The sequence below is a fragment of the Streptomyces sp. YS415 genome (assembly GCF_023544665.1).
Lineage (GTDB): Bacteria > Actinomycetota > Actinomycetes > Streptomycetales > Streptomycetaceae > Streptomyces.
The window spans coordinates 1-226,423 of record NZ_JAMJFL010000004.1; the positions used below are offsets into that span (position 1 = coordinate 1).

Consider the following 226,423-nt stretch of genomic DNA (forward strand, 5'->3'; position numbering starts at 1 on the left):
GTGGATCCGGGCGGCATGCCGGAGAAGACCGTGCTCGAACAGCTCGACCTGTTCGGGGAGATCCTGCCCGTCCTGCGCAAGGAGTTCGCCGCGGGCCGCCCCGCCCAGGTACCGGACGGGCCGCTGCACCCGGCCCAGCGCCCGGCCCTCCTCCAGGGGGCGACCTCATGAGGCCGCTGCGCCTGAGCGTCGTCTCGGCGGGCCTCAGCGACCCCTCCTCCACCCGGCTGCTGGCCGACCGGCTGACCGAGGCCACCCGGCAGGAGCTGGCCGCCTCCGGGTACGCGGTAGAGGTCAGCGTCGTCGAAGTACGCGAACTCGCCGCGGACATCGCCCGCAACCTGACGCTCGGCTCCCCCGGTCCCGAACTCGAAGCTGCCCTGGACGCGGTCACTCGGGCCGACGGCCTCATCGCCGTCACCCCCGTCTTCAGCGCCTCGTACAGCGGGTTGTTCAAGTCGTTCTTCGACCTGCTCGATCCCACCGCGCTGACCGCAACCCCCGTGCTGATCGCGGCCACCGGAGGGACCGCCCGGCACTCCCTGGTCCTGGAGCACGCCCTGCGCCCGCTCTTCACCTACCTGCACGCCCTCACCGTCCCGACCGGAGTGTTCGCCGCCACCGAGGACTGGGGCAGCACCGGAGACACCCACACCGCGGTCCTGCCGGACCGGATCCGCCGCGCCGCCGCCGAACTCGCGCGCCTCCTGCCCGGCCGGGCGAACGACGAACCCACCGAGGTCGAGGGCGAGTCCCAGCCGCAGGACGTCGTCCCGTTCGCCGAGCAGCTCGCCGCTCTCGGCCACGCCCCGTAGAGCGCCGGGCCGCCGGTCCCCCGCTCTCCGCAACAGCCCCCGCAACCGATCCCGATCAACGAGGAGCACCATGCCCGACAACGCCAGCAGCGACCTGCCCAAGGGATTCACCAGCCACCACATCACCGTCAACGGAACCGACCTGCACACCGTTGTCGGAGGCACGGGAGAGCCGGTGCTGCTGCTGCACGGCTGGCCCCAGACATGGCGGGCCTGGCGGCACCTCATGCGGCCCCTGGCCGACCAGGGCTACACCGTCATCGTTCCCGACCTACGGGGCACCGGGCACTCCGCGCACGCCGACGACGGGTACTCCAAGGACAACCAGGCCGAGGACATGCGGCAGTTGCTCACCGCGCTCGATGTGGCCGGGCCGGCGCGCCTCGTCGGGCACGACATCGGTGGCATGGTCGCCTTCTCCTTCGCCCGGCTCTTCCCGGACCAGGTGCGGAGCCTGGCGCTGATCGAGCTGGCCGTCCCCGGGTTCGGGCTGGAGCGGGCGATGGACCCGGCCGGCGGCGGCTCCTTCCACTTCGGCCTGTTCATGACGCCCGAAGCACCCGAGCTGCTCTTCGAAGGCAGTGAACGCGCCTTCTTCCAGTGGTGGTTCCCCCGCCTGTCGGCCACTCCCGGCGTCTTCACCCCCGAGGAGATCGACGCCGTCACCGCCACCTACCGGGGACGAAAGGCCCTGCGCGCCGGATTCGCGCACTACCGCGCCCTCCTTGAGGACGGACGCACCAACAGGGCGTGGGCGGACGCCGGTGGCCACCTCGGCATGCCGCTCCTGGCGGTCGGCGGTGAGCACAACGTCGGCACCAGACTCGCGGACGGCCTACGTCCCGTCGCACCGCACGTCCGCAGCGCGGTGATCGAGGGCAGCGGCCACTTCCCGCCCGAGGAACGCCCCCAGGCACTGCTGGAGGAACTGACCGAGTTCCTCGGGGAGCCGCACGCTGCCCCCTTCGCCGATGCGGCCCCCTGACGAGGGCCGCACCACGCCGGTCCGCGGATCTTCCTACTCGGTCACGTGGCCGTGGCCGTCGTGCAGGCCGCCGCCGCTGCCGGAGTCGCCGTCCGTCGGGACGGACTCCACCGGCTGGGTCAGCGGTGCGAGGTCGTACGCGTAGTGGCCGACGGCATCGGCGATGACGTCGATGTTGATGTCGAACGCCCGCATGTTGATGTTGTCGATGTCGTCACCGGGGGCGTGGTAGTTGACGTCGTACGCCACCCCCGCCTGGCCGCCGAACTTCGCGGCCTGCGCCTCGGTCTTGATGCCCTCCGCGCCGGTGAAGGTGCCGCCCGACGGGATGCCGACCTCGATGAACGGGCCGTAGTCGGAGCGGCCGGTGAAGTCGGTGCCCTCGTGCGGGATGTTCTTGGAGTCGAGGAAGTCGTTGATGCCCTTCTCCAGCTGGGCCGAACCCTCGGGGCCGGGGCCGGCGCCGGTGGCGTCGGAGTCATCGCCGTCGTAGACGAAGTAGGCGGCGTTCGGCGAGGCGATCATGTCGAAGTTCAAGTAGAGCTTGATCTGCTTCTTCTGCTCTTCCGTGAGTGAGGCGACGTACGCCTCCGAACCCACCAGGCCGAACTCCTCCGCGGACCACCAGGCGAACTTCACCTTGTTCTTGATCTTGTCCTGGGACTTGGCCAGCTTCTGCGCGACCTGGAGGATGCCGGCCGAGCCGGAGCCGTTGTCGTTGATGCCCGGGCCTTCGGAGACCGAGTCCAGGTGCGCTCCGAGGAAGACGGTGTTGTCCTCGTCGCCACCGCGGGTCTCCGCGACGACGTTGAACGTCCGGCGGTTCTCGCGCAGTTCGCGGATGTCGAGGGTGACCTTGACCGGGCCCTTGGCCGCCTCGGCGGCCAGCGCCTCGCCGTCCGCCTGGGTGATGCCGCCGGTGGGGATCTTGCCGGACGCCGCGTCGCCCATGGTGCCGTTGAGCACGCCCGCTGTGTTGTTGTAGATCACGGCACCGACCGCGCCCGCCGCGTGGGCGTTGGCCTGCTTCACGGCGAAGGTGCACCCGCCGCGCTTGATGAGAGCGATCTTGCCGGTGAAGGCGCCGGCGGCGAAGTCGGCGGGCTCGCAGCCGTTGGTGCCGTCGGCGTCCACGGGAGCAACGGCCACGTCGGCGGTCACCCCGCCCGCGGGGCTGCTGACGGTGTACGTCATCAGCTGGATGGGGACGTTGCGCGGCGTGGGCGAGACCACGGTGAGGGACTCGGCGATCTCGTCGGTGTAGACGAAGTCGAAGGCGTGTCGGGAGACCTCGTAGCCCGCGGCCTTGAGCACCGCCTCCACGTAGACGGCCGACAGCTCGTGGCCCCTGGATCCGGCCACCCGGGTGTCGCCGTTGTGGTCCGCTATCGCCTGAAAGGCTTTCAGGTGGCGATAGGCACTGGTGGCGGTGGACTCCTTGACGAGTTTCCTCGCCAGTGCGTCACCCCGGTGGGGCCAGCTCGAGTTGTCGGCGTCCGCGGTGGCGGGGCCGGCGACGAGCAGCGGGGAGGCGAGTGCAGCGGCGGCCAGGGTGGCGGTCACCGCGACTCTGTGACGTGCGGACATAGTGGTCCTCTCACGGCAGGTCAAAAGGTGGATCGACGGTTCGGGAGAACACGGTCGAGGCACGTTAACCCTGTGACTGCTCACTGCCAAGACACCGTTCGCCTTCGGTGTGTAGAGGCGCGAGTACGGCCGCGGGGCTTGACAGAGGGCCGCTGCCGCGAATTCCAAGCAGGACAGCAGACGGCCTGTGTGACTCCCGCCGTTGCTGCCGTCAGCCGGCATCAGCGGAAGAACCACGATGTCCCAGCAGATCAGCAGCGCGCCGACGGGCTGCACCACCGTTGCGCCCTGGGTCGTCACCGAGGACACGGGGGCGTTGCCCGACTTCGTCACGCAGGTGTTCGGCGGTGCGGAACTGTCCCCGGTGCGGACCGAGGACGGCTCGATGGGACGTGGTGAGATCCGAGTCGGCGACACCGTTGTGCCCGCCTTCGACCGGCGTGCCGGCTGGCCCCCACACCGTCACGGCTCTGGCGGAGGCGTGGCGGCGCCTGCGGGATCCCGTGTACGCCGAGGGCATGCGGGTCGCCCAGGAGACGCTCGATGTGGAGCTCAGCGGCCGACGCCGTGGCCGTAGCAGCGCACCCGTCAAGGGCACCGGTTGACCGCTTGCCACCTGGCGTCAGCGCGGCGGGTCTTCGGCGCGGGGCAGGGCGGCCAGGGCGGCGCGCCAGCCGCCGTATGCCGTGATCTCATGGGCGCCCTCGAGAGCCTGGGGTTCGCACAGGAAGCCCGGCACGAAAGTTCCGTCGGCGAGTTCCACGCTGCCGAGGGCCATCGGGCGGGGCAGCGATGCGAGGAGGGCGCCGAGGCCCTCGGCGGGCAGTTGCCACACCTCGGCCTCGATCGTGCGGCCGCCCTCCCGGGCCCGGACCAGGCCTGGCTTGGCAGGCACCGTGTTCAGCGCGTACAGCCGGTAGGTGTCCGCGGTCGTGGTCGTGGACACCAGTCGGCCGCCCAGGGCGAGCAGCTGTCCGTTCAGCGGCTGCCCGGACAGATGTGCGCCGACCACGGCGAGCCGCAGCGGCGGAGCGGTGAGCAGTCCGGCGATGCGGGCGAGCCGCTCGTCCGTGAACGCCGGGCCGATCAGCATGACGCCGAAGGGCAGACCGTTCACCTCGCCCGCCGGGACGGCGACCGCCGCCAGGTCGAACAGGTTCGTGGAGTTGGTGAAGCGGCCGAGCCTGGTGTTGGCCCCCAGGGGGTCGGCCGCGACCTCGGCGAGGGTCGGGTGGCCCGGTGTCGTCGGCAGGAGCAGCGCGTCCGCGTCGTTCAGCGAGGCGAGAGCTCTGATGCGGAGGGAGGCGAGCTTCTCCGTGTCTGCGTAGAGCCGGTGGGCCGGGATGTCCCGGGCGCGGGTGATGATCGCGGACACGGTCGGATCGAGGTCGGCCGAGCCCACGTGCTCGTCGATGAAGGCGCCGACGGCGGTGTAGCGCTCGGCGACGAACGCGCCTTCGTAGAGACTCGCCGCTGCCTGGGTGAAGGGCTCCAGGTCGATGGGCAGGAGCTCGGCGCCCGCCTGGTCGAGCCGGTCCGCAGCTGCCCGGAAGGCCTCGGCCCAGCCCTTGTCCAGCTCGCCGAGCTGCTCGGGCTCGGGTACGGCGATCCGCCAGGGGCCGGGCCGTCGCTGCTCAAGTGCCGGGAGCTGCCGCCCCGACGGCGACGCCAGGTGGGACAGCACCCGCTCGGCCTCGGGGAGGGTCCGAGCGAGGACCGTCACGCAGTCGAGCGAGGCGCAGGCCGGGACGACGCCCTCGGTGGGGACCAGCCCGATGGTCGGCTTGAGGCCGACGATGCCGTTGAAGGCCGCCGGCACCCGGCCCGATCCCGCGGTGTCGGTACCGAGCGCGAAGTCCGCGATGCCGAGTGCCACGGAGACTGCCGAGCCGGACGAGGAGCCGCCCGAGACGTACTGCGGATCGATGGCGTTGCGGACGGCGCCGTACGGGCTGCGGGTGCCGACCAGCCCGGTCGCGAACTGGTCGAGGTTGGTGGTGCCGAGGACCACGGCGCCCGCTGACCGCAGGCGGGCCACCGCCGGGGCGTCCGCCTCCGGCCGGTAGGCGTACGCAGGGCAGCCGGCGGTGGTCGGCAGCCCGGCCACGTCGATGTTGCCCTTGACCGCGAAAACCGTGCCGGCCAGGGGAAGTCGTAGGCCCGCGGCGACCTTCGCGTCGACCGCGGCGGCGTCCTGCTCCGCCTCGGCCTGCGGGCGCAGGCCGATCCACACCTCGGGCCGGTCCACTTGCTCAATACGCGCGTAGGCGGCCCGGACTCGCTCCACGGCGGTGATCGGGGGGTTCATGCGGCCCTGCTTTCCCTCGTACGGCCGATGCCGCATCCGTCGTCCGTGCCGTGCTCCGTGACCGCGGGCCCTGGCAGGCGCAGGCGCGCCTGCCCTCTTGAGTTCCGCATCAGGCAGCCGCCCGAGCCGTCTCGACAGGCGCGAGGACGACGAGGGCGGTGCCCGCCTCGACTTGGCTTCCTGGCTTGGTCAGGACCTCCGCGACGATGCCGTCGGCGGGGGCGGGGACCCGTGACTCCATCTTCATCGCCTCCAGCGCGAGCAGCTGCTGCCCGGCGGACACGCGGTCGCCGACCCGGACGTTGACCTGCCAGACGGAGGCGGTGAACTCGGCCTCGATCAGGTGGCCTCCCTCGGGGACCTCGATGTCGGTGGTCGGCGGGGCGACTTCGGTGGCCGTCTCGGCGCGGGCGAACTCACCCGCCGCTTCCCAGGCGTCGCGCTCGGCGGCGAAGGCCGCGCCCTGCCGGGCCCGGAACTCGGCGATCGATGCGGCGTTCTCGGTGAGGAACCTCTGGTAGCCGGCGAGCGAGAAGGTGCCTTCCTCGGTCTTCGGTACGAACCGGCCGGAGGTGATGTCCGCGCGCAGTTGCAGGAGTTCGTCGGCGTCGACCGGGTACCACTTGATCCGGTCGAAGAAGCGCAGCAGCCAGGGCTTGCCCGGCTCGAAGGCGCCGCGCTGCTGCCAGCCCGACCACACCTGGGTCGTGCGGCCGACGAACTGGTAGCCGCCCGGGCCCTCCATGCCGTAGATGCACAGGTACGCGCCGCCGATGCCGACGGAGTTCTCCGCGGTCCAGGTGCGGGCGGGGTTGTACTTGGTGGTGACCAGGCGGTGCCGTGGGTCCAGCGGGGTGGCGACCGGCGCCCCCAGGTACACGTCCCCCAGCCCCATGACCAGGTACTCGGCGTCGAAGACGGTGCGGTAGACGTCGTCGACCGTCTCCAGGCCGTTGACGCGGCGGATGAACTCGATGTTCCAGGGGCACCAGGGGGCGTCGTCGCGTACGCCGGCGATGTAGCGGGCGATGGCTTCGCGGGTCGCGGGGTCGTCCCAGGACAGCGGAAGGTGCACGGTGCGGCTGGGTACCACCAGCTCGTCGGTGGCCGGGAGTTCCTCCTCCACGTGCAGCATGAGCTGCAGGAGTGCGTCCTGCGGCAGGACGTCGGGGTCCGTCTGGACCTGCAGCGAGCGGATGCCCGGTGTCAGGTCGACGATGCCGTCGAGGTCCCGCGCGGCGATGGCCTCGGCCAGCGCGTGGACGCGCATGCGCAGGCTGAGGTCGAGCTGCATGGGCCCGTACTCGACGAGGAGGTTGTCGTCGCCGCTGCGCCGGTAGGTGACCGACGGGCGGGACCCGGTCCGCTCCAGGCGGGCGAGGATGCCGCCGTCGTCGATCACGTCCCGGTCGGCGAGCGGGGCCGCGGCCGGGTGGTGCCGCAGTTCGGCAGCCGCCTTGGTGGTCACCGGGACGAAGCGGACCATGTCGCCGGGGCGGAACTGGCCGAGCTTCCAGCGCTGTCCGGTCACGACGGTCGCCGGGCAGACGAAGCCGCCGAGGGAGGGTCCGTCGGGGCCGAGGAGGACGGGCATGTCGCCGGTGTAGTCGACGGCGCCGACGGAGTACGGCGTGTCGTGGATGTTGGACGGATGCAGGCCCGCCTCACCGCCGTCCGTACGGGCCCAGCGCGGCTTGGGTCCGACCAGGCGGACGCCGGTACGCGCCGAGTTGAAGTGGACCTTCCAGTCCGCGGCGTAGAAGTCGCGGATGTCGTCCTCGGTGAAGAACTCGGGGGCGGCGTGCGGGCCTTCGACCGCGCCGACCCGCCACTCGCCGCCGAAGACGGGGCGTTGGTCGAGAGGGACGGCGGAGGTCCCCGTACGGGCCTCGCCGCCGTGCAGGACGTCGCCCGCGCGCAGGGCGCGGCCGCCGTGCCCGCCGAACCGGCCGAGGGTGAAAGTGGCCGCACTGCCGAGGAATCGGGGTACGTCCAGACCGCCCGCGAACAGTACGTAGGTCCGCAGGCCGTGCTTGTCGGGCGCGGCGAGGGCCAGGGTCTGTCCGGCCTCGACGTTGACCGGCTCCCACTGCGGTACGAGCGTGCCGTCGAGTGTCACGCGCGTGGGAGCTCCGGTGACGCAGACCGTCGTCGAGTGGGTGAACCTCAGCGAGGGGCCCTGGAGGGTGCATTCGAGGCCGGGCGCGCCGTCGTCGTTGCCGAGCGCGGTGTTGCCGAGCCGGAAGGACAGGTCGTCCATCGGTCCGCACGCAGGGACGCCGACCTGCCAGTAGCCGGTGCGTCCGGGCCAGTCCTGGACGGTGGTCAAGGTGCCCGGCACGACGACCTCGATACGGGGCGTCGGGTCGGTGATCGCGGCGAGCGAGGCAGTGGAGTGGGCCGCCGCGCGCACGTCGGTGTCGCGCAGGGCGGCGCGCACCAGGCCGAGGTTGGTCTCGATGCCGTCGACGCGGGTCGCGGCCAGCGCCGCGTCCAGCCGGTCGAGCGCCTCGGCGCGGTCGGCGCCGCGCGCGATGACCTTGGCGAGCATCGGGTCGTAGGCGGTGGTGACCTCGGTGCCGGTCTCCACCCAGGTGTCGACGCGGACGTCCGCGGGGAAGGCGACGCGGGTCAGCAGGCCCGCGCTCGGCCGGTGGTCGCGGGAGGGATCCTCGGCGTACACCCGCGCCTCGACGGCGTGTCCCTCGGGGGCCGGGGGCTCGGTGACGACCGCGGTGTCGCCCTGCGCCAGCCGGAGCATCCACTCCACGAGGTCGACGCCGTAGATCTCCTCGGTGACTGGGTGCTCCACCTGGAGGCGGGTGTTGACCTCGAGGAAGAACGCCTCTTCGCGGACGGCGTCGTACACGAACTCGACCGTGCCGGCGGAGCGGTAGTCCACCGATGCGCACAGGTCCCGGGCGCTGGTGGCGAGTTGACGGCGGACGTGGTCCGGAAGGCCGGGTGCGGGTGCTTCTTCGAGGACCTTCTGGTTCCGGCGCTGAAGTGAGCAGTCGCGGTCGCCGAGGGTGACGACTGTGCCGTGGCCGTCGCCGAAGACCTGCACCTCGATGTGGCGGGCCCGTTCCACCAGCCGCTCCAGGAAGACACCGGCGGAGGAGAAGGAGGCCGCGGCAACGCGCTGCACACGGTCCCAGGCGTCGGCGAGGTCGGCGGCGTCGTGGCAGGCCTGCATGCCGATGCCGCCACCGCCCCCGGTCGCCTTGAGCATGACCGGGTAGCCGATCTCCTCGGCCGCGGCGAGAGCCCCGGCCACGTCGGCGAGGAGCCCCGTGCCGGGGGCCAGCGGGACGCCCGCCGCCTGCGCGGCGGCGCGGGCGGTGTGCTTGGCGCCGAACAGCTCCAGTTGTGCGGGAGTGGGGCCGACGAAGACGATGCCGGCGTCGGCGCAGCGGCGCGCGAAGTCGGCGTCCTCGGAGAGGAATCCGTAGCCGGGGTGGACGGCGCCCGCGCCGGTGTCCTTGGCGGCCTTGAGGACCAGGTCGGCGTCGAGGTAGGACTCCTTGGCGGGCGCGGGGCCGAGCCGTACGGCCTCGTCGGCCAGCCGGACGTGCGCGGCGCCGCGGTCGGGGTCGGAGTGGACCGCGACGGTGCGCAGGCCGAGCCGGCGGGCGGTGCGGATGATGCGGGCCGCGATCTCGCCGCGGTTGGCGACCAGCAGGGTGTCGAACGTCATGGTGGTCAGCCCTCGTCGCTCTCGTCCGGCTCGGTGATGGTCATGCGCACGGCGGTGGGGTCGAAGCCGTTGCAGGGGTTGTTGATCTGCGGGCAGTTGGACAGCAGCGCGAGGACGTCGGTCTCGGCGCGCAGCACGACCTGCAGGCCCGGGGCCGAGATGCCGTCGACGATGCCGAGGGTGCCGTCCTTCTCGACCGGCACGTTCATGAACCAGTTGACGTTGGAGACCAGGTCGCGCTTGCCCAGACCGTGCTTGCTGCCCTCGGCGAGGAAGTTCTCCACGCAGGCGTGCTGGGACCAGGTGTGGTGGCCGTAGCGGAGCGTGTTGGACTCCTTTGAGCAGGCTCCGCCGATGGTGTCGTGCCGGCCGCAGGTGTCCTCGACGACGGTCATCAGGGGTGTGTGCTCGTTGGACAGCAGCACCGAGCCGGTGGTCAGGAAGATGGTGCCCTGGGCCTGGACGGTGTCGGGAGCGCTGTAGCGCACGCCGGTGTCGTGGGCGTCGTAGACGAGGAAGTCGGCGGCCTGGTTGCCGTGCAGGTCGGTGATGGTCAGCAGCTGGCCCTTGCGGACGACGGCGGACCAGGCGGCGCGGGCGGGGACGGTGTCGTCGCGGACGACGCGGCCCGTGACAGTGGTGGTGGTCATGCGATCCCCCGGGCGGTGAGGTGGCCGGCAGTGTTCAGGAAGGCGCGGCGGCCCTCGGGGGTGGCGTCCCACACCGGGTCACCGGGTGCGGTCGGCTCGCCCCGGTACGCGAGGACCTCGAGGTTGCTGCAGGTGTAGGCGGCGCGCGGGTCCAGCGGGTGCGGGACGTTCGCGAGGAGGACGGTGACGTCCTGCTCGGCGCGCAGTGTGACGGTCGTGTGCGGGCCCGCGGAGCCGGTGAACTCGGTGGCGCCGTCCTCGGCGATGCGCACGCCCTGGAAGAAGGAGATCGACGGCGGCAGGTCCCGCGGGGTGAGGCCGTTCTTCAGCGCGGCGAGCTTGAACAGTTCACGCCCGGCCGGAGAGGCGGACTGCGGGGTGCCGTCCCCGTAACGGGCGGTGTTGCGTGCGAGGGTGGAGGTGCCGGTGAGGGAGTCGTGCCGACCGGAGCTGTCCTCGACGAGGGAGGCGAGGACCCGGCCCTGGTCGGACAGGAGCAGGTGGCTCGCGCCGAGGTAGGCGTTCCAGAGCACCTTGACGGTGTCGGCGGCGTTCAGCCGCTCCCAGGGGCGGTCGGCGCTGAACAGCAGCAGGTGCGCGCACGCGTCCCCGGCGAGGTCGGTCAGCCGCAGCTCGGTGCCGCGGGCCAGGACCTGGTGGGTGTAGTTGCCGCCCGCCACGGTCTCGGCCCACACGATGTCCTCGGCGGCGATGCCCTCGGGAGGCGCCGGCCAGCTGCTCGCCGGGAGTACGGGCATGGCGTCGACCTGCCTGCCCTCCTGGGCCCGGGCATGGTCGCGGGCGCCGTACGCCGACGCTGTCACTGACGCTGATGCCACGGCTCAACCTCCGGCTCGGCCTGATTTCTGTCGTGCGACAGAAATTAGGGCGCGGCGGATTCGGGACCATTGCCCGTGCGTTGCGGGCCAGTTACCGGAAACTCACTCCGCAGGGCCGAGGACCCGGGCGCCCCCGCTGACGGCGCGCGGGGCTGTGCGAGGATCACCGAGTGAACACCCGCAGCACCAGAAGAGTCGGCCGGCCCCGCGCCCAGGAGCGCCCCGCCAGCGGGCTCGAGCCACGCGAAGAGGTCCTCTCCGCCGCGGCCGAGCTGTTCACGACCCATGGCTACACCGCGACCACGACCCGCGCGGTCGCCGAACGGGCCGGTCTGCGCCAGGCGTCGCTGTACCACTACTTCGACGGCAAGGAGGCCATCCTCGCCGCGCTGCTGGAGGGGACCGTGCGCCCTTCGCTGGAGGTGGCGCACCACCTGGTCTCCCGTACGGAGGCGTCCCCGGAGGCACGGCTGTGGGCGCTGTGCCACGCCGACGTGACACTGCTGTGCGGCGGCCCGCACAACCTCGGCGCGCTCTACCTCCTGCCCGAGGTGCAAACGAAGCGCTTCGCCGTCTTCCACCAAGTGCGGGTCGAACTCAAAGCCGCCTACGGGCAGTTGCTGGCAGCCAGCGAGCCCGGCGCGGCCCTCGGCCCGGAGGACCTCGCGCTGCGTACGGACCTCCTCTTCGGCCTCACCGAGAGCGTCATCCTCATCCGGCGGGCGGACCCCGGCCACCCTCCGCAGGCCCTGGCGGCGGCCACGGCCGACGCGGCGCTGCGGGTCGCGGGCGTGCCGCAGCGCTCCCTGGCACGGCTGCGCCGCGAGGGGCAGCAGCTCCTCGCGGCGGGTGCCTGACGCGGCGTCATGCAGGGGCTTCAGATACGTACGGCCTCGTCGAGGACGGGCCCGGCCGGGGCCTGGCTGTCCGGAGCCTTCGGCGTGGGCGCCGCGTCCCTGCGGCTGCGGTACCAGCGGTAGGCCGCACCCGTGGCAACCGTGATGCCGACGAACAGGACGGTGAACCACTGGAAGTACCAGTGGCCGCCCTCGGGGTCGTACACCCCGGCACGGGGCCAGGAGAGATTGACCGTCATGAACAGGCCGTAGCCGACCGCGAGCACGTTGACGGGAAGTCCCCAACGGCCGAGGGAGAACAGCGGCTTGCCGAGTTCGTCGCGGTCGTCGCCGTCCGCCGGCGGCCACTGGCCCTTCAGCCGCCGCATCAGCATCGGTCCGGTGACCATCGCGTACGCCAGGTACACCATCGCGATGCACGTGGTGCCGATGGCCAGGAAGGCCTGGGGCGAGCCGAGGTTGAGCAGGAGCAGCAGCCCGGCGCAGACGCCGACCACCACGGCGGCCGTGCCGGGCATTCCGGTCCGCCTCGGCACCTTCGCCAGCCGCGCCGAGCGCGGCAGGACACCGTCGCGGGCCATGGAGTAGAGCATGCGGGTGGCCGAGGTCTGGATCGCCAGGGTCGCCGCACAGACGGCCAGGGCAACGTCGGCGAGCAGGACCTTGCCGAGGCCGTCACCGAGGGTGCTGGTCAGGACGTAGCTCAGGCCCTCGCTCGCCAGTCGTCCGTCGGTGAGGCTGGGCGCGGCGAGCAGTCCGCCGAGCAGCAGCAGTCCCCCGCACAGGCCGGAGGTCGTGAGCGCGCTGAGTGTCGTGCGGGGTGCGGTGCGGCGGGGGTTGACGGTCTCCTCGCTCATCTCGCTGGCGCTCTCGAAGCCGATGAGGACGTACGCGGCGGTGAAGGAGCCCACCAGCAGTGCCGCGATCAGGCCGCCCTCGCCCCCGGTGTGCAGAGTGATGCCGGGATCGCGTTCCGCGTGGGTGGCGAGGAGGGTGACGATCAGGGCGACGCCGACGATCTCGGCGGTGACGCCGACGGTGTTGACGGCCGACAGTGCGCGGTTGTCGAGGACGTTGAGCAGGGTGGTGAGCGCGAGCAGGATCAGCCCCAGCAGGGCGGCGTTGGCGGCGCCGCTGGTCGTGGTCGGTGACGGGTCGCCGCCGATGACCTGGAAGCCGGACCAGATGGCGGGCAGGACGACCTGCAGCGCGAGTGCGGCGGCCGCGACCACCACGACCCGGCCGACCACCATGATCCAGCCCGCGTACCAGCCGAAGGCCGGGCTGCCGAGCCTGCTCGCCCACTGGTAGATCGCCCCCGCGATGGGCAGCCGGGCGGCGAGTTCGGCGAAGCAGGCGGCGACGAGCAGCTGGCCCACGAGAACGGCGGGCCAGGTCCAGAAGAACACCGGCCCGCCGAAGGAGTAGCCGAGGGCGAAGAACTGGAAGACCGTGGTCAGCACGGAGATGAAGGAGAACCCGGCGGCGAAGGACGCGTACCGGCCCATCCGGCGCCGTAGCTCCTGACGGTAGCCGAACTCGGCGAGCGAGCCGTCACCGGCGCCGGCTGAGGGAGGTGGAGGCGGTGCGGGATCGGTGGTCACGGTCATGGCGGTCCCCTGTCGCGGAGGCGAGATCCTGCGAAATTCCTGTCGGGTGACAGAAATTAGGGACGGCCTGTTTCCCCGGCGTTTCGCATCCATCTCCGAGCCGTTAGTGCCTCCTCACCCACGTGCGGCCGAGGGCCCTTGCAGCGCACCCGGACAGCGACGGGGAGCAACCATCCGCCCAAAACCCATTGGCGGGCCACCACACCCGCTGCTAGCTTTCGGGAGGCCGTGCCGGAGAACGAGGAGGTGGTACCCGTGAACGCAGTATCGACATGGGTGCTCCCCTCCGGGGTCGCGGTCGGACGATAGGTCGTCCGGGAGCGCCGTTCATCAGCACTCCCGAAGGGCACGACCATGCAGTTCACCTCCGAACAGCGCCTCGACGACGGCATCCTCGAGCGCGAGTTCACCCTCGGCGAGATCCCTGGCACCCTCTGGACGCCTGTATCCGCCCCGGCTCCGCTGATCCTCATGGCCCACAACAACGGCCTGCCCAAGGCGCAATCGCGGCTGGTGGCCCGGGCCCGGCACACCGCGGCGTACGGCTACGCGGTGGCCTCCATCGACGCCGCCGGATGCGGCGACCGGCCGCTCTCCCCCGCCGACCGGCAGGCCCGCGCCGACCTCCACCGTGCGATGCAAGCAGGGGAGCCGCTCGACGACATCCTCGAGTCCCTCGTCGGCCCGATGGTCGACAAGGCGGCCCCGGAATGGCGGACCACCCTGGACGCCCTCCTTGCGCTGCCCGAGATCACCGGCCCGGTCGGCTACTCGGGATGGACCGCCCTCGGCATCCGCCTCGCGGTGACCGAGCCGCGCATCGCGGCCGCCAACTTCTTCGCCGGCGGTTACGTGCCCCGCGCCCAGCGCGAGGAGGCCCGCCAGGTCACCGTTCCCCTGCTGCTCCTGCTCCAGTGGGACGACGAAGGCAACCCGAGGCAACGGGCCCTGGACCTGTTCGACGCCTTCGGCACCAAGGAGAAGACACTGCACGCCAATACGGGCGGGCACCTCGGCACCCCGTGGTTCGAGCTGGAGGACGGAGGCCGGTTCTACGACCGGCATCTGAAGTAGCAGACGCGGGGCGGTGCCTGTCACCCGGGCACCGCTCCCTGCCCGCTGCCGGACGCCGCAGCCCGACGTCACCGAACCGTAAGATCGCCGACCTGCCCTGCCGACGGCAGCGGGCCTACAGTCACAGCAACCCACAACCAGAGGAGTTCTCATGCGCGCCCGCGCCCTCGTCCCGGCCGTCCTGGCCGCCGCCCTGCTGACGGTGACCGGCTGCGGATCCGACGACAGTTCCGGCTCCGCAGGGGCCTCGACGCCGGAAGCCTCCTCGGCCACATCCGCCGCCGAGCAGGCCCCGCCGTCGGACGCGGGCGGCGCGGGGGCCGAGGTTCCCGAGGCGCTGGCGTTCTCGGGCACCACCGTGGACGGCAAGCCCTTCGACGGCAAGACCCTCGCGGGCAAGCCCACCGTGCTGTGGTTCTGGGCGCCCTGGTGTCCCAAGTGCCGCGCCCAGGCAGCCGAGACCGCCAAGGTGGCCGCCGACTACGCGGGCAAGGCGAACGTGGTCGGCATCGCGGGCCTCGACAAGAACGCCGCCATGAAGGACTTCGTCAGCGAGACCGGCACCGGCTCCTTCACCCACCTGTCCGACGAGGACGGTGACCTCTGGAAGCGGTTCGAGGTCACCGAGCAGAGCCGCTACGTCATTCTCGACAAGGCCGGCAAGACCGTCTACGAAGGTGTCCTGCCCGGCGGCGAGGGCCTGGCCGACAAGGTCGCCGGGCTCACCGGCTGAGCACGATGACCGACCTTCCCCTCGCCCTCGCGCTCGGCGCGGGCATCCTGGCCGCCGTCAACCCGTGCGGCTTCGCCCTGCTCCCCGCCTACTTGTCCCTGCTCGTGCTCGGCGACGACTCCCCCAGCCGCGCGGTCTCCATCCGGCGCGCTCTGACCGCGACCGCGGCGATGACGGCGGGCTTCGTCGCGCTCTTCGGCGTCTTCGGCCTCGCCGTGCAGCCCGTTGCGGGGCAGGTGCAGGAGCATCTGCCGTGGTTCACCATCGGTTTCGGGCTTCTCATGGCGATCGCGGGTGCCTGGGTGCTCGCCGGGCGGCAACTGCCCACCCTGGCCCCGAAGATCCGGAGGGCACCGACCGTCACCCGGTCCCTGCCCTCGATGGCGCTGTTCGGCATGGCCTACGCCACCGCCTCCCTCGGCTGCACCATCGCCCCGTTCCTCGCCATCGTGGTCTCCGCCTTCCGCAGCGGCTCCACCGGCGAGGGCGTCGCCCTCTTCGCGGCGTACGCGGGCGGGATGGGACTGATCGTGGGCATCGCCTCGCTCACCGTCGCCCTCACCCGCGCCACCGCCGTCACCCGGCTGCGCCGCATCGGCGCGTTCGCACCACGCCTCGGCGGCGCCCTGCTCCTCCTGGTCGGCGCCTATGTGGCCTACTACGGCTGGTACGAGATCCGCGTCCAGCAGGACCCCACGGTCCAGGACCCGGTCATCGATGCGGCGGGAACCGTCCAACGCGCCATCGCCGAGAGCCTCGACGCCATGAATCCGGCGGTGGCCGCGCTGGTCTTCGCAGGCCTTCTGATCGCAGCGCTGGTGCCCGTGGGGGTGCGACGAGGGCGCCTGCGCAACGGCAGCTCAGCAGCGGGTCCTCGGCAGGACCCGGACGCCGAGCCCTTCGGGCACTGAACGACACCGCCGACGGAGCAGCACGAGCGGAAGCGAGGACCGTTACCCGATGCCCTCGCCCAGCCCGACCGTGCGGTGATCAGCGGGAGGTGGTGAGGCGAAGGGCCTTTCCTGGCCGGTGCGGCCGGATGCGTCAGGGGAGAGCCGGTAGGAGCGTACGACCGCGACCACACAGGCCACGACGAGCGCGGCGGCCCAGCCGCCCAGGCCCCGCGGCGGCCCCGGCCTGGGCCCTCCGGCCTCGACGCCGCGCGGCGGCACATGGCCTTGCGGGTCGTGCACGACGGCGAGGGTGTCGCCGGGCCGGGTGGTGCGCTTACAGCCTCGCCAGATGCGGACCTTGAGCGGTACGCCGTCCCGATCGACCACCGAACACAGATAGCGGCCTGTGCTGGAGACGGCGCCCGGTCCGCCCTCGACCGAGGTCACCAGCGCGGTCTCCACTCTGCCCCGCTCGGCCAGCACGAGACCCACGGCCGCCGGGGGCGCCTGCAGAGCGAGGCAGACCGCGAGCACGGCGACGATGCCGACCAGCGCCCGTCCGGCCCGCACCACACAGAGGTAGAGGACGAGCGCGGCGGCGCACACGAGGCCGACCTCGCCGTGCCGCAGCCCGGGGACTCCGTACCAGGCACCGGCGACCGCGCTGCCGACGATCGTCCCCGCTCCCAGGCACCCCGCCAGGGTCCCCTCCACGGTCAGCCACCACGGCGGCAGGCCCACGAACTCGGCCGGCCCCCAAACCCTGCTCCGCAGATGCAGCATCAGGTCCCGCTCCGGCGCAGGCGGGGGGCGGCGTCGGCGGTTCATGCGGCTTCCTCCCCACGATCCTCTGGTGCACGGCACTCTGGCGTCCCGGGCGGACGATCCGCAGTGCCCGCCTCCGGACGAGGGCACCCGGCGTGCACTGCCGGAATCAGGCAACCGGCCACACATCAGCCATTGTCTTGCATTATGCAAAATGCGCCGCACGCGGAGCGGGTCGGCCCGGCTTCCGGTCAGGCGTCGCGGGCCGCCGGAGCGTCCACCGTCCAGCCCAGCGGGTGCGGCACGGTGTTGTCCGCGGCAGGGGCCGGTGGTTCTCCGCCGGCCTCGTTGAAAGCGGTCAGGGCCTCGATGAGAGCCATCCGCTGCGCGGGGGCGAGCCGTTCGACGATCGTGGCGATCTCGGCACGACGCCGGGCGGTGACGTCCGCGACCGTGCGCCGGCCCTCCTCGGTGAGCCGCAGCAGCGTCTCGCGGCGGTTGTCGGGATTGGCCTGCCGGTCGGCGAGCCCGGCGGCGATGAGCCGGTCCACCATCCGCATGGCGGTGGACGGCGCCACCTGGAGCAGGTCGGCGAGGGCGACCAGCTTGGTGGCCCCGCGGGTGGAGAGCACGACCAGCATCCGGAACTGCGGGAGGGTCACGCGCTCCTCGACTTCGGCGAGGGATCGGGCCGAGACCGCCACCAGCAGGCGGGAGGCGGTCAGCACCGCACGGGTGACCGCGTCAACGTCGTCCATCGCCCCTGCGGGGGTCTCGCGCTCCGGCATGTGCTCTTTGTACCGAAGTCGGGAAGGCCGAGTGCCTACTTGACCCGGCCGATGACGCCTTCCTTCTCACCAGGGCCCGGCATGCAGAACCCTGCGAACACTGCCGGAAACCGGCAATGCAGGGCCGTGGGCCGGTCGTACAGCATGGGTCGGGAGAAGCGCGGCAGGGGGAAGGGGCATCGGGACATGCGGACCTTCCTGGTTGCCGCCACGGGGCTTCCCACGATCCTGCTGACCGCTGCGCTCGTCGTGGTCGTGTGCTTCTGGCTGCTGGTCGCCGTGGGCGCCGCCGCCCCCGACAGCTTCGACAGGGACGTGGATCTGCGGGCGCAGCGCATGGGGGGCGTACCGGTCGCGGTCGCCTTCTCGCTACTGACGGCGGTCGCCTGGGCCTTGAGTGTCGGAGCGACGATCGCCCTGACCTCGGCCGCGCCCCCGGGGCCGGTCACCGTACTTCTGCGCCTGGCCGTTCCCGTGGGTGCGCTGCTCGTGGCCTGGCCCACCACCCGCTGGATCGTACGGCGCCTGCACCGCCTCTCCCCGGACGAACCGGGGCCCCGGCAGCACGCGGCTGAGCCTCGGACGCTGCCCGTCCCACCTCCGGCCTCCCAACCTCCCGTCTCGAACGCTGCTGTGCCGCATAGACGTATGGGCAGCCGTCACGGCTGCGGATGAGCACGCGCCGCGGCGGACAGAGATGAACGACGGCTGTGGCACCGTCCCGGCCGGCTCAGTCGCCCTTGTGCCGCTGGTAATAGCGGGCCACGCGCGCGCGGTTGCCGCACCGGGCGGCCGAGCACCAGCGGCGGCGCGGATGCGCGGGCAGGAACAGCATCACGCAGTCCTCGGCCTCGCAGGGGCGGACCGTGAGGACGGCCGGGTCGGCCAGCAGTGCGGCAGCATCCTCGGCGAGCAGGGCGGCGAGGCGCGTGCCGGGCGTGCCGGTCCGGCGGGAGGTCAGGGTGACCGCGGTGCCGCCCCAGCCCACTCGCGGGACGGCGGGCGCGGCGGACAGCGCTGCGTTGAGGCCGTCGAGCGCGGCCGTGGGAGGCCGCTCACCCTGCCGAGCGGCGTTGACGGCGACCGCGATGTGTTCGCGTACGGCGTGCACGGCGGCCAGATCGGCGTCTGAGTACGGCGTCGTGTCCGGCTCCGGGAGGCGGTCGGCTTGAAGGACGAGCCACGACCGCAACTGCGTGACGTCGGCGAGCAGGTCCACCGGGCCGTCGGGGGTGATCGCCCGGGTGTTCACCACATCGAGGGCCAGGGGCTCTCCGGTGAGCGGTCTGAGATCAACCATGGACCTAATGCTACCGAATCCCATTGACGCGTTAGAGCTGGACCCGCTACAACTAATGCATAACGCCGCCAAGGAGGCATGTGAAGTCATGGTTGTGGCCATAGCACGCACCGTTCATCGCCACGTCGAGGTCGACGGAGTGCGGGTCTTCTACCGCGAATCGGTCCCCGACCGGCCGGACGCCCCCGTCCTGCTCCTGCTGCACGGATTCCCCTCGGGCTCCCACCAGTTCAGGCGTCTGATCGACGCGCTCGGCACGCAGTACCGACTGATCGCTCCGGACTACCCCGGCTTCGGGCACACCGAGACCCCCGACGACTTCGTCTACACCTTCGATCACCTCGCGGACATCATCGAAGGCTTCGTTACCCGGCTCGGGCTGACCCGGTTCGCCATGTACGTCTTCGACTTCGGAGCCCCGGTCGGCTTCCGGCTGGCGACCCGGCACCCGGAATGGACAGCAGGCCTCGTCGTACAGAACGGCAACGCCTACGAGCAGGGCCTGTCGGACGGCGCTCGTGACTTCATCGCCCTGACGCCGGACGCCCCCGGCAGCGAAGAAGCCATTCGCGGCCTGCTGACCCTGCCCGGCACGCGTGGGCAGTACGAGGGCGGCACCAGCGTTCCCGAACTCGTCGCTCCCGACGGCTGGACCCTGGACCAGCACTTCCTGGACCTGCCTGGACGCAAGGAAGCCCAGATCGCCCTGGCCTTCGACTACCACACCAACGTCGAGCGCTATCCGCAGTGGCAGGCCTGGCTGCGCGAGCACACCCCACCCGCTCTGATCACCTGGGGCCGCAACGACCCCTTCTTCCCCGAAGCCGGCGCCCACGCCTATCTGGCCGACCTCCCCGACGCCGAACTCCACATCTTCGACACCGGCCACTTCGCCCTGGAGGAGAAGCTCCCCGAAATCGCTCCGCTCATCGCCGACTTCCTCGACCGCACCTGGAAATGACTGGCGCCAGACTCCGGCTCGTCTCGACGACCTCTGGACCGGCTACTTCTACGGCAGCGGATATCCGGGTGCAGTGCGCCGGTTGCCAGGAGATGCTGGCGCAGTGCATCAGGTGCAGGAAATCGCGGACGTGGTCGACGGCGTACTGGGCCGAGATCTCATCGGCATCTACCTCCACGGCTCCTCCGTGCTCGGTGGACTCAGACCGGCCAGCGACGTGGACGTGCTGGTCGTCTCCCGACGGCGAATGCAGGAGCAGGATCGACGGACACTCCTCGGTGCACTGCTCAAAATATCCGGCTCCCGAAACGGAGCCCGCCCGGTCGAACTGACCGTGGTCGTTCAGTCCGAGGTCAGGCCGTGGAAGTACCCACCGACCGGCGATTTCCTCTACGGGGAGTGGCTGCGCACGGAGTACCAGGCCGGAGAGGTCCCCCACCCGGAGCCGATGCCCGACCTGGCCCTGCTCATCACCATGGTGCTGAGCGGCGACCACCCCCTCACCGGCCCGCACCCGGCGCAGGTCCTCGCCCCCGTTCCGCAGGTCGACCTGGTCCGAGCGAGCCTGGCGGGCATTCCCGGCCTGCTCGACGACCTGCACGGCGACACCCGCAACGTCCTGCTGACCTTTGCCCGCATCTGGACCACGCTCGCCACGGGCCGGATCAGATCGAAGGACGCCGCCGCCGACTGGGCGCTCACCCAGCTCCCGCCCGAGCACCGCGCCGCCCTCCAGCACGCCAGGCACCTCTACCTCAACTGCCCCTACGCCGAAGAGAACTGGAGCGATGCACTGCTGGCGCAGGTACGTGCGCATGTGGACCACGTACTCTCCCAGATCGACCGCCTGCGCGCCCGGACCCCCGGGATGTGAAGGCCGCTGACTCCCAGCAACGCCCTGCTTCTAAAGTTCCCCCGTGGATGTCAGCAACTGGTTCCCGGTCGAGAACCCGGAAGACCACGGCGAGGAGCCCTGGGACTTCCACGAGGCAGAACTCGCCTTCCTCGCGGCCCTGCGCGCCCGGGCCGCCGCCTGGCGAGTGCCGTGGGCTTCCAGTCAGGTCGGACGGCCCGAGGACGACTCGTCGCTCCTCGTTCATGTCGACCTGGTCGACGAGGAGCGCGGGCTGCTGCTCGGCGGGTGGGCTGTGCACTTCCACGGCACCCGGGTACGGGCGGGGAAAGTCCGGGACCAGCTCCTCAACCTCCACGAGTCGCCGGAGCTCGGCTACTTCAGAGCCTCCGGCACGGTCGGGGAGCTCGCGGAACGGTGCGCCGCCTGGTTCGAGCACGTGTTGAGTCGACCGGTCGTCCGCCTCGAATGGCCGTCCGGGGCCGGGGCGTACGTCACCCGCTGGGAGTTCGCCGACACGGGCGAGGCGTTGGGAGCAACCGGCGTCATCCCCGCCGACGGCTCACCGCCGGCCCACCGACGCACCCTTCGCCCCTGAACCGCCGTCAGAGCCTCAGCCGTTCAGCAGGCTGTCCAGCACGGACAGGACAAATCCGGTGAGCGGCAGGAAGGTTGCGATCGAGCCGAGTACGGTGACGAAGAGGCCCGCGGTCATGTGGGCCACAGCTCGGCCGCCTCGGACCCTCTTGGGGTTCTGCGGATCGTAGGTGACGTCCACAACCGGATTCCGGCGCCGCATCAGCACGGTGACGGTCGACTCCTGGGTCACGGGTACGCCCCCGGCGGTCGTGAACCGCAGGACGGGGTGCATGGCCTGCTGCTTCGGGGTCGTGCGGTAGTCGACGATTTCTCCGGGCACCGTCACCCCTCGGCGGCGCAGGATCCACGGGTCGCGCAGGAAGAACTTCCAGGCCAGCACCAGGAGTCCGGCGCCGCCGGGCAGCAGCAACGCGGTGGCGGTCAGCCAGCCCAGTTGGTCCGGCGCGTCCACGACCGTGAACAGGACGACGAGCAGCAGCAGATAGCCGCCCACCCCGATGGTCCACTTGGCCGCGCGGGTGCTCAGGGCCAGCGGCGTGCGAGGCGTGGGTTCGGTGCTGACCAGCGCCACGCCGTCCGATACGGGCGTGTGGCCCCTCATGGCCCGGCGCAGGGCCTCGGTGAACGCGCCGACGGCATTGCTGTTGCCGCTGCTCACCTGGAAGCCGTCCCCCGAGGTGTCGCCGCTGATCCGCAGCCGTACCGATGTCGCGCCGTCGCTCTCCACGGCGCCGAGGGCCCGCAACGGTATCCGCCACGTCAGGCGGCCCCGCACCACCCGCACCTCTCCATTCTCCAGTCGCATGGCGCCTCCGCGCCCCTTCAGCACCACACTCACGTCCCGCCCCATGAGGCGGATCATAGGGCCCAATTGGTTCTACGCCCCGCCAGGCCGCTTCCAGTTGGGCGCAGACGCATGCCGGCCAGGACCCCGCGCAGCCGACGAAGGTCGAGGTAGGCAGCACCGACAACATGCTGTCAGTACCACGGGCTACGGTGCGGCCATGTCATTTGCCCTGCCCGAGGGGCTGCCTCCCGGCCGGTTCGTGTCTCGTGGTTCCGCACCTGTGTGGGTCTCTGACGAATGCCCTCATGCCCCCTCATGCCGTGGAACAGCTATGGCCTCGCCTGCTGTGCGAGCAACCAGCGCGTGGCCTGGTTCCGTTGCTGTGTCCGCCGTACGCCATAGGAAGTCCGCTCAACCCGGACCACGTGGACGCCGTCCGCCTGGAGGAGAGACCGGCCGCGGACTTCGCCCACCGGTTCCGGTGCCTGAAGGAATCGCGCCATGGCCCCACGATCCCGGTCCGCCCTTCGAGCACTGGCCGGGTTTGGCACCGCAGATGCCCGCTTCCTCCGCGGATTCGGCGCCGGCGGAAGCTGCGGCAAGCCTGCCGGCCTGGCTCGTCCAGACCGGCCCCTTCGGCCTGAACGAGTGCCGTCTCGTGCTCGTACCCGGCCGTCGGGGCAGCGATGCTCCTGGCGTCGATCGGCTGGTCCGCAAGGGCACCGCTGCCTCTGCTGTGCGCACTCCTGCGGAGCTGGGAGGACCGCTTCGGCGCTCAGACCGTGGCGGTGTTCGGCCCCGAGTACGCGGCGGGCCTCGTGGGACGGACCAACTGAACGTTCTGGTGGGACTGATGCGATCCCGCGATTACTCGGCAGCAGCTCCCTTGCCAGACGCACCGTTCCCGCGGTCGGACGCGTGGTCGTGAAGGCGGCAGGAGCCACTGCCGAGCCGCCTCCGCGGACGAATTACCCTGGTGCGCACTTGACCGGGTTGTGATTACCGAAGCACTTTCATACGTTCGTTACCGGGCTGCTCGGGCGGGACTTTTTTACGGTCTGGCGCGGCACCTCGGAACCCTCTTGGAGGTCTGCGGCGATCGCCTCCGCAGTGGCTTCCGCGGCGATGTCGCTCAGGTCTTCGTTGATTTCGTGGGCGACCCGCTTGGCGTCCATCGCCAGCTTTACGGAGGACTTCACCGTCCCTCGCACGACCGGCCGGATCATCTTTTTCAGGAGGGGTGCAGCCGCTACCCCGACCAAGAAGACAGGAAGTACAGGAAGCATGTCAGTACAGCCCTTCTAGCAGCCCGCCGGAATTGTCCGGCAGTATCCTGGAAATACCATTTTAGCTATCCGAGATCCCCTCTCACCAGGGCTTCTCGGGACATTCACCCGTTCGTGTGCATACCCGGTAGAGTTGATCTTTTCTGGTTCGATGTGACTTAGCGTGCGATACAGGGCAAGCTGTGCTTATCCGCCCCCAATGCGAGAATACTGAGCCGGGAGTGAATTGTGGAAAAGGCAGTTACCGACGAGGCCACTGCTGCGGCTGATCCCACGCCTGAGGAACTTCTCTATTCCGCTGAAGTGCGCCATGTGAACGGGAAATGCACGCTCACCATCAGCGACCATCTGCACGACGCCGTGGAAATCTACGAAGTGCCGCGGGCGGCCGTGAAGAAACTCCCTTTCTACCTCTCGATGCTGAGGAACAAGCTTTCTTGAAAGGCGCCGGAAGGAGTCACGCCTGCCGCTGGGCGACCAGCGGCGCGGCCGGCCGGGAGCCCGTGAGCAGGGAGTGCGCGAGCACGCCGTAGAGGGTGTCATTGGGGCCGTCCGCGATCCGCAGGCCACGGATGTCGCGCAGGCGTTTCTCCATGGGCGTGCGACGGGTGTAGCCCTCGCTGCCGTGCAGTTGCAGCCCGATGTCGACGGCACGGTAGGCCGCGTCGGTGGCGAATGCCTTGGCGGCGGAGCAGGCCGCCACGTCGGCATCGTCCCCGTCCCGGCCGAGCCGCTCCAGCAGGGAGAAGCACCAGGCCGTGGCCGCCTGCACCTCGGCCGCCGCGGTGCCGATCCGGCACACGACGGAGGGCACGCCGGCCAGGGATGTCCGGCCGACACTGCGTCGGCGGACCCTGGCCGTCGTCTCCTCGATCGCCTCGGTCGCCGCGCCGAGGCAGACCAGCGCCATCATCAGCCGCCAGCCGGAGAAGTGGGAGTCGAAGATGCGGCGGCCGTCGCCGGGCCTGCCGAGCAGCGCCTCCCTGCCCACTCTGACGTTGTCGAAGTGCAGATGCCCCAGGCTCCAGCCGCGCAGCCCCAAAGGCACGGTGGTCTCGGTGAGGATGCCCGGGGTCGTCATCGGCAACCAGACTGCCGACAGCGGCACTTCGCGCAGCCAGGCCCCGTCGGCGTCCCGTCCGGCGGCCTGTTCCGGGGTGACCAGTTTGCAGAAGACGACGAAACCGGTGGCTTCTTCCACCCTGCTGACCAGGCCCTTGGTCCCGGAGAGCAGCAGGTGATCACCCTGCTCGACCGCTACGGTGCGCAGGCCCCGCAGATCCGAGCCGGAGTGGGGTTCGCTGGAGGCCACACCGGCCAGCTCGCCGCCGCCCACGATCCGGTCGTGCACCGTCCGGGCGATCGGGGGCATGCCGTAGCGCACGGCCATCGCGCCGTGGGCCGAGCTGAAGATCTCCCGGGCGTCGCAGTCCCGTCGGCCGGCCAGGAACATGGCCAGGCCTTGGGCCACGCGTTCCAGTCGTGGGGGGACGAGAGCGGTCGCGTCCCGGTCCCGGGCGGGGCCCCCGGCGTATGCCGGGTGACCTTCGGTGTGCGGCAGGTCGAACCCGGTTAAGCCGGCTTGGGCGGCGCGCTTGCGCAGTTCGAGCCACGGCGGCCGGGCGGCGTCCTCGGTGACCGGGTGGGGCAGGTGCGTGTCGAGGAAGTCGGTGACACGGCAGGCGAATTGCTTCAGGCCGGGGTGGCGGGCGAGTACGGCGCAGGATTCCGAGAGAAACACGGGCGGTGTCCTAACGGCTCGTGGGATGAGGGGACTTCACCGGGCCGAAGTCCGGCAGGGGCTCTGCGGTTCGTGCACGGCGGGGACGGGGACGGCATGGTGCCGGTGGATGTCCGGCGGCTCAGCCTCCGCCGTCCATGGCCTCGGCCAGGCTGCGCGGCCGCATGTCGGTCCAGGACCGGTCGATGTGGTCCAGGCACGCCTGCCGGGTGTCGGCGGGGTGGGCGACGGTCCAGCCGTCGGGGACGTCGGCGAAGACGGGCCACAACGAGTGCTGGCCCTCGTCATTGACGAGCACCAGGAAGCGGCCCTCGTCGTCGTCGAACGGATTGGTGGCATGCGTCATTTCGGTTCTCCGGGTTCTCGCGACACGCGATACGTGGTCCGCGGCTCGCGCACTGACGAGCCGTGCGCTGTGAGCGGGCGGGGCGAAGGAGTGAACGTCACGATCGGCCGTGCGGACAGGAATGTCCGGCGCGGTACAGGGCTCGACCCGCGCCCGCTCCTCGACCAAGGGCTGGCGCGGCGACGGCCTGGAAAAGGGGATCTGATATCCATCTTGCCAGGTCAACGGCGGTTCCAGGAGACTCGGCAGGTGTTGCCACCCGAACGAATGACGAACAGCTGAACGGCTCGTCCGTCAGGCGACGGTCGGGGTGCCGGCCTGGAGTTGCCACAGGGTGGTGTAGGTGCCCCCGCGGTTCACCAGCTCCTCGTGCGTGCCCTGTTCGGCCACCAGGCCGCCCGGGTTCATGACGTAGATCTGGTCGGCGCTCTGGACGGTGGACAGCCGGTGGGCGATGACCACCATCGTGCGGTCCGAGCCGAACACGTGCAGGGCCCGCTGGATGGTGGCCTCCGTCTCGTTGTCGACGGCGGAGGTGGCCTCGTCGAGGATGATGACCGGGGGGTCGCGCAGGATCGTGCGGGCCAGGGCGATGCGCTGTTTCTGCCCTCCGGACAGCGCGGCGCCGCGCTCCCCGACGCGGGTGTCGTAGCCGTCGGGCAGGCTGTCGATGAAGGTGTCGGCGCCTGCCGTGCGGGCCGCGTCGAGGAGTTGTTCGTCGGTCGTGTCGAAGGAGCCGTAGCGGATGTTGTCCGCGATCGTCGCGTCGAACAGGAAGGGTTCCTGGGTGACGTATCCGATCGCGCGGCGCAGGTCGGGCAGGGCCAGGGTGCGCACGTCGGCGCCGTCGAGCAGGACCCGGCCCCGGTCGGGGTGGTGGAACCGCATGAGGAGTTTGGCGACGGTGGTCTTCCCCGCGCCGCTGGCGCCGACGATGCCGGTGGTGCGGCCGGGTGGGATGACGAGGGACGTGTCGCTGAGGGCGGGTGGGCGGCCGGGGTAGGAGAAGGTCACGTTCCGCAGTTCGATCTCGCCCTTCACCTGCTGCCGGGGCAACGGGCGTCCCTCTGTGGCGGGTTCGAGCGGCAGGCGGTGCAGGCGCTCCACCCGGTCCAGGGCGGTGACGGTGCGCTGGTACTGGTCGGTGGTGCTGCCCAGCCGGGACAGTTTCAGCATGGCGATGCCCGGCATCTCGATCAGCGGGCCGAAGGCTGCGGTGGACAGGGTCCCGCGCAGCACGGCCGTACCGCCCAGCAGGACCGTGCCCACCAGGGCCGAGCCGCCGGCCAGGCGCAGGATCTGCGGCGGGATGGCGGAGCTGCGACTGCTGGCGCGGTTGGCTTCGCTGCACTCGCGGTTGAACTCCGTGATGCGGGCGATCTCATGCTCTTCGGTGACGGCGGACTTGATGGTGGTGTGGGCGTAGAGGTTCTCGGTAATGCGGCCGTTCAGCCGGGCCCGGCGTTCGTCGGAGGCGGTGTGGTGGGCGACGGCGCGTTCGTGGAAGCGGAAGGAGAGCCAGGCGACGACCGGAATGGGGACGAACGCAATCCAGGCGATCTGCGGGGCGAGCAGCAGGAAGGCCGGGACGAGCAGTGCGAGGCTGGCGACCATCTGCACGACGTCGTTCATGTTGGAGGCGACGAAGGTGCTGAGCTGGCCGATGTCCTCGGACAGGACGCTGTTGACCCGGCTGACGCGTTCCTTCTCCAGCTCGGAGGGCGCCACCCGCTGGACGTGCTCGTAGGTGCGGGTGCGCCAGTCGTCCTCGATGGTCTGCGCGAGCTGCCGCCAGGCGACGCTGGCGCCGTAGCCGAAGGCCGCCATGGCGAGGCAGGCGGCGCCGGCGGCACCGACGAGGAGCCCCAACTGGCTGCTCACCCCGGCCACCCCGTAACCGGCCAGGGTCGAGCTGCCGCCCTTGGCGACCAGCAGCACGATCGACGGGCTGAGGGCGAACAGGGCCATCTCCGCCAGCTGCGAGAGACCGGACAGCACCGCGGCCAGGGCGAACTTGCGTTTGTGGGGGCCGATGATGCGGCGCAGGGGATGGCGGTGCGCCGCGGCTTCGTCGCCGGTGCCGCCGGCGCGGTCGGATCTGCGCCAGGCTCTGCGGACGATTCCCACCGTGGCCGCGGTGGTCAGCCCCAGCATGAGGAGGGGTCTGCTGAACACCCGCAGCAAGAAGGGCCCGCCGACGACGGCCGCCGCCACGGCGCCACCGGCCGCGGCGATCCTCGGCAGCCAGCGTCCACTGCCTGCCCTCGGTGCTCGGGGCGTCGGAGCCGGGCGTGGCGCCGCGGGCCCGTCCGCGCGGGGACGTACCACCGTCGAGAGGAGGGCCGTCAGGGTCAGGGACACGGCCTGCCGCAACAGCCGGGCGGCCTCGCGCGAGCTGACCGTACGGTCGTGCCGCAGCAGTACCCGGCCGGTGACCGGGCTGGCGTGCACCTCCTCGATGCCCGGCGACTGAAGGAGCGTGGCCTCGGTCAGCCGTGCCGCGGCGGGTCTGCCCTTGAGGAGGTCGATCTCCCAGCGTTGGCGGCCGGGCACGATCGAACGGGGCTGCATCCGCGCACGGGTGGGAGTCAGCCGGGTCATCGGCCGATGGGCCGGCGGGCTTTCCAGCAGGGTCATCGCGTCCCTCGCTCGTCCACGAACCGCCAGTAGCGGGAAACCGCGGCCTCGTCGATCTCCGGGATCACCACGCCCAGCCGTCGCAGCCGTCGGACCGTGCGCTCGTTGGCGAACTCCAGGCCCGGCTGCCGCACGCCCTGTGCCGTGTCGGCGTACTCCTCCAAGTACGCCTGGTAGGGGGCGATCGGCAGGTCCTGTCCGTGTTCGGTCGCGCGGCGCAGGCGGTGCAGCCAGTCGGTGAGCGGGAGCGGTTCGGTGTGGGTGCCGTGCAGCCGGTCGTAGCCGGCCATGAAGACGCCGGGGCCGGTCCTGCGCGGATGGTGGAGGTGGTGCACGAGATCGGTCCCGTCGGTGTCGAGGAGCAGCGCTACGACGGCGGCGGCGAGGACGTCGACGGGGAGCAGGTACTCCTCGAGCTCCGGGTCGACCGGATGGCAGCCCAGCGCCGCGCAGCTGGTGAGCAGCCGGGAGAACATGTCGTCCGTGCTGATGGCGCCGGACGCGGAATGTGCCCAGACGCGGCCGAGGCGATGGATGCCGCCGCTCGCTCCCCGTTCGAAGGCACGCTCCACCAGTCGCTCGGCGACCCACTTGCTCGCCGCGTATCCCCGGCCGTAGGGGTGCCGTTCGGCCTCGATCGGGGAGTCCTCCTCGACCGGCCGGGATGCCTCCGCACCGGAGCGGAACACCCCGAGCGTGGACAGCTGGTGGAACGCCTTCGGCCGGCCTTCGCCCGCCAGGTGCAGCAGGGTCCGGGTGCCGTCGACGTTGGCCGGCTTCAACCGGGCGTAGGGGGACAGGTGATGGACGTGGGCGCCGCTGTGCACGATGGTGTCGACCGTCTCCCGCAGCCGCGCCCAGTGCGCCGGGCCCGTGCCGAGGTCCACCGCGGTGAGGTCTCCACGCACGATGCGCACACGCGGATCGTCCACCGTCACGGTGATGCCGTACGTCCGCAGGGCCTCGGCCAGCCGCTCGCGTGCCTCGGTGTCGGTGCGTGCCCGGACGAGGCAGTGCACTTGGGCCGTTGTCCGGTGCAGGAGTTCGGCCAGGAGGAAGGCGCCGACGAAGCCGGTGGCTCCGGTGAGCAGGATGTCCTGGGGGTCACCGGTGCGCCGGGGGTCGGAGCCGAAGCGCAGGGTGGGGCTGAGTCTCGCTTCCGTGTCGGGGACGTAGGAGGGTGTGGTCGCGGCGCCGGTCTGCAGGTGCCGGGCCAGTCCCGCCGGGGTCGGTGCCTCCAGGAGGGCCGACAGGCCGAAGGGCACGGACAGGGCGTCGCCGATCCGGCTGGCCAGCCGGGTGGCGAGCAGGGAGTGGCCGCCCAGGGCGAAGAAGTCGTCGTCGACGCCGACCGCGGGCAGGTCCAGCACCTCGGCGAACAGGTCGCACAGGGTCCGTTCCGCGGGGGTGTCGGGGGCCCGGCCGCCGCCGGCGCCGGAGGCGAAGTCCGGTGGGGGCAGGGCGCGGCGGTCGAGCTTTCCGTTCGGGGTCAGGGGCAGAGCGTCCAGGGTGGTGACCGCGGACGGCACCATGTGGGCGGGCACGCGCGCCCGGAGGAAGGCCCGCAGCTCGTCGGGGTCGATCCCGGCCCCGCTGACGGGCACCGCGTAGGCGGCCAGCCGGGTGTCTCCGCGGTGGTCGCCGCGTGCGATCACGGCGGCGTGGGCGACGCGGGGATGGGTGGCGAGGACGGTTTCGATCTCACCGGGTTCGACGCGGTGGCCGCGGACCTTGACCTGGTCGTCCGCGCGGCCCGCGAAGACGAGGAGGCCATCGCCGCGCCGCCGCACGAGGTCGCCGGTGCGATACATCCGGCTCCCCGGCGGGCCGTACGGATCGGCCACGAACCGGTGGGCCGTCGCACCCGGGCGGCGCAGATAGCCGCGTGCCAGTCCGGCGCCCGCGACGTACAGTTCGCCGGTCACCCCGGGCGGCACCGGCCGCAGCGCGGCGTCCAGGACGTAGGCACGGCTTCCGGGGACCGGCTCCCCGAGGACAGGACTCGGGGCGGCGTCGAGGCGCACCTGGAGCGCGTCCACGGTGAACTCGGTCGGCCCGTACATGTTGTGGGCCACCAGCCCGTCCACCGCCCGCAGTTCGGCCCACAGTGGCTCGGGCAGCTCCTCACCGCCGAGCACGGCCACGCCCGGCCGCCACCGTTCGCCGCTGAACAGGCCCCGGTCGTACAGGATGCGCAGGTACGAGGGGGTCGCGTCGACGGTGTCGATGCGGTGCCGGACCACCCAGGCGACGAACCGGTCCGCGTCCATCCAGGTGCCGGTGTCGGGAACATGCAGCTCATGACCGGCCGTCAGGGCGGCGAGCTGGCCCCAGGAGGCGTCGAACGACACGGAGGCGGTCAGTGCGACCCGCAGCGGCCGGCCCCCCAGCCGCTCGGAGGCCGGGGCGAAGACCCGCTCCCGGTACTGCGCGGCGAGGTTGGCCACGCTCGCGTGGCGGGCGACGACTCCCTTGGGCGCCCCGGTCGACCCCGAGGTGTAGATGACGTAGGCGGGATGGCCTGGCGACAACCTTGTCACCGGGTCGCTGTCGGGCAGCCCCTTGAGCGCCTGCTCTGTCTCCGGGGTGCCCAGGAGCAGCGTGGGCGTCCCCGGTGCGACGGCGGTGGCCGTGTCGGTGAGCAGCAGCACCGGCTTGGCGTCGGCGACCATGGCGGTGAGCCGCGGGGGCGGGTACTCCGGGTCGAGCGGCAGGTAGGCGGCCCCCGCCTTGAGCACGGCGAGCAGGGCCACGACGAGGTCGTGCGAACGCGGCAGGGCTACCGCGACCACGTCCTCGGGTCCCACCCCGCGCGCGGTCAGGGCGTGCGCGAGTCGGTTCGCCCGGGCGTTCAGCTCCCCGTACGTCGACGTGACGTCTTCCGCCACTACGGCGACCGCGTCGGGCGCGGCACGCACGCGTGCGTGGAAGAGCTCGGGAATCGTGCCCGTGGCCACCGCGGGCCGGCCAGGGTCGTGGAGCAAGTGACGGCGTTCAGTGGCAGACAGGACGTCGAGGTGGCTGAGCGGACGGTCCGGGTCTCGTACGACCGCCTGCAGCAGCCGTACCCAGCGCGCGGCCAAGTCCTCGACCGTGGCGTGGTCGAAGAGGTCGGTCGCGTAGTCGAGGGTGGCATGCAGACCGAGACATGCGCCCTGCGCGGAGCGCTTCTCGTAGACCCCGATGTCCAGGTCGAACTTGGCGGTCTCGGTCGGTACCGCAAGCGGGGAGGCCTCCAGGCCCGGAAGCCGGAGTACCGCGCCCTCGTCGGCATCGAGGGAGAGGGCGACCTGGAACAGCGGGTGCCGGGCGGGCGACCGGGGCGGGGCGAGCGCCTCGACGACCTGCTCGAAGGGCGTGTCCTGGTGGGCGTAGGCGGCCAGCGCGCTGCGGCGGACGCGCTCCAGCAGCCGGGTGAAGGCGGGGTCCCCGGAGGTGTCGGTGCGCAGCACCAGGGTGTTGACGAAGAAGCCCACCAGGTCGTCCAGTGCCTCGTCGTTGCGCCCGGCGATCACGCTGCCGACGGGCACGTCGGTGCCCGCGCCCAGCTTCGTCAGGAGCGCGGCCAGCCCGGCGTGCAGCACCATGAAGAGGCTGGCTCCGGACCGGCGGGCCAGCTCGGTCAGTGCCGTGTGCAGCTCCGGGTCGATCGTCAGGCGGACCCGGGCACCGCTGTGGGATGCGACGGCCGGGCGCGGGCGGTCGTAAGGAAGGGTGAGTTCCTCGGGCAGGCCCGCCAGCGTCTCGCGCCAGTGGTCGAGTTGGCTGGCGAGCACTCCGTCGGGCTCGCTCAGGAGCCGACGCTGCCACAGGGCGTAGTCGGTGTAACGGACGGGCAGGGGCGCCCAGTCGGGTGTGCGGCCCTGGCTGCGAGCGGTGTAGGCCGTGGCCAGGTCGCGGGCGAGTGGTGTCAGGGACCAGCCGTCGGCGGCGATGTGATGGATCGCGATCACGAGGACGTGCTCGGCGGGACCCAGCGCGAACAGCTCGGCGCGCAGGGGCGGTTCGACCGCCACGTCGAAGGGGTAGCGGACGGCGTCGAGCAGCCGGGCGTGCAGGGCCTCCTCGTCGTCCACGTCGGTCACCGGCAGCGCGGTGCGTACGGCGTCGGCGTCGGCGTGGAGGATCCGCTGGAAGGGCTCGCCGTCGACGTCCCCGTACACCGTGCGCAGGCTCTCGTGGCGGCTCACGACGTCACCGAGCGCCTGCTCCAGTGCTGTCCGGTCGAGGCGGCCGGACAGGCGTTGCACCAGGGGGATGTTGTAGGTGGCGCCGGGTCCTTCGACCTGGTGGAGGTACCACAGGCGCCGCTGCGCGAACGACAGCGGAGTGCGGTCGGGTCGTTCCTGGACGGTCAGGGGCGGGCGGGTCGTGTCCGCGAGGTCGAGCCTGGAGGCGAGCAGGGCGGCCGTGGGCGCGTCGAACAGCGCGCTGAGGGTGAGGTCCACGCCGAGGACGGCGCGGATGCGGGAGACCAGGCGGATCGCCAGCAGGGAATGCCCGCCGGCGTCGAAGAAGTGGGTGTCCGGGCCGACCCGGGACCGGCCCAGAGCCTCGGCGAACAGTTCGCACAGCAGCTGTTCGCGCGGGCTGCGGGGCGCGCGCGAAGGCGGTAGCTCCAGCTGGTCGTCGTCCGGGGCGGGCAGGGCGTCGCGGTCCAGCTTGTCGTTCGGCGTGCGCGGGAGCTCGTCCAGCCGCACGAACACGGAGGGCACCATGTGCTCGGGCAGGCTCTGACGCAGGCGCTCCCGCAGCGCCCCCGGCCGGGTGGCGTCCTCGTCCCCTACGACATAGGCGACGAGCCTGAGATCACTGGGCCCCCGGCCCGGCCGGGCCAGCACGGCTGCCTGCGTCACCCCAGGGCAGGCCGTCAATGCGGCCTCCACCTCCCCCGGTTCGATGCGGAATCCGCGCACCTTGACCTGGTGATCGGCGCGGCCGACGTACTCCAGCTGGCCGTCGGACCGCCACCGCACCACGTCGCCCGTCCGGTACATCCGGCTGCCAGGGGGCCCGTACGGGTCGGCCACGAAGCGGGAGGCCGTCAGCGCCGGTCGGCGCAGATATCCGCGCCCCAGCGACAGCCCGGCGATGTACAACTCCCCTGCGGCACCCACCGGCACCGGGTCCAGGGTGCCGGTGAGCACGTAGAGGCGGCTGCCGGAGGTCGGATAACCGATCGGCGGCACCGCGCCCGAGGGCACCAGTAGCGTGCTCAGGGACGCCATGACCGTGGCTTCGGACGGCCCGTACGCGTTCAGCATGCGCCGGCCCGGCGCCCAGCGCGCCACCAGCCCCGGCGGACACGCCTCGCCGGCCACCTGCACGGTCGGGACATGCACGTCCGTCTCGGGCAGCGCCGCCAGCACCGAGGGCGGTACGACCGCATGCGTGAGCGGAGTGCCGTCGGTGAGGGCGGAGACGGGATCGGCCGCCGGGGCGACCACCAGCGTGGCCCCGTTCAGCACGGTGGCATACAGCTCCAGCACGGAGGCGTCGAAGCTGGGCGAGGCGAATTGCAGGACCCTGCTTCCGGGGGTGATCGCCCAGCCTTGTCCCTGGAATGCCGCCATGGAGGCGATGCCCGTGTGCGTCACCACCACGCCCTTGGGTTTCCCGGTGGAACCCGAGGTGTAGATCACGTACGCCGGATGCCGCGGGTCCACGGCCCGGCGCACGTCGGCCTCCGGCTGCCTCTGCGACAGTTCCGCCACGAGGCCCCGGTCCTCGATCACCAGGGCCGGGCGGGCGTCGGCCAGCATGTACTGCTTGCGCGCCGCCGGATACGCCGGGTCCACCGGCATGAAGGCGGCCCCGGCCTTGAGCACACCGAGGTGCGCCACGACCAGTTCGGCCGACCGGGGCAGCGCGAGGGCGACCACGTCCTCGGGCCCGACCCCTGTGCCGACAAGGGCGTGCGCGAACCTGTTGGCGCGCGCGTTCAGCTCCGCGTACGTCAGCGACGTCCCGTCGGCCACCAGGGCCGTCGCGTCCGGGGCGCGGCGCACCTGCTCCTCGAACAGGGCCGGAACGGTCGCGGCCGGACTGCCCGCCGCGGTGGCGTCGCCGAGGTCGAGGAGGCGTCGGCGTTCGTCCTCCGTCAGGACGTCGAGCGAGCCGACCGGCAGGTCGGGATCCAGGTCCGACATGTCCGCCAGGAGGCGCAGCAGACGCTGCTGGGTGTCGAGCAGGTCCTCCCGGCCGTGTGCGCCGGGCGCGGCGTGCAGTCGCATGTGCGGCCCGGATCCGTCCCGGCGGTCCCACACCATGATCAGCAGGTCGGCGCCGAGCGGGAAGGACAGGTTGTGCGGGATGCAGGGGTGCCCGGCGAAGGTGATGTTGTAGTCGAATCCGATGAGGTTGACGACGGGTGAGAACACGCTGCCGGGACCGCGGGACAGGCCGAGGTCGCGGTGCAGGTCCTCGGTGCGGTAGCGCTGGTGCTCCACCGCTGCGCTCATCTGCCGGTCGACCTGGGTCAGCAGGTCCCTGAGAGACATGTCGGGCCGGACCGTCAGGCGCAGCGGAACGCTGTTGGCCAGCATGCCCGGTGTCCGGTGGGCGGCCTCACCCACCCGGCCCGCGACGGTCAGCCCGATCACGATGTCCCCGGCGCCTGTCAGCCGGTGCGTGTACAGGGCGACAGCGGCGAACACGAACCGGAAGCGGGACACGCCCGTGCGGGAGGCCGCCTCCTTGAGTGCCCCCGGGCGCAGCAGCGGCAGCAACTCCGTCCGCGGAACCGGCCCTTGGGCATCGGCGTCGGCCGTGGGCGGCGCCTGCGTGCGCGTCCATCCCGACAACTCCCCTGCCCAGTAATCCCGGTCCCCGGCGCGCTCCTGGGACGCGTGGTAGTCCTGGTCGGCGCGGACCAGAGCGGACAGCGGGCCGAACGGGCAGGGGGCGGGCTCTGCCCCGTGGACCAGGGCGGTGTACACCTCGGCGACCCGGCGGGCCACCAGGGCGTAGCCATAGGCGTCCACGGCGGCGTGGTGGTAGGTGTGGTACCACCAGAACCGGTCGGGTGCGAGCTTGAACAGGGCGTAGCTGAACAGCGGTCCGGTGGCCACGTCCATGGGCCGGGCCATGTCCTCGGAGATCCAGGCTCGGGCGGCCGTCTCCGGCGCGGGCTCGTCGCTGACGTCGACGAACGACAGCGTCCAGGGCAGTTCGCGCTCCAGGACCTGGGCGGGGCCGTCCTCACCGGGCACAAGGCGCACCCGTAACGCGTCGGTCTCGGCGACGACTTGGCGCAGGGCCGTCTCGAACAGACCCGGGTCGACGGGCCCTCGGATGTCGAGGTACTCCCCCAGGCGCAGGGCCGCGCCCAGGCGTGGGGAGTGCTGCTCGGCGAGCCACACCTCGCGCTGTCCCGCCGTCACCGGAAGGATCTCGGCCGCCGTATCAAGTCTCTGTTCCGGAGTTTGCGAATGGTCATCGACATGCTGAGCGGGAAACTGACGACGGGACAAACGAGGTACCTCCTGTGGTGCCGGCGCCCCCTGATCACGGCCGGCCTTCGCCAGAACACCCATCGTGCCAGCTACCAGCGCATTCTCCGCGTCCGGAGCAACAGTGCCACCCAAAGGAATGACGCCTCCGGCGTGTTGTCCGGCCCGGTGAGCGAGCAGTGAGGGCGGTGACCGGAGGGCAGGAAGGCCTTGCTGCTTGCTGCTGCGTACGTCACTGCAGGGCGTTCTCACTCAGTGAGAGACCGGTTTCGTGGAGGTTGCGCGCTGCCGGCCAGCGCGCGGGAGATGCCCCGGGCCGCGGTGCGGACGACGGGGACGACCGTCTGCGCCCGAGCGTCCTGGGGCACGATGACCGACAGTGCCGCCACCACCGCGCCGTCCGCACCACGCACGGGGGCGGCGACACCGAGGGCGTCGGCATGGACGAACCCGGGGCAGGACGCGTACCCCTGGCGGCGGACCTCGGCCAGCGTCGCCCGCAGCCCCGCGGAGGTGGCGGGGGTGGCCGGGGTGTAGGCGGTCAGCGGGCCGTCGCAGATCCGCTGCCGGAGGTCGGCGGGGCCGTGGGCCAGGAGGACCAGCCCGCTGGACGAGGCGTGCAGGGGCAGCCGCCCGGCGATCCGGGTGTAGTTGACCACCGCGTTCGGCGCCGAGAGGCGTTCGAGGAACAGCACCTCTTCCCCGTCGAGCACGCCGAGCTGCACATGGTGGCCGACGACGTCGTGCACGCCCTCCATGAACGGCATGGCGTGATCGCGCAGCGACAGGGTCGGTGAGGCGCGGGTCACCAGCTCCCAGAGCCGCACACCGATCCTGACCTTGCGGTCGGCGTCCCGGCTCAGGAATTCATGGGCGACGAGCTCGGCCACCAGCCGGGACGCCGTGGCCACGTGCAGCCCCGTCCGGCGGGCGATCTCGGAGACCGTCAGGGCCGGTTCGTCCTGGCTGAACGCCTCGAGGATGCGCGCCGCCCGGGAAAGCACCGACTCCTGGTGCGGTCTGTTCATGGTGCTCCGCTCCGGTGAGGCCCGGGTGGATGTCAGTGGTAGGCGGCGTCCATCGCGGCGAGGGCCCGGTCGATGTCCGTGGTTCCCGCGAAGAGGGCTCGCACCTGCGCGAAGTGGGCCTGCTGCACCTCCGAGTTGGGCCATCGCTGGTCCATGAACGGTACCGTCGTCCCCTCCCTCTGGTGCCGCGCCACCTCCACCACGGCCGGGTCGACGGAGTAGGAGTCGTTGGGGAGCGCCGGGAGCGTGGCACCGGACTTGTTGTACAGGTTCTGGCCCCTTTCGGAGCCCAGGAAGTCGATGAAGTCAACGCCGCCCGGCGGTGCGGGGTGTCCTTGTTGAGTCCGTAGGCGGCGGAGACCGCGCCGGGCATGCGCGTGGCCCCGCGGTCGTCGGTGGCGGGCAGCGCCGTCATCCGGAAGTGCATGCCCGGTGCGGCGGCACGCAGATCGGGGAGGGTACCGGCGACCTGGACCACGCCCACCGCCCGTCCGTCGGCCACCTGCTTCACGGCTTCCTCGTAGGTGGTGCCGAGAGGGTCGGGGCTGAAGCAGCCGTGATCCCGCATCTCCAGGTACTTCGCCATGGCCTGACGCCAACCGGAGCGGGCGAACGTCCTTCTGCCGTATTCCATCTGCGCGTCGAAGTCGGGATCGTCGGCGTACACCGTGGTGGCGACGAGTGCGTAGTCGACGAGCTGGGTCACCCACGGCGTCGCATTGCCCAGTGCGAAGAGGACCTTGCCGTTGCGGCGGGCGGTGTCGCACAGCTGGAGCAGGTCGCTGTAGGTGCCGGGAGTGGTTCCGCCGATCGTCTCCAGGGTTTCCGAGCTGTAGATCGCGCCGATGGCGCTGAAGGTGACCGGCACGACGTACGTCCCGAGGTCCGTGTCGGTGACCGGTCGGATGCCGGGGGGTATGCGGCCGCCGAAGCGGCGCAGGGTGAGGACCTCCAGGAAGTCCTCACGTTCCAGGGCGACGACCGATGCGGGGTTGCCGTTGCCCGGCCAGACGGTGAAGACGTCCGGCGCATCGCCCCCGCGCAGCCGGCGCGGGAGCTCCTCCTGGAGTGTGTTCGTGTCGGCATAGCGGACGGTGACCCGGATTCCGGGATGGGCTCGGTGGAAGGCGTCGACGACGGCCCGCATGGACGTCTTGTCGGTGGTGTTGGCCATGACGGACAGCTCGGTGTCCGCGCTGTCGCCGCCGATGCCGCCGACGGCTGAGCAGCCCGTCAGCAGCGCCATGGCCGTGGCGAGCCGCGCGGCGAGAGGGATACGTCTCGGTCTGGAGGGCACGAGAGGGCTCCGTGCGGTAGAGGAGAGCGGTGGAGGAGAGGGGATGTGCGGCGGGGCGCGCCAGGCCGTGCCGGGCAGGCGGCAGGCGTGGCGCGCCGGCAGGGGCGGCTGTCAGCCCAGGGGAACGGCTCGCTGCGCGGTCAGGTCGCGCGAACTGCGTGCCGTGGCGAAGGTGTACGTGCCGGGTACGAGCTTCCAGGTACCGGCGGTCCACACCGTCAGGTCCTGCACGGGGACGGTGATCGTGAGCCGCTTGCTGGTCCCGGGGTCGAGGGTGACCTTGCGGAAGGCGACGAGCCGGCGCGGCTCGGCGGCCGCGGCGCCCGGCAGGGCCGCGTAGATCTGCACGACCTCCGTACCCCTGCGCGACCCGGTGTTGGTCACGGTGACCTCAACCGTCACGCTCCTGGTACCGCTGTCGTACGCGGCTTGCAGGGAGCCATGGGCGAAGGAGGCGTACGACAGGCCGTGGCCGAAGGGGAAGCGCGGCTGCTGGCCCCTACTGTCGTAGTAGCGGTAGCCGACGAGGATGCCCTCGTCGTGGGAGACGGTTCCGTTGGTGCCGGGGTATGTCGCCGGTGTGGTGCCGGGGCCCTGGCCGGCGTCGACGGGGAAGGTGACGGGCAGGCGGCCCGAGGGGTCACTGTCGCCGAAGAGGACCGCCGCCAGCGCGGTGCCCATGGCCCGGCCTCCGTACCAGGCCTGCACGACGGCCTCGACGTCGCCGAGCCAGGGCATGGCCACGGGGCCGTCGGTGTTCAGCACCACGACGGTGCGCGGGTTCACCGCGGCCACGGCGCTGATGAGCTGGTCCTGGTCACCGGGCAGACCGAGCCCGTGGTGGTCCATGTCCTCACCGGCGACCCGGTTGACGAAGACGACGGCGGCATCGGCGGAGCGCGCCGCCTCGACGGCCGCGGGGATCAGGGAGACCGGCTGCCAGCCCAGGGTGAGGCCGCAGGTGCCGGGGTCGGTGGTGGCGTTGGTGTAGGTCACCTCGACGGTGACGGCCTTGCCCGCGGTCAGCCGGGCGGTGCCCTGGAGGGGGTAGTCGTAGGGGCCGAGGAAGAAGCGGCGGCTGTGCCGGGTGCCGGTGACGACCGTGACGCCGTTGATCTTGAGGGTGGCGGTTCCGGCGGGCAGCAGGGAAAAGCGGTGCAGACCGGTGGTGGTGGGGACGAGCGTGCCGGTCCACTTCGCCGACCAGACCGCGGGCAGCCCGTCGACCGGGGCGGAGGTGAAGTCGACCGTGGCGTCGGTGCGGGAGGTGACGGGCGCGCCGGAGGCCTCGGCGCCCGCGTAATAGCTGCCGGTCAGGCCGGGCGCTCCGGTGCCGGTGCGCAGCACGGAGGACGGCACGGTGGTCAGGGGTACGTCCCCCTTGGTGCCCTGGGCGTACGTGACCTTGACCCCGCTGCCGGCCCGGGCGCGGAGCGCGTCCAGGGGCGTCGTCCAGGTGCCCGGGTCGACATAGCTGGAGCCGGCCACCCCGGTGAAGGCGTCCGTACCCGCAGGCCCGACGACGGCCAGGGACTTCAGGGCGGCCGGCAGGGGCAGCGCGGCGGAGCGGTTGGCGAGGAGGACGAGGGAGGCGACGGCCGTCTCGTGGGCGAGGGCCTGGTGGGCCTGGGTGCTGACGTCGGCCGAGGCAGGGGGCACCGGGTGGTCGAAGAGGCCGTGGGCGTACATCGAGACCAGGATGCGGCGGGCGGCGTCGTCCAGCCGCGTGCCCGGGATCGCGCCGCCGGTGAGGGACCCGGCGGGAAGCTTGACGCCGGCGGGGCCGAGCCCGGCGAGGTCCATGCCGGCCCGTGCGGCGGCGACTTGGTCGTCGCCTGCCCAGAAGTCCGGCACGGTGTAGCCCTGGAGGCCGATCTTGTTCTTCAAGTCGTCGAAGAGGGCGGCACTCTGCGTCGCGAAGGTGCCGTTGATCCTGGGGTAGGCCATCATGACGGACGTGGTCGGGGCGGCGCTGACCACGCGGCGGAACGGCGCTTCGTAGATTTCGTGCAGGGCTCGGTCGGAGACCGCGGTGTCGGTGAAGAAGCGGTTGGTCTCCTGCGTGTAGGCGGCGAAGTGCTTGACCGTGGCGACGACGTTTTGGCTCTGCATGCCCACGGTGAGGGCGGCGCCCAGTTCACCGGCGAGCAGGGGGTCCTCGCCCATGCCCTCGGACAACCGGCCCATGTGCCAGGTCCGCGCCAGGTCGATGGTGGGACCGAGGAGGTTGTTGTACCCCTTCGCCCGGCCCTCGGCTCCGATGGCGCTGCCGACCCGGCCCATCAAGGACGCGTCGAAGGTGGCCGCCTGGGCGATCGGCACCGGGAAGGCGGTGACGCCCTGCTCACCGCGCAGGCCGGCGGAGGCGTCCACCATCGTCAGCGCCGGTATGCCCAGATGGGACAGGGCCGCGAAGTCGCACCTGACGAGCGCCTCCTTCTCGGCTGCGGTCATCCGGGCGAGCATCGCGGCGGCACGGTCCCGGGGTGACGCGGCAGCTGCCGCTCCGGTCAGCATGGGAGCCATGCTCGCGCTCAGGGCGGTGAGGGTGGCGGCGGACAGAAACGTTCTTCTCTTCACGGCGGCTCTCCGAACAATGGGGGCGGTGCGCAACGGACGCTGAGGAAAAGGGGCCGACCGCTGGGCCAGGTGGCGGTCGGCCCCAGCTCTGAGAGGAGCGCAATTCCCAAGCATTCCAACGGGGAGGGGAATCGGCTTTCCGTTGCGCCTTCCACTTATTGAGCGGCAAAACTAAGGGCCACACCGAGAGCGGTCAACCCTTGTGGCAACAGCGCCACAAAAAGGCTTCTGAACAGGCACTTTCCCCCGCCTTATTGAAATCGGGGCGTGAAATTTCAAATGAAAACGGGCGAGCGCGAGCACACGCCATCCACCGCATGAATGACAGCCATCGACGCGGGAAATGAATACGTCAGGCGGATTTCTTCTCCAGTTCCCAGGAGTCGAATTCATGCTTTCCCGGTCCGACCTCGGTGGGCGGACATCCCGTGAGTCGTACGACACCGGTGCAGCCATTCGGAACGACGACACGGGCCCGTATCCGGCCGCCGGAGGTTGTCTCCCAGGACATCTCCGCCGTCCCGTAGGGCGTCTCGTGGCGGGTGCGTGCCCAGGTGATGCCGCCGCCGGGGCGGGGGTGGAAGACGATGCGGCGGTAGCCGGGTGCGGACTCGGCGATGCCTCCGACGACGCGGTGCAGCCAGTCGGCGACGGCACCGAGGGCGTAGTGGTTGAAGGAGGTCATGCCGCCCGGGTTCAGGGTGCCGTCCGGGCGGAGGCTGTCCCACCGCTCCCAGATGGTGGTGGCTCCCTGGGCGATCGGGTACAGCCAGGACGGACACTCGGTCTGGGTGAGCAGGCGGTAGGCCACATCGAGGTGCCCGGTGTCGGTGAGCGCGTCGCAGATCAGCGGGGTCCCGACGAATCCGGTCGCGATGCGGGCGCCGTCGGCGAGGACCAGCTCGGCTAGCCGGTCACCGGCCGCGGCGCGCTGCTCGTCGGCGAGCAGCCCGAAGGCGATTCCCAGGGCGTACGCCGTCGGGCTGTCGCTGGTCATGCGGCCGGTGGGCAGTACGTACCGCTTGCGGAAGGCGGCAGTGACCTCGTCCGCCAGTGCCGCGTACTTCGCGGCGTCCTGCTCGGCGCCCAACTCGGCGGCGGACAGGGCGAGGTGACGAGCTGAGTGCGCGAAGTAGGCCGTGGCCACCAGGTAGCGGTCGGTGCAGCCGGCCGCCGGGTCGTCGGGCGGGGCGGCGGGGTCGAGCCAGTCGCCCAGTTGGAAGCCGGTGTCCCACAGGCGGCTGGGGCCGGCCAGCCGTGCGACGAGGTCCACCCAGGCCTGGGCCATGGGATAGGTGCGGCGCAGGATCCGCAGGTCGCCGAAGCGCCGGTACAGGGTCCAGGGCGTGAGGGTGGCGACGTCCCCCCACGCGGCGCCCGGCTGGATCGGCGTCCACATCGGCTCGCCGGGGATGACGGGGACGTACCAGGGGACGGTGCCGTCGGGGAGCTGCTCCAGGGCGACATCGGTGAGCCAGGATTCGAGCATGCCGGCGCAGTCGTAGAGGAAGCCGGCGGTGGGTGCGAACACCTGGAGGTCGCCGGTCCAGCCGAGGCGCTCGTCGCGCTGGGGGCAGTCGGTGGGGATGTCGACGAAGTTGCCGCGCATGCTCCAGACGACGTTCTCGTGCAGCCGGTTGATCAGGGGGTCGCTGCACTCGAACCAGCCGGTGCGGCGCATGTCGGTGTGGTACACCCGGGCGGTCACCGCATCCTCGGTCAACTCCCCCGGCCAGCCGGTGATTTCGGCGTAGCGGAAGCCGTGCAGGGTGAAGCGCGGCTCCCAGGTGTACGGACCGCGGCCGGAGAGGATCAGGGTGTCGGTGGCGTACGCCTCGCGCAGGGGGCGGGTGGCCAGCTCGCCGTCCTGGAGGACTTCGGCGTGCCGGATCACCAGGGTCGTCCCGGCGGGGGCGTCGAGTGTGACGCGCAGGCGGCCCACCAGGTTCTGGCCGAAGTCGAGCAGGTGGCGGCCGTCTGCGGTGCGGGTGATGCCGGTGGGGGCGATCTCCTGGGTACAGCGCACGGGGGGCCCTTGCGGGGCGACGAGGGTGCGCGGGTCACGGTTTCCGGGGCGTACCGGTGTCCATTCCGCGTGGTCGGCCGCGGCGGGGGTCGACCAGCCGGGGTCGTCCAGGCGTGCGTCGAAGACCTCGCCCTCGTACAGGCCGCTGCGCATGATGGGCCCCGGTGCCGCGCTCCAGGTCTCGTCGGTGGCGACGACGGCGGTGGTGCCGTCGTCGTAGGTCACTTCGAGCTGGGCGATGAGGGCCTGGTCGGTGCCGTAGATGTTGCGGGTGCCGCCGTCGAAGCCGTACTTGCCGCGGTACCAGCCGTCGCCGAGCCAGGCGCCGACGGTGTTGGCGCCCTCGGTCAGGTGGGCGGTGACGTCATGGGTGCGGTAGCGCAGCCGGTGCGGATAGACCGTCCAGCCGGGCGCGAGGATCTCCTCGCCGACCCGGCGGCCGTTGATCTCCACCTCGTACAGGCCGTGCGCGCTGGCGTACAGCCGTGCCCGGACCACCGGGCGCTCCAGGTGGAAGTCCTTGCGCACCCGGGCGGGGCGGCGTTCGGCGTCCGGGTCCTCGGCCCAGCCGCCGCCGACCGGTACCGCCCGCCAGTCCGCCGGGTCGAGCAGTCCGGCCTCGACCACGGCGGGCTCGCTCCAGGCGGAGGGCTGCACGGCTTCCGCCGTCCAGACCCGGACCTGGACGGTGACGCGCTCTCGGGAGGCCAGCGGTGCGCCGGGCCAGGGCACCAGTATCTGGTCGGGGCCGTCGACCCGGCCGCTGCCGTGCTCGTGGCCGGCGCGGTGGAGCCTGACCTCGTACGCCGTCTGGCTGCCGGACCCGGGGGGCAGGGTCCAGGTCAGCCGGGGGGCGGCGGTACCGATGCCGAGGCCGTCCGGGAGGTGTTCGAAGGACACCGGGGAGGGCTGAGGGGACAGCAAGAGAAACCTTTCGTCACGTGCGCGGGAGCTGAAGGGGGGCCGGGCGTCAGCCCTTGAGCGCTCCGGAGGTGAGGCCCTTCATGACCTTCTGGTTGAGGAAGAGGTAGATCAGGAGGGTGCCGAAGACGTTGATGCAGATCGCGGCGAACAGCGGGCCGTACTGGGTGGCGCCGAAGTCGCCGGTGAAGTTCAGCAGGCCGACCTGGACGGTGCGCAGGTCCTGGCTGTTGGTGAAGGTGAGGGCGATCAGCAGGTCGTTCCAGATGAAGAAGAACTCGACCAGTCCGACCGTCAGGAGGGCGTTGCGGACCATGGGGACGCTGATGGTCCAGAAGGAGCGCAGGATCCCCGCGCCGTCGAGGGTGGCGGCCTCGAACATCTCCCGCGGGACGGCCCGGTAGTACGTGGCCATCATGAAGACGGTGAGCGGCAGGCCGGTGCCGGTGTACGTGAGGATCAGCGGCCACAGGGTGCCGGACAGCCCGGTCTGGAAGTACACGGTGAACAGCGGCAGCAGGATCATCTGCGGCGGCACCATCATGCCCGCGAGGAAGACCACCAGCGTCAGGCTGCGGCCCTTCCACACCATGATCTGCAGGGCGAAACCGGCGGCCGTGCCCAGCAGCAGGATCAGCGCGAGCGCCGGCCCGACGGCGAGCAGGCTGTTGCGGACGTACAGGCCGATGTTGCCGGTGGTCCAGGCCTCGGAGTAGTTGCCCCACTCCCATGAAGTGGGCAGGCTCCAGGTGGAGTTGTTCAGGTAGTCGCTGTTGGACTTCAGCGAGGTCAGGAACATCCACACGAGCGGGTAGAGCTCGACGACCAGCAGCAGCGCGACGACGACCTTCACCCACACCTTGCTCACCCGCGGGCGCCTGCGGGGACGACCGGAGGCGGCGGACGGTCCGCGGCCGGCCCGGCGGAGGGAGGTCTTCAGCGGTGTTTCGACGGCCATGGGTTCAGCCCTCCGTGAGGTCGCGCCGCGAGACGCGGTAGACGACCATGCTCACCAGCAGGCACACCACGGTCAGCAGCAGGGCGATCGTGCTGCCGTAGCCGTAGTCGCTGTAGGTGAACGACGTCTGGAACATGTACAGGGTCAGCGGGGTGGTGCCGGTGCCCGGCCCGCCGTTGGTCAGGGCCACGATGGAGTCGAAGACCTTGAGCGTGCCGTTGATGCTGAAGATCAGCGACGACATCAGCACGGGCAGGGACAGGGGCAGCACGATGTGCCGGATCAGCCGCAGCCCTGACGCTCCGTCGAGGCGGGCCGACTCCAGGATCTCGTCGGGGATGTCGACCAGGCCGGCGAAGAGCAGCACGGCGTAGAAGCCCATCGAGCGCCAGATGTCCATGACGATCAGCACCCAGAAGGCGTGTCCCGCGCTGCCGAAGAAGTCGATCGACTCCACGCCGACCGCGTTGAGCAGCGAGTTGACCGGTCCGGTCTGCGGGGCGACCTGGAAGAACTTCTGGAAGAGCAGGCCGACGGCGACCGTGGGCAGCACCACGGGGAAGAACACGAGGGTGCGGACGAGCGCCGAGGCCCGCTTGAGGAAGAAGACGTACAGCAGGGCCAGCAGGTAGCCGGCGACCACCTGGCCGACGGTGACGACGACGGCGTACTTGAGGGTGAACCACAGGGCGTCGTGGACGGCCGGGTCCGAGAAGAGCCGGGAGAAGTTGGCGACGCCGTTGCCGGTGAAGCCGTCGATGGTGTTGCCCTTGGTGAAGGAGTAGCCCAGCGACCACACCATGGGGACCAGCATGATCAGTGAGTAGACGACGAGTGCGGGACCGAGCAGGATCGCGATGGCCCTGCGGTCACCGAGTACGCGGTGCATGGGTGGTATCCACTTCGATGGCGTTGCGGGGGATGTGCCGGGTCGGGAGCGGGGCGGCGCGGCCGGGTGCGCGCCGCCCCGGGCCGGGTCACTGGGCGGCGAGAGCGTCCTGGACGGTCTGCATGAACTTCTCGGCGCTCATGCTGCCGCCGATGAGGCTCGCGGCGTTGGTCTGGCTGGCGGTGGTGGCCTTGGTGCTGAACAGGGCCTCGAACCACAGCACGTTCTGCTGGGAGGCGCCGATCGTGTCGCGGACCTGGGTGGTGACCTCGTTGGCGTCCTCGACCGGGGTGTTCACCTTGAATCCGGAGATGGCGCCGTGGTCCTTCAGCGCGGTGCTGCCGTAGTTCTTGGTGATGCAGGTGACCCAGTCACCGGTCTTCTTGTCGAAGGACTTGGCGCCGAGGGCGATGCCGAGTCCGACGTTGGAGGGGTACTGGTCGACGGAGCCCTTGCCTCCGGCGACCGCGGGGAAGGGCATGAAGCCGACGTTGTCGGCACCGACCTTGTTCTGCTTGTCGTCGGCGATGTTCGCCAGCGCCCAACTGCCCATGTAGAACATGGCGGCCTCGCCGGTCAGGAACTGGTTCATCGCGGTGTCGTAGTCGATGGAGCCGACGCCCTTGCCGAAGTAGCCCTTCTTGCCCAGCTCGGCGACCTCCTCGGCGGCCTTCACGTACTCGGGGTCGGTGAGCTTCGCGGTGCCGTCGGCCACCTTCTGCAGGGCGTCCGGGCCGAGGCTGCGGTAGAGGTAGCCGCTGATCAGCCGGGTCAGGGGCCAGCCCTGCTGGCCGGAGGCGGAGAACGGCTGGACGCCCTTGGCCTCCAGCTTCGCGGCGGCGGCGGTCAGTTCCTCCCAGGTGCCGGGCACCTTCAGGCCGTGCTTCTCGAAGAGCTCCTTGTTGTAGAAGATCCCCTCGATGTTGTACTCGTACGGCAGCACCTGGAGCTTTCCGCCGTACAGCGCCTTGATCGTGGAGACGGCGGCCGGCTGGAGCTGGTCGAGGACGCCGAGCTTCTTCAGCTCGGCCTCCAGGTCCGCCACGTGCCCCGACTTGGCGAGCTTCTGGGTGAGCGCGGGGGCGTTGCCCGCGGCGAACTGGACCGGCAGCGCGTTCTGTCCGGCGAGCAGCTGCAGCCGCTGGTCGAGGCTGCTCTGCGGAACGGTCTCCACCTTCAGCGGCAGCGCGTCGTTCGCCGCCTTGCACGCTCCCTCGGACATGGTGGTCAGCGCCGCCTTGACGGTGGTGTTCTCGGTGACGCTGAGGTAGCTGAAGTTGCTCGGCGCGGACGCGGTACCGCTCCCGCTGCCGCCGCAGGCAGTGGCCAGCAGTGCCATCGACGCGGCACCGGCCGTGAGCAGGCTCAGCCGCGTACGCCGAGCGGAGGACATGCGAATCGACACGGGTGACTCCCAGGAGGTTGTGGAGAAGGAAGCGAGAGGTCAGGCGAGGAACGGAAGAACGGCGCCGGGGGCATCTGAGAGCCGCGCCGTGCGAGAGTTCGTAAAACGTTCTCCGAAGCGAGTGGGCAACACCCTGCACTCGCCGCCCGACTTCGTCAAGACACGGAGCTGTAACACCGGATTCGTCGGCAGGAGACTTGACGTCACACCTATGACATCCTGTAAACCGTTACACCAACGACTACGAGATCCGGAGGGCTGACGATGGACGGGGCTGCGGGACCCAGGCAGAACAAGCGGGTGACCATCACCGATGTCGCCCGGCACGCGGGAGTGTCCACCGCGGCGGTGTCCAAGGTGCTCAACAACGCCTACGGCGTCAGCCCCGCGATGCAGCAGAAGGTGCAGGCGTCCATCACCGAGCTCGGATACCGCCCGCACGCCGCCGCCCGCGGCATGCGCGGGAGGACGTACACGATCGGGGTGCTGCTGGACAACGTCCGCAACGCCTTCTTCGCCGACATCCTGGACGGCATCCGCGACGAACTCAGCAGCACCGACTACACGGTGCTGATCGGAGCGGCCGGCTTCGACCCGCAGGACCAGGCCCGCACCATCCGGTCCATGGTGGACCGCCAGATGGACGGGCTGATCCTCATCGCCCCCGGCACCCCACGGCCGGAGGTCCTCGCCACCGCCGCATCCACGCCCACGGTCGTGATCGGCCATCACGACGCCGACTCCAGTCACGATTCCGTCGTCGACGCCGACGATGTGGGCGCCGGCCTGGTGGTGGACCACCTGGTCTCCCTCGGCCACCGCGACATCGCCCTGGTCTCCGCCCCGGGCGCCAAGGCCGGCCAGTGGAAGCGCACCCCGGAGATCGTGCTCGCCGCCGGGTACCTGGAGGCGATGGAGCGGCACGGCCTCGCGGACCGCGCCCAGGTGCACCAGGCCGCCTACTCGGACGACGGCGGTTTCAAGGCAGGCCTCACCCTGCTCACCGCGGAGCGCGTCCCCACGGCCATCATGACCGGCGCCGACGTGGCGGCCCTGGGCATCTACCGCGCGGCCCACGAACTGGGCCTGCGCATCCCCGGCGACCTCTCCCTCGTCGGCTACAACAACACCGCCCTCGCCGCCCTGGCGCCGGTGCAGCTGACCAGCGTCGACCAGGCCGGCCACACGATGGGCTCGACCGCCGCGCGCATGCTCATCGAACGGGTCGAGGGCAAACGCGACCGGGCCATACGCACCACCATGACGCCACGCCTCGTCGTGCGGGCCAGCACGACCGAGGCACAAGGCCGGTAGAGGGTGGAGCGGGGGATGCCCGCCGTTCCCGCGGCCCGGCCCACCAGCCACCACCGCACCCCGGCCGCCCGCGGGGACGGGGCGCGGCGCAGAGTGGGCATCAAGGACGTGGCGCGGCAGGCCGACGTCTCCCTCGGCACGGTCTCCAACGTCCTCAACCGCCCCGAGATCGTCGCCGAGGCGACCCGGCGACGCGTCCTGGACGTCATCGACGCCCTCGGCTACGTCCGCTCCGAAGGCGCACGCCAGCTGCGCGGTTTCACCTCCCGGCTGGTGGCGGTGCTGGTGCTGGACCTGGCCAATCCCTTCTTCACGGCGCTGGCCGCCGGGGTGGAACAGGCGGCGGGCGAGGCGGACCTCGGCATCATGGTCGGCACGGCAGGCCGAGGTCCGGCCGACGAGGCACGCCACCTGTCGCTGATCACCTCGCATCAGATCCGCGGCGCCGTCCTGGCCGCGGGCGACGGCGCGGGCCGCACCGCCGCCGCCTTCCGCCGCCACGACGTCCCTTTCGTCGTCGCGGACCAGAACGCCCCGCAGCCGGGAGCATGCTCGGTCGGCATCGACGACGTGGCGGGCGGCCAGGCCGCCGTGCAGCATCTGCTCCAGCAGGGACACCGCTCGATCGGCTACGTCGGCGGCCCCGACCGCCTCCAGCAGGTCCGCGACCGGCGCCGGGGCGCGGCGATCGCCGTCGACCTGGCCGGCCTTCCCGGGGCGGTCCTGCGGGACCTCCCGTGCCCGGCGCTCACCGTGAGCGCCGGAAAGGACGCAGGTCACCGCATCCTCGGCCTCGCGCAGCGGCCCACCGCCGTGTTCTGCGCCAACGACCTGCTCGCCCTCGGGGTGCTGCAGGCGCTCTACGAAGCGGGGCTCAGGGTGCCGGACGACATCGCGGTGATGGGTTACGACGACATCGAGTTCGCCGCGTCCGCGGTCGTCCCGCTCACCTCCGTGCGACGCCCGGCCGTCGCGCTGGGCCGCGAGGCCGGCCGTCTGCTGCTGGCGGACACGGCGGAGGGCCCCGGTCACGAGCACGCCCATGTCGTGCTGCAACCGGAGCTCGTCGTGCGCAGATCCACCATGCGGACGCCCGCCCGGTGAGCCAGCCCGGTCAGGCCTGTACGCCGACATGCTGGGGCGGCGACTTCGGTGCGCGGGGCGTCAGCAGCATCAGCGCCACGGACATCAGCAGGGTCAGCAGGCCGAGCAGCAGGACCGCCGAGGCCAAGGTGCCCAGGACGCCCTGCGCGGCGAGGAGGGCGAGCGGGCAGAGGAACTCACCGAGGAAGAAGGCCGCCGTCCACAGGCCGGTCCCCCGGCCGCGATCGGCGAAGTCCAGCCGGGACAGCGCCAGCGTCAGCAACGACGGCAGCAGCAGCCCGGTGCCCACGCAGTTGACGACGGCGCCGATGATGAGCAGGGCGAGGTGGTCGGTCGCCCCCATCAGCAGGAAGCCCAGCGCGCACAGCAGGAACAGGGCGGGCAGCCGGCGGCGCGAGTGGTCGCCGAGCTTGGTGAACAGGACCGATCCGAGGACCGTGGCGGCACTGGCGAGCGCGGTGACCGCGCCCACCATGCCGGTGGACTCCACGCCCAGGTCGTCCATGAGGAAGGACATCTCCACGGGCACGGTGTAGAAGACGGCGGCACCGAAGACGGTCAGCAGGCAGATGCCCGCCATGCGCCGCACGGGGAAGGGGCGCCGCTCCTGCGCGGGGGCCGGTTCCATGGCCGCGGCGGGGGCGGGGGCGGGCAGCGCCCAGGCCATCGCCGGGGCGAGCAGCAGGCCGAGCGCGTACAGCCAGAAGGGTGTCCGCCAGCCGGCCGAGCCCAGGGCGCCGCCGACGGCGAAGAAGACGGTGGCGGACGCCGACGCGCACATCGTCTGCAGTGCGAGGTAGCGGTCGCGCACCCGGCCGTCGTAGTAGTCGCCGATCAGCGTCGTGCAGCAGGTCATGATGGCCGCTTCGGCGATTCCCACCAGGATGCGGCTGACCAGGATGGCGTGCAGGGAGTCCAGCCACAGCGGTGCAGTGCCGAACACGGCGTACAGCGCGGTGGCGGCGACCAGCAGCCGTTTGCGGCCGAGCCGGTCGACGAGCACCCCCGCGAACGGCGCGAGTACGGCCAGGGAGAGGGCGGGCACGGTCAGGACCAGCGGGACCAGGGCGGCGCTGCCGGCGACGTGCGCGAAGTGGTCCTCGATGCGCGGCAGGACGGGTGCGATCAGTACGGCGCCGAGGATCGGCAGGCAGCTCCCGGCCATCAGCAGCACGACGGGCAGCCTGCCCAGGAGGCCCCGGCTCCCTGTGCGTTCGTGGGTGGGCAGGGCGGCGGAAGCGGGCATGGCGGCACTCCGTTGGGACGCGGGGAAGGAGGGCACCGCGGCGGGGACGGGCCGGAGGTGTGACGGCTCCGGCGAGCGGCGTACGGGCGCGGCGGTGTCCCACGACTATGCGTTCCGGGTATCGCTCTGCCCAGCCCTCGCGCCATCCAAGTTGCCGATGGGATCCATCCAGCGGATGGATGGCCGTGCGCCTTCACGACCGCCTTCCCCTGCCTGGCCGCCCGCTCAGCCCTCGGGCCCCAGGCGCGCTCCCACGCGGGCGGCCGTCTCGCGCAGCCAGATGTGCGCCGCGTCGTGCGTGTGGACCGGATGCCACCACAGCGCCTCCCGCAGCGGCACCGCCTCATAGGGCGGTTCCACCACCCGGACCGCGGCGACGGGTTCCATCATCCGGGCCATCCGCGCCTGCACCAGGGCGATCCGCCGGGTACCGGCGACCAGCAGCGGCAGCAGCTGGAAGCTGTCGACGGAGACCTCGACGCGCGGTTCGATCCCGAGCATGCCGAGCTGGCGCACCGCGGGGGCGTCGTAGGTGCGCTGGTAGGTCACCCAGGGCAGCCGGGCCAGGTCCTTGCGGGTGAGCCGGTCGTCGACGCTCGGGTGGTCCCGCGCCACGAGGAAGACCCAGCGGTCGTCGTAGAGATCGGTGGCGGGGAAGTCGCTGATGACGCCGTGCGGCATGAACAGGCCGTCGGTGGCGCTCAGCAGGGTGGCGGTGTCGTCGACCACGGTCGTCGGCGTCTGGGAGAAGCGCAGCCGGATCCCGGGCGCCTCCTCGTGGATGACGCGGGCCAGTTCGGTGCCGAAGACCGCCACGGCGTAGTCGGACGCCACCAGCTTGAACTCGCGGCTCTCCTTGGCCGGGTCGAAGTCCGCCTGGCTGGCGAAGAGCCGTTCCAGCACGTCGTAGGCGGTGGAGGTGCGGTCCAGGAGCACCTGGCCGAGCGCGGTCAGCTCGTAGTGCCCGCCGACGCGGGCGAGCAGGTCGTCGTCGAAGTGCCGGCGCAGCCGCGCCAGGGCCGCGCTCATGGCGGGCTGGCTGAGGCCGACGCGCTGCCCGGCGCGGGTGACATTGCGCTCCTCCAGCAGCGCGCGCAGGGCGACGACGAGGTTCAGGTCCAGCCGGGCCAGGTTCATCGGTTTTCCTCTGCGGTCCTGTGCGGGAGGGCGCTGACCAGGCAGAGATCCATGTGTTGGATGCCATCCATCCACAGAATCTATTTCCCTGATCGCGGGTGCGGGGTCCAGATTAGTCGCATCGCAATCAGGAGGACATGTCCGTGAAACCTGACACCGCGTCCGCGCTCTTCGCCGGACCCTTCGCCCTCGCCACCCTCTCGGCCCCGGACGGGCCCCGCTTCCCTGCCCTCGTCACCCCCGAGGGGTCCGCTCTCGACCTCCGGTCCGCCCTGGGCGATGAACGGCTCACCATGCTCGACGTGCTGGACGGCTGGGACACGCTCCTGCCCCGGCTGCGCGCCCTGGCCGCCGACCCCGGCGCCGACCGCACCCCGGTCACCGACCTGCGCGTGCACGCACCCGTCGCACCGCGCCAGGTCTTCCAGTCCGGCGCCAACTACCGCCAGCACGTCATCGACCTGCACGTGGCCCACCGCGCCCCCGGCGACGACCGGCCGGAGGCCGAACGCCGCGCGGAAGCCGCGGAGATCATGGACCGGCGGGCCGCCGAGGATCTGCCGTACGTGTTCATCGGGCTGCCCAGCGCGATCACCGGCCCGTACGACGACGTCGTCCTGCCCGCCTGGGCCGAGAAGCCGGACTGGGAACTGGAAGTGGCGGTCGTGATCGGCCGGCCCGCCTACCAGGTGTCCGTCGAGGAGGCCGCGGCGCACATCGCGGGCTACACCATCGCCAACGACCTGACCGACCGGGCGACCGTCTTCCGCCGGGACATGCCGCAGATCGGCACCGACTGGCTGCGCAGCAAGAACGCGCCCGGCTTCACCCCGCTCGGGCCGTGGATCGTGCCCGCCGAGTCGATCGCCGACCCGGACGACCTGCACCTGACGCTCAAGCTCAACGGCGAGACCATGCAGGACGAGTCCACCAAGGACATGATCTTCAAGGTCGCCCGGATGGTGTCCTACGCCTCCCAGTCCGCCCGTCTGCTGCCCGGGGACCTCGTCCTGACCGGCAGCCCCGCCGGCAACGGCATGCACTGGGGCCGGCTGCTGCGCGACGGCGACGTCATGGAGGGTTCCGTCACGGGACTCGGCGTCCAGCGCACCCGCTGCGGCGGGGAGAGCGCGTGAACCGGCACGACCCCGAGGGCGCCATCGCCGAGGCCGCCAAGTCGTACTCCAACTGGGGCCGTTGGGGCGAGGACGACGTGCTCGGCACCCTGAACTTCCTCGACGAGGGCAAGCGCCGCGAGGGCGCCGCGCTCGTCCGGCGCGGCGTCAGCTTCTCGCTGTCCCAGCGCTTCGACATGAACGGCCCGCAAAAGGGCTGGCGCCGCCGCACCAACCCGGTCCACACCATGCTGGACACCGGCACCGACGCCGCCCTCGGCCACCAGGGCTTCCCGCACGGCATCGGCGGCGCCGACGACGTGATCGCCATGCCGCTGCAGTGCTCCACCCAGTGGGACGGCCTCGGGCACATCTTCGACCACGGCAAGGCCTGGAACGGCCGCCCCGCCGAACGGGTCGTCACCTCCGACGGCGACCTCGTCACCGGTATCGAGCACATGGCCCCGCATGTCGCGGGGCGCGGAGTGCTGCTGGACGTGGGCCGGGCCGTCGGCACGGACGGTGAACTGCCCGACGGGTTCGCCATCACCGAGGAGCACCTGACGGCGACCACCGAGGCGCACGGGGTGACCGTCGGACGCGGCGACATCGTGCTGGTGCGCACCGGCCAGCTGGCGCGCGTACGGCGCGACGGCTGGGGCGAGTACGCCGGCGGGCCCGCGCCCGGCCTGTCCTTCACCACCGCGGGATGGCTGCACGGCACCGAGATCGCCGCGATCGCCACCGACACCTGGGGCTTCGAGGTACGGCCCAACGAGTTCGACGACGCCTTCCAGCCCCTGCACCAGGTCGCCATCCCCAACATCGGCCTCCTCATCGGCGAGATGTGGGACCTGGAAGCCCTCGCCGAGGATTGCGCGGCCGACGGCACGTACGACTTCTGGCTCACCGCCGCTCCCCTGCCGATCACCGGCGCCGTCGGCTCACCCATCAACCCCATCGCCGTCAAGTAAGAAGCGGAACAAGGGAGTTCCCCCATGAGCACTGCCCGCACGGTCCTGGTGATCGGTGGTGGCGCCGCCGGCAACGCCGTGACGATCCTGCTGCGGCGTGCCGGTCTCGCCGTGGACCTGATCGAGGCCAAGGACGACTGGAACGCCACCGCCGGATCCGGCATCACCCTCCAGGGCAACGCCCTTCGCGTCCTGCGCGAACTGGGCGTGTGGGACCAGGTCAAAGCATCCGGCTTCGGTTTCGGCTCCGTCGGCATCACCGCCCCCGACGGCACGGTCCTGCACGTGGCCCGCGACATCCGCACCGGCGGCGACGACCTGCCCGCCACCGTCGGCATGCAGCGCCCCCAGCTCCAGCGCCTCCTCATCGACGCCGTCCGCGCCACGGGCGCCGGCGTCCGCCTCGGCATCCGCGCCGAGTCCCTGGACACCGACGACACCGGCGTGACCGTACGCTTCACCGACGGCACCGAGAGCCGCTACGACCTGGTGATCGGCGCGGACGGGCTCGGCTCCGCCACCCGCGCGGCCATCGGCATCACCGACAAGCCGGAACCCACCGGCATGGCCATCTGGCGCGTCGCCGCCCCCCGCCCGGCCGGCGTCACCCGCACCGACCTCGCCTACGGCGGCCCCGCCTACATCGCCGGCTACTGCCCCACCAGCGACACGACGCTGTACGCCTATGTCGTCGAGGCCAACCGCGACCGCGCCTCGATCCCCCCGGACACCTACGCCGAGGAGATGCGACGCCTGGCCTCCGCCTACGGCGGCTGCTGGCCGGAGATCACCGCGCACATCACCGACCCGGAGCAGGTCAACTACACCTGGTTCGACCGGCTGCTGGTCGAGGGCTCCTGGCACCGCGGCCGGACCGTCCTCGTCGGCGACGCCGCCCACTGCTGCCCGCCCACCCTCGCCCAGGGCGCGGCCCTGTCCCTGGAGGACGCCTGGGTCCTCGCCCAGCTGCTGACCAGCGGCGAGCCCTGGGACGACGCGCTGTTCCAGACGTACTACGAGCGGCGCATCGCCCGGGTGCGGCCCGTCGTCGAGGCGTCCGTGCAGATCGGGCAGTGGCAGCTCGACGGAGTGCGCGACGCGGACGTGCCCGGCCTGATGGGCCGCACGATGACCATGCTCAGGGAGCTGCCGTGACCACCCCCCGGTCGACCGACGCCCGCACCAGCCCCACCGTCGACGTGCACGCCCACGTCCTGTTGCCCGAGGTCGAGGCCCTCGTCGCCGACCTCCCGGGGCTGGCGCAGGCCAAGGCGCTCGACGCCCGCCGCAACGGCCCCGCGGCCCTCGCGGTCAGCGGCCCCATGGTGCGCGAGCGCATCCCCCTGCTCACCGACGTGACCGCACGACTGGCCGCGATGGACACCCAGGGCGTGGACATCCAGCTCGTCAGCCCCTCCCCCTCCCACTACCACTACTGGACGGACGAGGGAACGGCCGAGAAGCTCTACCGGCTCGCCAACGAGGCCACCGCCACGCACTGTTCGGCCGCGCCCGACCGGCTGCGCGGCCTCGGCCTGGTGCCGTTGCAGCACCCGGAGCACACGGTCCGCGCCCTCGACCACGCCCTGGAACAGGGCCTGGCCGGGGTGGAGATCTCCAGCCACGCCCCGGGCCGGGAACTGTCCGACCCGGCGTACGAGCCGTTGTGGTCGCGCGCCGAGGAGACGGGCGCCATCGTCTTCCTGCACCCCTTCGGCTGCACGCTCGACGAACGCCTGGACCGGTGGTACCTGTCCAACACGGTCGGCCAGCCCACCGAGAACGCCGTCGCCCTGTCCCATCTGATCTTCTCCGGAGTGCTCGACCGCCACCCCGGGCTGAAGGTGCTCGCCGCCCACGGAGGCGGCTACCTGCCCACCCACATCGGCCGCTCCGACCACGCCTGGTCCGCCCGCTCCGACGCCGGCGCCGGCTGCGCGCACCGGCCCAGCAGCTACCTCAAGCGCCTGTACTTCGACTCCCTCGTCCACGACCCGGCCGTCCTGCGCGAACTGGTCCGGGCCGCGGGCCCCGGCCAGGTCCTGCTCGGCTCCGACTTCCCCTTCGACATGGGCACGCAGGACCCCGTCGGCGCACTGCGCGCCGCCCACCTGCCCGAGGCCGACTACGAGGCCGTACGCGGCGGCAACGCGACCGCCCTCCTCCGGAAGGACTGATCACCATGCGCCTGCTCACCCATCTGCGCCACGTCGACCTGGCCGTGCCCGACTACGACAAGCAGCTCGACTTCTACGCCGGCGTCTGGGGCCTGACCAAGGTCGCCGAGGACTCCGGCATCTCCTTCCTCGCCGCCGAGGGCTCCCCCGAGCAGTACGTCATCCGGCTGCGCAAGGCCGACGAGAAGCGCCTCGACCTCGTCTCCTACGGCGCCGCCACACCGGCCGACGTCGACACCCTCGCCGACCAACTCCTCGCGGGCGGCGTGCAGTTGATCACGCAGCCGGGCAAGGTCGACACCCCCGGCGGCGGCTACGGCTTCCGCTTCTTCGACGTGGACGGCCGCACCATCGAAGTCTCCGCCGACGTGGAGGTACGCCGGCACCGCAAGATCGAGGAGAAGGAGTCGATCCCGGTCAAGCTGTCCCACGTCGTCCTCAACTCCCCCGACCTGGACCGCACGAAGGACTGGTACGAGCGGCACCTCGGCTTCCGCCTCTCCGACACCCTCAGCTCCCCGCACATGGGCGAGGTCATGCACTTCATGCGGATCTCCAACCAGCACCACTCGATGGCGCTGGCGAAGGGCCCGCACACCGCCCTGCACCACGTCTCCTTCGAGATGCGCGGCATCGACGAGTACATGCGCGGCTCGGGCCGGGTCATCCGCGCCGGGTTCAAGAAGATCTGGGGCCCCGGCCGCCACATGGCCGGCGACAACACCTTCACCTACTTCCTCGACCCGCACGGCAACACGGTCGAGTACACGACCGAGCTGGAGTGCCTGGACGAGGACACCTGGCACCCGCACGTCTACGACTTCTCCCAGCCCGAGGTCACCGACCAGTGGGGCACCGCCAACCCGATGAACGAACTCGTCGCCAAGGAGTCCTTCAACGACCCCGACCGCGGCTGCTTCATCGCCCCGCCGGTCTGACCCCACCCCATGCCCCGGGGGCGTGGCGCTCCCCTGTCACCTGCCCTGACACACCCGCGCCGCGCCCTCCGGGACCAGCCCCACCCAGCCAGGAGCTGACCATGCGCTTCGCCGCCTACGAACACCACGACCGGCGCCGCCTGGCGGTCGTCGACGACCACGGCGTGCTGTACCCCGTGCCCGGGGTGCGCTCGCTCACCGAGGTCATCGCCGCCGGCGACGGAACCGGCGCACTGCTCGACCTCGGCGCCGCCACCCTCGACGTCCCGCCCGGCCCGCACATCAGCGAGGTACGCCTGCTGCCACCGCTGCAGCCGACCTCCGTGCGCGACTTCGTCACCTTCGAGGAACACGTCGAGGGCGTCCGCCGCTCGGTCGAGGGCACCGGCGGGGTACCCGAGCAGTGGTACGCGGCACCCACCTTCTACTTCACCAACCCGCACGCCCTCTACGCGTCCGGCGACGACATCCCGATGCCGCCGGGCTCGGCCGTCCTCGACTTCGAGCTGGAGGTCGCCGCCGTCATCGGCCGCGAGGGCCGCGACCTCACCCCCGAGCAGGCACGCGAGAACATCATCGGCTACACCGTCTTCAACGACTGGTCCGCCCGCGACCTGCAGTCCGCCGAGATGAAGGTGGGCCTCGGCCCCTGCAAGGGCAAGGACACCGCCACCACCCTCGGCCCCGTCCTGGTCACCACCGACGAACTCGACCCCTACCGGGACGACGACGGCTTCCTGCGCCTCGCGCTCACCGCCGAGGTCAACGGCGAGATTGTGGGCGAGGACCTGCTGTCCAACATGAGCTGGACGTTCGAGGAGATGGTCGCCTACGCCTCCCGGGGCACCCGGGTCGTGCCCGGCGACGTCCTGGGCTCGGGCACCTGCGGCAACGGCGGCTGCCTCGCCGAACTGTGGGGCGTACGCGGCGAGAAGACACCGCCGCCGCTCAAGCCCGGCGACACCGTCACGCTCACCGTCGAGGGCATCGGCACCGTCTCCAACACCGTCGTCCCCGGCGCCGACCCCGTACCCCTGTCCACCGGCAGGCGCCGGCCCCGGGAGCGGCCGTGAACGACCTGCACCCCAAGCGGCTGGCCGGCAAGGTCGTCGTGGTCACCGGCGCGGCCCGCGGACAGGGCGCCGCCGAGGCCGAGGCGCTGGTCCGCGAGGGCGCCCGCGTCATCGCCACCGACGTGGAGCCCGGCGAGCGCTGCCGCCGCCTCGACGTCTCCAGCGAGGCGGAGTGGGCCGACCTCGCCGCCGAACTCAAGGAGGCCTACGGGCGGGTCCACGGCCTGGTCAACAACGCCGGCATCACCTGGCGCGCCCGCCTCGGCGACGTACGCGCCGAGGACATGGCACGCGTCCACGCCGTCAACGTCACCGGCCCGCTGCTCGGCATCCAGCACCTCACCCCGCTGATGCCGCCCGGCTCCGCCATCGTGAACGTCGGCTCCTCCGCCGCCCTCACCGCTCACTACCCGGTCGCCTACACGACCAGCAAGTGGGCCCTGCGCGGGCTGTCGAAGGCCGCGGCGCTCGACCTGGGACCGCGCGGCATCCGCGTCAACACCATCCACCCCGGCTACATCGAAACCGAGATGACCGCCTCAGCCGCCCCGGCATTCCGCGAGGCCAACATCCGCGAGACGCCCCTGGGCCGCACCGGCGCCGTCGACGAGATCGCCCCGCTCGTCGTCTTCCTGCTGTCGGACGAGTCGTCCTTCATCACCGGCGCGGAGATCCCGGTGGACGGGGGCCTCACCGCGCACGGCGGCGTCAAGTCCGTCTCCGACGCCCTGCGCCCGGCGGCGTCGTGAAGCGGCTGGAGGGCAAGGTGGCGCTGATCCCGGGCACCGGCCGCGGGCAGGGACGGGCCGCCGCCGTACGCTTCGCCGCCGAGGGCGCGCTCGTCGTCGGCGGTGACCTGCTCCACGAGGAGGCCGTCGAGACCCAGCGGCTCATCGCGCGGGAGGGCGGCACGATCCTCACGCCCGGCCCGCTCGACGTCACCGACGAGGACTCCGTCCGCTCCTGGGTGGACGCGGCGGTGGACGCCTTCGGCGCCGTCGACATCGTCTGCGCCCAAGCGGGCGCCGTCCGCGCCGGGCCCGTCGACAGCCGGCCCCACCAGGACTTCGCCTCCACGGTGCGCGCGGAACTGGACTCGGTGTGGCCGACCGTCCGGGCCGCCTGGCCGCACCTGGTGCGCAGCCGGGGCTGCATCCTCACCGTCGGCTCGACGGCGGGCCTCACCGACCAGCGCACCGCGCACTCCGCCGCCAAGGGCGCGAGCATCGCGCTGACCCGGCAACTCGCTGCCGAGGGAGCCCCGCACGGCATCCGCGCGAACTGCGTCAGCCCCGCAATGACCGACACCCCGGGCCCCCGTGCCGACCTCCTCGCCGACGAACACCCGATGCGTGCCGTCGCCCACCCCATCCCGCTCGGCCGTCCCGTCCGCCCCGACGACGTCGTGAACGCCGCCGTCTTCCTCACCTCCGACGAGGCCGCCTGCATCACCGGCGCCGATCTCGTCGTCGACGGCGGCTGGTCCGCCGTCCTGCCCGGCGCGATGCCCCGAAAGGACTCCCCCGCATGAACAAGGTCCGCCCCAGCGCCTTCGAGGCGGTCGCCGACATCCCGGACGGCGCCTCGCTGGCCGTCGGCGGCTTCGGCCTCAGCGGCGTGCCCGAGACCCTCATCCGCGCCCTGCACGACCAGGGCGCCGGCCGCCTCGAGATCATCTCCAACAACTGCGGCGTGGACGGCCGCGGCCTGGGCGTCCTGCTCGCCGCCGGCCGTATCACTCGGGTCACGGGCTCCTACGTCGGCGAGAACCGGGAGTTCGCCCGCCAGTACCTGTCAGGGGAGCTCGAGGTCGAACTGGTACCGCAGGGCACGCTGGCCGAACGCCTGCGCGCGGGCGGCGCCGGCATCCCGGCCTTCTACACCCCCGCCGGTGTCGGCACCGCGGTCGCCCAGGGCGGTCTGCCCTGGCGCTACGCCCCCGACGGCTCGGTCATCGTGGCCTCCCCGCCCAAGGAGACCCGTGAGTTCGCCGGCCGTCCGCACGTCCTGGAGCACGGCATCACCACCGACTTCGCGCTCGTCCGCGCCTGGCGCGGGGACCGCCACGGCAATCTCCGCTTCCGTCAGGCCGCCGCCAACTTCAATCCACTGGCCGCGATGGCCGGCCGCGTCACCATCGCCGAGGTGGAGGAACTCGTCGAACCGGGCGAGCTCGACCCCAACGACATCCATGTGCCCGGCATCTACGTCCAGCGGGTCACGGTGCTGACCGCCGAGGAAGCCGCCGACAAGCAGATCGAGAAGAGGACGGTACGTTCCTGATGGCCTGGACCCGCGACCAGATGGCCGCCCGCGCCGCCGCCGAACTCACCGACGGCTCCTACGTCAACCTGGGCATCGGCCTGCCCACCCTCATCCCCGGACACCTCCCGCCCGGCGTGCACGTGGTCCTGCACTCCGAGAACGGCATCCTCGGCACCGGCCCCTACCCCACCGAGGCGGAGGTCGACCCCGACCTCATCAACGCGGGCAAGGAGACCGTCACCGTCCTGCCCGGCGCGAGCTTCTTCGACTCCGCGCTCTCCTTCGGCATGATCCGCGGCGGCCATATCGACACCGCCGTGCTGGGCGCCATGCAGGTCTCGCAGCGAGGAGACCTGGCCAACTGGATGATCCCCGGCAAGATGGTCAAGGGCATGGGCGGCGCGATGGACCTCGTGCACGGCGCCCGCCGGGTCATCGTCCTGATGGAGCACACCGCCAAGGACGGGGGCCCCAAGATCCTCAAGGAGTGCACCCTGCCCCTCACCGGGGAACAGTGCGTCCAACGCGTCATCACCGACCTCGGGGTCCTGGACATCACCCCGGACGGCATCGCCCTCACCGAGACCGCCCCTGGTGTCACGGTGGATGACGTCATCGCCCGCACGGACGCACCGCTGCGGGTGGAGCAGCTGACACAGAGGTGACCCGGCAGCCCGGAGAAGCGACCGCTCACCTCGCGGGTCAGGCCAGGCCGAACCGCTCCGCGTGCACCTGGCGTGCGGGGACCCGCAGGTCGCGCAGCGCGGAGAGCACGGCCGTGGTCATGGGGGGCGGGCCGCAGACGTACACGTCCCGGTCGGTGATGTCGGGGACCAGTTGCTGCAGGGCGGCCGGGCCGAACGGCGGGACGCCCTGCTCGCCGGTCCGGCCGGTGAGCAGGTGCAACCGTCCGCCCCGCTGGGCGACCAGGTGGCGCACCTCGTTCAGCAGCACGGCATCGGCCTCGCTGCGCACCCGGTACAGCACGACGACGTCGCCGGTCGCCTGCTCCTCGAGCATGGCCCGCACGGGCGTGATCCCCACTCCGCCGGCGATCAGCAGGGTGCCGGGGCGGGAGCGGTGCAGCGATGTGAAGGCCCCGTAGGGTCCTTCGACGAAGGCGCGGCTGCCCGGCGGGAGGGTGCGCAGACCGGCGCTGGCGCCGCCGACCGCCTTGGCCGTCAGGCGCAGTCCCTGTCCGCCCGGCGCCGCCGACAGGGAGAAGGGGTTGGCGGTCCACCAGTGGTGGTGCCCGGGGAAGCGCCAGATGCAGAACTGGCCGGCCCGGGCGGGGAATCGGTCCAGGTGCCTTCCGGTGACGTACACGGAGACCGCGTTCAGCGACTCGGGCACCACGGCCACGACGCGGAACCGGTGGTAGGCGTTGCGCCACAGCGGCAGGACCACCCGCCCGGCCAGCAGCGCACCGAACGCGAACAGCCACAGGCACCACCAGTAGGCCGTCGCGAACCCGGAGGAGGCGAACGTCGTCGTCTCCTGCAACTGGTGCACGAACGCGAGACCCAGGGCGACGTAGAGCAGCAGGTGCAGGCCGTGCCACACCTCGTACCGGAGCCGGCGCCGCACGGGGCGGGCGGAGATCGCGCCGATCACGACGATGACGGCCGCGGCGAGCATGCCCAGCAGGGAGGCCGTCACCCCGCTCAGGGCCACGAACGTCGAGCCCATGGACGCGTCGTCGAGCGTCGCGAAACCGAGCACCACCAGCGTGGCGTGGGTGAGGACCGTCCACAGCAGGGTGAAGCCGACCCAGCGGTGCCACACCGTGAGCCGGTCCATCCCGATACGCCGGTCCAGCCACGGCAGCCGGGCCACCAGCAGCAGCTGGAAGAGAATCAGCAGGGCCGCGTGCAGTCCGAACCACTTCGCGACCGTGAGCACGTCGTTCTTGCCCTCGCCCGCGCTGAGGAACAACGCCTCGACGACCACCACGTTGGCGAGGACGAATGCCCACATCACCCCGCGCGCCGCATCGACCGGAAGCACGGCTCTCGTCCGTACCGTGTCACTCGTCGCCATCATGGCCGGCCCTCTCCCCCGAGGCCGCGCTCCGCGCGACCGTGTGCACACACCCCACGAAGACCGAGGAATCAAGCCGAATGCGCACCTCGATCGGGTAAGAGTACGGCGCCCGACCGGGATCCGTTCATGCCGGAACCGCCCGTCTCACTGTCTTTTGCGGCGTTCGGCGACGGCGGGTTCCTCCGTTGTGCGCATGGCGTGCGGACAGCCGACGACGGGCCCTGCCCTCCATGAAGCCGTCCCCCGCGGGCTTCCAGGAGGGCTGGTCACGAGCCGCCGAGCAACTCCCGGGTGACGGCGTCCCAGTCGACGCCACGCAGTTCCTCGCCGATCGGCACCAGCGCGCAGGTCCGCGTCAGCCACTCCTGCAACTCGGGCAGGCCGACGTCGAACTGGGCCGTGGCGCCGTGCTCCTGCAGGCGCACCCGCACCAGGGCGCCGTACCGCGTCGGCCGGATCCGGACATCGCCGATGCCGCTGGGCTGGGACAGTCCGTCGACCAGCAGGTCACGGCTGATCTGCCAGGTCACCGCGGGCTCCCCCGCCGGCCGGAACACCAGGGTCACGAACAGCGGGTCGGCCGGATCGTAGGAGAAATCGGCCTGCAGCGGGGCCCTGGTGTCCCCCAGCACCTGGTGCACCGTCAACGACAACGGTTCCAGCCCGCTGGTCGCGCGGTTCTTCCCGCGCGGTTCGAAATGCTTTCCGTTCATACGCCCCTCCGCCCGTTCGTTCTTCATCAGTGCTCGGCATCGACACTCCCGAGAGCGCGAGTACCCCCGTACGGCCACAACTCGCCTCCCGCAATGTGATGAAGCGTCAGCCCACCGGATTGACGCTCCCGGGCTTCGTACGCACCTTTCTGGACACTTCCGACCAAAGGGGCGCACTTCTCGCACTCGCCTGGCGGTTTGCTACGGCATGGTCGACTTCGCCCTCGGGGCCGCCCTGCACTGGGCTGACCCGGCCCGCGGGCGAAGTGTCCGCAGTGCGATCGCGCCACCCACGCGGTGGGAACGTGCCCATAGAGTGCGGGGTGTACCGCGAGCACCGCTGAACAGGAGAAGCACGTGAGCGAACAGCCCGTCCGTTGGGGTGTCCTGGCGACCGGAGGCATGGCCGCCGCCTTCACCGAGGATCTGCTGCTGTTGCCGGACGCCCGGGTCACCGCGGTCGGGTCCCGGTCGACCGAGTCCGCGGGGGCCTTCGCGGCACGGTTCGGCATCCCCCGCGCCCACGGCAGCTGGCGGGAGCTGGCCGCCGACCCGGAGGTCGATGTCGTCTACGTCGCCACCCCGCACGCCCAGCATGTCGCCGCGGCGACGGCCTGCCTGGAGGCCGGCAAGCCGGTGCTGGTCGAGAAGCCCTTCGCCCTCAGCGGCCGGCAGGCCCGGCAACTGACCGAACTGGCCGAGAAGCAGGGCCTGTTCGTGATGGAGGCGATGTGGACCTGCCTCAACCCGACCATCCTGCGCATCGCGGAACTGGTGGCCGAGGGCGCCATCGGCGAGGTCCGCGCCCTGCACGCCGACTTCGGCGCCCGGGTGGACGCGCCCCAGGACCACCGCCTGTGGGACCCCGCGGCCGGCGGCGGCGCCCTGCTGGACCTGGGCACCTACCCGGTCTCCTTCGCCCACCTCATCCTCGGCGCCCCCGAGACGGTCACCGCCCACGCCCGGCTGTCCCCGCGGGGCGTCGACGAGCAGACGGGCATCCTGCTCGGCTACCGGAACGGCGCGATGGCTGTCCTGACGTGCTCGCTGCTCGCCGAGGACGAGCACCGGGCGACGGTGTACGGCACGACCGGCCGCATCGAGATACCGGCCGACTTCTACAACCCCCGCTCCTTCGTGCTGCACCGCGACGGCCACGAGCCCCGGACCGTGACCGCCGCGCCGCAGGAAGGACACGGCTACGGCCACCAGGCCGACGAGGTGATGCGCTGTCTGCGGGCGGGCCTGACGACGTCACCGCTGCTGCCGCCGGCCCACACGCTCGCCGTGATGGACACCCTGGACCAGGTGCGCGAGCGGACCGGGGTGCGCTACCCCGGGGAGTGACGCGCGCGAGCCCGCCCTCCGGTCCGGTGGTCCGGGCCGGAGGACGGGCTGCGGGACGCGGCACCCGTGCGGGGCGGGCTGGAAGGTGCCGCGCCGGGCGTGGGTCAGGCGCCGGGCAGGACGCCGGTGCGCGCCACCTGGGAGTACCAGCGGGCACTGGCCTTGGGGATGCGCCGCCCGGTCGGGTAGTCCACGTAGACGGCGCCGAAGCGCTTGCTGTAACCGTGCGCCCACTCGAAGTTGTCCAGCAGCGACCACAGGAAGTACCCGCGCACGTCGGAACCGTCGCGCAGGGCGTCGTGCACGGCGGCCAGGTGGTCGCGCACGTAGGCGATCCGGCCCGGGTCGTTGACGTTGCCCTCGGGGTCGGCGTAGTCGTCGAACGCCGCACCGTTCTCGGTGATGATCAGCGGCAGCTCCGGGAAGTCCGACGACAGCCGGCGCAGCAGCTCGTACAGACCGCTCGGGTCGATGGCCCAGCCCATGGCGGTGGTCTCGCCCGGCGACTGGTGGAAGGCGACCTCGTCGGCGGCCGGCCACGGGCTGAACTCGCTTCGGCCGTGCCCGTCGGAATTGTGGGTGCCGCTGCCGTCGGCCTGCGAGACGAGGGTCGGCGAGTAGTAGTTCACGCCGAGGAAGTCCAGCGGCTGGTGAGCCGTCTCCAGGTCGCCGTCGCGCACGAAGGACCAGTCGGTCAGGGTGGCGGTGTCCTTGAGCAGGTCCTCCGGGTAGGCACCGCGCAGCATCGGACCGGTGAAGACACGGTTGGCCAGGGCGTCGATGCGGCGCGCGGCATCGATGTCGGCCTCGGTCGCCGTGAGCGGGCGTACGTGGTGGATGTTGAGGGTCACCGAGACCTGGGCGTCGGCGCGCAGTCGGTCGCGCAGCGCCTGTACGGCCATGCCGTGGCCGAGGTTGAGGTGGTGGGCGGCGCGCAGGGCGGCGACCGGGTCGGTGCGGCCGGGGGCGTGCACGCCCGAGCCGTAGCCGAGGAAGGCGCTGCACCAGGGCTCGTTGAGCGTGGTCCAGGTGCGCACGCGGTCGCCGAGGGCGTCGGCGGCCAGGGAGGCGTACTCGGCGAACCGCTCGGCGGTGGCGCGTTCGGGCCAGCCACCGGCGTCCTCCAGTTCCTGGGGCAGGTCCCAGTGGTAGAGGGTGGCGACCGGCTGGATGCCCTTGTCGAGCAGGTCGTCGACCAGACGCCGGTAGAAGTCGAGGCCCTTCTGCACGGCGGGGCCGCGGCCGGTGGGCTGGATGCGGGGCCAGGCCAGGGAGAAGCGGTAGGCGCCGACGCCGAGTTCGGCCATCAGGGCGACGTCCTCGCGCCAGCGGTGGTAGTGGTCGGTGGCGATGTCACCGGTGTCGCCGTTGCGGACCCGGCCCGGGGTGCGGGCGTAGGTGTCCCAGATGGACGGGGTGCGGCCGTCCTCGCCGGCGGCCCCCTCGATCTGGTAGGAGGCGGTCGCGGTGCCCCAGAGGAAGCCCTTCGGGAAGGTGCGGGGGGCGTCCGGGGCGGACGCGGTCTGCTGTCGTGCTGCGGTGACCACGTAGGTCCTTTCGACAAGGGGGTGAATCGGTGGGAGGGGAGGCGGGGTTCAGCCCTTGACCGCGCCCGCCATGATGCCGCTGACGATCTGCCGGCCGAAGACGATGAACATCGCCAGCAGCGGGAGCGTGCCGAGGAGCGCGCCCGCCATGATCAGGGACTGGTCGCGGACGTAGCCGGCGCTGAGCTGGGTGAGGGCGACGGGGACGGTCGGGTTGCTCATGTCGAGCACCACGAACGGCCAGAAGAAGTCGTTCCACGCGTGCACGAAAGTGATCATGAAGAGGACCGCCATCGCGGGCCGCGCGACGGGCAGCACGATGCTCCAGAAGATCCGCAGGGAGTGCGCGCCGTCCACCCGGCCCGCCTCGACCAGCTCGTCGGGCAGCGCCTCGGTGAGGTACTGCCGCATGAAGAAGACGCCGACGGCGCTGACCAGGGTCGGGAAGATGACGGCGGGCAGCTGCTGCGACCAGCCCAGCTCGGACATCATCATGAACAGCGGCACGACGCCGAGTTGGGGCGGCACCATCATCGTGCCGATCACCAGCATGAGCAGGACGTTGCGGCCCTTGAAGCGGAGTTTGGCGAAGGCGAAGCCGGCGAGGGTCGCGAACATCACCGTGGACAGGGCGATCACCCCGGCCACGATGGTGCTGTTGATCATGGCCTTGCCCATGGCCGCCTCGTCCCAGGCGCGGGCGAGGTTGCTGAACAGGTTCGGGCCGGGCAGGAACGGCGGCGGCGTCTGGCTGACGCGGGTGTTGTCGGTCGAGGCCGCGACCATCGTCCAGTACAGCGGGAAGATCGACACGATCGCGACGATCCCGAGCAGGACGTAGGAGAGCGGGCCCGCGTGGTGCTGGCGGCCGGCGCCCGGACGGAACACACGGAGGCTGCGGCGGGCGGCGGGCTTCGGGGCGGGGATCCGGGCGGGCGCGTCCGTCCGGACCGGGAGGCTTTCGGTGGTCATGACGACTCCTGGTCAGGACGAACGGGCGCGCAGGCGCGTGATGAGGCGCTGCGCCACGAAGACGACGACGAGCAGCAGGAACATCGCCCAGGCGACGGTCGCCGAGCGGCCCATCTGGTAGTTCTTCCAGCCCTCCTCGTACAGCAGCAGGCCCAGCGTCTGGTACTGGTTGTCGGCGCCGCCGGAGATGCCGTTGGGGCCCTGGCCGAAGATCAGCGGCTCGCCGAAGAGCTGGGTCGCGCCGATGGTGGAGAGCACGATGGTGAAGACGATGGTGGAGCGGATCCCGGGCACGGTGACGTGGGTGAACTGCTTCCAGCGGGAGGCGCCGTCGAGGGCGGCGGCCTCGTACCGGTCGGCGGGGATGGCCTGCATGGCGGCGAGGTAGAGCAGCGCGTTGTAGCCGGTCCAGCGCCAGATGACGATGGTCGAGATGGCGATCTGGGCAGGCCACTTGTCGGCCTCCCAGTCCACCGGGTCCAGGCCGACCGTGCCGAACGCCCAGTTGATCATGCCGAAGTCGCGCTCGAAGAGCATGGTGAACACGAGCGCGGCGGCGCCGACGGAGGTGGCGTAGGGCACGAGCGAGGCGACCCGGAAGAACAGCGAGCCGCGCATCCGGTAGTTGAGCAGGTGCGCCAGACCGAGCGCCATCAGCAGCTGCGGCACCGTGGAGATGATGCCGATGGTGATGGTGTTGGCCAGCGCGTTCCAGAACCGCTCGTCGTTCCACAGCTCGACGTAGTTGTCGAACGCCACCCACTCCATGAGGTCCAGGGTGGCGAGCTCCACCCGGTGCAGGGAGATCCAGGAGGTGTAGACGAGGGGGTAGAAGCTGAACGCGGCGAACACGACGAAGAACGGAGCGACGAAGGCGTAGGGCGCGCCCTTGACGTCGAGGCGGTGCAGCAGCGCGTTGCGGCGCCGGCCGGCGCCTTTGCCGCCGGGCTGCGGGGTCGGACCCCGACGGCCCTCGCCGACCTGGGCCTTGGTGGTGGAGGTGGCCACCGGACTTCCTTCCTGAGAGCGGTTGAGTGGGCCCGGGTGGCCGGAGCGGTCGACGGGTCAGCCGACCGCCTTCTCGATGCGCTCCGCGGTGGTCTCCCACGCCTCGTCACGCGCGGTGCCCTGCTGCTCGATCAGGGTCAGACCCTGGGAGAAGGTGTCCTTGATCGTGCCGTCCTTGCGGCCGAGGACCTGCTTGTCCGGGATGTCCTGGGCGGCGGCGCCGAAGATCTCACCGATCGGGGCGTTGTTGAAGTACTCCGAGGTGATGCCCTTGACGTCCGGGCTCTCCAGCGCCTTCTGCGAGGACGGGACGCTGCCCTGCTTCTCGAAGATGTGGGCCTGCTGCTCCGGCGCGGTCAGCCAGGCGGCGAGCTTCTTCGCCTCCTCCTTCACCGGGCTCTGCTCGACCACGCCGAGGAAGGAGCCGCCCCAGTTGGCGCCCTTGGGGGCCTTGGCGACATCCCACTTGCCCTTGTTCGCCTCGCCGGCCTTCTCACCGATGTGGCCGAGCATCCAGGCCGGACAGACGGCCGTGGCGAACGTGCCGTTGGCCAGGCCGGGGTCCCAACCGGGCTGGAACTGGCGGAGCTTGGCGGTCAGCCCGTCCTCGGCGGCGTCCGCGGCGAGGTTCCAGGCCTCCTTGACGGCCGGGTTCTTGTCGTAGATCAGCTCGCCCTGGGCGTCGTAGTACTGCTCGGGGTAGCCGTAGACCATGGCGTTGAACAGGCCGCTGGCGGCGTCCATGAACGCCACGTCACCGTCCTTGAAGTCCTTCTTGAAGCTGCGGCCGACCTCGACGTACTTCTTCCAGTCGCCCTCCCACAGCTTGGCGACCTCGTCGCGGTCGCTGGGCAGGCCGGCCTGCTCGAAGTAGTCCTTGCGGTAGCAGACCGCCATCGGGCCGATGTCGGTGCCGAGGCCCAGGACCTTGCCGTCCTCGGTGGTGATCTGGGACTGCTTCCAGGGCAGGAAGTGGTCGGTGCCCGCCACGTCGGAGAAGTCGGCGAACTTGTCGGCCTGGGTGTCGACGATCTCCTTGGCCCGGCCGATCTCGATGCCCTGGATGTCCTTCAGGCCCTTGCCGGCCGCGAGCCGGGTCTGCAGCGCGGTGTAGTACGTCTGCTCGTCACCGGCTATCTCGGCCTTGATCTCGACGCCCGGGTTCTCCTTCTCGTACTGCTCCAGGAGGCCCGTCTCCTTGAAGCCCATCACCCCGTACAGGCCCACGGTGATGACGACCTTGCCGTCCTTCTTGCCGCCGCCGGTGACGGAGTCGTCGCTGCCGCCGCAGCCGACGAGGAGCGCGAGCGCGCCGGTGGCCGCGACGGCCGCGAGCGCTCTGGTCCGTGATGACCTTCGAACAGTTGCCATGTTTCTTCCTCCAAGCGACGGCGCTGACGCACCGGAGCAGCGGGTTCCGCGATCTACGGGGTGGGGCGTTTTGTCGGTGGGCACGTTCCCAACGAGAGGTGGGAACGTGCCCACCAGTGGATGGAAGACTCGTGGCAGGGATCGGCTATGTCAATAACTTGAAAACAATTCGTGACCGAAGCCCTGGTTCGGTGTTCGGTTCGTGACGTTGGCGGGGGTGCTGTCCCCCGCTCGGCGTCTGCCACAATTGCCGCTGGTCACGTCCGCGGCCGGTGCCGCAGCGGCTGCTGCCGGGAGGAGCACATGACAGGGAACCGCCGTCCCACGATCAAGACCGTCGCCGCCCGGGCCGGGGTGGGTCGGACCACGGTCTCCCGCGTCATCAACGGCTCGGAACTCGTCAGCGCCGACGCACGCGCCCGGGTCCTGGCCGCGATCAAGGAGCTGGACTACGTCCCCAACTCCGTCGCCCGCGGACTGGTCACCAACCGCACCAACGCGGTGGCCCTGGTGATCCCCGAGTCGGAGAGCCGGCTCGGTTCGGAGCCGTACTTCGCCGCCCTGATCCGCGGTGTGAGCGGCGCGCTGTCCGAGACCCGCACCCAGCTCCAGCTGATGCTCGTCCGCGACCAGTCCGAACGGGACCAGCTGGCCGCGTCGGTGGCGACCCGCCGGGTCGACGGTGTCCTGCTGGTCTCCGTCCACGCCCACGACCAACTGCCGGGCATGCTGGAGGAGATGGGCCTGCCCACGGTCCTGGCGGGCCGCCGCGACGAGAACGAGCCGCTGAGCTACGTCACCGCCGACAACGCCGGGGGCGCCGCCGCCGCCGTCCGGCACCTGTTGGGCAGCGGCCGGCGCCGCATCGCGACCATCACCGGCGCCCTCGACATGGACGTCGGCCGCAGCCGCCTCGACGGCTGGCGCGCCGCCCACGAGGAGGCGGGGGTCCCGGCCGACGAACTCCTGGTCGAGGTGGGCGACTTCACCGAGGAAGGCGGCCGCCGGGCGATGCGTTCGCTTCTTGAACGGGCGCCGGATCTGGACGCCGTCTTCGCCGCGTCCGACCTGATGGCCGTCAGCGCCCTGAGCGAACTGCGCCGCCAGGGACGCCAGGTACCGGGCGACGTCGCCGTCGTCGGCTTCGAGGACTCCGTCCTCGCCCGCCACACCAACCCGCCGCTGACCACGATCCGGCAGCCGGTCGAGGAACTGGGCCGGACCATGGCGGCGATCCTGCTCGACGAGATCAGCGATGTCCCGTGCGCCGAGCGGCAGTTGACGCTGCCTACGGAGTTGGTGGTCCGGGAGTCGTCCTAGGGGACCGCTCGGGGGATGCGGGCGGACCGGGTGTCGCGGTCCGCTGCGGTCGGTCCCGTCAGACGGTTCGCACGAGGGTGCCGGTGCCTTCCAGCGCGGTGACCTCGTCCGCGGGCGCCGACGTGTCGGTGACCAGGGTGTGCAGGAGGGTGGAAGGGCCGACCCAGGCGTAGGCGGTGCGGCCCAGTTTGGTGCCGTCGGCGGCCACGAGGATGCGGCGCGCGGAGGCGATGCCGGCCTTCTTCACGGCCGCGTCGTCGAGGTCGTAGGCGGTCAGGCCCTCCGCCGCGCTGAGACCGCAGCAGCCCATGACGGCCGTGTCGAAGCGCAGTGCCGCCAGCGACGCGAGGGTGAGCGGGCCGCTGAGCGCTCCCTCGGCGGCCCGCGGCTGCCCGCCGGGCACCAGCAGCCGGGCCGGGGCCGGACCCTCGCCGAGCACCTGGACGGCCTGGAGCGACAGGGGCATCACCGTGACGGGCCGCCGGCGCAGCAGACGGGCGATCTCCAAGCAGGTGGTGCCGCTGTCGAGGAGGACGGTCTCGCCGTCGGCGATGAGCGAGCAGACCTCGGCCGCGATACGGCGCTTGGCGTCGACGGCCTCGTGCGCGCGCAGCCCGAAGGGTGGCTCCTCGCCCCGCAGCAGCAGGGTGCGCGCGCCGCCACGGACCCGCTCGAGGACACCTTGGGCGGCCAGCGCGTCGAGATCGCGCCGGATGGTCATCTCCGAGGCGCCGGTCAGTGCGGCGAGTTCCTGGACCGTGGCGCGGCCCGACTCCCGGACGGCCTGCGCGATGATCCCGTGCCGGTCCCCAGTGCTCATGCCCCGATTGAACACGAGCCCCGAACGAACAGTCAATGTGTGCGAAACACCAGTATCCAATCACCATGAATGTTCATTACGGTCGTCCACATGAATCATTCGCTTCGCTCCGCCCGAGCGGCGACCTTCGCGTACTTCATCCTCTGCGGCACGACCATGGGCGCGTGGGTGGTGCAGATCCCCGCCATCGAGGAGCGCGTGGACATCAGCCACTCCACGCTGGGTGGCCTCCTCGTCCTGCTCGGACTGGGCGCCTTCACCGGCATGCAGGCGGCCGGACGGCTCACCGACCGGCTCGGAGCGCGCATCGTCGTGCCCGCCACCGGCGTCCTGTGCAGCGCAACCCTGGTGCTGCCCGGGCTCGCCCAGGATCCGTGGACGCTGGCCGGGGCTCTGTTCGTCTTCGGGTTCTGCAACGGCAGCCTGGACGTGAGCATGAACGCCCACGCGGTACACGTGGAGAAGGCGTACGGCCGTCCCGTGATGTCGGCCTTCCACGCCACGTTCTCGGTCGGCGGCGTCATCGCCGCACTCGTCGGCGCGGCCACGGCGGGCGCCGGCCTGAGCCCCGCCGCGAGCATGACCGCTGTAGGAGCCCTGGGTGTGGTGCTCGCTCTCCTGCCGGCACGCACCCTGCTGCCGGCCGAGCCCACCGCCGCCGTGGAGGAGCCCGGACCGGCACGCGCCGCCAAGCACCGCGGAACCAGCGGGCGCATCTGGCTCCTCGCCGCCCTCGCCATGATGGTCATGCTCTGCGAGGGAGCCGCCAACGACTGGAGCGCGCTGCACCTGAAGGACACCCTCGGCGCTCCGGCCAGCACGGCCGCCTTCGCCTACGGCACCTTCGCCGCGACCATGACCATCGGCCGGCTCCTCGCCGACCGCCTCGCCGCCCGGGCCGGTTCCATGGCCGTCCTCCGCCACGGAGCGGCCACGGCCGCCGTCGGCATCACGCTCGCGGCCCTCACCCCCTGGACATGGGCCGCGTTCGCGGGCTGGGCGCTGTTCGGACTGGGACTGTCCGGCTGTGTCCCGCAGTTGTTCAGCGCAGCCGGACACGCCGACCCCTCCGCCGCCGGGGCCAATGTCTCCCGCGTCGCCGGGCTCGGCTACGTCGGCATGCTCGCCGGCCCCGCCGTGATCGGCTGGCTGACCCACCTCGTCGCCCTGAACCACACCTTCCTCCTGCTGACCCTGCTGTGTGCGATCACCGCAGTCGCGGCGACAGCGCTGCGCACCGGATCCGAGCCCACCCGCGAAACAGCAGCAAGCAGCCACTGACGACCCTCGGAAGGCCCTCGGAATCCGGAGGAACACACCACCATGCCGACCGACCGCAACATCATCCTGTTCGATCTCTTCGGGGTCATCGCCCGCCATCAACGCCCCGGCGCCCTGGACAAGATGGCGGCCCGCTGCCAAGCACCCGCCGACGCGTTCACCACGGCCTACTGGGCCTGCCGCCCGCCCTACGACGCGGGCCACCAGTCCGCGCCCGAGTACTGGACCGCCGTACTGCGCCGCCTGGCCCTGCCCGTCGACGCCGACACGATCGAGGACCTGCGCCTCACCGACATCGACAGCTGGTCACGCGTCGACGACCGGATGGTCGCCTACGTCCAGTCCCTCCGCAGCGTTGCCGAGGTCGCCCTGCTGTCCAACATCCCCCCGGACCACGCCGACGCCTTCCTCGCCGCACAGCCGTGGCTGCACACCCTGGACCATCTCGCCTTCTCCGGCAGGATCAACGTGGCGAAACCGGCTCCAGCGGCCTTCCAGCACTCCGTCCTCGCCCTGCGGGCCGCCCCGGCCGATTTTCTCTTCGTCGACGACCGCACGGAGAACGTCCGCGCGGCGCGCGCCACCGGCATGGACGGACACCTCTTCACCGACCGCGAGGGACTGGCCAGGGCGGTCGACATCTGGTTGCGGCGCCACGATTCGAGGGTGTGAGCAAAGCAACTGGCCCTGCGGACGCGGTCGATGGGGACGTTCTGCCGGTGCCTGTCCGGCCGCGAAACGCAGGCGTACTCTCAAGCACAGTCCGCAGCGTGCCCCCGCTGAAAGGATGCGCAGACCATGAAGGTCATCGTCATCGGTGCCGGCGTGCTGGGGGTCAGCGTGGCGAGGCAGCTCGCCGTCGGCGGCGAGGAAGTCCTCCTGGTCGACCAGTCCGGAGCCGGTACCGGGACCACCGCGACCACGTTCGCCTGGACCAACTCGAGCCGGAAGCACGACCCGGACTACCACCGGCTCAACCTCGCGGGGATGCAGGAGCACGCCAGACTCGCCGGACAACTGCCCGGTGCGCAGTCCTACTTCCCCAGCGGGGCGTTGCAGTGGGCGGACTCGGCGAACGAAGAATGGCTCGCCGACAACGTGGCACGCCTGCAGTCACTCGGCTATCCCGCACGCTGGATCACGCCCGCCGAGGCGACCCGCATCGCAGGCGACCTCCGCGTCCCGGGAACGATCACGTCGTGCGCCCACTTCCCCAGCGAGGGATACGTACTGCCCGAACTCTTCATGGCGAACCTGCTCGCCGACGCCGAACAGCACGGAGCCAGGCTGGCGTTCGGCGAGGTGGTGGCGATCCATGACAGAGCCGACGGAGTGTCCGTCACCCTGGCCGGAGGGGAAGTCGTCAAAGGCGACCGGGCCGTGCTGGCGGCAGGCCGCTGGACGCGGCAACTGGCCGCAGGGGCTGGCATCGACATCCCGATGGTGACGGACACCGGCCGCGGATCACAGCCCGTCGGCCTGCTGGGGTACGCCAGGACTCCAGCACTCGACCTCCGCTGCGTGATCCACACCCCCGGCCTCAACCTCCGCCCCGCAACAGGCGGCCAGACGGTCCTGCAAGCTCTCGATCTCAACAGGGACGTCGACCCGGCGAACCCGCCCTCCGCAGGCGGGACCCTTGCCCGCACCCTCGCTGAACGCTTCTCAGCACTCCTCCCCGAGCCGGGTCCCGCACCGGAGATCGACCTGCGCATCGGCATCCGGTCGTTGCCGGCGGATGGCCACAGCATCGCCGGTTACGCCTCTGACCGGTCCCGCGTCTACTGCCTGGTCTCGCACAGCGGCATCACCCTGGCCCCGATCCTGGGACGGCTGGCCGCCGGCGAAATCACCACCGACCAGGAACAAGACCTCCTACGACCGTTCCGGCCCACCCGCTTCACCGGCGCCCAGCGCGCCGCAACCGAGGCCGACCAACGCGCCACCGCCCTGGGCGAGCAGTAGCCGACGGCACCGCACGCTGCCGTCAGGCGATCCACGCGGCCATGCGCCCAACCGCCATAGCGCCTGAGAGATAGGACTGCCGGCCTTCGCAGCAAGGCTCAGTGGCGGGCGTCCGGCGCCGAGCGGAGAATGTCACCAGGGCGGCATTCCCCGTCCTGCGGAGGTGCCATGACGGATCCGCGAACCCTCCTGTGGCAGGCGCGCCGGGGTCCGGTGCCGGCGGACTGGCGGGTGTTCACCAAGAGGCGGGGCAAGGTGTCCGGCTTCTTCGGCGGGACGTCCGACGATCCGGACCCGCTGCTGGTGATCACGCCGGACGGCTCCGTCGAGTACATCAGTGAGCGCAAGCCGCTGGCGATCGTCGTCTTCCAGGATCTGGTCGGCATGAAGCTGCGAGTAGCCGGCTCCAGCAACTCGGCAGCCGTCTCCACCTGGGTCGACCTGCGCTACCTCGACGGCAGCAAGTCGAAGTGGCGCTCCACCGGCTTCGGCAGCAACCTGGAGGCGATCCAGGGCTTCATCGAGGCGTACGGCGCCCACAAAGCGCTGCGCGGGTACGCGTGAGCCGGGCTCTGCTCGGGCCTCAGGATCAGGTGAACCGCGCTGCGGCGCCCCCGCTCAGCGACCGGCGAGCGCGCGGATCTCCGCCGCGATCAGCTTCGGGTCCTCCTCCGCCATGAAGTGGCCACACGAGACGGTGCGGTGCCGGAGGTCGGGCGCCCAGGCACTCCACAGTCCCTCGGCGTGATAGCCGAGGGCGGCGCCCCAGTCCTGCTGGAGGACGGTGACCGGCATGGCGAGCTGGTCGCCGTTCGCGCGGTCGGCGGTGTCGTGCTCGACGTCGATACCGGCCGAGGCGCGGTAGTCCGCCACGATGGAGTCCACCGCCGCCGCGGAGGCGTCGAGGTAGTGGCGGCGGACGTCAGCGGGAAGTGCGGCGGGGTCGTTGGTCCAGGCGTCGAGGAAGTACGAGAAGAAGCTGTCGGCGGCTCCCCGGATCATCTCCTCCGGCAGACCGGGGGCCTGGGCCATCAGGTACAGGTGGAAGCCGATCGCACCGGACACGCCGCGCAGGGCGTCCCACATGTCCAGGGTCGGAAGGACGTCGAGGAACAGTGCGCGGGCGACGGCCTGCGGGTGGTCCATGGCGGTGCGGAAGGCGACGAGGGCGCCCCGGTCGTGGCCGGCGAGGGTGAAGCGGTCGTGGCCCAGTTCCGCGGCGAGGCGGACGACGTCCCGGCCCATGGTGCGCTTGGAGTAGACGTCCGCACCGGTCTCGGCGGGCTTGTCGCTGGCGCCGTAGCCGCGCAGGTCGGGGCAGATGACGGTGTGGTCGGCGGCGAGGTCGGCCGCCACGTGCCGCCACATCAGGTGGGTCTGCGGGAAGCCGTGCAGCAGCACGACCGGGCTGCCGCTGCCGCCGACCGCGGCGTGCAGGGCGACTCCGTCGCCGACGGTCACTCGCTGTTCGGTGAAGCCGGGGATGCTCAGGGGGGACACGCGGATACTCCTGGTGCTCGTGGCAAAGTGGACGCTCCGGGCAGCTCGGGCCGGGCTCGTCCGGGGACGTGCTCCAGGTTGAGCGCGCCGGATCAGTGATCGATGAGTGAACGGGAACGCGCGCCGGCAACGGGGCCGTCCGCGAAGGGACCGTGCCGTGGGCGTCGCATTCGGACTGCTGGGCCCGGTGGCCGCCTGGAGCGCGGCGGGCGAGCCGCTGCCCCTCGGGGCCCCGCGGCACCGGGAGGTGCTGGGCCGGCTGCTGGTCGCACGCGGCCGGGTGGTGACGGTGGACCGGCTCGTGACGGACCTGTGGGAGGACGAGGCGCCCGCCGCGGCAGTAGGGGCGGTACGCACGTTCGTCGCCGCGCTGCGCCGCTCACTGGAACCCGGGCGGCCGCCGCGCGAGGCGTCCCGGCTCCTGGTGACCCAGGGCCCGGGGTACGTGCTGCGCGCCGGCCGTGACGCGGTCGACGCGTGGCGCTTCGAGGATGCGGCCCAGCAGGCCGGTACGGCGGCGCCGCAAGCGGCCGTGGCGCTGTGGGACGCGGCGCTCGCGCTGTGGCGGGGACCGGCCCTCGCCGACTTCCCCTCCGCCCGGTGGGCCGCCGCCGACCGTGCCCGGCTGGAGGCCTTGCGCCTGCATGCCGTGGAGCGCCGGGCCGACGCCCTGCTGGCCACCGGCGCCGCCCGGGAAGCGGCCGTCGACCTGGAAGCCCATGTCGCGGCGCAGCCGGGACGGGAGGACGGCTGGGTGCTGCTGGCCACCGCGCTGGCCCGCTCCGGTCGGCGCGCGGACGCCCTGGAGACGGTGCGGCGCGCCCGGCGGGCGCTGGCCGGGGAACCGGGCGCCGAGCCGGGACCGGCGCTGGCCCGCGTCGAGGCGCAGATCCTCAAGGGCTCCCCCGCTGCCGAGCCCGCCGCGGACGCCGGGATCGCCGACGGGGTGTGGGGCCGGGCGGCGGCAGCCTGGGAGCGTTCGGTGCCCGCCCGGTCCCGGGCCCGGCTGCACGCCACCGCGGGCCTGCTGCGCGATCTCGCCGTAACCGGCGCCGACGGACTGGCGGAAGCCCGCGAACACCGGCAGGACGTCGTGGCGGCGGCCGAGGCCACTGGCGACGCCGAGCTGACGGCCCGCATCATCGGCTCCTACGACGTCCCCGCCATCTGGACCCGTGCCGACGACCCCGAAAGCGCCGGAAAGCTCGTACGGGCCGCGGCCCGCGCCGCCGCCGCCCTGGCCCCCGGTGACACCCCGGCCCTGCGCGCCCGGCTGCTGTCGGTCATCGCCGTCGAGTCCCGCGGGGACGCGGCAGCCGACACCCCGCCCGCCCCGACCACCGCCCCGCCGGTCCTCGAAGCGTGGCGGGCGCGCGCCGAGCGGTCCACCGAGGAAGCCGTCCGGCTCGCGCGGCGGCTCGGTGACCCGACGCTGCTCGCCTTCGCCCTCAACGGCGCCTTCATGCAGTCGTTCGGCCACTGCGGCAACAGCACCTACCGTGAGGCCACCGGCCGGGAACTGATCCGCCTCGCCGAAGACCACCAACTGCCCGGCCACGAAGTCCTCGGACGCCTGATGCGCCTGCAAGCCCTCGCCGCACAGGGCGACTTCGCCACCGCGGAGGCCGAGGCCGAGGCCACCGACCGGCTGGCCGCACAGCACGAGCGGCCTCTGGCGAGCGTGTTCACCTCCTGGTTCCGGGCACTTCGCACCTGCGAGACCGAGGGCTGGACCGCCGCCCGCCCGCTCTACGCCCGCGCCTTGGCGGTGACCGCCGACTGCGCCATGCCCGGCCTCGCCCGGGGAGCCGGTGCTCTGGTCGCCCTCGTGCCCGTGCTGCGCGCCGAGCACGCCCTGCCCCGCTCCGACGACTTCGACGGCCTCGACGCCGGCCCGTACCAGCCGTGGCTGGAGCCCCTGTTGCTGGCCGGTGCCGGCGCGGCCGACCTGGCCCGGCAGGCGCTGGACCGGGTGCCGAGACCTCCGCACGACCTGCTCCAGGAGGCCCTGTGGTGCGTGCTCGCCCGCAGCGCCCAAGCCGTCGGACACACAGGGGTCCTGCGGCGGGCGGTGGAGGAACTCACCGCAGCTCAGGGCGAGTTGGCCGGAGCGACGAGCGGTCTGATCTCCTTCGGGCCGGTCGCTCACCACCTGCTGGCCGCGGAGCGGGCCCTGGCGGCGCGCGGGTGACGCAAGTTGCCCGAGGGGCTGGTGAAATAACCGAGCAGACACGGCTGTTGATCACGTCATGACACAAGGACCAGCACCGCGCGCCCTGTCCGACGAAGCCCTCTCCACCCTGCTCGGCAAGCAGCAGTTCGGGACGCTCGCCACCGTCAAGCGCAGCGGGCACCCCCACCTGACCACGATGCTGTACAGCTGGGACCCCGAGGCCCGCATCGTGCGGTTCTCGACCACGGCGGACCGGATAAAGATCGCGCATCTGCGCCGCAATCCCCGCGCCTCGGTGCACGTGCAGGGCGCCGACGTGTGGTCCTTCGCCGTGGCCGAGGGTGACGCCGAGGTCTCCGAGACGACGACCACGGCCGGGGACGCGGTGGGGCGGGAGTTGCTCGGGATGATTCCCGCGGCCGCGAAACCGGAGGACGAGGACGCGTTCCTCGAGCAGTTGGTCGCCGAGCGTCGCGTGGTCATCCGGCTGAAGGTCGACCGGCTGTACGGAACAGCGCTCGACATCACCGGCTGAGAGGTGCCGGGTCCCTGGGGGTCGGGCGCGCCATGGTGGCGCCGGTGGACTCGCCCTCCAGGGCTACGACGGCGCCGATCCGCGTCCCCGCCTCAGAAGTCGTTGCGGCGCCGCATCAGGAAGGGCCTGCCGTCCGGATCGACGAGGACGCGGTGCAGCGGCCTCGCGAGCGCCATGGCCGTACGCGACATCTGCGGCGAGCGGTAGGGGCGCAGCCGGCCCGGTGGCCGGGGACCGTGGCGGCCGTTGCGGTGCCAGGAGTCCAGGGCGGCGGCACTTCGCGCGAAGGCGTCGAAGGCGCGTGCGGGATCGCAGAGTTCGTCGGGCTCCTGCTCCTCCCTGTGCTCGCGGTCCAAGTGCTCGCGCGACAGCTCCAGACGCAGGTTCCTGGCAAAGCTGCGCGCACCGTCGCCGAGGCCGCCGGGGTCGTGCGGCTCGCGCGGGTCCCTGGAGTCGTCCAGGACGGCACAGGAGAGCTCGGAGTCGTGCGTCCAGGAACGCAGGTTGACGTTGTCCGATCCGATCGAGGCCCATACGTCGTCGATCACGCAGACCTTGGCGTGTACGTACACCGGGGTTCCGGCGTGGTTCTCCAGGCCGTACACCGCCACACGGTCGCCCCCGGCCTCCCGCAACCTGTTCAGGGCGGCGACACGGCCGACCAGGTTCATCGGCAGGCTGACCGAGCCGTCCTGGTCCGGGAAGGAGGGGACGACCGCGATCAGGCGCAGACGGGGGTTGGCGCTCAGGGCCTCGGCGAAGCACTGCACCACGCGCGGGGACCACAGGTACTGGTCCTCCAGGTAGATCAGGGCCCTGGCCCGGCGCAACGCCTTGCGGTAGCCGCGCGCGATGCTGCGTTCGCCGTCGGGAGCGAAGTCGTAGCCGCGCAGGAGCCGGTTGGGATAGGTGCGCAGGATCTGGACCCTGGCCGTGCCGCAGGGCTCGGGGTCGGGTCCCTGCGGCGGCAGCGAGTCGGCGTGGACGTCCTCGTGGTTCAGGAACTCGCGCAGGCGGACGAGCGGGCTGCGGGTGAGCGGCGCCGGGTCCTGCCAGCGTTCGCGGAAGCAGGTCTCGAGGTCGCCGACGGCCGGTCCGCGGATCGCGAGTTGCAGATCGTGCCACGGCGGATTCGGTCCGTACGCGGCGGCGAGCTGCAAGGGCTGGGGGTCGCCGCGGTGGCTCGCGTCGTCGTTGCGGCTGTGGCACAGGTCGATGCCGCCCACGAACGCCACGTCCAGCTCGGGGCGGTCGGGGTGCCGGAGCACGACGAACTTCTGGTGGTGCGATCCGCCCGGGCGTACCCGCATGTCCAGCAGGAACTCGCCGCCCGCCGCGGCGACCTCCTCCCCGAGGTGACGGTTCTCCGCCTCGCTGAACTGGAAGCGGTCCAGGTGGGAGCGCCACACCAGACCCTTGACGATCACACCGCGCTCGGCCGCCGCTGCCAGGACGGCGCCGATCTCGCTTCCGGGACCGTCGAGGCGCTCGTCGGGGTCGCCGCGCCAGTCGGTGAACAGCAGCAGATCACCGGCGCGCTGCGCGCGGATCGCCCGGAGCAGCTCCGCGAAGTACATCGCACCGTGCACGAGGGGGCGCACGTTGTTTCCGTCCGACCACGCCGCGCCATCCGGTCGCCGCCGGTCCAGTCGCGTCGCGTCATTGCCGCGCTCTTCAGCGGTCAGCATCCATGCGTCGTTTTCCACAGCCCAGGTCTCCTCCAGCCATCCTGCCGGGTACCCAGATCACGGCACCTTCTCAGCTTCCGTGGATGTCAGTGCCGGGCGCTAACGTCTTTGCGCCAGGGCCGCCCGCGCGCGGCAGCCATCGTCCGGAGGGGGCACCCAGTGGTTCAGCGACGCGTGGGGAACGGCCTGCGGTGGATAGCGGACGCTTACGACAACAGCTTCACGCTCACCCTCAGTGAAGGGCTCTCGCCGTACGAGCTGCTGCGCGGTGTCGGCGCTGAGGACAGCCGCGTTGTCGGGCTAACCCGGTCAGCGGCGGACCTGCTGCTGCTCAGGCAGGAGGAGGACCACATCAGCGACCTCGACTTCCTGGACTGGGAAGACGAAGCGGCGGTCGCCAGGCTGACGAGCGGGGGCTTCCTCCCCACCCCGCCGGCCGCCATCGTCCGAGCGGGCTCGGTGGACGGGTGGGCGTATGCGCTGGAGGACAGCACCTTCCATACGAGCACTTACCTCGCGGCGCTGTCCGAGCGAGGGCGGGCCTTCTGCGTTCACCGCAACGCCAAGGGCTTCAGCGACGTCGGCTACGCCCTGGACGGCCAGGTGGTGACGTTCTTCGAGCCCGGCCTGCCGCACCTGACGAGCGGCGCCCCACCCGAGGCGACGCTCGGCTACGTCAACCGCGACAAAGTCGGCGACGCCGCGTTCCTGGAGTGGCTCGCGACCGAACTCGACATCTACCTCCCCTGGGAGGAAACGGAGGCAGAGCTGCCCGCGGCCGCGTTCACCTGACAACGCCGCGGCCCCCGGAGTACGCCGTACTCCGGGGGGCCGGTCAGCTCTACCGCCGCACACCACCCCGACGGGTGGTCAGCGGGTGGTCAGCATGCCCTCGCGCAGGCGGGCCAGCAGGCGAGAGAGCAGCCGCGAGACGTGCATCTGCGAGATGCCCAGGTGCTCGGCGATCTGAGCCTGAGTCAGCTCCTCCACGAAGCGCCAGTGAATGATCTTCCGGTCCCGCTCGTCGAGCTCGGCGATCATCGGCGCGAGGCAGTGCAGGTCCTCGACCAGGCCGAGGGCGCTGTCCTCGGCACCGATGAAGTCCTGGAGCGCCGTCTCGCCGTCCTCGCTGCTGTTGATCGCGGCGTCCAGGGAGGCGGAGGTGTAGGCGTTGGACGCGAGCCTTGCCTCGACGATCTCCTCCTCGGGCAGGCACATCAGCTCGGAGAGTTCCTTGGTGGTGGGCGTACGGCCGAGGCGGCTGCGCAGTTCCTCGGTAGCCCGGGCCAGCTGCACACGCGCTTCCTGCAGACGCCGCGGCACATGCACCGCCCACGACGTGTCACGGAAGAACCGCTTGATCTCACCCACGATGTACGGCACCGCGAAGGAGGTGAACTCGACCTCGCGGGAAATCTCGAAACGGTCGATCGCCTTGATCAGACCGATCATGCCGACCTGGACGATGTCTTCCATCTCCTGCGGCCCACGGCTGCGGAACCGGCCCGCCGCATACCGGACGAGCGACATGTTCATCTCGATCAGGGTGTTTCGGACGTACTGGTACTCCTCGGTACCTTCCTCCAGCACCGCCAGCTGATCGAAGAAGTGCCGCGACAGCTCTCGGGCATCCCGGGGGGCCACGCGTCGCGCCTCCACGCCCTCCAGGACGTCCGTGGTCCGCTCAGCAGCCTGCACGGTCGTCGCGACCATCACATACCCCTCCCACTAGAACACTGCCGGTCATCACCGGCCCAGTGACCGGCAGTGGCGCGTCTACCCCGAAGAATTGCCCGCACACCGATTCGTGAAAAAGAAATCGCCCCACACCTGAAAACCCTGTCGGCCAAGGGCGTTGCCCGGGACAGAGCAAGGACGATCTGGACAAAGCTTACAGAACGACCGCCTGTCAGCCAATGAACAGGCGAAGGAGACGGCACGCCACCGCGCGACCTGCGGACAACCCCCCGTGAGTCCGCGGGCGCTCCCCCGGCTCGGCCGGGTGATGGCTCCATGGTCCGTCGGCACATCGGATCCGTAGGTTCGATCCACGGACGGACGCATCGCACCGCACCCTCACCATCCACCCCGCCGAACACCGGAGTACGCCCATGCCCTTGGCCGGCGAAACCACCCTGCCGCATCCCCGGAAGGCCACCGAGAGGCCGTCGCCACCGGATACGAGCAGCGAGTTCACCCCTCTCCTGCGGGCCGTGAAGGGGCAGCGGCTCCTCGACCGGCGCGCCGGCTGGTACGCGCGCACCATCGTCAGCAACGCCCTCGGCCTGGCCGCCGTCGTCACCGGCATGGCACTCGTCGGCGCCTCGTGGTGGGTGCTCGCTCTCGCCCCCGTCCTGGCGATCCTGGGTGCCCGCACGGCGTTCATCGGGCACGACGCGGGCCATGCCCAGATCAGCGGCAACCGCGCCACGAACCGCGCCATCGGGCTCATCCACGGCAACCTGCTCCTGGGCATGAGCTACGCGTGGTGGAACGACAAGCACAACCGCCACCACGCCAACCCCAACCACATCGACAAGGATCCCGACGTCGCCGCCGACGTCCTCGTCTTCACCAGCGAGCAGGCCGCCGACCGCACGGGCTTCCGCGGCTGGCTCACCCGCCACCAGGCATGGCTCTTCTTCCCTCTCACCCTCCTCGAAGGCCTCGCCCTGAAGCTCTCCGGCTTCAGGGACCTGCGCCGCCAGCGCGGGCGTGAGCGCCTGGTGGAGGGCGCGCTGCTCATCACCCATGTCGCCGGGTACGTCACCCTGCTCCTGACGACCATGCCGCTCGCGCACGCCCTCGTCTTCGCCGCGCTCCACCAGGCCCTGTTCGGGCTGCACCTGGGGATGGCCTTCGCACCCAACCACAAGGGGATGGACATGCCCGACCCCGACGGCGACAAGTGGGGACACCTACGACGGCAAGTCCTCACCTCCCGCAACATCAAGGGCGGTGTCCTCACCGACTGGTTCCTCGGCGGCCTCAACTACCAGATCGAGCACCACCTGTTCCCCAGCATGCCCCGCCCCCACCTGAGGCTCGCCCAGTCCATGGTGAAGGCCCACTGCCGCGACCTCGGCATTCCCTACGCCGAGACCGGCCTCGTCGACTCCTACCGCCAGGCGCTGCGGCACATGCACGACGTGGGAGAGCCACTGCGCGCCGACAGCTGAACCCGGTTCCTACGCCGACGCGCGCACGACGAGTTCCGGTTCGAAGATGACCGAGGTGGGCTCGGCGCGGCCGCCCTCGATGTGCTCCTGGAGGAGCTGCGCCATCGTGCCCGCCATCTCCTCCATCGGCTGCCGGACGGTGGTCAGCGCGGGCCGGCAGGCCAGAGCCGCGCTGGAGTCGTCGAACCCGATCACCGCGACATCGTCCGGCACCCGCCTGCCGTGGTCCCGCAACACATCGCAGGCTCCCTGCGCCATCAGGTCGTTGGCCACGAACACCGCGTCGATATGAGGGTGTTCGGTCAGCAGTCGTGCCATCGCCGTAGCACCGCTGTCGTAGGTGAAGCCGCCCTCGACGATCGGGATGTAGGGGTGACCGCGCCGCGCCAGGGCGTCCCTGAACCCGGCCAGGCGGTCCTGTCCGGCGGGCACGTCCAGCGGCCCGGTGACCGTCGCGAGCCGTCGGCACCCGCGGGCCAGCAGGTGCTCGGCGGCCAGTCGGCCACCGTCGGCGTGGGCCAAGTCCACGTAGCTGACCGGGACCGGCCGGGCCGGACGCGCGAACAGCACACAGGGCAGGGCCGCCTCGGCGAGCAACCCGGGCAGCGGGTCCTCCGCGTGCGTGGAGACCACCAGGGCGCCGTCCGCGCTGCCCTGCCGCACATAGGCCACCACCTCGGCCCGGGTCGCCTCGGAGTCGGCGAACATCAGCACCGGGTGCATCGACCGCGGGCGCAGGAAGTCGATCACTCCGGCGGCCACCCGGCCGAAGAAGGGGTCGGCCAGCATCCGCGCGGCGAACGAGCCCTTCTCGCCCTCAGGTTCGCCCGCTCCGGAGACCACCAGCGCGATGGTCTCGGCGCGCCGGGTGACCAGGGAGCGCGCGGCCCTGTTCGGTGAGTACCCGGTACGCGCGACGGCGTCGCGCACCACGCTCTGGATGGCGGGATCGACGTTCCGCACACCGTTGATGACCCGGGAAACGGTCGCCCGTGAGACCCCCGCCTCCCGCGCGACGTCCTCCAGGGTCGGCAGCCGCCTGATCATGCCCGCACCCTACCCGGTGGGCGAGGGCTTCGGGGAGCGCTCTCCCGGTGCTGTTCCCGGGAAGGGGCGGCAGGTCAGAAGGCGTAGCGGACGTCCAGCCAGGGGGCGTGGAGGCGGATCAGCGAACGCAGGGAATCGACCGCCTCCGCCTTGACGCCGTTGCGGTAGCGGACATTGAGGGCCCCGTTCTCGGACCGTTTGCTCTGCTGGAGTTCCGGCCGCCACAGCACGTCCTCGGCGCGGGGGTGCCAGCCGAGGTTGACGTCGTGCAGTTCCCGGTTGTGCGTCAGCATGATCACCTCGGCGGCGGCCTGCCGCTTCACCCGCTCCGGCAGGACGTCGTCCAGCTGCCGCAGCAGCTCCGCCCAGGCGGCCTGCCAGCCGGGCCGGACGACCACCGGTGAGAGGTTGAAGTGCACCTCGTAGCCGGCGTCGAGGAAGTCCGCGGCGGCGGCGATGCGCTCGGCGACGGGTGAGGTCCGCACGTCCAGCAGGCGGGAGTCGTCGGGCGGCATCAGGGAGAAGCGGATGCGGGTGCGGCCGCCGGGGTCAAGGGCGAGGAGGTCGGGGTTGACGAACTTGGTGGCGAACGACGCCTTGGCGGTGGGCCACCGCCGGAAGGCATGGACGAGGTCCCCGGTGTTGTCGCAGATCAGGTCGTCGACCGAGCAGTCGCCGTTCTCCCCGATGTCGTACACCCACGACGATGCGTCGCACTGGTTCGGCTCCGGCTTGGGACCGTGGCGTGCGACGTGCCGGGAGAGGTGGGCGATGATCCGGTCGATGTTGGTGAAGACGGTGATCGGGTTGGCGTACCCCTTGCGGCGCGGCACGTAGCAGTACGCGCAGGCCATGGCGCAGCCGTTGGAGGTGCCCGGGGCGATCCAGTCGGCGGACCGGCCGTTGGGGCGGGTGGTGAGCGTCTTCTTCTCGCCGAGGACGACCGTCTCACCCTTGATGCGGACCCAGCGGTCGACGTTGCCCTCGTTGCCGTGCAGGCCGGGGATGCGCCAGTGGGAGTCCACGGTGATCAGCCGCGCCTCGGGAAAGCGGCTCAGGACCTGTCGGCCTCGCGGGGACGCCGCCGCGGCGGGCTCCGCGTAGATCTCCCGCACCGGCAGCAGACGGCGGGCCGCCGGGGAGTCCCGGAAGAGGGGGTCGCGGGAGGGGGCGGGGGCGGGGGCGGGCCCGGGGTCGAGGGCGTCCAGCCCGAACAGCGTGCCGGAGCCGTCGTCCGGGTCGGTGGACGGGTGGTGCATGAGGGCTCCGGTGGGGTGGTGCGGGAGTGCCGCTAAGGGCGCATCCGGACCTTCCACTCTACGGCCGCGTGAGGACCGCGAGCGCACCCCGTGGGCTTCACCCCTGACATGACCGTGTCCATCGCCTCGCCGGGGGCATACGGGGTTACGACAACCGGACGAACTCAGGAGGCACACAGTGCTGGCGATCATTGCGGCGGTTCTTTTTCTCATCGCCTGGCTCATCAATGCGGCGGAGATCTCGACCAACGACGTGTTCACCTCGACCAACGTGATGCTGGTCGGACTGGCCCTGCTGGCGCTGCACGTCGCCGGCATCGGAAGCGGCTGGGGGTCCCGGACCCGTCGGCGGTGACGGGCATGCCGGTGCGGCGGCTCAGAGGCGGATGACGACCAGAGCCGTGTCGTCGGTGTTGCCGGTGGGCGGGAGGAGGTCGGACAGCAGAGCGTCGGCGAGGGCCTCGAAGTCGGCGTGCCGGTGCCGGGTGAGCGACTCGGCGAGCCGGCCCAGGCCGACGTCGATGTCCTCGTCGCGGCGCTCGATCAGACCGTCCGTGTACAGGACCAGGACGCTGCCCTCCGTGAACGGCGTACTGGCCTGGACCCGGGGAACGTGGTCGGGTCGGGCGCCGAGCGGGGGGTCGGTGGCCTGGTCGAGGAAGATCACGGCGCCGTCGGGGCGGAGCAGTGCAGGCGGCGGGTGGCCGGCGCAGCTGTAGCGGACGGAGCGGGCGCCCCAGTCGACGAAGGCCGCGGCCGCGGTGCTCGACTCGGCGGCGTCGACCGAGCGGGCGTACAGACCGAGCGCGTCCAGGGCCTGGGCCGGCCCGTCCGCGACCCGGCAGGCCGCGCTCAGGGCACTGCGCAGCTGCCCCATGACGCAGGCGGCCGCCAGGCCATGGCCTACGACGTCGCCCACAGCGACCGCGAGGCCCCCGTCGGGCAGGTCGACGAGGTCGTACCAGTCACCACAGACGTTCAGGGCGCCGATGGCGGGTTGGTAGCGCACGGCCGCGGGGTGCGGGCCGCTCGGGCCGGGCGGTGGCAGCATCGCCGCCTGCAGCGCCAGGGCCACCTCTCGTTCGCGGGCGTGCGCCTTGCGCAGCCTTTCGTTGACTTGCTGGAGTTCGCGGGCCCTCGTGTAGAGCTCGGCCTCCAGTACGCGGTCCCGGCTGTCGCCGCCCCGGCGGCCGAATGCGCGGATGAGGCCGGTGACCTCCTCCACCCGGTGCACCAGCAGCACCACCTCTCCCTTGTCGTCGAGGACGGGCGCGTTGACGGGGCTCCAGTAGTGCTCCTGCCAGTGACCGGGCCGCTGGGGGTCCTCGATGTCGTAGCGGAGCAGCGCCATGGTGTCGCGCTCGCCGGTGGCCACGGCCCGCTGCATCGACTCCCGGGTCTCGCGCATGCCGGCGGCGGCCGGTTCGTTGGGGTTCTCGGGGAAGACGTCGAAGATGTACCGGCCCACCACCTGCTCGCGGGTGCGCCCGGCCAGCCGCAGGAAGTCCTCGTTGGCGTCGACGTAGACCAGCTCGGGCGTGAGCAGGGCCACCATGCCGGGCAGGGCATGGAAGACCGCCGCGTAGTCGATCTGCGGTTCCCGCATGTACTGCCCTGCCTCGGCGCCGAGCGTGGGTGAGACGTTCCACGATAGAAGCGAACGGGACCCGGGGCCCTGGCAGTACTCCCTTCGGGGAACTGCACGATCACCCGTACGAGGGCGGAGAGCTCCAGCGCCCTCCCTGGGTGGCGTCACCGCCGTCACCCGCCGCCGCGGACTCCCGCCGCTCCACGGCCCAGCGCCGCCACGCGAGGGCGAAGCCGATGCCCGCCAGCAGTGCGGGAAGCGACAATTCCACGGTCAGTGACGCCAGCCAGTCGGGGTTCATCCGCCGTGTCATGCCGCTGGTGTACTGGCAGGTCGCCTGGGGCGGGAAGAAGCTGTACTCCAGTGTCCTGAGGGCGTGCTCTCCCCACTCCCCGCCCGCCGAGCAGACCGATGACGGTCCCGCGAACAGCTGCCACCCGGCCAGCGCGTAGCACATGACGAACACCGAGCCGGTCACGAAGAGCGCCGTCCCCGTGCGGCGGAGCTTCTCCGTTCGCGTCCTCGGCACGACCAGATCACTGCCGAGCGGCGGCTCGCAGCACTCCGCGATCAGCGCCACGAACAGGCAGACGACCATCACCAGCAGACAGCCCCAGAGCAGTACGCCCAGCACTCCCCGGCCACCGATCGAGGCGACGTCGCCGTGCTGGAACTCGCAGATCGTCGCCGGCGGAAAGGCCTGGTCCCGCGTCCGCAGGAGCTCGCCCGGCCCGGTCGTCAGGCCTTGCATGCACCGCTCGTCGAACTCGATCATGCCGAACAGGGCGACGGCCGAGCCGACGATCAGAGCGCCGAAGGAGATCGCCGCCGCTGCCCACAAGCCACCCGTCCGATAGCCGCCGAAGGACGGCCGCCGGGGCTCACCGGTGCTGGGCAGATGTCACCTCCACGGAGAGGTCGTTGTCGACCGTGTAGTACGGGCGCACGGCGACGCCGGCGACCGCGGCCGACGGGTACACGAAGATTTCCTTGCGCTCCGCCAGGTCGTCCAGCAGACGGCCGATACGGGCGGTGGCTCCCGCGCCGGATCCAGGGTGCACGCTGAGGTCCCAGACGCGGTCGCCGACGGCATCGGCCGCGACCAGCTCCGCGTAGTCCACGGTGAAGGAGAACTGCCGGGAACCGCTGTCGACCTGCGGCTCACGGGTCAGTACAGCGCCCTTGGCGCCCCTCGCACGCAGGCGTACGACGGCACCGGCCTCCAGCGCGGCACCGTGCATCCGCGCCGTGACCGTCATCGACCCGTCCGTCACGGCCATGCGCTCGACCTCGGCATGCGCGGTGCGCAACCACGCCCGTACCGCGAGATAGCCGTCCTTGGTGGGGTACGGCACCCGCACCGCCACCGGCGAGGGCCGGTCCAGGGTGTGCCCGTCGACCAGGGCCCGCACGTCCCGCAGGCCGGGACGCAGTCGCTGACGCGGCGCTCCCGGTTCGGGCAGGAGGTACACGTCCCAGCGTCCCTCGGCAAGGGCGGGCCGCGGTTCCAGGACGGCGCGCCAGGTGCCGTCGTCCACCGCTTCGACATCGAGGACGTGAACGGTTTCCTCGGTCTGTCCCTTCTTCGGACGCAACCGCAGCAGCACCTGGGGCCCTGGCGCGGCAAGGGCGGGGAGGCGGAAGGTGAGGCGGCCGTCCGCGTCGGCCGTGCAGTGGACACGGAGCTGCGTGTCCTGTGTCGTGTCGGGTTCCGGGTTCATCGCTGTCCTCTCCGTACGGCGCGCAGCGCACTGCCGGCCGCGGCATGGGCGGCGTCGCGCGCGGCGAAGCCCCGGCTGACCAGGGTGCGATGGAGCCGGTCGCGTTCCGGGGCGACCGGTCGCCCGGCCAATCTCGCCGATATCGCCTCGTCGATGAGGCGTTCGGCCTGCTCCACGACGGGCCCCGGGGCGAAGCGCCGGGCGTTCTGGACGGCCGTGCGGCCCATGCGCCGGCGCCGCTCGTCGTCACCGACGAGTTCCAGCAGGGCGTCACCCAGCGCCGCGCTGTCCCCGACCGGCACCAGCCGGCCGTCCTCCCCGTCCTTGATGATCTCGCCGGGGCCGTAGGGGCAGTCGGTGCTCACCACGGGGAGACCGCAGCGCATCGCCTCGACGAGGGTCATGCCGAACGGCTCGAAGTTGGACGCGGCAGCGCCGATCGAGCCCTTGACCCACTCCGCCTCCATCGGGGCCGCGGCACCCATGAGGAAGACGTTGTCGTACAGGCCCAGGCGCTGGATGAGCCCGCGCAGCCGGTCCCGCTCCTCCCCCTTGCCATAGATCCGCAGCTGCCAGTCGGGGTGCTCGGCGGCCACCCGGGCGAATGCCTCCACGAGGAGGTCGTAACGTTTCACCGGGACCAGCCGCCCGGCCGCGACCACCACTTTGGCGCGGCCGTCCGCGGCGGGCAGGACGGGGTCGGGGACGCTGTTGGGCAGCGCCTCCACCAGGACGCCGGGCAACCGCATCTTGCGCCGGTAGGCGGCGGCGTCCGCCTCCGTGACCGTGGTGAGCACGTCCAGCCCCCGGTAGGCCCGGCGCAGCGCGGTGCGCAGCGCCGGCGGGTGGTTGTCGAGGGTGAGGTGCTCCTGCCCGACGCGGACGACATGGGGCGGGGCCTGGGACGCCAGGTGCACGTTGAGCCCGGGACGGGTGCCGATGACCACGTCGGCATCCGTTCCTTCCAGCCACTCGGCGATGCGCCGGTCGGTCAGCTCGCTGTACTGCTGGTAGCGGTACTCGGCGGCGGGGAACACGCGCGCGGGTCTCAGATGCAGCGGATCGTCCTTCTCCGTCCGCAGGTCGACCAGCGGTCGCAGGGACACTCTCGGATCCACGGTGAAATTCGGGCGTTCCCGATGCCGTAACACCGAAACGACCTCCACGTCGTGGCGGGCGGCCAGTGCCTGGGCCAGATTGAGGGTCGTGGTGATCGTGCCTCCGATGCCGTAGGCGTTGTGGATCAGAAAAGAGATCTTCATGGCGGACTAGACCTCTCCAACCCCCGTTCCGTTGCCTGCTGTTATCGGTTTGTTCCCTTTCCGATCATGATTCCCGGCTGTGTCACGGTCCGGGTACGTCTCACCGTTGCGTCTGGTCACGCAACCGCTCTGGCCGAAAATGTGTCTCTGAGCGCATGGCCCGTCATTGCGGAGCGGGTGAGGGCTCCGCCACTTGGGGGATGCGATGAGCACATGGGAAGTGCCCGGCTACACCGATTCGCTCGAACTGGGCTCGGGAGCGAGCGGGCGGGTCGTCCTGGCCGTCCATGAGGAGACCGGTGTCCCGGTCGCGGTGAAGTACCTCAGCGAGTCGCTGCTCACCCGGCCCGGCTTCGTGTACGGCTTCCGCGCCGAGGCACGCCTGCTCGGCGGCCTGGAGAGCCCCTACGTCACCGGTCTGTACGAGTACGTGGAGAGCCCGCACGGCGCCGCCATCGTGATGGAGCTGGTGGACGGCGTCTCCCTGCGGACCCTGCTGACCCGCCACGGCCCGCTCGACCCGGAAGCCGCGCTCGTCATCCTCAAGGGTTCGCTGCTCGGCCTGGCCGACGCCCACCGTGTCGGAGTCGTCCACCGCGACTACAAGCCGGAGAACGTCCTGGTCGTGCCGGACGGATCCTCCAAGCTCGTCGACTTCGGGATCGCGGTGGACTCGGGCACCAGCGCGGGCGTGGCGGGCACCCCGTCCTACATGTCCCCCGAGCAGTGGACCGGCGCGCCCGCCTCGCCCGCCGCCGACGTCTACGCCGCCACGGCCACCTTCTTCGAGTGCCTGACGGGCCGCAGGCCCTTCTCCGGCGGCAACGTCGCCGAACTGGCGTTGCAGCACGTCGAGGCGCCTGTCCCTGACGAGGAGGCGCCCGAGGCCGTACGGGAGCTCGTCCGCCGCGGTCTGGCCAAGGACCCGGCGCAACGGCCCGCGCAGGCAGCGGAGTTCGTCACGGAACTGGAGGCGGTCGCCGGCACCGCCTACGGGCCCGACTGGGAGGAACGGGGCCGGGGACGGCTCGCCGCCCTGGTGGCGCTGCTGCCCCTGCTGCTGCCGTCCGGCCGGGGGGCGCCTCGCACGACCACGGACACCGCGCGCACGATCCTGCCCCGGCAGGGCCCGGGCCCCGTCCCCGCCCGGTCCTGGATGCCCGACCGCCCCGGCATGCTGGTGTCGGTCGCCGCGGTCGTCCTCGGAGCGCTTCTGGCCTACGGCACCCCGTTCGCCCCCGACACCGCGGCACAGCAGGCGGCGGAGGCCCTGGCCACGACCAGCGCCCGGTCCGACGCGGAACCGGCGGGGACCACCGCGCCGGCCTCGTCCGCCTCCCCCGCCTCGACCTCCAGCACGTCGGAGAGCCCGTCGGCCTCGGCCGACCCGTCGCCCTCGGACCCTGCGGCCACCGAGAGCGAGGAACCCCCCGCGGCCGGAGGCGAGGGGACGACGCCACCGCCCACGGGCACCGAGAGCACGGCGGCCCCCACGACCGCCCCTCCCCCGACCCCGGCCGCGCCCGCCGTCAAGGCCGTCTCGGTGTCCGGCTTCAGTCAGACGGGCCCCACGACCGCCACCGCCACCCTCAACGTCACCACGGACGGCACCGGGCCCATCTCCGTCACGGTCTCGTGGTCCACGAGCGACACCGGCGGACAGCCCGGCCCCGCCGACGGAGCGCCGCAGACCTTCACGCGCAGCGGATCCACCAGCTACGCGATCACCGTCGCCCACACGTTCCAGAACACCGGCTGCTACTGGACCGTCCAAGCCGCCACCGACCCCGGCGCCGCCGGCGGTGCCGCCTCCCAGCAGCTCCTGACCAGGCGGTGCGACATCCGATGACCGCTCACCACGACCGCACCCCCGCACGGACCGAGGACCGCGAGGAACCGACGCAGGTCCCCGCGTCGGCCGAGTACAGCGCCACCGTGCTGGCCAGCCACTGGGTGCAGGGACCGGCCTCCGACGCCACGCTCGTCGAGGAGACCCGGGCGGCGCCCGCACCCGACCGCGTCGACGGCACCGTGCTGCGCTTCGGCCCGGGCGTCACCGCCGCCGTCGCACACCGCACCCACGTCACCCTCCCGACGATGACCGCACCCCCGGCGCCCCCGCGCCGCCCGTGGCGCAGACACGCGCTGCCCGCGCTGGTGCTGGTCTGCGTCCTGGCGTTCCTCGCCTGGCAGCGCCTCGGGCCGTCCGTCGAGGTGAGCACGGTCGCCGTCACGGCACGGCCGACGGTTCTGGAGTGCGAGCAGACGGCGGACATCGTGGGCGTGGTGACGACGAACGGCAGGCCCGGCACGCTCTCCTACCGCTGGACCCGAAGCGACGGCACCACCTCCGGCGTCCTGCGCGAAGTGATGGTCCGGGACCAGAAGCAGGCACGCCTGCACCTGAGATGGACCTTCCAGGGCGAGGGCCACCGCACGGCGCGGGCCGACCTGCAGATCCTCTCGCCGACCGGCAGAACGGTCACGGCTCAGTTCACGTACGCCTGTCCCTGACGGTTCGGCGACGGCTCAGCCGGCGGGAATCGCCGACTCGGCCGCTGCTTTGATCCGGGCACCGAACGCCGGGGCATCCTTGCGGGCGGCGGCGAGCGCCAGGCCGACGAGGAGCTTGCCCAGGCCATGGCCTTCCAGGACGTTGAAGATACGCAGCCGGGTCCGGCCGTCGGGCAGGGGCTCCAGGTCGTAACCGCCCTCGCTCGCGGTCACGCTGTTCTTCGACACCTCGGCCCACCGGATCAGTCCGGGGGCTTCGAGCGCGGTGATGCGGAACTCCCGTGCCGTCTTCATCCCGGCGTCCTTGACGGTGCTGCGGAAGACCGTCCCCACGGCCGTCGGCGCGTCGGGCACCCTTTCGATCTTCTGCACCCGGGGGCTGAACTGGGGATCGTTGCGTCCGTCGGCGAGATACTCGAACACCGCCTCGACGGGCCGGTCGATCTCCACGGTCGCTTCGAACGTTCCTGACATGAGCGCTCCTCGGTCACTTCAGCCCTGCGGTGTCCGCGACGCGGTTCGAAGGAACGTGTCGGACCGCCCGACTGCCTCAGCGGGACCCTACGGGACCGGCCGGTCTCCCGCGAGCGTGACGCCGGTTGGGACCACCGCCCGGCGCGTGCGGTGCGGTGGGCGCTAGGCTTCGCGCGGCACGGATACGACGGGGGCGGCACGTATGAAGTCCGAGGAGACACCGCGGTGGGCGTCGGCCCTCGACGCGGTCGTGGTGTACGCGCAGGGCGCCATGTGCAGCCGGCGGGCGCGGGGTTCCGTGCCGCCGGACGGGCGGGTACGGGTGACGGGACTGCCTCGCTCGCTGGACCCGGGGTCGCTGCGCGCCCGCGTGCTCGGCGACAGCGCGGTGCGGGTCACCGAGGTACGGGGGGAGGTGGACGCCGAGCCGTCCGCCACCGGCTCCTCCCACGCGTTGCGGCACGAAGTGGAGCGGCTGCGCGACGCCCACGGCGCGGTGCAGGGGCGCCGCGACCGGGTGCTCGCGCGCATCGCGGAGGTCACGGACCTGCGCCCGGTTCCGCCGCCGCGCAAGCGTGAGGACCCGCACCGCCGCACGCCCGCCGAAGCGTGGCTGACCCTCGCCGACTTCGTGGACGAACGGCTGACGGCCCTGCACGACCGCCTCGCCGAACTGGAGACGGAGCTGGACCGCCTCGACCACGAACTCACCGTCGCCGCCGACCGCCTGGCCCGGGCCTCCACCGACGCCCCCTCCGCCCACGTCCGGACCACGGTCTGCGCCGTCCTGACCCTGGACGGGTCCGGTGAGGTGGAACTGGAGCTGGAGTACGGCGTTCCGGGTGCCGTCTGGGTCCCGGCCTACCGGCTGGCCTACCGTCAGAGCGCCGACAGCGGCAGCCTGGTGCTGCGTGCCTCGGTCGCACAGCGCACCGGGGAGGACTGGACCGGGGTGCGCATCGCCCTGGCCACCGCCGATCTGCGGCGCCGCACCGACCTGCCCAAGCTGCGCTCGCTGCGCATCGGCCGCCGTCAGCCCGTACCCGCGCCGTCCGGCTGGCGCGAACCGCCGACGGGCCTGGGCGACCTGTTCACCGGGTACGACTCGGCGGGCCCGCGCCCTCAGCCGCGTACGAGCCCCGCGTCCCCGATCGCCGTCGGCGGTCCCGTCCCGCCTCCCCTCCCCGCGCCCCCGGCCTACAGCGGAGCACCCGCACGGCCCGGCGAACCGGGCAGCGCCCGCGGGGCGCAGGCCGACGGGCCCGACCGCTCCACGGCCTACGGGCAGGCCCCACCGCAGCCACTCGCCCGCCCCCGAGGCAGAGCGGGCGGCGCACCGGCCCCCGCTCTCGCCGCCATGGCACCGGCCGCCGGAGGACCCCCGCCGCCACCAGCACCCTCCGGCCCGATCGCCCCGCCGCCCCCCGCGCCGGTGACCGGTCCGCCGCGCCCCAGCGGCGACGAACTCGACTACGCCGCGCTCCACCTCAGCGGCCCCGACGAGCCCGCCGCGCGCCGGGGCCGGCTGTTCCCCGACGCACCGTTCGACCCGGTGGCCGTCGAACACCGCCGCCGCGCCGAGGCGGTGGCCTCGCTGCCGCTGCCCGGGCACGCGGTACGCCCCCGGGAGTCGGCGGGTTCCTTCGACCACCGGTACGACGCCGTCGCCCGCGCGGACATCCCCTCGGACGGCACCTGGCACACCGTCACCATCAGCGAGATCCCGGTCGGTCTGCGGACCGAGTACCTGTGCGTGCCGTCCGCGGAGCAGCGGGTGTACGGGACCCTCGTCCTGTCCAACGCCACCGACCAGGCGCTGCTGGCCGGTCCGGTGGAGGTCACCGTCGACGACGACTTCCTGCTGACCGCCGCGCTGCCCACGCTCGCCCCCGGCGGTGTCCGCCGGATGGGCCTCGGACCCGCCGAGGGCGTCCAGGTCACCCGGCGCACCCACCTCAACGAGTCCACGGCGGGCCTGCGCAACAACGTCACCGTGCTCGAGCACCGCGTCCAGGTGGACCTGGCCAACCGGCTCGCCCGGCCCGTCTCCGTCGAGGTCCGCGAACAGGTGCCGGTCACCTCCGATCCCGATGTGCGCATCGACGAACGGGCCGACTGGACGGTGCCCGACGACGGCGCGGGGCCCGATCACCATGCCCCCGGCACCCGCGTGTGGCGTGTCGACCTGCCGCCCGGCGGCACCGTCGCGCTGCACGGCGGCTACGACATCCGTATTCCGGCCGCGAAGGCTCTGGTCGGCGGCAACCGCAGGAGCTGACACACACCATGCCCACGGATCCGGAACTGATCCCCGCCCCCGTCACCGCCGTCACCTGCCTGGAGGACCGCGCCCAGGTCGAACGCACCCTCGCCCTCGACCTGCGGGCCGGTGTGCAGCGGCTGCGGCTCGGGCCGGTCAGCGCCCTCGCCGTCGACCGCACCCTGCACGCCGAGCTGACCGCCGACCACCAGGCAACCGTCCTCGACGCCCGCATCGTGCGCGCCTGGACACCGCGCGGGCCCCTGCCCGCCGCCGACGACTCGGCGCTGCGCCTGCGCGTGCACGCTCTGGAGGAGGAGCGCCGCACGCTGGAGCAGCGCACCGACCGGCTGCGCACCCGCCTGGACCTGCTGGGCCGGCTCGCCGCGGACCTCCTGCGCGAGATAGGCGAGGGAGCCGGAACCGGCGAGACGGACCCGACGCGCTGGAGCCGGGAACTGGACCGCGTGGACGACGAACGCGACACCCGCAGCGAGGAGTTGCGCACCGCGCAGGCCCGGCTGACGACGCTCGCCACCGAACTGCAGGAGACCGAGCACGCCATCCGTCTGTCCGAGCACCGGCCCGCCGAGCTGCTCGCCCATGTCGAGCTGGCCGTACGGTCCGCGGCCGCGGGGCCGGCGCGGCTGCGGCTGACCCACCTCGTCCCCTGCGCGCTGTGGCGCCCCGCCTACCGGGCCGTGCTCGACGCGGACACCGTGACGCTGGAGACGGACGCCATGGTCTGGCAGCGCACCGGCGAGGACTGGTCCGACGTGGCCCTCACGCTGTCGACGGCCCGCTCCGCCGCGGCGAACGAACCACCGACCCTGGTCGAGGACCGGCTGACCCTGACCGACCGCTCCCCCGCCGAGCGGCGCACGGTCGAGGTGGAGGTGCGCGAACAGGAGATCGCCGACCTCGGCCCGGCCCCCGTGCTCGGCCTGCCCGGCGTGGACGACGGCGGTGAGACCCGGGTGCTGCGCTCCCCCGCACCCGTCTCCGTCCCGGCCGACGGACGCGCCCACCGCGTTCCGCTCTCCCGCGTCACGGCGCCCGCGCGCAGCGAGTACGCCTGCTCCCCCGAACTGTCCCCGCTGGTGACCCAGGTGGTGCGGTTCGACAACTCCTCCGGGCACGCGCTGCTCGCCGGCCCCGTGGACCTGGTGCGCGGCAGCGGGTTCAGCGGCCGCGGCACCCTCGATTTCACCGCTCCCGGCGGGCCCGTCGAGCTCGCGTTCGGCAGCCACGACGACTACCGGGTGGTGCGGTACGCTGAGGAGTCCCGCGACACCGCCACCATGACCCAGCGGACCACGGTCACCCACACGGTGCGCCTGCACCTGTCCCGCTTCTCCGCTCCGGGAGCGGACGGCGAGCAGACCGTGGTGCTGCGGGAACGGATCCCGGTCTCCGAGGTCTCGGCCGTGGACGTACGGCTGCGCAAGGAGGGCTGCTCCCCCGCCCCCCACGCGGTCGACGACGAGGGCATCGTCCGCTGGGACATCGCCCTGCCGCCCGGCGCCCGCCGCACGGTCACCCTCGTGTACGAGGTCTCCGCGGGCGGCAAGGTCAGCGGGCTCTGAGGACGGGGCGGTGGAGGGCCACATGACGCAGCAACAGACCGTCGCCGTCGCGCACATGGACGGCTCATCCGCTGCTCGTGCCGCGCACGCGTTCAGGCTGATCTACGCCGAAGCGTTCGCCGGGCCCCCGTTCCACGAGACCGAGGACGACGTCGCCGCCGCCTTCCGCCGCTTCCCTGTGCAGACCGCCAACCCCACGTTCCGCGCCGCCCTGGCCCGCACGAGGGACGGCGAGCCGGTCGGCATGGCGTACGGCCACATGCTCGCGCCCGAGGCGGTGTGGTGGGACGAGCTGACCGAGCCCGTGTCCGACGACATGCGGCGCGAGGACGGGCACCGCACCTTCGGCCTGATGGAGTTCGCGGTGCGTGAGCCCTGGCGCGGACAGGGTGTCGCACGACGTCTGCACACGACACTTCTCGGCGCCGTCCGAGCCGAGCGGGTGCTGCTGAACGTCCATCCGGCGAGCGAGGCGGCATCGGCCGCGTACCGGGCGTGGGGGTACCGCAAGGTCGGTGAGGGACGCCCCGGGGGCTCCGGCGCGGACCTCCACGACGTCATGCTGCTCGACCTGCGCTGAGCGGCGGCGCCCCCGCCGACCAGCCCGTGACACCGCACGCCTCCGCCGCCCGCCCTCCGCCACCCCACCCCGCGTACCACCACACCCCTTATTGCAATTAATATGCAACAGCTTTGGATCTTCGATAAGGGTGTGAGGTCGCATGACGGTCCGACGGATACGGACAGCCGCCGCCACGGCGGCGATACTCACGGGCGTCGCCGCCTGCTCGGCCCCCGGCACCGGCACCGGTGGCGACACGGCCGACTCCGTCGTGATCGGCGTGGCCTCCGAACCGGACACGCTCAGCCCTCTGCTCGGCTACGGCAAGGACGGCAACTCGAAGATCTTCGACGGCCTCCTCGCCCGGGACGCCGACCTGAAGCTGAAGCCCGCCCTGGCCAAGGCGCTGCCCGAGGTCGCCGCCGACGGCCTCACCTACACCTACACCCTGCGCGAGGGCGTGAAGTTCAGCGACGGCGAGCCCCTGACCGCCGCCGACGTGGTCTACACGTACGAGACGATCCTCGACGCGAAGACCAACAACACCAGCCGCAGCGAACTGGCCGCCGTCGAGCGGGTCCGCGCGGACGGCGACGACACGGTGGTCTTCGACCTCAAGTACCCCTACGCCCCCTTTGCCGGGCGCACCGTGCTGCCCATCGTCCCCGAGCACATCGCCGGCGAGCAGGACCCCAACACCGGCCCGTTCAACACCGAGCCGGTCGGCACCGGCCCCTATGTGCTCACCTCCTGGCGCAAGGGCGAGAAGCTCACCTTCAAGGCCAACCCCGAGTACTGGGGCGGCGCGCCGAAGGTGACGAAGGTGACCATGGCGATCATCGAGGACGACAACGTGCGCGCCACCCGGCTGCGCTCCGGCGACCTCGACGGCGCCGTCCTGCCGCCCAACCTCGCCGCCACCTTCGCGAAGGACAGCGGCACGACGACGTACGAGGCGAAGACCTACGACTTCCGCGCGGTCACCCTCCCCGAGGAGAACGAGGTCACCGGCGACCGGGCGATCCGGCAGGCCCTCGACGCGGCCGTGGACCGCCGGGCCATGGTCGACACGATCCTCGACGGCGCCGGCCGCCCCGCGTACGGGCCGCTGCCCGTCGACGACCCCTGGTTCGCCCCCGGCATCGAGCGCGAGCACGACCTCGCCACAGCGCAGCGGATCCTCGACGAGGCCGGCTGGAGGACCGGTGAGGGCGGTGTCCGCGCCAAGGACGGACGGCGGGCCTCCTTCACCCTGCTGTACCCCTCCGGCGACAAGGTCCGCCAGGACCACGCCCTCGCCTACGCCTCCGACGCCAAGAAGGCCGGCATCGAGGTGAAGGTGGAGAGCGCCACCTGGGAGGTCATCGAGCCGCGCATGAAGGACGACGCGGTGCTGGCCGGCTTCGGCAGCAACGGCGACCCCGACTACGGCCTCTACACGCTGCTGCACTCCTCCCTCGCCGGCGACGGCTACAACAACATGGCCCGCTACGACGACCCGGTCGTGGACCAGGCACTGGACACCGGCCGCCGCAGCTCGGACGAGGCGACCCGGAAGGCCGCCTACGCCGGACTCCAGCGCGAGCTGGTGAAGAACCCCGGCTACACCTTCCTCACCCACATCGACCACGTCTACGTCCTCGCCGACCGCTGGGCGGGCCTGACCACGCAGATCGAGCCGCACGAGCACGGCTTCGCCAGCGGCCCCTGGTGGAACCTCGAAGCCTGGCAGCCGAAGAAGTGACCGCACTGCCCTGGGGAGCGATGGCCCGCCTGGCGGGGCGACGGCTGCTGTTCATCGCCCCGATCCTGCTCGTGGTCACCTTCGGTGTCTTCGCGATCGCCGCCGCCTCCCCCTTCGACCCGGTCAAGGCGTACGCCGGCACGGCGGCGCTCGGCGCCGACACGGAGACGCTGGAGCGGCTGCGCCAGAACCTGGGCGTGGACCAGCCGTTCACCAGCCGCTGGTGGGACTGGCTCACCGCGGCGCTCGGCGGCGACCTCGGCCAGTCCAGCGTGATGCGGCAGCCGGTGGCCCAGGTGATCGGCGAACGCCTCGTCTGGTCCTCGCTGCTGTGCGCGGTCGCGTTCGTGATGGCGGTGCTCACCGGCACGCTGCTGGGCGTCCTGGCGGCCCGCCGTCGCGGCTCGCTCCTCGACCGGACGATCACCTCCGCCGCGTACGCCCTGGAGGCGGCGCCCGTCTTCTGGCTCGCCCTGCTGGCCGTCTGGCTGTTCGCCCTCGAACTCGGCGTGCTCCCGGCGGGCGGCCTGACCGACACCGCGAGCGAGCAGGTCACCCCCGGCCAGGTCGCGAGCCACATCGTGCTGCCGGCCGGAGTGCTCGCCGTCTCCCAACTCCCCTGGTTCACCCTGTACGTCCGCCAGGGCGTCGCCGACGCGCTCGCCGAGGACCCGGTACGGGGCGCCCGCGCACGCGGGTCGAGCGAACGGACCGTGCTGCTCGGCCACGCCCTGCGCTCCGGGCTGCTGCCGGTCCTCACCCTCGTCGGCTCCAGGGTCCCCGAACTCATCACCGGCGCCCTGCTGGTGGAGAGCGTCTTCAGCTGGCCCGGCATCGCGGCGGCGACCGTCGAGGCGGCCACCGCCGTCGACTTCCCGCTCCTCGCCGCACTCACCACGCTGGCCACCGCCGCCGTACTGGTCGGCAATCTCCTCGCCGACCTGCTCTACGGCCTGTTCGACCCGAGGGTGAAGTTCAGTGACATGTGAATCACCTCCCGCGACGGCCTGGCGCTCCTACGGCGAGAACCGCCGCTCCACCCGAACGGTGCGGGTGCGTGTCTCGGCCGCGCTGGTTGCCGCGACCGTTCTCGCCGTCCTCCTGGTACCGCCGCTGGTCCAACTCGACCAGCAGGCCGTCGACCTGTCCGCCAAGCTCCTCCCGCCGAGCTGGGCCCACCCCTTCGGCACCGACGACCTCGGCCGGGACCTGCTGGTGCGCTGCGTCTACGGACTGCGCGTCTCCCTGCTGGTCGGGGTGGCGGCGGCGCTCGCGGCGACCGTGCTCGGCACGGCCGTCGGGGCGACCGCCGGAGCGCTGGGCGGCTGGGTCGACCGGGGTCTCATGCGGATCGTCGACACGGTCTCCGCCGTCCCGCACCTGCTGCTGGGCATCTTCATCGTGGCCATGTTCCGGCCCGGTGTGTGGCCGGTGGTGGTCTCCGTGGCGCTCACCCACTGGCTGTCCACCGCACGGATCGTGCGCGCGGAGACGCTGTCCCTGCGCTCGCGGCCGTACGTCGACGCCGCCGTCTCCGGGGGCGCCTCCCGGCGGCGCGTGGCGGTACGGCATCTGCTGCCCGGCGTACTGCCGCAGGCCGCGCTGGCCGCCGTACTGATGGTGCCGCACGCCATGTGGCACGAGTCGGCACTGTCCTTCCTGGGCCTGGGCCTGCCCACCCACACCGCCAGCCTCGGCACCCTCATTCAGGGCGCCCAGGGTTCCCTGCTCGCCGGGCAGTGGTGGCCCACCCTCTTCCCCGGCCTGTTCATCATCGTGCCCACCCTCGCCCTCGCCGGTCTCACCGGCGCCTGGCGGGAGCGGATCAACCCCCGGCGCCGATCGGAGCTGATGCTGTGACGCCCCCAGCCGGTCCTCCCGTGCTCTCCGTACGCGGACTGTCCGTACGCTTCCTGATGCCCGGCGCCCGCCGGATCGCGGCCGTCACCGACGTCCGCTTCGACGTGGCCGCGGGTGAGTGCCTGGCCCTGATCGGGGAGAGCGGCTGCGGCAAGTCGGTCCTCGCCTCGGCCCTGCTGGGGCTGCTGCCCGCCAACGCCCAGGCCGCGGGCGAGGCCCGCCTCGGCGACCTGGACCTCCTCGCCGCCGACGAACGCACCCTCGCCCGCACCGTCCGGGGCCGCCTGATCGGGCTCGTACCGCAGAGCCCCGCCGCCCACCTCACCCCCGTCCGCACCGTCCGGTCCCACCTGGAGGAAACGGTCGGCGCGCTGACCGGCGTCCGCGGGCGGGCCGCCGTACGACACGCGGCCGAGGCCGCCGCCGAACGCGCCGCCTTCCCCGCCGACCACCTCGACCGCCATCCCCACGAACTCTCCGGCGGCCTCGCCCAGCGCGCCGCCACCGCCCTCGCCCTCGTCGGCGACGCCCGCATGCTCCTCGCCGACGAACCCACCACCGGCCTCGACCGCGACCTGGTCGACCACACGGTGACCGAACTGCGCCGTCACGTCGACACCGGACAGCACGCCCTGCTCATGATCACCCACGACCTGGCCGCCGCCGAGCGCATCGCCGACCGGGTGGCCGTGATGTACGCGGGCCGGATCGTCGAACTCGCGGACGCCAAAGCGTTCTTCGGGGCACCGGGCCCTCGCCACCCCTACAGCCGCGGCCTCCTCGACGCCCTCCCCGACCGCGCCTTCACCCCGATCCCGGGCCTGCCGCCCGAACTCGGCGACCTCCCCGGCGGCTGCGCCTTCGCCCCCCGCTGCCAGCGGGCCACGGGCGCCTGTGCCGCACTCCCCCGGACGACCGACGGCATCGCCTGCCACCACCCGCACGTACGGGAGGACCTCCGTGCTTGACCTGCACGACATCACCGCCGGATACGACAGAAGGACCCCCGTCGTGCGCGGTGCCGGCGTGACCGTCGCCCCCGGCGAGGCCGTCGGCCTGCTCGGCCCCAGCGGCTGCGGCAAGTCCACCCTCGCCCGGGTCGCGGCGCTGCTGCACCGCCCCGACGCCGGCACCGTGACGCTCGACGGAGAACCGGTGCGCCGCTGGCGCCACCGCGCCCCACGCGCCCAGCGCACCGCCGTCGGCGTCGTCTTCCAGCAGCCCCGTGTCTCCGCCGATCCCCGGCTGCCGCTCACCGACCTCATCGCCGAGCCCTTGCGCGCCAACGGCCTCCGCCGGCAAGTCCCGGAGCGGGTGGCGGAGTTGGCGTCGACCGTCGGCCTCACCCCCGACCTCCTGCGCCGCCGCCCCCACGAGGTCAGCGACGGCCAGCTCCAACGCGCCTGTCTGGCCCGGGCCCTGGTGCTCCGCCCGCGCTGGCTGATCTGCGACGAGATGACCGCGATGCTCGACGCGTCCACCACCGCCGCTCTCGTGGCAGCCGTCGAGGAGTACCGCGCCACCAGCGGCGCCGGCCTGCTCGCCGTCGGCCACGACCAGGTGCTCCTGAACCGCTGGTGCGACCGCACGCTCCACTGGGACGACATCACCGGCCGCACCGCACGGACGGCGTGAGCGCGACACCCCCCGGGGCCGGAGCCGACGACGTTACGCTTGCGTACCGTGCAGGAGACCCGCCTCGACACCGCCCGGATCCGGGCGGCCCGCCGAGTCATCGACCCGCAGTTCCTCGACACCCCCCTCTACCGCTGCGAGGCGCTGGAGCCCGCCCTCGGCTGCGCGGTGAGCATCAAGCTCGAAACGGCGAACCCGGTCCGCAGCTTCAAGGCCCGCGGCACCGAACTGGTCGCGAGCCTGCTCGCCGAGCACGGCCCGCAGGCCGTGGTGTGCGCCAGCGCGGGCAACCTCGGCCAGGCGCTCGCCTGGTCCGGTCGCGGCCGGGGCCTCGACGTGACCGTCGTGGCCTCCCGCTGCGCTACCGCGGCCAAGCTCGACCGCATCCGCGCGCTGGGCGCCCGGCTGGAGCTGGTGGACGGCGACCACGAGACGGCGCGCGAGCGGGCGGCGGCCATCGCACGGTACGACGGCATCCGGCTGCTCGAGGACAGCCTGGACCTCGAGACGTGCGAGGGCGCGGCGACCATCGGCCTGGAACTGGCGGACAGCGCGCCCTCCTTCGACACCGTCTTGATCGCCCTCGGCGGCGGAGCGCTGGCCACCGGCATCGGTCATGTGCTGAAAGCCCTGGCACCCGGCGTCGAGGTGATCTGCGTCCAGCCGCTGGGCGCACCGGCGTTGACCCGCTCATGGCACCGACGCCGCGTCGTCACCACCGACTCAGCCGACACCATCGCCGACGGCGTCGCCGGCCGCCACCCCATCCCGGCCGTCCTGGACGACCTCCTCCTGGTCGCCGACGACGCCGTCCTGGTCCAGGAGACGTCGATCATCGCCGGCATGCGGCTGCTCCTCTCCCACGCCGGCCTCGTCGTCGAACCCTCGGCAGCGCTCGGCATCGCCGCGATCCTCGAAGACCGTGCCCGCTTCGCCGGCCGCCACGTCGCCACCGTCGTGTGTGGCAGCAACGTCGACATGGACAGCTATCACCGCTGGGTCGGCATGGGTGGATGATGGCCGCCATGCGCATCCGCATCGACGCCGTCGACCTGCCCGGCCTCACCCGCCCCGCCCGTACCGACGGCAAAGTCCCCGCCTACGACAATCTCCGCGTCGCCGTGCAACGCCGGGACCGTCCTGCTGAACTCCTCGACCCGCAGCCCGGTGACGCGCCGTCCGCCACCTGGACCCTGGAGTGCACCACCAGCGACTCGCCGACCGGCACCGAGATCGCGGGCCCTTACGTGCAGAACCGGCTGGGCCGGCGGTTCATCTACCTGTCGTGGTGCACGGCGGACGAGGCAGGCGTCCTCTCGATGTTCCGCCGCGCCAAGCTCATGCTCGACGTCATCCCCGCCGACGTGCTCGCCGCCGCCGAACGTGACGGGCTGCTGATCGGACGCCTCGGCCTGACCGACGCGGAAGGCGGGCCCCTGTGCGCCCGCGTCGAACCGCCGCACGTCACCTGGACCGCCGCACCCACCGGCTAGGAACCCGCCTCCCCCGCGGTGTGTCGAGCCCTTTCCGCCGATGTGACCTTCATCCCCACGGGGGCAATCAAGGTGTCCGCCGTTGACCCGTCCGCCGACGGTCAAGGCGGCGGCGCCAGGCGCATCGGGGCAGGTCACCGCGGTGCGGGCACCCGAAACCGGCAGAACAGGTCGTCCCCGGGAATCAATATCTGTCGTCGCCAAGTGAGAAATAGCTGAGGCGCCCGGCGAGTATTCCCCGACCTGCGATCCGGGACCGAATTGAGGACCGTGCGGGGCCGATCACGCCGTGCTAATGTCGTCGTCAGTTGCAGGTGTGGTTGCCAGAAGGTTCATTTTCCTACGGGGTAATCAGCACGGGCGACCCGGAATCCGCACAGGGCGAATTTCGAATCATCGTCTCCGAAGGAGAATTAACATGGCTACTGGCACCGTGAAGTGGTTCAACGCGGAAAAGGGCTTCGGCTTCATCGAGCAGGACGGCGGCGGCGCCGACGTCTTCGCCCACTACTCGAACATCGCCACCCAGGGCTTCCGTGAGCTGCTGGAAGGCCAGAAGGTGTCCTTCGACATCGCGCAGGGCCAGAAGGGCCCGACGGCGGAGAACATCGTTCCCGCCTGACACGGCAGCAACGCATAACTTCGCAGCTGGGGCCCGCACCTTGGGGTGCGGGCCCCAGCTCGCTGCATTTCAGGGCGCGTGACGGGAGACCCCAGCGCGTCACCTATAGGTGACGCATTCCCCGTCGATACGACTCGGCGCCCACATCAACGGGCCCGTTCTCGCGATTCTCTGCGCCGTTCATTTTGCTGCGGAAAATTCCTTGCTACGTGCCTACGCACCCACATCGAGGAAGGTTCCGCTTGAACCGCGCACGCACTCCCCGCTCGACCCGCCCCTACGACCGCTCCGGGGGTGCCCCGGCCCAGCGCTCGGGAGCTCCGCGGCGTTACCAGGGCTCCAGCCGCCGGCCGACCGCCCCGCAGGGCGAATTCGCACTGCCGGTGACGACGACGCCCCCGCTGCCCGCCGTCGAGGCGTTCACCGATCTCGCCCTCCCGTCGCCGCTGCTGGCGACGCTCGGCCGTCAGGGCGTGACCGAGCCGTTCCCGATCCAGGCGGCGACGCTGCCGAACACGCTGGCCGGCCGTGACGTGCTCGGCCGTGGCCGCACCGGTTCGGGCAAGACCCTCGCCTTCGGCCTGGCGGTGCTGGCCCGTACGGCGGGCCGCAGTGCCGCGCCGCGGCAGCCGCTGGTCCTGATCCTCGTCCCCACCCGCGAGCTCGCCCAGCAGGTGACCGACGCGCTCACGCCGTACGCCCGCGCCGTGAAGCTGCGACTGGCCACCGTCGTCGGCGGCATGTCGATCGGCAGGCAGGCCGGCGCGCTGCGCACCGGCGCCGAGGTGGTCGTCGCGACGCCGGGGCGGCTCAAGGACCTCATCGACCGGGGCCACTGCCGACTGGACGACGTCGACATCACCGTCCTCGACGAGGCCGACCAGATGGCCGACATGGGCTTCATGCCCCAGGTCACCGCCCTGCTCGACCAGGTGCGCCCGGAGGGCCAGCGGATGCTGTTCTCCGCCACCCTGGACCGCAACGTCGACCTTCTCGTCCGCCGCTACCTGACGGACCCGGTCGTCCACTCCGTCGACCCCTCGGCCGGAGCCGTCACCACGATGGAGCACCACGTGCTGCACGTGCAGGAGGCGGACAAATACCGGACGACCACCGAGATCGCGGCGCGCGACGGCCGGGTGATCATGTTCCTGGACACCAAGCACGCCGTGGACCGCCTCACCCAGCACCTGCTCACCAGCGGCGTCCGCGCCGCGGCGCTGCACGGCGGCAAGTCCCAGCCCCAGCGCACCCGAACCCTCGCCCAGTTCAAGACCGGCCAGGTCACGGTGCTGGTGGCGACCAACGTCGCGGCCCGCGGCATCCACGTGGACAACCTCGACCTGGTCGTCAATGTGGATCCTCCGGCCGACCACAAGGACTACCTGCACCGCGGCGGCCGTACCGCCCGCGCCGGCGCGTCCGGCAGCGTCGTGACCCTCGTCACTCCCGGCCAGCGCCGCGGCATGACCCGGCTGATGGCTTCGGCCGGTATCGCCCCCCGGGTCACCGCGGTGCGTTCGGGTGAGGAGGAGCTGAGCCGCATCACCGGCGCCCAGGCTCCTTCGGGTGTGCCTGTCGTCATCGCCGCGCCGACCGTGGCCCGTCCTCGCCGTGCGGGGTCCTCCGGGGCGCCGTCGGCCCGAGGCCGCTACGACCGCCCCACCCAGGGGCGCGCCACCGGGCGACCGGCACGGCGCAGGCCGCAGCGGTCCGCCTTCGACGCGACGGCCTGACGACCTGACGGCTTGATCCTGGGCTCACCCATCTGCGAGGAGACAGCTTTGACAGCGGTGCACGATCCCGTTCTTCCGACCATGGCCGAGGGCCTGGACGCGTCCGGACCGCGGGTCCGCGACGACATGACCGTCGAGGTCGCCCTCTCCCTCATGGCCGGTGCCCGCGTCGAGTACCTCCTGCTGTGCGACGGGGACGACCAGCTCACGGGCTCGATCACCCGGGCCGAGCTCGCCGTTCACCGTGGCAGCTCCACGTACACGGACCGGATCCGTCTGCGGGACATCGCCTCGGGCGCGCATCGCCCGGCCTCCGCGTGACCTGACCGAACCCCGGCCCCCAGCGAGGGCCCTGCCGACACACGTCGGCAGGGCCCTTTCTGCCGTCCCGGGTCCAGGGTCGGACACCGAAGCGGACCGCAGGGTATCTGCATCCCCTGAGCGCCGAAATCTACTTTTGCCAGAGTAGACATTGGGACCTGGTCTGGTTAGGCTATGTCTCGTAGACACGGTCGAGCGAAGCCGCCAGACACGAACTGGCGGGTTGCAGTATCGAGAAACACGCAGGTAACCGTTTCACCCAGTGGTTGGTTCGAAGGAAGGACGGAGGAGCAGACGCCATCAGGATCGCCCGGCCGGAGCAGTGTGCGGCCGGGTACCGCAAGACCCCGGAATGGAAGGTGGTCCCCGGTCAAGCAGCCGCGATCCCCGCACCCCCCTGAGCAGGGCTGGTAGCGGAAACAGAAGGTCGGCGCAGCATGAGGGCCGACAGATGGTGTTGAATTTCCTTCGGGGCCCTGGTGCCGTACGGCACCAGGGCCCCTTGACGCATTGCTCAACGAGGTGACATGACAGCAGATACCCCCCTCAGTGGTCGTCTGGACGACGACGACTACCCCGCATACACGATGGGGCGGGCCGCCGAGATGCTCGGCACCACCCCGGCCTTCCTCCGAGCCATCGGCGAGGCTCGTCTGATCACGCCGCTCCGCTCGGAGGGCGGGCACCGCCGGTACTCCCGCTACCAACTACGGGTCGCGGCGCGCGCCCGCGAGCTCGTCGACCGGGGCACCCCGATCGAGGCCGCCTGCCGCATCGTCATCCTCGAGGACCAACTCGAGGAGGCACAGCGCATCAACGCCGAGTACCGCCGCCGCGCCGGCCACGCAACGTCCGACAGCTCCGCTCCCGACACCGGCTGACCCCCTGGACGCCGCTGGAGTCCATCGGGCCGTATGACTTCTCCTGGCGCCAGGGTCCGTCCCTGGCCATGGAGGCCGGCTGTCGTTCTGGCCTCCTGGGACCCCGCGCGCTCACCGGCAGGGATACCGTCGGGCGGATGAGTGAACACGACGCCCTCAGTGTCACGCGCGAGGCCTATGACGCCGCTGCTTCCCTGTATGCGCAGATGTTCCGGGACGAGTTGCGGGACCGGCCCTTGGACCGAGCGATGCTGAGTGTCTTCGCCGAGGCCGTGGGGGTGAGCGGGGGCGGTCAGGTCGCGGACCTGGGATGTGGGCCCGGCCATGTCACCGCCCACCTGGATCAGCTGGGGCTGGCGGTGCTCGGTGTCGATGCCTCGCCCGCGATGATCACGTCAGCTCGACAGGCATACCCCGGGCTGCGGTTCGACGTGGGTTCCATGGTCGCGTTGGAGATCGCTGACGGCGCGCTCGCGGGCGTACTGTCACGGTGGTCCGTCATCCACACTCCACCGGCGGAGCTCCCGGTCATCCTCGCGGAGTTCCACCGTGTGCTGGCGCCCGGGGGCCACCTGCTGATCGGTTTCTGGGCCACCGACGGTCCGGCTCAGCCGACCGAGGTCTTCGATCACGCGGTCGCGCCGGCCTACCGGTGGTGGCCGGATCACCTCGCCGCACTGTTGCGCACAGCGGGACTGGCCGAGGTGGCGCGGATGGTTCGTGAGCCGCAACCCACGGACCGGCGGCAGTTCAAGGAGGTGTACCTCCTCGCCCGTAAGGCGGAGGCAGGGGCAAGGGCAGGGGGTGCTCGTCCGTAATCGCCTTTCGGGTCACTGCGAGCGGGAGCTAGTGTGCCTGCGGCGAGTGATGCACCACGAGGAGCGAAGACATGGTCGGTCGTTCGAGCACGCGTTGACGTTGTACGGCCGTGAGTGGCCCGTCATCGCGTGCCGCCCTTGATGTGGCGTGGCACAGCGAGCCCTTCTTTTCCCGCTGCCTGAAGGTCCTCCCAGGGGTCCCTTGTGCCGTGCTCTTCCTCCGCCGCATCCGACTCCGGTCCGTACGGTCGCCGAAGCCTGTGGCGTGACAGCGACTTCCGCAGACTGTGGGTGGGCCAGACGGCCTCCCAACTCGGCGAGCACACATCCCTCGTCGTTCTGCCGCTCTTCGCCGTACTGACACTCCATGCCGATGCCGGCCAGTTGGGCGCCCTGCGCGCGGTGGGGCAGGCACCGATCCTGCTGCTGTCGCTCTTCGCCGGCGCATGGGTGGACCGGTGGCGCACCCGCACGCTCATGGTGCTGACGGACGCAGGCCGGGCCCTGGCACTGGGCGCCGCGGCCGTGGCCGGCGTCCTGGGCTGTCTCGGGCTGCCGGCCCTGTTCGCGGTCGCCTTCGCCGTCGGGGCGCTGTCCGTGTTCTTCGTCGTGGCCTACCAGGCGTCGCTCGTACGGCTGGTGGAACGCGATCAGCTGGTACGGGGCAATAGCGCGCTGGAGGGAAGCCGGTCCGCCGCACAGATCGGCGGTCCCGCACTCGGCGGCACATTGGTGTCCGCGCTCTCGGCGCCGGTCGCTGCCGCATCCAGCGCGGTGTTCTTCGCGCTGTCGTTCCTGTCGCTCCGCGGATCGCTCGCCGTGAATCCCTCCCCGACAGCTCAGCGCGTCCTGCTCGGGTGTGGCGGCGCATCCATGAGGGCCTCCGCTTCGTCGCCCGTGACACCTCATTGCGGACGGTGTGCCTCGCATCAGCCGCCTTCCAGTTTTCCTTCGCGGCGGTGATGACCGCCTATCTGCTGTTCCTGCCGCGGGAGCTGCACCTGTCGGGCACCGCCGTGGGGCTGGTGCTGGCGGCGACCGGGCCGGGTGCGCTGCTGGGTTCACTGCTGGCGGCCCGCCTGCCTAGCCGCTTGGGACATGGCATCGTCCTCGTGTCCGCGGCAGCGATCGGCGACGGTGTGTTCCTGTCCGTGCCCGCGCTGCACGGCTCCGGCGCGGTGACAGTTCTCGCGCTGCTTGCCGTCAACTTCGTCTTCGGGACCTTCGGCCAGCTGGTGAACGTCACGGTCATGGCAGTCCGGCAGACAGTCACTCCGGACGGCATCCAAGGCCGCGTGGCCGCGACGATCAACTTCGTCGGCCTGGGGCTGACTCCACTGGGTTCGCTGCTCGGCGGCTTTCTCGCGGAGACATGGGGAGCACGCACGAGCCTGCTGACAGCAGCCGCCGGCATGCTGCTGTCACCGCTGCTGATGGCCCTGTCACCCCTGGCCCGCCTGGGCCGGACACTTCCCTCCCCGACGGTCCCCGCTGGACAGTGAAGCAGGGACACAACACCGCAAGTCTGTTCTCCCTGCTGCATCTCAGCCACACAACAGAGAACATCGCGAGCCTTTTCCGTAGTATCACTACGACACAACTGTGCGGCAGTAACTTTCACCGAGCGCGCAGTACCAGCCCGAACAGCACCCCACATTAGGCATCGCATACGCCGCCGCCGGACGACTGACTGACGGCGGCAACCAGAAAGGGCGTGAGCAACGTGTCCGAAACAACCGCTGCCAACACCGAGTTGACCTCGCAGTACAGTGCCCAGGTAACGGGCGACCTCGAGCGGAACCTCAAGGAGCAGGAGCGCCTCGGCGACGAAATCGCGGCGCTCCAGGTGCAGTTGGCCGCTCTGCGGCACGACCAGGCCGTCCTGGTCAGCATCCAGCAGGCACTCGGCGTCACCGCGGAACCCACTGCGGAGCCCACCGCGGAACCCGCCGCCAAGGTACCCGCCGCCCGCAAGAAGCCGGCGGCCGCCTCCACCGCGAACAAGCAGGCAAAGGGCAAGAAGCCTGCCACGAGCCGCAAGCGCACCGCCAAGAAGAGCACCGAGAAGACGCCGGCCGCTGCCGCTTCCGCCGCGTCCCCCACACTCGTCGACCTCGTCCACGGTCACCTCGTCGACCAGCGTGAACCCCGTTCAGCGGCGGAAGTCACCACCGCGCTGGCACAGCAGTACCCGGATCGCGGCATCAAGACGACCGTCGTGCGCACCACCCTCGAAGGCCTCGTGGCCAAGAACCGCGCGCAGCGCACCAAGCAGGGCAGTTCCGTCTTCTACACCACCCCCGAGGCGGCAGATGCACCCGCAGCCGACGAGGAGCCCGCACCTCAGTCGTCCTGAGCCGTCGGCGCCGCACACACCGGGCGCTGCCCAAGCGGCGGCCCGGGATGCGGCGCCCAGCGGGGCCGGCCCCCGGCGGCTCAACGCAGCGCGCTCTTCTGCTGCCACTGGGCCCACGACAGGTTCCAGGCACCGAAGCCGTTGCCGGGGTCGACCACGCCCTTGGTGTCCTTGCCGGTGATCTCGAAGGGGTCGCCCGGGCGCACCTGCCCGTAGAACCAGGCCGCGTTCGCGTCGCTCATGCCTATGCAGCCGGAACTCTGGTTGGAGTTGCCGAAGTAGCGGGCGTTCCACGGGGCGGCGTGTGCGTACATGCCCGACCAGGTGAGGCGCATCGAGTAGTCGACCATCTTGTCGTAGGCGTCACCCAGGCCCACGGTCTCGGAGTTCATGTTGATCGTGCCCTCCTTGGCCATGAGCACGGCGGTTCCGCGCCAGGATCGCTTGTCACCTCCGGGGGTGCCGCCGGAGACCGGTATGCGCCGCACTGTCTCGCCGTCACGCACGAGGGTGAGCTGGTGGCGGTCGAGGTCGACCTTGGCGATCTGCCGGGCGCCGATGGTGAACGTGGTCGTGTAGTCGCGTACGAACCAGCCGCCGTCCGCGCCCGAGTCGGTGCCGTTCAGTTCGGCCTTCAAGGTGACCTCGGTGCCGGGCTTCCAGTACGTCCGGGGCCGCCAGTCCACCCGGTCCCGGCCGGACCAGTCGCGTATCCAGCCCCAGGATCCCTCGGTGTTGTTCGAAGTGGTGATCTCCAGGTGCTTCTCGACCTCGGCGCGGTTCTTGACCGGATGGTCGAAGACCAGGGAGATCGGCTGGGCGACGCCGACTGTGGCCTTGGCGCCCGGCCGCCAGTCGACCTTGTTGACCTTCTCCGCCGGCGCGGTGCTGAAGGCGGCCTTGGTGCTCTTGGCGGTTCCGGCAGCGGTGCGGGTCGCCGCCGTCACGGTGTACGCCGCGCCGGGTACGGCCTTGCGGTCGGAGACCCATGACCGGCCGTCGGCGGCCACCTTGCCGGTGAGCCGGTGGCCCTCGTCGTCGGTGACGCTCACCGAGGTGAGCGTGCCGCCGGTGGCGGTGACCCGCACGGGCTCGCCCGCCGGGACCCGGTCCCCCTCGGGCGTGACGGTGACCTTGACGGGGCGGTCGGCGGCGGCCCCCGGTGCCTCGCCGTCCTGAGGATCGGGAGAGCCGCTCGGGGAACAGGCGGCGAGTGCGGCCAGCAGGACGGCCAGGGTGGTGGCTCGGACGCGGGTGTGAGCGCGTGCACGGGTGCGCGACAACAGGACCTCCGGGAGGACGTTCACAGGGCGGGTGATGGGGCGATGTGGTGACTGTAGAGCCGTAAAACCCGAGCTCAGCGGCTGTGGAGCAAGGTGACGGCGACTGGTGCGGAACGGTCATGGTCCGGTCACATTCGCCGGACGGGGCGGTCATGGGCCGCTGTGAACCTCCTGTGTGTCCCCGCGACAGGTCCGGGGAGAAGGAGGCTCAGACCGTGTCAGCGCTGCTCGTTCCGCCCGGCCGCTCGTCCAAGGCACACCACCAGGGTTTCGCCCTGCGTCCCATCACCGCGGAGACCTACCGCGCCTTCCTCGCCACCCCGGGCGGCGCGGCCTTGGGTGCCGGTTTCCTGCAATGCCCGTCCTGGGCCGAGGTCAAGGAAGGCTGGCGCGCGCAACTCCTCGGCTGGGGACCGGATCCGGAGGCGGGCGAACTGACCGGCGTGGCCCTGGTGCTGCTGCGGCAGTTCCCCGGCACCCGCAAGTACTTCGCCTACCTCCCCAAAGGGCCCGTCGCCGACTGGAGCGACCCCGACGTCGACGGCTGGCTCGGTCCGCTGCTGGACCATCTGCGCGGCGCGGGAGCCTTCGCCGTGCGCATCGGGCCCTCGCCCGCCTACCGGCGCTGGGACGCCACCCTGCTCAAGCCGCTCACCGGCCCGGGCCGACGCCTCGGCGACGTCCTCGCCAGTGAGGTCGACCCGCTCGGCACCGCCGTCGCCGAACGGCTGCGGGCCCGCGGCTGGCGGCGCTGCGGTGGTGACACCGGGCAGGACGGGGACGCCCAGCCGCGGCACGTCTTCCATGTGCCGCTCGCCGGACGCACCCGCGAGGACCTGTGGTCCGGGCTCAATCAGGAATGGCGGCGCAATGTCCGCCGGGCGCAGAAGGAGGGCGTGGAGGTGACGGTGGGCAGTGCGGCGGAACTCCCGGAGTTCTACCGGCTGCTGGGCATCACCGAGCGCCGCGACGGATTCCGGCTCGGCCGCTCGCTCGCCTACTACGAACGCCAGTACGCGGCGCTCAACGCCGAGGAACCGGGCCGGATGAAGCTGTACCTCGCCCGGCACCGAGGCGAAATCCTGGCCGCCCACACGATGATCACGGTGGGCCGCCGGGCCTGGTACCAGACCGGCGCCTCCGCCGACCACCGGCGCGAGGTCCGTCCCTCCAACGCCCTGCAATGGCGGATGCTGCAGGACGCCCTCGCCCTGGGCGCCGACGTCTACGACATGCGCGGGGTACCCTCCACCCTCGATCCCGAGGAACGTGCGTACCGACTGCTGCGGTGGAAGCTCGGCACCGGAGGACGGGTCGTCGAGACATTGGGGGAATGGGAGCAACCCTTGAGCGGCAGCGCCAACCACACGCTCTACCGCGCCTTCCAGGCGTACCTCAACCGCCGATGAAGCAGACCACGCCGACCGGTACGCACCCCGCGGACATACCCGCACCCACCCCTTCGAAGGCTGACTCCGCGGCCCGCGGTAGCGCCGTCATGGCCGCCGGGTCCGTCGTCTCGCGGGCCACCGGTTTCGCCCGCTCCGCCGTGGTCGCCGCGGCGCTGGGCACCATCGGACCGGTCGCCGACGGTTACGCGGTCGGCAACGCCCTGCCCACCATCGTCTACATGCTGCTCCTCGGCGGCGCGTTGAACGCCGTCTTCGTGCCCGAGCTGGTCAAGGCCGCGAAGGAGCACGCCGACGGGGGCGCCGCGTACACCGACCGGCTCGTCACGGTGTGCGTGGCCGCCCTGCTGGCCATCACCGCGACCGCGGTGTGGGCGGCCCCCGCGATCATCGACGCGTACACCGGCTACACCGGTGAGCAGGCGGCGATGACCACCGCGCTCGCCCGTTACTGCCTGCCTCAGATCTTCTTCCTCGGTCTGTTCACGCTCCTCGGGCAGGTGCTCAACGCACGGGGCCGGTTCGGCGCGATGATGTGGGCGCCGGTCCTGAACAACCTCGTCGTCATGACCGTGTTCGGTCTGTACCTCGCCCTCGCCATGGGCGGCGGGGACACCCTCACCGCGACCGAGACCGCCGTGCTCGGCTGGGGCACCACCGCCGGCATCGCCGTCCAGGCCCTCGTCCTGCTGCCCGCGCTGCGCGCCGCCCGGTTCCGCTGGCGGCCGCGCTTCGACTGGCGGGGCAGCGGGCTGACCCGCCCGCTCGGCGCGGCCGGCTGGCTGGTGCTGCTGGTCCTGGCCAACCAGGCCGCCTACTGGGTCACCACCCGGCTGGCCACGTCCGCGGGCCTGGACGGCGGCCCCGGATACGGCGCCTACAACAACGCCTATGCCCTGTGGGTCGTCCCGCACGGCATCGTCACCGTCTCCGTGGTGACCGCGTTGATGCCCCGGATGAGCGCGGCCGCCACCGACGGCGACCTCCCCGCCGTACGACGCGACGTCTCCCACGCCCTGCGCGTCTGCGCCGCCGCCGTCGTACCCGCCGCCTGCGCGCTCCTCGCCCTCGCCCAGCCGGTGATGGCCCTGGTCTTCGGCCACGGCAGGACCAGCGCCGCCGACACGGCCGCCATGGCCGGGATCCTGATGGCCTTCGCGCCGGGACTGATCGCGCTGTCTGGCCAGTACGTCCTGTCCCGCGCCTTCTACGCGCTCTCCGACACCCGCACGCCGTTCCTGCTCAACCTGGTCATCGTCGCCCTCAACGCGGGACTGTCCCTGGCCGCCGCCCACCTGCTGCCGGCGCGCTGGGCCGTGACCGGCATGGCGGCGGCGTACTCCCTGGCGCTGTGCGCGGGGTGGGCGCTGACCGCCCGGGTACTGAGCCGCCGGCTCGCCGTCGAACGGGCCCTGCACTCGGCCCCCGTCGGCGCGCACGCCCGCCTGCTGCTGGCCGCCGTCCCCGCCACCGCGCTGGGTCATCTCGCCGCAGCGGGAACCGCACCGGCCGGAGCGATCATCTCCACGGTTGCCGGCGCAGCCGTCGTCGCGCTCGTCTTCGCCCTGCTCGCCCGTCCACTGCGCCTGACCGAACTCGACGCGCTGCTCCGCCGCGTGCGCCGCACAGCGACCCGGACCTGACCACCACCGAGGGAGAACCACCGATGTCCCGCGTGCTCCTCATCGAGGACGACCCTTCCGTGCGCGAGGGGGTCGAGATCGGTCTGCGCCGCCGCGGCCACGAGGTACGGGCGGCCGCGACCGGCGAGTCCGGTCTCGTCGCGCTGGCCGAATTCCGTCCGGACCTGCTGCTGCTGGACCTGATGCTGCCCGGAATGAACGGCGTGCAGGTCTGCCGGCAGGTCCGCGAGCACAGCCAGCTGCCGATCATCATGCTCACCGCGCGCGGCGACGACTTCGACGTGGTCATCGGCCTGGAAGCCGGTGCCGACGACTACATCGTCAAGCCCGCCCGCCCCGAGGTGATCGAGGCCCGGATCCGGGCCGTGCTGCGCCGCCTGGACGACAGCCCCGGCCGCCCGGCCATCGAGGTGTACGGCGAACTCACCATCGACCGGGTCGGACTGACCGTCACCAAAGCGGGCCGGCGGCTCGCGCTCGCTCCCTCCGAGCTCAAGCTCCTGCTGTACCTGGCTGCCGCCCCGGAGCAGGTGTTCAGCAGGCAGCAACTGCTGGAGCACGTCTGGGAGCACAGCTTCTCCGCCGACGCCCGCCTCGTCGACGCCTGCGTGGCCCGGCTGCGCGGGAAGATCGAGGACGAGGTCGGCAGCCCGCGCTACGTCCAGACGCTGCGGGGCTTCGGCTACCGCTTCGGACCGCTGTGATCAAGGGCCCCCGTCGGATCCGGGCGTTCGGGCTGCGGACGCGGCTGCTGCTCGCCTTCCTGCTGGTTGCCGCCGTCAGCGCGGGCACCACCGCCGAGCTGACCTACCGCGAGGCCCGCAACGCCCTGCTGGAGACCGCCCAGGACACCGCGGTCACGTCGTTCCGGGACCATGTGCAGCAGACGAGCTTCGCCCTGCCCCTGCGGGGAGGCGACAGCCTGGAGGAAGTGCTGCGGGACATCGCCCGCAAGGGCAAGCCGCACCCCTGGGTGGTGTTCGCCGAGTACGGGTCGATGCGCGCCTCCTCGGGCGAGAACCCCGAATCCACCGTCATCACACCCGAACTGCGCCGCACCGCACTGGCCAACCCGCACGGCAGCTTCGAGCGGGTCGTCAAGGACGGCGTGCCCTACCTGACCATCGCCATGCCCATGGTCTTCAAGACCAGCCCGGACAGCCTGCTGCCCAGCGGACTCGTCCTGTACGCCGTCATGCCGATGAACGACGAGCAGATCAACGTCGACGCCCTCCTCATGGCCGCCCGCGACGGCGCCCTGCCCGGCCTCGCCATCGCGCTGATACCCGGCCTCATCGCCTCGCGCAGCGTGCTGCGCCCGGTGCGGGAACTGCGCCACGCGGCCCGCAACATGGGAAGCGGCCGACTCGACACCCGCATCCGGGTGCGCGGCAGCGACGAACTGGCGGACCTGGCCCGCACCTTCAACGAATCGGCGGGCCAACTGGAGCGCTCCGTGCAGGAACTGCGCGAGGCCGGGGAACGCGCCCGCCGCTTCGCCTCCGACGTCTCGCACGAACTGCGCACCCCCCTCGCCGGCATGCTCGCCGTCACCGAGGTGCTCGACGAGGAGGCCGATCGCCTCGACGCCGACACCGCCCGGGCGGTACGGCTGGTCAGCGCGGAGACCGGAAAGCTCGCCGTGCTCGTCGAGGACCTGATGGAGATCTCCCGCTTCGACGCACGCGCCGCCGAACTGAACACCGACGAGGTCGACGTCGCCGAAGCCATCCGCAAGACCCTGCAGAGCCGGCACTGGACCGACGACAGGATCCGCGCCGACCTGCCCGACGACATCCGGGCCCGGCTCGACCCGCGCCGCTTCGACCTTGTCATCGCCAACCTCGTCGGCAACGCCCTGCGGCACGGCCGCGCACCCGTCACCGTGGGCCTGCGCACCGCGGCCCGGCCCGACGGCCCGCCCGTGCTGATCACCGAGGTCGCCGACAGCGGTCCCGGCATCCGGCCCGAGGCGCTCCCGCACATCTTCGACCGCTTCTACAAGGCCGACGCGGCCCGTACCCGCTCGGCCGGCAGCGGCCTGGGGCTGGCGATCACCCTGGAGAACGTGAAGCTGCACGGCGGAACGATCCGCGCAGGGAACCTGCCGGGGGGCGGTGCCGTCTTCACCGTCGAAATACCGCTGCACGCCGAGGAGGCCGGGACATGAGGCATGCGCGCCGGCGCCGACGTGCGGCTGCCGCCGTACTCGCGGCGGCCCTGCCGCTGCTCGGAGCCTGCGGCATCCAGGAGACCGACGTCATCGAGGCCGGCGGTCCCGCCAGCTTCGATGCGTTCCTCGACCGCGACGACGACATGCTGCTCTTCTTCCGTTCCGCCGACGGAGGACTGCGCCCGGTGATCCGTACGACCACGCCCACGGGCCAGTTCGGCGACGAGTACATCGAGGCGGGCTCCGGCGTCCGGGAAGTCCACAACACGGTCGGGCTGGTACCGGTCGAGAAGGTCGTCGCCGCTCTGCTCAACGGGCCCCGGAAGGAGGACCGGGCCGCCGGCCTCGGCACCGCTCTCCCCCGGGCCGACGGAACCGCCGAGATCGATGCCCTCCCCGGGAACCGGGTCAGGGCCCGTCTGCCCTTGGCCCTCAGCAGCCTCGACCGTACGGCTCTGGCTCAGCTGACCTGCACGATCGCCCACCACTGGGACGGCGAGGGCCGGACCGTGGTGGAGCTGACGGGCCAGGACGGCGCGACGAGCTCCGAGACCTGCGGCCTCGCGATGCGCGTCAGGAGCGGCGGTTGACGCGGCCCCGCCGACAGTCAGTGCGTCATGCCGGCGAACACGTCTAGGGTCGTCCGGTGACGAGTAGCGACACGACCGGTTTTCCCGTCCTCGACGAGGACCGTCCGACACAGGCTCCCGGCACCTGGGGGGAACGGCTCCGCCGGTTCGGTTACGTCGCACGCCCGGGGCCCGGCATACGCGAGCGGCTTGTTCCGCCGTTCCCCCAACCCTCCGCCCGCCTGTGGCAGTTCTTACGTGTCGGCCCGGACCGGGTGCACCGCTGCGCGAGGGCGCTGGACTGGCTGGGGCCGGTGCTCATCGCCGTGCTCGCCGGGGTCATCCGTTTCTGGCACCTCGGCCGGCCGCGGGCCATGGTGTTCGACGAGACGTACTACGCCAAGGACGCCTGGTCGTTGCTGCGGCTCGGCTACGAGGGCACCTGGCCGGACCGCAAGACGGCCGACCCGCAGATCCTCGCCGATCCTCAGGTGATCCCCCTCTCCGACACCGGCTCCTTCGTGGCGCATCCGCCGACGGGCAAGTGGGTGATCGCGCTCGGGGAGTGGATGTTCGGCCTGGACCCGTTCGGCTGGCGCTTCATGACGGCGGCTCTGGGCACCCTGTCGGTGCTCATGCTGTGCCGAATAGGCCGCCGGCTGTTCCGTTCGACGTTCCTGGGCTGCCTGGCGGGCGCACTGCTGGCGGTGGACGGCCTGCATGTCGTGATGAGCCGTACCGCGCTGCTGGACCTCGTGGTCATGTTCTTCGTCCTGGCGGCGTTCGGATGCCTGCTGATCGACCGGGACCACGCCCGAGCCCGGCTGGCGGCGGACCTACCGGTCGGCGCGGACGGCCACGTCGGGCCGAACGCGCACACCGGTGACCGGACCGGGACAGGAGCCCGCCCCTGGCGGCTCGCCGCCGGCCTGTGCCTGGGACTCGCGGCCTCCACCAAATGGAACGGCCTTTACGTCCTTGTCTTCTTCGTGATCCTGACGTTGCTGTGGGACGTCGGCGCCCGGCGCGTCGCCGGCGCCCGCCGACCGTACCGGGCGGTGCTGCGCAAAGACTTCGGCTGGTCGGTGCTCTCTCTCGTTCCGGTCGCCGGGCTGACCTACCTGGCGGCCTGGACCGGCTGGTTCCTGTCCGACGACGGCTACGCCCGTCACTGGGCCGACGGCCGCGGCGGCACATGGTCGTGGATTCCCGCTCCGTTGCGCAGCCTGTGGCACTACGAGCACGCCGTCTACGAGTTCAATGTCGGGCTGCACACTCCGCACACCTACGACTCCAGCCCCTGGAGCTGGCTGGTCCTGGGCCGCCCCGTGCTCTTCCACTACGAGTCGCCGAAGTCCGGGCAGGACGGCTGCCGCACCGCGGCCGACTGTACGCAGACCGTCCTCGCCCTCGGCACACCGCTCCTGTGGTGGTCGGCGTGCTGTGCCCTCGTGTACCTGCTGTTCCGCTGGGCGCTGCGGCGGGACTGGCGTGCAGGGGCGGTCCTGTGTGGGGTGGGCGCCGGATATCTGCCCTGGTTCCTCTATCAGGACCGCACCGTCTTCTCCTTCTACGCGGTCGTGTTCGTGCCGTTCCTGTGTCTGGCCGTGGCCATGACCCTCGGTGCGCTGGCCGGTCCGCCGGGCGCGAGCGACACACGTCGCACCGTGGGCGCGGTGGTCGCGGGCGGGCTCGTGCTGCTCATCGCCTGGAACTTCATCTACTTCTTCCCGCTCTACACGGGACAGACGATCCCGTACGCGGACTGGCAGGCCAGGATGTGGCTGGGCACGTGGGTGTGACCGTCGGCCGACTGTGTTCTAGTCGGCGGCGATACCGCGGGCACTCAGGGCGTTCCTCAGCTCCGGGCCCAGGAATTCGGAGCCGAGGACGCGCCGGAGGTTCGGGAGCAGCGCGAGGTCGTCGAGGGAGGCTATGTCGAACAGGTCGTCCTCGCCGTCCCAGACGGGGGCGCACTCCTGGTACACCTGGTTGCCGCCGTCCATGCACAACTCCTCGACAGTGGCCAGGAGTTCGTCACTGATCTCCAAGGACTCGAAGTGGCTGCGCGCCTCGGGCACCACCTTGTAGTCGAGGCCGTGCTGATGGGCGTACTCCCACGGGTCGTTGCCCAGCCCCTGCTCGCGCAGCAGACCGGCCAGGGAGAACTGAGGGATGAGGGTCTCGTCGATGTACATGAGCTGCTCGATGACGACGAGTTTGAAGTTGAAGTCCTTGAACTGGGCCATGCGCACAACTTAGACGGCCGCACTGACATCGGGCTGCGGTCAGTGGACGGAGGCGGCTGTGGTCTGGGCGGGGAATCCGGGGCGGCCGGCCAGGTCGGAGGTGCAGAAGGCGCACCGGGTCGCCGCCGCGGGCACGGTGCTGAGGCAGTCCGGGCAGTCGGACTTGGCCACGGGCTGGTCCTTGACCGGGTTGAAGCGCGCCTGCAGGCGGCCCACAGGCACCACGACCGCGAAGTAGATCACGGCGGCGACCAGGATGAAGCTGATCAGGGCGTTGAGGAACGCGCCGTAGGGGAAGGCGGTCTCGCCGACGGTGAAGGTCTGCTTGCTGAAGTCGCCCACCGCTCCGGTCGCCACGCCGATCAGCGGCGTGAGGAACGCGGTGACGAAACCGGTGACGACGGCGGTGAACGCCGCACCGATCACGATGCCGACCGCGAGGTCGACCACGTTGCCGCGCAGGAGGAACGAGCGAAATCCGTTGAACACCAAGTACTCCTGAAATGGGGTGCGTTCAGGCACCGACCTCATGGCGTCCGTTCGGCCGCCGCCGGGCCATGCTGCCGTCCGCCCTCACCGGCGTCCAACTTCCTCACCCTTTACGGTGAATACGGCGAATACGGTGAATGGTCCTCCCGGTCACCACTGGGCGATGAGCGGCGCGTCCGGCTCGTGCCGGCGCCAGGCTTCGGTGAGGCGGGCGAGGCGGGCGGGGGCGGCGATGCCGCGCACGGTCGCGATCCTGCCGTCGGCGATGTCGAAGATCGCGGAACCGATGACCCGGTCACCGAGCACGAAGAGGATGGCGGGGGCGCCGTTGACGACCGCGTAGTGGATGGCGGGCGTGCCGCCGAGCAGCCGCCGCTTGGCGGGCGTGGGCTTGAGACCGGCCCGTACGACGGCGGCGATGCGCTGCGGGGTGTCGAACCGCAGCAGCTTCGCGGCCGTGCCGCCGGCGCCGTCGGAGACCGCGATGGCGTCGTCCGTGAGCAGCGCCACCAGCCGCTCGGTGCGGCCCGAGGAGGCGGCGGCGAGGAACTCCTCGACGATCCGGCGTGCGGCTGCCGCATCGACCTCGCCGCCGCGGCGTGCGGCGGTGATACGGCGCCGGGCCCGGTGCAGGTGCTGCTGGCTCGCGGACTCGGTGATGTCGAGGATCTCGGCGATCTCGGCGTGGCCGTAGGAGAATGCCTCGCGCAGGACGTACACGGCCCGCTCGACGGGTGACAGGCGCTCCATGACCGTCAGCACGGCCAGGGAGACCGACTCGCGCTGCTCGAAGGTGGCGGCCGGCCCGAGCATCGGGTCGCCGTCGAGGAGCGGTTCGGGAAGCCAGGCGCCGACGGTGCGTTCGCGGCGGACCTGCGCCGAGCGGAGCCGGTCGAGACACAGGTTCGTGACGACCTTCGTCAGCCAGGCCTCCGGCACCTTGATGCGTTGCCGGTCGGCGGCCTGCCAGTGCAGGAACGCGTCCTGCACCGCGTCCTCGGCGTCGGTGGCCGAGCCGAGGAGACGGTAGGCCAGGGAGGCCAGCCGGTTGCGGCTGGCCTCGAAGCGACGGGCGTCGAAGCGGTCGGTGGCGGTGCTGTCCACGCTGGTCACCCTATGCGGCGGTGGCCTTCGCGGCGGCCGCGGTCGGCGTCGCCACCAGGCGGCGCTTGCGCTTGGGCAGGTAGAAGGTCGGGTGCGAGGTGGCCCACAAGGAGCCGTTGAGGATGGCGGACTTGATACGGGCCGCCTTCCGGCCGCCCATGTACGTCGGCTTGGCCCGGCCTTCGTCGTCGACCATCTGCAGAATCGCGTCGCGCCGCCCGAGGCTGATGTGGTTGCCCACGTAGGCCAGCTTGACGTGCGCGATCGGGCGGCCGGTCAGGTTCCCCACGATCGCCTCGATGACCTGCTTGCCGGTGTAGCCGGCCGAGGCGCAGGACATCGGCAGCGGTCGGCCGTTGTCGCCGACGGCATGGACGCTGTCACCGGCGGCGTAGACGTTCGGGTGGGAGACCGAGCGCATGGTGCCGTCGACGACGATCCGGCCGTGCTCGGTGACCTCGAGACCGCTGGTGGCGGCGATGGGGTCGACCGCGAACCCGGCCGTCCACACGGTCGCGTCGGACGCCAGGACGCTGCCGTCGGCGCACAGCACCCGCGTCGCTTCGACGGCTTCGACGGTCGTGTGCTCCAGGACGGTGACGCCCAGCCGGTCGCAGGCCCGGCGCAAGTGTCCGCGGGCTCCGGTGGAGAGCTGGGCGCCCAGCGCGCCGCGGGCGATCAGCGTCACCGACAGGCCCGGCCGGGCCTCGGCGATCTCGGTGGCGGTCTCGATGCCGGTCAGTCCCTCGCCGACGACCAGCACACGTGCGCCGCCGCCCCGCTGCTCCAGTCGGTCCAGACGCTCGCGCAGGCGCAGTGCCGAGGGCCGGGCGGCGACGTTGAAGGCGTGGGCGGTCACGCCGGGGACGCCCTGGTCGGCGACGTGGCTGCCGAGCGTGTGGACGAGTGTGTCGTAGCCGAGTTCACCGCCTCCGGTGGCATCGGCCACGGTGACGACCTGCTGCTCGGGGTCGACGGCGGTGACCCGGGCCAGGCGCAGCTCTGTCCCCGTGCCCGCGAAGACGTCGGCGAGCTTCGGAGCCTCGACTTCGTGGCCGGCCGCGAGCTGGTGCATCCGCAGCCGCTGGACGAAGTCCGGCTCGGCGTTGACCACGGTGATCTCGGTGTCCGCCGGGGACAGCCGGCGGGCCAGGTTCCCGGCCACGAAGGCCCCGGCGTATCCGGCGCCGAGGACGACGATGCGGTGCTTCATAAGGAGCTCCTGTCGGTTCGTTTGCCTTCGAGGGTTGAGCGGGACAGCGCCTCGATTGCTGACAGGAACGGCGTGTGATGTGGGTCACATGACCTTGCGGCGCCGGGATCTTCCGGGCCCCTGGCCGCCGTCACAGTGTCACGAACGTGTCCGCAGTCGGACCTTTGTCGGTGCCCGGGGGTGGCAGCCCGCCTCCCATGAGGCACGATCACCGGGACATCGCGACTCCCCGGGGGACTTCTCATGACGCACACCACTCGTTCACGCCGTACCGCCGCCGCACTCGCCGCTCTCTCCCTGGGCGTCCTGGCGCTGACCGCCTGCAACGGCGACGGGGACAAGGACGCGGCCGCCCCCTCCACTGCGACGAGCCCGTCCCCCTCCGGTACGAGCCAGGGCGCCGACACTCCCCCGTCGGCCGACCCGAGCGACGGCGACAGCGGCGCTTCCTCCGGCGGCGGGAGCGGCGAGGGCAGCACCCCGTCCTCCGAGCCCGGTGCCGAGGACGACCAGGACGGAGGGGTGGGCATGTGCGAGACCAAGGACTTCAGCTACAACGTCACCGTCGCGTCCGCTCCCGTCAATCACGCGCTGCTGACCGCGACCAACAACAGCGGCGACCCGTGCCTCCTGCCGGCCAACGATCTGGTGATCACGATTCCGGGACTGGACGGGGCCGCCGAGCACGCCGGGCCCGAGGGCAAGGACTGGATGCTGAAGGCCGGCGAGAGCGCCTACGCCGGGATCGTGTTCGCGCGGGCCGACACCGAGGGCGGCAAGAGCGCGGACAAGGTGGAGGTCGCTCTCAGCGCGGCCGAGAGCCCGTCGACCGTAGTGATCAACGGCGGTCCCGTCACGGTCAACGACGGTCAGGTGACCAGCTTCTTCGGCACGGCCGAGGACGCGCTCACCTACTGACGCCGCTGGTTGCCGGGGCGGAGCGGCCAACGGGGTGGTTCCCGGCTGTGGCGGACGGCCGGCGTCGGGCCGTTCGGCCATGCTGGGCAGGTTGTGGCACCCCTTCTGGCGACAAGGAGCCCCCTATGCCCACGGACCCGGTCGGACGATTCCTGACGGCCCTGGACCCGCAGCAGCGCGAAGCCGTCGGCGCGAAGACGCAGCAGGAACAGGAACGCCTGGCAGCGGCCTGGGAGCGGGAACTGGAGGCGGACGACGAGCTCGACACCCTCGACGAGCTGTCCCCGGCGGCGGCGGAAGCTGAGGCGGCCCGCCGGGTCCTGGACCGCGGGACCGACCGGTAACCGGCGCCCGGCCCCGCATCACCGCGAACCGTCGGCCGCGGCCGTGGCGGAGTCGGTGAGGGTGTCCACTCGGGCCGCGAGGTCGGGGTGGGCGTCTGCCAGATGCGGGCGGGCGGCGCTCAGGGGGCGGAGGAGAGCCGCGGGATCGTCCTGGGCGAGCGCCGCGTCGAGCTGGCTGAGCGGACGACGGGCTGCTCTGGGCAGGTCGGTGAGGGCGCTGATCTGACCGGCGACGCGGCGCAGGTCGGCGGCGTTGTGACGGGCCCAGGCGGCGAGGGTGCGGTCGGCGGCCCGGCGTTCGCGGGTGGCCTGGACGCGCTGTTCGCCGGTGGTTCCGGCGGGGCCGGGCCGGTTGCGCAGGTAGCGGCGTTCGGCGGCCTGACGGCTCGCGACACCGAGGGGATGGGCGAGGTCGGCCCAGCTGGCACCTGCCTGCCGGGCGGTTTCGATCAGGCCGGTCTCCCATCCGGCGAGCTGCTCGCGCACCTGCCGCAGGAGAAGCAGAGAGGCCAGGGCCTGCTCGGGGTCCGCGTCCTCGGCGGCAGAAGCTTCGGGGTCCTCGCACTGGGCGGCGGTGAGGGTCTTGTCGATGGCTTCCAGGGCCGCCGCGGCGGCGAGGAATGACGCCGGGCTCTGGGCGTCGGTGCTGGAAGCGGCCGAGTGGTCGGCTGCGGTCATGGGCACCTCCTTCCGGGCTGTCATCCTTTTGATGACATCAGGTTTGTCATCCATTGGATGACATGTTACAACGGTTTCAGTGAAGCGCATTGGCAGGTACTGCCCCTGACCTTCCTGGAGGTGTTTCGCGATGTTGATGCGCACTGACCCCTTCCGTGAGCTCGACCGGCTGGCCCAGCAGCTGATGGGGCCGGGCACGTGGTCGCGGCCGTCCGCGATGCCGATGGACGCCTACCGCGACGGTGACGAGTACGTGGTGGCCTTCGACCTCCCCGGCGTCAGCCCGGACGCGATCGACATCGACGTCGAGCGGAACATGCTGACCGTCCGGGCCGAGCGCCGGCCCGTGGCCAAGGGTGACGACGTACAGATGGAGCTCTCCGAGCGGCCGCTGGGTGCCTTCTCCCGCCAGATCGTCCTGGCCGACACCCTGGACACCGAGCGCATCGCGGCCGACTACGAGGCCGGGGTGCTCACCCTGCGCATCCCGATCGCCGAGCGCGCCAAGCCCCGCAAGATCACCATCAGCGGGGAGTCCTCCCGCAAGGAGATCTCCGGCTGAACCCGGCGACCCACGCCGATCAGCGGGCGGAGGACGGGTACCTGATCTCCCCCCTTCACCCGTCCTCCGCACCCCTCGGGCTCGAAGAAGGGCGGCGGCTGACGTGACCCTGCACATGGATGCGTTCCTGGACCGGGTCAAGGAACGCGGCGAGTACGAGAACCGGCAGGAAGCCCAGCGTGCGGCCAGGGTGATCCTCGCCCTGCTGGGCGCACACCTGGTGGGCGAGGTGCGGTCCCGGCTGGCGGCGCGGCTGCCGGAGGACTTCGCGCTGATCCTGCTCAACCCGCTCCAGAGCGCCGAACCCCTCTCGCCCGAGCGGTTCGTACGGGCGACGGCGGCCTGGATCGAGGGCGCCACCCCCCAGACCGCGGCCTGGGACGTCGGCGCCGTCCTCAGCACCGTCGCCGACGCGGCCGGCGACGACCTGCTCCAGCAGGTCCTGCTCCAGCTCCCCGCGGGCTACGACCTGCTCTTCGGCCGCCCCGAGCCCACGTGAGGCCCGCACTCACACCCCCGGCCCCGACAGGGACCGGCACCACCACTCCGTAAAGAGAAAGGCAACGACCGCAGTGATGTCCGACCGGCGCGCACCGCTCCAGCAGCCTTACGGGACGGCATACGAGCAGCTGCTGGAGAAGGTCCGCTACGAAGGCGCCTATCCCACCCGCGAGCGCGCCGAGGAAGCCGTACGCCTGGTCCTCGGGGGGCTGGGGCGGCAGCTGACGGGTGACGAACGCGTCGAACTGGCCGCCTGCCTCCCCGTGGAAGCCGCCCGCATCCTCACCGCCCAGGTCCCCGACACCCAGCCGCTGACCGGCTGGGCCTTCGTCAAGGACCTCGCCGCCCGCGCCGGCGCCGGCCTGGCCACCACCCGCTGGGACACGGGCTCCGTCCTCACCGCCGTCGCGGCCCTGGCCGGCAACGACCTGCTCACCCGCATCCTGGACCAACTCCCCGCCGGATACGCCCTGTTGTTCGGCCGCGCGGAACTCACCCAGGCCGCCTGAAGCACACGAGCGACCGTGCGATGCAGGGCCTTCGGCGTCAGCCGGAGGCCCTGCGGCCGTCATCCTGGGCCGCTCGGTGCGGACGCCGGGCGCTGCCCCCTCTTCGGCCGAGGCATGAAATTTCAGACATGACAACGCTTCGAAGGGGCATTCGGGAAAGCAGCCAAACAGTAGGGAGTGTGCGGCCCGTTCGGTCCGTGCAACCGACAACCGGGAGTGTCTAATGGCGAGTTACGGCAGTTCCTCGGCCGCGTCTTCTGCCTCACGCACCAATGGTCTGGCGATCGCGAGTCTGTGCTGCGGCATCGTCGGGCTGTTCTTCCTGAACATCGTCCTGGGCCCCTTGGCCATCATCTTCGGTGCCGTCGCCCGGCGCCAGGCATCGGTCAAGAACGGCGCGGGGATGGCGAAGGCCGGCATCATCCTCGGCATAGTCGACGTGGTCCTCTGGATCGTGCTCCTGATCGTCGCTGCCAACAACGGCGGGTTCAGTTGGTACGTGGGCGGCTGACAGCCGACCCGACAGACATCCGCCCGGGGCGGGCACGGACTCACGGTCCGGGCCCGCCCCGGGCGCGTGTCCGGGTACCACTACAGTTCATGCACCCACTCTGCAGCGGAGGAGGCGGCTCGTGGATCCGTCGGCTTCGGCCACGACCGTGGCAGTCATCATCGCCGCTCTGGTCGTCAGGTCCGCCGTGCTGGAGATGCGGCAATCCGGCAGCGCTCGCCGGGAGTGGGCCTGGGTCACCGACAAGGGCGCCTGGACCGGCGGCTCGTTGACGGCTCTGGTCGTGGGCGGCCTGAGCTGGGCCCGTTTCGGCCCCAGCGCGGTCGCATGGGGCCTGCTGGCCGGCCTCCTGGTCGCTCTCGTGCTGGGCCGGCATTCGTCGGCGGGCTGACTTCTCATCCGCAGTGTCGGCAGGCGTCAGCGGACCATGTCTGCGGTTCGGTCCGTCGTGACCATGCCGTGCAGGGGCAGCGCGATGAGCAGTGCGATCGCGACGAGAACGCCGCTCGCCCACAGTGGTCCGAGGTGTCCGGCCGCGGTGCCCAGGGTGGTCGCGGCGACGAGGGGGCCGGTGGCGGCGCCGGCGTTGAGCGCTGCCGTCGCGTACGCGCCTGCCATGGTGGGGGCCGTGGCGGCCTCGTAGAGGACCCGTGTGATCAGGGTGCCGCCCAACGCGAAGGACAGCGCGCCCTGGAGGAACACGAGGGTGCACAGGGCTACCGGGTCGTGGGCCAGCAGCGCCAGGGCGGGCCAGCCGAGGAGCAGCAGCGGTCCCCCGGCTGTGATCACCAGGCCGGGACGCCGGTCGGAGAGGCGGCCGGCGACCGAGAGCCCGACGAAGGAACCGGCGCCGAACAGCACCAGGACGACGGAGACCCACAGCTCCCCCAGCCCGGCGGTCCCGGTCACCACGGGCGCGAGGAAGGTGAAGCTCGCGAACGTGGCCGCGTTCACCAGTGCGCCGAGCAGCATCACCAGAAGCAGGCGCGGGCCGGTGAGTTGGGCGAGTTCCGCTCGCAGGGCCGGCGCGGGCGTCGAGGCTTCCTCCGGCCGTCCCGCGGGGATGCCCCGGTGGACGCCGAGCGCCGCGGGCAGGCAGAGCACGGCTACCGCCCAGAACGTCGCCCGCCAGTCGAGCAGCGTGCCGAGGAGCGACCCGCCGGGGACCCCGGCGATCGTCGCCACCGTCGTGCCCGACAGCAGCACGGCCAGCGCGCGTCCCTTCTTGTCCGGCGGGACCAGCGAGGCGGCGGCCGTCAGGGCGACGGCGAGGAACCCCGCGTTGGCGATCGCGGCGAGGACCCGGGCGGCGAACAGGACCGGAAAGCTCGTGGTGCAGGCGCCCACGGCGTGAGCGGCGGCGAAGGCGAGGACGAACCCCAGAAGGCTGGAGCGGCGGGGCCAGTTGCGGGCCGACGCGGCTACGAGAGGGGCGCCGACGATCATGCCGATCGCGTAGGCGGAGGTGAGCGTGCCGGCCGTTGCCACGGTGACGTCGAGATCCGCGGCGATGTCCGGGACCAGACCGGCGAGCATGAACTCCGAGGTGCCCATGGCGAAGACGGCCATGGCGAGCAGGTACAGCGGGAGAGGCATCGAGTGGCTCCGAGGTGAGGAGAAGCACGAGAGGGTCGTCTCGTCACCGCGGTCGGCCCCCGGAGCACACTCGTCGCGCACAGCGGTACGACGGTTATGAGTTCAGTGGTTCAGGGGGCTGACGGCGTGACCGAAAGCCCCCGACTCGTCTGACTCAGGACTCGACATGTCCCGCACGCTACCCGGGCACCGCCTCGCACGGCATCCGGGTTTCGGCGGTACGCCTCTCAGGTCGCCGAGTTGGGCACCGGGAAGAGCATGCAGCTGCTCGTGGCGTGGGCCAGGAGGCGGTCCTTCGTGTCGAGGAGCCTAACCTCCGCGAGCGCGGTCTGCCGGCCTCGGCTGACGATCGTGCCGATGGCCCGGACGGTCCCGGTGTCCACCGTGATCCGCTTGAGGAACTTCACGGTCAGATCGAGCGAGGTGTACCCCATGCCCGGCGGCAGCGTGGACTGCACGGCGCAGCCCGCCGCCGAGTCGAGCAGGGTGGCGTAGACACCGCCGTGCACACTGCCGATCGGGTTGTAGTGCTCCTCGCCCGGTGTCATCGAGAACACCGCTCTGCCCTCGTCCACCTCGTCGAGCGTGAAGTCGAGGGTCCCGGCGATGGGCGGCGCGGGCAGTCGGCCCGCCAGCATCTCCCGCAGCAGGTCCAGCCCGGAGGCGTGACCGACGGCGGCGGCTGTGATCGAGGGGTCCTGCCACTCGTACGTACGTGTGCGTCCCATGCCCCGTGTCCTCTCCGCTGACTTCGTCAGCTGAAGCTAGCCGGGTGCTCGCCTGGCTGTCAAAGGTGAAGCCAGCGCTAGCATGTGGGCATGGAGTGGCTTGAGGTCAGTACGGAGAACTGTCCCGTCCAGTGCACACTCGACCTGGTCGGCGAGAAGTGGACGCTGCTGATCCTCCGGGACGCCGCCAACGGCGTACGCCGGTTCGACGACTTCCGGCGCCATATCGGCCTGTCCGAAGCGGTCCTGAGCGACCGGCTGCGCAAGCTGACCGCGGCCGGCATCCTGACGACCGTGCCCTACCAGGAACCCGGCAGCCGCTCCCGCAACGAGTACCGGCTGACCCGCAAGGGGTGGGACCTGTGGCCCGTGCTCGTCGCGCTGCGCCAGTGGGGCGAGACGTACGCCCCTGATCCCGAGGGCCCCGTCCTGGACCTGCGCCACGCCGACTGCGGCGCCCCTGTGCGCGTCGTCGTCGAGTGCGCGGAGGAGCACGCCGCCCTGTCACCCCGCGAGGTCTCCGCCAAGCCGGGGCCCGGGGCGCGACGCAGGGCGTAGCGCCGGCCAAGGCCTGTCGTACAAGTGGATCACGAGTCGTGGTCGGTGTGGACAACCGGCGGAGCCGCCCAGCCCCGCGACAGGGGGAGACGGCCGCATCGGAGCGCGTCGCGCTGTTCGGTCACCCATCGCTCAACCTGATCCACGGATTCCGCGACAGGCTGGTCCGTGTTGTCGATCAGGTGGGTGCACCATCGCCGGTCATCGGCCTTCCACCCGGTCCAACGGTGCCAGGCCATACGGGACCAGCTGTCGTTGATGATGACCTCGGGCCGGTGTCGGGGATCCCTGGCGTGCTCACGGTGCCAGGCGGCCCAGCGGAGGAAGGCGTCAACCGCCGGAGCGTCCCAACGGCCCGCGTCGCGCACGGTGAGCCTGCCGCACCGGAGTTCGTCGGTCACGTCGACCAGGCACACCGCGATTCCCTCCAGCAAGGGGGCGGAGGGAGTGGCCAGGACCTCTCCCAGCGGGGACTGCCCGGTCAGCAGGAGGTCGACTCCGCGATCCTGGTACTCCAGCGCACGGCGCACCCACATCTCGGTCATGCGGTTGCGCCACCGGCGATCGGCGCCTGCGGGTACGCCGCATTCATCGAAGTCGTGCACGGCAAGCCGCCCCAGCCGCTCACCTGCGGAGTAGGCGAGCGTGGTCTTGCCCGAACAGCTGGAACCGGTCAGCTTGAGCAGCATCGCACCAGGGTGGCAGGTCAGGCAGGGTGTCCTCGAAGGGTTTTCGCAGGGCACCGACCGCCGAAAAAGCCGGCCGTGCCTGGCATCCGCGAGAAGAAGCCGCTCCCGGAACCGATCCCCCGGCCGCCGTGTCCTCCTTCGCAAGTGTGGTTCCGCGCCACGGAGCCGCCCGGTGAAGGGGGAGCCATGGGGCAGTTACGCGAGGCGGCACGTTTTGGTGCGTGGACCGTCAGCGGGGTCATCGGCCTGGCGGTGCTGTGCGTGACCGGGGTGTTCGCCTTCGGCGGCGCGGGGTGGATCACGGCACCGTTCCGCGGGGAGGCGGACAAGCGCGAGAACACGGTGGCGTCCGGCGAGTTCCGCCAGACCACGTACGAGACCTTCTTCGATCTGTGCGCGGCCGTACAGAACGCCGAAGGAACGATTCAGGCGCTCCAGGAGGAGCGGAAGACCGCGACGCAGGCACGGGCGACGCAGATCGACCAGTCGGTCACCGCCCTCAAGGCCACGCGGATCGAGTCCGTCAACGACTACAACGCGAAGGCCGCGCAGGAGCACCGCGCGCCCTTCCGCGACAAGGACCTGCCGTACCGGCTGGACGTCGGAGCGGAGCGCACGACATGCGCCCACTGATCCCCACCACTCCGGGAAGAGGACAGCACGGCATGAAGAACATCGCACGCACGGTCCTGGTCGGCGTCGTCGCGCTCGTCATGGGCCTCACCCTCACCTCCTGCACCGACGACTCCAGTCAGGACAAGGAGAACAAGGCCAAGCAGGAGAACTACGACCACCTCGTGGCCCAGCAGCCGGCGGGCCGCATGGAGTACTCGCCCACCCGTGAAGCGATCAACCAGTGGATCAAGACGTGGGGCAAGCGGGGCAAGCTCTCGTATGTCTACATACAGAACGCCAAGGGCGAGTACGGGTACTTCATCATGAAGGGCCTTCCGGTGCCGCGCTGCAAGATGCTCACTCCCACCGAGCGCGTGGAGTCCTCCTCCGACGGTATCGCGGTCCTCCCGCAGCCCGGCATGGACGGCACCTACTCGTCGGGCTCCACGTGCAACGCGTACTACGGCTTCGACGCCACGACGGGTGCGTACATGGAGTTCACGATCGGCACGAACCAGTCCTTCTTCCTCTTCGACAAGCCCATGACGATGCCGGAGTACGCGAGCGCCAAGCAGTTGGGACCGACGTCGGTGAAGGACGTCGACAAGCAGCGCTGAGCCCGGGCAAGGGCTCATTACAGGCCGGGCCGGGGGGTGACGCCCCGGCGCCGGGTCCGGCGTCGGGTCATGTGACGGGAAGTCAACCCCAGGGGTGCGAGAGGTCTAGACAGCTGTGGGAGGCCGTGCTGTCATACCGCTGTCACCCGATTTCCAACGTTGAAAAGGCCCTGGCTCCGGCGCCCCCGTCCGGTCAGGGCCTCTGCGCAGAGGAAAGGTTCGATGACACCACACCGCACCCGTACCCGGACCCGAGCCAGATGGTGGGCGCTGCTCGCGGCGGCCGCCCTCACCCTGACCCCGGTGGGCCTGGTGCCCACCGCGACGGCCGCCGAGCAGCCGAGCAGCGTGTCGGCACCCCGGGCCGCTCAGGCCGCCGTCCAGACGCACGGCCTGAAGGGCGAGTACTTCAGCATGTCGGCGCCCGGCGCCCGCGACTTCGCCGAGCTGGGCGGCACCCTCCTGGACCCTCAGATCAACTTCTCCGGACTGACCAGCACCTTCGAGGAGTTGACCGGGCGGACGGAACACACCACCGCCCGGTGGACGGGAGAGTTGACCGCGCCCGCCACCGGCGACTACACCTTCCACGCCATCGGCGACAACGGCTTCCGCCTCTACATCGACGACGAGCCCGTCATCGACCACTGGGTGGGCGACTGGGACCGCGAACAGACCAGCGCTCCCGTCCGGTTGACCGCCGGGGAGCCGCACGACTTCCGCCTGGAGATGTTCCAGGACACCGGCGGAGCCAACATGTTTCTGCGCTGGTCGACACCGACCCTGCCCAGACAGCTCGTGCCGATGTCGGCGTTCACCCCGCCGGACGGCTTCGAGGTCTACCCGGTCGAACCGTCCGTCGCCGCGGACGGCAAGCGCCTGCGCCTGCGCTTCGACGGCCGCGTGGGCGGACTACAGGCGGTCGAGGACCACCTCAGGATCGAGGCGGACACCACCGCCATGCCCATCGGATCGGTCGCGCCCTACCCGGGCGACCACACCTCCCTGCTGGTCACGCTGACCGAACCGATCCAGAAGAACCAACTGGTCCGGGTCTCCTACGACGGACAGGGCGGCCTCACCGTCGGCGGCGAGAGCGTGCCGAAGCTCATCCGCTACGCCGAGAACGCCTCCGCGCACCGGCTCACCACACCGTGGGGGGACAAGCTCGACAAGCAGCATCCGCTGCCCGAGTACCCGCGCCCGCAGCAGGTGCGGTCCGCCTGGAAGAACCTCAACGGGCCCTGGCAGTTCAGCGCCGCCGAGGAGGGCGAGGAGCCGGTCTTCGGCAAACGCCTCGACGAGAAGATCATCGTGCCGTTCCCCGTGGAGTCCCAGCTGTCGGGTCTCGAGCGGCACGAGGACCACATGTTCTACCGCAGGCTCGTCGACGTCCCCCGGGACTGGAAGGTCGGCACCGGCAGCCGCGCCAACCGGCTGAAGCTCCACTTCGGCGCCGTGGACTACCGGGCCCGCGTGTACGTCAACGGCACCGAGGTCGCCGAACACACCGGCGGCTACACCGCCTTCAGCGCCGACATCACCGACGCGCTCAAGGGCACCGGCCCGCAGGAGATCGTCGTCGCGGTCACCGACACGGGCGGCGCGAACCAGCCCATGGGCAAGCAGTCCACGAACCCCGGCGGCATCTTCTACACCCAGACGTCCGGCATCTGGCAGACCGTCTGGATGGAACCCGTCGCACCCGCGTCCATCGACGACATCATCACCACCCCCGACATCGACACCGGCACCCTCGCCCTGACGGTCGACTCCGACGACGCCTCCCCCACCGCCCGTGTGGAGGCCGTGGCCCGCGACGCCCGCGGCACGGTCGTCGGCCGGGTCAGCGGACCGGCCGACGAGCGACTCACCCTGCCCGTGGCCGGACAGCACCTGTGGAGCCCGGACGACCCCTACCTCTACGACCTCGACGTCAAGCTCACCGACGGCAGGTCCACCGACCGGGTCGGCAGCTACTTCGGCATGCGCGAGGTCGGCATCGAGAAGGTCGGCGGCTTCAGCAAGCTCGTCCTCAACGGCAAGCCCGTCTTCTCCCTCGCCACCCTCGACCAGGGCTTCTGGCCGGACGGTCTGTACACCGCGCCCAGCGACGAGGCCCTCGCCTTCGACCTCAAGGCGCACAAGAGGCTCGGCTTCAACGCCGTCCGCAAGCACATCAAGGTGGAACCGGACCGCTGGTTCTACCACGCTGACCGGCTCGGCCTGCTGGTCTGGCAGGACTTCGTCTCCGGCAACATCACCGACGAGACGGGCCAGAGGGCCTTCGTCGACCAGGGCCGGGAAATGATGCGGCAGCACCATGACTCGCCGTCCGTCGTCGGCTGGATCGTCTTCAACGAGGGCTGGGGCGAGTGGAGCCGCGAGGAGACCGGCCGCATCGCCGAGTCCGTCGAGGCCGCCGACCCGTCCCGGGTCGTGAACGCCCACAGCGGGGTCAACTGCTGCAATTCCAAGGGTGATTCGGGCAAGGGCCACATCATCGACCACCACGACTACAACAACACCGACCCCGCCTTCCCCGACGAGGAGCGGGCCGCCATGGACGGCGAGCACGGCGGCTTCACCCTGCGCACCCCGGGACACATGTGGCCCGGCGCCCCGACCGTGATCTACAGCGGTGTCACCACCAAGGAGGAGCTGACCCGCAAGTACGTCGATAACACCGAGCAGTTCTATCTCGCGCAGGCCGGCGCGGAGCTCTCCGGATCGGTGTACACGCAGATCACCGACCTGGAGAACGAGCTCAACGGCCTGTACACGTACGACCGTCGTGAGATCAAGGTGGACCCGGCCCGGGTGCGGGACGTCAACCGCAAGGTGATCGCCGCGGGCGCCTCCGCGGGCTCGCAGAAGCCGCTGACCGGCGGCGGGCACTGGAGTCTGGACGAGAACACCGGCCCCACCGCCCAGGACCAGGGCCCCGCCGACCGGCCCCTCACCTTGCGCGAGGGCGCCTCCTGGACTTCCGGCGTCAGCGGCAGCGCGCTGCAGTTCGACGGCCAGAAGCAGTACGCCGCGACCGCCGGACCGGTGCTCGACACCACCGGCAGCTACTCCGTGGCGGCCTGGGTCCGGCTCGACCAACTCCCCGGCAACTACGCCACCGCGGTCAGCCAGGACTCCCGCGCCACCGCCAACTCCTTCTACCTCCAGTACGGGCGCGGCGCCTTCGCCTTCAGCACACCCGGCGAACGCCGCGCCCAGGCGCCCACCGCCCTGGAGACGGGCCGCTGGTACCACCTCGTCGGCGTCCGCGACGCCACCGGCAACGAGATCCGCCTGTACGTCGACGGCACGCTCGCGGCGACCGCCACCGGCGGCGCCGCCCTCCCGAGCACCGGCCCGCTGACCGTGGGCCGCGCGCACTGGGACGGCTCGCAGGTCGACTTCTGGAACGGCGCGGTCGACGAGGTCCACGCCTTCGACAAGGCACTGACAGCCGAGGAGGTGGGCGGCCTCTACGCCGACGAGAAGCCCTGACCGGCAGCAGCGCACAGGAAACGGTTCCGGTGGCAAGAGGCCACCTCCTGCCACCGGAACCCCCCGGCGGGGTCTCCCACTCGCCTTCGCACCCCCCTCGCTCACTCCGCCCTGGAGGAGTTCGATGCGCCGCATCATTGCCTGCCTGGCGGCCCTGTTGACGATGACCGGAGGCTTACTCGTCTCCGGCACCACCACCGCCAACGCCGCCATCACCCCCAAGACACCACCGCTGACCACCCCGTGGACCGGTCAGGTGTCCACCAGCAATCCCCTGCCGGACTATCCCCGGCCGCAGCTGACCAGACCGGACTGGCAGTCCCTCAACGGGGAGTGGCAGTTCCTCAACCCGCCCACCGACAGCTCGGGCAACGTCAACCGCAACGCCGCTCCCCCGGTCGGCCAGACCCTGCCCGAACGCATCCTGGTGCCCTATCCGGTGGAGTCGGCGCTGTCCGGCATCATGCGCAACGACAACCGCGACCTGATGTTCTACAAGCGCACCTTCACGGTCCCGCAGAGCTGGGTCGGCCAACGGGTCCAACTGCACTTCGGCGCCGTCGACTACGAGGCCACGGTGTGGGTCAACGGCACCCAGGTCACCACCCACAAGGGCGGCTACGACCGCTTCGAGGCCGACATCACCCCGCAGCTGAACGGCGGCACGAACGAACTGATCGTCCGCGTCTACGACCCCACCGACGGGCGGGGCGAGAAGCAGCCGGTGGGCAAGCAGGTGAACAACCCCGGCGGCATCTTCTACACCCCCTCCTCCGGCATCTGGCAGACGGTGTGGATGGAGCCCACCCCCGCGTCCTCGATCTACTCCGTGGACATCGTGCCGAACCTCTCGGACAACACCGCCCGCGTCCGCGTGTTCACCCGCGGGAACGTCGGCGGCCACAGCGTCCTGGCCGAGGCGATGTCGGGCTCCCAGGTGGTGGGCAGCTCGACCGGCGGCTTCACCGAGTTCTCCGTGCCCGTACCGAATGCACGCCGCTGGTCACCCGACGACCCCTTCCTGTACGACCTGCGGGTCACCCTGCGCGATGCCGCCGGCAACCCGGTCGACCGGGTCACCGGCTACTTCGGCATGCGCGAGATCGGCAAGAAGATGCTCAACGGGGTCATGCGCCCCACCCTGAACGGCGATTTCGTCTTCCAGATCGGCACCCTCGACCAGGGGTTCTGGCCGGACGGCCTGTACACCGCGCCCACCGACGCGGCCCTCGCCTTCGACGTGCAGAAGCACAAGGACCTGGGCTTCAACATGGTGCGCAAGCACATCAAGGCAGAGCCCGCGCGCTGGTACTACCACGCCGACCGGCTCGGGCTGCTGGTGTGGCAGGACATCCCCTCCACGCCCGCGTCCGACCAGAGCCGCACCCCGGCACAGATCGCGCAGTTCGAGACCGAGGCCCGCGAGATCATCGACGAGCACCGCTTCTCCCCGGCCGTGGTCACCTACGTCCCGTTCAACGAGGGCTGGGGCGAGTGGGACCTCGCCGCCACCCGGCGCGTCACCACCGACCTGGAGAACTACGACCCGACCCGGCTGATGAACCCGCACAGCGGCTTCAACTGCTGTGCCTCCAGGGGCGACCCCGGCACCGGTGACATCATCGACTGGCACGTCTACACCGGCCCGGACGCCCCACGCCCGTCGGCCACCCGGATCTCCGTGCTGGGCGAGTTCGGCGGCATCGGTCTGCGCACCCCGGGCCACGAGTACAGCCCCAACGGCCAGTTCTTCGCCTACGAGCAGGTCTCGAGCCGCGAGCAGCTGAACGACCGCTACACCGGCATGGTCCGCGACGCACAGCAGCTCATGACCACCAAGGGCCTGTCCGCCTACGTCTACACCGAGATCACCGACGTCGAAGGCGAGTACAACGGACTGTTCACCTACGACCGGCAGGTGCAGAAGGTCGACACCGGGCAGTTGCGCTCGGCCCACGGCGCACTCATCCGCGCCTCACGCAACCTCAACGCCCCGGTCCCACTCACCCTCGGGCACGTCCGCTCCTTCAAGGTGACCACGCCGGGCTTCACCGACCGCTACCTGCGGCACGCCGACTCCCTGGTCCGCACCGACGTGCTCAGCACCGCCTCCGGTGACGGCGCCCGCCAGGACGCCTCCTTCCGCACGGTCACCGGACTGGCCGACCCGCGCTGCTACTCCTTCGAGTCGGTCAACCAGCCCGGACGCTATCTGCGCCACGCCAATAGCCGGGTACGCATCGACGCGGACACCGGCGGCCCGTTCACCGCGGACGCCACTTGGTGCAGCCGGGCCGGCCTCGCCGCGGGCGGCACGTCCTTCGAGTCGCTCAACCACCCCGGCCACTACCTGAGGCACTACGCGGACAACGTGTACCTCGCCCGCAGCGGCGGCCCCAACGCCTGGGACACCTCCGCCTCCTTCGCCGCCGACGCCACCTGGAACACCGGCGACCCGGCCCTGTGGCGCAGTTCCGCACTGCTGCCCACCGACGTACGGCGGTCGCTGCGGGTGACCACCTGGGGCCACACCAACCGCTACCTGAGGCACGCCGACAGCCTCGCCCGCACCGACATCGTCGACGCGGGCAGCAGCGCGCTGCTCAAGCAGGACGCGACGTACACCGTGCGGCGCGGGCTCGCCGACTCCTCCTGCTACTCGTTCGAGTCGGTGAACTATCCGGGCCAGTTCCTGCGGCACGCTGCCAGCCGGGTGCGCAACTCGCCCGACGACGGCTCGGCGCTGTTCCGTCAGGACGCCACGTTCTGCGCCCGCCCGGGGATCGGCGGGACGGGTGTCACCTTCGAGTCGATCAACATCCCCGGTTCGTTCCTGCGGCATCACGCCTCGCAGGTGTACATCGCCTCCGGCAACGGCAGCGGTGACGTCTTCGACCGTCCGCAGACCCTGACCGCCGACAGCAGTTGGGACCTCGCGGCACCGTGGGCGCCCTGATCGACCCGTGACTCCCCGAGGGGCATCGGGCCGCTCGGGGAGCAGTTGGTCACTGCGCCGGGCCCACCGCCACGTTGTCGAAGGAGGCGGCGGCGTCGAAGACTCGGACTCCGTTCGCGCCGCTGCGGTAGGTGCCGTCGGTGACGGAGATCCTTGGCGTCGTCATGTCGTCGACGTACACGTTGATCGAGGAACCGACGGCCGTGACGCGCAGCCGGTGGGTCGAGCCGGGGGCGATCGGCATCCGGGCGCTGCCCAGCTCGGTCCAGTTGTCGTTCGCCCGGCCCAGGACCACCTTGCCGCTGGGGCTGATCCCGGCGTAGTAGCCCGAATAGCTGTCCCAGCCGACCGACGGCCGGGTCACCCGGAAGGTCAGGCCGGCGTCGCCGCCGCCCGAGGTGAGCGTGACGTCGGCGTCCTGGGTGAAGTCGGCGAAGTTCGTGTCGAGCAGTGCCTTGCTGCCCAGAGACTGGTTCACGCGGTAGCGCCCGTCACCGGCCGACCAGGTTCCGCCGTAGGTCCTCCAGCCCAGCGCGTTGCCGTCGGCGAAGTTGTCCTTCACCTGCATCTGCACCCGGCGGATGGTTCCGTCGGCGTTGAAGTACAGGCGGTCATAGGCGAGTTGGCGGTGGTTACCGTCGGTCTCGCTGAGCGGGCGGCGGTGATAGACGATGTACCAGACGTCGGTGCCGGGGACGTTGACGACGGAGTGGTGGCCGGATCCCCGGGCGACGGCGGGGTCCTGGGCGAGGACCTTGTCGAGTTTGCGGAAGGGGCCGGTGGGCGAGTCGGACATGGCGTACGACACCGAGTAGTCCGGGCCGGTCCAGCCGCCCTCGGACCACATCAGGTAGTACCTGCCGTTGCGTTTGAACATGAAGGAGCCCTCGGTGTAGTTCTCCGGGGTGATCTCCTTGTAGGTCGTCCCGTCGGCGAAGGTGCCGAGGCTCGTCATGTCCGGGTTGAGCTTGACCACGTTGGCGTGGTGCCAGCCGCCGTAGTACATGTACGCCTGGCCGTCGTCGTCGATGAAGACGTCCTGGTCGATGGGCTGGGCGCCGTTGTGGAACTGCGAGATCAGCGGTCGGCCGAGCGCGTCCTTGTAGGGGCCCTCGGGCTTGTCCGCGACGGCGACGCCGATGCCGCCGAGCTGGGAGTTGCTCTGGATGTCGTTGGCGGCGAAGTACAGGTAGTACTTGCCGTTGCGTTTCACCGGCGCCGGGGCCCACAGGGCGTACTTGGCCCAGGAGACGTTCGCCGTGGACAGCACGTTCGGGTGCTTGGTCCAGTTGACCAGGTCGGTGGAGGAGAACGCGTCGAGGTACGTCTGCTCGGAGTAGCTCTTGGAGGTGGTCGGGTAGACCCAGTAGCGCCCGTCGTAGATCTCGGTGTCGGGATCGGCGTACCAGCCGTCGACGAAGGGGTTGCCCGCCTCGGACGTGCCGTACACGGGGGCGGCGACGGCGGTGGAGGGCGAGAGCATCGCGAGGAGCCCGCCGACGAGCAGCGAGGCACAGGACTTGGCGAGGAACCCGGTCGATCGTGTGGTCATGGCTGGACCTCCGAGAGTGGGGGGACCGCATGTCGCTGCGGGCTGCGCATGGCCGGGACCGGACGCGGCGGCCGGGGGGAGGCACGGCTGCCGCGTCCGGGGCTCGTCACATCAGGTGCCGTCTGCGACCCAGCCACGAGGTTCTTACATCGTTGGAAGGATGCTGTAAACCCCCTGTGCACACGCCTTCGCCCACGGCGCCCGGGCAAGAGGCCGGCGGCGACGGGCCCCGGCTCACCCCTGCGAGCGCCCCAGCGTGCTTTCCCGCCGCACCAGGCGGTAGTCCGCCCACACCCGGCGCGGCTCGGGCGGCGGCCCGTCGCCGAGCCGGGCCAGCACCGACTCCACCGCCAGCCGGCCGATGGCCTCCTTGTCCGGTGACACCGAGGTGAGCGTCACCGCGCCGAACCGCCCCTCGACCACGTCGTCGAAGCCGACGAGCGCGATGTCCTCGGGCACCCGCAGCCCGCGTTCGTGCAGGACCCGCATCGCGCCGATGGCCATCGGGTCGTTGTAGGCGAAGACCGCGTCCGGGCACCGGCCGGAGTCCAGGATGCGCGCCATGGCCGCCGCCCCGTCCGCGTGGCCCCAGCCGTCGGTGGCCGCCACCAGCGCGTCGTCGGCGGGCAGTCCGGCGGCGGAGAGTTCCTCCCGCCAGCCCCGCACGCGCAGTTGGGCCGGTTCGCTGCGACCGCGCCGCGCACCGATGAACGCCACCTCCCGCCGCCCCAGGTCCAGGAGGTGGCGCACCGCGGCGCGGGCGGCCGCCACGTTGTCGATGGCGATGTGGTCGTAGGGCAGGTCGTAGTCCCGTTCGCCGAGCAGCACCAGCGGGACGGGCTCGGACTGGTCGCGCAGGTCCTCGGCCTCCAGCTCGATGGGGCTGAGGATGAGACCGTCGATGACCCTTGCCCGGAAGCCCTGGCTGACCAGGACTTCCTGCTCGCGCCGGCCGCCGGTGTGGTCGAGCAGGACGATGTAGTCGTGGGCCGCGGCGGCGTCGATGACGGCGGCGGCGAGTTCGGCGAAGTAGGGGTTGCCGAGTTCGGGCAGGGCGAGCGCGATGATGCCCGTGCGTCCTTTGCGCAGATGCCGGGCGGTGAGGTTGGGCCGGTAGCCGAGCGCGTCGATGGACCGCTGGACGCGTTCGCGCATGGCCGGTGTGACGTGCTGGTAGTTGTTCACCACGTTGGAGACGGTCTTGATCGAGACCCCCGCGTGCGCGGCAACGTCCTTGAGGCTGACCCGCACGGCAATCCCTTCGCAGCGTCCCGGCCGGTGTGGCCGGTGCGGGTACGGGGTCGTCACCGTGGGCCGTGGGCCGAGTTCCCGTACGTACTTTTACAGACTTTTACAACGTTATACAGGCGTGTTCTCCAGGGTGACAAGGTAAAGGATCGGCGGCCGCCCGGGAACGGGCCGACGCCTATGGCATGCCCGGCAGCCGGACGGTGACGAGCAGGCCACCGGTGGGGCGGGCAGCGAGGTGGAGGGTGCCGTCGTGGGCGCGGACGATGCTCTGCACGATGGCGAGGCCGAGCCCGACCCCGGCGTGCTCGTCGGTGCGTGCGCGTTCCGTTCCGCGCTGGAAGGGCTCGGTGAGGGTCGGCACCAGTTCCGGGGGAATCGGATGGCCCGTGTTCTCGACCCGCAGCACGCTCGCGCCGTCCCGTGCCTCGGTGTGGACCGTCACCGTGCCGCCGGCGGGGAGGTTGTGGACGACGGCGTTCTGGACGAGGTTCGTCGCCATCCGCAGCAGGAGTTCCGCGGAGCCGCTGGTGGGGGCCGCCGCGCCGGTGACGTCGAGTGTAATGCCGCGCTGCTCGGCGAGGGGAAGCAGGGTCTCGGCGGCCTCTTCGGCGACCAGGGAGAGGTCGACGCTCGCCCGGACGATGTTCCCGCGGTCGCTGCGGCTGAGCAGCAGAAGGGCCTCGGTGAGGTCGATCGCGCGCGTGTTGACGGCCTGGAGGCGTTCGATGACCTCACCGCGGTCCCGGGTGGGGTCCCTGCGGGCCACGTCGAGGAGTGTCTGCGAGATGGCCAGCGGGGTGCGCAGCTCGTGGGAGGCGTTCGCGGCGAACCTCCGCTGCTCGGCGACGTGCGACTCGAGCCGGTCGAGCATGGTGTCGAAGGCGTCGGCGAGTTCACGGAATTCGTCCTGCCGGCCCGCCAGGCGGATCCGGTGGGACAGTGAGCCGTTTCCGGCCAGCCGGGTCGCGGCCGTGATGTGGGTCAGCGGGGCGAGCATCCGCCCGGCGAGGATCCACCCACCGACGAGGCCGAACACGAGCAAGAAGGCCATCGCCCAGGCGGCGGCGGGGGCGAAGGTGCGCACCAGGAGATAGCGGTTGGGCGAGACTCCGAGCAGCCCCTGGGAGTTGTCGGGGACGTAACGCAGCAGGAACCACCACACCACGGCCAGCAGCAGCGCACCGGCGACGGCGAGGAACCCCGCATAGCTGAGGGTGAGTTTCAGCCGGACGCTGAGCCCTGGGCTTCTAGGCATCCGTACGGCCGGGGCGGTCGGTGTCGATGCGGTAGCCGACCCCCGGCACCGTGGCGATGACCCACGGCTCGCCGAGCCGTTTGCGCAGCGCGGAGACGGTGATGCGGACGGCGTTGGTGAGGGGATCGGCGTTCTCGTCCCAGGCCCGCTCCAGGAGCTCCTCGGAGCTGACGACTCCCCCTTCGGCGGCGACGAGGACTTCCAGTACCGCGAATTGCTTGCGGGTGAGCGCGACATAGCGTCCGTCACGGAAGACCTCCCGGCGGAAGGGGTCCAGCCGCAGGCCCGCGATCTCACGGACCGGGGGCCGGGCGTAGGCGCGCCTGCGGTCGAGCGCCCTCAGCCGCAGGACGAGTTCCCTGAGCTCGAACGGCTTGGTGAGGTAGTCGTCGGCACCGAGCTCGAACCCGGACGCCTTGTCGTCGATGCGGTAGGCGGCGGTGAGCATGAGGATCGGGATGCCGCTGCCGGAGGCGACGATGCGCCGGGCGACCTCGTCGCCGGAGGGGCCGGGGATGTCGCGGTCGAGGACCGCGAGGTCGTAGGAGTTGACGCTGAGCAGTTCCAGGGCGGAGTCACCGTCACCGGCGATGTCGGCGGCGATGGCCTCCAGCCGCAGACCGTCACGGACGGCCTCGGCGAGGTACGGCTCGTCCTCCACGATCAGTACGCGCATGTCAGCAGCCTAAGCAGCGCGGCATATCGACGGCGTATGCGCGGCCCCGGCCCCGCCGCGGAGGGTGGCCGGCCTCGTCCGGGAGACCGTCGTACGCCACGCTCCGGCTGGTGGCACGGCACGCGGCTCACCGTGCCGCCGCCGGCTCGAGGCGCGGCTGGTCCGGCGCCGTCTCGCCCGTGGTGCGCCACCAGCGGCGCGACACCAGCCCGGCCAGCGCGGCGCCGGCCGCGTTGACGAGGACGTCGTCCACGGAGGACACCCGGTCGAGGCGCAGGAGGTACTGTGCGCTCTCCACCAGGACCGAGCAGCCCGCCCCCAGGGCCAGGATCCGCGGCACGGACGCCAGCGCCGCGAACCGCATCGGGGCGAAGAATCCGAGCGCCGCGAAGACCAGGAGATTGCCGGCGATCCCGAGCGGCCCCATCGTGACCAGGTCCCGCAGGGGCACCAGGCTCACCCGGGCGGGCGCGGTCCCGGGCTCGCCGCCCGGCATCATGGTCAGCCACACGAACGGCACGGTCCCGTGCACCATGCCCACCTCGGCCAGCGACCTCCGCCACGCCGGCACGACACCGGCGGCACGCCGACGACGCGCCAGGACCCACGCCACCAGCACGGCCAGGGGCACGGTGACCAGCGTCATGAGCACCACACCGTTGAACGTGTCGTAGCAGCCGTGCCACCGCCTGGCCATGCAGGTCGGGGCGGCCATCATGAGCGGCCGCCGCAGGAGGAACAGGACGCTCGCCGCGCCGAGCACGGCCAGGCAGGCGAGCACGATCCCGCGCGTGCGTCGGGCGGGAGTGGTCACGGATGCGGTGGAGTCCATGCCCCCATTGGAGAGGGCGGGCGGTTGCGGTGGCGTATGTGCTTTTCGATACGCCCGCGATACGCAGCTCCCCCGGCGCCGTCAGCCCTGCGTACCCGGCTTCCAGTCCTCGGCGAGCAGACCGAGCAGCACCCCGTCGAGGAACTCACCCATCACCCAGGCCGAGGAGCGCAGCACGCCCTCGCGGACGAAGCCGTTGCGTTCGGCGGCGCGCAGCATCGGGGTGTTGTCCGACAGCGTCTCGATCTGCAGCCGGTGCAGGCCGCGCACGACGAAGCCGTAGTGGCACAGCACCGCGACCACATCGGTGCCGTAACCCCTGCCGCGGCAGGAGGGCAGCAGCCCCAGCCCTATGTGCGCCGACCGGTTGTGGGTGTCGATGCCCCAGAGCGCCGCGATGCCGGCCAGGGTGCCGCCCTCCAGCTCCACCACGGAGAAGGGGACGCGCCCCTGTTCCTTGTCGTCCACCACGAGCCGCGGGTCCTTCGAGCCGGGCGAGACCGGCCGCCACGGCTTGGGGTCGGCCCGCGCGGAGTTGGCCACGTCGTCGAAGAGCTCGGTCCGCAGGACCGGGATGTCGTCCTCGTGCCGGGCCCTGAGCCCGACTTGTCCACCCGTCAGCATGTGGGCTTCCTATCCGACCCACTCATCCCGCGGCAACCGATTAGCGACCCCGCTCCGTCCGGATGCCGACCCCGGCTGGGCGGCATCCGGACGGCCCAACCGGGTTGCTGCGAAAGGGCCGTTGACTCTCTTTACGGCGCCTTCATGCGGCGGTAACTTCCAGCCTCGAAATCGCTTGCAGCAACTTTCCGGCAGTCCTTGCGACGGCGCCTTCGGCACCCCACACCTTGCCCTGCCCGCCCTGGCGCGGTCCGCCTTCGAGGGAGTCCCATGGAACGAAGTCCCGCCCGGCGGCTGAGACTGCCGCTGACGGCGTTGTTGATATCGGGCACACTGCTCAGCCTGGTGCAGGCCGTGCCCCGGACCGGCACTCCGTCCGCGGAACCGGTCGCGGAAGCTGTCCCGGCAGCGGCCGGCACGGCGACGGTCTTCTACTACACGAAGACCAGGAACTGGTCCCAGTACCGCCTGCACTACGCCCCGGACGGCGGCGCCTGGACGACGGTCCCGGGCGTGGCCATGGAGGCGGCCTGCACGGACTGGGTCAAGAAGACGGTGGACCTGGGCTCCGCGGCCGGTCTGCAGGCCACCTTCACCAACGGCAGCGGCACCTGGGACAACAACGGTGGCGCCAACTACGCGCTGGGCACCGGGAACATCACCGTCAAGGACGGGGTCGTCGCCCATTCCGACCCCTGCGGCGGCACGGAGCCCCCGTCCGACCACACCGCCACCGTCTACTACTCGACCGAGGCCCTGGGCTGGTCCACGGCGAACATCCACTACCAGCCCGCGGGCGGAACCTGGACCACCGTCCCCGGCATCGGCATGCGGGCCGCCTGCACCGGGTGGTGGAAGCAGACTCTCGCCCTGGGCTCCGCCACGTCCTTGAAGGCCGCCTTCAACAACGGCAACGGCACCTGGGACAACAACAACGGCGCCGACTACACCATCCCGGCCGGCACCAGCACGGTGAAGAACCGCGCCGTCGTCAAGGACGCCGCCGACCCGTGCGCCACGCAGCCGCCCGACACCGAGGCACCCACCGCGCCCACCGGCGTGAGCGCGAGCGCGGACGGCGTCTCCGTCGTCCTGACCTGGGAGCCCTCGACCGACAACAAGGGCGTTGCCAAGTACCAGGTCACCCGGACGGGCGGAGGCACCGGCACGACCGTCACGGACGTGACCTCCACCGTCCTCACCGACACAGGGCTGGAGGAGAGGACCGGCTACACCTACACCGTCAAAGCCGTGGACGCGGCCGGCAACGTCTCCGCCGCCTCCGCCTCCGCACGGGTCACCACCGGCGAGAAGCCCGCGGGACCGGCGCCCGGCACGCCGCTCGGCACCGACCCGCGCAAGGACCCCATCTACTTCGTCCTCACGGCCCGCTTCAACGACGGCGACAGCGCCAACAACCGCGGCGGCAGCCAGCACGTGAAGTCGGGCAACGCCGCCAACCAGGACCCCATGTTCCGCGGCGACTTCAAGGGCCTGGTCCAGAAACTGGACTACATCAAGGCGCTCGGCTTCTCCGCGGTCTGGATCACCCCGGTCGTACTCAATCGCTCCGACTACGACTACCACGGCTACCACGGCTACGACTTCTACAAGGTCGACCGCCGACTGGAATCCGCCGGAGCCTCCTATCAGGACCTGATCAACGCGGCCCATGCCAAGGGCATGAAGATCTACCAGGACGTCGTCTACAACCACTCCTCCCGCTGGGGAGCCAAGGGACTCTTCACGCCGACCGTCTACGGCGTGCGTGACACGCAGTGGAGCTGGTACTACGACGAGCGCAACGACGGCTTCGAGTACGACGGCCTGACCGTCGAGACCAAGAGCGGCAAGTCCTTCTACAACGGCGACCTGTGGTCGACCGCTGAGCCGTCCGGCAACACCTGCGTCAACTGGGGCAGGCCGACCGGCGGCAAGAGCCCCGAGGGCTACACCCTCTACAACTGCCAGTGGCCCAGCCCCACGTCCGGCATGTTCCCCCAGGCGCTCTACCACCAGTGCTGGATCGGCAACTGGGAGGGAGAGGACTCCCGTTCGTGCTGGCTGCACGAGGACCTCGCCGACTTCAACACCGAGAACGCGGCCGTGCAGAACTACCTGATCGGCGCCTACGACAAGTACATCGACATGGGCGTCGACGGCTTCCGCGTCGACACCGCCGTCCACATCCCTCGCACCACCTGGAACCGCCGCTTCCTGCCCGCCATCCAGGAGCGCGTCACCCAGCGATTCGGAGCCGAGGCCGCCCGGAACTTCTTCGTCTTCGGCGAGGTCGCCGCCTTCGTCAACGACAAGTGGAACCGGGGCTCGGTCAACCACTCCGCGCAGTTCTACACCTGGAAGGAACGCAAGGAGTACGCCGCCGACGACGCCAAGGCCGCGCTGGAAATGTACGACCACGAACAGCAGTTGGGCACCGGCAGCCAGCCCACCTCCACCAACGCCTTCCTCCAGGGCAACAGCTACCACACCCCGGACCACTCGAAGTTCTCCGGCATGCATGTCATCGACATGCGGATGCACATGAACTTCGGCGACGCGCACAACGCCTTCTCCAACGGCAAGGACTCCGACGACAGTTACAACGACGCCACGTACAACGTCGTCTACGTCGACAGCCATGACTACGGCCCCAACAAGTCCAGCGAGCGCTACACCGGCGGCACGGACGCCTGGGCCGAGAACATGTCCCTGATGTGGACCTTCCGCGGCATCCCCACCCTGTATTACGGGTCCGAGGTCGAGTTCCAGGCCGGCAAGAAGATCGACTGCGGCCCCAGTTGCCCCCTCGCCACCACCGGCCGCGCCTACTTCGGCGACCACATCGCGGGCGAGATCAAGGCCGGCGACTTCTCGAAGGTGGAGTCCGCCACCGGCGCCGTCGCCGCGACCCTGGACAAACCCCTGGTCAAGCATGTGCAGCGGCTCAACCAGATCCGCCGGGCGATCCCCGCCCTCCAGACGGGCCAGTACTCCACCGAGGGCATCTCGGGCGGCATGGCCTTCAAGCGCCGCTGGACCAGCGGCGCCACGGACAGCTTCGTCCTGGTCACCGTCACCGGCGGAGCCACCTTCACCGGCATCCCCAACGGCCGCTACGTGGATGCCGTCACCGGCGACGTCCGCCAGGTCACCGCCGGCACCCTCACCGTCGCCGCGCCCGGCAAGGGCAACCTGCGCGCCTACGTCCTCAACGGACCCGGGCAGATCGGCACCGCCGGCCCTTACCTGAAGTAAAGGATCCGTACCTGAAGTAAAGGAGTCGACAAGCACCGTGGGTGCCGGGTGGACCCCCTCCACCCGGCACCCGTCCTCACGCGACGGCGGTCCCCTCCAACTCGACCATCTGGCCCGGGATCGCCAGCCGTGTCACCCCGAGCATCGTGGTGGCCGGTGCCACCCCGGCGGCGCCCAACCGCGCCGCCAGTACGCCGTAGTGCGGGAACAGCAGGTCGACGTCGGTGGTGTAGACGTTGAGCCGGACCAGGTTCGCGAGGGACATGCCGGCCTCGCCGAGCACGGCCTCCAGGTTGTCGACGCTCAGCGTCAACTGCCCGGCCATGTCACCCTCGTGCCGGGGCCTGCCGTCCCCGCTCATCGCGGTCTGCCCGGAGCAGTACAGGGTCCGGGTGTGTCCGGTGACGAGCTCACCCTGGTTGAAGCCCATCTCCACCGACCACGTCACCGGGTTGACCGCGGTTCGTTCCACTGCCACATCAGCTCCATTCGACTCAGGGGCACTACGCCGTACGTCCACCGGCGCGGTGGCCGCCACCGGTGAAGCGCCGTGCTCAGGAGCCTGCCAACAAAACATGACACCCTTGGTCAGGTAATCGGTAGGGTCCTCGCATGCGCGCCGATCGGCTGGTCTCGCTGGTCCTGCTGCTGCGTCAGCGCGGCCGGATGACCTCGGACACCCTCGCCCGCGAGCTGGAGGTGTCCACCCGCACCGTGCTGCGCGACATCGAGGCCCTGTCCGCGGCCGGCGTCCCGGTCTACGCCGAACGCGGCCGGCACGGCGGCTTTGCGCTGCTGCCCGGTTTCCGGACCGAGCTCACCGGACTCAACCACGACGAGGCCCTGGCCCTGCTGACCGCCGGATCAGGGCGCGCCGAGCAGCTCTTCGGCCTCGGCTCGGCGCTCGCCTCCGCCATGCGCAAGGTGGTGGACGCGCTGCCCGAGGACCATCGGGCCACCGCGAACGACGCGGCCCAGCGCTTCCTCGTCGAACCGGAGACCGATCTGCTCTCCCGCCGACCCGTCGCCGACGAGGTCCCTGACACCACGATGATCGAGGTCCGGCGAGCGGTACTCGCCGGACACAAACTGCGCATCCACTACGCGGCCACGGATCAGACCCCCCAGTGGCGCACGGTCGACCCGATCGGCCTGGTCACCGTGCGCGACCGGCGCTACCTGCTCGCCACGCGATCCGGCGCGGACCGCACCTACCGGCTCTCCCGCGTGCTCGCCGCCGAGGAACTCCCCGAACCGGCACAGCGACCCGACCGCGTCGACCTGGACCGGGCCTGGCGTGAACGCTGCGCGCAGTTCCTCTCCAGCGACCACCTCGCCGTACAGGTACGGGTGAAACCGGAGCGGCGGGAGGACCTGCTGAGCAAGGCGGTGGCCGTCCGCGCCACGGAACCCGACCCGGACGGCTGGCTCCGGCTGGAGGTCACCTTCCAGGACCTCCGCCACGCCGAATGGGCCCTGTGGCAACTCGGCACGGACGCGGAAGCCTTGACCCCCGAGCCGCTGCGTACCTCCCTGCGCGAGCGTGCAGCGGCGCTGGCCGCCCGCTATGGGGGCAGCACGAGTTGACGCAGGCACACCCGCTGCACTCGAGAAAATGGCTGGTAGAAGCGATGGGCAACGGCATTAGAGTCCGCTCCATGACTACGTACGGCCTCCTGCCCACGCGCCTGCACACCCCGGGCGCACGCCTGCTCCACGGCAAGAGCGTGGAGTCGGCGGTCGGCGCCGGGCAGGCCGGGGACTGGACGGACCTCGACAGCGACGTCTGGTTGCGGACCGCCTACGTGGTCAGGGGCTGGCGACACCAGGGCCGGATCCGAGTCGGCTTCCACTGGTTCGACGACCGGGAGATCGCGGACTGGAGCCGGGCCCCGTACTGGCATGAGTGCGGCCCCGGCCCCGGCGCTCCGTCCTGGAGCCTGCCACCCACCGAGTCCGAAGTCGCCCTGTGCCTCGCTCACGCCGACGCCCGCGTCCGTACGGCGGCCCTGTCCCGCGCGGAGTCCGGGGCGCTGCCCGCCTCCGTACTGCCCCTCGTCCTGATCCGGTGCGCGGACACCGACGAGGGGGTACGGGACCTCGCCCGCGCCGTCTTCGACCGCATGCTCAACGGCGCGGACGAGAGCACGCTGCACCGACTCGCCCCTCTTGCAGCGCTCGTGGGCATGCGGCGGCGATACGGCACATGGGTGCGGGAGGCCGTGCTCGGGCGCCTGGGAGGACTGCCCGACGAGGCCATGGGGAAGCTGTTGTCGGCCGGCGACCGGGAGTCCCGGATCGCGGGCCTGTACGCCGGGGCCGCGTACGGACGGCTCAGCACAGCGCATGCCTGGGCCCTCGCCGACGGGGACCCTGACGGGGGCGTGCGCGTGCACGCCGTACGCACGGCGATAGGCGTGGCACACGCGGCCGGACAGCAGACCGTCGACGACACACGGGGCCGGGTGCTCGCCCGCCTGCACACCGACCCGTCGTACGAGGTGCGGCGCCGCACGTTCGCCGCCGCCGTCGAGGCCGACCTCTTGCGCGCCCAGGACCTGGCCGACCTCGCCGTCGGGCACCGGGACCGGCACATCCGGTGGCGCAGCTGCGCGGCGGCCCTGGCAGGTCCGGACGGGGACACCGTCCTCGACCGCCTCCTCCACTCGCGGGAGATGAGGGTGCGCTCCGCCGCCATCGACCGGCTGCGCGACGCCGAACTGGTCCCGCACCTGACGGACCCGTCCGCCGCCATTCGCGCGGCGGTGTGCCGGCGCCTGCGGGCGGAAGGTGACGATCCTCGCGCGCGCTACCGGGCGCTGTGCGTCGACTCAACTGCCGTCGAGCCGGCGGCGGTCAGCGGCCTGGGCGAGCAGGGCACCCCGGACGACGCCGCCCTCCTGCACCCCCTCACCCGACACCCGCAAGCGGCGGTACGGGCTCGCGCCCTGTCCGCGCTGCGCGTGCTCGGCGCCCTGCCCGACGAGGCGCTGCCGCTCTTCGCGGACGACCCGAACCCCGGCGTACGCGCCACGGCCATCACCGCACTGCGCAAGTCCCCCCAGCTGCTGGGCCCCCTCACCCACCACCGGCACGCCGACGTCCGAGCCCGCGCGATGCCCCTGCTGGCGCGTGCGGAGGCTGAGCAAGCCCGAGGATCAGATACCTCCTCCCGTACCCGCCGTACGCAGCCACGGCTGCGACCTCTCAGGCCACCGCTGCAATAACCGCCAACGTCAGGGCTATACCGGCCAGTGCGCCCAACACCATGGCGGTGATCGCCGAAGCCCGGCCGACACCCTGCTCGAAGGGAATATTCGGCACGACCTTGGACAGCACAGGCGCCACCGCGATGAGACTGAAGCCGGCGCCGATGCGCCAGTACGTCTCGCCCGGGCACGGAGAATAAAAGCGACCTCCGCAACCACTCGACTCCACGGCGAAGCTCGTCACGATGAGGAACAACGCGCTGGCATACACCGCACCGAACAGCATCGTTACGCAGAAGTCGAGCCGCCGCGTTCTGGCATCGCTGTTAACGCCACTTGCCATATCGCCCCCCAAGCGCGCTTGACCAAGAGCGCGGAGTCTACTGCCGCGCACATTCCCCTTGCCGCCCTCATTGACATGCACGCGCCCTCGCAAGACATTGAGAGCGCTCTCAAAGTGGTCCGGACCAACCCCCACATCCGATCACCTCCAGGAGACACGCATGTTCAGAGGCCTCAAACGCCGGTTGCCCGCGCTCGCCGCGGCGGCCGCACTGCTCGGTGGCATCCTCACGGCCACGGGTTCCTCGACGGCCGCCGCCGCGGTGCCCGCGACCATCCCGTTGAAGATCACCAATAACTCCGGCCGCGGGGACGCCGTCCATGTCTACGTGCTCGGTACGTCCCTGACGACCGGTCAGCTCGGCTGGGCCGACGCGAGCGGCGCCTTCCACGCATGGCCGGTCGGCGGCAACCCGCCCGTCCCGGCGCCTGACGCGTCCATACCGGGGCCCGCCGCCGGACAGTCCAGGACGATCAGCATCCCCAAGCTCGCGGGCGGCCGCATCTACTTCTCCTACGGCCAGAAACTCGTGTTCAAGCTGGCCACCGGCGGTCTGGTGCAGCCCGCCGTGCAGAACCCCTCCGACCCCAACCGCAACATCCTCTTCAACTGGTCCGAGTTCACCCTCAACAACGACGGCCTGTGGATCAACAGCACCCAGGTCGACATGTTCTCGGCCCCCTACTCCGTCGGCGTCCAGCGCGCCGACGGCAGCGTTGCCAGCACCGGCCGCCTCAAGTCCGGTGGCTACAACGGCGTGTTCGCTGCCCTGCGCGCCCAGCCCGGCGGCTGGGGCGGACTGATCCAGACCCGCTCCGACGGCACTGTGCTCCGCGCCCTGTCCCCCACCTACGGCCTGGAGACCGGAGCGCTCCCGGCGAACGTCCTGGACGACTACATCAACCGCGTCTGGCAGAAGTACGCCACGACCACACTCACGGTCACCCCGTTCGCCAACCAGCCGAACACCAAGTACTACGGCCGGGTCTCGGGCGGCGTCATGAACTTCACCAACTCCGCCGGAGCCGTCGTCACCAGCTTCCAGAAGCCGGACGCGCCCAGCGTCTTCGGCTGCCACCGCCTCCTGGACGCCCCCAACGACCTGGTGCGCGGGCCCATTTCACGCACCCTGTGCGCGGGCTTCAACCGGTCCACCCTGCTGACCAACCCCAACCAGCCCGACGCCTCCGCCGCCAACTTCTACAAGGACGCGGTGACCAACCACTACTCCCGGATCATCCATGAGCGGATGGTGGACGGTAAGGCCTACGGCTTCGCGTTCGACGACGTCGGCCACCACGAGTCCCTGGTCCATGACGGCAGCCCCCGGCAGGCGTACGTCACCCTCGACCCGTTCTCCTGAGCGGCCGGGCCGGCGGGGGTCAGCCCCGCCGGCCGGTGCCGTTTCGGCGGGCGTTGTTGTACGCACGCAGCAAGAGCTTGGCTACCGGGCACGGCGTCGTGTCCACATAACACTGCCGGCACGTGCGCAGGTGCTGCTCATATTCGGTACGGGCTTGCTGGAGGGCATCGCCTTCAGTGGGCATCGCAGTCCTCGGAGTTGCTCGCGAAGGGTTACGCGACAGAAGTGGATCATGTTACTTCCGGTACTGGGAAGTTGGGCCTCCGCATGCTCCGGGCGCCTGCCACGGTTCGTGTGCGCCTCCTCGTCACTGACCGCCCAGGCCGGTCGTCGCCACGGACTTCACGATGTGCCGCTGGAAGAACAGGAAGACCACGACGAGGGGCAGGGCGGCCAGCACGGCGGAGGCCATGGACTGGGCGTACTGGATGCCGTAGGCGTCCTTCACGGAGGTGATGCCGACCGGCAGGGTCATCAGGGCCGGGTCGGACGTCGACACGAACGGCCACAGGAAGTTGTTCCACGCGCCGATGAACACGAAGATCGCGACGGCGGCCAGCATCGGGCGGGACAGCGGGAGCAGTACCGACCAGAAGATGCGCCAGTGTCCGGCGCCGTCGATGCGCGCCGCCTCCTCCAACTCCCTGGGCAGCGAGTCGAAGTGCTTCTTCAGGATGTACACCATCACCGGAGCCACGGTCTGCGGCAGGATCACCGCGGCGTAGGTGTCGAGCAGGTGCAGGCTGAGCATCTGCTGGAACCACGGCACGATGAGCAACTGCGGCGGGACGAGGACGGCGGCCACGGTGAGCGCGAAGAGCTTGCGGCGGCCGGCGAAACGCGTGCGGGAGAAGGCGTATCCGGCCATCGCCGAGACCAGCACCGTGATCACGGTGACCGCGGCTGCGATGAGGAAGCTGTTGAGCATCCACATCGGCAGGTCCCCGCGCTCCCAGACGGCGCTGAAGCCGTCGAGGGTCAGTCCGTGCCGCGGCCAGAACCAGTGGTCGGGGTCGCTTGCGTCCTGCTCGGTCTTGAACGCGGTCAGCAGCGCCCACGCCATGGGCAGCAGCCACACCGCGGCCGTCACGGTGAGCGCGGTGAGGGCCAGCAGGCGGGAGGTCCTGCCCTCGCCCAGGCTGAGATGCGTACGCCTGCGCGACGGGTGCCGACGTATGGTCAGCTCCCTTATATGGCCGTTGGGTTGAGCGGCTGGGCGGACGGGCAGGTCGGTGGAGGTCATGTCACTTCTCCCGGCGGCGGAAGGCGGCGTACTGGGCGGCGGAGGCGAGGACGACGAGGGCGAAGAAGATGTAGCTGATCGCCGAGGCGTAGCCGAGCCGGTAACCGGTGAAGCCGACGTCGTACACGTACTCGATCACCGGGCGGGTGGAGTTGTTGGGGCCGCCCTTGGTCAGCAGGTACACCTGGTCGAAGACCTTCAGCGAGGCCAGGATCTGCAGGACCGTGATGACCATGGTGATCCGGCTGAGCTGGGGCAGGGTGACCGACCACAGGCGCCGCCAGGCCCCGGCGCCGTCGATGGCGGCCGCCTCGTACAGGTGGTCGGGGATCGACTGCAGCGCGGCCAGGTAGAGCAGGAAGTTGAAGCCGACGGTCCACCACAGAGTGGTCAGGGCGATCGCCCCCATGGCGACCGACTCGTCGCTGAGCCAGGCCACTTGGTCCAGGCCGACCGCGGCCAGGAGGTGGTTGTACAGGCCGAGATCGGGCTGGTACAGCCAGATCCACAGCAGGCTGACGACGCCGACGGGCAGCAGGTAGGGCGCGAAGAACGCCAGCCGCCACACCCACTGGCCGGGCACTCCTGTGTGCACCAGCAGGGCCATGCCGAGGGCGACGGCGACGAGCGGCACGGTCGACAGGGCGGTGAACCACAGGGTGTGGCCGAGGGCGCGCCACATCTCCGCGTCCCGGAGGGCTTCGGTGAAGTTGTCGAGGCCGATGAAGGAGGGGTCGTGGGCCGAGAGGGACTGGTCGGTCAGGGCCATCCACAGTCCGTGGCCCAGCGGCCAGAGCATGAAGAGGGCGAAGAGGGTGAGGAAGGGCAGGGCGAAGAGCAGGCCGGGCGGGAGCAGCCGGCGTACCGACAGGGCCCCGGGGCGGGGCGAGGCGTGGGGCGAGGACATCGTGGTGCCTCCTGCGCGGGTCGTTCGCAGCCGGGTCAGGCCGGGCTGGGCTTGGACAGGAAGGTGTTCAGGCGCCGCACCATGGCGCGGGCCGCGCGGTCGGGGGCGAGGCCGTCGAGGAGGGCCTGCTGCAGGACCTGGGACATGGCGTTCTGGAAGTCGGATCCGGCGCCGGCGAACCAGGCGGCCGGGTCGAGCACGACATGGCTCTGCGCCTGCACGTAGTGCGCCTGCGGCTTCAGCGCCTCGTACTCGGTGGTGCGGGTGACGGGCCGGTAGGACGGGATGTGTCCGGCAGTGGCCCAGATCTGGCCCGCTTTGAGCAGGGCGGCGACCGCACGGTGGGTGCGGCGGCGGCGCCCGGCGTCCGGGTCGGGGTGGTGCGGGAGGACGAAGGCGTGGGAGTCGGCGTACACGGCGGGGGTGCCGAACACCGTGGGGAAGGGGGCTGCTCCGACCTTCTCGTCCGCGGCGCGGAAGGTGCCGAGTTCCCATTCCCCCGAAAGGATCATCGCTGTCTGCCGGTTGGCGAAGGCGGCGATGGCCGCCGTGTAGTCCAGTCGGCGGGGGTTGACCGTGCCGTCGACGAGCTTGGCCATGAAGGCGATCACCTCGGCCATGCGGTCCTGGTCGACTTCGGCGGGGCCGCCCTCGGGCAGCCGGAAGACTCCGCCGGTCTGTCGGTACAGGCCGTAGAACAGGCGCCAGCCCTGGGCGGTGTCGGTGACGTAGCCGAAGGCGATGCCCTGTTGGCCGGAGGCCTTCGCGAGTTCCTTCGAGGCGGCCAGGAAGTTGGCGGGCGAGTCGAAGGCGTCGGTGTCCAGGGCGCCGTCGCTGGTCAACAGCCCTGCCTTGGCGGCCGGTTCGGGGTGGAAGAAGACGATGAAGGGGTGCGTGTCGAGCGGGATGGCGTAGGTCTTGCCGTCGAACCGGGTGCGGGACCACACCGCGTCGGCGAAGTCGTCGGGGCCCACGCCGTACTCCGCCAGGGCGTCCAGGTCCCAGGGGTCCAGCAGGCCGGTGGGCGCGTATCCGGCCAGCCGGGACATGTGGGCGACGGCCACGTCCGGGCCCCGCCCGCCGGCGGAGGCCATGGCGAGCTTGGTGTAGTAGGGGGTGCCCCACTCCAGGACGGTGCGCTCGATGTCGGTCCCCGGCATGTCGGGGCGCGCGGCGCGGACCATGTCGTTGAGCAGGCCGCCGTCGGCCCCGCTGAACAGGTCCCAGAGGCGGACGGTGGAGTCGTCGGCGGCGAGCGCGGATCCGCAGCCGCTCAGCGCGCCGGCGCCGAGGACCGCGGCCCCGGAGGCGAGGGCGCTGGTGAGCAGGCGGCGCCTCGTCGGTCCGGGGCGACCGACTGGTGCGGGCAGGCCGGTCATGAAGGCTCCTTCCCCGGCAGCGGCGGCGGCGGGTCGGCTGGTGCCTTGTCCGCTGCCGCCGCCGTCCGGTATTACATCGATGTAATCGGCGGGCAGGGGTGCACTGCTGCGCAGGTGGGCACGAAGGGGTTACGGCCTCTGTTCGTAGGCCGCCGGGCGCAGTTGGGCCTCCCGCAGCCGCGCGGTGTCGACCTTGTCGGAGCGGTCGAAGCGGTAGACGCCGTTGCGTTCCTGGAAGACGTCGGTGAGCTGGGTGTAGCAGTAGCCGAACATGTCCGGGTCCGCCAGCAGGACGCCGGTGAGCCCGGCGAAGCGGTCGAGGAACTCCTCAGCGGTGCGCGGCCGTTCGCCGTACCCCCAGGAGCTGTCCGGCTCGTTGCCCGCCGCGGCCGCCGCCTGCGGATCCCACCAGATGCCGCCGAACTCGCTGCAGAAGTACGGCTGTCCGCGATAGGGCACCGACCAGGGCCGTCCGTCCGGCCCCCGGTTGACGTACGGCCGGTCCTGCGCCAGGCCCTCCATCGCCTTGGCGAAGGCGGCCGGGTCCTGCTCGTAGCAGTGCGAGTCGTACACGTCGGTCTCCGCCACCCGGTGCGCGTAGCCGGAGGCGTCGATCACCGGGCGGGTGGGGTCGGCCTGCTTGGTGGCCAGGAACATCGCCCGGGTCACGTCGTCGAGCCGGGTGATGCGGTCGTGCAGGTTCTGGTACGTCTCGTTCAGCGGGCACCAGCCGACGATCGAGGGGTGGGAGTAGTCCCGCTCCAGGGCCTCCAGCCACTGGGTGACGTAACTGGCGTCGGGACGCTGGTTGTCGTCGCGGACGCCGACCTCGCAGCCCCAGTCGCCGAACTCGCCCCAGACCAGGTAGCCGAGCCGGTCGGCGTGGTACAGGTAGCGCTCCTCGAAGACCTTCTGGTGCAGCCGGGCCCCGTTGAAGCCGGCGCGCAGGCCCAGTTCGATGTCCCGGACCAGGTCGGCGTCGGTCGGGGCGGTCATCAGCCCGTCCGGGTAGTAGCCCTGGTCGAGGACGAGGCGCTGGAAGACGGGTGCGCCGTTGAGCAGCAGCCGCTTGCCGTGCAGGGCGACCGAGCGCAGTCCTGCGTAGGACCGTGCCGTGTCGACGACCGTGCCGTCGGCGTCGAGGACTTCCAGGGTCAGGTCGTACAGGTGGGGATCCTGCGGGGACCAGACGCGCAGGCGGTCGGCGGGCAGCGGCAGGACGAGCCGGGGGCACAGGTCGAGGTCCGCGCGGGCCTCGGCGGCGGTGATGTCGCCCTGGCCGTCGGCGAGTGTGGCGCGCACGCGGTGGCCGGGCGCGTTGGCGGTCAGCGGCAGCTCCAGGAAGAAGGAGCCGGAGGCCAGGTCGGGGGTGATGCGCGGGCGCTTGAGGGCGACTGTGCGCGGTACGGCCTCCAGCCACACGGTCTGCCAGATGCCGGTGGTCCGGGTGTAGTGGCAGTGGGAGTTGGCGTACCAGGTGGCCTGCTTGCCGCGGGCCTGGACGCCGTGGCGGCTGTCCCGGGCGCGTACGACGATCGTCAGCTCCTCGCCGGGTACGGCGATGTCGCCGAGGTCGGCGGTGAAGGGGGTGAAGCCGCCGCGGTGCCGGGCGACTTCGCTGCCGTTGGCCCAGACCGTGGTGTCGTGGTCGACCGCCCCGAAGTGCAGCAGGACCCGGGCGCCGGACCAGTCGGCGGGCACGGTGACCGTTCTGCGGTACCAGACGGCCTCCAGGAAGTCCGTCTCCCCGACTCCGGAGAGCACCGACTCCGGGCAGAAGGGGACGACGATCGTGCCGGCGAGGTCGCGTGCGGGCAGGCCGCGCTCCAGGCCGGTGTCCGAGCGGTCGATCTCGAACTGCCACTCACCGTTGAGATTGAGCCAGGTCGCGCGGACGAACTGCGGCCGGGGGTGTTCGGGGCGGGGCGGGTCCGGGAGGTGCGGGACGGGCATGGTGCTCCTTGCATCGAGAGTCCGGTCGGTGCGAGGCACATGTCACCATGGGATTTACATCGATGTAAACACCTGTGCGGCAGTCGATCCGGCAGGGGGATGCTGAAACCGCTTTCTGGCGGTCGGTACGATCCCGTCGGACGACAAGGACGGAGACAGCGGTGGCGGCCAGACCAAGACTCAAGGACGTGGCGGAGTACGCCGGGGTCTCCCCCAAGACCGTCTCCAACGTGATCAACGACTTCGAGCACGTCTCGGAACAGACCCGCACCGCCGTGCGCGAGGCCATCGACGCGCTGGGCTACCGCGTCAACATCGCGGGCCGCCAGCTACGGCAGGGCCGCACCGGCATGATCACCCTCGCCGTACCCGAACTCGACGTCGCCTACTTCGCCGAGCTGGCCAAACACGTCATGACCGAGGCCGACCGACGCGGCCGCACCGTGCTCCTGCACCAGACCGGCGCCCTGCGCGAACGCGAACTGGCCGCCCTGCGCGGCTTCGACACCCAGTTCTCCGACGGCCTCATCCTCAGCCCCCTCGCCCTGCTCCCCCACGACCTCGCCACCCGCGACCGCAGACTGCCCGTCGTCCTGCTCGGCGAACGCTCCGCCGAGGGCAGCACCGACCACGTCGGCATCGACAACGCGAGGGCGGCCCGCGACGCCACCGACCACCTGCTCACCCGGGGCCGGCGCCGCATCGCCGTGATCGGCGGCGCCGTCCGCGGCCGCCAGGGCACCGACCGGCTGCGCACCGACGGCTACCGCGAGGCCCTCACCGCGGCCGGCCTGCCCTTCGACCCGGACCTCGTGGTGCCGGTCCAGGCCTACCACTGGCAGGACGGGGCCCGGGCCGCCACGGCCCTCATGGAGCGGCCCACTCCCCCGGACGCACTGCTGTGCCTCAACGACCACATGGCCCTGGGCGCCCTGCGCGCCCTGCACGAGCGGGGCCACTCGGTCCCCGGCGACCTCGACGTGGTCGGCTTCGACGACATCGAGGCCACCCGCTTCAGCGTGCCCTCACTGACCACCGTCGCTCCGGACAAGCAGGAGATCGCACAGGCGGCGGTCTCCCTGCTGCTGGAGCGGATCGACGATCCGGACGGGCGCCCGGTGCAGGATCAGGTGGCCGGACATCGGGTCATCGTGCGGGAGAGCAGCGGGGGCTGACGCGGGCCGCGGCGGGCCCCCGCGGTCGACGCCCAGAAGAGGACACCCGCCGTACAGCGGAGCCGCGCTCACTCCGGTGCCCCATCGCCTCACCCACCCGTCCGACCCCCTCGCGTGCGCCCCCCGCGCGCTTCCGTGCGCGGGCACCGATGGCCGAAATCCCGCCACGCGTACGGCACTTCGCCCCGCAGTGGGTAGTGACATCACGGTGGGCATCGGGGCGGCGGAGGGGGGCTGACACTGTGGCGCGCCTGTTGGGGACGTCCGGCACCGTCGAGTCACGTCGCGCGAGGCGACGCCAGACCGTGCGCCTGCTGCGCGCCCGAGGGCTCTACGGACCCCGGTTCCGCGACGTACTGCCGGCGCTCGCACTCGTGGTGGCGGCGGTGTGCGCCCTCGTGGCGCTGCTCGCCTGGGGATACCGCGCCGCGGGAATCGCCGTACCGCTCGCCGGTGCCCTGATCATCACCTGCGCCGTGACGCTCTGGGTACGCCGTCAACGCCCCGGCGCGCGCCGCCGCCGCGGGTACTACACACCGGACGACCTCCTGGAACTCGACACCGAGGGCCTCGCGCTCGCCGTGGCGCGCATGCTGCGCCGGGACGGATGGCGGGTGCGGCTGATACCCGCCCCGGACCGGCCACGGGTGTGCGCACGGAACACCCACGGCCGCCACCTCGACGTGGCCTTTCGGCCGGTGGCCGAGCCGCTCCCCGACGAGGAGGCGCCGCATCCCCCCACGCACCGCGGCCAGGGCGGCGAGGAGGGTCTCCGCCTCGTCGTGCACCGCGGCACCTTCGCGGCCCGCGACCGGCGCTGGGCCCGACGGGAGGGCCGGACCTGCCTGCTCGACGGCTCCGCGCTACGGCGCTGGGGAGCGGGCGAGCCACTGGGCGACCTGCTCGACGAAGAGGCCTGAAGCCGAGCGGCCTGACAGCGCGTCCGGGGCGGGGCGGCGCCCGTCCGCCGGTCGCCGTGCGGCAGGATGAGCGGCATGAGCGTAGTCAAGATCAACGTACTGACCGTGCCGGCCGAACAGCGCGAGACGCTGGAGAAGCGCTTCGCCTCCCGTGCGCACGCCGTGGAGAGCTCCGACGGGTTCGAGTGGTTCGAACTCCTGCGGCCCGTCGAGGGCACCGACAGCTACCTCGTCTACACGCGCTGGCGCGACGAGGCGTCCTTCCAGGCGTGGATGGAGGGCCCGATGAAGGCGGCCCATCAGGGCGGCGGGGCCACCGAGGGCGGCGAGCGCCCCCGTCCGGCGGCCAGCGGGTCCACGCTGTGGTCCTTCGAGGTGGTCCAGCAGGCAGCACCCAAGACGGACTAGCGTCCGCGGAGCAGGCGGTACCCGTTGGGGCGGTGCCGCGCTGCTCGCTGGCGCGGGCGTCGGCGCAGGCGCTTTGAGCAGCGGGCGCCAGGCGCAGGCGCTTTGAGGAGCAGGCGCCAGAGGCAGGCGCTTAGCGAAGAAGGCGTCAGGCGCCGCCCCTCTGAGCCTCAGGCGCCGCCCCTCTCCGCAGCGGGCGTCAGGCGTCGATCTTCTCGGCGGCGGGAGACCGCTGGGCCTCGTAGCGGAGCGCCATGCCGGTGGCCAGCGCGCCGAGACCCTCCCACAGGCCGACGCCCAGGAACCCGGCAGGTGCCCGCCCGCCGATCACCGCGAGCGTGAAGACCGTGCACGTCAGCAGACGGAAGGGAACGGTCCAGCGGAAGAACGCCTTCCAGTCCGAGCAGGCGGCCAGGACGTAGTACACGCCCATGTTGACCGCCGCCATGGAGGAGGCGGTCACGAAGACCAGGGTGTGGTCCCCCTCCGGGCGCTCGGATCCCACAGGGTCGGTGAAGCCCATGGCGGTCAGGAGGGCGTCCGGTGCGATCAGTCCCACGATGCCCAGGAGGGCGGCCAGGGCGCCGAACACGGCCATGGTCCAGCCGGACGGGGAGCGGGGTGCACGCCGCATGAAGTCCTCCTCTGCACGGGGGCGTTGGGCCTGAGGCGGTAGCGTACGCACGGCCTGAAGCCGACCTACCCCCGCCCTCGGCAACCCGGCACAATGGGCGCTGCCCGTTGCCCGCAGGCGGCACGGACGCCGGGTGGAACGTCGCGTCGCACACCGGCAGCACGCACCGGCACCCGGCACACTCGGCCAATCATCCAACGGTCCTCGGGGAGTTGTGGGCGATGAGAACACGCCGTACCGCCATGGGACGTCTCCGGTCCACCGCCTGCGCGCTGAGCCTGCTCGTCGGGGCCGCCCTCACGGTGTCCGGAACCGGCACGGCGCAGGCCGCACCCCCCTCCCTCGCAAGCGCCGCCTCGGCCGTCGAAGCCCTCGACATCGCCGGGACGGCCTGGGCCGAGGACCAGCGCACGGGAACGCTGCGGATCCACGCGGACTCCACGGTGACGGCCACCGATCTCGCCCGCCTCCGACAGCTCGTCGCCCGTTCCGGCGGCGCGATCACCCTCGAACGGCAGGACGGCCGGCTCCGCACCCTCCTGTCGGGCGGCGACGCCGTCTACGCCTCCGGCGGGCGCTGCTCGGCGGGGGTCAACGTGCGCAGCGGCACCACGTACTACTTCGTCACTGCCGGCCATTGCACCGGCACCGCGGCCACCTGGTACACCAGTTCCGCCCAGACCATGGCGATCGGCCCCACCGCCGGCACCAGCTTCCCGGGCAACGACTTCGGCGTCGTCCGTTACGCCAACACAGCCGTGCCGCGGCCCGGCACCATCGGCACCGTCGACATCACCGGCACCGCGAGCGCCTACGTCGGCCAGAGCGTCTGCCGGCGCGGCGCCACCACCGGCGTCCGCTGCGGCGTGGTCACCGCGCTGAACGTCACCGTCAACTACAGCGGCGGGACCGTCTACGGCCTCATCCGCACCAACATCTGCGCCGAGCCCGGCGACAGCGGCGGCCCCCTCTACGCCGGCGACAAGGTCCTCGGCATCCTTTCCGGCGGCTCGGGCAACTGCACCACGGGTGGGACGACGTACTACCAGCCCATCCAGGAGGCCCTCACCACGTACGGGCTGTCCGTCTACTGACGCGGAGGCCCGCTACCAGCCGGATCGACGTACCGGTGCCGTCAGACCGTTCCGACGCTGCGCACCCACACAGGAAAGGGCACCGCGTCCGGCTCGGGGGCGGTCGGCTGCGAGTGGTCCTCCACGGTCTCAAGAGCCTCCCAGAGGACCAGTCCCGGCTCCTGGTCGCTCAGGAAGCCCTGGATCAGGGACTCGAGATCGTCAGAGGGTGCATAGGCGCCGCCGAACGGAAGTTCCCCCGCAGCCACCGACGCGGTGGAGCAACGCAGTTGCCCTGCCTGCACGTCGTGCCACACGTAGAACGTCGCTTCCCCGCGGAAATCCATCTCGCGGATCCGGAGCCGAATCCTTTCGGCGGTCCGCTCGAAGGCGCCGACGACCTCGGCCACGGACAGCGACCGCCTGCCATCCGGTTCCGCACCGAGCCACCAGGTGTTGGTCTCGCACTCCACGTCAGGGTCGGCAGGGTCCAGGATCAGTGGCTCGTCCGCTATCTCAGCGATGTACGTCAACAGCACGCGAGAAGTATCCCCTTCCTGGCCCGTATCACCCCCGGCCCCGGTGACCCCCGCGGCCCGGTCGGGGATGGGTCAGGGGTGTCTCCGGGGTGACCCCGATGTTCTGGTGGCACTCGGGTCCGAGGATATGAAGCATGATCACTCCCGAGCGTCATGCACTCGGCCGCCTGCTTGGTCCCGCCGTCTGGGGTGCCGTCGTGCTGGCGGTGAACGCGGCCCTCTGGTCACCCCTGGACACCGATCCTCAGCTCAGTCCGCTGTCGCTGACCGTCAGTGACTTCGCCGCGCTGGACCGCGGGGGGCCGATCGAGACGACCATGGCGTTGCTGGGTGTGATGTCCCTGCTCCTGCTGGTGGTGGCGCGCGGGCGGGTGAAGGCCGTTCGCGGCCTGCCGTCCCTTCTGCTGGCGGTCTGGGGGTTCGGGCTGCTGCTGGCCGCCGTGGTGCCGACGGACCCGCTGACCACGGAACTGAGCACGTCCGCCTACGTCCACCGGTATGCCTCGGTCGCGGCGTTCGGTGCGCTGCCGGCCGCCGGACTGCTCCTGGCGCGACGGCTGAGGTCGGATCCGCGGGCGGCCGGCACGGTCCGGTGGCTGCGCGTCCTGGCGTGGGCCGCGATACTCGGGGCCGCGCTGATGGCCTACTCGGCCGGTCCGGGCGGCAGGGAGCTCATCGGCCTGGTGGAACGCCTGCTGCTCGGCAGCGAGGTAGCCCTGCTCGGCGTACTCGGCCGGTTCATACATCAGCAGCCGGCGGCCTCTACTTCGGTGCCTCGCCACCGAACAGGCCGGATTCCTGTCACCGGCGTCGGCTCCTAGAAGGACACGTCGAAGTAGTCGATGTCGGTGATGTCGACTTCGAGGTTGTCCGCGCGGCGACCGCTGTCCTTGAAGTAGATCTCCTGGAGCCCTTCGGCGACGATGCCGCGCAGTTGGGCGTCCCCGGCGCCTTGCCGGCGGGCGTCGAACAGGCGGTGGGCGTACTCGGGCGGCAGGTGGACGGTCAGGCGGCGCATGCGGGGGTCGTCGGTGGTGCCGATGGGGGCGGTGTAGCCGAACCGGGCACGGGTCTCGATGGTCAGTCCGGTGCTGGTGGCCGCCTTCTTGCGGGCCAGCTGCCGCACACGCGGCTGCCACGCCTTGGCCACCTCCCGCTCCAGTGCCGCCTTCAGCGCCGGGCGGGGGTGCTTGGCCGTCCCGGCGAGGTAGCGCTCCACCTGGCGCCGGGAGATGCCGAGACGTCGCGCCACGGCCTTGGTGGAACCCTTCTCCGCCCGGGTGAGCAGCCGCATCTGGGCGGCCGGCGTCTTCGGCGGCGGCTTGGTGACGTGTTCGAGGTCGGCGCGGTCCAGGGCGTCGTCGATGTCCCCCACCGGGTTACTCCCCTTCCTCGAGGACGGCGTCGCCGCCCTTGATGTGGCGGGCCGGGTTGAAGCCCTGTTCCATCAGGTCCACCGCCCAGAGCATCGACTGCACGCCCTCCAGTTTCGCCAGCCCGGGGGTGGACCCGAGCCGGAAGCCGCCGGGCTGGGGCTTGCCGGAGGCCGCGTACGGCAGGAAGTCCAGGGGGCTCGGGCCGGGCGAGGGGTAGACGACGCAGTCCGACAGCACCGCGAGCGGGTAAAGGCCCGTCAGCTTCGCCATGTTCAGCAGTTTGCGGTGCATGTTGACGCGGGCCTTGCTGATGACCGCGGCGCGGATGTCGGGGCGCCAGGTCGGGCGTTCCAGGGCGGGCCAGCGCTCCCCGTCCTTGTAGTGCCTGCCCTGAGGGCGCTCGCGCAGCTTGCCGACGCCGCCCTTGACGGTGGCCTTGATGGCGGTCAGTACGGCGGTCAGGGCCGGGTCGACGTCCTTGTGCCGCTCCATCGCCGCCAGGAAGGCGCGGTCGTCCAGGTCCCGGGTGACGCCCAGGTCGGCGAGGGTGTCGACGTAGGCGTTCTTGAGCCGGTCGTGCCAGGGGTCCAGGTAGGTGCCGGTCTCGCGCCGGAGGTACGCCTCCAACGGCTGCACGTTGTAGCCGAGTTGGTGGGCGTAGGCGACGGTGTGGGTCTGGTACCAGGCCGGGCCCTCGGGCCGCTCCCCGGTCGGCGTGAAGGGGCTGGGCAGTCGCGGGTCCAGCTCGATATGGCTCAGGTCAACCAGCCAGGAGCCGGGGATCTTCGGGTTGAAGGCGGGGGCGTGGAAGTGGTCCGGGGCGGACAGGCCGACCACCAGGCGGGCCGCTGCGGCGAGGAACGCCGTGTTGAGGTCCAGGCCGACCACGTGCGGCAGCGTGCACTCCTCGTCGGTGAGCAGGTCGACCGGCCGCACCCACTGGTAGGCCTCCTCGTCCAGGAAGCCGCCCCGCCAGCCGGAGTTGACGACGACCGGGTGCTCCGGGGTGGCCTCCGGCGGGGCCGGGTCCATCGGTTGCGTGCCGAGGCTGCCGGGGTTGTGGCCGGAGGTCCAGTTGCCGGTCGTCTCGTCCCGCTCCGGTCGGGTGGGCGGGCGCAGCGCGGTCATCAGCTCCAGGCCGGACACCGCCGTCGATCCGCGCGGGGTGATGACCCGCTGGGCGTACATGCCGAGGACGCGGGCGATGTCGGCCGGCGCCATGTCCGCCACGCCGGGCCAGGACCGCTCGTCGAGGGCCTCCCACGGCAGGATCGCGAACTGCACGCACTGCCGCGCGCTCCCCTGGACCCTGCGGTAGACCCGCGCCCACGGCCCGAACCCGCGCTGCGTCAACCGCCACTGGGCCTTCACCACCTGCTTCACGACGGGGTGGTCGTCGGGCAGGCGCAGGTTGCGGCGGTCCTCCAGGCGCTCCGGGAGGCCGAACCGCACGGCGGCCTCGGCAGTGAGCACGATCAGCGGGTCGGCGTCCTTGCCGTAGCGGTGCAGCTTCGGCGCGCCGAGGCCGGACTCGCGCAGTGTCCACTCCACCAGTTCCGGGAGGGTGGTCGCGGGGCAGTGCAGGACGATGCCGCCGACGCCGTAGGCGGTTCCGTCGCCGTCCAGTACCGCGAGCGGGCCGTGCGGGAAGCGCGGGTCTGCGGCGGGCAGCGCGGCAGGCTGCCTCGCCGCTCGGCCTGCGGGATGTACGGGCTGCGGCACGAGGCCAGCGGTTCGCGGCTGCGGGCCGGGCGTCAGGTCGGGTCCGGGCGTCGGCCGGTAGCCGGGCGTCAGGTCGGGTCCGGACGTCGGCCCGTAGCCGGGCGTCGGTTCGGCTGCGGACGCCGGTGCGGATGCGGCCCTCGGCCCGGATGCGGGCGCGTCCGGGACGGAGGGCGCCGGCGGGGCGGGGTGCCGCGCGGGCGGGGTGGCACGGTGCGCGGGGTGCCTTTCGGCCCAGCCGTCCAGGAGTCGCTTGTAGGCCGCGAGCCGCGGTCCCCTGGGCTCGCTCCGGCCGTTCTCCCAGTTCTTCACGGTCTGTTCGGTCACGGCCAGCGCCTTCGCCGTTCGCGCCTGGGTGATACCGGCGGCCTCGCGCAGCCTTACCCGCTCAGCGGGAGGCGGCAGCTGCGGCTCCTCCTCCAGCAGCGCTTCCACGGACAGGAGCAGCTCTTCCTCGGATGCCATGCGCGCCCACCTCCGCGGCGACCCTAACAGTTTTACCCTCCCATTTAACCCATGTGACAAGCTGTTCGATCATCGTGGCGCAGGACCCTGAGGCGGCTTCTGTCTGGCGTACGAGAGGATCGACGCCGCAAGGACCGGGGGCACGGCGCGCGAGGAAGGGACCGTCGGTGAGCGGTGTTCGGCTGCGGGACCACCAGGTCGAGGCGGTGGCCGCGATCGTACGAGGGCTGGACGTGCCGCCCGGGGGGATTCCCGCGGGCGGGCTGCGGGGCCAGGTGCATGCCGCGTGCGGGACCGGCAAGACCGTCATCGCCGCCGCGTCGGCGAAGCGGATCGCGCCCAGGGGCCGGGTCCTGGTGCTGGTACCGACGCTGGACCTGCTGACCCAGACCGTGCGCGCGTGGCGGGCGGTCGGGCACAAGGGCCCGGCGGTGGCGGTCTGTTCGCTCACCGACGACCCGGAACTGTGGACCCTGGACGTACGGTGCACCACCAACCCGATCCGCCTGGCGCTGTGGCACGGCGACGGCCCGGTCACCATCTACGCGACCTACGCCTCGCTCGGCGTCCTCGCGGAGGCCTTCGAAGGTGCGTACGGCAGGCAGTTGGCCCCGATGGACCTGGTCTGCGTCGACGAGGCGCATCGCACCAGCGGGTCGATGGGCAAGGCGTGGGCCGAAGTCCACGACCAGCGGGTCATCCCGGCGGCGCGGCGGCTGTATCTGACGGCGACACCGCGGATCTGGCAGGAGCCTCCCGCGCACGGGGAGGCCGCCGAGGGCGTCCGGGACCCGTTGCCGCAGGAGATGGTCGCCTCCATGGACGACGAGCGGGTCTTCGGACCCGTGCTCTACAAGCTGTCCCTGGCCTCGGCGGTCTCCCGCGGTCTGCTCGCCCGCTACCAGATCATCGTCATGGAGCTGCGGGACCCGGTCGTCACCCCGCAGCGGCTGATGGGCGAGGACCGGCGCAGCGAGGAGGTACGCGGCCAGCGGCTCGGCGCGCTGCACGCGGCACTGCTGCGGACCATGGCGGAACACGACCTCCGGACCTGCATCACCTTCCATCACCGCACCATCGAGGCGCAGGCCTACGCGGAGGGACTGCCGCGCGTCGCCGAAAAGCTGCACGCCGACCAGCCGGAGAAGTACCCGCAGCGGATCTGGGCCGACTGGCTGTGCGGGGAACACGACCCGCAGCACCGCCGCACGGTCCTGGGCGGCTTCGCCACCACGGCCCGCCCGGCCGTCCTGTCCAACTGCCGGGTCCTGGGCGAGGGCGTGGACATCCGGGCCGTGGACTCGGTCGCGCTGCTGGACCCCAAGGGGGCGCCCCACGACATCGTCCAGGCCATCGGCCGCGCGCTGCGGCAGAGGCCGGGGCAGGGGAAGGTGGCCTCGCTCATCGTGCCCGTCTTCCTCCAGGCCGGTGAGCAGCCGGAGGACATGTTCACCTCCGGCTCCTACCGCCCGCTGGTCAAGGTGCTCGAAGGCCTGCGGGCACACGACGAGGAGGCGGTGGAACTCCTCGCCATCCCGCAGGAGCCGCAGAAGAAGGCGGTGCAGCCGTCGCTGCGCATCGGCCCGGCACCCCAGGAGGGTGAGGAGGAGTCACGGCTCCTGCTGCGGTTCGCTTCGCCGCGCGACCCGGAGACGGTCGCGGCCTGGGTGTCCTTCAACGTGATCGACACCGAGCGGCAGGACTGGGCGCGCGGCTGGGCGAAGCTGAAGGCGTTCACCGGACGAACCGGCCACGCGCGGGTCCCGTACGAGCACAAGGAGGGCGCCTATCCGCTCGGGCAGTGGGTCGCCGAGCAGCGACGGACGTACGGGGCCGGGCAGATGAGCGGCCTGCGTGCCCGGCGGCTGGAGCAGCTGGGCATGGTCTGGAGCCTCGCGGACGAGCGCTTCCAGGAAACCTGGCGGCGGCCCGGGTGTACTACGACGAGCACTGGACCCTGTGCGCGCCCCGGGGCGCCACGGCCCTGGACCGGCCACTGGGTCAGTGGCTGTCCAACCTGCGCCGTCCCGGCGCGCTGGCCGAGCACCCCGACTGGGAGCAGGCGCTGCATGCCATCGACCCCGACTGGAACCCGCCGTGGCCGACCGACTGGCAACGGCACTACGCCGCCGTGCGCGAGCTCCTGCGCGAGGAGGACCGGCCCGAGCTGCTGCCGGGCGTCACCTGCCACGGGATGGACGTGGGCAAGTGGCTCCACAAGCAGCGTCGGCCCGCGGTGTGGCAGGCACTGACGGCCGGGCAGCGCGAGCGTCTGGAGCAGCTCGGCCTCGCACCCCTCGCGCCGGAGCAGCAGGCCGCCACGCCCCGCAAGGGCGGCCCCGGTGCGTTCGAGCGGGGCATCGCCGCCCTGGCTCAGTACCGGGCGCGCACCGGTTCCCTGACGGTTCCGCGGGCCCACGTGGAACGGCTCGACGACGGCACCGAGGTGAAGCTCGGCGTCTGGCTGACGAACACCAAGACCAGGCGGGCGCAGCTGAGCACCGACCGGCGTGAGGCGCTGGCCGGCCTCGGCCTCGACTGGGCGGCACCCTGACCGGCCGCCCCGTACCGAGCCGAGGTCCGCGCGGTACGGGGCGCCGGCGTGTCAGGGCAGCGAGACGGACGGGGCGGGCCCGCGCACGGCAGTGGCCGCCGACCGGGCCCACCCCCACAGGGACAGCGACAGCCAGACCACCGACGCGCCCGCGAGGACATGGACCAGGCTGGTGAGCACCGAGTCGGGCAGCGGCCCCAGCAGAGCGAGCGCGCCCAGCATCACGGCGTATCCCCAGGACGGCAGCTTCGGGTGGAGCCCCGTACGCACCATCGACAGCCCGAACAGGACCGTACCGGCCGCGAAGACGACCGCGCTGCCGAGCAGCGCCACCCGGGTCGTGCCGGTCAGCACCTCCTCCAGCGTGGCGTCGTCGAGGCTGAACAGCGCCATGTTCAAGGTGAACGCCGCACCCCCGAACAGCCCGAGGCCGACGAGGTTCACGGCGTACGCGACCCTGCCGGCGCGCCCCGCCGCACCCTCCTGGCGCAGGTGCAGGGCGACGAGCAGCGGGGTGGCGAGGGCGGGCGAGAGGCCCAGCACGAAGCTGGTGACGGCGGTCTCCCCCGTGAAGGCCTCGACGGCGCCGGGCAGGCCGATGAACAGGCCGGACAGGATGCCGCACACGGCACCGAAGCGGAAGAACCAAGGGGACGGCACAGGGGCAGGGGGCGACAGCATCACAGCACGCTCCTAAGACGCGACGACGAGGGGACGGCGACGGTTCCCGCGATTCGGCAGGACACGGCGACGGTAGGAGCGGCCGGTCGGGTGCCGTGAGTGCCGGGCGGCCAGTCCTCGCGGCCGAAGGTCATGTGCCGTTCGGCAGGGACCGTGACGGGGCGAGGGCACGTAACCTGGGAGCGCCCGGCTCGGGGAGGGACGATGGCAACAGTGGGGCTCAGCAGCCGCCGTAGCAGCCCTGACACGGGCACCGGCGCCGCGCCTTCGCGCCCCATCCCCTGGGTCGCGCCCCTCCTCTACCTCGCCGTCCTCGTCTCCGGACTGACCGCCGCGGCCCACAACGGATCCCTCGCCACGGCCCGCACCGCCGCCTTCGCCGCGGGACTCCTGCTGCTCCTCCTGCTGGAGCGCATACCGCTCAGCCCGCCACGGTCCGCGGCCCTGCTCGGCGCTCGTCTCGTCCTCATCGTCGCCGTCGCCGCACTGGACGACTCGGGCCTGTCCCGGGCGCTGCTCGTCCTGGTCCCGTTCACCGCCTACTTCGTCTTCGGCCGTACGGCGGCCCTCGCCCTCGCCGGTGGCTGCGTGGCCGCGGTCCTCGCCCTCTACACGCTCGACGACCCCTCCTGGTACGCCGATCCCGCGTACGTCTCCGATCTCCTCATGCTCCTCATCGGCCTGGTCCTCGCCCTTTCCATGGCCGCGGTCGCGATCGGCGAGCAGCAGGGCCGGGCCCGGCTGGAGGAGTACGCGGCACGGATCGCCGAACTGTCCGCCACCGACGAGCGCAACCGGCTCGCCCGCGACATCCACGACAGCCTCGGGCACCATCTCACCGCCGTCGCCGTCCAGTTGGAGAAGGCCGCCGCCTTCCGCGGCCACGATCCGGACGCCGCCGACCAGGCCGTAACCGACGCCCGGCACTCGGCGGGCCGCGCGCTCGAGGACGTGCGGACCTCGGTGCGGACGCTGCGCGACGACCGTGCGGCGCCCCTTGCCCTCCCGACCGCGCTGGCCGACCTCGTACGGCAGCTGGACGACGGTCGCGTCGAGGTGTCCCTGCGGATCGACGGAGAGCCCTACGCCGGCCACGGCCCCGCCGCGGCGGTGCTCACCACCCTGTACCGGGCCGCCCAGGAAGCGCTCACCAATGTGCGCCGGCACGCCGACGCACGGCAGGTGAGCGTGGTCCTGACGTTCGGCGCGGACAGCGCGCGTCTCGTCGTCGCGGACGACGGGCGCGGGTTCCGGCCCGGTGCCGTCACGGGTTTCGGGCTGCTCGGCATCCAGGAGCGGACGCGGCTGGTCGGCGGCACGGTCGAGGTCGACAGCGCTCCGGGGTCGGGTACGCGGATCACCGTCGAGGTCCCCCGCACCGGACCGGAGCCGGCCGTATGACCGGCACCGCACCGTCCCCGGTCGTGTCCGTGCTGGTCGTCGACGACCAGCAGCTGGTCAGGGACGGCATCGCCTCACTGCTGGGGATCCAGCCCGGCATCGTGGTGGCGGGCACGGCCGTCGACGGCGGGGACGCGGTCGAGAAGACGCTGGCACTCGGCCCGGACGTCGTCCTCATGGACGTACGGATGCCGGGCATCGACGGCGTCGAAGCGCTGGCGATCCTGCGGCGGCGGGGCTGCCCGGCCAAGGTCGTCATGCTCACGACCTTCGACGACGAGGAGTACGTGCTCGAGGCCCTGCGGGCGGGCGCCGCCGGCTATCTGCTCAAGAACCTGCCCGCGGCGCAGCTCGGTGACGCGGTGCGGCTGGCACACGCCGGAGTCACCCAGATCGACGCCGCGGTGACCGCCCACCTGACCCCGCCCCCGGCCCCACGGCCGCCGTCCGTCCCTCCTCCGGCCGCCACCGGACTGACCGCCCGCGAGATCGACGTACTGCGCCTGCTCGCCGACGGCTCGACGAACCGCGAGATCGCCTCCCGCCTCTTCCTCAGCGAGGGAACCGTCAAGAACCACATCTCCCGCGTCCTGTCCCGCCTCGGCCTGCGCGACCGCACCCAGGCCGCGCTGTACGCCCGCGACCAGGGGCTCCTGTGACACATGGGGCCGAGCGGGAGCACGGCCGATGAGTTCCGGCCGGCCCGGGAGTCTGTTCCGGTGACCGTCGTGGCGGCGTCGTACGACGCCGCCCCCCACGCGACACCACGGAGGACGCCATGCCGACCACTCCGAGTGACCCGACCCACGCGCCGCCCGGCCGCCCGCCCGTGGTGGACATGGACACCTGGCAGGCCGCCCGTGACGAGCTGCTGGTCCGCGAGAAGGCCCACACCCATGAGGGCGACGCCATCGCCGCGGCCCGCCGCCGGCTGCCGATGGTCGAGTTCGACGGAACGGTCGAGGTCGTCGGCCCCGACGGCCCGGTCCCGTTCCTCGACCTGTTCCAGGGCCGCGACGAGCTCGTCGTCTACAAGCACATGTGGTACGACGGCGCGCCGCCCCAGGGGCAGTGCGAGGGCTGCACCACCACCGCCTGGCACCTGAAGGACGCCGTCTACCTCAACGCCCGCGGTGTCTCCTTCGCCCTCGCGACCACCGGTGCCTGGGAGGAGGTGGCCGCCTTCGTCGACTTCATGGGCTACACCCAGCCCTGGTACTCGGTACGTGGCCTGGACGAGCCCGTCGGCGGCGCCATGGGATACATGACCAGCTATCTGCGCGACGGCGAGCGCACCTTCCTCACCTACTCCACGACGGGCCGCGGCACCGAACGGGTCAACGGCTCCCTCGGCCTGCTCGACATGACGCCCTACGGCCGCGGCGAGGCCTGGGAGGACAAGCCCGAGGGCTGGCCCGAAGGAGACGTCCCCTGCTGGTCCTGGCGCTCTGACGCGGACGGACACGCCACCTGGGGCCCAACGAGCCGCCCGGTTCCGCAGTGGACCCGCCCCGGCGCCACGCCCGTCCAGAACCTCGGCCGGCACGGCTCCTGGCACTGATCAACATCGGTCCCGTGATGATCCACCACAGGCCGCCAAGCTGTGCTACGGTTTTCTTGTTGCAGTTGTGGTACCCATGAACCTATGTGCGCCTGACGGGAATGTTTCTCCTTCGGGCGCATATTTTGTTTTCCCGGCATCTCCGGATGGGCCCTCTGCCTACCCAGAAGGAGAACGTCATGGCACAGGGAACCGTGAAGTGGTTCAACGCCGAAAAGGGTTTCGGCTTCATCGAGCAGGACGGCGGCGGCCCCGACGTCTTCGCCCACTACTCGAACATCGCGACGCAGGGCTTCCGTGAGCTCCAGGAGGGCCAGCGGGTTTCCTTCGACGTCACGCAGGGCCAGAAGGGCCCGCAGGCGGAGAACATCGTCCCCGCCTAATTGGCCGGACGCGTATCCGCTCGACCGGGGTCCGCACCGCTTGGTGCGGACCCCGGTTTGTGCTGTTTCCAGGAAGGCAAAGAACTGCATGTCCCGTAGGCCCCAGAAGTCGAACCGGCGCGTCTCGTCACCCGTGCCGTCCACGTCGTCGCCCAGGGAATTCCGGCTGCCGGAAAACACGACACCCGCCCTGCCCGCCGTCGAGGACTTCGCCGGTCTGGACATGCCCGCGGGACTGCTGAAGACCCTCACCGCGCAAGGTGTCACCACCCCCTTCCCCATCCAGGCCGCCACGCTGCCGAACTCGATCGCCGGCCGCGACCTGCTGGGCCGCGGACGCACCGGCTCCGGCAAGACCCTCGCCTTCGGGCTCGCCCTGCTGGCCCGTACGGCCGGACAGCGCGCGGAGCCCAAGGCCCCCCTCGCTCTCGTGCTGGTGCCCACCCGTGAGCTCGCCCAGCAGGTGACGGACGCGCTGACGCCCTACGCGACGGCGGTGAACCTGCGCCTGACCACCGTCGTCGGCGGCCTGTCCATCACCAAGCAGGCCAATGCGCTCCGGCGCGGCGCCGAGGTGCTCGTGGCCACTCCGGGCCGCCTCAACGACCTGGTGGAGCGCGGGGACTGCGTGCTCGGCAGCGTCGGCATCACGGTGCTGGACGAAGCCGACCAGATGACCGACATGGGCTTCCTGCCGCAGATCACCAAACTGATCCAGCAGGTGCGGCCCGACGGACAGCGCATGCTCTTCTCGGCCACCCTGGACCGCAACATCGACCGCCTGGTGCAGCGGTTCCTCACCGACCCCGTGGTGCACTCCGTGGACCCGTCCGCGGGTGCGGTCACCACCATGGAGCACCACGTGCTCCACGTGTTGGACGAGACCGACAAGAAGGCCGTCACCACGCGCATCGCGGCCCGCGACGGCCGGGTCATCCTCTTCCTCGACACCAAGCGGTCCGCCGACCGGCTCACCAAGCGGCTGCTGGCCGTCGGTGTCCGCGCGGCCGCCCTGCACGGCGGCCGCTCCCAGCCGCAGCGCAACCGCACCCTGGAACAGTTCAAGACCGGGCACGTCACCGCCCTCGTCGCGACGAACGTCGCCGCCCGCGGCATACATGTCGACGACCTCGACCTGGTCGTGAACGTCGATCCGCCCACCGACCACAAGGACTACGTCCACCGCGGCGGCCGCACGGCCCGCGCCGGTGGTTCCGGCAGCGTGGTCACGCTGGTCCTGCCCGAGCAGAAGCGCGACGTCACGCTGCTCATGTCGAACGCGGGCATCCGCCCCCGCACGGCCCGCGTCACCTCCAGCGACGCGGCTCTGGCCACCATCACCGGTGCCCGCGAGCCGTCCGGCGTCCCCGTCACCATCGAGATCCCCCAGCCGGCGGCACCCCCGGCCCGGAAGGCCACCGCCGAGCCCGGCAAGCGGTCCGCCCGCAGCCGCCGTGGCGGCCCCCGGGCGGCAGCGACGACCGGCGCCGCGAACGGAACGGACCGTCGCACCCAGAAGAGTGCGTCTGCGGGGACCGGTGCTGCCACGTCCGGCGGTCGCGGCACGGCCCGCCGCGCCGGCTCCGCCGCCACCGGCACCGCAGGGGGCCGCGGGTCCGAAGCCAGGACCGCGGGAGGCCGTGGCACCGCGGGCGGTACGGCGAAGGCATCCGCCTCCGGCAAGGCGGCCCACGGCTCCGGCCGCCGGTCGACGTCCGCCGGGGGCACCGGCGGCAACGGCAACACGGGCAACCGCGGCAGCCGCGGCGCCCGCCGGAATCCTGCGTCCTAGGGACTCCACGAGACACCCACAGGGGGTGGCACAGGCGCGCCGGGCTCAGCCCTCGCCTGCGCCACCCCCTATGACGTGTCGGGGGCGAACTCCGTGCCTACGTGCTGCGGGCCTGCCACAGGTCGCGGAGGAGGGCGATCTCGGCCATGTGGTGGATGAACTCGAGGTTGGAGCCCCACAGCACGCTGACGAACGGCTCGTCGGGGTCGGAGCCGTACGGGTACTGCGAGAGGCCGACCGTGTCGAGCTGGTCGTCGGTCAGGGCGGCGACACTGCTTCGCCAGCGGTCCATCAGCGTCCAGAATCCCTCGACCGCCGCCGCGGCGGACGGGGTGAAGTCGACCAGTGACATCGGCTCCCGGCGGCGCTCGCCGAAGGTCCACTCCCAGGTGCCGGCGAAGCAGAAGTGCAGGTGTCCCAGCCGCCAGGCGATGGTCGTGACCGGTGCCGCGTCGGGCACGGGCGGGCCGGTGAAGCGGAGGATCTCCTCCACCCGCTCGACACTCACGCTCCAGTCCTCGGCGATCTTGGCGACGCTCATACCGCCGGCCGCCTGCCGGGCCACCTCCTCGTACTCGTTCGCCGGGATGTCCGGAGCGCCTCGGTCGAGGACCCACTCGCCCGGCCCGAACGCCCTCGGGGTCACCGCCTCTGCCCGGCGCCGGATCGACCAGCAGTCGGGCACCGGCTCCCACAGGTACTCCTCGTTCCCGAGCCCCCTCAGCCGTACCTCGGCCATCTCCCTGGCACGGTCGAACTGGTCGATCAGCAGGCCCAAACGGTCCGTCCGTATACCCGAGATCTCCATGCCGGCTCCCCTCGCGGTCGCGTGGCGTACCTCTGATGTGGCGCCGGGAGCCTAGCGCCGCCCGCGTGGGGCGGGCGAGCCGATTTCCTCCTGGCAGGACCATCCGCCGGCGAGATTTGCCGAACCGGCAAACGCACTCGTTGCAACAGCCCGCCCCTGCGCATGATCGGGGTTGAGGCGACGGTAGGGCGGAAGGGGCCGTGCCGACGCGCCCGACCGACGGTCCTGGAGGACACGCATGCCCCAGCACGCCTCACAGATCACCCATCGGCTGGTCCCGTCGCCGGCGGGCCGTATCCACCTCGCGGAACAGGGCGCCGGGCCGCTGGTCCTGCTCGTGCACGGCTTCCCGGAGTCCTGGTACTCCTGGCGGCACCAGTTGCCGGCGCTCGCGGCGGCGGGGTACCGGGCGGTCGCCCTCGACGTACGCGGGTACGGCCGTTCGTCCAAGCCGTCCGCGACGGACGCGTACCGGATGCTCGAACTCGTCGCGGACAACGTCTGCGTCGTGCACGCCCTCGGCGAGGAATCCGCGATCATCGTCGGCCACGACTGGGGCGCGACCATCGCCGCCAACTCCGCCCTGCTCCGGCCCGAGGTCTTCCGCGCGGTCGGATTGCTGAGCGTCCCCTACACACCGCGCGGCAGCGTCCGTCCCAGCGACGTCTTCGCCGGAATGGGCGGGGACGAGGAGTTCTACGCCTCGTACTTCCAGGAGCCGGGCCGTGCCGAGGCCGAGATCGAGCCCGACGTACGAGGCTGGCTCGCGGGCTTCTACGCGGCTCTGTCCGCCGACACCATGCCCGGGCCGGGTGCTCCCGATCCGCACTTCGTCAGCAAGGGCGGGACGTTGCGTGACCGCTTCTCCGCCGGGCGGTTGCCCGAGTGGCTGGACGAGCGCGAACTCGACTTCTACGCAGAGGAGTTCGAACGGACCAGTCTGACCGGAGCGCTCAACCGGTACCGGAACATGGACCGCGACTGGAAGGACCTCGCCGCGTTCGAGGGCGCCCCCATCGGTCAGCCGTCCCTGTTCGCCGGTGGCACGCGCGATGCGTCGACGACCTGGCTGGCCGACGCGATCAAGGCGTACCCGGACACCTTGCCGGGCCTGGTCTCGTCCCACCTTCTGGAGGGCTGCGGTCACTGGATCCAACAGGAACGCCCCGGCGAGGTCAACCGGATCCTCACCGAGTGGCTCGCCGCACTCCCGGGAGACGAACCGGCCGAGGCTACCCGCCAGTAGGGCAGCGGTTGGTGATCATTGATACCGTCCCGGGATGACTGAAGGACAGAGATCAGCCGGCGCGCCGGTGACCGCGGCCGACGTCGAGCACGCCGTGCGTCTGGCGGTCGCCGCGCTGCGGGGCGCCGAGGGGGCGGACTGGAGCGTGAAGGCCGGTTCCCTGGAGTGGGATTGCTGGGAGACCGTCGAGCATCTCGCCGATGACCTGTTCGCCTACGCCGTCCAACTGGGCCCCACCACACCGCCCTTGGACACCCACGTCCCCTTCGCCTGGACCCGCCACCGGCCGGGCGGGCCCGCGAACTCCGTCTTCGCGGACCGGACGGCCGGGCCGGCCGGCCTGCTCCAAGTCCTGGAAGCGTGCGGCGCCTTGCTGACGGCCATGGTCAGCACCACCGCCCCGACGGTCCGAGCGCATCACATCTTCGGCGCGGCGGATCCGGAGGGGTTCGCCGCGATGGGCGTCGTCGAGACCCTGGTGCACACCCACGACGTCGCCGAAGGGCTGGGCGTGGACTGGACACCTCCGGCCGACCTGTGCGACCGCGTGCTCGCCCGCCTCTTCCCCGACGCCCCGACCGACACAGCCCCCTGGCCCACCCTGCTCTGGGCCACCGGTCGCACGGAACTCCCCCACCGGGCCCGCCGGACCGAGTGGCGCTGGTACGGCGCGCCTCGCTGATCAGGGCGCGGCGGCAGGGCGCGGACTGCCGTGGAAGACCTGCCGGGTGTGCCAGTCGCGATGGGTGTCCGCCACGGGGCGTATGCCCGGCTGCGCGCCGACGAGCGGGCGGCCGGCGAGGGCTATGACGTGCTCGCGGGCCGCGGGGCTGTGGCCGACGAAACCTTGCGAGACCAGGATCCGGTGCCCGCCGCCGACGCCGAGGACTCCCTTGTCGAAGAGCTTGTGGTGCAGCGAGCACAGACAGAGGCCGTTCTCGATCTCGTCGGGGCCGTCGAACGCCCACCACCGCACGTGCGCCGCCTCCAGACCGACCGGGACCGTCCCGATCCTGCCGTCGTAGCCGCAAAAGGCACACCGGTACTCGTAAGCGGTCAGGACCAGTTCCCTCATGCGCCGGTCCCGTTGTCGCCGTGCGGGCGTGAGAAGTTCGGTCTCCGCGGGCTCCAGCTCCAGTCCGACTGCCTCGCACAACTCGCCGTGCAGCGAGGGCGGGAAGTGCAGGTCGAGGAGTACTCGTGCGATGCGGACGAGCAGGTGGGGGTCCCGTCGCAGGGCCGATCTCAGTTCGGGGGCGAGGCGTCCGGCGGCATGCGTTTCCCTCAGTTCCCGCAGCCGGGGGCCTGGGCTGCCGGGTCCGCGGTCGGTGCGCACCTCCCATACGCCGTCGCTGACCAGGTGGTGGAACGGATAGGCCGGTGTCGTCCTGTGGGGCGGGCCGTACTCCGTCAGGAGCCGCTGCAGGTCCTCCTCCACCGCGCTGTACCGGAGCTCACCCTCGGCGTCCTCCTGGAAGCGGCCGAGGGCGTACAGGAGCAGCAGCGGCTTATGGGGAGCACGCGTCCCGTTTCTCGCCCACTGTCTGAGCTTCGCGGTGCGTTCGAGCCAGTCCATGGGCGGTGATCGTAGTGGCGATCAATTAGGGAATCTAACGGATGTTACAGACAGGTGCGCCGTCGCCTGGAAGCCGGCGCCGCGACGCTCGGCGCGCGATAACGGGCGACGCTTCTTACGCTCATGTAGTGGCACACACCTTCGAGGAGCTGATCGAGAAGCAGCGCGCCGCGGACGAGGCGCATCGCCGGGTCGAGGCGCTGCTGGTGCAGTACGGGCCCGCGACCCAGATCGGCGGCTGGTCCGGGATGCAGCGGCAGACGTACGACACCGCCTGGCGGGCCTGGCGGGACCTTGAGCGCGACGCCCATACCGCCATCACGGAGTACGCGAAGGAGCAGGGTGCGTCCCTCGGCGGCGTGGAGTCCGAGGTGGCGCAGGCAGTGCGGAAAGCGGGCTAGTTCCCAAAGGCCGGCGTCGGCCTCAAGCGCCCGCCGGCCTGCGCTGCAGCCACTGCCCGAGGGTCCTGCGCGGGGGCCGCACGACCACGGGGCCGTGAACCTTCTGGCCGACGAGCTCCACCCGCAGGACGACCGGCGCAGCGGCATCCGCCGCCCCGCGACGGTCCTTGATCCTGCTGTGCACCAGTTGCAGACCGTCGGTGTCGACCACGACGCCCGGTGGTGTGATCAGCGTCAGGGTCTTCCCCGTCATGGCCACGTCGATCCGCAGGGTGTCCTGTGTGATAACGGCGTCACTGAAGTCGAGCGTCACGTCGCAGAACGTCACCGCGAGCTCCAGCCGCCGCGGCACCACCCAGCGCCCCGTGCGCTCGACCGCGCCACTGTGCACCTGTTCGATGCGGACGACGTCCTTGACCTGCACCCCGGCCACCCCGGCCGTGGCCGACACGGGCGGCAGGTCGGCGGTGAGCGGGATCAAGTCGTTCAGCGTCCGGGCCGACAGGGCGGCCTCCAGACGCTCGTCCAGCTCCTCGGCGGTCAGCAGGCCGTCCCCCGCCGCGATCCGCAGCACCTCCACCACGCGGTCGCGGTCCGCGTGAGAGGCGCGCAGCTCGGGCGACGAGCCGGGCCCGGAGCGCTTCCCGGTGGGCGACATCTCTCCCGACATGCTTCCGTCCTGATCCTGTCGAAGCGTCTCGCGCGACGCGGGCAGCGACGCCAGGAGAAGACTAACGCCGGTCAGTTCGCGCCAGCGGTGACGTAGGCTCGCCGCGGGGAAAGGAGCCTGCACATGCCCGCGGAAGGCGAGCGGACCCGGATCACGGTCGACGGCGAGGAGTTCGAGGTCGTCCAGCCGTACGACAGACCGGGCTCCTACGACCTCAGCTGGCTGACTGGACCCGATCCGCAGTACGGCTTCGGCTTCCAGACCCATCCCCCGGCTCCGGTCGGTCAGGCCGAGCTGGAAGAAGCCGTACGGGACTTCCTCGCCCAAGTCGACCCGGCCACCGGGCACATCGAGTAGGCGGGACGCTTCCCCGGGCCCTCAGGAGCCGCCCACCGCACGGGTCACTCCTCCCGCCCGCCGAACTGCCAGTCGTGGACCTCGATGGCGGCATACCGGCCCGGGGTGAGGACGGCGCGTGCCGCAGCCTGGTCGGGAGCCCTGAGCAGCGCCGCAGTGCCGAGCCAGGTGGCGCCGTCGTCGGACAGGAGAGGTCCGTAGGCGATCAGGTCGTCCCCTCGGTCGGCCGGCACGGTGAGGTCTGCGCCCTCCCCTTCGCCGAGGCCGAGCACCAGGTACCGGTTGCCGCCGTCCCGGCCGCCGGGGAACTCCCACATCGTGCGCCCGAGCAGGTTCCGCCAACGGCGCACCAGCACATCCCGGTACACGCCGGCCTGGTAGGTGGGCTCGTCGAAGGCGAACGCGCGGGCCGCGGCGGCATCGGGCAGATCGACGATGTGCACGCTGCCGCTCGGCGCGAGGCCGTCCTCGGCGAAGGTCGGGCCGCGTGCGATCATCCGCGCCGCGTACCCGTCCATGTACGACCAGTGCTCTTCCAGCAGCTTCTCGCGCAAGGGGAGTGAGCCGGGCCGGTCGCGGTGGTAGCAGAAGTACTCCATGGCCGCAGAGCCTCTCCCACTACTCGGACGGCATCAACCGACTTTGGCGGCGATGCACGACAGCGGCTTCACGCCTCCTCGCTGGAGCGTAGATCTTGGAGGCGGGTCAGGGCGTCCCGGGCCGCGTGCTGCTCCTCGGCGGTGAGGCGAAGGGCCTCGGCCCGGGTGAGCGCGGACGCCATGGTCTCGCCGTCCTCGAGCCGCCCGGCGACATCCGCCCGCAGCACCAGGAGCTGCAACAGCTGCACCCGCGTCGGTTGTTCGTCCGGCAGCCCCAGTGCGCGGTCGATGACCTTCGCGGCGCTCGCGGGGTCGTCCTTCGAGTCGGCGAGCAGGGCGGCGTGATGCAGGGCGCGCGCGAAAGTCTCCTCGGGCGCGGGCCGGTGGTGCGGGTCGTCGCTCGTGGGCTGACCGACGCGGATGCAGTTGCCGCCGGGATCCGTCATGAGGAACTGCCGTACGCCGTACGACATGTCCTTCAGTGGCCCGAGGCGGGGAAGCCCACGCGTGGGGACCTTCCCGTAGGCGGCCTTGAGGCCGGCCCGGAAGGCCTCGTGGAGGCCGTCGACGTCGCCGGTCAGCACGTAGCAGGTACTGAACGACTGGGTCGGCTCGTACTGCTTCATCCCGAAGAACTGCAGCTGGATACCGCCGCGTTCGACGACCGCGAAGGGGTTGGGACTTCGCTGCTGGAAGGTCACCTCGAAGCCGAGGGCGGTATAGAAGTCGAGCACGGGTGGGAGGGTGCGGCACGGGAGGATCGGAATCGTCTTTTCGTCCATGTCGTGAGTCTAGTCAAAATTGATTACTGACGGGGAGGAGGAGAGCACGGGATTCCCTTGCTCAGCCGTGAACGGCCCCCCGCCTCGCTCCGTACTCCTCACCGTCGACGATCAGTACGGGACAGGGTGAGGTGGCATGGCCGAGCAGCGAGTGCGGGGAGCATCCCGGCGGCGCCTGGTCGTCGTCGCTGGTCTGGCGGCCCTTCCGGTGATCGCGGGCTGTGGGGGTGAGGGCGACGCTTCCAGGTCGTCGGCGGTGTCCGCCGCCCCGGCCGCGGAAGTCGTCGCGCCGGCCAAGGTCGAAGTGATCGCGGGTCTCACCGGTTGCGAGGCGAAGATCCGGATCGAGGCCGATGAGCTGCGTCAAGGCGTGTGCCGCACGAAGAAGGCCGACTGGCTCATCACCACCTTCCCCGAGGAGAAGTACAAGGAGACGTGGCTGGACTCCGCCCGCGTCTACGGTGGCACCCATCTGGTCGGCCCGCGCTGGGTGCTCAGCGCGAGACCGGAGCTGCTCGGGGCCTTCCGCGACAGACTCGGCGGGACGGTCCGACGGCTTCAGGGGGTGGGACCGGCGCCAGGCTCGTCGTAGCGGCTCGGAGTGCGCCCATCCGTCGGACCCCGCCTACTCCGCCGTCTGCCGGTAGTCGCTGATGACGTACAGCGCCTCGTCGTCGATCGCGTTCTCCAGCCAGTCGATGGTGATGCGTTCCGGGTGGCCGTCGGCCGCGTACTCGGCTTGCGCCTGGTCCGCGTTCTCCTTCCGGGCCTGGTTCAGTTCGGCCAGGAGGGCGCCGATCGTGGGGACTTGATCGGGAGAACCGGCGACCAGGCGTCGTGCGCTGTCGTCGAGTCCGACCGCCTTGGCCACGGCACCGTCCCGGACCGTCACGCGGAACGTGCCGAGCAGTGAGCGCTCGCCCTGCGTCGACTCCAGCGTGTAGGCGTATGCGGCGGGCTCTTCCCAGTCCGCTCGGGCCGGCGCCGCTCGGCCGGTGTTCTCCCCCTCCGTTCCGCAGGCGGCCGTCATGGACAGGAGGGCCCCCGCCAGTACGGCGGTTGCGGCGGCACGGACGGCGCGCAGGAGTGCGGGCTTCATGGTGACGGTCCCTTCGACACGGTTCCTGCTGCTACGACGCCGGTCGAGGGCAGAACGTTCAGCCGCCCGGCCACCCAGCCGGGCGAGGGGCCGTCAGCGTTCGTCCGCCCGGGACAGCGCTTCGGTGATCAGGCGGGTGGCGAAGTCGCGGTCGTCGGTGAGCCGGTTGATGTGCTCCGCGAGCAGGAAGGCGGTGGCTTCGAGGGGATTCATCTCGTCCTCGGTCCAGTCCCCGTACCGCTTGCGCCACAGGCTGGGGCTCAGCCCCATGCCCGCGGCGACGATCAGGCCGGCCATGGTGGGGATGGCCTCCGGGCGGATGCTCCGCGGCATCATGCGCATCGAAGCCACGACATTCGGCACCACGCGCTCGATGACGTCCTTGTCGTGGTCCTCGTACGCCCTCCGCAGCCACTGCATGTACATGTAGATCAGGGTGCAGGCGCCGTCGAGCAGGTCGGCGACCCCGTCGGGTCCCAGGGACGCAGCGAACTGGTCGGTCAGCGCCTGCTGTTCGGCGTCGGTCGAGGTCTCGGCGTCGGACGAGGTCCTGGCGTCGTAGATGGCTCTGAGGCGGGAGTCGACCATCATGAGCGCTGCGTCCACATCGCCGACAGGTGCGTACTGGGGGTCGCAGGGCGATGACACAGGACTCCTCCTCGAACCTACCGTGAGCAGTGCGCCGCGTCCGTACAGTAGCCCGCCTGCGGGGCGGGGGTCTGCCGAATTCCGATGCGGGGCCGGTTCGCGCCGGGTGGACGCTGCTCCTGTTGGATACTTGCCCTGTGCGCCAGGCATTCGTCCACGAAGCGGTGGTCGGCATGGCCCCGGACGGCGACGCAGGAGCCCCGGGAGCAGCGATCACGGTCGCGCTGTGCGGGCACTGGGAGCACGAGCCGCCGTGCCCCCTCGCGCCGCACCACACCGCGGCGGAACGGGTCGGCGGGGAGGTCCGCCTGCGTGTGCTCTTCGCCGCCGAGCCGGCGGCCGAGGCCGAGGTCCGCGGCCGGATCGACGCGGGACTGGCCCGGGCCTGCCTGGACGGCCCGGACGGGGTCACCACGCGCTGGCACCTGAAGGTCGCGGGGCCCGGCGTCGTCCGGGAGGACGAGGCCGGGCCCGCCGAGCGACTCATCCAGGCCTGAGACATCGCGCTGCGCCGCAGCGCCGCTCGGTCCGTCCGGGTCAGCCTTCCTTCCAGACGAGCACGGAGACGACCGCGCTGGCGACGGTGATCGGCACGTCGGCCTGGTTCAGGAGCCGCACACGCATGCTCCGGCCCGACGCCAGGCGCTTGGTCAGCGGCACGACGGCGAACGTGTCGCCCCCGGTTCCCACTATCTCGTCGATCGGATGGTCCGTGCGGTGCTCCGCGCCCTCGAACTCCGCCATCCGGGCCTGGACCACACCCCGGTCGGGCAGGCCATCGAAGCGCAGGCTGAGGGAGCCGGTGAAGCGGGCCGGGCCCCGCACGAAGACGCTGCCGCCCTCGCCGTGGCCGCCCGGTTCGTCGGTCCACTCGGCGGTCAGCTCAACGGAGTCCCAGGCGCCCGGCGCCAGTTGGTACGGCGCCGCCAGGCCGAGGTTGACGTACTGGGGCATGGGGTCGTCCTCTCCTTCCCATACGCCGGCCGGCAGGCCCAGGCATACGGCGAGGTCGCTGCGGAAGTCCTTCATGTCGAAGCCGCGCGGGTCGGGCTTCTGGTCCGACCACTCCAGGTGGCCGATCGCGCTCTTCGCGCTCCAGCCGTGCGCACGGCAGATCCCTGCGGTGGCCTTGACCATGGCGACGTACTGGGCACGCGGCCACGGATCCCGGCCGTCGCCCTCGTTCTCGCACTCCCAGCCGTAGAAGCGGCTGTTGCCGTCCACGGCTCCCGCACTGTCCTGGTGCTCGTTGGTGGCGGGCGGGCGGGCGCCGTACGACTCGTTGATCACCGCGGCGAGTACGTCGGGGTCGCCGCCGCCGGCATGGTTGGCGCGGCCGTTGCCGGTGAGGTGGACGGTGCCGTCCTTGGTGATGCAGCCGGTGGCCAGCGGGCCGGGCAGGGCGCTGTGGCCGTGGAAGATCAGGTGCACCACGTCCGTGCTCGGTCCGGTCACCGTGTGATGGATCATCACGCCGTGCACCGGCCCCCAAGGGCCCACATGATTACGGTTGTTGGTCCGCCATCCGCCGACTTCACGGACGGCACAGCCTTCGGCACGCAGTGCCGCGACCAGCCGGTCGGCTTTGAGGGGAGCGGCCATGGTCAGTCCTCCGATCTCGGCGGGGCCGTGGCTGTCTCGGTCCACGCGCACCGGTTCACCCGCCCAAGTCAGGCCGACGGGACACCGGTTCACCGCGAAGGTTCTTGCCCCCTACGGGTCGGGGCCACGCCGAGCAGGCCGCGGCCACGAGGCCGGGGGGATCGATCTGCGCCATCAGGATCACGGATTCCGTCTCTCCCGATCAGGCCGGAGAAAACTGTCATCACCAGTGAATCCCGATGCGGGGGCGCCGCCCATCCCTCGTACGGCTGAATCGGGATCACGGGCGCCAGGGTCACCCCTGGCGCCACCTGTGCTGCTGCGACGCGCCGCTACGGCTTCCGGGCGAGACCGCCGTGCTCGGCGATGACGTCCGGGGCGGACTCCCCGGGCTCCGGGCGCCACTGGGTGACCGGGACGACGCCGGGCTCGATGAGCTCCAGGCCGTCGAAGAAGCCGGTGATCTCCTCGACGCTGCGCAGGTTGTACGGGACGGCGCCGCTGTTGTTGTAGGCGTCCTGGGCCTGCTCGAAGTCCGGGTCGATGCCGCGGGATCCGTCATTGATGGAGAGGTAGCTGCCCGACGGCAGGGCGTCCATCAGCCGGGTGACGAGGGAGCGGGCCTGGTCGTAATCGGCGACGTGACCCAGGATGTTGCTGAGGATCAGGCCGGTGGGGCGGTCGAAGTCCAGGGTCGCGGCGGCGGCCTCGAGGATGCGGTCGGGGTCCGTCACATTGGCGTCGATGTACGCGGTCGCGCCCTCGGGGGTCGAGTAGAGCAGGGCGCGGGCGTGCGCGAGGACCATCGGGTCGTTGTCGACGTACACGATCCGCGCCTCGGGGGCGAGTTGCTGGGCCACCTCGTGGGTGTTCTGGGCGGTCGGCAGGCCGGTGCCGACGTCCAGGAACTGCCGGATTCCCGCCTCGGAGACGAGGTGGGTGATGTTGCGGCGCAGGAAGGCACGGCTGGACCGGGCGATGGTGACGATGCCGGGGAAGACCGCGGTGTACGCGTCGCCGGCCTCCTCGTCGACGGGGTAGTTGTCCTTGCCGCCCAGCCAGTAGTTCCAGATGCGGGCCGAGTGCGGAACGGACGTGTCGATCTTCTGATGCTCCGCCGGTTCGGGCATCGTCACAGGGTCATTCATGAGGCGGGTCCGTCCTTCAACCAAGGCGTGGATCTTTCACCGCACAACCTACGTCCGAACACCCGTCGCATGCCCACCGGTTCAGCTTTTCGGGCACGGGGTGTCGCGGCCGGTGTGCAGGACCCGGAAGCGATCCGGTCGCGCCGGGTCCCGGTCCACGACCTGGATCGGCGGCCGGGCCCACTGCCAGACGCTGATGTCCGCCGTGCGGGAGAACTCGATCCGTCCGCGAGTGCCGTCGACCGCGACGCTCGGCCAGGCCCCGGCGATCCGCTTCCTGTCCGTGCCGTGCGACCGCATGACCTCGGCGAGGACGGCGATGGTGTCGTAGCCCTCGAAGGCGACGAAGGAGGGCGCGAGGGCCAGCCGCTCACGCAGGGCCGTCCCGACGCGCGCACCGAGCGGGGTGAGGCGCTCGGGCAGGTAGCGCAGGAACGGGATCCCGGCGCCGTCCCCGCCCAGCAGCGTGGCCCATTCGGCGAACTCCGGCTGCCCGGCCGGGGCGCCGATCAGGACCTCGGCGAGGCGCTGGTCCCGGCGGACGGCCTTGACGAGGGGTACGGCCGGCTCCGGGTGGCCGACCAGCAGGAGGAGGGCCGTGGCGCCGGTCTCGGCGAGGGCGTCGCAGACCGCGGCGGGCGTGAGTGCGCTCATGTCGAGTTCGGTGACCCGGCCGCCGCGTGCGGTGAGGTGGTCCCGCAGGATGCGGGTGCCGGTGGCCCAGTAGACGCTCGGCTGGGTCGCCACGGCGATGCGGCTGTGGCCCGCGCCGAGGAGGAAGTCGGCGTAGGTCCGCCAGCCGCGGGACTGCGGCGGGGACAGGCGCGCGACCCACTCCGTGGGCTGTTCGGTGAGCGCGTCGAGCACCGAGGACGTGCAGAGGAACGGCAGGCCGAGGGCGTCGGCGCTGGTGGCGGAGGCACGGGCGACGACGCTGTGGTACTCCCCCGCCAGCGCGGCGACTCCCAGGCCGGCCAGTTCCTCCACGGCCGCCACGGCCCTCTTGGGGTCGGCCGCGGTGTCCCGGACCACCAGTTCGAGGGGCCTGCCTCCGATGCCACCGCCGTCATTGACCTCACGGGCGGCCAACTCGAATCCGGCCAGCAGGTGTTGGCCTGCTTCCACCCAGCCCGGCCGGGTCAGCGGAGCGAGCGCGCCGATCCGGACGGCTGATTCATCTGGCGTGTGCATGCGTGAGCGTCCCCCGAGCGGCGATTCGGTTCCCGCGTGATCATCAGATGCGCCGAGCGTAGCCGAGCCGGGTGACGCCCTTCGACGCCTGGAACGGGGCGTTTCTGCAGCGGGCCCCGGCATCATGGGTGGCATGGAAAGCACCAGCGACATGTGGATCAGCATCGCCTCTTATGCCAACCTGCTGGCTGCCCCCACCCGATGGCGGCCGTCCGCGGTTGACTGCGCGAGCGGGGTGTCGACTGGATGCCCTTCGGGCCGGAACAGATCCGGTGGGGTCTGGCCTGCGGTATAGGGCCCGATGGCCACTGGTGGGGACGGTACGAGGTGAGCGTCCGGGCCGATGCGCTGCGCAAGCTGGGGCTCCATCCCGAGCAGCCCTCCGCCACGGCCGTAGGGCCGTCTCCGCCGGGGTGGTGGCATGCCGCGGCGGAACGTCGCGCTCGCCACTGAGGCCTCCTTCGTCGGCGGGGCCGGCCGTCTGCTTGGATCTCGGTATGGCTGATTGGGCGGAGCTGAGTGATGCGTACGGCTCCGCGGACGGTGTGCCCGCGCTGCTCGACCGGTTCGAGGCCGACCCACGGGGTGTCTGGTCCGAGCTGATGGACCGGCTGTGCCGGATGCTCGACACCGCCTTTCGCGGCGGGCCGAGAGCCGGACGAGCGGCACTGGGCGCTGTTCGCGGCGGGCCCGATCGTGGCGGTCCGGGACGAGCGCTTGGACAACCTGGCGCAGGGCGAGTACGAGGTCGACTGCCCTTACTGCGGGGTGAACCTGTTCGTCGTGATGGGCGAGGACGGCTTCTTCTCCTGCAGCGATGACTACGCCCTGGGCAGGTCGAGCGGACTCCCCGGCGGAACTGGAGGGCCTGGCCGGACGGTTGCGTGAACAGGCCCTCGCGACGGGCAGTCGGTGCTTGCTCAGCGGATGCCGTATCTGTTCGGGCAAGCGGAGTGCGCTGATTGCGGCACGGTGTTGTCGGTGGCGGACCGCGTCGCCGTGTTGGGGTGATCCGTGGAGGTGGCGGTGGAGGACGGAGGACCGTGGTGGGTGATCTTTGTGATCGCGGCCGTGGTGACGGCGGTCCTGGGAGCGATCGTGGTGACCGTCGTCGGCCTGATCGCCCTCGGTGTGGGATGGGCGCGGCGAAGGCGGGGGCTCTAGCCCCGCTCAGCTGCCCGTGACGGCTGCCAGACGGGTGCGTGCCGCCTCCTGGATCGGGGACGGGCCGCGCGCCCACTCCAGGCCGCGGCCGACCGCGGTGGCCAGCGGCCGGTCCACGGCGGCGCGGGCCAAGGCGGGGCGCCGGATGCCGAGTTCGGTCCGCGCCCAGGCCGGGAGCAGGCCCAGCGAGGCGTTCATCAACAGGCCCGCGACCAGTCGCTCCCGCCGATTGCGGCCGAAGCCCCGCAGGAACCGCATGGCCTCCGACGCGGCGGGCGTCACGTGGAGTTCGGGCCGCATGCCGGCCAGGTAGCGCGTGACGTCAGCTGCGGTGCGCGGTACGTGCTCCGCGCCCAAGGCCTCCGCCACGGGGGCGACTTGCGCGAAGTAGGTGTCGCATTCGGCCGGGGTGAGACGGTCACCGCGCCGCGCATACACCTGATAGCCCCTCAGGAAGCTGTACACCTCGGCGGTGTGCACCCAGGTCAGCAGGGCCGGGTCGTCCGCGCGGTAGGGCCGCCCGTCCGGTGCCGTGCCGCGCACCCGGGTGTGGATCCGCCGTACGACGTCGATCACTTGCCGCGCCGCCTGCTGCGAGCCGAAGGTCGTGGTGGTGATGAACCGCGCGGTGCGGGTGAGGCGGCCGACGGGGTCGGTCCGGAAGTCCGAGTGCTGGTCGACGCCGGCCATCGCCAGCGGGTGCAGCGACTGGAGCATGAGCGCGGCGAAGCCGCCGGTGAGCATTCCGGTCGGATGCCCGTGCACCCGCCACGCCGGGCTGCCCGGGGCGATACCGAAGAGCCCGGGATCACCGGGCGGCCCCGCATAGCGCTCCAGCTTGAGATCACCGCCGTGCACGGTCGCCTTGAGCTCGTCGGCGATCCGGTCCCGTATGCCCATCAGTGCCTCCGCGCGTCATGACACCTGAAATATACGTCCGCGGATTTTCCGCCCAGTTGCCGGACCTGCTCCGGAGGGAGCTTCCACAGCGCCGCCGGTTGTATCGTGCCTCCGCACGCGATCTTCCGCGGGGCGTCACATGTTCTTTTCCTCGCTGGGGGCCGCACGTCATGACCTTGTTCGATAGTCCACGTCCGCACGCGCCGCTCCCCCAGCGGATCGCGCGCCCCTCGCCCTGGATGCTCATCACGCTGTTGGCAGCGCTCGCGGGGACGGCACTCAGCGCTGCGTTCGCTGTGTTCGCGGGGGTGGCGCTGCACGGCGTCATCGACGGCGACTCCGGCTTCCTCACCGCCCCGCAGGCGGAACTCCACAGCGCGTTGTCGCTGTACGAGAAGGCCGGAAGGTTCCAGGGCGGGGCCTACCTGGCCTGTGCCGTCGTGTTCCTGTTCTGGTTCCTCGGAATGCGCCGCGCCACCGGCCCGCTGGCCCCGGACCGGTTCCGCCACGGTACGGGCTGGGCGATCGGATCCTGGTTCATCCCGATCGCGCACTTCTGGCTGCCGTATCGCATCGCCTTTGACATGTGGGGCGCCGCCTCACCGCTGCCGACCGGCGGACAGGCGTACCGGGCGCCACTGTGGCCGGTGAACCTCTGGTGGGGCTTGTTCGTCTCCAACGTGCTGTTCAGCCGGTACGCCGCCATGCGGTTCGACACGGCCGACAACCTCACGGAGCTGCGCGACGCGGTCCGGCTGTACCTGGTCTGCGACAGCCTGGAGATCCTCGCGGCGGGTGCCGCCGTGTTCTTCGCGGTGCGGCTGACGGCCATGCGGGACCGGAAGGTCACGCAGGGCCCGTATCTCGCCACGGTGTAGCCGCGTCAGCTGTGCGGGCCGGGGTTCCCTCGGGCACCCAGGGCGTCGAGGATCAGGTCGAGTCCGTAGACGAACTCGTCGGCGTAGTCGTAGCCGGGCTTGAGGACGTGTTCGGTGGCGATTTCGGTGAGGTGGGGGTAGGCGTCGGCGGGCATGTCGCCGATGATGGCGCCCGCCACCTCGTCCAGGTCGCCGTCGCCCGTGAAGGGCAGGCTCAGTTCCTGGAGCACGAAGCCGTACACGTAGCTGTCGATCAGTGAGACGGCGTGGGCCGTCATCGGGACGGAGAGCCCTCCGGCGCGCAGCGCTCCGATGACGGCGTCGTGGTGGCGCAGGGTCGCGGGGCCGGGCCGGGAGCGGGAGTCCATCAGGCCGATGGCCCACGGGTGGCGCTTGAGGGCGGCGCGGACCGAGAGCGCGCGGTGCCGCATGCCGCTCTTCCAGTCGGTGTCGCGCGGCGGCAGGTCGATCTCGGCGAACACCGTGTCCACCATGCCGTCGAGGATGTCCTCCCGGCCCTTCACATGGTGGTAGAGCGACATCGCCTCGACGCCCAGGGGTTCGGCGATGGCCCGCATGGTGAGCGCGGCCGACCCCTTCCCGTCCGCCACCGCCACGGCCGTACGGATCACTCGCTCCCGGCTGAGCGGGACGCGCACGCCGTCCTTGCCCGCCTTGCCCGCCTTGCCCGCCTTGGGCATCCGCCCCTCCTCCATTGACTGCCTTACGGCATAAGGCTACCTTCCTTACAACGTAAGGCAGGACCGGTGAAAGGGCTGCGCGATGGGCACGGATCGGATGGGGAAGGTCTGCATCGTCGGAGCTTCCGGGAAGCTCGGGCGCTACATGGTCCGGCACGCGCTGGGCCGCGGCTACGAGGTGGTGGGCGTCTGCCGGGAGGGCAGCGTCCCGAAGCTGGCCGAGTTCGAGGGGCGGATCACCCTCGTGCCCGGGCCCACGGACGACCGCGAGGTGATCCGGAAGGCGGTCGCCGGGTGCGACGGGGTGCTGACGGTGCTGGTGCCCTGGGGTGTGCGGCAGTACTCGTCCGGTACGGCCCAGGCGGTGCTCGACCACGCCCGGCCGGGTGCGCGGCTGGTGTTCTCCTGCGGCTGGCACATCACGCGCGACGGCAAGGACACGTACTCATGGCTGTTCAGGACCGGGGTACGGATCGCCGCCGTCCTGGCGAAGCTCGTCCGGGCCGTCGAGCTCGACGACCAGGTCGAGGCCTGTCGGCGCATCTTCGCCAGCGAGACCCGGTGGACCGTGGTGCGCGGCAGTTCCCTGGAGGAGGGGGAGAGTCAGGGCCTGCCCGTGTGGAGCCGGCATGTGGGGGATCCGGTGCTGGCCAGCAACCTGACCCGCCGGGTGGACTTCGCCCTGTTCATGGTCGAGGCGCTGACCGACGATGGCCTGGTCCAGGAGGCCCCGGCCATCGTCGGCTGCCGAACCGAGAGCGCCCTCGCACACACCGGCAAGCGCGCCCAGTGAAGAACACTCAGTCCTGCGCGGGCAGTTCGCCCGCGAACGCCGCGGCCATCCGCAGCCAGGGCGCCGCCTCCGCACGACGGCCCTGACGCTCCAGGGTCCGGCCCAGCATCAGGTGGGCGTAGTGCTCGACCGGGTCGCGGTCGATGATCCGGCGCAACTGCTCCTCCGCGCGCCCCAGTTGCGCGGAGTGGTAGTAGGCGCGGGCCAGGAGGAGACGGGGACCGGTCTGCTCGGGGACCTCCTCGACGACGTCGGCGAGGAGACGGGCGGCGCCGATGTAGTCCTTGGCCTCGAACAGGAGTTGGGCCCTCTCCCAGCGCTCGAGCACCGTTTCCTCGCGCGGGACGCCTACGCCGTTGTCGAACAGGTGCAGGGCGCTGGCCCAGCGGTCGGGCGCGACTCCGTCGTGGGCGGCGTACTCGTTGAAACGCTCGGTCGTCATGTCCTCGGTCCTCGCATCGGTGAGGTTGATACATCAACCACGCGCGTCAACGCAGGCCCGTGCGGTCGTATTCCGGTGCTACGCCGGTCAGTGGCGCGGCGGGTTCCGGCGCGGCGTGATGGTGGCGTGCGGCAGGGCGGGGGCGGGGAGCCGGTCGCCGGGGTAGCCCGCCACCTCGCCGAAGCGGTCCGAGGAGGCTTCCCAGTCCTCACGGGCCCGGGCGATGTCGTCATGGCTGCGGCCGACGAAGTTCCACCACATGACGATCTCCTCCTCGAACGGCACTCCCCCGAGCAGGACCGTCCGCGCCGGCTCCTCGGACTCGTTGACCAGGGTGAGGGTGTCGACGCCTGGGTGGACGTACCCCAGCTCCGCCCGGTGCAGCGGCGTGCCGGCCACGCTGACGTCCCCGCTGTCCACGAGCAGGCCGTGCTCGAAGCCGGCGTCGACGGCGAGGGTGAGCGTGGCCCGCGGCGCGAGGGTGATCTCGGCGCCGAGCAGGGGCGTGAAGGTCCGCACCGGGGAGGTGACCGAGGCGAGCGAGCCGAGGAAGACCCTGATCTCGGCGCCGTCGACGAAGCGGGGTTCGGGGACGTGGTGCTGGAAGTCGCGGGCGGTGTTCCGGTGCTCCTCGGGGAGGGCGACCCAGAGCTGCACGCCGTGCAGGACGGTCGTGCGGGGCGTCGAGACCTCGGAGTGGGCGATGCCGTGGCCGCCCGTCATGAGGTTCATCTCGCCGGGCCGAACGAGGGCGTGGGAGCCGAGGCTGTCGCGGTGCTCGATCTCGCCGCTGAACAGCCAGCTGACCGTCTGCAGGCCGGTGTGCGGATGCGGCGGAACCCGCATGCCGTCGGTCGTGGCGACGTCGTCCGGGCCGTAGTGGTCGGCGAAGCACCAGGCGCCGATCAGGGTCCGGGCGCGCTGGGGCAGGGTGCGCCGTACGGTCATCGCGCGCGGGCCGCCGAGCGGGACCTCGCGGGCGGAGAGCACGTCGACGCGCGCCGCCCCGGCCGGCCGGCTGTCGTCGACGAGTGCGCCGCAGCGCACCGCCGCGGGTTCGGCTTCCACATTGCTCACCGGGTCCATCTCCCACTCGTTCGTTCGTTGCGGTCGGTCATCGTCACGCCGGTTCCTCGTCGAGGTGCGCGACGACCCGCTCGGAGATCCGCGCCAGCGTCCTGAGCTCCGCCGGGGTCACGTGGTCGAGGAACAGCGCGCGCACCGCCTCGACGTGCAGCGGGGCCGCCGCCTCGATGGCCTCGCGGCCGGCCGGAGTGATCACCACGAACGCTCCGCGACCGTCCTCCGGGCACTCCTCGCGGGTCACCAGGCCGCGCTTCGCCATCCGGGCGATGTGGTGCGACATCCGGCTCTTCTCCCATTCGAGTGCCCGGGAGAGATCCAGGAAGCGCCGGCGCCCTTCGGGTACGTCGGTCAAATGGACCAGCACCTGGAAGTCGGCGGCCGACAGCTTGGCGTCCGCCTGGAGCCGGCGGGCCAGCCGGCCGCCGAGCCGCTCCTGCAGGCGCACGAAGCTCCGCCAGGCGTGCTGCTCGTCCGCCGTCAGCCAGCGCACCGTGTCAGTCATGCCGAAAGTCTAGTCGTAGTTGATCCATCACCAGTTGACCCATCATCCAAAGCCCGGTGATCGCCGCAGCCCGTCACACGAGGCCGGCCATCCAGGGCGCAGCGGTGGTCAAGGGCTGCTCGGTCCAGATGGTCTTCCCCGTCCCGCCGTAACGGCAGCCCCAGCGGGAGGTCAGCTGCGCCACCAGGAACAGGCCCCGGCCGCCCTCGTCCGTGGTGCGGGCCCGTCGCAGCCGGGGCTGGGTGTTGCTCGGGTCGGTGACTTCGCAGATCAGGACGTCCTCCCGGATCAGTCGCAGCTCGACGGGGCCGCCGGCGTAGCGGACGGCGTTGGTGATCAGTTCGCTGACCACGAGCTCGGTGGTGAAGGCGAGGTCGTCCAGACCCCACGCCGCCAGCCGGTCGGCGGCCTCCTCCCGCGCCCGGCCCACGATCGTCGGGTCGGCCGGGAAGATCCAGCTCGCGGTGTGCTCGCTGGGCACGGCACGGGTACGGGCCAGCAGCAGCGCGGTGTCCTCGCGGCCCGGTGGTTCACCGATGCCGGTCAGGACGGAGCGGCCCGCCTCGTCAAGGGGAGCGCCGGAGGAGGCGTACGCGGTGAGCGCGTCCGTCAGCCGGCGCAGACCGGTGTCGAGGCCGGGGGCCCCGGCGTCCACCAGCCCCTTGGTGTAGAGGGCGAGGAGGCTGCCGGGTTCGACGGTGACCGTGGTGATCTCGAACGGCAGACCGCCGACCCCGAGCGGCGGACCGGGCCGCACCGTCAGCTCCTGCTCGGTGCCGTCCGGCCGGACGACCACCGGTGCGGGGTGCCCCGCGCTGGCGACGGAACACTGGCGGCTGACCGGGTCGTAGACGGCGTAGAGGCAGGTGGCGGTGAGGGTGTCCTGGTCCTGCGGGGGCGCCTCCGCGGCGAGGCGGCGGACGAGGGCGTCGAGCCGGGTGAGGAGTTCGCCGGGGTCGAGTTCGAGGTCGGCGAGGGTGTGGATGGCTGCGCGCAGGCGGCCCATCCTGGCGGCGGCGTGCAGGCCGTGCCCGGCGACGTCCCCGACGACCAGCGCCAGCCGCAGGGAGGGCAGCGGGATCGCGTCGAACCAGTCGCCGCCGATCTCGGCTCCGCCGCCCGCCGGGCGGTAGGTCCCGGCTGTCTCGGCCGCCGGGGTGTCGGTCGTCGCCCGGGGCAGCAGGCTCTGCTGCAGGGCGGCGGCCGCCCGGTGCTCGCGGGTGTAGCGACGGGCGTTGTCGATGGCGAGGGCGCCCCGGGAGGCGACCTCCGTCACCAGGTCGACGTCCTCGCCGGTGAAGGGGGTCGGGTCGGTGATCCGCCAGACCTGGAGGCCACCGAGGACGAGGCCGCGGGCGTACAGCGGGGAGATCATCATCGAGTGGAACGAGGCGGGCAGCATGTCCGCGGCCAGGCGGGGGTCGCCGAGGGCGGCGACGGCCTCGGCGCGGGTCATGACGACCGTCTCGCCGTTCTGGATGGCGCGCAGGGTCGGATGGTCGGGCAGCGGCGGCAACGGCTGCCCCGGGCCGATGTGGGCGGGCCATTCACCGGTCGACGAGGCCACGGACAGCACATGCAGATCGCCGCCGCCGACCAGCCTCGGGGGCTCGTCCCCGTCCAGCACGGCCTCGGCCAGGTCGACGATCCCCAGGTCCCCGAGGCCGGGGGCGACCGCCTCCGCCAGCTGCTGTGCCGTCCGCGTGACGTCGAGCGAGGCGCCGATACGGGTCGCGGCGCCTCTGAGCAGGTCCAGGTGATGCCGGGCCGGCTGCTGCTCGGCGGCCTCCGTGTACAGGGCGGCGACACCCGTCGGGCGCCCGTCTTCGTCCGTCAGGGGCAGCGCCGACATCCCCAGGGTCCGCTCCCGCAAGCGGGCCCCCGGGCTCCGCATCCGCCGCACCGCGCCGACCAGCGGCTTCCCGGAATCCAGCACCTGGCGCAGCGAGGCCTCTACGGCGGAGTCGTCCACCGGCTCGCCGCCGTGCGGGATGCCGGACATCATGGGTGACCCGTTGGCGTGCAGCACGGCCAGATCGGGGCCGTGGACGGCGACACCCATGCCGTCCTGGGAGAGCAACGCCCGCAGCAGCGAGGCGCCCAGCTCCTGCTCCTCGAGCCGCCGCGTGGGCGCGGCCACGACCAGCAGCTCGGCGGAGTCCGCGGGCCGGAGCACACGGTAGGTGACGTCGACCGTCCCGCCGTTGCGGTGCCTGAGCCTGGCCCGGCCGGGTGCCGCCCTGTCCTCGATGAGTTCCCGCACGGGGCGTTCCAGGACCTCGGCGGCCTCGTACCCCAGGAGCCGCGCCGCTTCCCGCGACCACCGCAGGATGGCGCCGCCTTCGCCGAGTACGGCGGTGGCGAGGGCGTCGAGGGCCGAGGAACCGCGGTCGGCGTGGTCGCTGGGTCCGCTCATGGCACTCCTCTCTCGGCGGCGCGGCGCTGTGGTCCACCGGGAGACAGTTCCCATTATCGGCGTTCCCGGCCGATGGGGTGAGGCGACGAAGGTGCCGGAACGGAAGTGGACATATCCATCGGCCGGGCCGTGGACACATCCCCGTCGGCGCGGCTCGGTGCCCTGCGGCACAGGCCCTCCGTGATGCCGCGCACACGGACGCGGAGGGCGCGCGAGCACGTGTTAGCGTCCCGGCCGTGACTTCCCCGGCTTCGGGCGCATCCGCCCCCGTCCTCGATGCGCTCGACCTGTTCGGCGACGACTTCACTCGCGATCCGTACCCGTGGCTCCAGTCGCTGCGGGCCGAGGCGCCGGTGCACTTCGATGCCGGCACCGGCCTGTGGCTGGTCAGCCGCTACCGGGACGTACGCCATGTCCTGCTCACCCCGGACGACTTCCTGCCGGACAACGCCCAGAACGCCGTCACCCCGCTCCCCTTCGGCGCGCTCCGGGTGCTCGCCCGGGCAGGCTTCAACCTCCCGCCCGCCCTGGCGAACAACGGCACCGCCGGCCATCCGGGACTGCGCCGGGTCGTCACCCGGTTCTTCAACGCGCAGCGCGTGACCGCCGCCGTGCCCGTGATCGAGCGCATCGCCGACGAACTGCTCGACGCCCTGCCCTCCTCGGGCAACTGCGATCTGTTCACCTCCTTCGCCCAGGTGCTGCCGTGCCGGGTACTGATGGAGCTGCTCGGCATCGAGGGCGTTCCGACGGCGACGCTGATCCGCTGGAGCGACGCCTCGCTGGAGCTGTTCTGGGGCCGGCCCGCTCCGCAACGTCAGCTCGAACTGGCGGAGCTGGTGGGCGAGTTCCACCGCTGGCTGACCGAGACGGTGGCGGACGGGCAGGCCCGGCCCGGCTCCTTCGTCCGGGCGCTGACCGACCATCGCCTGCCCGACGGGGAACGGCTCGACGTGCCGACCGCCGTCGCCGCGTGCTTCTTCGTCTTCATCGCCGGGCAGTCCACCACGGGGCAGCTCATCGCCACCGTGCTGCGCCGTGCGCTGACCGAGCCCGGGATGTGGGCCCGTGTCGCGTCCGAGGAGGGACTGGCACAGGGCTGGGTGGAGGAGGTACTGCGGCGGGAGCCGCCGGTGACCACCTGGCGCAGGGTCACCGCGCGCCCGGTCGAGCTGGGCAGAGTAAACCTGCCCCAGGGGGCGCAGCTGCTGTTGATGCTCCTGGGCAGCGGATCGGACCCGGAGGTCTTCGAGACCCCGGAGCAGCTGTGCCCGCACCGGGGGAACATCCGCCGGCACCTTGCCTTCGGCGTCGGCCGCCACCGCTGCCCGGGCGCCTCGCTGGCGCGTACGGAGGCGGCGGTGGCCCTCGCCGCGGCGGCCCGGCGCCTGCCGGGGGCACGGCCGGCGTCGGCGGACGGCCCGATGCTGGGGCTGCTGTCGTTCCGGGCGCCGCTGCGGGTGGCGGTCAGCCTCTAGCGCCGGGCGGATCGACAAGGTTCTGCCATGCCGCTTCCCCCACCGCTCCCCGCAGGTGGTCGCGGGAGGCCTCGGCCTGCCGCCGGGCGCGGCGGAGGTCGATGCCGATCAGCTCGCCGCGGTGCTTGAGCACGCGGCCGTTGACGACGACCGTGTCGATGTCTCCCCGCCCGGCCTGGAAGACCAGGTGTCCCACGGGATTGTTCACCGGCGTCATCGACGGGGTGTCCGCTCGCAGCAGGACGAGGTCGGCGCACTTGCCCGGGGTGATCGAGCCGATCCGGTCGGCCAGGCCGAGGGCCTCGGCCCCGCCGAGGGTCGCGTAGCGCAGGACATCGGCGGCGCGCAGGTCGTGGCTGCCCACCTGCTCGCCGCGCGCGTGCGCCTGGAGGAAGACCAGGCCGCGCTCGGCGCTGAGCGTCGACCTCATCGCGGAGAACATGTCGCCGCTCCACCACACCACGGTGTCCATGGACAGGGAGAGCGGAACGCCGAAGCGACGGGCGGCTCCGGTGGGCGGATAGCCCTGGCCCGCGTTCAGCTCGCTCTCCGCGGACAGCGACAGGCAGGCGCCGCTGTCGGCGATCCGGCGGTAGGAGTCGTCGCTCAGGGAGGCGGCATGGACGAGTGTCGTGCTGGGGCTCAGGGCGTCCTGGCGGGCGAGGTGGGCGACGGCCGCGTCCCCGACGATGCCGAAGACTCCGGCGTGGGTGGTCACGGGGAGCGCCTGCTTCGCGGCGTGGCTCAGGGCGGCGTCCGCGGCGGACAGGTCCGGCGGCAGGTCCAACGCGAGCTGCATGGTGACCAGTTGGTCGTCGGCGGAGAACCGGGCCGCCCGGATCCGGTCCACCTCTCCGTCGGTGACCCAGGAGAGATCCGGGCCGATACGGCCGTACGCCCATCGCGCCCGGCCAGGCACGGACATCAGCGCGTCCACCGCGGCGTCGGCATGGGCGGGGGTGGAACAGCCGTGGGACCAGTCCACGACGGTGGTGACACCGTCCGCCACCGCCTCGACCATGCCGAGGTGGTTGCCGGCGTAGACGTCCTCGGGCCGGAAGTGCGGCAGTAACTGCCCCAGCGCGTCCATGTAGTTCGTCAGGGTCCAGTCGACGCCGAGTCCGCGCAGCGCGGACTGCCACATGTGGCGGTGGGTGTCGACGAAGCCCGGGATCAGCAGCGCGCCGTGCGCCTCGATGACCGCGGTGCCGTGCGGTGCGGACAGGCGGTGGCCGACCGCCGCGATCGTGCCGTCCGTGACGAGGACGTCGGTGCCCGGCAGGATTCCGGGCCCGGTGTCCATGGTGACGACGGTGGCGCCGCGAATGAGCAAGGGGCGGCCGGCGGGGAAGCGGTCGGGGTCGTGGGTGCCGGTGAGGTCGTGGGGGGTGGTGGGGTCATCCGCGTTCATGGGTTCCCTTTCACGGGACGAGCGCGTCGATGAACCCTTCGAGTATCCGGGCGACGCCGTCCTCGTCGTTGGAGGAGGTGCGGTGACGTGCGGTGGCCAGGACCTGCGGATGGGCGTTGGCCATGGCGTAGGAGTGGCCCACCGCGGTGAGCATGGGCAGGTCGTTGGGCATGTCGCCGAACGCGGCGATCTCATGGCTCGCGATGCCGAGTCGGCCGCTCCACTCGATCAGGGTGCTCGCCTTGGTGACGCCGGACGCGCTGAACTCCACGAGCGACAGGCCGGTGGAGTGGGTGGTCTCGGCACTGGTGCCCGCGGCACGCAGGGCCCGCGCGTAGAAGTCGTCGAGCGGGAGTGCCGGGTGGTGGGCGAGAATCTTCAGCAGGGGCCTGGCCGGGGTGCGGGTCACCAGGGCCTCCGCCGAACCGACGAGTTCGACGGCACCCTCGCCGTACGACCAGCTCGGATAGGCCGGCTCATGGCCGAAGTCCTGGTCGTACTCCACGGAGAAGGAGACGCCGGGGACCGCGGCGCGCACGCGGGCCACGAGCTGCGCCGCCACGAGGGGCGGGATCGGCGAGAGGTGATCCGGGGATCCGTCGGGTGCGTGTACGGCGGCGCCGTTGGCGGCGATGACGTAGTGCGGTCCGATGGCCTCCAGCAGCACATGGACCGATCGTGACGGACGTCCCGTCACCAGCACGACGCGGATTCCGGCCTGTTCGACCGCCGCCAGCGCGGCCTTGGTGCGCGGGGACAGGGTGCCGTCCCCGCGCAGCAGCGTGCCGTCGAGGTCTGTGGCGATCAGGCGGGGTGGGGCGCCAAGCGGGAGGTCCGGCGTCGTTGCCACGGGGTGCACCTTCTTGGTCGGCGGACGGGCATGTGTGACAGGTCAACCATCCCTGGAGCCGTGATCATTCCCGCCCACCGCGCCGAGTTCATGGGGACCGCTGCCGCTTCGCGCTCGTACGGTCACGCGCGGTGGGGAAAGTGGGGCCCCGACCCGAGAAGGGGAACAGGCTCGGGGCCCCCGGACGTCACACGTCGCGGTGCAGCAGATACAGCAGCGCTGCCCACATCGCGCGAGCGCTCAGTGCGGCGATGACCCGCTTGGCCAGGTCCGCGCAGAGCGCCGTCGTCCTTGTCGACTTGTCGTCGGCCATTCTCTTCACCTCCCATCCGGTTCGCCCCCGCCCGCGCTGAATCGGTGAACTGCGCGGGCAGCGGCTCCCCCCGGTGGGTCCGCCGTAGGGCGCCGGATGGAAGCAACTCCGATCGTAGCGAGGCGGCTTCGGCTGCGCGGCCCATCCCTCGGATTGCGGCGTCCCGCGGTCACGGCAGGAGCCCTCGGCACCCCCGGCCCCCGGCCCCCGGCCCGCACCCGCCCTGAGCGGAAACTGTTGGCCGTTCCTCCGCCGGCCGCCCTACTGTGGCGCGGTGACGACGCAGATGATCATTCTCAACGGTGGTTCCAGCTCCGGGAAGTCCGGGATCGTACGCTGCCTTCAGGCCGTACTGCCCGATCCGTGGCTGGCGTTCGGGGTCGACGAGTTCGTCGACGCTCTGCCCGCCAGAATGCGGGCTTCGGACGAGGGCATCACGTTCGCCGCCGACGGCGGGGTGAGTGTCGGGGCCGACTTCAGGGCGCTCGAGGCGGCCTGGGTGGAGGGCATCGTGGCGATGGCCCGGGCCGGTGCCCGGATCGTCGTCGACGACGTCTTCCTCGGCGGGGCGGCGTCCCAGCAGCGGTGGCGGCAGGCGCTGGTCGGCGTGGAGGTGCTGTGGGTGGGCGTCCGGTGCGACCCCGCCGTCGCCGCGGGCCGGGAGATCGCGCGCGGGGACCGCACACCGGGGATGGCCGAGGCACAGGCGGCCCTGGTGCACGAGGGCGTGGTCTACGACCTGGAGGTGGACACCTCCCGCACCGAATCCCTCGACTGCGCCCGCGCCATCGCCGCCCGGCTGAGCTGACCGCCGGGCCCCTGTCGCCTCACGACGGGGCTCACCACGAGGCTCGTCCCAGGGCCGGGCAACGGCTCACCCCAAGAGGTGATCAACACTTCCCCATGGTCGGTTCACGTCCCGTCCACGATTCCGTTGGGCGGGCAAGAGTGCACAGCCCCGGACGTACGTTCTGTCCGTGAACTCAGATTCCCCTGCGGGCGCCCCGCGCCCCGCCGAGCCCAAGCCTGCCCGCCGCTCCCTGCTGCGCGGCGCACTCACCGGTGCCGCCGCCCTCGGTACCGGCCTCGCGGTAGGCACCGCCACTCCTGCGACCGCCGCTCCGCACCGGCCCCGCCCGGCCACCCCTGCCGAGGCTCTGCGCGAACTCGCCGCGGGCAACGCGCGTTGGCGCGCCTTCCGGCAGAAGCATCCGGACGAGACCCGCACGGTCCGTCAGGAACTGGTCTCCGGACAGCACCCCTTCGCGGTGGTGCTCGGCTGCATCGACTCGCGCGTCCCGCCGGAACTCGTCTTCGACCAGGGCCTCGGGGACCTGCTCACCGTCCGCAGCGGCGGTGAGGTCCTGGACGAGGCGGTGCTCGGCAGCGTCGCGTACGGCGTGCTCGAACTCGGCATCCCCCTGGTGCTGGTGCTCGGTCACCAGTCCTGCGGTGCCGTGCGCGCCGCGGTCGAGGCCGAGGAGAGCGGCGAGAAACTGCCCGCCCACATCCAGTACCTGGCCGACCAGATCGCCCCGGCCATCGATCACACCAAGGAGGGCGACGCCCGCACGGACGCGACGATCGACGCCAACATACGACTGGTCCGCGACCGCCTCGCCGCGGAACCGGACCTGGCGGCCAAGGTGTCGGCCGGTGAACTCGCCGTCGTGGGCGCGCGTTACGAGCTGACGAGCCAGCTGGTGCACCGCATCGGCTGACACCGCCGGCACCGTGCACCCAGGGAACAGGGCCTGGCACGCACGGCCAGAACAGCCGTGGACGCCGGTGCCATGCTCCCTTCCGGAGTCGCTTCACGGCATCGACAGCCCGGATCGAGAACACCGCACCACGGTGGACGCGGGCGCCCGCACGGCATGAGGGACACGCACAGGCCCGCCGTCGTCCTCGTTCACGGGGTGTTCGCCGACGCGTCCGGCTGGAGTGCCCTCACCGCCCGGCTGCTGAAGGCCGGCTTCCCGGTGATCGCCCCGGCCAACCCCTTGCGGGACCTGGCCGGGGACTCGCCGTACGTGCGCAGCGTCATCGACACGATCCCCGGACCCGCGGGAGTTCCCCGGCAGCCGGCTTCAGCCCGCCATGGTCGGCCGCCCCTACCCGGTCCCCGGTGGGGAGCCCGGCCTGGACGGCTGCATCGGCCCGGCGAAGTTCCACGACGTCTTCGCCCAGGACCTGCCCCGCTCGCAGACCCGGCTCATGGCGACGGCCCAACGGCCGGGCAGCGTAGGGGTGTTTGGGCGGAGCCAGTGGCTTACCGACGTGGAGGGCTGTGCCGTCCAGGTGGGCGCCGGCAGCAGGGTCGTCCAGGCCGAGGGCGCCTCGCACGTCGTGATGATGTCCCGCCCGGACACCGTGGTCCGGCACATCGAGGCGGCGTACCGCGCCACTCGCTGATCCCGTCGGACCACGGACCGATGTCACACAACCGGGCCCGGCGGTGTCTCCATGGCGTCACGCAAGCAGCCGTATGACGCATGAGGAGAGCACGATGACGTTGCGCATTGCCAAGGCCGACCTTCCCGCCGAGGTCCGCGCGAGTCTGGTCGAGCAGTTCGGTGCCGTGCCCGAGCCGTGGGAGGTGTCCGCGCACCATCCCCAGGTCACCGAGGACGCAGCGGAGCTCGGGGCCAGGGCGAACGCGTGGGACACGGCCGACGAGGGTCTCAAGACGTTCGCGCACATGGCGGTGGCGGCGCAGGTCGGATGCAGCTGGTGCCTCGACATCAACTACTTCCAGGCCCTGCACCAGAACCTCGACCTCGACAAGGCGAGCCAGGTGCCGCGTTGGCGGGAGTCGGAGGTGTTCACGCCGCTGGAGCGGGACGTGCTGGAGTACGCCGAGGCGATGACGAACACCCCGCCCACGGTCACCGACGAGCTGTACGCGGGCCTGCTGGACCGGCTCGGACCGGCGGCGATGGTCGAACTCACCGCGATCATCGCCTTCGCCAACATGTCGACCAGGAACAACACGGCCCACGGGATCACTTCGCAGGGCTACTCCGCCTCCTGCGAGGTGCCCCTGGCCGCCAGGCAGTCGACCGCCTGACCGAGAGTTCCGCCTCGCCCGTCGGGGCCTGCCGTCCTGCTGTGGCGGGCCGCCGACGGGCACTATTCTCCTACCGCACAGGCGCGTTGGGGCGGGGGACGCATGCGGTTCGTCTTTGTTCACGGCACCGGTGTCCGGCGGGATCGGTTCGACGAGTTGTTCCGGCAGGTGAGCGCCGGGTTGCTGGAGCGGTTCCCGGGGGCGGAGGTCGAACCCTGCTACTGGGGAAGCGAGTTCGGTGCCGAGCTCAGTGCCGGCGGCGCCTCCGTACCCGGGACGAAACCCCTGACCCCCGCGGACGTCGACGACGACCCCGGGACCGCCGAGTGGCTGCTGCTCCTCACCGATCCGTTCTGCGAGCTCCGGGTCCTCGCCGAGATCCGCACCGGCGCCGAGGACGGCGGGTTCGGCCTGCCCGGGGTGCGGTCCGCCGGGGAGACGGTGGGCGACCTGCTGCGGGGACTGCCCCGCGACCTCGGTCCCGGCGACGAACTGGCCGTACTCCTCCGGGAGACCGGGCTGGCCGACGGCTACCGGTACGCCCTGGACACCGTGTCGGACTCGGAGGAGTTCCAGGACGCCTGCCTCGCCGCCGAGGACGACGCGGTCGCCGCCGAACTCGCCCTCCTCACGGGCCGTGCCGTCGTCGCCGTCCTGCTCGCCCGGGCCCGCGACACCACGCTGTGCACCGGCGACGAGCGGGACCGGCTCGTGGACCTGCTCAGCGACCGGCTCGGCGGCACCGGCCGCGGGGTCGTGACCGGCACCCTCGGCGTGCTGTTCAAGCTGGCGCAGCGCATGACCACCCAAGCGGCACGCGACCGCTGGCGCGGGGACTTCACCCACGAGAAGGCCTCCGAGATCGGCGACATCCTGCGCTACCAGTCGCGCGGCGAACCGCTGCGTGCCCACCTGGAGAAGGTGATCGGCCGCAGCCCCGAGCCACCGGTCGTCATCGGCCACAGCCTCGGCGGCATCGCCCTGGTGGACACCCTCGCCCTGGCCGCCCTGCGCCAACCCCCGCTCCCTGTACGGCTCCTGGTCACCGTCGGCTCGCAGGCCCCCTTCCTGCACGAGCTCGGCGCCCTCGCGGGCCTCGGGCCCGGGGCCGCGCTGCCCGCCGGTTTCCCCGACTGGCTCAACATCTACGACCGCATGGACCTGCTCGCCTACCTCGCCGAGCCCGTCTTCGCGGGTGATCGCCGGGTCACCGACCACGAGGTGCGCAGCCGCCAGCCCTTCCCGCTGTCCCACAGCGCCTACTGGAGGCTCGCCCCGGTCTTCGACCGGATCGCGCAGGCCCTGCGATGACCGGTGGCGGCCCATAGGGTGAACGCGCGACGCCACGTGGCCTGAATCAAGCGCTGCCCGTCGGGACGGTGGCATCGGCATGCCGGTACGCGGTCCTGAGCCGCCCGTGCCGTACGTGACCGAAGCTGCCTGTACGCACATTCTTTCCCGCGCATGTCGCCGTACCCGGAGCAATCCGGCGACGATCTCCGTGCTGTCCGGGTGCGCCGGGCGGGCTTCGTGGCGCATTCTTGCTGTGTCGCCCCGTGGGACGGCGCACGGACAGGTAGGGGCCGATGACTGGGAGCGCCGAGGACGCACAGCGGACGCCCGGGCGGCCGACGTCGCTGCTGATCAACGCCTCGCTGGAGGCGCTCAGGGCCGACGGCGGGCACGCGGCCGGGGTCTATCTGCGGTCCCGCACGCCCGGTCTGCTGCGTCTGTCGGTACTGGTGGGGCTGCCGGGACAGTTGTTCAAGCCCTGGTGGCGGCTGCACGTGGACAGCCCGTTCCCGGTCGCCGACGCGCATCGGCTGGGCGAGGAGGTGGTCCTCGCCAACGCGACGGAGACCATGCGCCGCTACCCCCAGTTCGCGGCCGGTCTGCCCTTCCAGTTCGGCTCCCTGTACATGCCGGTCGCCACCGATACGGCGGCCTACGGGGTCCTGACGGTCCTGCGTGCGTCCGCGGTCGACGCCACCGAGCTGCTGCCCGAACGCGAGCGCCTCGCCCATCTGGCCGAGGAGCTGGCCGGGCAGCTGGGCGGTGTGGCGGACAGCGCGCTGTGGTGGGACGGCGAGCCCCGGTGCGTACGCCCGCCCACCCTGCGCGCCTCCCGACGGGCCGGATCCTTCACCTGGGATCCGGCCACCGGTGCGATGACCCTGGACGAACGGATGCGCCACGTGCTGGGAGCGGGCGCCGAGGAGTGCGTGCGCAGCGAGCGCGCCCTCGCCGCAGCCGTGGCCCCCGACGACACGCGGGTGCTGCTGGCCGCGCTGCGGGACACGGCGGCCGGCCGGCCGCCCCCGCTGCCGCTGCACGTGCGCGGCGCGAACGGGTCACTGCGGCTCGTCGAACTCTGGGGCTCCCACGAAGGTCCGCGGGCCGTGCACGGCGTCGTCATCGACCCCGGACCCGGCACCGCGGCCGACGCCGCGGCCGATCTGCTGCCGGAGGGCGTGTTCGCGCTGGACCGGCTGGGCACCGTCGTCTACGCCAATCCGCGCGCCGCCGAACTGCTGGAGCGGCCCCGCCCGCAGTTGCTCGGCCGCCCGCTGTGGGACGCCGTGCCGTGGCTGAACCAGCCCGTCTGCGAGGACCATCTGCGCGGGGCGCTGCTGTCGCCGGAGCCGATGCACTTCCACGTCGGACGACCCGGCACCGATGCCGGCGAGAACTACGACGGCGGCTGGCTGGCGGTGTCGCTCAACCCCGGCCCGGACCTGCTGACCTGCACCATCCGTCCGACTCACCGGGTGACCGAGGCGCCGCCCGGAACCCCGCCCGGTGATACGGAGGAGCAGCCCGGGGCGGCGGCGGACCCCTCCATGGCGCCGCTGTACCGGCCGATCGTGCTTGCCATGGCGCTGACCGAGGCGGTCACCGCCCGCCAGGTCTCCGAGGTGGTCATGCGGGAGCTGCTGCCCGCGTTCGGCGGGCGCCGACTGGCGATCTACCTGCTCCAGGAACGGCATCTGTACCTGGCCTGGGAGAGCGGCTTCCCCTCGGGTTTCCTCGCCCCCTTCGAGGGGATCGGCCTGGACGCCCGGCTGCCCGGCGTGGAGACGCTGACCAACGGCCGCCCGCTGTTCTTCGACTCCATGCAGCAGCTCACCGACGCCTACCCCGGCATCGCCCTGGACGCCACGGAGGGCGCCCGCGCCTTCCTGCCGCTGATCGCCTCCGGGCGGCCGGTCGGCTCCTGCATCCTCGGTTTCGACCGGTCGCGCCGTTTCAGCACCAAGGAACGGGCCGCCCTCACCGCCTTGGCCGGACTGATCGCACACGCCATGGAAAGGGCGCAACGCTACGAGACCGAGGCGGCGCTCGCCCGGGGCCTGCAGCAGGCCCTGCTCCCGAGACGCCTGTCGTCCCACCCACTGGTGGAGACCGCCGGACGATATCTGCCCGCGACTCAGGGCATGGAGGTCGGCGGGGACTGGTACGACGTCGTCTCCGCCGGGGACGGACTGGCGCTGGTCATCGGCGACGTCCAGGGACACGGCGTGCAGGCGGCGGCCACCATGGGCCAGCTCCGCACGGCAGTACGGGCCTTCGCGCTCGGGGACCGGCCGCCGGACGAGGTGCTGAGCGGCACCAACCGGCTCCTCATCGACATCGACGCCGGGCAGTTCGCGAGCTGCTGCTACATCCGCCTCGACCCCGTCACCGGAGTGGCCCTGGCGGCCCGGGCGGGGCATCTGCCACCGCTGCTGCGCCGCCCGGACGGCCGTACGTACGCTCTCGACCTGCCCGGTGGTGTCGTGCTCGGGGTGGACCCGCAGGCGCGGTACCCGGTGACTGAGCTGGTCCTGGACCCCGGCAGCGTGCTGGCCCTGTACACCGACGGGCTGGTGGAACGGCCGGGCGAGGACATCGACGACGGCATCGGTGCGCTGCGCGTGGCGCTGGCCGAGAACGGTGCGGTGTTCGGGGGGCCCGGCGGCCAGTCCCTGCCCAAGCTCGCCGACCGGCTCACCGCGACGGCCCGGCAGTCTGCCGACCGGCCCGACGACATCGCCGTGCTGCTCGCCACCCGGCGCCTCACGGGCCGGCGGCACCCATGAGGGCAGCGGAGACCGCCGGCCACCAGGTGGCGCCTCTCGCCTCCTGCGGTCGCGCAGTGTAGACATGAGCCCATGGTCCGACTCTCGGGTCGATCCGGTTCCACGTCGCTCCGTCGCCGCAGCGGTCCGCGCCCCCCACGTGCGCCCGGCCGCGCCCGCGGAGTGCGCGCGGACGGCGCGCCGGACGCCGGACGGTCCGGGACGGCGCACGGCCGGCGGCCGCGCTCCCCGCTGAGCGCCCGCAGTGTGGCGGGCCAGGTGTTCCTCTTCCAGGTCGTCATCGTGGTGCTGCTGGTCGTCGCCGCGGTGGTGGCGCTGGTGCTGCAGGTCCGGCACGACAGCACCCGCGAGGCCCGCAACCGCTCCGTCGCGGTCGCCGAGTCCTTCGCCAACGCCCCCGGCACCCGTGAGGCCCTGGACGACCCCGACCCGTCGGCCGTGTTCCAGCCCCGCGCGGAAGCCGCCCGCGAGGCGACCGAGGTGGACTTCATCGTCGTGATGAACACCGACGGGATCCGCTACAGCCACCCCAAGCCGGACCGCATCGGCAAGAAGTTCGTCGGCACCATCGAACCCGCGCTCCAGGGCAAGGTGGTGACCGAGGAGATCACCGGCACCATCGGCCCGCTGGTGCAGGCCGTCGTGCCGATCGAGGACGACGACGGCACGGTGGTGGGACTGGTGTCGGCCGGGATCACCACCGCGACCGTCGGCGGCACCGCCGACCGGCAGCTCCCGCTGGTCCTGAGCGCGGCCGCGGCGGCGCTCGCGCTGGCCACCGGCGGCACGGCACTCGTCAGCAGACGTCTGCTGCGCCAGACGCACGGCCTGGGCCCGCACGAGATGACCCGCATGTACGAACACCACGACGCCGTGCTGCACGCCGTCCGCGAAGGCGTGATCATCGTCGGCGACGAGGGCCGACTGCTGCTCGCCAACGACGAGGCGCACCGCCTGCTGGACCTGCCCGAAGACGCCGAGGGCCGCCAGGTGGCCGACCTCGGACTCGCCCCCGACACCGCCGAACTGCTGGGCTCCGGCCGGCTGGTCACGGACGAGGTGCACCGGGTCAAGGACCGGCTGCTGGCCGTGAACCAGCGCCCGACGCACCTGCGCGGCCGCCCGCACGGCAGCGTGGCCACACTGCGCGACTCCACCGAGCTGCGCGCCCTGTCCGGGCGTGCCGAGGCCGCCCGGGAGCGGTTGAGCATGCTCTACGACGCGGGCGTGGGCATCGGCACCAGCCTGGACGTCACCCGCACCGCAGAGGAGCTGGCCGAGCTGGCCGTGCCGCGGTTCGCGGACTTCGTCACCGTGGACCTGTTCGGCGCGGTGCTCAGCGGCGGCCAGCCGGAGACGGTGAGCCCGTTGCGGCGCACGGCGCTGAGCGGGATCCGCAAGGACGCGCCGCTGTACCCGGTGGGCGAGCGGATCGCGTTCGTGGAGTCCTCGCCGCAGGGCCGCTGTCTGCGCGACGGGCGGCCGGTGCTGGAGCCGGTGCTCGGCGCGGCGCCCGGCTGGCAGGCACAGGACCTGGAGCGCTCCGCGCAGGTCGTGGAGTACGGCATCCACTCGCTGATCACGGTGCCGCTGCGCGCCGGAGCGCTGGTGCTGGGCGTGGTGAGCTTCTGGCGGTCGCGCAAGCCGGAGCCCTTCGACGCGGAGGAGCTGGAGCTCGCCGAGGAGCTGGTCGCGCGGGCCGCGGTCTCCATCGACAACGCCCGCCGCTACACCCGCGAGCACAGCATGGCGGTGACCCTCCAGCGCAGTCTGCTGCCGCGCACCCTGCCCGAGCAGAACACGCTGGAGATCGCCTACCGCTATCTGCCCGCCCAGGCCGGGGTCGGCGGCGACTGGTTCGACGTCCTGCCGCTGTCCGGCGCCCGGGTCGCCCTCGTCGTGGGGGACGTCGTCGGGCACGGGCTGCACGCGGCGGCCACCATGGGGCGGCTGCGGACCGCGGTGCACAACTTCTCCGCGCTGGACCTGCCGCCGGAGGAACTGCTCGCGCTGCTGGACGAGTTGGTCGCCCGGATCGACCAGGACGAGGAGGCGGAGGGCAGCACCGCGCCGGTGACCGGCGCGACCTGCCTGTACGCCGTCTACGACCCGGTCTCGCGGCGCTGCACGGTCGCCCGGGCGGGCCATCCGCCGCCCGCGCTGATCCGGCCGGACGGCACGGTCGACTTCCCCGACGTGCCCGCCGGTCCCCCGCTGGGGCTCGGCGGGCTGCCCTTCGAGACGGCCGAGCTGGACCTTGCGGAGGGCAGCCGACTGGTGCTGTACACGGATGGGCTCGTCGAGGACCGGGACCGGGACATCGACGAGGGTCTCGAACTGCTGCGGGCGGCCCTGTCCCGGGCGGGGGACTCCCCCGAGGAGACCTGCCGGACCGTGCTGGACGCCCGGCTCCCGGACCGTCCCGGCGACGACATCGCCCTGCTGGTCGCCCGGACCAGGGCGCTGTCCGCCGACCGGATCGCCGAGTGGCAGGTGCCGTCCGACCCGGCGGCCGTCTCCAAGGTGCGCTCCTCGGTCAGCCGCCAGTTGACCCACTGGGACCTGGACGACCTGGCGTTCACCACGGAGCTGATCCTGAGCGAGCTGGTCACCAACGCGATCCGGTACGGCGGTGACCCCATCCGGGTGCGGGTGCTGCTCGACCGGACGCTGATCTGCGAGGTCTACGACAGCAGCAACACCTCCCCGCATCTGCGGTACGCGGCCATGACGGACGAGGGCGGGCGCGGCCTGTTCCTCGTCGCGCAGCTCTCCGAGCGCTGGGGCACCCGCTACACGCCGGCGGGCAAGGTGATCTGGGCGGAGCAGCCACTGCCATAGGCCACCCGTCCTCTATGCGGCTTTGAGAACCCATAAGGCGGGCTTATGAGCCCATAGACCGGACCCGCGTACCGACTTAGGGTTGCCTTAGCTTAGGCTTCCCGTCGAGTTGCTTGTCATCGCTCGAAGGGAACTGATCATGCCCCGCCCCCTGCGGGTAGCCATTGTCGGAGCCGGCCCCGCCGGGATCTACGCCGCCGACGCGCTGCTCAAGTCCGATGTGGCCGCCGAGCCCGGTGTCTCCATCGACATCTTCGAGCGCATGCCTGCCCCGTTCGGCCTGATCCGTTACGGCGTCGCGCCGGACCACCCGCGCATCAAGGGCATCATCACGGCCCTGCACCAGGTGCTCGACAAGCCGCAGGTCCGCCTCTTCGGCAACGTGAACTACGGCAGCGACGTGCACCTCGACGACCTGCGCGCCTTCTACGACGCGGTGGTCTTCTCCACCGGCGCGATGGCCGACCGCGAGCTGAAGATACCCGGCGTGGAACTCGACGGCTCCTACGGCGCCGCCGACTTCGCGTCCTGGTACGACGGCCACCCGGACGTGCCGCGCACCTGGCCGCTGGAGGCCGAGAAGGTCGCCGTACTGGGCGTGGGCAACGTGGCGCTGGACATCTCCCGCATCCTCGCCAAGACCGCGGACGAGCTGCTGCCGACCGAGATCCCGGCCAACGTCTACGACGGCCTGAAGGCCAACAAGGCCGTGGAGATCCACGTGTTCGGCCGTCGCGGCCCGGCGCAGGCGAAGTTCTCCCCGATGGAGCTGCGGGAGCTCGACCACTCCCCGAACATCGAGGTCATCGTCAACCCCGAGGACATCGACTACGACGCGGGCTCCATCGAGCAGCGCCGCGCCAACAAGCAGGTCGACATGGTCGCCAAGACGCTGGAGAACTGGGCGATCCGCGACGTCGGCGACCGCCCGCACAAGCTCTACCTGCACTTCTTCGAGTCGCCGGTGGAGATCCTCGGCGAGGACGGCAAGGTCGTGGGCCTGCGCACCGAGCGCACGGAGCTGGACGGCACCGGCAACGTCAAGGGCACCGGCGAGTTCAAGGACTGGGACGTCAGCGCGGTCTACCGCGCCGTCGGCTACCTCTCCGACAAGCTGCCCAAGCTGCCCTGGGACATCGACTCGGGCACCGTCCCGGACGAGGGCGGCCGAGTCATGCAGGAGACCGGCGAGCACCTGACGTCGACGTACGTCACCGGCTGGATCCGGCGCGGCCCGGTGGGCCTGATCGGCCACACCAAGGGCGACGCCAACGAGACGGTCGCGAACCTGCTGGACGACTTCGCCCACGGCCGTCTCCAGACGCCGGACGCGCCCGCCCCGGAGGCGGTGGAGGCGTTCCTCGCCGAGCGCGAGATCCGCTTCACCACCTGGGAGGGCTGGTACAAGCTGGACGCCGCCGAGAAGGCGCTGGGCGAGCCGCAGGGCCGTGAACGCGTGAAGATCGTCGAGCGCGAGGACATGCTCCGCGAGAGCGGCGCCTGAGCCCACCACGGCGAAGGGCCCGGGGCAGCTGTGCTGCCCCGGGCCCTTCGCCGTACCACGCCAGGCCGCGTGGTCCTTCCCGGGCGCCGCTCCGAGTGGCTGCCCGACTACGCCTCGTGCACGATGTGCCAGGGGGCACAGGAGTGCGACGGGAAGGATCACCGGTATGGGCACAGGTCCCCTTCGAACGACGAGGCAGCCCCTGGCCAGGGCGTTGGCCGGAGTCCTCGTCGCCGCCCTGAGCGCGGTCGCGCTCGTGTCGTGCGGCTCGGACGACGACACCGGATCCGCGGCCAGCGCCACGCCCACCGCGCCGGACACCTCCCGCTTCTCCGGCACCCCGCCGTCCGCCGTGGCCTCGCTCGCCGAGTCCGTCAAGGCGTCCGTCTCCGCCGCGGCGTCGTCCGCCTCGGCGCGCGCCTCCGAGTTCGAGGCCTCCGTCTCCGCCGAGGTCGAGCGCGCCAACGCCGCGGCCAAGGAGCAGCTGGAGGACGTCGAGGGCCGGGGCAACGCCACCGCGGACGTCTCGCTGACCGGAAAGCCCAGAGCTGAGACCAGCGGGCTGCTCGCCGTCGTCGTCAACATCACCAACCGTACGGACCAGACGGCCTCCTACGCCGTCCAGGTCGACTTCAGCGACTCCGACGGCAAGGTCGTGGAGACCCGTTACGTCGGCGCGGAGGACATGGAAGCCGGCGAGCGGGCCCACCCCCTCGCCATCAGCCGCAAGCCCGCCGAGCCCCGTCTGACGGCGAAGATCGCCAAGGCCCAGCGCTACTGACGCCCGGCGGCGGCGCCGGTCAGTGGTCGACGGTGACGACGATCTTGCCGACCTGGCCGCCCGCCTCCAGGTAGCGGTGCGCCTCGACGATCTCCTCCAGGGGGAAGACCCGGTCCACGGCCGGAGCGAAGGCGCCACTGCTCAGGCCCGAGGCCACGAACGCCTCGGCGCGGCGCAGCCGGAGCGGGTCCCGGGTGGTCTCCAGGACGGTGTAGGCGCGCATGTTCAGTGCGGGCAGGCCGAGGTCGATCCCCGGGTACGGGGTCGCCTCGCCGCTCAGTGCGCCGTAGACGAAGAGTGTGCCGCCGGGGGCCACCACCCGGGCGAGGTCCGTGACGCCGGGGCCGGCCACGGCGTCGAGGACGAACTCGGCGCCCCGGCCGCCGGTGACGGCGCGCACCCGGTCGACGACGCTCTCCTCCCCCGTGACGATCACCTCGGCCGCCCCCGCCTCGATCAGTGCCTGCCGCTTGGCCCGGGTGCGGGTCGTCGCGACGGGCACCGCGCCCACCCGGCGCGCGACCTGGATCGCCGCCAGGCCCACGCTGCTGGAGGCGGCGGTCAGGACGACTGTGTCCCCGGCGCGCACCCCGCCCACCTCGACCAGTGCGCCGTACGCCGTCAGGAAGGGCATCCACACCGCGGCGCCCTCGGTCGCGCCGAGCCCGGCCGGGCGCGGCAGGACCGCCCGGGCGGGAACGATCGCGCGCTCGGCGTACACGCCGTAATCGTTCATCGAGAAGGCGGGCACCACGCTCACCGGCGCACCGATCTGGAACCCGGTGACATCCGGCCCGACCGCCTCGACCACGCCGGCCGCCTCCGCTCCCAGCCCGGCCGGGAACTCCTTGACGGGCTCGATGTAGCGGCCGCTGCGGAACAGCGCCTCGGCCCGGTTCAGGCCGATCGCCTCCACCCGGACCCGCAGTTCCCCGGGGCCGGGGTCCGCGACGCCCACCTCCTCCAGACGCAGCACCTCGGGCCCGCCGAGCTCGTGGAACCGTACCGCCTTGACCATCCCCAACTCCCCCATCCTGTCCGGTGGTTCACCGATTCCCTCACCCAAACCGAAAGTACGACAGTTGTCAAACTTCGATGCACACCGAACTTCGGTGACCTACGATGTGCGGCGGAGGTCGAGAGACGATGACGGTGACACGGCGAGGCGGGCGCGAGCGGGTGCCCACGCATCCGGACATCCGGACGGTCGGCCTGCAGCAGGTACTGGAGGCACTGGTCGATCCCGTACGGCGGCGGATCGTCGCCGAGTTGTACACCGGCGGACAGGAACTCGCCTGCGGCACCTTCGATCTGCCGGTCAGCAAATCCACCGCCACCCACCACTTCCACGTCCTGCGCGAGGCGGGTTTGATCAGGCAGTACTACGTGGGCACGTCCCGGATGAACGCGCTGCGCCGCGAGGAGTTCGAGGACGCCTTCCCGGGGCTGCTGCAAGCCCTGCTGACCCCCCGGCCCGAGTAATCCGTCTCCGCTTGCGGATACGGCCGTCACGAACTCCCTTTCCGGGCATATGATCACCCCTCTTCACTGAACCTTCACAAGGGGGGATTTCGTCATGCGTATACGCCTGCTCATCGCGACGGCCGCCGCCGCGGGCGCCCTGGGCGCCCTCGCCGCCGGACCGGCCCAGGCCACCGAGTACAGCTCGGCGCTGAAGATCCGCGGCGTCCAGTACGACGCCCCGGGCAGCGACTCCAACAACTGCACGACCGGCAACACCAAGGCCGAGTACCTGGAGATCAAGAACTACTCGTCCAGCAAGACGGTCAACCTCAAGGGTTACGTCGTCAAGGACGCCGCCGGGAACCGGTTCACGTTCACCGCCAACCACTATCTCCAGCCCGGCGACCAGGTGAAGCTGCGCGGCGGCCACGGCAGCGACTCCGATGCCAACAACGTGGTCTACCGCGACAACTGCAACTTCATCTGGAACAACGACAAGGACACGATCTACCTGTACAAGCCCACGGGCGCCGGCGCCGACTCGCACGCCTACACCAAGGGCGGCTCCGACCCGGACGGCAACGGGTACATCAAGTACCACGGCTGATCCGCCGCGCGCAGGGCCCGCCCCGATGCGGATGGTGGGCGGGCCCTGCGCACCGGCCATTCTCACGACCCGGGGCGGATCCGGGCCACGGGTGAAGGCCGCTGTTCCGGAGCGGTCCGCGCACACCCCGTGTGCGCACCCCCGGTGACACCCGGCTGCCTGCGGCGTCGATACTGGACGGGCACCTGCCCCCGTCGCCATCAGGACTCATGCTGAGCTCGCCGAACGTGCGCCCCCCGACTCCGCCCACGGTGTGGCTGGCCCACGGCCACCACGCCGGACCCGCCGCCGGGGAGGTGGTCCGCGCGTGTCTGGAACGGCACAAGGACGGCGGCGGCATCGACGACTTCCTTGAACCGGCCGAGGCGCGGAGCGAGGACGAGCGGGTGTTCGAGGCCCGATGGCGGGTCGAGGACACGGTGACCGTACGGGCCCGGCTGACCGTCTCCGACGGCCACGCGTGGGTGCTGGCGGCGGAGGCCGAGCGCCCCTGGGATCCCCGGTGGCCGTCGCCCGCCGCGCTGTTCTGGCCGCAGGACACGGGCGCGGACACGGACTGGGACCGCGACCCGGTCACCGGCGGCCGCCTGCGCGGCCTCAACCCCCTCCCCGAGGACGACAAGGCGGTCCGGCGCCTGCTCAAGGACGCCGCCCGCGACGGCTGGGCCGTCCATGTCGTCGTGCACGAGGCGATGACCCCCGACGAACGCGGCCTCGTCCCGCTCGTGGACATGCTGCCGCCGGGTCTGCGGCACCGGGTGGTGGAGCACCGCGCCGCCCCGCACCAGCTGCGGGTGGTGAACTGGGCGCTGCGGGCCTGCGGTGCGGAGGTGCCGAGGGGCGGCGCCGTAGTGCTGCCCGGCTCCCCTGCCCCCGCCGACTACGACGCCGCCGCGTTCTCCGTGCGCAGCGTCTTCCTCGACGGTTCCGAACCGACCGAGCTCATCGCCGCCGTCACCCGGTTCGCGGCGCTTCCGCGGCCCCTCCCGGACGGCGCCGAGGAGGCCGTGACCGCGCTGCGCGAACAGTGGCGGCTGCTCACCGTGGAGGAGGAGCTGGCCCGTCAGCGCGCCCTCGTCGCCATGTACGCCGACGCACTGGAGGCGATGACGAAGTCCCGTGACCTGTACCGGGAGGCCGCCGAGCAGGCGCACGAGGCGCTGGCCGCCTACCGTGAGGCGGCCGGCGTCCTGCCCGAGCAGCGTCCGGAGCCCGACTCGCCGCTCCAGCAGCTGACCCGGACGTTCGGGCGGCTGAAGGAATCCGCCCTGGCGCTGCGGCCGGGCCTGGACACCACGCGGCAAGCGGAACAGCCACCGGCACAGAGGAGCGACGGCGGCTGACGCCCAATTCGGCGCGGCCCGCTCCGGACACCGCGCCACAGGCGGAACAGCCACCGGCACGGAGAAGCGGCCGCTGACGCCCAACCCACCGCACGACCCAAGACGGCCCGCCCGGGACACCGCGCCGCAGACGGTGCGGCCGCCGACGCGGAGCAGCGACGGCGGCTGCCACTCACTCGGCCGCAGGACTCACCTCGGCCCGCCCGGGACACGCGCGGCACGCGGAACAGCCGCCGGCGCAGAGAGCGACGGCGGCTGACGCCTACTCCGCGGCGGGAGAGGCCGGGGCCGGTTCTCGTGCCGGCGCCCGTTTGCGCGCCGGTGCCGGCGTGGCCAGATGCACCAGCAGGGCTGCCAGCGCCGCCAGGGAGGCGAAGGCGGCGGCCATTCCGGCCGCCCAGACCGGGGCGAGGGTGAGGTCCAGTGCCCGGGACAGGCCTGCCGAGGGCAGCCGCCCTTCCAGGAGCTGTGCCGCCGCCAGCACCGCCGGCACCAGGATCCCGAACGCCAGGACCGGCGCGGTGATCCGCAGCGTCAGCAGCAGGGACACCGCCAGACACGCCACCGACATGCCGAGGGCGAGTCCGTAGACGCGCAAGGAGGCGCCGTCCCGGTGGAGCGGGAAGTAGGCGAGCGCGCACAGCACGAGGGCGGCGATGGCTATCCGGCCGGGCCAGGTGGGGGCACGGTTCGCCGGTTTGCGGGCCCGCAGGGGCGTCACCCGTCTGGGTGCCACGCCCTCCGCGGCCGGTTCCTGGGGCAGGGACTCGTCGGGCGGGGGCGCGTCGATGGTCGGCGGGCCGTCGCACTCCTCGGACAACCGCCGGATCAGCTCGACGATCTCCTCGACCGGGCGTCCGGTCGCCGCCGCGCGCACCGCCTCCTGGCTGCAGTGCGGCTCCAGGTCGGTGCGGTGCAGCAGCGCCACCAGCCGGGTCACGTCGTCCAGCGAGCGCCGTTCGGCGGCGGCGCGGATCGTCTCGTCGGCGCCGTCCGCGGCGCGCGGAGGCCTGGTCAGCAGGTCGACCAGCCGGGTCACGTCCTCGACGGACCGGTCCAGGCCGACCGCGCGGAGGGCTTCGACCGTGGCCCGGGCGTGCTCGGGCGAGCGCTCCAGCAGGGTGATGAGCTGGGCGACTTCCTCCACGGGACGGTCGGCCACGGCGGCGTGCACCAGGTTGCCGACCGGGTCGTCGCCGAGAGGCTCGGGCTCGGTGGGCGTTATGTCGGACTCGTACGGGCTGGGCGATGAAGAGGGGGTAGTCATCCTCGGCTCCAGGGAAGGGTGCGTGCCGCTGCTGCGCCCCCGAAGCGACACGCGGCTGTACGGAGTCCATTACTAGGTGTTGCCGACCCGGCCCGCCACCGGGGTGGGCCGAGCGCATGAGTCACCCTCACCACCGCTTCGGCGGAGGGGCGATTGCTCCGGTTGCCGCGCCCGGGGCCATAGCCGCGCCGGAGGGGGGAATCCGTCAGGAGACGCGGGCGCCCGGGCTTCCCGGCGCACGCCCGAGAGGTGAGGAGGAGTCGGTGGACTCGACCACAGCGGTGCTCTTCGTCGCCGCGATCCTCGCGGCCGTTCTGCTGGCCGTTGCCGTAACGGTGCTGGTCCGGCTGGTGCGGACCCGGCGCCGACTGCGGCGCGCGGGCCTGCCGACCGGGCCGCGCTGGGTGTTCTGGGGCGCCCTGGCGTACTTCGTCCTGCCGACCGACGTACTGCCCGATCCGGTGTACCTGGACGACATCGGCGTACTTCTGCTGGCCCTGCGCGCCCTGCGCGGGTCCGTCGACCGGCGTGGTTCCGGGCTCCTTCCGGGGCCTTCCCGCGCCGGTCGGCGCGGTGATGCCGCCTGAACCCGGCGCCGCCCAACACGCCCCCCGGGCGCGGCCGTCGGGGACACCTCCCGGCGATGGTGACGCAGAGTAAGGAAACCAATCACCCGTTCGATTCGTATAAGTGGGTGGAAGCCGAAGGAAGTCGGCGGACCAGGCGAGTCCCAGGGTGGGTGGCTCGCTTGATCGGAGCAGCACCGGCGAGGGAGAGACGATGCAACCGTTCGCGCTCAACTACGCACGTCCGGCAGCGGATGTGGGGGTCAACGCTGTCTATGCCTACGACTCCGGACTGCAGTTGAACGTTCTCCTGGACGGGCGGATCGCCGCCAGCGACCACGCGCTGCTCAGGGAGCTGGGGACGACCACGTCCACGGCGGGTTCGAAGACGCACTTCGACGACTGAACGCGGAACCCGTCACGATGACCGTGCTGATTCTGACCACCGAAGAGGACGTCACCGCCGACATGGTGGTGGTGCACCTCAACGCCTGCGCCGTGCCGGTGGTCCGGCTCGACCCCGCGGACCTGACCGGTGGGGCCGCGCTGTCCGGGGAGTACGTGCACGGCGCCTTTCGCGGCCATCTGTCGTCCGGGGGGCGGCTGGTGAGCCTCGACGGGCTGCGCTCGGTGTGGGTGCGCAGGCCGGGGGTGCCGGCGTCCCGGGCCGCACGCCCGTCGTCGTGGCTCACGGAGGAGTCCGCGCAGGCGCTGTACGGCATGCTCCGTTCCAGCGGCGCCCGCTGGATGAACGACCCCGACGCCGCTCACCGGGCCCGGCACAAGCCCTGGCAGCTGCGGCTGGCCCAGAGCTGCGGGCTGCCGGTGCCGGCCACCCTCATCACGACCTTCCCGCAGGCCGCCCGGGAGTTCGCCGACCGCTACCCGGACCTCGTCGTCAAGCCGGTCTCCGGCGCCCATCCGCAGGATCCGCCCCGGGCGGTGCCGACCAGCCGGGTCCCCCCGGACGCCGACTTCTCCGCCGTGGCCTTCGGCCCGACCCTGCTCCAGCGGCGCGTCGCCAAGCGGGCCGACATCCGGCTCACCGCCGTGGGCGAGCAGCTGCTGGCGGCCCGTAAGCCGGTGGAGGCCGACGCGCACCCGGACGAGGTGGACGTCCGGTTCTCCTCGTCCACGGCGCCCTGGGAGCCGGCCGAGGTGCCGCCGCGCGTCGCCGAGGGCGTGCGAACCTATCTGCGGGACGCCCAACTGGCCTACGGTGCCTTCGACTTCGTCGAGGACGCCGACGGGACCTGGTGGTTCCTGGAGTGCAACCAGTCGGGTCAGTTCGGGTTCGTCGAGGTGGACACGGGCCAGCCGATCGCGCGGACCATCGCCGAGTGGCTGTCCCGGCCCTCGCCGCCCCGGCCCGCGCGGCTCGACGGCGTCAACTCCGCGGCCCGCTGAGTCAGAGCTGCCCGGGCGGCAGGGCGGAGCGCTGCCAGCCGGCGCCGGGGTGGGGCTGCCGTTCGACCGGCGGGGCACCGAAGGACGTCAGCGGCCGCATGACGAACTCCAGTTCCCGGCTGACGCGTTCGGCCTCCCGACGCACCTGTAGGGGAACGTCGCCGCGCTCCGAGATCAGTCGGTCGTAAATGGGGGAATCCTGGAACACCCGTCAACGCGCCTTTCGTGTCGTGGCCCATCCACATGAGCACGACCGCCGAGTGTAGGCGCCCCGGCACACGGGGGTGCTAATTCCGGGATCGGACTTGACGGCGCTCAGGCACCCGTCGTGGAGCCCGGACGCACGATCATCAGCACGGTGACGGTCGCCCACAGGAGGTTGAAAACGCCGGTGAACATGGCGAGTTGGACCGTCCCGGACCGCTCCACGGGCTGGTCCGCGGCGAGCCGCTCCAGGATTTCATCCTGACGGGGGAGGACGAACGCGACGAGGATGCCGGCGGCCACCGCCGTCAGGGTGATGGAGGCCGTCAGCCACGCGTCACCGAGAACGCCCATCGCGGCGGCGGTGGCGAAGCCGAACAGCGGGACGGTGAGGCCGATCCCGGAGTAGACCCGGCAGATCCGGTGCAGCAGCCGGACGGTGTTCAGCCTGCCCTCCTGGGCGGTGCGCGCGGCGGGCGGGAACATGCTGGCCGCGACGGTGACCGGGCCGATGGCCACGATCGCCGCCAGGACGTGCAGGGTGAGCAGGAACTTCGTCATCAGGGGGCGTCCGTCTCCGGTCACGGGTGTGCGGGGTACCCGGCCACGCTAGGAGGCCGCCGGGTGATCGCACAGAGGCGGAAATGACAGCTTCCAACGGATTCCCGCCACCACCTCCTTCCTGGGCACTCGCCTCGGGCAACCCGCTGACCTGCGCTCGATGCCCTCGGCGGGAATCCGCCTAGAGTGGCCGTCATGCACACGGTGGCGATCCTGGCTCTCGACGACGTGGTGCCGTTCGACATGGCGGCGCCCATGCAGGTCTTCGACTGGACGCGGCTGCCGGACGGCCGCCCCGCCTACCGCGTCCGCCTGTGCGCCGAGACCCCGGAGGTGCGCGCCGACTGCGGCTTCAGCCTCCGGGTGGACCGGGGCCTGGAGGCCCTGGCGGACGCGGACACCGTCATCGTGCCGGGCCGCGCCGAAGGGGCCCCCGCGCCCTCCGACCGGGTCGTGGCCGCGCTGCGCCGGGCGGCCGAGGCGGGCACCCGCATCGCGTCGGTCTGCGTGGGCGCGTTCGTGCTGGCGGAGGCCGGGCTGCTGGACGGGTTGCGCGCCACCACCCACTGGGTGGCCGCCGACCTGCTGGCCACAAGCTATCCGCGGGTACAGGTCGAGCCGGACGTGCTGTACGTCGACAACGGCCAGATCCTCACCTCGGCCGGGGCCGCCGCCGCCCTGGACATGTGCCTGCACATGATCCGCCGCGATTTCGGCTCGGCCGTCGCCGCCGACGCGGCCCGGATGTCCGTGATGCCGCTCGAACGGGAGGGCGGGCAGGCCCAGTTCATCGTGCACCAGCACCCGCCCGTCCCCCGGGGTTCGGCCCTGGAACCGCTGCTGGAATGGATCGAGGACCATCTGTCCGAGGAGATCACCCTGGCGGCGATGGCGTCCCGCTCGCGGATGAGCGAGCGCACCTTCAGCCGCCGCTTCCGCGAGCAGACCGGCACCACACCCCTGCAGTGGCTGCTCCGGGCCCGGGTGCGGCGGGCCCAGTACCTGCTCGAGAACAGCGACCACTCCGTCGAACGCATCGCACAGCAGGCCGGTTTCGGCTCGCCCACGGCGTTCCGGGAGCGTTTCCGCAAGGTCGTCGGCACCACCCCGTACGCCTATCGCGCCGCCTTTCACACCAGGACGACCCGTGCGGGGGCGGGTACCTGACGTCAGTTCGAGGGGGCCAGGCGGGAAATCACCCGAGTCCCCGGGCGCCGCTCGCCGTTGGACAAGGGGCATCCCCCTTCACCTCGGACGGTGTACGCGCATGAACTGCACAAGCCGGCTCCTCGCCGCCCTCTACGTCGCCACCAGCTCCGGCCTCGCCTGGACCGCGGTCCTCGAATACCAGTACGGGCCGATGTGGGCCGCGTGCCTGTTCGCGGCCGCAAGCATCGTCCCGGTCATCGGTGTGGTGCGCGAGAGCGTGATCGGCGACCAGCACCGGGCCCTGGCCCAGTGGGCCCGGCGGGCGGTGTCCGACCCGTTCACCGGGCCGGACGCGGACGCCGCCGAGCACATCGTGCGCGCCGAGCTCGAGGGCGCCTGCTGCGAGCGCTGGTGGACCAGTCTCGGCAGCGACCACGACCAGGCCTGCCCGCACCGCGTCCCCCGCAGCAGCGCGGCCTGACTCCCGTTCTGACTCCCGTTTCCGCCCGGGCGGAAACGGTCCCTCAGGCCACCTGCCCGCTGTGCAGCGCCGCGTAGGCGCCGCCCCGGTGCAGCAGCTCCTCGTGCGTGCCGACCTCCTCGATGCGTCCGTCGGCCATGACCACGATGCGGTCGGCGCCGCGCACGGTGGACAGCCGGTGTGCCACCACGAAGGTGGTACGACCGCGCATCAGCCGGGCGAGCGCCTGCTGCACCAGGGTCTCCGAGCGGGTGTCCAGCGCGGAGGTCGCCTCGTCCAGGATCAGCACCCTGGGGTCCCGGATCAGGGCGCGGGCGATGGCCAGCCGCTGCCGCTGGCCGCCGGAGAGCCGGGCCCCCCGCTCCCCCACCAAGGTGTCCAGGCCTTGCGGAAGACGGTCGACGAACTCCAGCGCATTGGCGTCCCGCAGGGCCTCGCGCACGGTCTCCTCGTCGGCGTCGTCCATGCCGTAGGCGACGTTCTCGCGGACCGTGCCGTCGAACAGGATCGACTCCTGCGGCACGACCGACACGAAGCGCCGGTAGGTGCGCAGGTCCAGGGTGTTCATGTCGGTACCGTCGAGGAGGATGCGGCCGGTGGTCGGGCGGATGAAGCCGATGACCAGGTTGAGCACGGTCGACTTGCCCGCGCCGGACGCGCCGACCAGGGCGACGGTCTCGCCCGGCGCGACCGAGAGCGTCACGTCGCGGACCGCGGCCCGGCCGCCGTCGTCGTCGTAGGCGAGGCCGACCTGTTCGAAGGCGACGGCCCCACGCAGGCCGGTGACTTCCCTCTTGCCCTCGTTGTCCTCCAGCTCGGGTGCCTGGAGCACCTCGCCGACGGAGCGGACGGATTCGAGGCCCTTGGTGATGACGGGGGCGAGACCGGCGAGCGTGGTCACAGAGCCGGTGAGGGTGGTCAGGAACGCGCTGAGCATGACGACGTCGCCGGGGGTGACGCCCCAGACGCCGTAGTACGAGACCAGGGCCGCGCCGGCCAGGACCAGCACGCCGACCACGTTGAGGACCACCCAGGACAGCGAGCCGAACCGGCCGTTGACCAGGTCCAGCCGCATCCCGGAGGTGAGCAGGCGGTGCAGGGTGCCGTCCATGCGGCGCAGCGCCTTGCCCTCCAGGCCGTGGGCACGGGTGACGGGGATGAGCCGGGTCATCTCGGTCACGCGCGAGGAGAGCGTCTCGACCTCGTGGCGGAAGTGCTCGTTGTGGGTGCGCAGCCGGGCCCTCAGGCGGGCGACGACGAGTGCGGCGGCGGGCACGACGATCAGGAAGACGGGCAGGAACTCGGGGGTGCGTACGGCGATGATGACGAGTCCGCCGATCAGCACGGTGGTCGCCCCGAGTCCCATCTCGGCGGTCTGCTGGACCATCTGCTCGACCGTCTCCACGTCACGGACGACTTTGGCCTGGAGCACGCCCGCGCTGACCCGGGAGTGGTAGCCGATGGACAACTGCTGCATCCGCGTGCACAGCGCGGAGCGCAGGGCGGTGCCCATGCGGCGGACGCTGCCGTAGAGCAGGCGGACGTAGAGCAGGTGCAGGGGGTAGTTGACCAGCAGGATGAACATGATCAGACCGGTGCTCAGCCAGAGGCGGCGGACCGGGTGGTGCTCGACGACCGTGTCGATGATCTCCGCGGTGACCAGCGGCAGCAGCCAGATGGGGCTGTGCTTGACGGTGAACACGCCGACCGCCGCGGCGAGTCGGCGGCAGTCGGCGCGGAGCAGGTAGGCGAGGGTGCGGACGGGGTGTTCGCCCCGGTAGCGGTGGTCGAGCGGTTTTTCCAGCGGCGAGGCCACGGGCGGTGTTCCTTCCCAGGGTGCGGGATGATCGTCTGCGCAAGCGCTTTCTCCCCATCCTCCGGACGGTCGACGCCTGGCAGGCCCGGTTCGTCGCGGTGAGCGGGAGCGTCCGTCGCATGGCGTGGGCTTCCGACCGGTGCCAGCATGGAAGGGGCGCTGTGCGCTCCTCCACTCCTCGGGCAGGAGGGATCATGACCAAGCGTCTGGTCGTCTGCTGCGACGGCACCTGGAACTTCGCCGACCAGCCCAGCAAGACCAATGTCGCCAAGGTCGCCCTGTCCGTGCGGCCGGGCATCGCCGCCGGCAAGGAACAGCGCGTCTACTACCACAGCGGCGTGGGCACCCACCGCCGCGAGCGGCTGCGCGGCGGGGCGTTCGGGGTCGGGCTGTCCCGGAACGTCGTGCACGCCTACCGCTTCCTGGTCGAGACGTACGAGCCCGGTGACCAGTTGTTCCTCTTCGGCTTCAGCCGGGGCGCGTTCACCGCCCGGAGCCTGGCGGGGCTGATTCACAACAGCGGCATCCTGCGACCGGAGTACGCCGACCGGATCCCACTGGCCTGGGCGCTGTACCGGGACCGGATCGAGCAACCCAACGGCGCCGCCGCCACGTTGTTCCGGCGCTCCTACACGCGCGAGACGAAGATCCGCTTCATCGGGGTGTGGGACACCGTGGGCGCCCTGGGCATCCCCGTGCCGAGCGCGCCGTGGCTCCGGCCGTTCGGTCAACGCTTCAACCGGCGCTGGGCATTCCACAACACCGATCTCGGCCTCGGGGTCAAGGCCGCCTTCCACGCGCTGGCCGTGGACGAGCAGCGTTCGGCGTTCCGGCCGACGCTGTGGCACCAGCAGCCGGGCGCCGACCGGCAGGGCCAGGAGCTGAAGCAGGTGTGGTTCTCCGGGGTGCACTGCGATGCCGGTGGCGGCTACAAGGAGACGGGCCTGTCCGACATCGCCCTGCTGTGGATGGTCGATCAGGCCCGCCGCTACGGCCTGCAGTTCGCCCCCGACGCCCTCAGTGCGGCCGGACCCAAGGTGATGCGGCCCGAGGAGAGCACCGACTTCCGGGTACGGCCGGACAGCGCGGGCCGGTTGCACGACTCACGCACGGGCCTGTACCGCCTGTCCCGGCCCCTGCACCGGCCGATCGGTCAGGCGGTGAACGACAAGGGCGAACCCGACGGCAACGAGTTCCTGGCCGTACCGGCCAAGGAGCGCTACGACCGGGACCCGGGCTACCGGCCTCCGCAGCTGGAGGCGTACCTCGCCGCGCAGGAGCGGGTGCGGCTGGAGCCGGTGCTGCTGCCCGGCCTGGCGGCGGGCCTGCCGCCCATGCCACCCGGGCCGGCGCCCCTCAAGGCCGAGGGCGAGGGCCTCCCCCGGACCCCGTGACCCGCCACGCACCGCGGCCCGCGGTGCCGGTGCTGCACCGCGGGCCGAGGCGTGCTGATCGAGGGTCAGGAACCCTTCGAGGACAGGTACTCCTCCACTCCGGGCGCCTCCTGCGCCTCCTCGACGATCACCATGGCGCCGACCGCCTTGGCGTCGGGCTTGAGCACGTAGGTGGAACGGCTCGCGGGCTGGTTCACGTCGGAGAAGTCCTGCGCGGTGCCGAGGCCGGCGTCGGCGTTCTTCTGCGCACGGTGAGCCGCGACCACGTCCGCCCGGGCGAGGCTGCCGCCCTCACAGGCCTTCTTCAGGTCCATGCCCATCAGCTGCGCGGCGTTGTAGCCGGAGAGCACACCGGAGTCGACGAGCTCACCCGGGTACTTCTTCTGGTACGAGGCGACCATCTTCTTCACGCCGGGGATGTCCGCGCTGACGGCCGGGGCCGCGCTCACCACGTTCAGCATGGCCTCCAGGGCGGCCGCGGCGGGCGTCTTCATCAGCTGCGGGGCGTAGCCCGGGGCGCTGCTGACGACGGGGACCTTCAGCCCGCGGGAGGCGGCGACGCCGACCAGCGAGGCGGTCTGGGCCGGTCCGGCGCTGATCAGGATCGCCTTGACGCCTTCCTTGTTCAGCGCCGAGACCTGCGCGGACAGGTCCGTGTCGGTGGCCTTGATCTTCTGGCCCACGACCTTCAACCCGGCCTTCTTCGCGGCCCATTCCGAGCCTTCCAGGGCGTTCGCGCCGTAGTCGCCCTCGAAGTAGACGTGACCGATGGTGTCGCCCTTGGCCAGGCCCTTGGTGCGGGTGAGGAAGTCGACGGCGGCGATCATGTCGACGTCGTACGTGGTGCCCAGCACCTGCACGGAGTCCTTGCCGAGCAAGGAGGCCGCCCAGGCCTGCGGGAAGGTGAGCACCTCGTCCTGCTCGATGTCGTCGATCAGGGCCGAGACCACCGGGGATCCGATGACCTGGGGCATGGCCACCACGTCCGGGGCGATGTCGGCGTAGGCGGTGACCGCCTTCTGCACGTCGTAGCCGTGGTCCTTGACGACGATCTCGACCTTGCGGCCGCAGATGCCGCCCTTGGCGTTGGTCTCGTCGGCCCACATCTGCTGGGCCTGCACGATGCTCTTGCCGAGGGTGGCGTACGGGCCGGTCAGGTCGGTCAGCGCGCCCAGCTTGATGCTCTTGTCGGTGACGCCGGGCCCGGCCTTGACGCCGTCGGCGCCGTCCGCGGCGGTGTCGCCGTCCCCCTTGGAGCTACAGCCGGTGCCCGCGAGGAGCAGGGCCGTCGCGGCGGCGGCCAGAACCGTCCTGGTGCGGTGCTTGGGGTGATTCACGGTGTCGGCTCCTTGGCTCGTACAGCTGAGGCGGTTGAAGGGGTCTCGGTCGCGGGGTCCGCGTCCTTGGGTGCGGCCCGTCGGCGCTGGATCCGGGCGCGGGTGCGCCGGACCAGGCCGTGCAGGCCGTCGGGGGCGAAGAGCAGGATCACGACGATCGCCGCTCCGTAGAGGTAGCGGGCCGCCTCGGTGGGGCCGACCGCTCCGTCGGTGGTGCCGGGGGCCGCCACGAGGGGCAACTGGTCGGCGTAGCGGGTCATCAGCAGGGGCAGCGCGGTGACGAAGACGGCGCCCGCGGTGGCTCCGGCCACCGAGCCGAGACCGCCGATGACGATC

206 protein-coding genes and 7 pseudogenes (1 of these 213 cut by a window edge) are annotated in these 226,423 nt (G+C 71.5%); 118 read left to right on the forward strand and 95 right to left on the reverse strand.

The genetic code is table 11. From position 1 onward, the window contains the following. The 3 genes and pseudogenes from M8H82_RS06310 to M8H82_RS06320 form a co-directional block, all read left to right on the forward strand. Nucleotides 1-171: pseudogene (locus M8H82_RS06310) on the forward strand (5,10-methylene tetrahydromethanopterin reductase); the annotation flags it as partial. After that, entirely contained in the window at nt 168-815 is a 648-nt protein-coding gene (locus tag M8H82_RS06315) for an FMN reductase (protein WP_250071461.1), read from the forward strand. The pseudogene M8H82_RS06310 and the gene M8H82_RS06315, both read left to right, overlap by 4 nt. Before the next feature lie 70 nt (nt 816-885). After that, the gene (locus M8H82_RS06320) at nt 886-1,800 is read left to right on the forward strand and encodes an alpha/beta fold hydrolase (RefSeq protein ID WP_250071462.1); all 915 of its coding nucleotides are present in this window, start codon (nt 886-888) and stop codon (nt 1,798-1,800) included. A gap of 33 nt (nt 1,801-1,833) precedes the next feature. Here M8H82_RS06320 and M8H82_RS06325 read toward each other — a convergent pair whose 3' ends face one another. Next, nucleotides 1,834-3,387, reverse strand: a complete 1,554-nt coding sequence (locus tag M8H82_RS06325; RefSeq protein ID WP_250071463.1) for a M28 family metallopeptidase — start codon at nt 3,385-3,387, stop codon at nt 1,834-1,836. A gap of 238 nt (nt 3,388-3,625) precedes the next feature. Between M8H82_RS06325 and M8H82_RS06330 the strand changes: the two are divergent. Continuing rightward, nucleotides 3,626-3,992 (forward strand): annotated as a pseudogene (locus M8H82_RS06330) (hypothetical protein). Between the two features lie 17 nt (nt 3,993-4,009). On the opposite strand, the gene atzF reads toward M8H82_RS06330, so the two are convergent. The 4 genes from atzF to M8H82_RS06350 form a co-directional block, all read right to left on the reverse strand. After that, a complete protein-coding gene (gene atzF / locus M8H82_RS06335; RefSeq protein WP_250071464.1) occupies nt 4,010-5,695 on the reverse strand; it encodes an allophanate hydrolase in 1,686 nt (561 codons plus the stop codon). Nucleotides 5,696-5,804: 109 nt separating this feature from the next. Further along, nucleotides 5,805-9,392, reverse strand: a complete 3,588-nt coding sequence (uca, locus tag M8H82_RS06340; protein ID WP_250071465.1) for an urea carboxylase — start codon at nt 9,390-9,392, stop codon at nt 5,805-5,807. A gap of 5 nt (nt 9,393-9,397) precedes the next feature. Continuing rightward, nucleotides 9,398-10,042 carry an urea amidolyase associated protein UAAP2 gene (locus tag M8H82_RS06345; protein WP_250071466.1) on the reverse strand — a complete coding sequence of 215 codons (645 nt, stop codon included), beginning with the start codon at nt 10,040-10,042 and terminating at the stop codon, nt 9,398-9,400. Then, the gene (locus M8H82_RS06350) at nt 10,039-10,881 is read right to left on the reverse strand and encodes an urea amidolyase associated protein UAAP1 (protein WP_250071467.1); all 843 of its coding nucleotides are present in this window, start codon (nt 10,879-10,881) and stop codon (nt 10,039-10,041) included. Before M8H82_RS06350 ends, M8H82_RS06345 begins: the two co-directional genes overlap by 4 nt. Nucleotides 10,882-11,051: 170 nt before the next feature. Between M8H82_RS06350 and M8H82_RS06355 the strand changes: the two genes are divergently transcribed. Next, nucleotides 11,052-11,738: a TetR/AcrR family transcriptional regulator gene (locus tag M8H82_RS06355; protein WP_250071468.1), complete on the forward strand. Its 687-nt coding sequence runs from the start codon at nt 11,052-11,054 to the stop codon at nt 11,736-11,738. A 20-nt stretch (nt 11,739-11,758) separates the two neighbouring features. Here the strand turns inward: M8H82_RS06355 and M8H82_RS06360 are convergent, their stop codons facing one another. Continuing rightward, complete coding sequence (locus M8H82_RS06360; RefSeq protein ID WP_250071469.1) at nt 11,759-13,348, reverse strand: amino acid permease; 1,590 nt, start codon at nt 13,346-13,348, stop codon at nt 11,759-11,761. Nucleotides 13,349-13,702: 354 nt separating this feature from the next. On the opposite strand from M8H82_RS06360, the gene M8H82_RS06365 reads away from it, so the two are divergent. From M8H82_RS06365 to M8H82_RS06375, 3 genes are all read left to right on the forward strand, one after another. Next, on the forward strand, nt 13,703-14,422 hold the full coding sequence (locus tag M8H82_RS06365) for a dienelactone hydrolase family protein (RefSeq protein ID WP_250071470.1): 720 nt from the start codon (nt 13,703-13,705) through the stop codon (nt 14,420-14,422). A 151-nt stretch (nt 14,423-14,573) separates the two neighbouring features. Further along, nucleotides 14,574-15,155, forward strand: coding sequence for a redoxin family protein (locus M8H82_RS06370; RefSeq protein WP_250071471.1), 582 nt, complete (start codon nt 14,574-14,576; stop codon nt 15,153-15,155). Nucleotides 15,156-15,160: 5 nt separating this feature from the next. Then, complete coding sequence (locus M8H82_RS06375; protein ID WP_250071472.1) at nt 15,161-16,066, forward strand: cytochrome c biogenesis CcdA family protein; 906 nt, start codon at nt 15,161-15,163, stop codon at nt 16,064-16,066. 42 nt (nt 16,067-16,108) lie between these two features. Here M8H82_RS06375 and M8H82_RS06380 read toward each other — a convergent pair whose 3' ends face one another. Continuing rightward, nucleotides 16,109-16,876, reverse strand: coding sequence for a hypothetical protein (locus M8H82_RS06380; protein ID WP_250071473.1), 768 nt, complete (start codon nt 16,874-16,876; stop codon nt 16,109-16,111). Between the two features lie 188 nt (nt 16,877-17,064). After that, on the reverse strand, nt 17,065-17,601 hold the full coding sequence (locus M8H82_RS06385) for a MarR family winged helix-turn-helix transcriptional regulator (protein WP_250071474.1): 537 nt from the start codon (nt 17,599-17,601) through the stop codon (nt 17,065-17,067). Between the two features lie 186 nt (nt 17,602-17,787). Between M8H82_RS06385 and M8H82_RS06390 the strand changes: the two genes are divergently transcribed. Next, nucleotides 17,788-18,276 (forward strand): hypothetical protein, encoded by a 489-nt coding sequence (locus M8H82_RS06390; protein ID WP_250071475.1) that lies wholly within the window; start codon nt 17,788-17,790, stop codon nt 18,274-18,276. Between the two features lie 55 nt (nt 18,277-18,331). Here M8H82_RS06390 and M8H82_RS06395 read toward each other — a convergent pair whose 3' ends face one another. After that, nucleotides 18,332-18,901 (reverse strand): ABATE domain-containing protein, encoded by a 570-nt coding sequence (locus M8H82_RS06395; RefSeq protein WP_250071476.1) that lies wholly within the window; start codon nt 18,899-18,901, stop codon nt 18,332-18,334. An 88-nt stretch (nt 18,902-18,989) separates the two neighbouring features. Here M8H82_RS06395 and M8H82_RS06400 point away from each other — a divergent pair, with 88 nt between their 5' ends. The 3 genes from M8H82_RS06400 (at nt 18,990) to M8H82_RS06410 (ending at nt 21,313) form a co-directional block, all read left to right on the forward strand. Then, the gene (locus tag M8H82_RS06400; protein WP_250071477.1) at nt 18,990-19,862 is read left to right on the forward strand and encodes an alpha/beta fold hydrolase; all 873 of its coding nucleotides are present in this window, start codon (nt 18,990-18,992) and stop codon (nt 19,860-19,862) included. Between the two features lie 103 nt (nt 19,863-19,965). After that, the gene (locus M8H82_RS06405) at nt 19,966-20,736 is read left to right on the forward strand and encodes an aminoglycoside adenylyltransferase family protein (RefSeq protein ID WP_250071478.1); all 771 of its coding nucleotides are present in this window, start codon (nt 19,966-19,968) and stop codon (nt 20,734-20,736) included. 43 nt (nt 20,737-20,779) lie between these two features. Next, the gene (locus M8H82_RS06410) at nt 20,780-21,313 is read left to right on the forward strand and encodes a hypothetical protein (RefSeq protein WP_250071479.1); all 534 of its coding nucleotides are present in this window, start codon (nt 20,780-20,782) and stop codon (nt 21,311-21,313) included. A 15-nt stretch (nt 21,314-21,328) separates the two neighbouring features. Here M8H82_RS06410 and M8H82_RS06415 read toward each other — a convergent pair whose 3' ends face one another. Further along, the gene (locus tag M8H82_RS06415; RefSeq protein ID WP_250071480.1) at nt 21,329-22,120 is read right to left on the reverse strand and encodes a DUF3592 domain-containing protein; all 792 of its coding nucleotides are present in this window, start codon (nt 22,118-22,120) and stop codon (nt 21,329-21,331) included. Nucleotides 22,121-22,788: 668 nt separating this feature from the next. Between M8H82_RS06415 and M8H82_RS06420 the strand changes: the two genes are divergently transcribed. Next, the gene (locus M8H82_RS06420) at nt 22,789-22,938 is read left to right on the forward strand and encodes a hypothetical protein (protein ID WP_250071481.1); all 150 of its coding nucleotides are present in this window, start codon (nt 22,789-22,791) and stop codon (nt 22,936-22,938) included. Between the two features lie 177 nt (nt 22,939-23,115). Here the strand turns inward: M8H82_RS06420 and M8H82_RS06425 are convergent, their stop codons facing one another. Then, complete coding sequence (locus M8H82_RS06425) at nt 23,116-23,388, reverse strand: DUF5132 domain-containing protein (RefSeq protein ID WP_250071482.1); 273 nt, start codon at nt 23,386-23,388, stop codon at nt 23,116-23,118. A 228-nt stretch (nt 23,389-23,616) separates the two neighbouring features. On the opposite strand from M8H82_RS06425, the gene M8H82_RS06430 reads away from it, so the two are divergent. Further along, nucleotides 23,617-23,829: a hypothetical protein gene (locus tag M8H82_RS06430; protein WP_250071483.1), complete on the forward strand. Its 213-nt coding sequence runs from the start codon at nt 23,617-23,619 to the stop codon at nt 23,827-23,829. Between the two features lie 16 nt (nt 23,830-23,845). On the opposite strand, the gene M8H82_RS06435 is transcribed toward M8H82_RS06430, so the two are convergent. The 12 genes and pseudogenes from M8H82_RS06435 to M8H82_RS06485 form a co-directional block, all read right to left on the reverse strand. Continuing rightward, entirely contained in the window at nt 23,846-25,129 is a 1,284-nt protein-coding gene (locus M8H82_RS06435) for an acyl-CoA dehydrogenase (protein ID WP_250071484.1), read from the reverse strand. Nucleotides 25,130-25,250: 121 nt separating this feature from the next. Further along, a complete protein-coding gene (locus M8H82_RS06440) occupies nt 25,251-25,475 on the reverse strand; it encodes an MbtH family protein (RefSeq protein WP_250071485.1) in 225 nt (74 codons plus the stop codon). A 294-nt stretch (nt 25,476-25,769) separates the two neighbouring features. Then, nucleotides 25,770-28,076, reverse strand: a complete 2,307-nt coding sequence (locus M8H82_RS06445) for an ABC transporter ATP-binding protein/permease (protein WP_250071486.1) — start codon at nt 28,074-28,076, stop codon at nt 25,770-25,772. Nucleotides 28,077-28,108: 32 nt separating this feature from the next. After that, on the reverse strand, nt 28,109-35,647 hold the full coding sequence (locus tag M8H82_RS06450) for a non-ribosomal peptide synthetase (RefSeq protein ID WP_284048601.1): 7,539 nt from the start codon (nt 35,645-35,647) through the stop codon (nt 28,109-28,111). 164 nt (nt 35,648-35,811) lie between these two features. After that, a complete protein-coding gene (locus M8H82_RS06455) occupies nt 35,812-36,591 on the reverse strand; it encodes an IclR family transcriptional regulator (RefSeq protein WP_250071488.1) in 780 nt (259 codons plus the stop codon). 32 nt (nt 36,592-36,623) lie between these two features. Then, complete coding sequence (locus M8H82_RS36400) at nt 36,624-36,746, reverse strand: hypothetical protein (protein WP_284048659.1); 123 nt, start codon at nt 36,744-36,746, stop codon at nt 36,624-36,626. A gap of 215 nt (nt 36,747-36,961) precedes the next feature. Beyond that, nucleotides 36,962-37,837, reverse strand: a pseudogene (locus tag M8H82_RS06460) (ABC transporter substrate-binding protein); the annotation flags it as partial. A gap of 162 nt (nt 37,838-37,999) precedes the next feature. Continuing rightward, a complete protein-coding gene (locus M8H82_RS06465; protein ID WP_250071489.1) occupies nt 38,000-40,468 on the reverse strand; it encodes a glycoside hydrolase family 3 C-terminal domain-containing protein in 2,469 nt (822 codons plus the stop codon). Between the two features lie 352 nt (nt 40,469-40,820). Continuing rightward, the gene (locus tag M8H82_RS06470; protein ID WP_250071490.1) at nt 40,821-43,394 is read right to left on the reverse strand and encodes an alpha-L-rhamnosidase; all 2,574 of its coding nucleotides are present in this window, start codon (nt 43,392-43,394) and stop codon (nt 40,821-40,823) included. A gap of 70 nt (nt 43,395-43,464) precedes the next feature. Continuing rightward, entirely contained in the window at nt 43,465-44,373 is a 909-nt protein-coding gene (locus M8H82_RS06475) for a carbohydrate ABC transporter permease (protein ID WP_250071491.1), read from the reverse strand. Between the two features lie 4 nt (nt 44,374-44,377). After that, nucleotides 44,378-45,262 (reverse strand): carbohydrate ABC transporter permease, encoded by an 885-nt coding sequence (locus M8H82_RS06480; RefSeq protein WP_250071492.1) that lies wholly within the window; start codon nt 45,260-45,262, stop codon nt 44,378-44,380. Between the two features lie 88 nt (nt 45,263-45,350). Then, nucleotides 45,351-46,667: an extracellular solute-binding protein gene (locus M8H82_RS06485; protein ID WP_250071493.1), complete on the reverse strand. Its 1,317-nt coding sequence runs from the start codon at nt 46,665-46,667 to the stop codon at nt 45,351-45,353. A 300-nt stretch (nt 46,668-46,967) separates the two neighbouring features. On the opposite strand from M8H82_RS06485, the gene M8H82_RS06490 reads away from it, so the two are divergent. Both M8H82_RS06490 and M8H82_RS06495 read left to right on the forward strand, forming a co-directional pair. Next, a complete protein-coding gene (locus M8H82_RS06490) occupies nt 46,968-47,981 on the forward strand; it encodes a LacI family DNA-binding transcriptional regulator (protein ID WP_250071494.1) in 1,014 nt (337 codons plus the stop codon). Nucleotides 47,982-47,996: 15 nt separating this feature from the next. Beyond that, nucleotides 47,997-49,085, forward strand: a complete 1,089-nt coding sequence (locus M8H82_RS06495; RefSeq protein ID WP_250071495.1) for a LacI family DNA-binding transcriptional regulator — start codon at nt 47,997-47,999, stop codon at nt 49,083-49,085. Between the two features lie 10 nt (nt 49,086-49,095). Here the strand turns inward: M8H82_RS06495 and M8H82_RS06500 are convergent, their stop codons facing one another. Both M8H82_RS06500 and M8H82_RS06505 read right to left on the reverse strand, forming a co-directional pair. Next, entirely contained in the window at nt 49,096-50,331 is a 1,236-nt protein-coding gene (locus M8H82_RS06500; RefSeq protein WP_250071496.1) for an MFS transporter, read from the reverse strand. Nucleotides 50,332-50,556: 225 nt separating this feature from the next. Beyond that, the gene (locus M8H82_RS06505) at nt 50,557-51,468 is read right to left on the reverse strand and encodes a LysR family transcriptional regulator (protein WP_250071497.1); all 912 of its coding nucleotides are present in this window, start codon (nt 51,466-51,468) and stop codon (nt 50,557-50,559) included. A gap of 137 nt (nt 51,469-51,605) precedes the next feature. Here M8H82_RS06505 and M8H82_RS06510 point away from each other — a divergent pair, with 137 nt between their 5' ends. From M8H82_RS06510 to M8H82_RS06555, 10 genes are all read left to right on the forward strand, one after another. Further along, nucleotides 51,606-52,604: a fumarylacetoacetate hydrolase family protein gene (locus M8H82_RS06510; protein WP_250071498.1), complete on the forward strand. Its 999-nt coding sequence runs from the start codon at nt 51,606-51,608 to the stop codon at nt 52,602-52,604. Next, nucleotides 52,601-53,557: a cyclase family protein gene (locus M8H82_RS06515; RefSeq protein WP_250071499.1), complete on the forward strand. Its 957-nt coding sequence runs from the start codon at nt 52,601-52,603 to the stop codon at nt 53,555-53,557. The genes M8H82_RS06510 and M8H82_RS06515 overlap by 4 nt, the downstream gene beginning before the upstream one ends. Nucleotides 53,558-53,581: 24 nt before the next feature. Then, complete coding sequence (locus tag M8H82_RS06520) at nt 53,582-54,712, forward strand: FAD-dependent oxidoreductase (RefSeq protein ID WP_250071500.1); 1,131 nt, start codon at nt 53,582-53,584, stop codon at nt 54,710-54,712. Beyond that, nucleotides 54,709-55,734: an amidohydrolase family protein gene (locus M8H82_RS06525; protein ID WP_250071501.1), complete on the forward strand. Its 1,026-nt coding sequence runs from the start codon at nt 54,709-54,711 to the stop codon at nt 55,732-55,734. The genes M8H82_RS06520 and M8H82_RS06525 overlap by 4 nt, the downstream gene beginning before the upstream one ends. Nucleotides 55,735-55,739: 5 nt before the next feature. After that, entirely contained in the window at nt 55,740-56,672 is a 933-nt protein-coding gene (locus M8H82_RS06530; RefSeq protein ID WP_250071502.1) for a VOC family protein, read from the forward strand. A gap of 101 nt (nt 56,673-56,773) precedes the next feature. Further along, entirely contained in the window at nt 56,774-57,745 is a 972-nt protein-coding gene (locus M8H82_RS06535) for a fumarylacetoacetate hydrolase family protein (RefSeq protein ID WP_250071503.1), read from the forward strand. Further along, nucleotides 57,742-58,494 (forward strand): SDR family oxidoreductase, encoded by a 753-nt coding sequence (locus tag M8H82_RS06540; protein WP_250071504.1) that lies wholly within the window; start codon nt 57,742-57,744, stop codon nt 58,492-58,494. Before M8H82_RS06535 ends, M8H82_RS06540 begins: the two co-directional genes overlap by 4 nt. Continuing rightward, complete coding sequence (locus M8H82_RS06545; protein ID WP_250071505.1) at nt 58,491-59,276, forward strand: SDR family NAD(P)-dependent oxidoreductase; 786 nt, start codon at nt 58,491-58,493, stop codon at nt 59,274-59,276. Before M8H82_RS06540 ends, M8H82_RS06545 begins: the two co-directional genes overlap by 4 nt. Then, nucleotides 59,273-60,028 (forward strand): CoA transferase subunit A, encoded by a 756-nt coding sequence (locus M8H82_RS06550; protein WP_250071506.1) that lies wholly within the window; start codon nt 59,273-59,275, stop codon nt 60,026-60,028. The genes M8H82_RS06545 and M8H82_RS06550 overlap by 4 nt, the downstream gene beginning before the upstream one ends. Beyond that, a complete protein-coding gene (locus M8H82_RS06555) occupies nt 60,028-60,675 on the forward strand; it encodes a CoA transferase subunit B (protein WP_250071507.1) in 648 nt (215 codons plus the stop codon). The genes M8H82_RS06550 and M8H82_RS06555 overlap by 1 nt, the downstream gene beginning before the upstream one ends. Nucleotides 60,676-60,712: 37 nt before the next feature. Here M8H82_RS06555 and M8H82_RS06560 read toward each other — a convergent pair whose 3' ends face one another. Continuing rightward, on the reverse strand, nt 60,713-62,053 hold the full coding sequence (locus M8H82_RS06560; RefSeq protein WP_250071508.1) for a ferric reductase-like transmembrane domain-containing protein: 1,341 nt from the start codon (nt 62,051-62,053) through the stop codon (nt 60,713-60,715). 266 nt (nt 62,054-62,319) lie between these two features. Next, nucleotides 62,320-62,766, reverse strand: coding sequence for an SsgA family sporulation/cell division regulator (locus M8H82_RS06565; protein WP_250071509.1), 447 nt, complete (start codon nt 62,764-62,766; stop codon nt 62,320-62,322). 357 nt (nt 62,767-63,123) lie between these two features. Between M8H82_RS06565 and M8H82_RS06570 the strand changes: the two genes are divergently transcribed. Next, nucleotides 63,124-64,113, forward strand: coding sequence for a Gfo/Idh/MocA family oxidoreductase (locus M8H82_RS06570; RefSeq protein WP_308293235.1), 990 nt, complete (start codon nt 63,124-63,126; stop codon nt 64,111-64,113). Nucleotides 64,114-64,217: 104 nt separating this feature from the next. On the opposite strand, the gene M8H82_RS06575 is transcribed toward M8H82_RS06570, so the two are convergent. Genes M8H82_RS06575 through M8H82_RS06590 form a run of 4 tightly spaced genes read right to left on the reverse strand, consistent with a single transcriptional unit; the run spans nt 64,218 to nt 69,011 of the window. Then, nucleotides 64,218-65,660, reverse strand: coding sequence for a GH1 family beta-glucosidase (locus M8H82_RS06575; protein WP_250071510.1), 1,443 nt, complete (start codon nt 65,658-65,660; stop codon nt 64,218-64,220). A 48-nt stretch (nt 65,661-65,708) separates the two neighbouring features. After that, nucleotides 65,709-66,632, reverse strand: a complete 924-nt coding sequence (locus tag M8H82_RS06580) for a carbohydrate ABC transporter permease (protein ID WP_250071511.1) — start codon at nt 66,630-66,632, stop codon at nt 65,709-65,711. A 12-nt stretch (nt 66,633-66,644) separates the two neighbouring features. Continuing rightward, nucleotides 66,645-67,640, reverse strand: coding sequence for a carbohydrate ABC transporter permease (locus M8H82_RS06585; protein WP_250071512.1), 996 nt, complete (start codon nt 67,638-67,640; stop codon nt 66,645-66,647). A 57-nt stretch (nt 67,641-67,697) separates the two neighbouring features. Further along, nucleotides 67,698-69,011: an ABC transporter substrate-binding protein gene (locus M8H82_RS06590; protein WP_250071513.1), complete on the reverse strand. Its 1,314-nt coding sequence runs from the start codon at nt 69,009-69,011 to the stop codon at nt 67,698-67,700. 303 nt (nt 69,012-69,314) lie between these two features. Here M8H82_RS06590 and M8H82_RS06595 point away from each other — a divergent pair, with 303 nt between their 5' ends. Beyond that, nucleotides 69,315-70,331, forward strand: coding sequence for a LacI family DNA-binding transcriptional regulator (locus M8H82_RS06595; protein WP_250071514.1), 1,017 nt, complete (start codon nt 69,315-69,317; stop codon nt 70,329-70,331). Between the two features lie 58 nt (nt 70,332-70,389). On the opposite strand, the gene M8H82_RS06600 is transcribed toward M8H82_RS06595, so the two are convergent. Then, entirely contained in the window at nt 70,390-71,151 is a 762-nt protein-coding gene (locus tag M8H82_RS06600) for a DeoR/GlpR family DNA-binding transcription regulator (protein WP_250071515.1), read from the reverse strand. A 90-nt stretch (nt 71,152-71,241) separates the two neighbouring features. Between M8H82_RS06600 and M8H82_RS06605 the strand changes: the two genes are divergently transcribed. From M8H82_RS06605 to M8H82_RS06620, 4 genes are all read left to right on the forward strand, one after another. Next, a complete protein-coding gene (locus M8H82_RS06605; protein ID WP_250071516.1) occupies nt 71,242-72,432 on the forward strand; it encodes an MFS transporter in 1,191 nt (396 codons plus the stop codon). Nucleotides 72,433-72,474: 42 nt separating this feature from the next. Continuing rightward, nucleotides 72,475-73,104, forward strand: coding sequence for an HAD-IA family hydrolase (locus M8H82_RS06610; RefSeq protein WP_250071517.1), 630 nt, complete (start codon nt 72,475-72,477; stop codon nt 73,102-73,104). 126 nt (nt 73,105-73,230) lie between these two features. Continuing rightward, nucleotides 73,231-74,397: an FAD-binding oxidoreductase gene (locus M8H82_RS06615; RefSeq protein ID WP_250071518.1), complete on the forward strand. Its 1,167-nt coding sequence runs from the start codon at nt 73,231-73,233 to the stop codon at nt 74,395-74,397. Nucleotides 74,398-74,565: 168 nt separating this feature from the next. Beyond that, nucleotides 74,566-74,961: a hypothetical protein gene (locus tag M8H82_RS06620; RefSeq protein ID WP_250071519.1), complete on the forward strand. Its 396-nt coding sequence runs from the start codon at nt 74,566-74,568 to the stop codon at nt 74,959-74,961. 54 nt (nt 74,962-75,015) lie between these two features. On the opposite strand, the gene M8H82_RS06625 is transcribed toward M8H82_RS06620, so the two are convergent. Then, complete coding sequence (locus M8H82_RS06625) at nt 75,016-75,897, reverse strand: alpha/beta fold hydrolase (protein WP_250071520.1); 882 nt, start codon at nt 75,895-75,897, stop codon at nt 75,016-75,018. A gap of 157 nt (nt 75,898-76,054) precedes the next feature. Between M8H82_RS06625 and M8H82_RS06630 the strand changes: the two genes are divergently transcribed. Beyond that, nucleotides 76,055-78,088 carry an AfsR/SARP family transcriptional regulator gene (locus tag M8H82_RS06630; RefSeq protein ID WP_250071521.1) on the forward strand — a complete coding sequence of 678 codons (2,034 nt, stop codon included), beginning with the start codon at nt 76,055-76,057 and terminating at the stop codon, nt 78,086-78,088. 58 nt (nt 78,089-78,146) lie between these two features. Next, the gene (locus M8H82_RS06635; RefSeq protein ID WP_250071522.1) at nt 78,147-78,605 is read left to right on the forward strand and encodes a TIGR03618 family F420-dependent PPOX class oxidoreductase; all 459 of its coding nucleotides are present in this window, start codon (nt 78,147-78,149) and stop codon (nt 78,603-78,605) included. A gap of 92 nt (nt 78,606-78,697) precedes the next feature. On the opposite strand, the gene M8H82_RS06640 is transcribed toward M8H82_RS06635, so the two are convergent. Next, nucleotides 78,698-80,311 (reverse strand): phospholipase D-like domain-containing protein, encoded by a 1,614-nt coding sequence (locus tag M8H82_RS06640; RefSeq protein WP_250071523.1) that lies wholly within the window; start codon nt 80,309-80,311, stop codon nt 78,698-78,700. Nucleotides 80,312-80,452: 141 nt separating this feature from the next. On the opposite strand from M8H82_RS06640, the gene M8H82_RS06645 reads away from it, so the two are divergent. Next, nucleotides 80,453-81,085, forward strand: a complete 633-nt coding sequence (locus M8H82_RS06645; RefSeq protein WP_250071524.1) for a DUF6461 domain-containing protein — start codon at nt 80,453-80,455, stop codon at nt 81,083-81,085. Between the two features lie 78 nt (nt 81,086-81,163). Here the strand turns inward: M8H82_RS06645 and M8H82_RS06650 are convergent, their stop codons facing one another. Beyond that, nucleotides 81,164-82,006 (reverse strand): SigB/SigF/SigG family RNA polymerase sigma factor, encoded by an 843-nt coding sequence (locus M8H82_RS06650; protein WP_250071525.1) that lies wholly within the window; start codon nt 82,004-82,006, stop codon nt 81,164-81,166. A gap of 398 nt (nt 82,007-82,404) precedes the next feature. Here M8H82_RS06650 and M8H82_RS06655 point away from each other — a divergent pair, with 398 nt between their 5' ends. Next, nucleotides 82,405-83,472 (forward strand): acyl-CoA desaturase, encoded by a 1,068-nt coding sequence (locus M8H82_RS06655; protein WP_250071526.1) that lies wholly within the window; start codon nt 82,405-82,407, stop codon nt 83,470-83,472. Between the two features lie 9 nt (nt 83,473-83,481). Here M8H82_RS06655 and M8H82_RS06660 read toward each other — a convergent pair whose 3' ends face one another. Both M8H82_RS06660 and M8H82_RS06665 read right to left on the reverse strand, forming a co-directional pair. Continuing rightward, complete coding sequence (locus M8H82_RS06660; protein WP_250071527.1) at nt 83,482-84,519, reverse strand: LacI family DNA-binding transcriptional regulator; 1,038 nt, start codon at nt 84,517-84,519, stop codon at nt 83,482-83,484. A gap of 74 nt (nt 84,520-84,593) precedes the next feature. Continuing rightward, nucleotides 84,594-85,778 (reverse strand): spore photoproduct lyase family protein, encoded by a 1,185-nt coding sequence (locus M8H82_RS06665; protein ID WP_250071528.1) that lies wholly within the window; start codon nt 85,776-85,778, stop codon nt 84,594-84,596. A gap of 178 nt (nt 85,779-85,956) precedes the next feature. Here M8H82_RS06665 and M8H82_RS06670 point away from each other — a divergent pair, with 178 nt between their 5' ends. Beyond that, complete coding sequence (locus M8H82_RS06670; RefSeq protein WP_250071529.1) at nt 85,957-86,133, forward strand: hypothetical protein; 177 nt, start codon at nt 85,957-85,959, stop codon at nt 86,131-86,133. Between the two features lie 21 nt (nt 86,134-86,154). On the opposite strand, the gene M8H82_RS06675 is transcribed toward M8H82_RS06670, so the two are convergent. The 4 genes from M8H82_RS06675 to M8H82_RS06690 form a co-directional block, all read right to left on the reverse strand. Beyond that, complete coding sequence (locus tag M8H82_RS06675) at nt 86,155-87,384, reverse strand: PP2C family protein-serine/threonine phosphatase (RefSeq protein ID WP_250071530.1); 1,230 nt, start codon at nt 87,382-87,384, stop codon at nt 86,155-86,157. A 100-nt stretch (nt 87,385-87,484) separates the two neighbouring features. Then, nucleotides 87,485-88,207: a hypothetical protein gene (locus M8H82_RS06680; RefSeq protein ID WP_250071531.1), complete on the reverse strand. Its 723-nt coding sequence runs from the start codon at nt 88,205-88,207 to the stop codon at nt 87,485-87,487. Between the two features lie 40 nt (nt 88,208-88,247). Next, nucleotides 88,248-89,087, reverse strand: a complete 840-nt coding sequence (locus M8H82_RS06685; protein WP_250071532.1) for a transferase — start codon at nt 89,085-89,087, stop codon at nt 88,248-88,250. Beyond that, on the reverse strand, nt 89,084-90,349 hold the full coding sequence (locus M8H82_RS06690) for a glycosyltransferase family 4 protein (RefSeq protein WP_250071533.1): 1,266 nt from the start codon (nt 90,347-90,349) through the stop codon (nt 89,084-89,086). The genes M8H82_RS06685 and M8H82_RS06690 overlap by 4 nt, the downstream gene beginning before the upstream one ends. A 205-nt stretch (nt 90,350-90,554) precedes the next feature. Between M8H82_RS06690 and M8H82_RS06695 the strand changes: the two genes are divergently transcribed. Beyond that, nucleotides 90,555-92,198 carry a serine/threonine-protein kinase gene (locus M8H82_RS06695; protein WP_250071534.1) on the forward strand — a complete coding sequence of 548 codons (1,644 nt, stop codon included), beginning with the start codon at nt 90,555-90,557 and terminating at the stop codon, nt 92,196-92,198. Beyond that, nucleotides 92,195-92,863, forward strand: coding sequence for a hypothetical protein (locus tag M8H82_RS06700; protein ID WP_250071535.1), 669 nt, complete (start codon nt 92,195-92,197; stop codon nt 92,861-92,863). The genes M8H82_RS06695 and M8H82_RS06700 overlap by 4 nt, the downstream gene beginning before the upstream one ends. Before the next feature lie 15 nt (nt 92,864-92,878). Here M8H82_RS06700 and M8H82_RS06705 read toward each other — a convergent pair whose 3' ends face one another. After that, a complete protein-coding gene (locus M8H82_RS06705) occupies nt 92,879-93,337 on the reverse strand; it encodes an SRPBCC family protein (protein WP_250071536.1) in 459 nt (152 codons plus the stop codon). 202 nt (nt 93,338-93,539) lie between these two features. On the opposite strand from M8H82_RS06705, the gene M8H82_RS06710 reads away from it, so the two are divergent. The 17 genes and pseudogenes from M8H82_RS06710 (at nt 93,540) to M8H82_RS06790 (ending at nt 111,211) form a co-directional block, all read left to right on the forward strand. Beyond that, on the forward strand, nt 93,540-95,615 hold the full coding sequence (locus M8H82_RS06710; RefSeq protein WP_250071537.1) for a DUF4139 domain-containing protein: 2,076 nt from the start codon (nt 93,540-93,542) through the stop codon (nt 95,613-95,615). Nucleotides 95,616-95,623: 8 nt separating this feature from the next. Next, nucleotides 95,624-97,183, forward strand: coding sequence for a mucoidy inhibitor MuiA family protein (locus tag M8H82_RS06715; protein ID WP_250071538.1), 1,560 nt, complete (start codon nt 95,624-95,626; stop codon nt 97,181-97,183). A gap of 22 nt (nt 97,184-97,205) precedes the next feature. Beyond that, nucleotides 97,206-97,763, forward strand: coding sequence for an N-acetyltransferase (locus M8H82_RS06720; protein ID WP_250071539.1), 558 nt, complete (start codon nt 97,206-97,208; stop codon nt 97,761-97,763). Nucleotides 97,764-97,905: 142 nt separating this feature from the next. Further along, on the forward strand, nt 97,906-99,489 hold the full coding sequence (locus M8H82_RS06725; protein ID WP_250071540.1) for an ABC transporter substrate-binding protein: 1,584 nt from the start codon (nt 97,906-97,908) through the stop codon (nt 99,487-99,489). 20 nt (nt 99,490-99,509) lie between these two features. Then, entirely contained in the window at nt 99,510-100,478 is a 969-nt protein-coding gene (locus tag M8H82_RS06730; protein ID WP_250071755.1) for an ABC transporter permease, read from the forward strand. Continuing rightward, complete coding sequence (locus tag M8H82_RS06735) at nt 100,468-101,349, forward strand: ABC transporter permease (RefSeq protein ID WP_250071541.1); 882 nt, start codon at nt 100,468-100,470, stop codon at nt 101,347-101,349. The genes M8H82_RS06730 and M8H82_RS06735 overlap by 11 nt, the downstream gene beginning before the upstream one ends. 56 nt (nt 101,350-101,405) lie before the next feature. Next, nucleotides 101,406-102,317 (forward strand): ABC transporter ATP-binding protein, encoded by a 912-nt coding sequence (locus M8H82_RS06740; RefSeq protein WP_250071756.1) that lies wholly within the window; start codon nt 101,406-101,408, stop codon nt 102,315-102,317. Next, nucleotides 102,310-102,984, forward strand: a complete 675-nt coding sequence (locus tag M8H82_RS06745; protein ID WP_250071542.1) for an ABC transporter ATP-binding protein — start codon at nt 102,310-102,312, stop codon at nt 102,982-102,984. Before M8H82_RS06740 ends, M8H82_RS06745 begins: the two co-directional genes overlap by 8 nt. A 48-nt stretch (nt 102,985-103,032) precedes the next feature. Further along, nucleotides 103,033-104,001 carry a threonine/serine dehydratase gene (locus M8H82_RS06750; protein ID WP_250071543.1) on the forward strand — a complete coding sequence of 323 codons (969 nt, stop codon included), beginning with the start codon at nt 103,033-103,035 and terminating at the stop codon, nt 103,999-104,001. A gap of 8 nt (nt 104,002-104,009) precedes the next feature. Further along, nucleotides 104,010-104,477, forward strand: a complete 468-nt coding sequence (locus tag M8H82_RS06755) for a DUF5990 family protein (protein WP_250071544.1) — start codon at nt 104,010-104,012, stop codon at nt 104,475-104,477. 418 nt (nt 104,478-104,895) lie between these two features. Next, nucleotides 104,896-105,099 carry a cold-shock protein gene (locus M8H82_RS06760; RefSeq protein WP_028799214.1) on the forward strand — a complete coding sequence of 68 codons (204 nt, stop codon included), beginning with the start codon at nt 104,896-104,898 and terminating at the stop codon, nt 105,097-105,099. A gap of 242 nt (nt 105,100-105,341) precedes the next feature. Next, a complete protein-coding gene (locus M8H82_RS06765; protein WP_250071545.1) occupies nt 105,342-106,835 on the forward strand; it encodes a DEAD/DEAH box helicase in 1,494 nt (497 codons plus the stop codon). Between the two features lie 81 nt (nt 106,836-106,916). Continuing rightward, nucleotides 106,917-107,156: a hypothetical protein gene (locus M8H82_RS06770; RefSeq protein ID WP_250071757.1), complete on the forward strand. Its 240-nt coding sequence runs from the start codon at nt 106,917-106,919 to the stop codon at nt 107,154-107,156. Nucleotides 107,157-107,683: 527 nt separating this feature from the next. After that, on the forward strand, nt 107,684-108,037 hold the full coding sequence (locus M8H82_RS06775) for a helix-turn-helix domain-containing protein (RefSeq protein ID WP_250071546.1): 354 nt from the start codon (nt 107,684-107,686) through the stop codon (nt 108,035-108,037). Nucleotides 108,038-108,174: 137 nt separating this feature from the next. Continuing rightward, complete coding sequence (locus M8H82_RS06780) at nt 108,175-108,855, forward strand: class I SAM-dependent methyltransferase (protein WP_250071547.1); 681 nt, start codon at nt 108,175-108,177, stop codon at nt 108,853-108,855. A 204-nt stretch (nt 108,856-109,059) separates the two neighbouring features. Further along, a pseudogene (locus tag M8H82_RS06785) lies at nt 109,060-110,357 on the forward strand (MFS transporter). A gap of 221 nt (nt 110,358-110,578) precedes the next feature. Beyond that, on the forward strand, nt 110,579-111,211 hold the full coding sequence (locus M8H82_RS06790) for a hypothetical protein (protein WP_250071548.1): 633 nt from the start codon (nt 110,579-110,581) through the stop codon (nt 111,209-111,211). Between the two features lie 80 nt (nt 111,212-111,291). Here M8H82_RS06790 and M8H82_RS06795 read toward each other — a convergent pair whose 3' ends face one another. Beyond that, entirely contained in the window at nt 111,292-112,494 is a 1,203-nt protein-coding gene (locus tag M8H82_RS06795; protein WP_250071549.1) for an Ig-like domain-containing protein, read from the reverse strand. Nucleotides 112,495-112,709: 215 nt separating this feature from the next. Between M8H82_RS06795 and M8H82_RS06800 the strand changes: the two genes are divergently transcribed. Genes M8H82_RS06800 through M8H82_RS06825 form a run of 6 tightly spaced genes read left to right on the forward strand, consistent with a single transcriptional unit; the run spans nt 112,710 to nt 120,090 of the window. Then, nucleotides 112,710-113,903: a lipid II:glycine glycyltransferase FemX gene (locus tag M8H82_RS06800; protein ID WP_250071550.1), complete on the forward strand. Its 1,194-nt coding sequence runs from the start codon at nt 112,710-112,712 to the stop codon at nt 113,901-113,903. After that, the gene (gene murJ, locus M8H82_RS06805; protein WP_250071551.1) at nt 113,900-115,546 is read left to right on the forward strand and encodes a murein biosynthesis integral membrane protein MurJ; all 1,647 of its coding nucleotides are present in this window, start codon (nt 113,900-113,902) and stop codon (nt 115,544-115,546) included. Before M8H82_RS06800 ends, murJ begins: the two co-directional genes overlap by 4 nt. Nucleotides 115,547-115,569: 23 nt before the next feature. After that, nucleotides 115,570-116,250 carry a response regulator transcription factor gene (locus tag M8H82_RS06810; protein WP_250071552.1) on the forward strand — a complete coding sequence of 227 codons (681 nt, stop codon included), beginning with the start codon at nt 115,570-115,572 and terminating at the stop codon, nt 116,248-116,250. After that, on the forward strand, nt 116,247-117,716 hold the full coding sequence (locus M8H82_RS06815; RefSeq protein WP_250071553.1) for a HAMP domain-containing sensor histidine kinase: 1,470 nt from the start codon (nt 116,247-116,249) through the stop codon (nt 117,714-117,716). Before M8H82_RS06810 ends, M8H82_RS06815 begins: the two co-directional genes overlap by 4 nt. Then, nucleotides 117,713-118,309: a hypothetical protein gene (locus M8H82_RS06820; RefSeq protein WP_250071554.1), complete on the forward strand. Its 597-nt coding sequence runs from the start codon at nt 117,713-117,715 to the stop codon at nt 118,307-118,309. The genes M8H82_RS06815 and M8H82_RS06820 overlap by 4 nt, the downstream gene beginning before the upstream one ends. Before the next feature lie 56 nt (nt 118,310-118,365). Beyond that, nucleotides 118,366-120,090: a phospholipid carrier-dependent glycosyltransferase gene (locus M8H82_RS06825; RefSeq protein WP_250071555.1), complete on the forward strand. Its 1,725-nt coding sequence runs from the start codon at nt 118,366-118,368 to the stop codon at nt 120,088-120,090. 18 nt (nt 120,091-120,108) lie between these two features. Here the strand turns inward: M8H82_RS06825 and M8H82_RS06830 are convergent, their stop codons facing one another. From M8H82_RS06830 to M8H82_RS06845, 4 genes are all read right to left on the reverse strand, one after another. Next, nucleotides 120,109-120,537 (reverse strand): hypothetical protein, encoded by a 429-nt coding sequence (locus M8H82_RS06830; RefSeq protein ID WP_250071556.1) that lies wholly within the window; start codon nt 120,535-120,537, stop codon nt 120,109-120,111. Between the two features lie 39 nt (nt 120,538-120,576). Beyond that, nucleotides 120,577-121,026: a large conductance mechanosensitive channel protein MscL gene (gene mscL / locus M8H82_RS06835; protein WP_250071557.1), complete on the reverse strand. Its 450-nt coding sequence runs from the start codon at nt 121,024-121,026 to the stop codon at nt 120,577-120,579. A 150-nt stretch (nt 121,027-121,176) separates the two neighbouring features. Continuing rightward, nucleotides 121,177-122,130 carry a sigma-70 family RNA polymerase sigma factor gene (locus tag M8H82_RS06840; RefSeq protein WP_250071558.1) on the reverse strand — a complete coding sequence of 318 codons (954 nt, stop codon included), beginning with the start codon at nt 122,128-122,130 and terminating at the stop codon, nt 121,177-121,179. A gap of 10 nt (nt 122,131-122,140) precedes the next feature. Beyond that, nucleotides 122,141-123,343, reverse strand: coding sequence for an NAD(P)/FAD-dependent oxidoreductase (locus M8H82_RS06845; RefSeq protein WP_250071559.1), 1,203 nt, complete (start codon nt 123,341-123,343; stop codon nt 122,141-122,143). Nucleotides 123,344-123,586: 243 nt separating this feature from the next. Between M8H82_RS06845 and M8H82_RS06850 the strand changes: the two genes are divergently transcribed. Further along, nucleotides 123,587-124,261 (forward strand): DUF4232 domain-containing protein, encoded by a 675-nt coding sequence (locus M8H82_RS06850; RefSeq protein ID WP_250071560.1) that lies wholly within the window; start codon nt 123,587-123,589, stop codon nt 124,259-124,261. 125 nt (nt 124,262-124,386) lie between these two features. Next, nucleotides 124,387-124,605, forward strand: coding sequence for a hypothetical protein (locus tag M8H82_RS06855; protein WP_250071561.1), 219 nt, complete (start codon nt 124,387-124,389; stop codon nt 124,603-124,605). Between the two features lie 18 nt (nt 124,606-124,623). On the opposite strand, the gene M8H82_RS06860 is transcribed toward M8H82_RS06855, so the two are convergent. Continuing rightward, a complete protein-coding gene (locus M8H82_RS06860) occupies nt 124,624-125,283 on the reverse strand; it encodes a type III effector protein (RefSeq protein ID WP_250071562.1) in 660 nt (219 codons plus the stop codon). 130 nt (nt 125,284-125,413) lie between these two features. Here M8H82_RS06860 and M8H82_RS06865 point away from each other — a divergent pair, with 130 nt between their 5' ends. From M8H82_RS06865 to M8H82_RS06885, 5 genes are all read left to right on the forward strand, one after another. Then, on the forward strand, nt 125,414-125,845 hold the full coding sequence (locus M8H82_RS06865; protein ID WP_250071563.1) for an Hsp20/alpha crystallin family protein: 432 nt from the start codon (nt 125,414-125,416) through the stop codon (nt 125,843-125,845). Between the two features lie 103 nt (nt 125,846-125,948). After that, entirely contained in the window at nt 125,949-126,344 is a 396-nt protein-coding gene (locus M8H82_RS06870) for a DUF2267 domain-containing protein (RefSeq protein WP_250071564.1), read from the forward strand. Between the two features lie 76 nt (nt 126,345-126,420). Beyond that, nucleotides 126,421-126,855, forward strand: coding sequence for a DUF2267 domain-containing protein (locus M8H82_RS06875; protein WP_284048607.1), 435 nt, complete (start codon nt 126,421-126,423; stop codon nt 126,853-126,855). A 223-nt stretch (nt 126,856-127,078) separates the two neighbouring features. Continuing rightward, nucleotides 127,079-127,366, forward strand: coding sequence for a DUF4190 domain-containing protein (locus M8H82_RS06880; protein ID WP_250071566.1), 288 nt, complete (start codon nt 127,079-127,081; stop codon nt 127,364-127,366). 121 nt (nt 127,367-127,487) lie between these two features. Beyond that, nucleotides 127,488-127,757, forward strand: coding sequence for a hypothetical protein (locus tag M8H82_RS06885; RefSeq protein WP_250071567.1), 270 nt, complete (start codon nt 127,488-127,490; stop codon nt 127,755-127,757). 26 nt (nt 127,758-127,783) lie between these two features. Here the strand turns inward: M8H82_RS06885 and M8H82_RS06890 are convergent, their stop codons facing one another. Both M8H82_RS06890 and M8H82_RS06895 read right to left on the reverse strand, forming a co-directional pair. Beyond that, nucleotides 127,784-128,962 (reverse strand): Cmx/CmrA family chloramphenicol efflux MFS transporter, encoded by a 1,179-nt coding sequence (locus M8H82_RS06890; RefSeq protein WP_250071568.1) that lies wholly within the window; start codon nt 128,960-128,962, stop codon nt 127,784-127,786. Between the two features lie 227 nt (nt 128,963-129,189). Then, nucleotides 129,190-129,690 (reverse strand): PaaI family thioesterase, encoded by a 501-nt coding sequence (locus M8H82_RS06895; RefSeq protein ID WP_250071569.1) that lies wholly within the window; start codon nt 129,688-129,690, stop codon nt 129,190-129,192. 90 nt (nt 129,691-129,780) lie between these two features. On the opposite strand from M8H82_RS06895, the gene M8H82_RS06900 reads away from it, so the two are divergent. After that, nucleotides 129,781-130,248: a helix-turn-helix domain-containing protein gene (locus tag M8H82_RS06900; protein ID WP_250071570.1), complete on the forward strand. Its 468-nt coding sequence runs from the start codon at nt 129,781-129,783 to the stop codon at nt 130,246-130,248. A gap of 29 nt (nt 130,249-130,277) precedes the next feature. Here M8H82_RS06900 and M8H82_RS06905 read toward each other — a convergent pair whose 3' ends face one another. Further along, nucleotides 130,278-130,937 carry a hypothetical protein gene (locus tag M8H82_RS06905; protein ID WP_250071571.1) on the reverse strand — a complete coding sequence of 220 codons (660 nt, stop codon included), beginning with the start codon at nt 130,935-130,937 and terminating at the stop codon, nt 130,278-130,280. 186 nt (nt 130,938-131,123) lie between these two features. On the opposite strand from M8H82_RS06905, the gene M8H82_RS06910 reads away from it, so the two are divergent. The 5 genes and pseudogenes from M8H82_RS06910 to M8H82_RS36735 all read left to right on the forward strand — a co-directional run. After that, a complete protein-coding gene (locus M8H82_RS06910; protein WP_250071572.1) occupies nt 131,124-131,570 on the forward strand; it encodes a hypothetical protein in 447 nt (148 codons plus the stop codon). 32 nt (nt 131,571-131,602) lie between these two features. Beyond that, the gene (locus M8H82_RS06915; RefSeq protein ID WP_250071573.1) at nt 131,603-132,169 is read left to right on the forward strand and encodes a hypothetical protein; all 567 of its coding nucleotides are present in this window, start codon (nt 131,603-131,605) and stop codon (nt 132,167-132,169) included. Between the two features lie 222 nt (nt 132,170-132,391). Further along, the gene (locus tag M8H82_RS06920) at nt 132,392-135,673 is read left to right on the forward strand and encodes a LamG-like jellyroll fold domain-containing protein (protein ID WP_250071574.1); all 3,282 of its coding nucleotides are present in this window, start codon (nt 132,392-132,394) and stop codon (nt 135,671-135,673) included. A 163-nt stretch (nt 135,674-135,836) separates the two neighbouring features. Beyond that, a pseudogene (locus M8H82_RS06925) lies at nt 135,837-138,131 on the forward strand (AbfB domain-containing protein); the annotation flags it as partial. A 60-nt stretch (nt 138,132-138,191) separates the two neighbouring features. Beyond that, a pseudogene (locus tag M8H82_RS36735) lies at nt 138,192-138,629 on the forward strand (AbfB domain-containing protein); the annotation flags it as partial. Between the two features lie 49 nt (nt 138,630-138,678). Here M8H82_RS36735 and M8H82_RS06930 read toward each other — a convergent pair. The 6 genes from M8H82_RS06930 to M8H82_RS06955 all read right to left on the reverse strand — a co-directional run bounded on the left by M8H82_RS06930 (nt 138,679) and on the right by M8H82_RS06955 (nt 144,819). Continuing rightward, complete coding sequence (locus M8H82_RS06930) at nt 138,679-140,181, reverse strand: glycoside hydrolase family 43 protein (RefSeq protein WP_250071576.1); 1,503 nt, start codon at nt 140,179-140,181, stop codon at nt 138,679-138,681. Nucleotides 140,182-140,415: 234 nt separating this feature from the next. Continuing rightward, nucleotides 140,416-141,432 (reverse strand): LacI family DNA-binding transcriptional regulator, encoded by a 1,017-nt coding sequence (locus tag M8H82_RS06935; protein ID WP_250071577.1) that lies wholly within the window; start codon nt 141,430-141,432, stop codon nt 140,416-140,418. Between the two features lie 175 nt (nt 141,433-141,607). After that, a complete protein-coding gene (locus tag M8H82_RS06940; RefSeq protein WP_250071578.1) occupies nt 141,608-142,687 on the reverse strand; it encodes a HAMP domain-containing sensor histidine kinase in 1,080 nt (359 codons plus the stop codon). Continuing rightward, nucleotides 142,680-143,363 carry a response regulator transcription factor gene (locus M8H82_RS06945; RefSeq protein ID WP_250071579.1) on the reverse strand — a complete coding sequence of 228 codons (684 nt, stop codon included), beginning with the start codon at nt 143,361-143,363 and terminating at the stop codon, nt 142,680-142,682. The genes M8H82_RS06940 and M8H82_RS06945 overlap by 8 nt, the downstream gene beginning before the upstream one ends. A gap of 127 nt (nt 143,364-143,490) precedes the next feature. Next, nucleotides 143,491-144,195, reverse strand: coding sequence for a VanZ family protein (locus M8H82_RS06950; protein WP_250071580.1), 705 nt, complete (start codon nt 144,193-144,195; stop codon nt 143,491-143,493). Nucleotides 144,196-144,276: 81 nt separating this feature from the next. Beyond that, a complete protein-coding gene (locus tag M8H82_RS06955; protein ID WP_250071581.1) occupies nt 144,277-144,819 on the reverse strand; it encodes a GNAT family N-acetyltransferase in 543 nt (180 codons plus the stop codon). Nucleotides 144,820-145,089: 270 nt separating this feature from the next. Between M8H82_RS06955 and M8H82_RS06960 the strand changes: the two genes are divergently transcribed. Beyond that, a complete protein-coding gene (locus M8H82_RS06960) occupies nt 145,090-148,077 on the forward strand; it encodes a carbohydrate binding domain-containing protein (protein ID WP_250071582.1) in 2,988 nt (995 codons plus the stop codon). Nucleotides 148,078-148,153: 76 nt separating this feature from the next. Here M8H82_RS06960 and M8H82_RS06965 read toward each other — a convergent pair whose 3' ends face one another. After that, the gene (locus M8H82_RS06965) at nt 148,154-148,549 is read right to left on the reverse strand and encodes a RidA family protein (protein WP_250071758.1); all 396 of its coding nucleotides are present in this window, start codon (nt 148,547-148,549) and stop codon (nt 148,154-148,156) included. A 140-nt stretch (nt 148,550-148,689) separates the two neighbouring features. Here M8H82_RS06965 and M8H82_RS06970 point away from each other — a divergent pair, with 140 nt between their 5' ends. Both M8H82_RS06970 and M8H82_RS06975 read left to right on the forward strand, forming a co-directional pair. Continuing rightward, nucleotides 148,690-149,664: a YafY family protein gene (locus M8H82_RS06970; RefSeq protein ID WP_250071583.1), complete on the forward strand. Its 975-nt coding sequence runs from the start codon at nt 148,690-148,692 to the stop codon at nt 149,662-149,664. Between the two features lie 71 nt (nt 149,665-149,735). Then, nucleotides 149,736-151,304: a hypothetical protein gene (locus M8H82_RS06975; RefSeq protein WP_250071584.1), complete on the forward strand. Its 1,569-nt coding sequence runs from the start codon at nt 149,736-149,738 to the stop codon at nt 151,302-151,304. Here M8H82_RS06975 and M8H82_RS06980 read toward each other — a convergent pair. Next, nucleotides 151,285-151,629: a hypothetical protein gene (locus M8H82_RS06980; RefSeq protein ID WP_250071585.1), complete on the reverse strand. Its 345-nt coding sequence runs from the start codon at nt 151,627-151,629 to the stop codon at nt 151,285-151,287. The two genes, M8H82_RS06975 and M8H82_RS06980, sit on opposite strands and share 20 nt — an antisense overlap. 160 nt (nt 151,630-151,789) lie before the next feature. Between M8H82_RS06980 and M8H82_RS06985 the strand changes: the two genes are divergently transcribed. Then, the gene (locus tag M8H82_RS06985) at nt 151,790-152,992 is read left to right on the forward strand and encodes a glycoside hydrolase family 64 protein (RefSeq protein ID WP_250071586.1); all 1,203 of its coding nucleotides are present in this window, start codon (nt 151,790-151,792) and stop codon (nt 152,990-152,992) included. 307 nt (nt 152,993-153,299) lie between these two features. Here M8H82_RS06985 and M8H82_RS06990 read toward each other — a convergent pair whose 3' ends face one another. The 4 genes from M8H82_RS06990 to M8H82_RS07005 all read right to left on the reverse strand — a co-directional run bounded on the left by M8H82_RS06990 (nt 153,300) and on the right by M8H82_RS07005 (nt 158,474). Continuing rightward, on the reverse strand, nt 153,300-154,235 hold the full coding sequence (locus M8H82_RS06990) for a carbohydrate ABC transporter permease (RefSeq protein WP_250071587.1): 936 nt from the start codon (nt 154,233-154,235) through the stop codon (nt 153,300-153,302). Nucleotide 154,236: 1 nt separating this feature from the next. After that, entirely contained in the window at nt 154,237-155,142 is a 906-nt protein-coding gene (locus M8H82_RS06995) for a carbohydrate ABC transporter permease (RefSeq protein WP_250071588.1), read from the reverse strand. Between the two features lie 35 nt (nt 155,143-155,177). Then, on the reverse strand, nt 155,178-156,521 hold the full coding sequence (locus M8H82_RS07000) for an ABC transporter substrate-binding protein (protein ID WP_250071589.1): 1,344 nt from the start codon (nt 156,519-156,521) through the stop codon (nt 155,178-155,180). Between the two features lie 129 nt (nt 156,522-156,650). Further along, nucleotides 156,651-158,474 (reverse strand): glycoside hydrolase family 2 protein, encoded by a 1,824-nt coding sequence (locus M8H82_RS07005; RefSeq protein WP_250071590.1) that lies wholly within the window; start codon nt 158,472-158,474, stop codon nt 156,651-156,653. A 161-nt stretch (nt 158,475-158,635) separates the two neighbouring features. On the opposite strand from M8H82_RS07005, the gene M8H82_RS07010 reads away from it, so the two are divergent. The 3 genes from M8H82_RS07010 (at nt 158,636) to M8H82_RS07020 (ending at nt 160,977) form a co-directional block, all read left to right on the forward strand. Further along, nucleotides 158,636-159,649, forward strand: coding sequence for a LacI family DNA-binding transcriptional regulator (locus M8H82_RS07010; RefSeq protein WP_250071591.1), 1,014 nt, complete (start codon nt 158,636-158,638; stop codon nt 159,647-159,649). Between the two features lie 242 nt (nt 159,650-159,891). Beyond that, nucleotides 159,892-160,569 carry a hypothetical protein gene (locus tag M8H82_RS07015; protein WP_250071592.1) on the forward strand — a complete coding sequence of 226 codons (678 nt, stop codon included), beginning with the start codon at nt 159,892-159,894 and terminating at the stop codon, nt 160,567-160,569. A 75-nt stretch (nt 160,570-160,644) separates the two neighbouring features. Further along, on the forward strand, nt 160,645-160,977 hold the full coding sequence (locus M8H82_RS07020) for an antibiotic biosynthesis monooxygenase (RefSeq protein WP_250071593.1): 333 nt from the start codon (nt 160,645-160,647) through the stop codon (nt 160,975-160,977). Nucleotides 160,978-161,173: 196 nt separating this feature from the next. Here the strand turns inward: M8H82_RS07020 and M8H82_RS07025 are convergent, their stop codons facing one another. Continuing rightward, on the reverse strand, nt 161,174-161,608 hold the full coding sequence (locus M8H82_RS07025; protein WP_250071594.1) for a hypothetical protein: 435 nt from the start codon (nt 161,606-161,608) through the stop codon (nt 161,174-161,176). A gap of 242 nt (nt 161,609-161,850) precedes the next feature. Between M8H82_RS07025 and M8H82_RS07030 the strand changes: the two genes are divergently transcribed. Beyond that, nucleotides 161,851-162,702: a S1 family peptidase gene (locus M8H82_RS07030; protein WP_250071595.1), complete on the forward strand. Its 852-nt coding sequence runs from the start codon at nt 161,851-161,853 to the stop codon at nt 162,700-162,702. A 41-nt stretch (nt 162,703-162,743) separates the two neighbouring features. Here the strand turns inward: M8H82_RS07030 and M8H82_RS07035 are convergent, their stop codons facing one another. After that, nucleotides 162,744-163,220 carry a hypothetical protein gene (locus M8H82_RS07035; protein WP_250071596.1) on the reverse strand — a complete coding sequence of 159 codons (477 nt, stop codon included), beginning with the start codon at nt 163,218-163,220 and terminating at the stop codon, nt 162,744-162,746. A 134-nt stretch (nt 163,221-163,354) separates the two neighbouring features. Between M8H82_RS07035 and M8H82_RS07040 the strand changes: the two genes are divergently transcribed. Continuing rightward, nucleotides 163,355-164,041: a DUF998 domain-containing protein gene (locus M8H82_RS07040; protein ID WP_250071597.1), complete on the forward strand. Its 687-nt coding sequence runs from the start codon at nt 163,355-163,357 to the stop codon at nt 164,039-164,041. On the opposite strand, the gene M8H82_RS07045 is transcribed toward M8H82_RS07040, so the two are convergent. Together M8H82_RS07045 and M8H82_RS07050 are read right to left on the reverse strand one after the other, a co-directional pair. Continuing rightward, the gene (locus M8H82_RS07045) at nt 164,038-164,595 is read right to left on the reverse strand and encodes an XRE family transcriptional regulator (RefSeq protein ID WP_250071598.1); all 558 of its coding nucleotides are present in this window, start codon (nt 164,593-164,595) and stop codon (nt 164,038-164,040) included. The two genes, M8H82_RS07040 and M8H82_RS07045, sit on opposite strands and share 4 nt — an antisense overlap. A gap of 4 nt (nt 164,596-164,599) precedes the next feature. Further along, nucleotides 164,600-166,783 carry a DNA-binding transcriptional regulator gene (locus tag M8H82_RS07050; RefSeq protein WP_250071599.1) on the reverse strand — a complete coding sequence of 728 codons (2,184 nt, stop codon included), beginning with the start codon at nt 166,781-166,783 and terminating at the stop codon, nt 164,600-164,602. 167 nt (nt 166,784-166,950) lie between these two features. Here M8H82_RS07050 and M8H82_RS07055 point away from each other — a divergent pair. Continuing rightward, a pseudogene (locus tag M8H82_RS07055) lies at nt 166,951-169,337 on the forward strand (Helicase associated domain protein). 51 nt (nt 169,338-169,388) lie between these two features. Here the strand turns inward: M8H82_RS07055 and M8H82_RS07060 are convergent. Then, nucleotides 169,389-170,018, reverse strand: a complete 630-nt coding sequence (locus tag M8H82_RS07060; RefSeq protein WP_250071600.1) for a hypothetical protein — start codon at nt 170,016-170,018, stop codon at nt 169,389-169,391. A 204-nt stretch (nt 170,019-170,222) separates the two neighbouring features. Here M8H82_RS07060 and M8H82_RS07065 point away from each other — a divergent pair, with 204 nt between their 5' ends. From M8H82_RS07065 to M8H82_RS07085, 5 genes are all read left to right on the forward strand, one after another. After that, nucleotides 170,223-171,419: a sensor histidine kinase gene (locus M8H82_RS07065; RefSeq protein WP_250071601.1), complete on the forward strand. Its 1,197-nt coding sequence runs from the start codon at nt 170,223-170,225 to the stop codon at nt 171,417-171,419. Further along, nucleotides 171,416-172,078: a response regulator transcription factor gene (locus tag M8H82_RS07070; RefSeq protein WP_250071602.1), complete on the forward strand. Its 663-nt coding sequence runs from the start codon at nt 171,416-171,418 to the stop codon at nt 172,076-172,078. The genes M8H82_RS07065 and M8H82_RS07070 overlap by 4 nt, the downstream gene beginning before the upstream one ends. 119 nt (nt 172,079-172,197) lie before the next feature. Continuing rightward, a complete protein-coding gene (locus M8H82_RS07075) occupies nt 172,198-172,980 on the forward strand; it encodes a DUF899 family protein (RefSeq protein ID WP_250071603.1) in 783 nt (260 codons plus the stop codon). A 179-nt stretch (nt 172,981-173,159) separates the two neighbouring features. Further along, nucleotides 173,160-173,363 carry a cold-shock protein gene (locus M8H82_RS07080; protein WP_030069301.1) on the forward strand — a complete coding sequence of 68 codons (204 nt, stop codon included), beginning with the start codon at nt 173,160-173,162 and terminating at the stop codon, nt 173,361-173,363. Nucleotides 173,364-173,451: 88 nt separating this feature from the next. Beyond that, nucleotides 173,452-175,155 (forward strand): DEAD/DEAH box helicase, encoded by a 1,704-nt coding sequence (locus M8H82_RS07085; RefSeq protein ID WP_250071604.1) that lies wholly within the window; start codon nt 173,452-173,454, stop codon nt 175,153-175,155. Nucleotides 175,156-175,252: 97 nt separating this feature from the next. Here the strand turns inward: M8H82_RS07085 and M8H82_RS07090 are convergent, their stop codons facing one another. After that, complete coding sequence (locus M8H82_RS07090) at nt 175,253-175,963, reverse strand: DinB family protein (RefSeq protein ID WP_250071605.1); 711 nt, start codon at nt 175,961-175,963, stop codon at nt 175,253-175,255. A 238-nt stretch (nt 175,964-176,201) separates the two neighbouring features. On the opposite strand from M8H82_RS07090, the gene M8H82_RS07095 reads away from it, so the two are divergent. Further along, nucleotides 176,202-177,209, forward strand: coding sequence for an alpha/beta fold hydrolase (locus M8H82_RS07095; protein ID WP_250071606.1), 1,008 nt, complete (start codon nt 176,202-176,204; stop codon nt 177,207-177,209). Between the two features lie 34 nt (nt 177,210-177,243). Beyond that, nucleotides 177,244-177,891 (forward strand): hypothetical protein, encoded by a 648-nt coding sequence (locus tag M8H82_RS07100; RefSeq protein WP_250071607.1) that lies wholly within the window; start codon nt 177,244-177,246, stop codon nt 177,889-177,891. Here M8H82_RS07100 and M8H82_RS07105 read toward each other — a convergent pair whose 3' ends face one another. Beyond that, on the reverse strand, nt 177,892-178,785 hold the full coding sequence (locus M8H82_RS07105) for a phosphorothioated DNA-binding restriction endonuclease (protein WP_250071608.1): 894 nt from the start codon (nt 178,783-178,785) through the stop codon (nt 177,892-177,894). Nucleotides 178,786-178,913: 128 nt separating this feature from the next. On the opposite strand from M8H82_RS07105, the gene M8H82_RS07110 reads away from it, so the two are divergent. Further along, nucleotides 178,914-179,186, forward strand: a complete 273-nt coding sequence (locus tag M8H82_RS07110; protein ID WP_250071609.1) for a hypothetical protein — start codon at nt 178,914-178,916, stop codon at nt 179,184-179,186. 22 nt (nt 179,187-179,208) lie between these two features. Here the strand turns inward: M8H82_RS07110 and M8H82_RS07115 are convergent, their stop codons facing one another. Beyond that, nucleotides 179,209-179,856 carry a DUF1707 domain-containing protein gene (locus M8H82_RS07115; protein WP_250071610.1) on the reverse strand — a complete coding sequence of 216 codons (648 nt, stop codon included), beginning with the start codon at nt 179,854-179,856 and terminating at the stop codon, nt 179,209-179,211. Between the two features lie 123 nt (nt 179,857-179,979). Between M8H82_RS07115 and M8H82_RS07120 the strand changes: the two genes are divergently transcribed. Further along, complete coding sequence (locus tag M8H82_RS07120) at nt 179,980-180,213, forward strand: hypothetical protein (RefSeq protein WP_250071611.1); 234 nt, start codon at nt 179,980-179,982, stop codon at nt 180,211-180,213. A 44-nt stretch (nt 180,214-180,257) separates the two neighbouring features. Here M8H82_RS07120 and M8H82_RS07125 read toward each other — a convergent pair whose 3' ends face one another. Continuing rightward, nucleotides 180,258-180,812, reverse strand: coding sequence for a YciI family protein (locus M8H82_RS07125; RefSeq protein ID WP_250071612.1), 555 nt, complete (start codon nt 180,810-180,812; stop codon nt 180,258-180,260). Nucleotides 180,813-180,880: 68 nt separating this feature from the next. After that, complete coding sequence (locus M8H82_RS07130; protein ID WP_250071613.1) at nt 180,881-181,594, reverse strand: VOC family protein; 714 nt, start codon at nt 181,592-181,594, stop codon at nt 180,881-180,883. 136 nt (nt 181,595-181,730) lie between these two features. Here M8H82_RS07130 and M8H82_RS07135 point away from each other — a divergent pair, with 136 nt between their 5' ends. Then, nucleotides 181,731-182,186: a hypothetical protein gene (locus tag M8H82_RS07135; protein WP_250071614.1), complete on the forward strand. Its 456-nt coding sequence runs from the start codon at nt 181,731-181,733 to the stop codon at nt 182,184-182,186. A gap of 33 nt (nt 182,187-182,219) precedes the next feature. Here M8H82_RS07135 and M8H82_RS07140 read toward each other — a convergent pair whose 3' ends face one another. Together M8H82_RS07140 and M8H82_RS07145 are read right to left on the reverse strand one after the other, a co-directional pair. After that, nucleotides 182,220-182,693 carry a DUF6174 domain-containing protein gene (locus tag M8H82_RS07140; protein ID WP_250071615.1) on the reverse strand — a complete coding sequence of 158 codons (474 nt, stop codon included), beginning with the start codon at nt 182,691-182,693 and terminating at the stop codon, nt 182,220-182,222. A gap of 93 nt (nt 182,694-182,786) precedes the next feature. Then, nucleotides 182,787-183,341 (reverse strand): hypothetical protein, encoded by a 555-nt coding sequence (locus M8H82_RS07145; RefSeq protein WP_250071616.1) that lies wholly within the window; start codon nt 183,339-183,341, stop codon nt 182,787-182,789. Between the two features lie 137 nt (nt 183,342-183,478). Here M8H82_RS07145 and M8H82_RS07150 point away from each other — a divergent pair, with 137 nt between their 5' ends. Beyond that, on the forward strand, nt 183,479-183,838 hold the full coding sequence (locus tag M8H82_RS07150) for a hypothetical protein (protein WP_250071617.1): 360 nt from the start codon (nt 183,479-183,481) through the stop codon (nt 183,836-183,838). Nucleotides 183,839-183,878: 40 nt separating this feature from the next. On the opposite strand, the gene M8H82_RS07155 is transcribed toward M8H82_RS07150, so the two are convergent. The 3 genes from M8H82_RS07155 to M8H82_RS07165 all read right to left on the reverse strand — a co-directional run bounded on the left by M8H82_RS07155 (nt 183,879) and on the right by M8H82_RS07165 (nt 187,282). After that, nucleotides 183,879-184,943 (reverse strand): N-acetylmuramoyl-L-alanine amidase, encoded by a 1,065-nt coding sequence (locus M8H82_RS07155; RefSeq protein ID WP_250071759.1) that lies wholly within the window; start codon nt 184,941-184,943, stop codon nt 183,879-183,881. 332 nt (nt 184,944-185,275) lie between these two features. After that, nucleotides 185,276-186,091: an SAM-dependent methyltransferase gene (locus M8H82_RS07160; protein WP_250071618.1), complete on the reverse strand. Its 816-nt coding sequence runs from the start codon at nt 186,089-186,091 to the stop codon at nt 185,276-185,278. A gap of 81 nt (nt 186,092-186,172) precedes the next feature. Then, nucleotides 186,173-187,282 carry an ABC transporter substrate-binding protein gene (locus M8H82_RS07165; protein ID WP_250071619.1) on the reverse strand — a complete coding sequence of 370 codons (1,110 nt, stop codon included), beginning with the start codon at nt 187,280-187,282 and terminating at the stop codon, nt 186,173-186,175. Nucleotides 187,283-187,999: 717 nt separating this feature from the next. On the opposite strand from M8H82_RS07165, the gene M8H82_RS07175 reads away from it, so the two are divergent. Beyond that, a complete protein-coding gene (locus M8H82_RS07175) occupies nt 188,000-188,170 on the forward strand; it encodes a hypothetical protein (protein ID WP_250071621.1) in 171 nt (56 codons plus the stop codon). Nucleotides 188,171-188,452: 282 nt separating this feature from the next. Here M8H82_RS07175 and M8H82_RS07180 read toward each other — a convergent pair whose 3' ends face one another. After that, entirely contained in the window at nt 188,453-189,346 is an 894-nt protein-coding gene (locus tag M8H82_RS07180; RefSeq protein ID WP_250071622.1) for an oxygenase MpaB family protein, read from the reverse strand. A gap of 170 nt (nt 189,347-189,516) precedes the next feature. Between M8H82_RS07180 and M8H82_RS07185 the strand changes: the two genes are divergently transcribed. Next, on the forward strand, nt 189,517-190,224 hold the full coding sequence (locus M8H82_RS07185) for a DUF4328 domain-containing protein (RefSeq protein WP_250071623.1): 708 nt from the start codon (nt 189,517-189,519) through the stop codon (nt 190,222-190,224). Nucleotides 190,225-190,229: 5 nt separating this feature from the next. Here the strand turns inward: M8H82_RS07185 and M8H82_RS07190 are convergent, their stop codons facing one another. Further along, nucleotides 190,230-190,925, reverse strand: a complete 696-nt coding sequence (locus tag M8H82_RS07190; protein WP_250071624.1) for a TetR/AcrR family transcriptional regulator — start codon at nt 190,923-190,925, stop codon at nt 190,230-190,232. An 82-nt stretch (nt 190,926-191,007) separates the two neighbouring features. On the opposite strand from M8H82_RS07190, the gene M8H82_RS07195 reads away from it, so the two are divergent. After that, nucleotides 191,008-191,718 (forward strand): NAD(P)-dependent oxidoreductase, encoded by a 711-nt coding sequence (locus tag M8H82_RS07195; protein ID WP_250071625.1) that lies wholly within the window; start codon nt 191,008-191,010, stop codon nt 191,716-191,718. Nucleotides 191,719-191,725: 7 nt separating this feature from the next. Here M8H82_RS07195 and M8H82_RS07200 read toward each other — a convergent pair whose 3' ends face one another. The 4 genes from M8H82_RS07200 to M8H82_RS07215 all read right to left on the reverse strand — a co-directional run bounded on the left by M8H82_RS07200 (nt 191,726) and on the right by M8H82_RS07215 (nt 196,164). Beyond that, nucleotides 191,726-192,160, reverse strand: a complete 435-nt coding sequence (locus tag M8H82_RS07200; protein WP_250071626.1) for a tetratricopeptide repeat protein — start codon at nt 192,158-192,160, stop codon at nt 191,726-191,728. A gap of 87 nt (nt 192,161-192,247) precedes the next feature. Then, nucleotides 192,248-193,237, reverse strand: coding sequence for a pirin family protein (locus M8H82_RS07205; RefSeq protein WP_250071627.1), 990 nt, complete (start codon nt 193,235-193,237; stop codon nt 192,248-192,250). Nucleotides 193,238-193,280: 43 nt separating this feature from the next. Continuing rightward, on the reverse strand, nt 193,281-193,748 hold the full coding sequence (locus tag M8H82_RS07210) for a MarR family winged helix-turn-helix transcriptional regulator (protein ID WP_250071628.1): 468 nt from the start codon (nt 193,746-193,748) through the stop codon (nt 193,281-193,283). 73 nt (nt 193,749-193,821) lie between these two features. After that, the gene (locus M8H82_RS07215; RefSeq protein ID WP_250071629.1) at nt 193,822-196,164 is read right to left on the reverse strand and encodes a SpoIIE family protein phosphatase; all 2,343 of its coding nucleotides are present in this window, start codon (nt 196,162-196,164) and stop codon (nt 193,822-193,824) included. Nucleotides 196,165-196,400: 236 nt separating this feature from the next. On the opposite strand from M8H82_RS07215, the gene M8H82_RS07220 reads away from it, so the two are divergent. Further along, a complete protein-coding gene (locus M8H82_RS07220) occupies nt 196,401-197,642 on the forward strand; it encodes a cytochrome P450 (protein ID WP_250071630.1) in 1,242 nt (413 codons plus the stop codon). On the opposite strand, the gene M8H82_RS07225 is transcribed toward M8H82_RS07220, so the two are convergent. From M8H82_RS07225 to M8H82_RS36405, 3 genes are all read right to left on the reverse strand, one after another. Next, nucleotides 197,632-199,053, reverse strand: coding sequence for an amidohydrolase family protein (locus M8H82_RS07225; RefSeq protein WP_250071631.1), 1,422 nt, complete (start codon nt 199,051-199,053; stop codon nt 197,632-197,634). The genes M8H82_RS07220 and M8H82_RS07225 overlap by 11 nt on opposite strands. 10 nt (nt 199,054-199,063) lie before the next feature. Continuing rightward, nucleotides 199,064-199,903, reverse strand: a complete 840-nt coding sequence (locus M8H82_RS07230; protein ID WP_250071632.1) for a Cof-type HAD-IIB family hydrolase — start codon at nt 199,901-199,903, stop codon at nt 199,064-199,066. A 187-nt stretch (nt 199,904-200,090) separates the two neighbouring features. Next, nucleotides 200,091-200,216, reverse strand: coding sequence for a hypothetical protein (locus M8H82_RS36405; protein ID WP_284048609.1), 126 nt, complete (start codon nt 200,214-200,216; stop codon nt 200,091-200,093). 286 nt (nt 200,217-200,502) lie between these two features. On the opposite strand from M8H82_RS36405, the gene cpt reads away from it, so the two are divergent. Both cpt and M8H82_RS07240 read left to right on the forward strand, forming a co-directional pair. Continuing rightward, complete coding sequence (cpt, locus tag M8H82_RS07235) at nt 200,503-201,024, forward strand: chloramphenicol phosphotransferase CPT (protein ID WP_250071760.1); 522 nt, start codon at nt 200,503-200,505, stop codon at nt 201,022-201,024. A 169-nt stretch (nt 201,025-201,193) separates the two neighbouring features. Beyond that, a complete protein-coding gene (locus M8H82_RS07240; protein ID WP_250071633.1) occupies nt 201,194-201,937 on the forward strand; it encodes a carbonic anhydrase in 744 nt (247 codons plus the stop codon). A gap of 191 nt (nt 201,938-202,128) precedes the next feature. On the opposite strand, the gene M8H82_RS36410 is transcribed toward M8H82_RS07240, so the two are convergent. After that, a complete protein-coding gene (locus tag M8H82_RS36410) occupies nt 202,129-202,263 on the reverse strand; it encodes a hypothetical protein (protein WP_284048610.1) in 135 nt (44 codons plus the stop codon). Between the two features lie 53 nt (nt 202,264-202,316). On the opposite strand from M8H82_RS36410, the gene M8H82_RS07245 reads away from it, so the two are divergent. The 7 genes from M8H82_RS07245 to M8H82_RS07275 all read left to right on the forward strand — a co-directional run bounded on the left by M8H82_RS07245 (nt 202,317) and on the right by M8H82_RS07275 (nt 212,491). Next, nucleotides 202,317-202,631, forward strand: coding sequence for a hypothetical protein (locus M8H82_RS07245; RefSeq protein WP_250071634.1), 315 nt, complete (start codon nt 202,317-202,319; stop codon nt 202,629-202,631). Nucleotides 202,632-202,725: 94 nt separating this feature from the next. Next, nucleotides 202,726-203,286, forward strand: a complete 561-nt coding sequence (locus M8H82_RS07250) for a carboxymuconolactone decarboxylase family protein (RefSeq protein WP_250071635.1) — start codon at nt 202,726-202,728, stop codon at nt 203,284-203,286. 102 nt (nt 203,287-203,388) lie between these two features. Continuing rightward, the gene (locus M8H82_RS07255; protein ID WP_250071636.1) at nt 203,389-204,597 is read left to right on the forward strand and encodes an alpha/beta hydrolase; all 1,209 of its coding nucleotides are present in this window, start codon (nt 203,389-203,391) and stop codon (nt 204,595-204,597) included. Nucleotides 204,598-204,872: 275 nt separating this feature from the next. Continuing rightward, the gene (locus M8H82_RS07260) at nt 204,873-207,365 is read left to right on the forward strand and encodes a SpoIIE family protein phosphatase (RefSeq protein ID WP_250071637.1); all 2,493 of its coding nucleotides are present in this window, start codon (nt 204,873-204,875) and stop codon (nt 207,363-207,365) included. 72 nt (nt 207,366-207,437) lie between these two features. Further along, nucleotides 207,438-210,206 (forward strand): SpoIIE family protein phosphatase, encoded by a 2,769-nt coding sequence (locus tag M8H82_RS07265; RefSeq protein ID WP_250071638.1) that lies wholly within the window; start codon nt 207,438-207,440, stop codon nt 210,204-210,206. A gap of 139 nt (nt 210,207-210,345) precedes the next feature. Beyond that, nucleotides 210,346-211,710: an FAD-dependent oxidoreductase gene (locus M8H82_RS07270; RefSeq protein ID WP_250071639.1), complete on the forward strand. Its 1,365-nt coding sequence runs from the start codon at nt 210,346-210,348 to the stop codon at nt 211,708-211,710. A gap of 166 nt (nt 211,711-211,876) precedes the next feature. Beyond that, entirely contained in the window at nt 211,877-212,491 is a 615-nt protein-coding gene (locus M8H82_RS07275; RefSeq protein WP_250071640.1) for a hypothetical protein, read from the forward strand. Between the two features lie 19 nt (nt 212,492-212,510). Here M8H82_RS07275 and M8H82_RS07280 read toward each other — a convergent pair whose 3' ends face one another. Next, nucleotides 212,511-213,509: a zinc-dependent alcohol dehydrogenase family protein gene (locus M8H82_RS07280; protein ID WP_250071641.1), complete on the reverse strand. Its 999-nt coding sequence runs from the start codon at nt 213,507-213,509 to the stop codon at nt 212,511-212,513. Between the two features lie 128 nt (nt 213,510-213,637). Between M8H82_RS07280 and M8H82_RS07285 the strand changes: the two genes are divergently transcribed. The 3 genes from M8H82_RS07285 (at nt 213,638) to M8H82_RS07295 (ending at nt 215,905) form a co-directional block, all read left to right on the forward strand. After that, the gene (locus M8H82_RS07285) at nt 213,638-213,973 is read left to right on the forward strand and encodes a helix-turn-helix transcriptional regulator (protein WP_250071642.1); all 336 of its coding nucleotides are present in this window, start codon (nt 213,638-213,640) and stop codon (nt 213,971-213,973) included. A 94-nt stretch (nt 213,974-214,067) separates the two neighbouring features. Continuing rightward, nucleotides 214,068-214,562, forward strand: a complete 495-nt coding sequence (locus M8H82_RS07290; RefSeq protein ID WP_250071643.1) for a lamin tail domain-containing protein — start codon at nt 214,068-214,070, stop codon at nt 214,560-214,562. A gap of 209 nt (nt 214,563-214,771) precedes the next feature. After that, nucleotides 214,772-215,905: a hypothetical protein gene (locus tag M8H82_RS07295; protein ID WP_250071644.1), complete on the forward strand. Its 1,134-nt coding sequence runs from the start codon at nt 214,772-214,774 to the stop codon at nt 215,903-215,905. 262 nt (nt 215,906-216,167) lie between these two features. Here M8H82_RS07295 and M8H82_RS07300 read toward each other — a convergent pair whose 3' ends face one another. After that, nucleotides 216,168-217,172: a hypothetical protein gene (locus tag M8H82_RS07300; protein ID WP_250071645.1), complete on the reverse strand. Its 1,005-nt coding sequence runs from the start codon at nt 217,170-217,172 to the stop codon at nt 216,168-216,170. Between the two features lie 263 nt (nt 217,173-217,435). Here M8H82_RS07300 and M8H82_RS07305 point away from each other — a divergent pair, with 263 nt between their 5' ends. The 3 genes from M8H82_RS07305 to tgmB all read left to right on the forward strand — a co-directional run bounded on the left by M8H82_RS07305 (nt 217,436) and on the right by tgmB (nt 219,145). Beyond that, on the forward strand, nt 217,436-217,759 hold the full coding sequence (locus M8H82_RS07305) for a YkvA family protein (RefSeq protein WP_250071646.1): 324 nt from the start codon (nt 217,436-217,438) through the stop codon (nt 217,757-217,759). Nucleotides 217,760-217,952: 193 nt separating this feature from the next. Then, entirely contained in the window at nt 217,953-218,144 is a 192-nt protein-coding gene (gene tgmA / locus M8H82_RS07310; protein ID WP_250071647.1) for a putative ATP-grasp-modified RiPP, read from the forward strand. 17 nt (nt 218,145-218,161) lie between these two features. Then, nucleotides 218,162-219,145: an ATP-grasp ribosomal peptide maturase gene (tgmB, locus tag M8H82_RS07315; RefSeq protein WP_250071648.1), complete on the forward strand. Its 984-nt coding sequence runs from the start codon at nt 218,162-218,164 to the stop codon at nt 219,143-219,145. 1 nt (nt 219,146) lies between these two features. On the opposite strand, the gene M8H82_RS07320 is transcribed toward tgmB, so the two are convergent. Beyond that, complete coding sequence (locus tag M8H82_RS07320) at nt 219,147-219,353, reverse strand: hypothetical protein (protein WP_250071649.1); 207 nt, start codon at nt 219,351-219,353, stop codon at nt 219,147-219,149. Between the two features lie 107 nt (nt 219,354-219,460). After that, the gene (locus M8H82_RS07325; RefSeq protein ID WP_250071761.1) at nt 219,461-219,910 is read right to left on the reverse strand and encodes a hypothetical protein; all 450 of its coding nucleotides are present in this window, start codon (nt 219,908-219,910) and stop codon (nt 219,461-219,463) included. A 195-nt stretch (nt 219,911-220,105) separates the two neighbouring features. Here M8H82_RS07325 and M8H82_RS07330 point away from each other — a divergent pair, with 195 nt between their 5' ends. Continuing rightward, complete coding sequence (locus M8H82_RS07330; protein ID WP_250071650.1) at nt 220,106-221,077, forward strand: GlxA family transcriptional regulator; 972 nt, start codon at nt 220,106-220,108, stop codon at nt 221,075-221,077. 100 nt (nt 221,078-221,177) lie between these two features. Further along, nucleotides 221,178-221,540, forward strand: coding sequence for a hypothetical protein (locus M8H82_RS07335; protein WP_250071651.1), 363 nt, complete (start codon nt 221,178-221,180; stop codon nt 221,538-221,540). A 43-nt stretch (nt 221,541-221,583) separates the two neighbouring features. Here the strand turns inward: M8H82_RS07335 and M8H82_RS07340 are convergent, their stop codons facing one another. Further along, the gene (locus tag M8H82_RS07340; RefSeq protein WP_250071652.1) at nt 221,584-223,356 is read right to left on the reverse strand and encodes an ABC transporter ATP-binding protein; all 1,773 of its coding nucleotides are present in this window, start codon (nt 223,354-223,356) and stop codon (nt 221,584-221,586) included. Nucleotides 223,357-223,550: 194 nt separating this feature from the next. Between M8H82_RS07340 and M8H82_RS07345 the strand changes: the two genes are divergently transcribed. Beyond that, nucleotides 223,551-224,750 (forward strand): DUF2235 domain-containing protein, encoded by a 1,200-nt coding sequence (locus tag M8H82_RS07345; protein ID WP_250071653.1) that lies wholly within the window; start codon nt 223,551-223,553, stop codon nt 224,748-224,750. A gap of 65 nt (nt 224,751-224,815) precedes the next feature. Here M8H82_RS07345 and M8H82_RS07350 read toward each other — a convergent pair whose 3' ends face one another. Both M8H82_RS07350 and M8H82_RS07355 read right to left on the reverse strand, forming a co-directional pair. Continuing rightward, complete coding sequence (locus M8H82_RS07350; RefSeq protein ID WP_250071654.1) at nt 224,816-226,087, reverse strand: ABC transporter substrate-binding protein; 1,272 nt, start codon at nt 226,085-226,087, stop codon at nt 224,816-224,818. Next, on the reverse strand, nt 226,084-226,423 hold the end of the coding sequence (locus M8H82_RS07355; RefSeq protein ID WP_250071655.1) for a branched-chain amino acid ABC transporter permease. It continues 791 nt past the right edge of the window; 340 of the gene's 1,131 nt are visible here — the last part of the coding sequence; the start codon falls outside the window, past its right edge; its stop codon occupies nt 226,084-226,086. The genes M8H82_RS07350 and M8H82_RS07355 overlap by 4 nt, the downstream gene beginning before the upstream one ends.

Coding starts and splice junctions, on each gene's coding strand:
- M8H82_RS07020 (WP_250071593.1), top strand. CDS start 160,645: ATGAGCGTAGTCAAGATCAACGTACTGACCGTGCCGGCCGAACAGCGC.
- M8H82_RS06920 (WP_250071574.1), top strand. CDS start 132,392: ATGACACCACACCGCACCCGTACCCGGACCCGAGCCAGATGGTGGGCG.
- M8H82_RS06710 (WP_250071537.1), top strand. CDS start 93,540: ATGAAGTCCGAGGAGACACCGCGGTGGGCGTCGGCCCTCGACGCGGTC.
- M8H82_RS06890 (WP_250071568.1), bottom strand. CDS start 128,962: ATGCCTCTCCCGCTGTACCTGCTCGCCATGGCCGTCTTCGCCATGGGC.
- M8H82_RS06690 (WP_250071533.1), bottom strand. CDS start 90,349: ATGAAGATCTCTTTTCTGATCCACAACGCCTACGGCATCGGAGGCACG.
- M8H82_RS07115 (WP_250071610.1), bottom strand. CDS start 179,856: ATGTCGGGAGAGATGTCGCCCACCGGGAAGCGCTCCGGGCCCGGCTCG.
- M8H82_RS06615 (WP_250071518.1), top strand. CDS start 73,231: ATGAAGGTCATCGTCATCGGTGCCGGCGTGCTGGGGGTCAGCGTGGCG.
- M8H82_RS06850 (WP_250071560.1), top strand. CDS start 123,587: ATGACGCACACCACTCGTTCACGCCGTACCGCCGCCGCACTCGCCGCT.
- M8H82_RS07195 (WP_250071625.1), top strand. CDS start 191,008: ATGGGCACGGATCGGATGGGGAAGGTCTGCATCGTCGGAGCTTCCGGG.
- M8H82_RS07275 (WP_250071640.1), top strand. CDS start 211,877: ATGGGCACAGGTCCCCTTCGAACGACGAGGCAGCCCCTGGCCAGGGCG.
- M8H82_RS07210 (WP_250071628.1), bottom strand. CDS start 193,748: ATGACTGACACGGTGCGCTGGCTGACGGCGGACGAGCAGCACGCCTGG.
- M8H82_RS06875 (WP_284048607.1), top strand. CDS start 126,421: ATGTCCGACCGGCGCGCACCGCTCCAGCAGCCTTACGGGACGGCATAC.
- M8H82_RS06565 (WP_250071509.1), bottom strand. CDS start 62,766: ATGAACGGAAAGCATTTCGAACCGCGCGGGAAGAACCGCGCGACCAGC.
- M8H82_RS06685 (WP_250071532.1), bottom strand. CDS start 89,087: ATGAACCCGGAACCCGACACGACACAGGACACGCAGCTCCGTGTCCAC.
- M8H82_RS07120 (WP_250071611.1), top strand. CDS start 179,980: ATGCCCGCGGAAGGCGAGCGGACCCGGATCACGGTCGACGGCGAGGAG.
- M8H82_RS06345 (WP_250071466.1), bottom strand. CDS start 10,042: ATGACCACCACCACTGTCACGGGCCGCGTCGTCCGCGACGACACCGTC.
- M8H82_RS06905 (WP_250071571.1), bottom strand. CDS start 130,937: ATGCTGCTCAAGCTGACCGGTTCCAGCTGTTCGGGCAAGACCACGCTC.
- M8H82_RS07270 (WP_250071639.1), top strand. CDS start 210,346: ATGCCCCGCCCCCTGCGGGTAGCCATTGTCGGAGCCGGCCCCGCCGGG.
- M8H82_RS07215 (WP_250071629.1), bottom strand. CDS start 196,164: ATGAGCGGACCCAGCGACCACGCCGACCGCGGTTCCTCGGCCCTCGAC.
- M8H82_RS07095 (WP_250071606.1), top strand. CDS start 176,202: ATGCCCCAGCACGCCTCACAGATCACCCATCGGCTGGTCCCGTCGCCG.
- M8H82_RS06865 (WP_250071563.1), top strand. CDS start 125,414: ATGTTGATGCGCACTGACCCCTTCCGTGAGCTCGACCGGCTGGCCCAG.
- M8H82_RS06695 (WP_250071534.1), top strand. CDS start 90,555: ATGAGCACATGGGAAGTGCCCGGCTACACCGATTCGCTCGAACTGGGC.
- M8H82_RS06400 (WP_250071477.1), top strand. CDS start 18,990: ATGGTTGTGGCCATAGCACGCACCGTTCATCGCCACGTCGAGGTCGAC.
- M8H82_RS07245 (WP_250071634.1), top strand. CDS start 202,317: ATGGTCGGCCGCCCCTACCCGGTCCCCGGTGGGGAGCCCGGCCTGGAC.
- M8H82_RS07000 (WP_250071589.1), bottom strand. CDS start 156,521: ATGACCGGCCTGCCCGCACCAGTCGGTCGCCCCGGACCGACGAGGCGC.
- M8H82_RS07090 (WP_250071605.1), bottom strand. CDS start 175,963: ATGGAGATCTCGGGTATACGGACGGACCGTTTGGGCCTGCTGATCGAC.
- M8H82_RS06665 (WP_250071528.1), bottom strand. CDS start 85,778: ATGCACCACCCGTCCACCGACCCGGACGACGGCTCCGGCACGCTGTTC.
- M8H82_RS07345 (WP_250071653.1), top strand. CDS start 223,551: ATGACCAAGCGTCTGGTCGTCTGCTGCGACGGCACCTGGAACTTCGCC.
- M8H82_RS07225 (WP_250071631.1), bottom strand. CDS start 199,053: ATGAACGCGGATGACCCCACCACCCCCCACGACCTCACCGGCACCCAC.
- M8H82_RS06385 (WP_250071474.1), bottom strand. CDS start 17,601: ATGCCGGAGCGCGAGACCCCCGCAGGGGCGATGGACGACGTTGACGCG.
- M8H82_RS07265 (WP_250071638.1), top strand. CDS start 207,438: ATGGTCCGACTCTCGGGTCGATCCGGTTCCACGTCGCTCCGTCGCCGC.
- M8H82_RS06360 (WP_250071469.1), bottom strand. CDS start 13,348: ATGACCGTGACCACCGATCCCGCACCGCCTCCACCTCCCTCAGCCGGC.
- M8H82_RS06740 (WP_250071756.1), top strand. CDS start 101,406: ATGCCCGGCGCCCGCCGGATCGCGGCCGTCACCGACGTCCGCTTCGAC.
- M8H82_RS06425 (WP_250071482.1), bottom strand. CDS start 23,388: ATGCTTCCTGTACTTCCTGTCTTCTTGGTCGGGGTAGCGGCTGCACCC.
- M8H82_RS06560 (WP_250071508.1), bottom strand. CDS start 62,053: ATGATGGCGACGAGTGACACGGTACGGACGAGAGCCGTGCTTCCGGTC.
- M8H82_RS07105 (WP_250071608.1), bottom strand. CDS start 178,785: ATGGACTGGCTCGAACGCACCGCGAAGCTCAGACAGTGGGCGAGAAAC.
- cpt (WP_250071760.1), top strand. CDS start 200,503: ATGATCATTCTCAACGGTGGTTCCAGCTCCGGGAAGTCCGGGATCGTA.
- M8H82_RS06715 (WP_250071538.1), top strand. CDS start 95,624: ATGCCCACGGATCCGGAACTGATCCCCGCCCCCGTCACCGCCGTCACC.
- M8H82_RS06940 (WP_250071578.1), bottom strand. CDS start 142,687: ATGCCTAGAAGCCCAGGGCTCAGCGTCCGGCTGAAACTCACCCTCAGC.
- M8H82_RS07165 (WP_250071619.1), bottom strand. CDS start 187,282: ATGCACACGCCAGATGAATCAGCCGTCCGGATCGGCGCGCTCGCTCCG.
- M8H82_RS06915 (WP_250071573.1), top strand. CDS start 131,603: ATGAAGAACATCGCACGCACGGTCCTGGTCGGCGTCGTCGCGCTCGTC.
- M8H82_RS06600 (WP_250071515.1), bottom strand. CDS start 71,151: ATGAGCACTGGGGACCGGCACGGGATCATCGCGCAGGCCGTCCGGGAG.
- M8H82_RS06420 (WP_250071481.1), top strand. CDS start 22,789: ATGCTCCTGGCGTCGATCGGCTGGTCCGCAAGGGCACCGCTGCCTCTG.
- M8H82_RS07025 (WP_250071594.1), bottom strand. CDS start 161,608: ATGCGGCGTGCACCCCGCTCCCCGTCCGGCTGGACCATGGCCGTGTTC.
- M8H82_RS07325 (WP_250071761.1), bottom strand. CDS start 219,910: ATGACGAAGTTCCTGCTCACCCTGCACGTCCTGGCGGCGATCGTGGCC.
- M8H82_RS06675 (WP_250071530.1), bottom strand. CDS start 87,384: ATGCGGGAACCGCAGATCGACTACGCGGCGGTCTTCCATGCCCTGCCC.
- M8H82_RS06900 (WP_250071570.1), top strand. CDS start 129,781: ATGGAGTGGCTTGAGGTCAGTACGGAGAACTGTCCCGTCCAGTGCACA.
- M8H82_RS06955 (WP_250071581.1), bottom strand. CDS start 144,819: ATGCTGACGGGTGGACAAGTCGGGCTCAGGGCCCGGCACGAGGACGAC.
- M8H82_RS06580 (WP_250071511.1), bottom strand. CDS start 66,632: ATGACCACCGAAAGCCTCCCGGTCCGGACGGACGCGCCCGCCCGGATC.
- tgmB (WP_250071648.1), top strand. CDS start 218,162: ATGACCGTGCTGATTCTGACCACCGAAGAGGACGTCACCGCCGACATG.
- M8H82_RS07190 (WP_250071624.1), bottom strand. CDS start 190,925: ATGCCCAAGGCGGGCAAGGCGGGCAAGGCGGGCAAGGACGGCGTGCGC.
- M8H82_RS06910 (WP_250071572.1), top strand. CDS start 131,124: ATGGGGCAGTTACGCGAGGCGGCACGTTTTGGTGCGTGGACCGTCAGC.
- uca (WP_250071465.1), bottom strand. CDS start 9,392: ATGACGTTCGACACCCTGCTGGTCGCCAACCGCGGCGAGATCGCGGCC.
- M8H82_RS06950 (WP_250071580.1), bottom strand. CDS start 144,195: ATGGACTCCACCGCATCCGTGACCACTCCCGCCCGACGCACGCGCGGG.
- M8H82_RS07290 (WP_250071643.1), top strand. CDS start 214,068: ATGCGTATACGCCTGCTCATCGCGACGGCCGCCGCCGCGGGCGCCCTG.
- M8H82_RS07330 (WP_250071650.1), top strand. CDS start 220,106: ATGCACACGGTGGCGATCCTGGCTCTCGACGACGTGGTGCCGTTCGAC.
- M8H82_RS06705 (WP_250071536.1), bottom strand. CDS start 93,337: ATGTCAGGAACGTTCGAAGCGACCGTGGAGATCGACCGGCCCGTCGAG.
- M8H82_RS36400 (WP_284048659.1), bottom strand. CDS start 36,746: ATGGACCAGCGATGGCCCAACTCGGAGGTGCAGCAGGCCCACTTCGCG.
- M8H82_RS07135 (WP_250071614.1), top strand. CDS start 181,731: ATGGCCGAGCAGCGAGTGCGGGGAGCATCCCGGCGGCGCCTGGTCGTC.
- M8H82_RS07250 (WP_250071635.1), top strand. CDS start 202,726: ATGACGTTGCGCATTGCCAAGGCCGACCTTCCCGCCGAGGTCCGCGCG.
- M8H82_RS07260 (WP_250071637.1), top strand. CDS start 204,873: ATGACTGGGAGCGCCGAGGACGCACAGCGGACGCCCGGGCGGCCGACG.
- M8H82_RS07125 (WP_250071612.1), bottom strand. CDS start 180,812: ATGGAGTACTTCTGCTACCACCGCGACCGGCCCGGCTCACTCCCCTTG.
- M8H82_RS06530 (WP_250071502.1), top strand. CDS start 55,740: ATGCGCCTGCTCACCCATCTGCGCCACGTCGACCTGGCCGTGCCCGAC.
- M8H82_RS06365 (WP_250071470.1), top strand. CDS start 13,703: ATGCAGTTCACCTCCGAACAGCGCCTCGACGACGGCATCCTCGAGCGC.
- M8H82_RS06660 (WP_250071527.1), bottom strand. CDS start 84,519: ATGATCAGGCGGCTGCCGACCCTGGAGGACGTCGCGCGGGAGGCGGGG.
- M8H82_RS06995 (WP_250071588.1), bottom strand. CDS start 155,142: ATGTCCTCGCCCCACGCCTCGCCCCGCCCCGGGGCCCTGTCGGTACGC.
- M8H82_RS06455 (WP_250071488.1), bottom strand. CDS start 36,591: ATGAACAGACCGCACCAGGAGTCGGTGCTTTCCCGGGCGGCGCGCATC.
- M8H82_RS06475 (WP_250071491.1), bottom strand. CDS start 44,373: ATGGCCGTCGAAACACCGCTGAAGACCTCCCTCCGCCGGGCCGGCCGC.
- M8H82_RS06760 (WP_028799214.1), top strand. CDS start 104,896: ATGGCTACTGGCACCGTGAAGTGGTTCAACGCGGAAAAGGGCTTCGGC.
- M8H82_RS06845 (WP_250071559.1), bottom strand. CDS start 123,343: ATGAAGCACCGCATCGTCGTCCTCGGCGCCGGATACGCCGGGGCCTTC.
- atzF (WP_250071464.1), bottom strand. CDS start 5,695: ATGAACCCCCCGATCACCGCCGTGGAGCGAGTCCGGGCCGCCTACGCG.
- M8H82_RS07255 (WP_250071636.1), top strand. CDS start 203,389: ATGCGGTTCGTCTTTGTTCACGGCACCGGTGTCCGGCGGGATCGGTTC.
- M8H82_RS06415 (WP_250071480.1), bottom strand. CDS start 22,120: ATGCGACTGGAGAATGGAGAGGTGCGGGTGGTGCGGGGCCGCCTGACG.
- murJ (WP_250071551.1), top strand. CDS start 113,900: ATGAAGCAGACCACGCCGACCGGTACGCACCCCGCGGACATACCCGCA.
- M8H82_RS06720 (WP_250071539.1), top strand. CDS start 97,206: ATGACGCAGCAACAGACCGTCGCCGTCGCGCACATGGACGGCTCATCC.
- M8H82_RS06495 (WP_250071495.1), top strand. CDS start 47,997: ATGCCCGCCGTTCCCGCGGCCCGGCCCACCAGCCACCACCGCACCCCG.
- M8H82_RS06860 (WP_250071562.1), bottom strand. CDS start 125,283: ATGACCGCAGCCGACCACTCGGCCGCTTCCAGCACCGACGCCCAGAGC.
- M8H82_RS06450 (WP_284048601.1), bottom strand. CDS start 35,647: ATGGGTGTTCTGGCGAAGGCCGGCCGTGATCAGGGGGCGCCGGCACCA.
- M8H82_RS06595 (WP_250071514.1), top strand. CDS start 69,315: ATGACAGGGAACCGCCGTCCCACGATCAAGACCGTCGCCGCCCGGGCC.
- M8H82_RS06520 (WP_250071500.1), top strand. CDS start 53,582: ATGAGCACTGCCCGCACGGTCCTGGTGATCGGTGGTGGCGCCGCCGGC.
- M8H82_RS07285 (WP_250071642.1), top strand. CDS start 213,638: ATGACGGTGACACGGCGAGGCGGGCGCGAGCGGGTGCCCACGCATCCG.
- tgmA (WP_250071647.1), top strand. CDS start 217,953: ATGCAACCGTTCGCGCTCAACTACGCACGTCCGGCAGCGGATGTGGGG.
- M8H82_RS07085 (WP_250071604.1), top strand. CDS start 173,452: ATGTCCCGTAGGCCCCAGAAGTCGAACCGGCGCGTCTCGTCACCCGTG.
- M8H82_RS06610 (WP_250071517.1), top strand. CDS start 72,475: ATGCCGACCGACCGCAACATCATCCTGTTCGATCTCTTCGGGGTCATC.
- M8H82_RS06480 (WP_250071492.1), bottom strand. CDS start 45,262: ATGCACCGCGTACTCGGTGACCGCAGGGCCATCGCGATCCTGCTCGGT.
- M8H82_RS06755 (WP_250071544.1), top strand. CDS start 104,010: ATGCGCATCCGCATCGACGCCGTCGACCTGCCCGGCCTCACCCGCCCC.
- M8H82_RS07200 (WP_250071626.1), bottom strand. CDS start 192,160: ATGACGACCGAGCGTTTCAACGAGTACGCCGCCCACGACGGAGTCGCG.
- M8H82_RS06440 (WP_250071485.1), bottom strand. CDS start 25,475: ATGACGCATGCCACCAATCCGTTCGACGACGACGAGGGCCGCTTCCTG.
- M8H82_RS06510 (WP_250071498.1), top strand. CDS start 51,606: ATGTCCGTGAAACCTGACACCGCGTCCGCGCTCTTCGCCGGACCCTTC.
- M8H82_RS06390 (WP_250071475.1), top strand. CDS start 17,788: ATGCGGACCTTCCTGGTTGCCGCCACGGGGCTTCCCACGATCCTGCTG.
- M8H82_RS06960 (WP_250071582.1), top strand. CDS start 145,090: ATGGAACGAAGTCCCGCCCGGCGGCTGAGACTGCCGCTGACGGCGTTG.
- M8H82_RS07180 (WP_250071622.1), bottom strand. CDS start 189,346: ATGGGCATACGGGACCGGATCGCCGACGAGCTCAAGGCGACCGTGCAC.
- M8H82_RS06325 (WP_250071463.1), bottom strand. CDS start 3,387: ATGTCCGCACGTCACAGAGTCGCGGTGACCGCCACCCTGGCCGCCGCT.
- M8H82_RS07070 (WP_250071602.1), top strand. CDS start 171,416: ATGACCGGCACCGCACCGTCCCCGGTCGTGTCCGTGCTGGTCGTCGAC.
- M8H82_RS06970 (WP_250071583.1), top strand. CDS start 148,690: ATGCGCGCCGATCGGCTGGTCTCGCTGGTCCTGCTGCTGCGTCAGCGC.
- M8H82_RS06985 (WP_250071586.1), top strand. CDS start 151,790: ATGTTCAGAGGCCTCAAACGCCGGTTGCCCGCGCTCGCCGCGGCGGCC.
- M8H82_RS06655 (WP_250071526.1), top strand. CDS start 82,405: ATGCCCTTGGCCGGCGAAACCACCCTGCCGCATCCCCGGAAGGCCACC.
- M8H82_RS06505 (WP_250071497.1), bottom strand. CDS start 51,468: ATGAACCTGGCCCGGCTGGACCTGAACCTCGTCGTCGCCCTGCGCGCG.
- M8H82_RS06730 (WP_250071755.1), top strand. CDS start 99,510: ATGGCCCGCCTGGCGGGGCGACGGCTGCTGTTCATCGCCCCGATCCTG.
- M8H82_RS06990 (WP_250071587.1), bottom strand. CDS start 154,235: ATGACCTCCACCGACCTGCCCGTCCGCCCAGCCGCTCAACCCAACGGC.
- M8H82_RS06830 (WP_250071556.1), bottom strand. CDS start 120,537: ATGGCCCAGTTCAAGGACTTCAACTTCAAACTCGTCGTCATCGAGCAG.
- M8H82_RS07080 (WP_030069301.1), top strand. CDS start 173,160: ATGGCACAGGGAACCGTGAAGTGGTTCAACGCCGAAAAGGGTTTCGGC.
- M8H82_RS06380 (WP_250071473.1), bottom strand. CDS start 16,876: ATGAACCGCCGACGCCGCCCCCCGCCTGCGCCGGAGCGGGACCTGATG.
- M8H82_RS06395 (WP_250071476.1), bottom strand. CDS start 18,901: ATGGTTGATCTCAGACCGCTCACCGGAGAGCCCCTGGCCCTCGATGTG.
- M8H82_RS06780 (WP_250071547.1), top strand. CDS start 108,175: ATGAGTGAACACGACGCCCTCAGTGTCACGCGCGAGGCCTATGACGCC.
- M8H82_RS06650 (WP_250071525.1), bottom strand. CDS start 82,006: ATGGTCGCGACGACCGTGCAGGCTGCTGAGCGGACCACGGACGTCCTG.
- M8H82_RS07160 (WP_250071618.1), bottom strand. CDS start 186,091: ATGAATGACCCTGTGACGATGCCCGAACCGGCGGAGCATCAGAAGATC.
- M8H82_RS07065 (WP_250071601.1), top strand. CDS start 170,223: ATGGCAACAGTGGGGCTCAGCAGCCGCCGTAGCAGCCCTGACACGGGC.
- M8H82_RS06820 (WP_250071554.1), top strand. CDS start 117,713: ATGAGGCATGCGCGCCGGCGCCGACGTGCGGCTGCCGCCGTACTCGCG.
- M8H82_RS06775 (WP_250071546.1), top strand. CDS start 107,684: ATGACAGCAGATACCCCCCTCAGTGGTCGTCTGGACGACGACGACTAC.
- M8H82_RS07155 (WP_250071759.1), bottom strand. CDS start 184,943: ATGGCCGCTCCCCTCAAAGCCGACCGGCTGGTCGCGGCACTGCGTGCC.
- M8H82_RS06855 (WP_250071561.1), top strand. CDS start 124,387: ATGCCCACGGACCCGGTCGGACGATTCCTGACGGCCCTGGACCCGCAG.
- M8H82_RS06770 (WP_250071757.1), top strand. CDS start 106,917: ATGGCCGAGGGCCTGGACGCGTCCGGACCGCGGGTCCGCGACGACATG.
- M8H82_RS07060 (WP_250071600.1), bottom strand. CDS start 170,018: ATGCTGTCGCCCCCTGCCCCTGTGCCGTCCCCTTGGTTCTTCCGCTTC.
- M8H82_RS06500 (WP_250071496.1), bottom strand. CDS start 50,331: ATGCCCGCTTCCGCCGCCCTGCCCACCCACGAACGCACAGGGAGCCGG.
- M8H82_RS06895 (WP_250071569.1), bottom strand. CDS start 129,690: ATGGGACGCACACGTACGTACGAGTGGCAGGACCCCTCGATCACAGCC.
- M8H82_RS06945 (WP_250071579.1), bottom strand. CDS start 143,363: ATGCGCGTACTGATCGTGGAGGACGAGCCGTACCTCGCCGAGGCCGTC.
- M8H82_RS06535 (WP_250071503.1), top strand. CDS start 56,774: ATGCGCTTCGCCGCCTACGAACACCACGACCGGCGCCGCCTGGCGGTC.
- M8H82_RS36405 (WP_284048609.1), bottom strand. CDS start 200,216: ATGGCCGACGACAAGTCGACAAGGACGACGGCGCTCTGCGCGGACCTG.
- M8H82_RS06700 (WP_250071535.1), top strand. CDS start 92,195: ATGACCGCTCACCACGACCGCACCCCCGCACGGACCGAGGACCGCGAG.
- M8H82_RS07075 (WP_250071603.1), top strand. CDS start 172,198: ATGCCGACCACTCCGAGTGACCCGACCCACGCGCCGCCCGGCCGCCCG.
- M8H82_RS06605 (WP_250071516.1), top strand. CDS start 71,242: ATGAATCATTCGCTTCGCTCCGCCCGAGCGGCGACCTTCGCGTACTTC.
- M8H82_RS07040 (WP_250071597.1), top strand. CDS start 163,355: ATGATCACTCCCGAGCGTCATGCACTCGGCCGCCTGCTTGGTCCCGCC.
- M8H82_RS07295 (WP_250071644.1), top strand. CDS start 214,772: ATGCTGAGCTCGCCGAACGTGCGCCCCCCGACTCCGCCCACGGTGTGG.
- M8H82_RS07280 (WP_250071641.1), bottom strand. CDS start 213,509: ATGGTCAAGGCGGTACGGTTCCACGAGCTCGGCGGGCCCGAGGTGCTG.
- M8H82_RS07050 (WP_250071599.1), bottom strand. CDS start 166,783: ATGGCATCCGAGGAAGAGCTGCTCCTGTCCGTGGAAGCGCTGCTGGAG.
- M8H82_RS06320 (WP_250071462.1), top strand. CDS start 886: ATGCCCGACAACGCCAGCAGCGACCTGCCCAAGGGATTCACCAGCCAC.
- M8H82_RS07140 (WP_250071615.1), bottom strand. CDS start 182,693: ATGAAGCCCGCACTCCTGCGCGCCGTCCGTGCCGCCGCAACCGCCGTA.
- M8H82_RS06590 (WP_250071513.1), bottom strand. CDS start 69,011: ATGGCAACTGTTCGAAGGTCATCACGGACCAGAGCGCTCGCGGCCGTC.
- M8H82_RS07335 (WP_250071651.1), top strand. CDS start 221,178: ATGAACTGCACAAGCCGGCTCCTCGCCGCCCTCTACGTCGCCACCAGC.
- M8H82_RS06725 (WP_250071540.1), top strand. CDS start 97,906: ATGACGGTCCGACGGATACGGACAGCCGCCGCCACGGCGGCGATACTC.
- M8H82_RS06550 (WP_250071506.1), top strand. CDS start 59,273: ATGAACAAGGTCCGCCCCAGCGCCTTCGAGGCGGTCGCCGACATCCCG.
- M8H82_RS06620 (WP_250071519.1), top strand. CDS start 74,566: ATGACGGATCCGCGAACCCTCCTGTGGCAGGCGCGCCGGGGTCCGGTG.
- M8H82_RS07300 (WP_250071645.1), bottom strand. CDS start 217,172: ATGACTACCCCCTCTTCATCGCCCAGCCCGTACGAGTCCGACATAACG.
- M8H82_RS07185 (WP_250071623.1), top strand. CDS start 189,517: ATGACCTTGTTCGATAGTCCACGTCCGCACGCGCCGCTCCCCCAGCGG.
- M8H82_RS07005 (WP_250071590.1), bottom strand. CDS start 158,474: ATGCCCGTCCCGCACCTCCCGGACCCGCCCCGCCCCGAACACCCCCGG.
- M8H82_RS07100 (WP_250071607.1), top strand. CDS start 177,244: ATGACTGAAGGACAGAGATCAGCCGGCGCGCCGGTGACCGCGGCCGAC.
- M8H82_RS07130 (WP_250071613.1), bottom strand. CDS start 181,594: ATGGACGAAAAGACGATTCCGATCCTCCCGTGCCGCACCCTCCCACCC.
- M8H82_RS06445 (WP_250071486.1), bottom strand. CDS start 28,076: ATGACCCGGCTGACTCCCACCCGTGCGCGGATGCAGCCCCGTTCGATC.
- M8H82_RS06975 (WP_250071584.1), top strand. CDS start 149,736: ATGACTACGTACGGCCTCCTGCCCACGCGCCTGCACACCCCGGGCGCA.
- M8H82_RS06635 (WP_250071522.1), top strand. CDS start 78,147: ATGACACAAGGACCAGCACCGCGCGCCCTGTCCGACGAAGCCCTCTCC.
- M8H82_RS36410 (WP_284048610.1), bottom strand. CDS start 202,263: ATGACGCTGCGCACGTACGGCGAGTCCCCGGCCAGGTCCCGCAAGGGG.
- M8H82_RS06880 (WP_250071566.1), top strand. CDS start 127,079: ATGGCGAGTTACGGCAGTTCCTCGGCCGCGTCTTCTGCCTCACGCACC.
- M8H82_RS06315 (WP_250071461.1), top strand. CDS start 168: ATGAGGCCGCTGCGCCTGAGCGTCGTCTCGGCGGGCCTCAGCGACCCC.
- M8H82_RS06810 (WP_250071552.1), top strand. CDS start 115,570: ATGTCCCGCGTGCTCCTCATCGAGGACGACCCTTCCGTGCGCGAGGGG.
- M8H82_RS06930 (WP_250071576.1), bottom strand. CDS start 140,181: ATGACCACACGATCGACCGGGTTCCTCGCCAAGTCCTGTGCCTCGCTG.
- M8H82_RS06555 (WP_250071507.1), top strand. CDS start 60,028: ATGGCCTGGACCCGCGACCAGATGGCCGCCCGCGCCGCCGCCGAACTC.
- M8H82_RS06370 (WP_250071471.1), top strand. CDS start 14,574: ATGCGCGCCCGCGCCCTCGTCCCGGCCGTCCTGGCCGCCGCCCTGCTG.
- M8H82_RS07030 (WP_250071595.1), top strand. CDS start 161,851: ATGGGACGTCTCCGGTCCACCGCCTGCGCGCTGAGCCTGCTCGTCGGG.
- M8H82_RS06375 (WP_250071472.1), top strand. CDS start 15,161: ATGACCGACCTTCCCCTCGCCCTCGCGCTCGGCGCGGGCATCCTGGCC.
- M8H82_RS06980 (WP_250071585.1), bottom strand. CDS start 151,629: ATGGCAAGTGGCGTTAACAGCGATGCCAGAACGCGGCGGCTCGACTTC.